The sequence below is a fragment of the Chitinophaga sp. genome (assembly GCF_017745275.1).
In the GTDB taxonomy this organism is placed as follows: domain Bacteria; phylum Bacteroidota; class Bacteroidia; order Chitinophagales; family Chitinophagaceae; genus Chitinophaga.
The window spans coordinates 293530-524215 of record NZ_JAGHZS010000002.1; the positions used below are offsets into that span (position 1 = coordinate 293530).

General features: G+C 45.7%; 196 protein-coding genes and 2 tRNA genes (2 of these 198 running past the window's edge). 107 read left to right on the top strand and 91 right to left on the bottom strand.

Annotation, left to right across the window (positions count from 1 at the left end; genetic code table 11):
• The 8 genes from J7623_RS06850 to J7623_RS06885 form a co-directional block, all read left to right on the top strand.
• Positions 1-107: the 3' end of a glycosyltransferase family 2 protein gene (locus J7623_RS06850; protein ID WP_291918890.1), read on the top strand. Its footprint begins 931 nt before the window's first position; the window shows 107 of its 1038 coding nt (coding positions 932-1038); the start codon falls outside the window, past its left edge; the stop codon is at positions 105-107.
• Positions 108-130: 23 nt separating this feature from the next.
• Positions 131-1150 carry a UbiA family prenyltransferase gene (locus tag J7623_RS06855; RefSeq protein WP_291918891.1) on the top strand — a complete coding sequence of 340 codons (1020 nt, stop codon included), beginning with the start codon at positions 131-133 and terminating at the stop codon, positions 1148-1150.
• A 49-nt stretch (positions 1151-1199) separates the two neighbouring features.
• The gene (locus J7623_RS06860; protein WP_291918893.1) at positions 1200-2387 is read left to right on the top strand and encodes a sialidase family protein; all 1188 of its coding nucleotides are present in this window, start codon (positions 1200-1202) and stop codon (positions 2385-2387) included.
• A 34-nt stretch (positions 2388-2421) separates the two neighbouring features.
• Positions 2422-3207, top strand: coding sequence for a helix-turn-helix domain-containing protein (locus tag J7623_RS06865; RefSeq protein ID WP_291918895.1), 786 nt, complete (start codon positions 2422-2424; stop codon positions 3205-3207).
• Positions 3208-3271: 64 nt separating this feature from the next.
• Entirely contained in the window at positions 3272-3817 is a 546-nt protein-coding gene (locus J7623_RS06870) for a dihydrofolate reductase family protein (RefSeq protein WP_291918897.1), read from the top strand.
• A 70-nt stretch (positions 3818-3887) separates the two neighbouring features.
• The gene (locus tag J7623_RS06875; protein WP_291918898.1) at positions 3888-4613 is read left to right on the top strand and encodes a YoaK family protein; all 726 of its coding nucleotides are present in this window, start codon (positions 3888-3890) and stop codon (positions 4611-4613) included.
• A 202-nt stretch (positions 4614-4815) separates the two neighbouring features.
• Positions 4816-5361 (top strand): hypothetical protein, encoded by a 546-nt coding sequence (locus tag J7623_RS06880; protein WP_291918899.1) that lies wholly within the window; start codon positions 4816-4818, stop codon positions 5359-5361.
• A gap of 106 nt (positions 5362-5467) precedes the next feature.
• Positions 5468-5932, top strand: a complete 465-nt coding sequence (locus J7623_RS06885; protein ID WP_291918901.1) for a hypothetical protein — start codon at positions 5468-5470, stop codon at positions 5930-5932.
• Positions 5933-5947: 15 nt separating this feature from the next.
• Here J7623_RS06885 and J7623_RS06890 read toward each other — a convergent pair whose 3' ends face one another.
• Positions 5948-6472 carry an N-acetyltransferase gene (locus J7623_RS06890; RefSeq protein WP_291918903.1) on the bottom strand — a complete coding sequence of 175 codons (525 nt, stop codon included), beginning with the start codon at positions 6470-6472 and terminating at the stop codon, positions 5948-5950.
• 100 nt (positions 6473-6572) lie between these two features.
• Between J7623_RS06890 and J7623_RS06895 the strand changes: the two genes are divergently transcribed.
• Together J7623_RS06895 and gap are read left to right on the top strand one after the other, a co-directional pair.
• Positions 6573-7322 carry an SDR family oxidoreductase gene (locus tag J7623_RS06895; RefSeq protein WP_291918905.1) on the top strand — a complete coding sequence of 250 codons (750 nt, stop codon included), beginning with the start codon at positions 6573-6575 and terminating at the stop codon, positions 7320-7322.
• A 77-nt stretch (positions 7323-7399) separates the two neighbouring features.
• Entirely contained in the window at positions 7400-8413 is a 1014-nt protein-coding gene (gene gap, locus J7623_RS06900; protein WP_291918907.1) for a type I glyceraldehyde-3-phosphate dehydrogenase, read from the top strand.
• Positions 8414-8495: 82 nt separating this feature from the next.
• Here gap and J7623_RS06905 read toward each other — a convergent pair whose 3' ends face one another.
• The 4 genes from J7623_RS06905 to J7623_RS06920 form a co-directional block, all read right to left on the bottom strand.
• Positions 8496-9821 carry an ankyrin repeat domain-containing protein gene (locus J7623_RS06905; RefSeq protein ID WP_291918909.1) on the bottom strand — a complete coding sequence of 442 codons (1326 nt, stop codon included), beginning with the start codon at positions 9819-9821 and terminating at the stop codon, positions 8496-8498.
• A gap of 10 nt (positions 9822-9831) precedes the next feature.
• Positions 9832-11022 (bottom strand): ankyrin repeat domain-containing protein, encoded by a 1191-nt coding sequence (locus J7623_RS06910; protein ID WP_291918911.1) that lies wholly within the window; start codon positions 11020-11022, stop codon positions 9832-9834.
• Between the two features lie 159 nt (positions 11023-11181).
• Positions 11182-11787 (bottom strand): DUF4304 domain-containing protein, encoded by a 606-nt coding sequence (locus J7623_RS06915; RefSeq protein WP_291918913.1) that lies wholly within the window; start codon positions 11785-11787, stop codon positions 11182-11184.
• 31 nt (positions 11788-11818) lie between these two features.
• Complete coding sequence (locus J7623_RS06920; RefSeq protein WP_291918915.1) at positions 11819-12100, bottom strand: hypothetical protein; 282 nt, start codon at positions 12098-12100, stop codon at positions 11819-11821.
• 186 nt (positions 12101-12286) lie between these two features.
• On the opposite strand from J7623_RS06920, the gene J7623_RS06925 reads away from it, so the two are divergent.
• On the top strand, positions 12287-12691 hold the full coding sequence (locus J7623_RS06925) for a DoxX family protein (protein WP_291918917.1): 405 nt from the start codon (positions 12287-12289) through the stop codon (positions 12689-12691).
• A gap of 125 nt (positions 12692-12816) precedes the next feature.
• Here the strand turns inward: J7623_RS06925 and J7623_RS06930 are convergent, their stop codons facing one another.
• Positions 12817-13350: a hypothetical protein gene (locus tag J7623_RS06930; protein ID WP_291918919.1), complete on the bottom strand. Its 534-nt coding sequence runs from the start codon at positions 13348-13350 to the stop codon at positions 12817-12819.
• Between the two features lie 273 nt (positions 13351-13623).
• Here J7623_RS06930 and J7623_RS06935 point away from each other — a divergent pair, with 273 nt between their 5' ends.
• The gene (locus tag J7623_RS06935; protein ID WP_291918922.1) at positions 13624-14424 is read left to right on the top strand and encodes a hypothetical protein; all 801 of its coding nucleotides are present in this window, start codon (positions 13624-13626) and stop codon (positions 14422-14424) included.
• Position 14425: 1 nt separating this feature from the next.
• On the opposite strand, the gene J7623_RS06940 is transcribed toward J7623_RS06935, so the two are convergent.
• Complete coding sequence (locus tag J7623_RS06940; protein ID WP_291918924.1) at positions 14426-15949, bottom strand: glycoside hydrolase family 43 protein; 1524 nt, start codon at positions 15947-15949, stop codon at positions 14426-14428.
• Between the two features lie 566 nt (positions 15950-16515).
• Between J7623_RS06940 and J7623_RS06945 the strand changes: the two genes are divergently transcribed.
• A complete protein-coding gene (locus J7623_RS06945) occupies positions 16516-17460 on the top strand; it encodes a hypothetical protein (RefSeq protein ID WP_291918926.1) in 945 nt (314 codons plus the stop codon).
• On the opposite strand, the gene J7623_RS06950 is transcribed toward J7623_RS06945, so the two are convergent.
• Both J7623_RS06950 and J7623_RS06955 read right to left on the bottom strand, forming a co-directional pair.
• On the bottom strand, positions 17445-19202 hold the full coding sequence (locus J7623_RS06950) for a hybrid sensor histidine kinase/response regulator (protein ID WP_291918927.1): 1758 nt from the start codon (positions 19200-19202) through the stop codon (positions 17445-17447). The genes J7623_RS06945 and J7623_RS06950 overlap by 16 nt on opposite strands.
• A 365-nt stretch (positions 19203-19567) precedes the next feature.
• A complete protein-coding gene (locus tag J7623_RS06955) occupies positions 19568-20242 on the bottom strand; it encodes a TIGR02117 family protein (RefSeq protein WP_291918928.1) in 675 nt (224 codons plus the stop codon).
• 151 nt (positions 20243-20393) lie between these two features.
• On the opposite strand from J7623_RS06955, the gene J7623_RS06960 reads away from it, so the two are divergent.
• Positions 20394-21074 (top strand): tetratricopeptide repeat protein, encoded by a 681-nt coding sequence (locus J7623_RS06960; protein WP_291918930.1) that lies wholly within the window; start codon positions 20394-20396, stop codon positions 21072-21074.
• 225 nt (positions 21075-21299) lie between these two features.
• Here the strand turns inward: J7623_RS06960 and J7623_RS06965 are convergent, their stop codons facing one another.
• The 5 genes from J7623_RS06965 to J7623_RS06985 form a co-directional block, all read right to left on the bottom strand.
• The gene (locus J7623_RS06965; RefSeq protein ID WP_291918931.1) at positions 21300-22214 is read right to left on the bottom strand and encodes a bestrophin family ion channel; all 915 of its coding nucleotides are present in this window, start codon (positions 22212-22214) and stop codon (positions 21300-21302) included.
• Positions 22215-22225: 11 nt separating this feature from the next.
• Positions 22226-22711: a hypothetical protein gene (locus J7623_RS06970; RefSeq protein WP_291918933.1), complete on the bottom strand. Its 486-nt coding sequence runs from the start codon at positions 22709-22711 to the stop codon at positions 22226-22228.
• Between the two features lie 109 nt (positions 22712-22820).
• Positions 22821-24179: a HAMP domain-containing sensor histidine kinase gene (locus J7623_RS06975; protein WP_291918935.1), complete on the bottom strand. Its 1359-nt coding sequence runs from the start codon at positions 24177-24179 to the stop codon at positions 22821-22823.
• Positions 24163-24879: a response regulator transcription factor gene (locus tag J7623_RS06980; RefSeq protein WP_291918937.1), complete on the bottom strand. Its 717-nt coding sequence runs from the start codon at positions 24877-24879 to the stop codon at positions 24163-24165. The genes J7623_RS06975 and J7623_RS06980 overlap by 17 nt, the downstream gene beginning before the upstream one ends.
• A 51-nt stretch (positions 24880-24930) precedes the next feature.
• Entirely contained in the window at positions 24931-25542 is a 612-nt protein-coding gene (locus tag J7623_RS06985; protein WP_291918939.1) for a histidine phosphatase family protein, read from the bottom strand.
• A 204-nt stretch (positions 25543-25746) separates the two neighbouring features.
• Here J7623_RS06985 and J7623_RS06990 point away from each other — a divergent pair, with 204 nt between their 5' ends.
• Positions 25747-25914 (top strand): hypothetical protein, encoded by a 168-nt coding sequence (locus J7623_RS06990; RefSeq protein WP_291918942.1) that lies wholly within the window; start codon positions 25747-25749, stop codon positions 25912-25914.
• A 72-nt stretch (positions 25915-25986) separates the two neighbouring features.
• Complete coding sequence (locus J7623_RS06995) at positions 25987-27060, top strand: class I fructose-bisphosphate aldolase (RefSeq protein WP_291918944.1); 1074 nt, start codon at positions 25987-25989, stop codon at positions 27058-27060.
• 105 nt (positions 27061-27165) lie between these two features.
• Here the strand turns inward: J7623_RS06995 and J7623_RS07000 are convergent, their stop codons facing one another.
• Both J7623_RS07000 and proB read right to left on the bottom strand, forming a co-directional pair.
• A complete protein-coding gene (locus tag J7623_RS07000) occupies positions 27166-28416 on the bottom strand; it encodes a glutamate-5-semialdehyde dehydrogenase (RefSeq protein ID WP_291918946.1) in 1251 nt (416 codons plus the stop codon).
• A 20-nt stretch (positions 28417-28436) separates the two neighbouring features.
• Positions 28437-29471, bottom strand: coding sequence for a glutamate 5-kinase (gene proB / locus J7623_RS07005; protein WP_291918948.1), 1035 nt, complete (start codon positions 29469-29471; stop codon positions 28437-28439).
• Positions 29472-29589: 118 nt separating this feature from the next.
• Between proB and bla the strand changes: the two genes are divergently transcribed.
• From bla to J7623_RS07020, 3 genes are all read left to right on the top strand, one after another.
• Positions 29590-30495, top strand: a complete 906-nt coding sequence (bla, locus tag J7623_RS07010) for a class A beta-lactamase (RefSeq protein WP_291918950.1) — start codon at positions 29590-29592, stop codon at positions 30493-30495.
• A gap of 229 nt (positions 30496-30724) precedes the next feature.
• Positions 30725-31462: a hypothetical protein gene (locus tag J7623_RS07015; RefSeq protein WP_291918953.1), complete on the top strand. Its 738-nt coding sequence runs from the start codon at positions 30725-30727 to the stop codon at positions 31460-31462.
• A gap of 8 nt (positions 31463-31470) precedes the next feature.
• On the top strand, positions 31471-31794 hold the full coding sequence (locus J7623_RS07020) for a hypothetical protein (protein WP_291918955.1): 324 nt from the start codon (positions 31471-31473) through the stop codon (positions 31792-31794).
• A 139-nt stretch (positions 31795-31933) separates the two neighbouring features.
• Here the strand turns inward: J7623_RS07020 and J7623_RS07025 are convergent, their stop codons facing one another.
• Positions 31934-32404 carry a hypothetical protein gene (locus tag J7623_RS07025; RefSeq protein ID WP_291918957.1) on the bottom strand — a complete coding sequence of 157 codons (471 nt, stop codon included), beginning with the start codon at positions 32402-32404 and terminating at the stop codon, positions 31934-31936.
• A 288-nt stretch (positions 32405-32692) separates the two neighbouring features.
• On the opposite strand from J7623_RS07025, the gene J7623_RS07030 reads away from it, so the two are divergent.
• From J7623_RS07030 to J7623_RS07040, 3 genes are all read left to right on the top strand, one after another.
• On the top strand, positions 32693-32962 hold the full coding sequence (locus J7623_RS07030) for an ArsR family transcriptional regulator (RefSeq protein WP_291918960.1): 270 nt from the start codon (positions 32693-32695) through the stop codon (positions 32960-32962).
• 137 nt (positions 32963-33099) lie between these two features.
• Complete coding sequence (locus tag J7623_RS07035) at positions 33100-33855, top strand: SDR family oxidoreductase (protein WP_291918962.1); 756 nt, start codon at positions 33100-33102, stop codon at positions 33853-33855.
• Positions 33856-33874: 19 nt separating this feature from the next.
• The gene (locus J7623_RS07040) at positions 33875-34624 is read left to right on the top strand and encodes an SDR family oxidoreductase (protein ID WP_291918965.1); all 750 of its coding nucleotides are present in this window, start codon (positions 33875-33877) and stop codon (positions 34622-34624) included.
• A 233-nt stretch (positions 34625-34857) separates the two neighbouring features.
• Here the strand turns inward: J7623_RS07040 and J7623_RS07045 are convergent, their stop codons facing one another.
• Complete coding sequence (locus J7623_RS07045) at positions 34858-36288, bottom strand: PLP-dependent aminotransferase family protein (protein WP_291918967.1); 1431 nt, start codon at positions 36286-36288, stop codon at positions 34858-34860.
• A 71-nt stretch (positions 36289-36359) separates the two neighbouring features.
• Positions 36360-37790 carry a PLP-dependent aminotransferase family protein gene (locus J7623_RS07050; RefSeq protein ID WP_291918969.1) on the bottom strand — a complete coding sequence of 477 codons (1431 nt, stop codon included), beginning with the start codon at positions 37788-37790 and terminating at the stop codon, positions 36360-36362.
• 96 nt (positions 37791-37886) lie between these two features.
• Here J7623_RS07050 and J7623_RS07055 point away from each other — a divergent pair, with 96 nt between their 5' ends.
• The 11 genes from J7623_RS07055 (at position 37887) to J7623_RS07105 (ending at position 46772) form a co-directional block, all read left to right on the top strand.
• Positions 37887-38234: a nuclear transport factor 2 family protein gene (locus tag J7623_RS07055; RefSeq protein ID WP_291918972.1), complete on the top strand. Its 348-nt coding sequence runs from the start codon at positions 37887-37889 to the stop codon at positions 38232-38234.
• Positions 38235-38274: 40 nt separating this feature from the next.
• Complete coding sequence (locus tag J7623_RS07060; RefSeq protein WP_291918974.1) at positions 38275-38715, top strand: carboxymuconolactone decarboxylase family protein; 441 nt, start codon at positions 38275-38277, stop codon at positions 38713-38715.
• 262 nt (positions 38716-38977) lie between these two features.
• A complete protein-coding gene (locus J7623_RS07065) occupies positions 38978-39757 on the top strand; it encodes a DNA-3-methyladenine glycosylase (protein WP_291918976.1) in 780 nt (259 codons plus the stop codon).
• A gap of 9 nt (positions 39758-39766) precedes the next feature.
• A complete protein-coding gene (locus tag J7623_RS07070; RefSeq protein WP_291918978.1) occupies positions 39767-40252 on the top strand; it encodes a methylated-DNA--[protein]-cysteine S-methyltransferase in 486 nt (161 codons plus the stop codon).
• A gap of 231 nt (positions 40253-40483) precedes the next feature.
• A complete protein-coding gene (locus J7623_RS07075) occupies positions 40484-41899 on the top strand; it encodes a pyridoxal-dependent decarboxylase (protein ID WP_291918980.1) in 1416 nt (471 codons plus the stop codon).
• A complete protein-coding gene (locus J7623_RS07080) occupies positions 41892-42812 on the top strand; it encodes an EamA family transporter (protein ID WP_291918981.1) in 921 nt (306 codons plus the stop codon). The genes J7623_RS07075 and J7623_RS07080 overlap by 8 nt, the downstream gene beginning before the upstream one ends.
• Before the next feature lie 125 nt (positions 42813-42937).
• Entirely contained in the window at positions 42938-43378 is a 441-nt protein-coding gene (locus tag J7623_RS07085) for a GNAT family N-acetyltransferase (protein ID WP_291918984.1), read from the top strand.
• A 131-nt stretch (positions 43379-43509) separates the two neighbouring features.
• On the top strand, positions 43510-44073 hold the full coding sequence (locus J7623_RS07090; RefSeq protein ID WP_291918986.1) for an NUDIX hydrolase: 564 nt from the start codon (positions 43510-43512) through the stop codon (positions 44071-44073).
• Between the two features lie 20 nt (positions 44074-44093).
• Positions 44094-44915 (top strand): 23S rRNA (guanosine(2251)-2'-O)-methyltransferase RlmB, encoded by an 822-nt coding sequence (rlmB, locus tag J7623_RS07095; RefSeq protein WP_291918988.1) that lies wholly within the window; start codon positions 44094-44096, stop codon positions 44913-44915.
• A 24-nt stretch (positions 44916-44939) separates the two neighbouring features.
• Complete coding sequence (locus tag J7623_RS07100) at positions 44940-45791, top strand: hydroxymethylglutaryl-CoA lyase (protein ID WP_291918991.1); 852 nt, start codon at positions 44940-44942, stop codon at positions 45789-45791.
• A gap of 9 nt (positions 45792-45800) precedes the next feature.
• On the top strand, positions 45801-46772 hold the full coding sequence (locus J7623_RS07105) for a GSCFA domain-containing protein (RefSeq protein WP_291918993.1): 972 nt from the start codon (positions 45801-45803) through the stop codon (positions 46770-46772).
• A gap of 111 nt (positions 46773-46883) precedes the next feature.
• Here the strand turns inward: J7623_RS07105 and J7623_RS07110 are convergent, their stop codons facing one another.
• Positions 46884-48353 carry an MFS transporter gene (locus J7623_RS07110; RefSeq protein ID WP_291918996.1) on the bottom strand — a complete coding sequence of 490 codons (1470 nt, stop codon included), beginning with the start codon at positions 48351-48353 and terminating at the stop codon, positions 46884-46886.
• Positions 48354-48576: 223 nt separating this feature from the next.
• On the opposite strand from J7623_RS07110, the gene J7623_RS07115 reads away from it, so the two are divergent.
• Positions 48577-50847: a patatin-like phospholipase family protein gene (locus J7623_RS07115; RefSeq protein ID WP_291918998.1), complete on the top strand. Its 2271-nt coding sequence runs from the start codon at positions 48577-48579 to the stop codon at positions 50845-50847.
• Between the two features lie 92 nt (positions 50848-50939).
• Here J7623_RS07115 and J7623_RS07120 read toward each other — a convergent pair whose 3' ends face one another.
• Entirely contained in the window at positions 50940-51536 is a 597-nt protein-coding gene (locus J7623_RS07120) for a tRNA-(ms[2]io[6]A)-hydroxylase (RefSeq protein ID WP_291919000.1), read from the bottom strand.
• A gap of 78 nt (positions 51537-51614) precedes the next feature.
• Here J7623_RS07120 and J7623_RS07125 point away from each other — a divergent pair, with 78 nt between their 5' ends.
• The 5 genes from J7623_RS07125 to J7623_RS07145 all read left to right on the top strand — a co-directional run bounded on the left by J7623_RS07125 (position 51615) and on the right by J7623_RS07145 (position 57254).
• The gene (locus J7623_RS07125; RefSeq protein ID WP_291919002.1) at positions 51615-52730 is read left to right on the top strand and encodes a pyridoxal phosphate-dependent aminotransferase family protein; all 1116 of its coding nucleotides are present in this window, start codon (positions 51615-51617) and stop codon (positions 52728-52730) included.
• Positions 52731-52782: 52 nt separating this feature from the next.
• Complete coding sequence (locus J7623_RS07130) at positions 52783-55209, top strand: penicillin acylase family protein (protein WP_291919004.1); 2427 nt, start codon at positions 52783-52785, stop codon at positions 55207-55209.
• A gap of 78 nt (positions 55210-55287) precedes the next feature.
• Positions 55288-55360, top strand: a tRNA-Lys gene (locus tag J7623_RS07135).
• Positions 55361-55623: 263 nt separating this feature from the next.
• Positions 55624-56859, top strand: a complete 1236-nt coding sequence (locus J7623_RS07140; protein WP_291919006.1) for a site-specific integrase — start codon at positions 55624-55626, stop codon at positions 56857-56859.
• Between the two features lie 200 nt (positions 56860-57059).
• Positions 57060-57254, top strand: coding sequence for a hypothetical protein (locus J7623_RS07145; RefSeq protein WP_291919008.1), 195 nt, complete (start codon positions 57060-57062; stop codon positions 57252-57254).
• A gap of 172 nt (positions 57255-57426) precedes the next feature.
• Here J7623_RS07145 and J7623_RS07150 read toward each other — a convergent pair whose 3' ends face one another.
• The gene (locus tag J7623_RS07150) at positions 57427-58050 is read right to left on the bottom strand and encodes a hypothetical protein (protein ID WP_291919011.1); all 624 of its coding nucleotides are present in this window, start codon (positions 58048-58050) and stop codon (positions 57427-57429) included.
• Positions 58051-58069: 19 nt separating this feature from the next.
• Positions 58070-59254 (bottom strand): hypothetical protein, encoded by a 1185-nt coding sequence (locus J7623_RS07155; RefSeq protein WP_291919013.1) that lies wholly within the window; start codon positions 59252-59254, stop codon positions 58070-58072.
• 917 nt (positions 59255-60171) lie between these two features.
• Here J7623_RS07155 and J7623_RS07160 point away from each other — a divergent pair.
• A complete protein-coding gene (locus J7623_RS07160) occupies positions 60172-60507 on the top strand; it encodes a helix-turn-helix domain-containing protein (protein ID WP_291919015.1) in 336 nt (111 codons plus the stop codon).
• Positions 60508-60521: 14 nt separating this feature from the next.
• Here the strand turns inward: J7623_RS07160 and J7623_RS07165 are convergent, their stop codons facing one another.
• Positions 60522-60755 (bottom strand): helix-turn-helix transcriptional regulator, encoded by a 234-nt coding sequence (locus tag J7623_RS07165; RefSeq protein WP_291919016.1) that lies wholly within the window; start codon positions 60753-60755, stop codon positions 60522-60524.
• A gap of 401 nt (positions 60756-61156) precedes the next feature.
• Between J7623_RS07165 and J7623_RS07170 the strand changes: the two genes are divergently transcribed.
• The 3 genes from J7623_RS07170 to J7623_RS07180 all read left to right on the top strand — a co-directional run bounded on the left by J7623_RS07170 (position 61157) and on the right by J7623_RS07180 (position 63358).
• Positions 61157-61654: a hypothetical protein gene (locus J7623_RS07170; protein ID WP_291919020.1), complete on the top strand. Its 498-nt coding sequence runs from the start codon at positions 61157-61159 to the stop codon at positions 61652-61654.
• Positions 61655-62138: 484 nt separating this feature from the next.
• Positions 62139-62783 carry a DUF5343 domain-containing protein gene (locus J7623_RS07175; protein ID WP_291919022.1) on the top strand — a complete coding sequence of 215 codons (645 nt, stop codon included), beginning with the start codon at positions 62139-62141 and terminating at the stop codon, positions 62781-62783.
• Positions 62780-63358 carry a Swt1 family HEPN domain-containing protein gene (locus J7623_RS07180; protein WP_291919024.1) on the top strand — a complete coding sequence of 193 codons (579 nt, stop codon included), beginning with the start codon at positions 62780-62782 and terminating at the stop codon, positions 63356-63358. The genes J7623_RS07175 and J7623_RS07180 overlap by 4 nt, the downstream gene beginning before the upstream one ends.
• Before the next feature lie 396 nt (positions 63359-63754).
• Here the strand turns inward: J7623_RS07180 and J7623_RS07185 are convergent, their stop codons facing one another.
• Positions 63755-64804, bottom strand: coding sequence for a DUF2806 domain-containing protein (locus J7623_RS07185; protein WP_291919028.1), 1050 nt, complete (start codon positions 64802-64804; stop codon positions 63755-63757).
• 351 nt (positions 64805-65155) lie between these two features.
• Positions 65156-65974 (bottom strand): serine protease, encoded by an 819-nt coding sequence (locus J7623_RS07190; RefSeq protein WP_291919029.1) that lies wholly within the window; start codon positions 65972-65974, stop codon positions 65156-65158.
• A gap of 751 nt (positions 65975-66725) precedes the next feature.
• Here J7623_RS07190 and J7623_RS07195 point away from each other — a divergent pair.
• Positions 66726-66887, top strand: coding sequence for a hypothetical protein (locus tag J7623_RS07195; RefSeq protein ID WP_291919031.1), 162 nt, complete (start codon positions 66726-66728; stop codon positions 66885-66887).
• 258 nt (positions 66888-67145) lie between these two features.
• On the opposite strand, the gene J7623_RS07200 is transcribed toward J7623_RS07195, so the two are convergent.
• The 6 genes from J7623_RS07200 to J7623_RS07225 all read right to left on the bottom strand — a co-directional run bounded on the left by J7623_RS07200 (position 67146) and on the right by J7623_RS07225 (position 76418).
• Positions 67146-68267 carry a TlpA disulfide reductase family protein gene (locus J7623_RS07200; protein WP_291919033.1) on the bottom strand — a complete coding sequence of 374 codons (1122 nt, stop codon included), beginning with the start codon at positions 68265-68267 and terminating at the stop codon, positions 67146-67148.
• Positions 68268-68301: 34 nt separating this feature from the next.
• Complete coding sequence (locus tag J7623_RS07205) at positions 68302-69213, bottom strand: hypothetical protein (RefSeq protein ID WP_291919035.1); 912 nt, start codon at positions 69211-69213, stop codon at positions 68302-68304.
• 23 nt (positions 69214-69236) lie between these two features.
• Positions 69237-70688 (bottom strand): RagB/SusD family nutrient uptake outer membrane protein, encoded by a 1452-nt coding sequence (locus J7623_RS07210; RefSeq protein WP_291919037.1) that lies wholly within the window; start codon positions 70686-70688, stop codon positions 69237-69239.
• A 12-nt stretch (positions 70689-70700) separates the two neighbouring features.
• Complete coding sequence (locus tag J7623_RS07215; protein WP_291919039.1) at positions 70701-74348, bottom strand: SusC/RagA family TonB-linked outer membrane protein; 3648 nt, start codon at positions 74346-74348, stop codon at positions 70701-70703.
• A gap of 202 nt (positions 74349-74550) precedes the next feature.
• Positions 74551-75720, bottom strand: a complete 1170-nt coding sequence (locus J7623_RS07220; RefSeq protein ID WP_291919040.1) for a FecR family protein — start codon at positions 75718-75720, stop codon at positions 74551-74553.
• A gap of 95 nt (positions 75721-75815) precedes the next feature.
• Positions 75816-76418 (bottom strand): sigma-70 family RNA polymerase sigma factor, encoded by a 603-nt coding sequence (locus tag J7623_RS07225; RefSeq protein ID WP_291919042.1) that lies wholly within the window; start codon positions 76416-76418, stop codon positions 75816-75818.
• A gap of 366 nt (positions 76419-76784) precedes the next feature.
• Between J7623_RS07225 and J7623_RS07230 the strand changes: the two genes are divergently transcribed.
• Complete coding sequence (locus tag J7623_RS07230; RefSeq protein WP_291919043.1) at positions 76785-77243, top strand: hypothetical protein; 459 nt, start codon at positions 76785-76787, stop codon at positions 77241-77243.
• 148 nt (positions 77244-77391) lie between these two features.
• On the top strand, positions 77392-78708 hold the full coding sequence (locus tag J7623_RS07235; protein ID WP_291919045.1) for a serine hydrolase domain-containing protein: 1317 nt from the start codon (positions 77392-77394) through the stop codon (positions 78706-78708).
• Positions 78709-78771: 63 nt separating this feature from the next.
• Here J7623_RS07235 and J7623_RS07240 read toward each other — a convergent pair whose 3' ends face one another.
• Positions 78772-79113: a HopJ type III effector protein gene (locus J7623_RS07240; protein WP_291919047.1), complete on the bottom strand. Its 342-nt coding sequence runs from the start codon at positions 79111-79113 to the stop codon at positions 78772-78774.
• A gap of 345 nt (positions 79114-79458) precedes the next feature.
• On the opposite strand from J7623_RS07240, the gene ppsA reads away from it, so the two are divergent.
• Positions 79459-82071, top strand: coding sequence for a phosphoenolpyruvate synthase (gene ppsA, locus J7623_RS07245; RefSeq protein WP_291919049.1), 2613 nt, complete (start codon positions 79459-79461; stop codon positions 82069-82071).
• Positions 82072-82133: 62 nt separating this feature from the next.
• On the opposite strand, the gene J7623_RS07250 is transcribed toward ppsA, so the two are convergent.
• On the bottom strand, positions 82134-83777 hold the full coding sequence (locus tag J7623_RS07250; protein WP_291919051.1) for a peptide MFS transporter: 1644 nt from the start codon (positions 83775-83777) through the stop codon (positions 82134-82136).
• Between the two features lie 473 nt (positions 83778-84250).
• On the opposite strand from J7623_RS07250, the gene J7623_RS07255 reads away from it, so the two are divergent.
• Positions 84251-85630 (top strand): OmpA family protein, encoded by a 1380-nt coding sequence (locus J7623_RS07255; RefSeq protein WP_291919053.1) that lies wholly within the window; start codon positions 84251-84253, stop codon positions 85628-85630.
• Between the two features lie 119 nt (positions 85631-85749).
• Positions 85750-86217, top strand: coding sequence for a hypothetical protein (locus J7623_RS07260; RefSeq protein ID WP_291919055.1), 468 nt, complete (start codon positions 85750-85752; stop codon positions 86215-86217).
• 95 nt (positions 86218-86312) lie between these two features.
• On the opposite strand, the gene J7623_RS07265 is transcribed toward J7623_RS07260, so the two are convergent.
• On the bottom strand, positions 86313-86600 hold the full coding sequence (locus tag J7623_RS07265) for a hypothetical protein (protein ID WP_291919057.1): 288 nt from the start codon (positions 86598-86600) through the stop codon (positions 86313-86315).
• 210 nt (positions 86601-86810) lie between these two features.
• On the opposite strand from J7623_RS07265, the gene J7623_RS07270 reads away from it, so the two are divergent.
• Complete coding sequence (locus J7623_RS07270; RefSeq protein WP_291919059.1) at positions 86811-87632, top strand: alpha/beta hydrolase; 822 nt, start codon at positions 86811-86813, stop codon at positions 87630-87632.
• A gap of 296 nt (positions 87633-87928) precedes the next feature.
• Positions 87929-88588: a hypothetical protein gene (locus J7623_RS07275; protein ID WP_291919061.1), complete on the top strand. Its 660-nt coding sequence runs from the start codon at positions 87929-87931 to the stop codon at positions 88586-88588.
• Positions 88589-88620: 32 nt separating this feature from the next.
• Here the strand turns inward: J7623_RS07275 and J7623_RS07280 are convergent, their stop codons facing one another.
• Positions 88621-89436 carry an AraC family transcriptional regulator gene (locus tag J7623_RS07280; RefSeq protein ID WP_291919063.1) on the bottom strand — a complete coding sequence of 272 codons (816 nt, stop codon included), beginning with the start codon at positions 89434-89436 and terminating at the stop codon, positions 88621-88623.
• 12 nt (positions 89437-89448) lie between these two features.
• Positions 89449-90276: an SDR family NAD(P)-dependent oxidoreductase gene (locus J7623_RS07285; protein WP_291919065.1), complete on the bottom strand. Its 828-nt coding sequence runs from the start codon at positions 90274-90276 to the stop codon at positions 89449-89451.
• A gap of 138 nt (positions 90277-90414) precedes the next feature.
• Here J7623_RS07285 and J7623_RS07290 point away from each other — a divergent pair, with 138 nt between their 5' ends.
• The 7 genes from J7623_RS07290 to J7623_RS07320 all read left to right on the top strand — a co-directional run bounded on the left by J7623_RS07290 (position 90415) and on the right by J7623_RS07320 (position 98534).
• Complete coding sequence (locus J7623_RS07290; protein ID WP_291919067.1) at positions 90415-90852, top strand: SRPBCC domain-containing protein; 438 nt, start codon at positions 90415-90417, stop codon at positions 90850-90852.
• A 153-nt stretch (positions 90853-91005) separates the two neighbouring features.
• Positions 91006-91509, top strand: a complete 504-nt coding sequence (locus J7623_RS07295; protein WP_291919069.1) for a GNAT family N-acetyltransferase — start codon at positions 91006-91008, stop codon at positions 91507-91509.
• Positions 91510-91826: 317 nt separating this feature from the next.
• Entirely contained in the window at positions 91827-94532 is a 2706-nt protein-coding gene (locus J7623_RS07300) for a ferritin-like protein (RefSeq protein ID WP_291919070.1), read from the top strand.
• 138 nt (positions 94533-94670) lie between these two features.
• Positions 94671-95648: a Gfo/Idh/MocA family oxidoreductase gene (locus J7623_RS07305; protein ID WP_291919071.1), complete on the top strand. Its 978-nt coding sequence runs from the start codon at positions 94671-94673 to the stop codon at positions 95646-95648.
• 38 nt (positions 95649-95686) lie between these two features.
• On the top strand, positions 95687-96463 hold the full coding sequence (locus J7623_RS07310; RefSeq protein WP_291919072.1) for a hypothetical protein: 777 nt from the start codon (positions 95687-95689) through the stop codon (positions 96461-96463).
• An 85-nt stretch (positions 96464-96548) separates the two neighbouring features.
• Positions 96549-98171, top strand: a complete 1623-nt coding sequence (locus J7623_RS07315) for a hypothetical protein (protein ID WP_291919073.1) — start codon at positions 96549-96551, stop codon at positions 98169-98171.
• Positions 98172-98192: 21 nt separating this feature from the next.
• Entirely contained in the window at positions 98193-98534 is a 342-nt protein-coding gene (locus J7623_RS07320; protein ID WP_291919075.1) for a hypothetical protein, read from the top strand.
• A 71-nt stretch (positions 98535-98605) separates the two neighbouring features.
• On the opposite strand, the gene J7623_RS07325 is transcribed toward J7623_RS07320, so the two are convergent.
• Positions 98606-98974, bottom strand: a complete 369-nt coding sequence (locus tag J7623_RS07325; protein ID WP_291919077.1) for a DUF1801 domain-containing protein — start codon at positions 98972-98974, stop codon at positions 98606-98608.
• 154 nt (positions 98975-99128) lie between these two features.
• Between J7623_RS07325 and J7623_RS07330 the strand changes: the two genes are divergently transcribed.
• Positions 99129-100295, top strand: a complete 1167-nt coding sequence (locus J7623_RS07330; protein WP_291919079.1) for an acyltransferase — start codon at positions 99129-99131, stop codon at positions 100293-100295.
• Here the strand turns inward: J7623_RS07330 and hisG are convergent.
• From hisG to J7623_RS07360, 6 genes are all read right to left on the bottom strand, one after another.
• Positions 100292-100939: an ATP phosphoribosyltransferase gene (gene hisG / locus J7623_RS07335; protein ID WP_291919081.1), complete on the bottom strand. Its 648-nt coding sequence runs from the start codon at positions 100937-100939 to the stop codon at positions 100292-100294. The genes J7623_RS07330 and hisG overlap by 4 nt on opposite strands.
• 3 nt (positions 100940-100942) lie before the next feature.
• Complete coding sequence (locus J7623_RS07340) at positions 100943-101464, bottom strand: hypothetical protein (RefSeq protein WP_291919083.1); 522 nt, start codon at positions 101462-101464, stop codon at positions 100943-100945.
• A 19-nt stretch (positions 101465-101483) separates the two neighbouring features.
• The gene (locus tag J7623_RS07345; RefSeq protein WP_291919085.1) at positions 101484-101807 is read right to left on the bottom strand and encodes a hypothetical protein; all 324 of its coding nucleotides are present in this window, start codon (positions 101805-101807) and stop codon (positions 101484-101486) included.
• 33 nt (positions 101808-101840) lie between these two features.
• The gene (locus tag J7623_RS07350; RefSeq protein WP_291919087.1) at positions 101841-102893 is read right to left on the bottom strand and encodes a phosphoribosylaminoimidazolesuccinocarboxamide synthase; all 1053 of its coding nucleotides are present in this window, start codon (positions 102891-102893) and stop codon (positions 101841-101843) included.
• Positions 102894-102912: 19 nt separating this feature from the next.
• A complete protein-coding gene (locus J7623_RS07355) occupies positions 102913-104337 on the bottom strand; it encodes a hypothetical protein (RefSeq protein WP_291919089.1) in 1425 nt (474 codons plus the stop codon).
• Between the two features lie 274 nt (positions 104338-104611).
• Entirely contained in the window at positions 104612-105100 is a 489-nt protein-coding gene (locus J7623_RS07360; RefSeq protein ID WP_291919091.1) for a group II truncated hemoglobin, read from the bottom strand.
• 243 nt (positions 105101-105343) lie between these two features.
• On the opposite strand from J7623_RS07360, the gene J7623_RS07365 reads away from it, so the two are divergent.
• Positions 105344-106201 (top strand): glycerophosphodiester phosphodiesterase family protein, encoded by an 858-nt coding sequence (locus tag J7623_RS07365; RefSeq protein WP_291919094.1) that lies wholly within the window; start codon positions 105344-105346, stop codon positions 106199-106201.
• On the opposite strand, the gene J7623_RS07370 is transcribed toward J7623_RS07365, so the two are convergent.
• The 9 genes from J7623_RS07370 to J7623_RS07410 form a co-directional block, all read right to left on the bottom strand.
• Positions 106202-107830: a glycerophosphodiester phosphodiesterase family protein gene (locus J7623_RS07370; protein WP_291919097.1), complete on the bottom strand. Its 1629-nt coding sequence runs from the start codon at positions 107828-107830 to the stop codon at positions 106202-106204.
• Positions 107830-109185 (bottom strand): PhoPQ-activated protein PqaA family protein, encoded by a 1356-nt coding sequence (locus tag J7623_RS07375; RefSeq protein WP_291919099.1) that lies wholly within the window; start codon positions 109183-109185, stop codon positions 107830-107832. The genes J7623_RS07370 and J7623_RS07375 overlap by 1 nt, the downstream gene beginning before the upstream one ends.
• 36 nt (positions 109186-109221) lie before the next feature.
• Complete coding sequence (locus J7623_RS07380) at positions 109222-110922, bottom strand: SusD/RagB family nutrient-binding outer membrane lipoprotein (protein WP_291919101.1); 1701 nt, start codon at positions 110920-110922, stop codon at positions 109222-109224.
• A gap of 21 nt (positions 110923-110943) precedes the next feature.
• Positions 110944-114399 carry a SusC/RagA family TonB-linked outer membrane protein gene (locus J7623_RS07385; RefSeq protein ID WP_291919103.1) on the bottom strand — a complete coding sequence of 1152 codons (3456 nt, stop codon included), beginning with the start codon at positions 114397-114399 and terminating at the stop codon, positions 110944-110946.
• An 85-nt stretch (positions 114400-114484) separates the two neighbouring features.
• On the bottom strand, positions 114485-115528 hold the full coding sequence (locus tag J7623_RS07390; protein WP_291919105.1) for a FecR family protein: 1044 nt from the start codon (positions 115526-115528) through the stop codon (positions 114485-114487).
• Between the two features lie 74 nt (positions 115529-115602).
• Complete coding sequence (locus J7623_RS07395) at positions 115603-116151, bottom strand: RNA polymerase sigma-70 factor (protein WP_291919107.1); 549 nt, start codon at positions 116149-116151, stop codon at positions 115603-115605.
• A gap of 77 nt (positions 116152-116228) precedes the next feature.
• Positions 116229-116741 (bottom strand): hypothetical protein, encoded by a 513-nt coding sequence (locus tag J7623_RS07400; protein WP_291919108.1) that lies wholly within the window; start codon positions 116739-116741, stop codon positions 116229-116231.
• A gap of 305 nt (positions 116742-117046) precedes the next feature.
• Positions 117047-117325 carry a hypothetical protein gene (locus J7623_RS07405; protein WP_291919109.1) on the bottom strand — a complete coding sequence of 93 codons (279 nt, stop codon included), beginning with the start codon at positions 117323-117325 and terminating at the stop codon, positions 117047-117049.
• Between the two features lie 21 nt (positions 117326-117346).
• Complete coding sequence (locus J7623_RS07410; RefSeq protein ID WP_291919110.1) at positions 117347-117811, bottom strand: hypothetical protein; 465 nt, start codon at positions 117809-117811, stop codon at positions 117347-117349.
• Positions 117812-117936: 125 nt separating this feature from the next.
• Here J7623_RS07410 and J7623_RS07415 point away from each other — a divergent pair, with 125 nt between their 5' ends.
• Entirely contained in the window at positions 117937-118569 is a 633-nt protein-coding gene (locus tag J7623_RS07415; RefSeq protein ID WP_291919112.1) for a winged helix DNA-binding protein, read from the top strand.
• Positions 118570-118664: 95 nt separating this feature from the next.
• Here the strand turns inward: J7623_RS07415 and J7623_RS07420 are convergent, their stop codons facing one another.
• Positions 118665-119378 (bottom strand): hypothetical protein, encoded by a 714-nt coding sequence (locus J7623_RS07420; RefSeq protein WP_291919113.1) that lies wholly within the window; start codon positions 119376-119378, stop codon positions 118665-118667.
• 385 nt (positions 119379-119763) lie between these two features.
• Positions 119764-120228 (bottom strand): MarR family transcriptional regulator, encoded by a 465-nt coding sequence (locus J7623_RS07425; RefSeq protein ID WP_291919114.1) that lies wholly within the window; start codon positions 120226-120228, stop codon positions 119764-119766.
• Between the two features lie 199 nt (positions 120229-120427).
• On the opposite strand from J7623_RS07425, the gene J7623_RS07430 reads away from it, so the two are divergent.
• The 3 genes from J7623_RS07430 to J7623_RS07440 all read left to right on the top strand — a co-directional run bounded on the left by J7623_RS07430 (position 120428) and on the right by J7623_RS07440 (position 124248).
• Positions 120428-121228, top strand: coding sequence for a methyltransferase domain-containing protein (locus tag J7623_RS07430; protein WP_291919115.1), 801 nt, complete (start codon positions 120428-120430; stop codon positions 121226-121228).
• A gap of 26 nt (positions 121229-121254) precedes the next feature.
• Positions 121255-121743 carry a dual specificity protein phosphatase family protein gene (locus J7623_RS07435; protein ID WP_291919116.1) on the top strand — a complete coding sequence of 163 codons (489 nt, stop codon included), beginning with the start codon at positions 121255-121257 and terminating at the stop codon, positions 121741-121743.
• 135 nt (positions 121744-121878) lie between these two features.
• Positions 121879-124248 carry an ABC transporter permease gene (locus tag J7623_RS07440; RefSeq protein ID WP_291919117.1) on the top strand — a complete coding sequence of 790 codons (2370 nt, stop codon included), beginning with the start codon at positions 121879-121881 and terminating at the stop codon, positions 124246-124248.
• Positions 124249-124251: 3 nt separating this feature from the next.
• Here J7623_RS07440 and J7623_RS07445 read toward each other — a convergent pair whose 3' ends face one another.
• The gene (locus J7623_RS07445) at positions 124252-124821 is read right to left on the bottom strand and encodes a Crp/Fnr family transcriptional regulator (protein WP_291919118.1); all 570 of its coding nucleotides are present in this window, start codon (positions 124819-124821) and stop codon (positions 124252-124254) included.
• A 169-nt stretch (positions 124822-124990) separates the two neighbouring features.
• Between J7623_RS07445 and J7623_RS07450 the strand changes: the two genes are divergently transcribed.
• The 5 genes from J7623_RS07450 to J7623_RS07470 all read left to right on the top strand — a co-directional run bounded on the left by J7623_RS07450 (position 124991) and on the right by J7623_RS07470 (position 127482).
• Positions 124991-125239: an NTF2 fold immunity protein gene (locus J7623_RS07450; protein ID WP_291919119.1), complete on the top strand. Its 249-nt coding sequence runs from the start codon at positions 124991-124993 to the stop codon at positions 125237-125239.
• Positions 125240-125264: 25 nt separating this feature from the next.
• Positions 125265-125816, top strand: coding sequence for a hypothetical protein (locus tag J7623_RS07455; protein ID WP_291919120.1), 552 nt, complete (start codon positions 125265-125267; stop codon positions 125814-125816).
• Positions 125817-125827: 11 nt separating this feature from the next.
• Positions 125828-126193, top strand: coding sequence for a hypothetical protein (locus tag J7623_RS07460; protein WP_291919121.1), 366 nt, complete (start codon positions 125828-125830; stop codon positions 126191-126193).
• A gap of 37 nt (positions 126194-126230) precedes the next feature.
• Entirely contained in the window at positions 126231-126608 is a 378-nt protein-coding gene (locus J7623_RS07465) for a hypothetical protein (RefSeq protein WP_291919122.1), read from the top strand.
• A gap of 493 nt (positions 126609-127101) precedes the next feature.
• Entirely contained in the window at positions 127102-127482 is a 381-nt protein-coding gene (locus J7623_RS07470; RefSeq protein ID WP_291919123.1) for a hypothetical protein, read from the top strand.
• Here J7623_RS07470 and J7623_RS07475 read toward each other — a convergent pair.
• On the bottom strand, positions 127474-129876 hold the full coding sequence (locus tag J7623_RS07475) for an ABC transporter permease (RefSeq protein ID WP_291919124.1): 2403 nt from the start codon (positions 129874-129876) through the stop codon (positions 127474-127476). The genes J7623_RS07470 and J7623_RS07475 overlap by 9 nt on opposite strands.
• A gap of 279 nt (positions 129877-130155) precedes the next feature.
• Between J7623_RS07475 and J7623_RS07480 the strand changes: the two genes are divergently transcribed.
• The gene (locus J7623_RS07480) at positions 130156-131241 is read left to right on the top strand and encodes an AI-2E family transporter (protein WP_291919125.1); all 1086 of its coding nucleotides are present in this window, start codon (positions 130156-130158) and stop codon (positions 131239-131241) included.
• Between the two features lie 30 nt (positions 131242-131271).
• Positions 131272-131754, top strand: coding sequence for a hypothetical protein (locus J7623_RS07485; RefSeq protein WP_291919126.1), 483 nt, complete (start codon positions 131272-131274; stop codon positions 131752-131754).
• On the opposite strand, the gene J7623_RS07490 is transcribed toward J7623_RS07485, so the two are convergent.
• Complete coding sequence (locus J7623_RS07490) at positions 131738-132124, bottom strand: helix-turn-helix domain-containing protein (RefSeq protein ID WP_291919127.1); 387 nt, start codon at positions 132122-132124, stop codon at positions 131738-131740. The genes J7623_RS07485 and J7623_RS07490 overlap by 17 nt on opposite strands.
• A gap of 116 nt (positions 132125-132240) precedes the next feature.
• On the opposite strand from J7623_RS07490, the gene J7623_RS07495 reads away from it, so the two are divergent.
• Both J7623_RS07495 and J7623_RS07500 read left to right on the top strand, forming a co-directional pair.
• Positions 132241-133254, top strand: coding sequence for an NAD(P)-dependent alcohol dehydrogenase (locus tag J7623_RS07495; RefSeq protein ID WP_291919128.1), 1014 nt, complete (start codon positions 132241-132243; stop codon positions 133252-133254).
• Between the two features lie 96 nt (positions 133255-133350).
• Complete coding sequence (locus J7623_RS07500; RefSeq protein WP_291919129.1) at positions 133351-133863, top strand: GNAT family N-acetyltransferase; 513 nt, start codon at positions 133351-133353, stop codon at positions 133861-133863.
• 95 nt (positions 133864-133958) lie between these two features.
• Here the strand turns inward: J7623_RS07500 and J7623_RS07505 are convergent, their stop codons facing one another.
• Positions 133959-134282 (bottom strand): hypothetical protein, encoded by a 324-nt coding sequence (locus J7623_RS07505; protein WP_291919130.1) that lies wholly within the window; start codon positions 134280-134282, stop codon positions 133959-133961.
• Positions 134279-135127 carry a thioredoxin family protein gene (locus J7623_RS07510; RefSeq protein WP_291919131.1) on the bottom strand — a complete coding sequence of 283 codons (849 nt, stop codon included), beginning with the start codon at positions 135125-135127 and terminating at the stop codon, positions 134279-134281. Before J7623_RS07510 ends, J7623_RS07505 begins: the two co-directional genes overlap by 4 nt.
• 131 nt (positions 135128-135258) lie before the next feature.
• Here J7623_RS07510 and J7623_RS07515 point away from each other — a divergent pair, with 131 nt between their 5' ends.
• A complete protein-coding gene (locus J7623_RS07515) occupies positions 135259-136245 on the top strand; it encodes a helix-turn-helix domain-containing protein (protein WP_291919132.1) in 987 nt (328 codons plus the stop codon).
• A gap of 2 nt (positions 136246-136247) precedes the next feature.
• On the opposite strand, the gene J7623_RS07520 is transcribed toward J7623_RS07515, so the two are convergent.
• Entirely contained in the window at positions 136248-138617 is a 2370-nt protein-coding gene (locus J7623_RS07520; protein ID WP_291919133.1) for an ABC transporter permease, read from the bottom strand.
• A gap of 174 nt (positions 138618-138791) precedes the next feature.
• Here J7623_RS07520 and J7623_RS07525 point away from each other — a divergent pair, with 174 nt between their 5' ends.
• The 5 genes from J7623_RS07525 (at position 138792) to J7623_RS07545 (ending at position 144534) form a co-directional block, all read left to right on the top strand.
• Complete coding sequence (locus tag J7623_RS07525; protein ID WP_291919134.1) at positions 138792-140666, top strand: M1 family metallopeptidase; 1875 nt, start codon at positions 138792-138794, stop codon at positions 140664-140666.
• A 158-nt stretch (positions 140667-140824) separates the two neighbouring features.
• Positions 140825-142813 (top strand): hypothetical protein, encoded by a 1989-nt coding sequence (locus J7623_RS07530; RefSeq protein WP_291919135.1) that lies wholly within the window; start codon positions 140825-140827, stop codon positions 142811-142813.
• A 168-nt stretch (positions 142814-142981) separates the two neighbouring features.
• Positions 142982-143350 (top strand): YccF domain-containing protein, encoded by a 369-nt coding sequence (locus J7623_RS07535; protein WP_291919136.1) that lies wholly within the window; start codon positions 142982-142984, stop codon positions 143348-143350.
• A gap of 64 nt (positions 143351-143414) precedes the next feature.
• Complete coding sequence (locus J7623_RS07540; protein WP_291919138.1) at positions 143415-143615, top strand: hypothetical protein; 201 nt, start codon at positions 143415-143417, stop codon at positions 143613-143615.
• A gap of 229 nt (positions 143616-143844) precedes the next feature.
• Positions 143845-144534, top strand: coding sequence for a nuclear transport factor 2 family protein (locus J7623_RS07545; protein WP_291919140.1), 690 nt, complete (start codon positions 143845-143847; stop codon positions 144532-144534).
• A 33-nt stretch (positions 144535-144567) separates the two neighbouring features.
• Here J7623_RS07545 and J7623_RS07550 read toward each other — a convergent pair whose 3' ends face one another.
• Positions 144568-145158 carry a YdeI/OmpD-associated family protein gene (locus J7623_RS07550; protein WP_291919142.1) on the bottom strand — a complete coding sequence of 197 codons (591 nt, stop codon included), beginning with the start codon at positions 145156-145158 and terminating at the stop codon, positions 144568-144570.
• Between the two features lie 114 nt (positions 145159-145272).
• On the opposite strand from J7623_RS07550, the gene J7623_RS07555 reads away from it, so the two are divergent.
• The 5 genes from J7623_RS07555 (at position 145273) to J7623_RS07570 (ending at position 147969) form a co-directional block, all read left to right on the top strand.
• Positions 145273-145348: transfer RNA gene (locus J7623_RS07555), tRNA-Lys, on the top strand.
• A gap of 255 nt (positions 145349-145603) precedes the next feature.
• Entirely contained in the window at positions 145604-145780 is a 177-nt protein-coding gene (locus J7623_RS31740; protein WP_366838655.1) for an Arm DNA-binding domain-containing protein, read from the top strand.
• 101 nt (positions 145781-145881) lie between these two features.
• Entirely contained in the window at positions 145882-146673 is a 792-nt protein-coding gene (locus J7623_RS07560; RefSeq protein ID WP_291919144.1) for an SDR family oxidoreductase, read from the top strand.
• Positions 146674-146740: 67 nt separating this feature from the next.
• Positions 146741-147142, top strand: a complete 402-nt coding sequence (locus J7623_RS07565) for a heme-binding protein (protein WP_291919145.1) — start codon at positions 146741-146743, stop codon at positions 147140-147142.
• A gap of 20 nt (positions 147143-147162) precedes the next feature.
• Entirely contained in the window at positions 147163-147969 is an 807-nt protein-coding gene (locus J7623_RS07570) for an AraC family transcriptional regulator (RefSeq protein ID WP_291919147.1), read from the top strand.
• A gap of 288 nt (positions 147970-148257) precedes the next feature.
• Here the strand turns inward: J7623_RS07570 and J7623_RS07575 are convergent, their stop codons facing one another.
• Complete coding sequence (locus J7623_RS07575; RefSeq protein ID WP_291919150.1) at positions 148258-153123, bottom strand: PKD domain-containing protein; 4866 nt, start codon at positions 153121-153123, stop codon at positions 148258-148260.
• Positions 153124-153314: 191 nt separating this feature from the next.
• Between J7623_RS07575 and J7623_RS07580 the strand changes: the two genes are divergently transcribed.
• The 3 genes from J7623_RS07580 (at position 153315) to J7623_RS31745 (ending at position 156208) form a co-directional block, all read left to right on the top strand.
• Positions 153315-153842 carry a dihydrofolate reductase family protein gene (locus J7623_RS07580; RefSeq protein ID WP_291919151.1) on the top strand — a complete coding sequence of 176 codons (528 nt, stop codon included), beginning with the start codon at positions 153315-153317 and terminating at the stop codon, positions 153840-153842.
• Positions 153843-154233: 391 nt separating this feature from the next.
• The gene (locus J7623_RS07585) at positions 154234-155883 is read left to right on the top strand and encodes a hypothetical protein (protein WP_291919153.1); all 1650 of its coding nucleotides are present in this window, start codon (positions 154234-154236) and stop codon (positions 155881-155883) included.
• Between the two features lie 106 nt (positions 155884-155989).
• The gene (locus tag J7623_RS31745) at positions 155990-156208 is read left to right on the top strand and encodes an ORF6N domain-containing protein (RefSeq protein ID WP_366838660.1); all 219 of its coding nucleotides are present in this window, start codon (positions 155990-155992) and stop codon (positions 156206-156208) included.
• A gap of 161 nt (positions 156209-156369) precedes the next feature.
• On the opposite strand, the gene J7623_RS07590 is transcribed toward J7623_RS31745, so the two are convergent.
• Complete coding sequence (locus J7623_RS07590) at positions 156370-156867, bottom strand: MarR family transcriptional regulator (protein WP_291919154.1); 498 nt, start codon at positions 156865-156867, stop codon at positions 156370-156372.
• Between the two features lie 171 nt (positions 156868-157038).
• Between J7623_RS07590 and J7623_RS07595 the strand changes: the two genes are divergently transcribed.
• Positions 157039-158277 (top strand): NAD(P)/FAD-dependent oxidoreductase, encoded by a 1239-nt coding sequence (locus J7623_RS07595; RefSeq protein WP_291919156.1) that lies wholly within the window; start codon positions 157039-157041, stop codon positions 158275-158277.
• Between the two features lie 93 nt (positions 158278-158370).
• Here the strand turns inward: J7623_RS07595 and J7623_RS07600 are convergent, their stop codons facing one another.
• The 10 genes from J7623_RS07600 to J7623_RS07645 all read right to left on the bottom strand — a co-directional run bounded on the left by J7623_RS07600 (position 158371) and on the right by J7623_RS07645 (position 177838).
• Complete coding sequence (locus J7623_RS07600) at positions 158371-158892, bottom strand: hypothetical protein (RefSeq protein ID WP_291919158.1); 522 nt, start codon at positions 158890-158892, stop codon at positions 158371-158373.
• 128 nt (positions 158893-159020) lie between these two features.
• The gene (locus J7623_RS07605; RefSeq protein WP_291919160.1) at positions 159021-159785 is read right to left on the bottom strand and encodes a glycoside hydrolase family 11 protein; all 765 of its coding nucleotides are present in this window, start codon (positions 159783-159785) and stop codon (positions 159021-159023) included.
• 390 nt (positions 159786-160175) lie between these two features.
• Entirely contained in the window at positions 160176-168767 is an 8592-nt protein-coding gene (locus J7623_RS07610; protein WP_291919162.1) for a hypothetical protein, read from the bottom strand.
• Positions 168768-168826: 59 nt separating this feature from the next.
• Positions 168827-170218: a hypothetical protein gene (locus J7623_RS07615; RefSeq protein WP_291919164.1), complete on the bottom strand. Its 1392-nt coding sequence runs from the start codon at positions 170216-170218 to the stop codon at positions 168827-168829.
• A 35-nt stretch (positions 170219-170253) separates the two neighbouring features.
• On the bottom strand, positions 170254-171660 hold the full coding sequence (locus tag J7623_RS07620; RefSeq protein WP_291919165.1) for a hypothetical protein: 1407 nt from the start codon (positions 171658-171660) through the stop codon (positions 170254-170256).
• Positions 171661-171680: 20 nt separating this feature from the next.
• Positions 171681-175130, bottom strand: coding sequence for a hypothetical protein (locus tag J7623_RS07625; protein ID WP_291919167.1), 3450 nt, complete (start codon positions 175128-175130; stop codon positions 171681-171683).
• 5 nt (positions 175131-175135) lie between these two features.
• Complete coding sequence (locus J7623_RS07630) at positions 175136-175597, bottom strand: hypothetical protein (protein ID WP_291919168.1); 462 nt, start codon at positions 175595-175597, stop codon at positions 175136-175138.
• A 13-nt stretch (positions 175598-175610) separates the two neighbouring features.
• The gene (locus tag J7623_RS07635) at positions 175611-175991 is read right to left on the bottom strand and encodes a hypothetical protein (protein WP_291919170.1); all 381 of its coding nucleotides are present in this window, start codon (positions 175989-175991) and stop codon (positions 175611-175613) included.
• A 133-nt stretch (positions 175992-176124) separates the two neighbouring features.
• Positions 176125-176772 carry a response regulator transcription factor gene (locus J7623_RS07640; protein WP_291919171.1) on the bottom strand — a complete coding sequence of 216 codons (648 nt, stop codon included), beginning with the start codon at positions 176770-176772 and terminating at the stop codon, positions 176125-176127.
• Between the two features lie 172 nt (positions 176773-176944).
• Complete coding sequence (locus J7623_RS07645; RefSeq protein WP_291919172.1) at positions 176945-177838, bottom strand: alpha/beta hydrolase-fold protein; 894 nt, start codon at positions 177836-177838, stop codon at positions 176945-176947.
• 475 nt (positions 177839-178313) lie between these two features.
• Here J7623_RS07645 and J7623_RS07650 point away from each other — a divergent pair, with 475 nt between their 5' ends.
• From J7623_RS07650 to J7623_RS07665, 4 genes are all read left to right on the top strand, one after another.
• Entirely contained in the window at positions 178314-179639 is a 1326-nt protein-coding gene (locus J7623_RS07650) for a TolC family protein (protein ID WP_291919174.1), read from the top strand.
• 5 nt (positions 179640-179644) lie between these two features.
• The gene (locus J7623_RS07655) at positions 179645-180703 is read left to right on the top strand and encodes an efflux RND transporter periplasmic adaptor subunit (RefSeq protein WP_291919176.1); all 1059 of its coding nucleotides are present in this window, start codon (positions 179645-179647) and stop codon (positions 180701-180703) included.
• Positions 180704-180713: 10 nt separating this feature from the next.
• Positions 180714-183815, top strand: a complete 3102-nt coding sequence (locus J7623_RS07660; RefSeq protein ID WP_291919178.1) for an efflux RND transporter permease subunit — start codon at positions 180714-180716, stop codon at positions 183813-183815.
• 236 nt (positions 183816-184051) lie between these two features.
• Entirely contained in the window at positions 184052-185041 is a 990-nt protein-coding gene (locus J7623_RS07665) for a hypothetical protein (protein ID WP_291919181.1), read from the top strand.
• Positions 185042-185114: 73 nt separating this feature from the next.
• Here J7623_RS07665 and J7623_RS07670 read toward each other — a convergent pair whose 3' ends face one another.
• From J7623_RS07670 to J7623_RS07715, 10 genes are all read right to left on the bottom strand, one after another.
• On the bottom strand, positions 185115-185774 hold the full coding sequence (locus tag J7623_RS07670) for a response regulator transcription factor (protein ID WP_291919183.1): 660 nt from the start codon (positions 185772-185774) through the stop codon (positions 185115-185117).
• A gap of 2 nt (positions 185775-185776) precedes the next feature.
• The gene (locus tag J7623_RS07675; protein WP_291919185.1) at positions 185777-187177 is read right to left on the bottom strand and encodes an ATP-binding protein; all 1401 of its coding nucleotides are present in this window, start codon (positions 187175-187177) and stop codon (positions 185777-185779) included.
• 36 nt (positions 187178-187213) lie between these two features.
• Positions 187214-187927: an urea ABC transporter ATP-binding subunit UrtE gene (urtE, locus tag J7623_RS07680; RefSeq protein WP_291919187.1), complete on the bottom strand. Its 714-nt coding sequence runs from the start codon at positions 187925-187927 to the stop codon at positions 187214-187216.
• Positions 187924-188679: an urea ABC transporter ATP-binding protein UrtD gene (urtD, locus tag J7623_RS07685; RefSeq protein ID WP_291919190.1), complete on the bottom strand. Its 756-nt coding sequence runs from the start codon at positions 188677-188679 to the stop codon at positions 187924-187926. The genes urtE and urtD overlap by 4 nt, the downstream gene beginning before the upstream one ends.
• 1 nt (position 188680) lies before the next feature.
• Positions 188681-189757 carry an urea ABC transporter permease subunit UrtC gene (gene urtC, locus J7623_RS07690; RefSeq protein ID WP_291919191.1) on the bottom strand — a complete coding sequence of 359 codons (1077 nt, stop codon included), beginning with the start codon at positions 189755-189757 and terminating at the stop codon, positions 188681-188683.
• Positions 189758-189768: 11 nt separating this feature from the next.
• The gene (gene urtB / locus J7623_RS07695) at positions 189769-191412 is read right to left on the bottom strand and encodes an urea ABC transporter permease subunit UrtB (RefSeq protein WP_291919193.1); all 1644 of its coding nucleotides are present in this window, start codon (positions 191410-191412) and stop codon (positions 189769-189771) included.
• 53 nt (positions 191413-191465) lie between these two features.
• A complete protein-coding gene (gene urtA / locus J7623_RS07700; protein WP_291919195.1) occupies positions 191466-192773 on the bottom strand; it encodes an urea ABC transporter substrate-binding protein in 1308 nt (435 codons plus the stop codon).
• Between the two features lie 42 nt (positions 192774-192815).
• Positions 192816-194105 (bottom strand): hypothetical protein, encoded by a 1290-nt coding sequence (locus J7623_RS07705; RefSeq protein WP_291919197.1) that lies wholly within the window; start codon positions 194103-194105, stop codon positions 192816-192818.
• 433 nt (positions 194106-194538) lie between these two features.
• Complete coding sequence (locus J7623_RS07710; protein ID WP_291919199.1) at positions 194539-195360, bottom strand: DUF4249 domain-containing protein; 822 nt, start codon at positions 195358-195360, stop codon at positions 194539-194541.
• 16 nt (positions 195361-195376) lie between these two features.
• The gene (locus J7623_RS07715) at positions 195377-197749 is read right to left on the bottom strand and encodes a TonB-dependent receptor (RefSeq protein ID WP_291919201.1); all 2373 of its coding nucleotides are present in this window, start codon (positions 197747-197749) and stop codon (positions 195377-195379) included.
• Between the two features lie 247 nt (positions 197750-197996).
• Between J7623_RS07715 and J7623_RS07720 the strand changes: the two genes are divergently transcribed.
• The 11 genes from J7623_RS07720 to J7623_RS07770 all read left to right on the top strand — a co-directional run bounded on the left by J7623_RS07720 (position 197997) and on the right by J7623_RS07770 (position 213466).
• The gene (locus J7623_RS07720; RefSeq protein ID WP_291919203.1) at positions 197997-199004 is read left to right on the top strand and encodes a histidine kinase; all 1008 of its coding nucleotides are present in this window, start codon (positions 197997-197999) and stop codon (positions 199002-199004) included.
• Positions 199001-199723, top strand: a complete 723-nt coding sequence (locus J7623_RS07725) for a LytTR family DNA-binding domain-containing protein (RefSeq protein ID WP_291919206.1) — start codon at positions 199001-199003, stop codon at positions 199721-199723. The genes J7623_RS07720 and J7623_RS07725 overlap by 4 nt, the downstream gene beginning before the upstream one ends.
• A gap of 276 nt (positions 199724-199999) precedes the next feature.
• Positions 200000-200578 carry an RNA polymerase sigma factor gene (locus J7623_RS07730; protein WP_291919208.1) on the top strand — a complete coding sequence of 193 codons (579 nt, stop codon included), beginning with the start codon at positions 200000-200002 and terminating at the stop codon, positions 200576-200578.
• A gap of 52 nt (positions 200579-200630) precedes the next feature.
• The gene (locus tag J7623_RS07735) at positions 200631-201806 is read left to right on the top strand and encodes a FecR family protein (protein WP_291919210.1); all 1176 of its coding nucleotides are present in this window, start codon (positions 200631-200633) and stop codon (positions 201804-201806) included.
• A 129-nt stretch (positions 201807-201935) separates the two neighbouring features.
• A complete protein-coding gene (locus J7623_RS07740) occupies positions 201936-205304 on the top strand; it encodes a SusC/RagA family TonB-linked outer membrane protein (RefSeq protein WP_291919212.1) in 3369 nt (1122 codons plus the stop codon).
• Between the two features lie 11 nt (positions 205305-205315).
• Positions 205316-206758, top strand: coding sequence for a RagB/SusD family nutrient uptake outer membrane protein (locus J7623_RS07745; protein ID WP_291919214.1), 1443 nt, complete (start codon positions 205316-205318; stop codon positions 206756-206758).
• 10 nt (positions 206759-206768) lie between these two features.
• Entirely contained in the window at positions 206769-207548 is a 780-nt protein-coding gene (locus J7623_RS07750) for a hypothetical protein (protein ID WP_291919216.1), read from the top strand.
• Positions 207549-207566: 18 nt separating this feature from the next.
• Positions 207567-208493, top strand: coding sequence for an ABC transporter ATP-binding protein (locus tag J7623_RS07755; RefSeq protein WP_291919218.1), 927 nt, complete (start codon positions 207567-207569; stop codon positions 208491-208493).
• Between the two features lie 18 nt (positions 208494-208511).
• Entirely contained in the window at positions 208512-210848 is a 2337-nt protein-coding gene (locus J7623_RS07760) for a Gldg family protein (RefSeq protein WP_291919221.1), read from the top strand.
• Positions 210849-210857: 9 nt separating this feature from the next.
• Positions 210858-212144 carry a DNA mismatch repair protein gene (locus J7623_RS07765; RefSeq protein ID WP_291919223.1) on the top strand — a complete coding sequence of 429 codons (1287 nt, stop codon included), beginning with the start codon at positions 210858-210860 and terminating at the stop codon, positions 212142-212144.
• The gene (locus J7623_RS07770; RefSeq protein ID WP_291919225.1) at positions 212141-213466 is read left to right on the top strand and encodes a DNA mismatch repair protein; all 1326 of its coding nucleotides are present in this window, start codon (positions 212141-212143) and stop codon (positions 213464-213466) included. The genes J7623_RS07765 and J7623_RS07770 overlap by 4 nt, the downstream gene beginning before the upstream one ends.
• 91 nt (positions 213467-213557) lie before the next feature.
• Here the strand turns inward: J7623_RS07770 and J7623_RS07775 are convergent, their stop codons facing one another.
• The 7 genes from J7623_RS07775 to J7623_RS07805 all read right to left on the bottom strand — a co-directional run bounded on the left by J7623_RS07775 (position 213558) and on the right by J7623_RS07805 (position 223882).
• Entirely contained in the window at positions 213558-214694 is a 1137-nt protein-coding gene (locus tag J7623_RS07775) for a TlpA disulfide reductase family protein (RefSeq protein ID WP_291919227.1), read from the bottom strand.
• A gap of 15 nt (positions 214695-214709) precedes the next feature.
• Complete coding sequence (locus tag J7623_RS07780; RefSeq protein WP_291919229.1) at positions 214710-216119, bottom strand: PKD-like family lipoprotein; 1410 nt, start codon at positions 216117-216119, stop codon at positions 214710-214712.
• 10 nt (positions 216120-216129) lie between these two features.
• A complete protein-coding gene (locus tag J7623_RS07785) occupies positions 216130-216966 on the bottom strand; it encodes a DUF4843 domain-containing protein (RefSeq protein WP_291919232.1) in 837 nt (278 codons plus the stop codon).
• Positions 216967-216976: 10 nt separating this feature from the next.
• Positions 216977-218449 (bottom strand): RagB/SusD family nutrient uptake outer membrane protein, encoded by a 1473-nt coding sequence (locus tag J7623_RS07790; RefSeq protein ID WP_291919235.1) that lies wholly within the window; start codon positions 218447-218449, stop codon positions 216977-216979.
• Between the two features lie 12 nt (positions 218450-218461).
• A complete protein-coding gene (locus tag J7623_RS07795; protein WP_291919238.1) occupies positions 218462-221890 on the bottom strand; it encodes a SusC/RagA family TonB-linked outer membrane protein in 3429 nt (1142 codons plus the stop codon).
• Positions 221891-222064: 174 nt separating this feature from the next.
• The gene (locus J7623_RS07800) at positions 222065-223183 is read right to left on the bottom strand and encodes a FecR family protein (protein ID WP_291919239.1); all 1119 of its coding nucleotides are present in this window, start codon (positions 223181-223183) and stop codon (positions 222065-222067) included.
• 120 nt (positions 223184-223303) lie between these two features.
• Positions 223304-223882: a sigma-70 family RNA polymerase sigma factor gene (locus J7623_RS07805; RefSeq protein ID WP_291919242.1), complete on the bottom strand. Its 579-nt coding sequence runs from the start codon at positions 223880-223882 to the stop codon at positions 223304-223306.
• A 224-nt stretch (positions 223883-224106) separates the two neighbouring features.
• Here J7623_RS07805 and J7623_RS07810 point away from each other — a divergent pair, with 224 nt between their 5' ends.
• The 4 genes in view from J7623_RS07810 to J7623_RS07825 are tightly spaced (at most 32 nt apart) and all read left to right on the top strand, a layout consistent with a single transcriptional unit that may run on beyond the window.
• Positions 224107-225945 carry a phage baseplate assembly protein V gene (locus J7623_RS07810; protein WP_291919244.1) on the top strand — a complete coding sequence of 613 codons (1839 nt, stop codon included), beginning with the start codon at positions 224107-224109 and terminating at the stop codon, positions 225943-225945.
• A 10-nt stretch (positions 225946-225955) separates the two neighbouring features.
• Positions 225956-227302 (top strand): hypothetical protein, encoded by a 1347-nt coding sequence (locus tag J7623_RS07815; RefSeq protein ID WP_291919246.1) that lies wholly within the window; start codon positions 225956-225958, stop codon positions 227300-227302.
• 32 nt (positions 227303-227334) lie between these two features.
• Entirely contained in the window at positions 227335-227670 is a 336-nt protein-coding gene (locus J7623_RS07820) for a DUF3592 domain-containing protein (RefSeq protein ID WP_291919248.1), read from the top strand.
• 12 nt (positions 227671-227682) lie between these two features.
• Positions 227683-230686 carry the 5' portion of a DUF6531 domain-containing protein gene (locus tag J7623_RS07825; protein WP_291919250.1) on the top strand. It continues 1226 nt past the right edge of the window, so only the first 3004 of its 4230 coding nucleotides appear in the window; the start codon lies at positions 227683-227685; its stop codon lies off the right edge, out of view.

Below are 230686 nucleotides of genomic sequence, written 5' to 3' on the forward strand. Positions count from 1 at the left end.
AGAACAAAGTCAATAATATCATTCGCCGCCTGAAAGGATCGTCGATAATGCAACATCGTATTCCGCTGCCGGTATATCATGAGATAAAGAAGTCAGAAGTAGCGTAGTTTTCGTCATAATATAATTATGCATGGATTTTAGGAAAGTGATTCGGTCCCATGATTGGTGGACAAGTAAAATTGCGCCTTTTTCGGCAGTAGGGTATGCAACTATTTTCATTAGTGAGGCTACCTTACTGACAGCTGTTCTATGGATATTGTACATACTGTTATCATTGATGGCAGGTGCTACATATGTAAGTTTGCTGAATGATTTAACTGATATGGATTGCGATGTTAAAGCAGGGAAAAAGGAACTATTGCCAACACGGGTTGTGGCCCGGCGATGGGCGATGCTGATTGTATCTGTAATGCTGGGATTGGTGTGTATGTTTTTTTTGTATCGGGATCTCCTGTCTTTTTTATTGTACCTGGCGCCCTGGATCATTTTCTATCTGTATTCAGTGCCACCGGTTAGACTTAAAGAACGAGGTGTTTGGGGGGTACTGGCAGATGCTGCCGGCGCGCATTTTTTCCCTGGCTGTGTAATGGTAAGTTCTGTCAGCCATTTCCTGCATCATCAAATAAATATTTCCTGGTTTCTTGCTGTTGGAGCATGGGGATTGGCATTGGGCGTCAGGGGAATACTATGGCATCAACTGCGGGACCGGGAAACAGACCTGCATTCCGGGTTAAATACTTTCATCGTCACACTCTCTCCCGGTAAGCTTAAGAAGGTAATAATGATCGTGCTATTATTGGAAGTACTTTCATTGATGGTGATGCTTTTTATTATTAAGTCTTTGATCATACTCTTATTTCTTTTTCTATACCTGCTGTTTGTATTGGTCCGCTACAAGGTTAGAGGGACCCGTTTAACCATTGTTGCCTCTGCAGAAGATGATAATTATCGTATGGTGATGACGGAGTATTATGAGATTTTTTTTCCGGTATCATTGTTACTGAATTTTTCGCTACACCAGCCAGGCGCCTGGGTGGTGCTGATATTACATCTATTGCTTTTTTATCGTTACTATCTTGATACTTTTCGGTGGGTATTCCGGCAAGTGCGTGTATCAGCAATTTCCGTTATGAGCGGTGCGTTTAAATAGTAGGATATTCCTTTAATATTTTTTATTATTACGTATACAATAATAAACAATGAAAAGGATCGGGTTCATCGCATCGTTGCTTTTTACTATGTCATCGTCCGCGCAGGAACAAAGCGTAAAGAAAATCCCCGGAATGGTTATTCAGCATGTTTCCAAAGGCTCGAAATTATATATTGGCTCTCCCAGTATTTGTATACTACCAGATGGAAATTACCTGGCCACTCATGAATATTTTGGCCCGAACCGCACAGGTAAAAGCAGGGTGCAGGTATATCATTCGGCCAATCGCGGGAAGTCGTGGGAGCGTATCAGTGAAATCGAAGGGCAGGAATGGTCCCAGTTATTTGTACTGGATAAGCAGATATTTATTATAGGCCCGGAAACAGCTTACGGCGATGTGGTGATACGCAGATCTTCTGATGGAGGACATTCGTGGACACGACCGGATACGGAGCAACAAGGAAGGCTGCTAAAAGGGCGCTTCCATTCATCGGCCACACCGGTACTTATTTACAGGAATCGGGTATGGAAAGCGCTGGAAGATCAGGATGGCCCCGGAGGGCAATGGGGTCGTGGGTTTCGCTCCTTTATCATTTCGGCGGCGGTGGATGCGGACCTGTTGAATGCAGAAAGCTGGACCATTTCCAATACACTGGGATATGATTCCTCCTACCTCGATGGCCATTTCGGTGGCTGGCTGGAAGGCAATGCAGTGCCCACTCCCGACGGACATGTGGCTACGATGCTGCGAACAGATTATCGTGTAAATGGCAACGAGAAAGCAGCTATCATTAACGTCAGTGATGATGGTAAAACCATATCTTTTAACCCTGCTACCGGATTCATTGACTTCCCCGGTGGCTGTAAGAAATTTTCGATACGGTATGATTCCCTGAGCCATCGCTATTGGACTATCAGTAATTATGTGCCGGCAGTATTTAAAGGTGGTAACCCCGAAAGAACCAGGAATACCGCTGCCCTGATGTCGTCAACAGACCTGAAAACATGGGAGGTGCGCGGCATTGTGCTGCACCATCCAGATGTAGAGAAGCATGGATTTCAATACGTCGATTTTCAGTTTGATGGCAAGGATATGATTGCCGTATCCAGAACTGCTTTTGATGATGAAGATGGTGGCGCAGATAATCAGCATAACGCCAATTACCTCACGTTTCACCGGGTTAAAAACTTCCGGAATTATAAAACTCCGGAAGTATGGCGGGCATTATTGCCGTGAAAGGAGATATTTGAAGTGAACCATACCATACGAAATGAAGAAGAAAGGAAATAATATACCCCGAAATACCTACCTTAGCTGGCTCATGAAATACACTACCGCCCAGCCTTGCCCGCAACTCGCTTCCCGTATTCACGCTTTCTGGGAATTGAAAGGTGATGAAACCGATCGCCAATGGGAGCGTATATTTCCTGATGGCTGTCCTGGTATCATCATCAATTTAGGCGCCTCCTGTAAAACGGATGGCGGCGTTACTACTATGGAGCATGGCAGAACATATGTGGTGGGTGCGATGACGTCATTTAAAGATAGTTATGTCGACAACAATACGCACCTGTTAGGTGTGTGCTTCAAACCCGCTGTGTTTTCCTCTTTTTATAAATATTCGCCGCAAAACGAATTGACAGATCATACAGTGGAATTTGAGCGGCCATATTCCCTGGATATGGGGATGATACATAAAGACCCGGTAGCTTATCTTAATAAATATTTTTTAGATAGAAAGGGCAGCCTTCCTCCGTTACTACTGGCTGTATTGAACGACATGCACCTGGCAAAAGGAACGTTAAGCATCTATGAAACAGCGAAGCGCAATTTTATCACGCTGAGGCAATTGGAGCGCATGTTTAAAACGCATATTGGATTAACGCCAAAAGAATATGTTAAGATCATCCGATTTCAGTCCGCGCTGTCAATGATGAATGACGCAGGTTCCGGGAAAAGCCTGGCAGATATCGCTTTTGACTGTGGGTATTATGATCAGTCACATCTTACCAATGAAATAAAAAAACATACCGGCCTTACGCCTGCTCAATTTTAATTTTGTCGCTTTCTTCCAAAAGATCAACCAGATCAGTATTTATTTTTGCTAAAAATTAATTGGCATGAAGAAAATAATTTTGAACTTAGCAGTCACCCTGGATGGATTTATTGAAGGCCCCAATGGAGAAGTGGATTGGTGTATTATGGATGATGACATGGACTTTGGCCGCTTTATCGACAGCATCGATACCATACTTTATGGCCGGGTAAGCTATGATGCGTGGGGAAATTTCCAACCTGGTATGGATATCAGCCCGGCGGAAAAGGAGATGTGGGAGGGAATACATGCAAAAAAGAAGTTCGTGTTCTCGCGCCAACATCGCGAACATGCTAATGCTACCTTCATTCATGATAATATCGCCCAACAGGTAGCCCATATCAAGCAACAGGCGGGCAAAGATATCTGGCTGTATGGAGGCGCAAGTTTGATCAAAACATTTATAAAAGAGGGCTTGATAGATGTATATAAAGTATCCGTACACCCGGTAGTGTTAGGGGCTGGTAAACCATTGTTTGAAGATATAAAGACACGAATCGGGTTACAGTTGCTGGAAACCAAAGTTTTCAAATCAGGGGTGGTGGAATTGACTTATGCACCTGTGAGGTAGTACTGATGACTACGGTTGTTCCGGAAATGCTTATTTTTATCATAGCTTTTTGGAATTTAAACTGTATTTTATGTTCAGGCATAGAGGAAGAAGCCGCAGGATGATACATAACCTCAAGCTGGCTTCATTGCTATCTTTTGTGGCAGGCATTGTGAATGTTACCGGCTTTTTTGCGGTCCAGGTACTCACTACCAATGTTACAGGGCACTTTGCCTATTTTGCAGAGGGTATGGCAAGAAAGAACTTTACCAGTGCCTGGTACTTCCTGGCTTATGTACTGGCTTTCCTGGCAGGTGCATTTATTTCCAACTTTACAGTAGAAGTAACAGAAAGAGTTGCAAAACGATATGTAAATGCCGCTCCTGTGTTTGCAGAAATAGCGTTGTTGTTGATCGTAATTCTTGTGGGTGCCCGGGGGGTACAGCAGGATCAGCATCTTATTGCGCTGTTGTTATTATTTGCGATGGGGTTACAAAATGCTATGGTGACGCGGATTTCCAATGCGGTGGTGCGTACCACGCATCTAACCGGCCTGTTCACTGATTTGGGTATCGAGCTGTCGCAACTTTTCTTTTACCGTAAGGAAGAACAGCAGCGTAAGCTGACGGCATCGGTAAAGCTGCGGTTTGCTGTGATTGGTTTCTTCTTTTTAGGATGTATTATTGGCGGAATGGGGTATATGAAATATCATATTGAGATCCTTTACCTGGCTATTTTTGTTCTTTTTATCGGTATCATTTACAGCAATGTCCGTTACCGTTACCTGTTGTTAAGAAAAAGTATCGGAGACCATTAATCTACCTGTTTCCAGGGATATTGCCTTACCTGTAAACCAGTAAAAATAAATCAACACGAAAATATTCAGGGAGAATTTCCATATCATTGCGTTGAAATTGAACCAGTGGTTCGTATTTATTATCCATAAATATCAACGTTAGCCTGGCTGCTATTGCTTGTTAGCCGTATAGCGCCAAAAAAAGTTTAACCATTTTTGATGTATGAAAAGAGTATTATCAATCGTCTTCGCGTCTTTATTTTTGTTTTCCTGCGGTAAAAAAAGTGACAATAACCCAACACCCTCTGAAGGAGATGTTAGCTGGAAATTGGGGGATTACACTTATGTAAAAGCAGCATCCTCACAAACCAGCACTGCGACTGATGGTCGCGTGATCACGGCCTTAGCAGTGACTACAGCCGGAAACGGAGGTAATTACGGTGCTTTTTCAGGTAGTGCGTTAGCCATGACTTTCTACAGTAACCTGGGGGAAGGAACCTACAGTATTGGAACCACTGAAGCAATGGTATCGAATCCTACCAGCCGTATCCTGACCATTACCTGTACTATTGGTACCGCTGTAAACACAGGATCTATACTCTATTCTGTGAATGGAACCGGGGGGACAGCCAATGTCACTAAAGACAGCAACGGGAAGTTTCATATAACCGTGTCATCAGCGGTTAGCTTTAAGAAAGATATCGTTGTGGGAGGAGGTATTCCTGCTGCGAAAGCCACTTACGATCTTACTATTCATAACGCGTGGTAAATAATTTCCGATACGGATCTATAAAGAGGAGCTTCCCCGTCGAAGCTCCTCTTTGTTTTTAATACCTGCTCATAATTGTATAAATTGCGTCTCGAAAAAACAACAGATGTATCCCGCAATTTTAGCTCTTCATTCGTTGGTACGCTGGCTGCTGCTGGCGAGCCTGATCTTCGCTATTTACCGTGCCTGGCGTGGCTGGCTGTCCGGAAAAACGTTTTCTTCTTTTGATCATACCATCAGGCGCTGGACCATTATTTTCGCGCATATTCAATTCCTGGTCGGCTTGTATCTTTATTTTATCAGCCCATTGATAAGTTATTTTTGGGCACATTTTAAAGAGGCGGTGCATCAGCGGGAAATACGTTTCTTTGGTATGGAACACAGCCTGATGATGATGATCGCTGTGGTGGTACTGACAATCGGCGCTGCAAAGTCGAGGCGGCAATCCTCAGATACCGCGAAGTTTAAAACAATGGCGATCTGGTTCAGCATCGCATTGTTCATTATACTCACCTCTATTCCCTGGGCGTTTTCACCTTTGACACACAGGCCCTGGTTCAGAGGATTTTAATATTCACCGGCACGGTTACTCAAAAAACGGGGTGGCATATTCCACCACGCCGGTAACTTCTTTTAATGCACCAGCAGTTAATTCCAGCACCATACTATTTTCCTCCGGCACCTCAAAAGGTAGCCTGATTCCGAATGTTTTTGCCATTTTATAGCCAAAACGGGGATAATAATGTGCATGTCCTAATACTACCACTGCGGTAAATCCGGCTGCTATTGCCTTTTCATGGGCGGCTTTTATCAGTTTTCCCCCGATACCTTTCCCCTGGTGACCGGGAAGCACGGCAACCGGCGCTAATGCCAGCGCGGGATAACGCGTGTCATTGTTTACGATGTTAATTTTCGTCAGTAAGATATAGCCTACGATGTTCCCATCTTCCTCAGCTACCAAGGACAGCGCAGGAACAAAAGCATCAGAATGGCGTAGCCGCTCCACCAGGAATTGTTCCCGGTGATCGCTGTGTACTTCCTTTTCAAACGCCTGTTGAATTAAGCGAAATACGTTGGGATGGTCTTTGGTTTGTTCCTGCCGGATGTGCATTTGCTTATTTTTTATCTTTCTTCATAAAAATAATATTTAATTGTCCTTGTTCTTACACCTCAGGTGTTATACCATCAGTGTCACCTAAAAGATAAGACAGATGGAAAACTTACAAAACAAGGCAATCCTCATCACCGGCGGCAGCAGTGGGCTGGGTAAAGCGCTGGTGCATGAACTGGTACGCCTGGGAGCCCATATCACAGTTATTGCAAGAAATGCAGCAAAACTGGAAGAAATCAAACAAATGAACGTCAGCGTGATCAGTGGAGATGCTACAGATCCTCTTTTTATGGACGAAGTGATCGGCGACCTGCGGCCTGCTGTGACCATCCTCAATGCAGGGGCCACTCCCGTGATGGGACCGCTGGATGAGCTGTCGTGGGAAGATTTTTCTACCGTATGGAATACCGATGTAAAAGCAGGGCTTTATGGAATACAAAGCGCACTGAAGGCACCCCTGAGAAGAGGTAGCCGCGTACTGGCAGTGTCCAGTGGTGCCGCCATGAGAGGCGCACCATTATCCGGTAGCTATGCCGGCGCTAAACATATGTTGGGTTTGATGGTACAATATGCTAACCAGATATCGTATCAGAAAGACCTCGGTATTGTATTCCAGACAATAGTGCCGTTGCAGATGATCGGCGAAACTGCGCTGGCCCAATGTGTGGCAGGCGCGTATATAAAAGGAAGTGATATAACACTGGAGCAGTATATAGAAAAACGATACGGCCACCCATTATCCGCTCAAAGATATGCAGAGCTGGTGACCACTATACTTATCAATGGCGTGGATACGGCCGGTACCGCCTATGGTATTCATCATGATACAGGTGTCACCGTGCTGGATTAGCCTTTGATTTCGCGTCGCGGTGGATTTTTGTTATTTGCACACGATCAAATAACTTTGCCGGCTATAACTATTTAAACATGAAGATAGCTATTAATGGTTTTGGGCGTATAGGCAGAATATGTTTACGTATGTTACTGCAGAAAACCGGGATAGAAGTGGTAGCTATTAATGACCTGGCGGATACGCCAACATTGGCGCACCTTTACAGCTATGATTCGGTACATGGTCCCTATAAAGGCGAGGTAACAGCCACCGCTGATACCCTGGTAATAGATGGTACCTCCATTCGTGTTTTGGCTGAGCGGGATCCGCTGAAGCTGCCCTGGGCAGCGCTGGATGTTGATTTAGTCATTGAAGCTACCGGCAAATTTACTACCGGCAGCGCCGCAGGATTACATCTGCAGGCTGGTGCAAAGCAGGTGATTGTATCCGCGCCGTCGCCGGACAAAGATATTCCTACCGTAGTATTAGGCGTGAATGATCATTTGATAGATCTCACGGCGCCGGTATTATCCAATGCTTCCTGCACCACCAATAACGTGGCGCCTATGGTGAAGGTACTGGATGATAACTGGGGCATCGTGGATGGTTATATCACCACCGTGCACTCTATGACCGGCGATCAGAATCTGCATGATGCACCGCACCGGGATCTTCGCAGAGCGCGTGCGGCATCGGCTTCTATCATACCTACTTCCACTGGTGCAGCCAAAGCTATTACGTCGATATTTCCGCACCTGGAGGGAAAAATGGGTGGAGCAGGTATCCGTGTACCGGTATTGAATGGTTCATTGACTGATTTCACCTGTATCCTGAAAAGGCAACCCGGCAGCGTAGCGGAAATCAATGAGAAATTCAAAGAGGCGGCAGCTACTTCTATGAAGGGGGTATTGAAATATACCGAAGCGCCGATTGTTTCTGTAGATGTGATTGATAATCCTTACTCCTGCACCTTTGATGCGTTGCTGACTTCTATTGTAGGCGATTTAGTGAAAGTAGTGGGCTGGTATGATAACGAGTTTGGATATTCTAATCGCCTGGCAGACCTGGTAGTGCGCATCGCTGCATTGAAGCAACATACCCCGGCATAAAAACAAATCTTATTGAATAATAAAAAGCCTGTAGATATGCATCTACAGGCTTTTGCATTAAAACGGGTGTTTTCGGAGAAAACTATTTTCCATTCAGCACTTTGGCCTTCTCTGTATCAAATTCTGCTTGTGTAAGGATGCCGGCATCCAGTAATTCTTTCAGGTCCATCAATGCCTTTTTCTTGTCGGTGGCCGGCTGGCTGGCAGCAGGAGCAGTGGCTACCGGTGCCTGTGCGGCGGGCGACTGGTAACTCAGCAACAGCGCTGCGATTTCATTAAATCCTTTGATGGCCGCATAGTCGATGGCTTTCTGTTCCTTGGTGTTAACGATGGTGACGTCGGCACCCTGTTCCAGCAGGTATTTCACGATATCTTTTTTACCGCAGGAAACCGCGTAATGCAGGGCGGTATTACCGGATTCGTCCTGGATATTTACGTTGGCGCCGCGTTCCAATAACAACTTCACCATGCTGAGATGGCCGTTTTTGGCGGCTACATGAAGGAGGCTTTCTCCACCGTAGCTATAAGTATGATTAAAGGAAAACGCGCTTTCCATGGACAGGCTATTACTGCTTTCTACCCAGTCGAGGTAGCTGTTCATGCTGGTAGTAACGCTGGACAGCGGTTGGCTGAAGTTCACGTCTACGCCTTTATCCAGGAACAGGCTCACGATTTCTTTCTGGTTGTTGGCGCAGGCATACCAGATAGGTGACAGCCCGTTTTTGGAGGTGATTTGCACGTCTGCACCTTTGTCTACCAGCAGGTTGGTGATCGCGCGGTTGGTATCGTAACAGGCGATCAGCAGGGGTGACTCACCGGCATCGTTGGTTTGATTGACGTCGGCGCCATTGTCAATGAGACAAGTCACCATCGGTACATTTTTGGACCGCACAGCAGTGATCAGTGGAGAATCGCCGGCTTTATCAGTGGCATTCACGTTGGCGCCGTGGTCGATGAGTGTTTGCACAATCTCTTTATTACGCCATGCGGAGGCTACCAGCAGGGGAGTAACAGCTTCGTTGTTTACCATGTCGGCATCCATTCCTTTTGCCAGCAGTACTTCTACCAGTTCTTTCTGCCCTGTTCTGGCAGTGAGATGGAGGAGGTTGTTGCCCTGGAAGTCTTTGATATCGGTTCTCGCGCCATTTTCCAGGAGATGCAGCGCGGTTTGTTTTTGTTTTTGTAAACAGGCAAAATAGAAAGGTGTTTCTCCGTTATGATCTTCATAATCCAGGTCGGCGCCCGCTTCCAGTAATAGTTTTACGATATCGAGGTAGCCCTGGTGAGCGGCGTAATGAAGACTGGTTCTGCCTTTTTCATCAGTATACTTTACATCTACTTCGTTGTTGGCAAGCAGAATTTCCGCAATTTTTCTTTTGCCGCTTTCGCAGGCTATAATAAAAGACATGGACATGATATCAGGCTTTATGTTTGAGGAGTAGCTCCACAGTTTTGGATTTCAGGTTATCCTGTGCGGCCAGGTCGAGTGGCGTCTGATCTTTATCGTTAGTAAGATTCACGTCGGCGCCGGCTTCTATCAGCATTTTCACTTTGCGGTAAAGTTGTTTCGCTACTTCCTGTTCATAGTTGACATTATGCCCGCATATTTTATGCAGCAGGGTATTGCCTTCATTATCGCGGCGATCCAGTTCTACCACGCCGGTGTCGAGTATTGCTTCGAGGATATCGGCAGAGTGGGCGGCAGTCCAGTCCAGCGCGGCTTTATCGGCTGAGTACCAAAGGGAAGTCTGATATACATCGGCGCCATCGTTGATGAGTGCTTTGATGAGTTTTGTTTCCCCTTCCCCACCGCGGCTACGCATCCGTAATGCGCCACCGATAATGGTTTCACCGGTTTGGGTGATGGCGTCAAAATCAGGTGTGGTTTTGGCAGTTAATAGCCGGTACAATGTTTCATCACATACCTGGTGAACGATGGCCGCATAAAAAGGTGATTCCCCCTTCTTATTAGCCTGGTTAGGATCCGCCCCTTGTTCCAGCAGGAAGCTGATGTAGGCCTTTTGCCTTTTTGATACTGCCAGGTGCAGCGGTGTTTCGCCAACAATATTGCCGGCATTGGGGTCTACACCATTTTTGATTAAGAAATCAAGGTAAACAAGGCCAGTATTTTCTTTGATATTAAATTCCTGGATAACTTTATAGAGATAAGTTTCTTCGTAATTATTTTTCCGGAGAATATCACAGCCGGCGGCTATCAGCAATTCGATATGAGCCAGCGGTGCATTGGTTTTGAAGGCCAGCTCCAGTAGTGTAACGTCGCCGGGTGCATCATTGATATTATCTGTTTTGGCCAGCAGGGATGTTATAAATGCCAGTTCTTCCGGGGTAGTACCGAGGTTCCTGAATACTGCCGCATAGATGCTGCCATCCAGCTTATCATATTCATAAATATCCGTTTCCACAAAACGGCTTTTTATTAACTGATCAATGATATCAAAGGCTTTCGCCCGTAGCAGGGAATCTGTTATTTGTCGTTGGTCATAGTCGGCCAGATCAGCAGGTAATTTTTCTCCCTGTGTCAGCCGTTGACGGGCTTCTTCGACATTTCCTCTTCTTAAGGCCTGGGTCAGTTCATTTACTTCGTACATAGTTTCCTGTTACGTTTGGGTTAATGGTTCGTAGTGGCATGGTAGGGGTTTTCCCTGTCAATATGGTTTGCCAGCATTTTCAAAGGTGGAAAATAAGGAGGAATGCTGACATGGAGAAATGAAATTTTTGTTTATATGACGACTGCTGGCATGTTGGCGCTATCCGATCAGGTTGGAAAGCTGATACGTTTTTTTATTATTTTGTAAGACGTCATTCAATTGGTTTTCAAAGATGCTCCACCTTTTTTCGGCACCAAAGGTATGGAAGAGGTGCGTCGCATATGATTTCAAGGACTGCTCCTGGTTGGTCAGCAACAGGTAGGTAAATAATTCCTTATAATTATTCAAGCCATTTTTATTGATCATTAATTGCGCCAGCTCATCGGATGTAGTGATGCTTTCAAACAAGGCAAGCACTTGCTGGAGATCTGCTATTATCACCGTAGCGTTGACTGTTTCCGCCATATAGCCGTCGGTGGTAGCCCGTGTAATATCAGAGATGCGGGCCCGGTAATAACATTCATATTCTTTTGGCATCTCGTTTTCTTTAGCGCCAATGACCCGGTCTATTTCAGTAGAGTGGATGCCACAGTTGATATAGAACTTAATGTAGTTACCAATGTTACCTTGGCTTTTTTGAATATTAATTAAGAAAACCAGGCCGTTTGTTGTCTTATAAAAATTCAATCCTTTTTTATTAAACCCATTCTTCTTTAACAAGGGTGCAATGGTATCCGCTATCAGCAGGTCAAGTGAAGTTTTCATATACATACTATCAGGCGACCAATTTAGCTAATTAATCCAATACAATGTTTTTCCGGCTTTCACTCAACCAGGAAGGTGGTCTAACAATATCGTTTTCAAAATAGAAGCCGGTATTAATTTCCTGATCGTCCTGTTCATAGGAGGTGCTGCAGTATCCTTCGCTAATAAAAAATAAACTGTTACAGGGCTTCCCTGCTTTGGTCAGCCACGCATTTTTGGGATACTCTTCCCGGGTAACGTGTGCACAAAGTATTTCCCAGCTTTGATCAGAGAAGGGCGCCAGTGAACGGATATAGGTGAGCAGGTGAGTCATGGTATTTTTCGTATCGGGAATGAAGTTAATAGTAATCGCTCACTTTTTCATCCCCGGAAATGACGAATTCACCCCCTGATTCGTCCAACTCAGCTGTTTGCCTCCATAGCCGGAAAGGAAAGCCTTCTACATTTGATTCAGCAAGCAGCTGACAGTTACATTTTATCACTCATAAAAAAATTTAAAATGAAAACTACTACCACAAAAATCATCTATTGGTCCGCAGTTATTTTTATGTCGCTCTGGTTTGGTGCCAGTGGCTTCTTTGAACTGACGAAGAACCCAATCGTATGGGGCATTACGCAGCAATTAGGCTACCCACCGCACTTTATCTACATACTGGGTGTTTTTAAAATTTCCGGTATCATCACGCTGTTAATCCCTCACCGGTTTTTACGTTTAAAAGAATGGGTATTTGCCGGTATGTTCTTCGACATCATCTTTGCTTTCTTTTCTAAAATCAGTGTGCTTGGATTTCCGGCTACTATAGATGCCATCATTGCGTTTAGTGTATTGGCCATTGCTTATAGCATGTTCAGAAAGCTTTATCCTGCGCAGTATGGCGTGGCTGCACCTGTGCCGGGTTATTAAGAAATAGCGGGTTTAAGTACCAGCCAATGATGCAGGCCGGCATTAAAAAAGTCAGCTGTAATGAGGTGGAAACCATCATTACAGCTGACAGCAGTTGTTGGAATATTTTTGGAAGAAGATATTTGCTATGGTTCAATTTTCAGCATACGGCAAACTTCTTCATAACTCATCCTGGTGTAGTCGGCCTTACGGGCATTTGGTACGCCGCCAGGAATGATCAGGTATCTTAATTTATTGGCAGTGGAAGGGATACCACTAGGAATGATATCACAGATGACTCTTATTTTATTGAGAAATAGCCCGGTTTGAAAGCGGTATTGTTCATTTGCTCCGCCGAAGTTGTAATAGATACTTGGCAGCAGCTTGGAGATACCAGGACCGTCAGGGTCAGCAACAAACTGCACATACACCAGTACGGTACCCTTATCGATGATCTCCTGTGTAACTTTTGGTGCAGCGATATCAAAATAGTAAGTCTTTTTGCCGCTGCCGGTAGAAGTAGTAGAGGCTACCCAGGGATTGGTATCCATCCAGTTGGAATATATTACATTGGCGGTACCGGCAGGACCTGCCGGGCCGGTATCTCCTTTTTTGCAGGAGAAGAGCATTATCAGGCAAGTAGCAAGCATAGCCATGCCGGATTTGATTAAAGTTTTCATCTGGGTGAAGGTTTAAAAGAAATGCACCTGTTTTAATCGTGTGCGTGGTGAACAAGTAATTTGATTTTTAATCAATAGGAATCATCTTGTGTTGCGTAAACGAGCTATAGTAGAGAATATCTGTCTGATTAACCTTTTATATTGCCGGGGTATATAGACTGAATACAGGATCAGGGGAACATGCTCCTCTAAAATACAAAAAATACGAGTATTATAATAGCGCCGTTACGCGGTAAGTTGGATTAATATTATATTGCGGCCTCAGTAAATACCATGAAATACATTATCCTGTTACCTATTGCCATTTGGCTATTTGCCTGTAATAACGGGCATCATGCACCCAATAAAAAAATGTCCGCCCAAGCTAGCTTTGACAGTACTCCTGGCACTGACGATACAACGGAAGATGAGGAGTATGGTATAGATGAAGATGAGGTGATGCCACCGGGGTTTAGTAAGGATAGTGTTCATTATTGGGACAGTGCCCTTCGATTGGACGTTACCATTATTCACGCCTTTACAACGGATGGATCTATGGCAGGATATAGTGCCCTGGTAAACCGTTCTTTAGATACCGCTTTACAAGAGTGCAGGGAGCCGTTGATGTCAGCTGCTAAAGAACAGGCGCCGGATCCTGAAACGGCCGACGAGGAAAAGAACGAGTTTGTGGCTTTCCCACTTAATTACTACCAGGATGAGAACATCGTGAGTGTAAGGTTTGGGGTGTCAATGAATTCAAGTGGCGCCTCTCATGCCATCAGTTACCTGAAATCTGTCAACTACGATAAGAAAAGCCAGAAACCTGTCGAAGCTGGTGACTATTTTATCGTTAAAAACAGCCATGATTCCAGTCTCCTGATAAAATTGATGGATAGGCGTTATAAAGTGCTGCGGGATCATACATCTGATGATCCCTGGACTTTTTATGGTTTGAGTCACATTATTTTCAATGTATCAAAAGACACCGTAACATTTAGTTTCGGAGACTACGCATTAGGGCAGGGACCATCTATGATGGAGTACAGGGTAAGCAAGCAGGAGCTGATGTCAGTCATCAACCCCCGCTATCGCTGAGCTATGGTTTTCCGTTGGTATGGTAGGTAATATCAAAGTAGCTAAAGGCCGCCATTTCATTGCTCCTGCCCTGGAAGTGAAGGCCTGGTCTTGGCGCACGGTCCCAGGGAGGCAGGAACCCAATCGGGTAGGGCTGTTGCTTCGGCGTTAGGTCGTTCCAGTTATGGCCCTGTTTCCAGTACATCCGGCACGTGAAATCCGGGTATACCGTCATTTTCAGCTCAACAGGCGCCTCCGGGCGTTCAACGGTTTGTGTGGAGAGTATCGTTTTTTTTCCTTCTCCCGATACCCAACATACCACCTGGTTATCCTCCACATCAATGCCCACTGCCGCGTCGGCATCTCCATAAATCACCAGGCCTTTGGCGGCTTTATTATGATTGACAACGGCCGTACTGATGGTATATGCCGCGCTGTAAGGTCTTACGGCGAGTGCTATGCCAACGGGGTTACGATCGCTGTAGGTGCCGGATAGCTGTAATTGTCCGTTTGCCTCCGTAATGGCCGGCTGCATACTCCTGAAATCCCATTGCCAGAAGATTTTCCGGCCGGGATGTGTAAAGTCGTAGTGCAGGGAAGCGGGTGGCTGTGGATTCACAGTCGCGCTGGTATGACTGAGCACCGGCCACTGCGCCGCATTCCAGGATAACGCTGCTACCATGCCCTCCCTGCCGGTAAATATATTACTGGCTTTGTTATAGGCGTGGTATACATACCGGTAGTTGCCGGCAGGATCTTCTACGAAGGTGCCGTGTCCCGGGCATTTCCAGTCGCCTGCATCTGCCAGTACCGGGTTGGCGCTGTAATCCGTATATGGACCGGTAATGGCGGTTGCCCTGGCCACGCGGAGGTTATAGTTACAGGAGGCGCCACAGCAGGCGCCCGCCGAGTAAAAGAGGTAGTAGTAGCGGTCTTTTTTGAGGATGCTTTGTCCTTCAATGCCCTGGCGGTGATCGTCTTTTAACAGCGTAAAAGGCTTACCTGTCAACGAAAGGCCATCATCTGCCAGTTTGCTGCCCAGTATTTCTATGGGTCTGTTATCCAGGCCGTATGCCTTCCAGGTGATGTATAACTGGCCATTGTCGTTAAATACAAATGCGTCGATGGCTTCCCGGCCGTATTCAATGAGGATACCATGGTCTTTAAAGCCGTGGTCCGGGTAGGCGGAGGTGGCTACGCCGATGCAGGAAACGCCGTCAGTTTTTCGTTTAGCCGTGTAGTAAACATAGTAGGTGTTGTGATGGTAGTAGTACTCCGGCGCCCAGAAAGACGAGGCTGCCCAGGCCGGCACTTCGTCGAATACGAAGCCGGTTTGCTCCCACTGTTGCAGGTTTCCCGATTTAAAGATTGGAAAGTGAGGTCCCCATTCGCTGGAGGTACCAATGGCATAGTAGGTATCGCCTTGCCTGGTAACAGAGGGGTCGGCAAAGTCGCCGGGGATATTTGCGTTGATCTGTTGTGCCGTGGAAGTCGCGGTGGCCATGCATAGCACAAGGCTCGCTGTTGCTAAAAGTATACATTTCATCTTCATCATAGTGGTAAACGGCAAAAATAGGAGCTTCCTTCATAGGTGGTTTGTCAAAGCATCTCAATTGTTCGCTAAATAATCTCATTATGAGATTTATAAACTTTTTAGCGGGACAACAGTTATTTTAGATGTAATTATTACCCGTGCCTTGAAACGCGAGTGCAAACATGTTGTGGTATCGTATCCTACGGTAACTGCTATACGGTATCACTACGGGAACGCATATATGAATGTCGTGCAGGCATTTTTAGAGGGGCTCCAATCATTGATCGGCGGTGTGTTCATACCGCGGTAGAAGCCTTTACTGTCATAGGATTGCTGTGAATGAACTGATTTCTTCCCGCGCAAAAATAGTTTTGTCCATTTTAGCTTTTTTTTGCCAACTTTATTTAGATTGTATCGAAATAATACTATTAAAGGCCGGTTTTTCCTACACTTCCAAGAGGTTACTTACGTACAATTTACAGTGTTAAAGAGGGCTTTTCACCGCCTATGTAATGCAAATTCCTATTCCAAAATATTACTTATCAGTCCCTTTTTTCTAACACTTAAAAACTACAGTTATGTCAATGAATGCGTATGCCTGCACCTTACCAGGCCAACCTGCGATTAATGCTTTTTCCGAGGAAGTGCAATTAAACACCCTGAAATGGGCACAACGATTTGATCTGGCCCCACAGTTCAAATCCATTGGCTGGTACACCAAGGCAAGATTTGGTTTACAGGCCGCCCGTGAATATCCCAATGCCACATTCAACCAGATTTGTTTAGCGGGTGATTTACTCACCTGGTTATTTACTGTTGATGATACCTGCGACAGAGGCTCCGCCGGCGCGGATGCCGCTATTGAAATGAAAGCGATGTTATACGAGTTTATAGACATTTTGGAAGATAAACGAGCGCCATCTGACAATAGTTTGAGTATTGGGCTGGCGAATATCCTGGACCGGTTCCGTGCTATTAGCACGCCTTATTTGTATCGGGTGTATTGTAAACACATGGCCGATTATTTGAGAGAATGCTTCTTTGAAATTGATATGCAACTTCATAGTTATGTTCCTACCATGGAGAAATATTTTGAGATGAGGCCTTTTACCGGTTTCTATATTATGTTCCCCCTGGTAGCCATATTTGAAAAACTGGATTTGCCTGATGAAGTGTACGAGCATAAAACAATTGTTGAAATAGAGCTGATCCTTAATTTGCTGGGTTGTTTAGCAAATGATTTGCATTCCATTGCAAGAGAAAAAGATCTTGAAATTGCCGGGTTTAATTTGATTTTTATTGCGCAGAGAGAACTCAATTTAAGCCATGAAGAAGCTGTACAATACGTAATCGACTACCATGATGAATACGTAAGCAAATTGGAAGAGCTCCGGAAAGAAATTCCTTTCTGGGGCGAAAGTATCAACGCGCAAATCGACGAGTACATCCAGGGATTATACACGATCGTAAAAGGGTACGATGACTGGGCTATTTTGGATACCGGCCGTTATGAGAGTATATGATGAGGTAAATGTCTGGATAGTTCCAGGTACAATTCCTTAAAATGTACTGGTTTGGTGATGAACGCGTGGGCACCTGCCTGTAGCATTTCATCTTTTAAGAAGGCATCTCCGGACACAATCAAAACGGGGATGCCTTTTAATTCTTCGGTATCATGCAGGTATTGTAATAATTGTTTACCATCAAACCCTGGCATATTGAGATCTGATATGATCACATTAGGCATTGTTTGCTGGATTATTTCTGCTGCGCTCTCACCATCTTTGCACACAATGGGAGTGATGCCCATTTCTGTAAGTATTTTAGACAGGAAGTGGGAGCTTAAGAGGTCATCTTCAATGATTAATGCGGTAGCACCGGCAAAGCAATTTTTTCTGAATTGAAAAGCTGTTTGTTGTTTTACTTTTTCTGTGCTTATTTCCAGTGGAATATTAAAGGCAATAGTGGTGGTGTTCGGATATGCCTCATCGGGTTCCAGGGCAATACTGCCTTCAAACAGTCCTACAAGATGTTTGGTAATAGACAATCCCAAGCCTGTGCCTTCAATCTGGTTGCGGCCTGATACAAAGTTATCAAAGATCCGATCAGCTATTTTAGGATCTATTGCACCATCATTGCGAACTTTAAAGTGGATGTTTTCACCCTTTTTCTCACAGGTAAATTCAACAATGCTTTTGCCCGCAGCGAATTTAACAGCGTTGGATAATACATTGTTAAATATCTTTTTCAACAGCAGATCGTCACTATTGATCGGTTGATCCAGTGCTGTATCAAAGTTTACGTTGATCATGATTCCCCGGGATGCAGCCAGGTAGCTGTTCATCGCCACACAATGTGCTACACATTCTCTTAAATTAATAGGTTCTTTAATGACATTATAGAAACGGCCGGATTCTATTTTAGACATATCCAGCACGTGATTGATGGTATTACGGGCAATATAACAGGAAGAATACAGGTCATCCAGTTGTTTCTTGTCTTCTTCTGCATACTTGTCCCTTTTCAGTTGAAACAGTTGTGCAATGGAGAATATAGCGTTAAGCGGCGTTCTTAATTCATGATATGTTTCCCGTAAGAAGACGCTTTTTCTCTCCGATATTTCTTTAAGTTGTCTTTCAGATAAAAGTAAGGCATTGATCTGCGATACATATGACAACATTACTAAAACGATAAATACAATCAATGCAATAGTTGTAATAAATCTCATGGTTGCTGCTATATTGGCACTCAGCCCTATGGGCTCCATAAGCTGAAAATAGGAATTTGCCAGCACCCAGGACCCAAATAACGCGGTTGTAATCAGACATATGAGGGTAGATCTCTTTTCCTTATGCAGGAAACAGGAGGCTGTTAAGTGGAAAATAATAATGGTAATAAATCCCAGTAATAAGCCTAATGAAATTCCCGATCCAAGAACAGTAGACCAATAGGCTATGAAAATAGCATTAACAGTATACATTAACAGGTTAGCCTGGAAATACTGTTTATAGTAATTTAAACCAATTACACAGGCAAAGCCGACAACTTCCAATGGAATACCAATGAGAAAAAAGATAGAGTTTTTCAAGAGATAGAAATAAGTACCGATTCCCAGTACTAACCCGCTCAATACAATGGCCATAAAGTTCACAGTGATAATAGAGCGTCTTTTCTCCGTTTTTGCTAATCCTTTTGTGCCTGCAAATAGCGGCATCAACAATACGTCCTTTAGTAAGCGAACAGATGTAGAGTTATTAGTTTCCATAAACGATTATTACGAGGGTCACAGATAATTAAACTAAGGTTTCCAAAAAAACAGGATAAGCATGGGAAATGTATCAAATGATTAGTCTATTGTATTGCAAAATGTTCAGTGCTCTTCCAGGGTATTCTTTATATTATTACCACGCTAATGTTACGGGTAAAGCTAGCTAACTAAGTTATGTTGAGTGTTAATTCAATGTTAAGATAGGCAATGTTTATTTAATGGTAAAATGAAGAAAGGACAAATTTCATATTTATGATTTTAAAATATTTATATTAGCTGTAAATTAGTTAATTGCATTCAAATTAGCGAATGATATTACGAGTGTCACCTGTTCTGTCGGGGTATTAAGCGCCATGACCCCGCTACCTATATTGATAAAATATCCCCGTATCAAAAATAGTCCACCGGCAAGCCTTCTGTCCACAGCTCTTTAATCCGTTATTTGCCCAGGTATTGCAGGTATGAAACAGGTTATAACTGCCCTTTGCCTCATAAAATGCATCGTTCTTATCATAGTTGGCATGAGTAACAATATTTACCGGTTGCCCATCGGAACCTGTACGGAAGCTATTATTGATATAACTGATTAGCCGCGCATACTGCTCCTTATTAACCAGGATGGCCCGGCAACTTTCATTTTCCGTCAGGCCGCGATAATAGGTGGCATGAATAGCAGAGGTACTCAGGTTAAAAGCGGCTTTCAGCGCTGTACTGGTTTTCAGATCCGCCCAGGTAGGCGTTTCGAGATAAAAGCCTTTGTCGCCCCACCCAAAAGCCAGTAAGGTAGCTGTAGTATCGTTGCCCACCGTATTCTTAAAAGGAATATACCGGCTCCAGTCGATTTGCGGTGTACGCACAGGCACTACAAGATCTGTATGCACACCATTGGTAAGCATGTAAATGGTAATATCTGCATCGTTCACTACCTCACGTTGGGTGCTCATACGGGAAAGGGTATACGCAGATAGCAGGTAAATGCCGATGAACAGGAAAAAAGTCAGTAAGGTATATCCTGTTATTTTCAATAGTCTCTTCAATGCCAGTACTTTTTAGTCGATACCACAAATTAGTATATTTTCTTATTTTGCGTTCTGATCAGTTTTTCTAACCCTGATTAGTGTCGGCTTTATGTTCCCTTTCTGGAGTAACTATTATTATCTTGTTATTATTCTGCAAATTGTTTGTGCGGTGCACGCCTTAAAATCCGGCAGAAGAGAGTGGTTGTATTTTATTGTATTTATTCCGGCGCTGGGAGTAGCGGTTTACCTGATCCGCGAATTATTACCGGAGCTGATGAGTGGCGACTGGAAAGAGAATATCTTACGGGCAATCTGGCCCAATGGACGTATCCATGAATGGGAAAAAAAAGTACGTATATCTGATACCGTTACCAACAAGTTACAGTTGGCAGAAGCTTACGCACAGCAAAAGCAATATGATAAAGCCATTGCACTGGCTGAAGAATGTGCTAATGCATTTACCAAAGATGCTGGTATCCGGTTATTGCTGGCCCGGTTATATTTTCAGAGTGGCAACTACGCAGAAAGTATCGCTTACTTCGATAAAGTGAATGCCGCCAAAGGTGTCAGGATGAGTAAGGCGGAAGACGAACTGATGTATGCACAGGCGCTGGAAGGCATAGGAGAGGCTGCAAGAGCGGAAGAAGCTTACCAGAAAATAATACAGGTACATCATTCGCTGGAAGCGATGTATTACTATGGGCTGTTGCTGAAAAAGCAAAACAGGATACCGGAAGCCAAAGCTCAGTTTGAGCGTACCCGCCAGGAAATAGACCTGCATCCAAGATATATCCGTCGCACTATTCGTAAATGGGTATGGCTATCCCGGAAAGAACTGGCTGGGATGTAGGAAAGAGCTGTTAGCTATTAGCTGTTAGGTAGTTGCCTGGGCTAAAATAAAAGCTCCGGTAGAAACCGGAGCCATCGTCTTACGCTATAAATTACGGCCCTTTTGGAAGTAAGCCTTAACACAAAGCTTTTAACTATTAGCTTTTAGCTGACGAAGATTGAACCCTGGCTGGCAAATCAATAACCGCGTTAATCTAAAAGCTAATGGCTAAAAGCTAACAGCTACTTAAAGTACGTAGTAGGTTGGTACCTGTACTGGTTCTTCCGGCGCACTGTATTGTTCGTGCAACATTTGCCGGAGGTCTTTTTCAATATTCCTGGCAATGGTGGTCACCGGCGTATCAGTCGGTTTGTTTTCAAATGGATCCTGCAGGTTGATCGCCATTTTTTCGATCAACAGGAAGGAGGCGGCAATGGCAACTACCAATGGTATTTCCATAAAGCCCAGCACATCTATTAAGGCAAACGGCAATAACAGTATAAAGAAGATAACGGTGAAATGAGTGTATAAGCTGTACGTAGCCGGAAATACGGTGTTTTTAATACGTTCACATTTACCCATTGAATCGCAGAGCTTCGACAACGTCTGATCCAGCGCTACCTGCTGGTACTGGTTAATCCAGCCCTGTTCCATGGCGTATTTCAAGTCTTTTCCATGTAAGAGCAACAAGGCAGCTGGTACATTATCATACTTCATCAGATAGTTAAGTTCCCGTCTTGATAATAATCTGTCTACACCTTTGAGCGGATCTGTCTTGCGTAACGATTGTCCCAAACTGTGGCACCATGCTGCCTGTCGCTTTACAAAGCGTTCCTGGAAACCTGTCAGTTCTTCCGACTGATATGTTGCATCCATCAAACTCAGCACCTGACGTGTCAGCGAACGCGAATCATTTACAATAGCTCCCCATATGGTTCTGGCTTCCCACCACCTGTCGTATGCCTGGTTGGAACGAAAGGCCAGGAGGAGCGAGAGCACTGTACCCAATACCATCGGCACGGATAAGGGGATCACCATATTGGTGAAATCATATTGGTAATAAAAAATGTTGATGGTTAACGTGTAAATGGTAACCAGCAAAATTTCGAATTTGATCTTACCAAATACATATTTTAAAGGGATATTTTTTTTGAGTAGCATAAAACTTGCTTTTATTCAGTGGCCAGCAAAAGTGCTGATATGGAGGATTTGCCTGTTACCAGTGGCTGACGCTGCAATTGAATTTTCATCTTTGGATAATTGCATTTGGCGATCAGTTTCTCCGGGTTATAACTTCTTTTGGAAGGCGGATTAAAGTCGTGATCAGCGGGCTGAATAATCAGGTCGATGTTTTGTGCCAGCAGGAAGTTGCGTAATGCCACGCGCGTATTGCCATGGAAGAATTCAATCTTCAGTTGGTGAATAGCGGTAGAATATTTATTACGGATAATTTCACAACCATCCTGGAAGTCGTTCGAAATCAGTTCCAGGTGCCGGCTGTTGCGGGTATACGTAATCAGGTCAAACAGTGAGTCCGGCATCTGCAGCGCATGCATCAATATAATGTTTACCGGCTCGTACGGATGTTGTGCTACAATGCTGTGCACATAACTGAGGGAGCGAAGAGAAAAATCTGTTGGTATGAGTATATTTTTCATGTCTGGTTCTTTTATAACAACAAAATTATTGCTGTGAAATAAGTAACCAGTAAGAGTAGCGTTAAAAGGTGGTAAGAATGTGGTAAGAATTTGGTAAGAAAAGCAACCGCTACAGTGGGAGTTCCACCCTGATCTCGGTTCCGTGGTTTACCTGGCTGTTTACAATGATATCTCCTTTGTGCATGCGGACAATATTCATGGCCAGTGGTAAGCCAATACCATAGCCTTTAAATTTGGCGGTATTGGAGGCCCGGAAGAATGGTGAAAAGATATAGGGCAGGTCTTCCGGGGGAATGCCGATGCCCTGGTCTTTCACGATAATGATATTTTTCTTTGCAGTAGCAGCGAGGGCAATAGATACCGGCTGATTATCGGAATATTTAATGGCATTGATCACGATATTGCTAAGTGCCAGCTCGAGGAGTTGTTCGTTGCCGGGAACCAGTAATTTATCCTCTTCTTCCGGAAACAGGCTATAATCAATAGCTACCTGGTTGCCGGGATGTAGCTTGTCGATGGTATGTTTTACGGTAAACAATAATTCATCGCTGCGGATCTGGCTCCATTCCTGTTTTTTACCGTCGAAGCCGGTCTGGGCGAGGTGCAGCAGGCTTTTGGTGATATGTTCCAGGCGGCCGGCTTCATGCAGGATATTTTTCAGTGAGTAGACATACTTTTCGGTGGTACGCTCTTTATTCAGCGCCAGCTCTGCTTCTCCGATGATAGCGGTGAGTGGTGTACTGAGTTCATGCGAGGCATTGCTGACGAAGTTGTTTTGTGTTTCGAAAGCGGTTTCCAGGCGGTCCAGCATATTATTAAAGGTACCGGCGAGGTCATTGATTTCGTCGCCGCTGCTATCTACGTTTAGGCGTAGGTGTAAGTTGCGCGAGCTGATACTTTTCACCTGCACCATCATATGCCGGATGGGTTTAAGAATATATTTGGAGAAGAAAATGCCCGCACCCACCAGTATTACGCTGGAGGCCACGGAGCAGAGGATTAAAATTTTGCGTAGCCACCCCAGGTATTCCACGCTGTATTGGTTGATAGCGGATACAATAACGATGTACAATCCCTGTTTGCTTTTATAGAGCACACCTTCATAAAAGCGATCGCCTTCCCGCCAGGTGGCCTTGCCTTCCTGTTTCACCTGCCCGTAAAAGCTGTCGGGGAGGGTGAGATGGGCATCTTTCTGAACGCTGCCATCAGTGGCTATGGGCAGAAAATATTCTTTTTCCGAGGGTAGCTTTTCCAGGTGTTCGTCCCGTATTTCATTATAGATAACGGAATCGGATTCGTAGTAGGGAAGCGTTGCTTTCGCAGTAAGATAGGCGCGTATTTCCAGGCGTTTGTAGAAGTCTTCGAACGAGTGCTGGTTGGTAAAATAATATACCAGCATGCTCATGCCGAGTATCGTGGAAATGGTTAAACCTGCAAATACCAGTAATATCTTAGTGCGTATCTTCATCGGCTTTATTTTCCCGGAGCATGTAACCCAGCCCCACTACAGTATGTATCAGTTCCGTAGGGTGATGTTTGTTAATTTTTTTCCGGAGATAGTTAATATATACGTCTACTACTTTTGTGTTCATATTAAATTCGATGCCCCATACCTGCTCCAGTATTTCCAACCGGGAGAGGACTTTCCTCGGATTCTTCAACAGGTATTCCAGCAGCCGGTATTCGGTAGCAGTAAGTGCAATGCTTTTTCCCTGTCTGCTGGCGGTTTTGGTGTCTGTATTCAATTCCAGGTCGGCCAGCGACAGTACCGCCGGGGCGGTAACGGGAACGGGTATATCAACCGGTGATTTTCTCCTCATTAGGCTACGGATGCGGGCTTCCAGCTCCTGTAGCTTAAAGGGCTTGATGAGGTAATCATCTGCACCGCTATCCAGTCCCATGACAATATTTTCGGTAGTCCCCAAAGCGGTCAGCATGAGGATAGGTACTTCCTGTTTGGCTGCGCGGAGCGAGCGGCACACTTCTATGCCGTTCATGCCGGGGAGCATAACGTCCAGTATAATCAGCCGGAAGGATGGGTTATTGAGTGCCATTTGTAATCCGCTGTTACCATCCGGTGCCACGCTGACTTCGTAGCCGGCTTCGGAAAGCCCGCGGGTGATAACAGATACTACAGCCGGTTCATCTTCTATCAGTAATAGTTTCATGAGCAGTAAAGGTAATTATGAATTACGAATCACAGGCTCCTGACAATTGGGTCATTGGGTATCTTCGCTGTTATCCAGGTGGATTACGCAGTTAAACAGTTCACAATGCCAGTTTTCGTCGGAGAACTGAAGTCTGGTGATAGACGTATTTTTCATAGGTGGGGTAGGATGCATGGCTGGTAACAGGGCATCCAACATTTGCCGTATAAAGCTGCCGTGTGTGACCAGGAGTATTTTTTTTCCGGGATTTTCTGCGAGGAGGTCTGTTAAAAACGCACGTCCACGTGCTACTACGGCGGCATTGCTTTCCATGCCCAGGTCCAGTAGTTTCCACGATGCGCCCCATTTAGCCTGTCGTTCTTCTTCTGTAGTGCCTTCTATGAGGCCACCGCCGGCTTCTCCCAGCCGATGGTCTTCTATCACCGAATCCAGTCCTAATTCCTGCGCCACGATGGCCGCTGTCTGGCGGGCGCGGATCAGGTGACTGGAATACACCAGGTCCCAGGATTCGCTGCTCAGCCGCTGCCCCAGTTTGAGGGCCTGCAGTTTGCCTTCATCATCCAGCGGGATGTCTGAATGGCCTTGCAGTTTGCCTGCTTTATTCCAGGAAGTGGTACCATGGCGGATGATCGCGATCTGGGTCATAATCTGTCTGTTATTCATTCGGGGGACAAATATATAAAAATCAGGCCGGGGTTAATAGCCGGAGTGTCATAATCAAAAGCTAAAAAGGTAATTATTAGGGAGAAGTTGTATGTTATAAAATGAGTATTTGTTAGGTGATCTGTAGACATACTCCGGTGGTCGTAACTATTTGTTGTTCGATCGGCCAACACCGATTTATAAGTAATCACTACATTTGTCACTATGGAAAAAAGTAACAAACCCAACGAAGAAAAGCCGGAAAAAAAAGAAGAGAAGATAGCAGAAGAACAAATTATCCATGACGGTTCCGGTGGTGCTTTTGAAGGTACTGAAATGGTATCAGAAGAGCGGGATGACAAACCCCGTCCTAAGGGACCTACACCCTATTAACCCTCTTGTTTTCACAAGCCATTTAGTGCGGTATTAAATCCTTAAATTAGTTGTACCAAAAAAGTAATGCTTATGTTATCCTTGGAAAAAATCAGCGAATTATTAGGAAAAGAAAGCGATACCCTGCTGCAACATGAGAGCAAAACAATCAGCAAAGATATGTTGCACCTGCCCGGACCCGATACGGTGAATAAAATTTATCAGCCTTCCGGTCGTAATCCGCAGGTACTGCGCAGTTTGGGGCAGTTGCTTAACCATGGAAGGTTAGCAGGTACCGGTTATATGTCTATTCTGCCGGTGGACCAGGGGGTAGAGCATAGTGCCGGCGCCTCTTTTGCCAAATACCCCGCTTATTTCGATCCTGAAAATATTGTGAAACTGGCCATCGAAGGCGGCTGCAACGCGGTGGCATCTACTTTCGGCGTATTATCTTCCGTATCCCGTAACTACGCCCATCGCATTCCGTTTATTGTAAAAATTAATCATAATGAGTTGCTCACCTATCCCAACCGGGCAGACCAGGTGATGTATGGTACCGTGGAAGAAGCCTGGAACCTGGGCGCAGTAGCCGTTGGCGCTACTATCTATTTTGGTTCCGAACAATCGGACCGGCAACTGGTAGAAGTATCGCAGGCATTTGAAAGAGCGCACGAACTGGGGATGGCCACTATCCTCTGGTGTTACCTGAGAAACGATGCTTTTAAGAAAGATGTGGATTATCACCTGTCGGCCGACCTGACCGGTCAGGCGAATCACCTGGGTGTTACCATCCAGGCAGATATTATCAAACAGAAGTTGCCCACTGTAAATGGCGGCTATAAAGCGCTGAATACGGGTAATTCTTCTTATGGTAAACTGGATGAGCGCATCTATACGGAGTTAACGTCTGATAACCCGATTGACCTGTGCCGTTACCAGGTAGCCAATTGTTACATGGGACGCATGGGCTTAATCAATTCCGGTGGTGCCTCTGAAGGTGCCGCTGATCTTGCAGAAGCAGTACGCACTGCAGTGATTAATAAAAGAGCCGGTGGTATGGGATTGATTTCCGGCCGTAAGGCTTTCCAGCGGCCTATGGCAGAGGGAGCGGCTTTGTTGAATGCCATCCAGGATGTGTATCTCAATGAACAGATTACGATTGCCTAGAATAAATTACGAATTACGGATTTATGGGGAGATAGTAAACGCGAAGATTAACTTCGCTTCTATCTACTCACAAATCAGTAATTCGTAATTCGTAATTCTTCCTTGTTACCCTCTCACTTGTCCATCTCCATGAATAAACCATTTCTCTGTTACCAGTTTTTCCAGCGCAAAAGGCCCACGGGCGTGTAGTTTCTGTGTAGAGATGCCGATTTCTGCACCGAGTCCGAATACACCGCCATCTGTAAATCTCGTAGAGGCGTTGACGTATACTGCAGCAGCATCTACTTCATTCAGGAAACGTTCGCTGATGGCTGTATCGCGGGAAATGATAGCTTCGGAGTGACGGGAAGAATGTTGCTGGATATGCGACAGCGCTTCCTGCGCGCCGGATACCACTTTCACAGAGCATTGCAACGACAGGAATTCTCTGCCAAAATCTTCCGGTTGTGCCGCCTGTAAGTGCGGGTAGTTATTTTGTTGAAGCAGGTTAAAAGCTAACGGGTCCGCATATACGTTTACAGCGTAGGGCAGCAGCTTTGGCGCCAACAAGGCGAGGAAATCTGCGGCCACGGCTTCATCTACCAGTACGGTATCCAGGGCATTGCATACTGAGGGACGGGATACTTTGGCATTGGTGACAATGTTGGCGGCCTGTGTCAGGTCCGCTGTTTTTTCCACGTAGGTATGACAAACGCCCGCGCCGGTTTCGATCACAGGCACGCGGGAATTGGCTCTTACGAACTCTATCAGTTGTTCGGAGCCACGGGGAATGATGATATCGATATATTTTACTGCGGCCAGCATTTCCGTCACCAGGTTACGGTCTACCGGCAGCAGCTGTACCGCGTTTTCATCTACCTGGAATTCTTTTAATACTTCCTGTATCAGTTGTACGAGGAAGGTATTGGTATGAAAGGCATCGGAGCCACCACGCAATACACACACGTTACCGGAGCGGATACAAAGTGCTGCCACATCGATAGTGACATTTGGCCTGGATTCATAAATTACGCCTACCACGCCCAGGGGCACTGTTTTCTTTTGTACCAGCAGGCCGTTATCCAGTGTTCTTTCCAACTGTAATACCCCGGAAGGATTAGGCAGGCCGGCGATGTCTTCCAGGCTGGAAGCCAGGTCGCGGATGCGGGCAGGGGTAAGCAGCAGGCGATCCTTTTTGGGATCTTCATCCGGCATACGATCCAGGTCCTTTTTGTTTTCGGCGATGATGTTGTCTGATTGTATGAGGATCACGGCTGCGAGGCGCCGCAGCAGGGCCTGTTGCTGTGCATCCGGCAGGGTACGGATAGATACGCCTGCCTGTTGTGCCTTTTCCAGTAAAGGTTGTATAGTTTGCATGATGATGTACTTATTAAGACCTACAACAATACGATATCGTCGGCATGTGCCACTTCGGTGTTTTGTGCTTTATGTTGCACGTCGAGTACGTCGGAGGCTATTTTTGTTCTGCCTACGGCGATGGCGATATTATCTTCGTTCACGATTTCGATGACTTCCCCGCATTCAAATTTTTCCAGCACGGCTTTCACGCCTACAGCCAGCAGGCTATGACGCTTTTCCAGGGCTGCTGCGGCGCCGGCATCTATTTGTATTCTGCCGGTCACCAGGCTACCGCTGGCCAGCCACTTCTTACGGGCAGGCATGCTGCAGGGCTGCGGTAAGCACAAGGTACCCGTTTTCCCTGCTATGGCATTGAGTATGCCATCTTCAGTACGAATACCAAAAATGACTACCCTGATTCCCATCCTGGTGGCGAGGCGGGCAAAAGTGAGTTTGGATACCATACCTCCTAATCCCAGTGCGGATTTTTCTTTGTCGGCAAGTCCCAATGCGGCTTTGTCGATCACGTCTATTTGTGGTACAACCTGCCCGGACCTGTCCAGTACGCCCGCCACGGAGGTGCTGAACAGCAGGAGAGAGGCGCCAAAGCCTACCGCAATCAGGGTGGCCAGCTCGTCGTTGTCGGAGAATTTCAGCTCCAGGCTGCTCACCACGTCGTTTTCATTGGCAATGGGGATGATGTTGCTGGCCCAAAGCTCTTCGTAGGTGCGTTTTAGCTGCAGGAACTGGTTCCGGTCGGAGAAGTGTTGCCTTTCGCATAAGCTCTGTGCTACGGCGATATTGTAGGGGGCAAAGTAACGGCTGTATTTATTTAGCAGTAGCGGATTACCCACAGCAGCAGCGGCTTTGCGCTCGCTGATAGTGCCGTTGTACTGGCGTAAAAACTGTTTTCCTGCGGCTACTGCACCGGAAGATACCAGCACAATGTGATAGTCGGCATGTAAAGCCGCCACCTGCCGGGCTATGCCAGCAATCACGGTTTCATCCAGGTCTCCGTTCTGATGAGTAATAGAGGCCGTTCCAAATTTTATGACAAGTATGGGTTTGCTCAATTTCGGTTGTATTTGGCGCCTAAATTAATATTCAGAATGCGAAATTCTAAATGTAAAATTCCTGTCAGGTGCGGAATAAAATTTTATATTGGCAGTAATATTCTTTACCAGCAAACGTATGCAGAAGATAGTATCCATTTTTATAACGGCTATAACAGCCAGCCTGGCGGGTTACATACCCGGCGCTTCCGCACAGCAATCCCTCCGTCAGCAAATAGCAGCTATCAGCGAACATATACCAGGAAAAGTAGGCGTATTTGTAAAAGTACTGGAGACGGGAGACACCGTGTCGCTTCGCCGCGACGATCATTTCCCCATGCAGAGTGTATATAAGTTTCCCGTAAGTATAGCCATCCTGCAACAGGTAGATGCCGGCAAAATGCGGTTGGACCAGCCGATGAAGATCCTCAAATCAGATCTGACCACTGATGGACATAGTCCGCTGCGGCAGAAATACCCGGAAGGTAACGTCACCCTCACCCTGCAGGAACTGCTGGACTATAACATGCGGGAAAGTGATGGCAGCGCGTGTGATATCCTGTTTAAACTGCTGGGAGGTCCGGCTAAAGTGAATGCGGCCATTCACCAACTGGGTGTTAAACAAATTGCCATCAGCACTACAGAAGAAGCGCAGGTACAGAAAACGGATCAGCGTGCACAATATACCAACTGGTGCACACCAGCGGCTATGACGCAGTTACTGGAAACATTTTATATCAAACCGGTGTTGTCTGACAGCAGTCGTAGTTACCTGCTGTACCTCATGACCAGCTCCACACCGGGAGCCAAACGACTGAAAGGCTTATTGCCGGCAGGTACCGAAGTGGCGCATAAAACCGGCACCTCGTGGACCATTGATGGTCTTACGGCAGCGCATAATGATGCCGGTATTATTACGCTCCCTGATGGAAAACATATAGCCGTCACCGTATTTGTGTCTGATACCAGCGCCGGCGATGATGACCGCGATGGCACTATTGCTAAAATAGCCAGGGCAGTATGGGATACCTATACGCACCAGTAGCTTTTAGCAGTTAGCTTTTAGCAGTTAGCTTTTAGCAAATGCAGCGGATATAATCATATGTGGATCTACATTTGCTAAAAGCTAAAATCTAAAATTGTTTGTTGTTTCGTAGAGAATTCCGGAATATTGCAGCGGATTTGCAATCCCCGTTTTTTAGCCCGGCCTTGAATGTCATGTAGCCTTGCTATAAAACCATTAGGAAGAACCATCACTCATAACCCAGATATTTATGATTATTGTTTACCAGATCAGATCTATGGAGCATACCCGGAAACATTATCCGGACCTGGCATGTCCTGCAGCCAATGGTGGCGGCACCGGCGTGACCATTGCGGTATTGCAGCGCTACCTCTGGTTTTTTGGTCCTATGATGCCTACCCTGAAATTCGGTGTTGCTTTTTGCGACAACGGAGAAAGGATCCCGGCGTCGAAATGGACACCTGAAATTACTGCGAAATATAAGGAGCTGAAAGCGGGCACCCGCACGCCGCTGCGTTTGTGGAGAGGAATGATTGTCATTCCGTCCTTTATCCTGGTACTGGCACTCTTTGCGAGAATCGCGAAGTTTAAAAAAGACCGCAGCGATAAAGAAGTGGCCGGCTATGTAGCAGATCCAAAACCAGGCGATATTTATTATGCTAATAACGGTGGTACTTTGGTGATAGATGGAAATTCAGCCACCAGTACCAACGACGTATATGCGTTGTATAAAGTGAAAGATATCCAGGGCGACAGTATTTTCGTCATCCCCGGCAACGCCAGCAGGATCGGTACTGCGGAAAAGCCTGTCAATCCATATACTTCCGGTTTCTGGGAAGACCTGGAAAAGGAAACGACGACTTTCAATGCAACACCGGTGATCATTTCTCTGAAGAGTCTTCACCAATACAACTACTTTTTTATGCTGCCGCGTGACGCGCAGAGTTCACCCGGAAGAGTTTATAATGTAACGCGCGCTGAAAAATAAAAATACATATGGAAGAAACCCCTTCACCCAAAAAGAAGCTCGTTTACCACGATAGTGAATATGAATATGTAAATGGCATGTCTAAAAAGGCATGGCCCGGATTGGTATTGACGCTGGTGGTCAGTGTGGCATTTTATATTTTTGCTGTACTAAGATACCGGGAATTGGTGGACTGGGAGGCCACCGGTGGCCGCATCCGGATGACCAGCACCGAAAAGCTCTGTTATGATATGGGCGGTGTTTGGTTATTTCCTGCATTGATAGGCATATTTGCTACAGTAGTAATGGTTTTAGGGATTAAACAGTATTTGAGGAGGAAGCGGCTGGGCTGAGGTCTTTTGAGGGAAAGCAGAAAGCTGAAAGCAGAAAGCAAAAAGCTATTGTAGCGAATGATCAAAGCGAAGAATTAAATATCTATTCGCTTTGATCATTCGCTACAATAGCTTTTTGCTTTCTGCTTTCAGCTTTCTGCTACTTCTTCATATACTTCAAATATTCATTCTCAATATTTGTCAGATCTATTTTATTCACTTTGTTACCATCATACAGCCAGGCTTCCCAGTTGTATTTAGGATCGCTTAAATCAATAGTGGTAGTGTGCCCGGATTTGGATTCGAAATGGAGTTTGCCACCGTTGGGCGCCATAATCTTTACTCCTTTTCCTTCCAGGAACATACGGGCATCTGCCAGGTAGTTCTGGTTATCGTCTGCCATGGTGTAAAAGGCTTCTTCTCCATTTTCTTTTTTCAACTTTTCAAGCCGGGCGCTATCAGGCGCATATAGTATGGCGCAAGGTTGTGAAATTTTTTCAGCGTCTGCGGGAATGTCGGATGGTGGTGCAGCGGCAGTAGCAGTATGTTCTTCGGTGACTTTGCTCTCGTGACAGGCGGCAAGTGTCAATAATGCTACAGGCAATAAAAGGTGTTTTCTCATGGTTTTCATAGCAATAGTTGTTTGGCATATTTCATAACACTGTGGCAGGAGGTCTGGCACAGGTAATCGCAAGATAAGGGAAAAATGTACCGGGTGCAACTATTAAGCAGTGCCTGGAAAAAGGGGAGGATACCCCTGATTGTCCGTACGCTGCTCATTTTTTTAAACCCTGCCGGAGCCGCTGTATGCCCCTGCTATGGCGGTTATTAACCAGGTTGCGATAAAAAAACGGGAAGTGGGCGAAAAAAAATTCATCGAAACATTTCGATATTTGAAAAAATGTATTACTTTTGTTGCATGGATTTAGCAGTTATAGAGAAAGCAGCAAATGCCATCGCCGACAAACACCGATTAACTATTATAATGGAGGTTGTTAAGAAGGGCAAGCTGATTTGTGGTGATGTATGTGAGTTTACATGTTTATCGCAACCTACGGTGTCGCATCATGTGAAGATCCTGGTAGATAGCGGTGTGCTGAATTCTTCTAAAAATGGCAGAATTGTGGAGTTAACACTCAATAAAGAGATGATGAAGCAACTGTCGATGTTCTTTTTACAATTAAGCTGAGGGACTACCGGGCGGGTTTACCAACAGCTTTTTTTATAGATTAATACATTGAAGTTTTTGAATTTATTTTTAGGGAGAGAAGATAATTCTCTTTTTTTTGAAATTATTACATTGATAAACTTAAATAAATCAATAGAATGGGACTATTACAAAATAAGACAGCGGTTATCACGGGCGGTAACAGCGGTATAGGATATGCAACAGCAGCAGATTTCCTGGAGAAAGGCGCAAAGGTATTAATCACAGGTCGCAGACCAGATGCCGTACAGCAGGCAGTGGATGCACTTGGCAACGGAACCGATAGTTTTATAGCAGACCAGGGAAAGATAGAAGACGCAGCAAAATTAGCGGAGTATGTGCGTGACCGTTATGGGAAGATAGACATCCTGTTTGTAAATGCAGGCGGTGGCAAATTTGGGAACTTTGCCGACGTAACGGAAGAAGTTTTCGACAGTATGATGGACAGCAATCTGAAAGGAGCATTTTTCACGGTTCAGCACTTACTCCCGTTAATCAATGATGGCGGTACTATTATCCTGTTATCCTCAGTTAATGCGTACGCCGGTATGCCTGGATCAGCAGTATACAGCGCCACCAAGGCAGGACTGAATTCATTAGGCCGTACTTTATCAAGGGAACTTGCAGGCAGAAAAATCAGGGTGAACGTAGTGAATCCGGGCCCTATAGATACACCGATCTTTGAAAAGGCAGGTATTCCAAGAGAGGCGCTGAATCATGAGCTGCTTGCAGCAAGGATGCCCTTAGGAAGATTAGGACTTCCGGAGGAAGTGGCTAAACTGGTATCCTTCCTCTCTTCAGACGAAGCCTCTTTCATCACCGGCGCCGAGTACAATGTAGATGGCGGTTTGACTGTTCATCCTTTAATCGCCTAATTTCTCAATTCAGTTATTCATGTCATCATTGAAAGATAAAATCGTTGTTATCACAGGAGGTAACAGCGGCATAGGTTACGCAACCGCCAAATCATTTTTAGCAAAGGGCGCAAAGGTATTGATAACAGGCCGTAATCCTGCAGCGATACAGGACGCGGTACATTCACTCGGACATCCGGCTGAAGGATTTAAAGCGGATCAGGCAGATTTAGGCGATGCAAAGCGGTTAGCGGAATATGTGCAGGGAAGATTTGGAAAGATTGATGCCTTGTTTATAAATGCAGGTGTGGCGAAACTGGCACCGTTTGAAACGGTTACACCAGGCTTATACGATGAATTAATGAATGTTAATTTCAAAGGCGCCTTTTTCACCATACAGGCATTATTACCTATCCTGAATGATGGCGGTTCTATTACCTTGTTATCGGCACTGAATGCTTATGCAGGTTCTGTTAACGCCACGGCGTTGTCTGCCAGCAAGGCCGCATTAAACTCGCTCGGCAGAACTTTGTCGAGGGAACTGTCCGGCCGCAAAATACGTGTGAACGTAGTGAATCCGGGTATCATTGATACTCCCCTGTTGGAAAAAGTAGGCTTGCCGGATGTTTTCAAAACACACCTCGGCAACGTTACGCCCATAGGCCGGTTAGGAAAGGCGGAAGACATTGCGAACATGGTTACTTTCCTGGCTTCAGATGAAGCGTCGTTCATTACAGGCGCAGAATATAATGTAGACGGTGGACTTATGGTACACCCGTTGATCGCTTAATAAATGATCCTGGGCGTTGCAGTGTGCAGCATTGTGCAAATGCTGCACCAGCAGCAAGGACATCAAAAAGATTTTCTTTGTTGATTACAGTTAACGGTTGTTTGAATGCTAATCCCATTAGTTGCAGGTCAACTGCCGCTTGCTATACGGGCAGTTGACTGCAATTAGCAATAGTGTGCAAAACATAATAAGTTGTAAGTTAGAGGGCCGGGATAATCTTATTCCGGTCTTTTTTATGCACTCATTTTTTTAATGAGTTTACCTAATGTCTTCAACCCATCATCTACCTGCTTGCTCCATGGATTACCGAAGCTGATGCGCATACAGTTGTTGTATTTATTCTGCAGGGAGAAAATTCTGCCGGGACAGAAGCTGATCTTATGTTTGAGGGCCTGCTGGAATAGTTCAAAGGTATTGATGGATTCATCCAGTTCTACCCACAGCACACAACCGCCCTGTGGCCGGGAAATACGGGTGCCTTCCGGAAAGTATTCGCTGATGGCCTGGGAATACCGTAAACACTGGGTGTGTAACATCTTCCGCAGATTTCTTAAATGGAATTCATAGCGGCCAATTTCCAGGAAATGTCCTACCGCCGCCTGTGGCAGCGATGCGCAGGCGATAGAGTGATTCTGTTTCATCATCAGCACCTTTTCCTTGTATTTGCCCGGCATGGTCCAGCCAACGCGGTAGCCTGGTGCCAGCGATTTGGAAAAGGAATTGCAGAGCAGTACATGCCCGTATTTATCAAAAGTTTTGCAGTTGGCCGGGCGTTGTTTGGAGAAATAAAGATCCCCGTAAATATCATCTTCTATCAGGGCAATATCATACTTCACCATCATGTCTACCAGCTCTTTTTTATTTTTATCCGGCATACAGGAACCCAATGGGTTATTGTAGTTGGTCACAAAAAGACAAGCCTTGATCTTATGACGGGGAATAGCTTTATCGAGATAAGCCAGGTCTATGCCACACACCGGGTGGGTAGGCACTTCCAGCACCCTCAGCCCTAAACTTTCCGCCAGTTGCATAGATCCATAATAAGCCGGGCTTTCAATCGCGATGGTATCGCCTGGTTGCGTGATAGCCGTCAGGCACAGCGTAAGCGCATCCATACAGCCGCTGGTAGTTACCACATCATCTGCGGTATAGGCACCGCCCCAGCCGAGCGACATCCGCGCCACCTGCCCGCGCAGCAGCGCATTGCCTGCCAGTGGCTCATAGCCAATGCCATTGTTGGGCAGATTGCGTAGTGCATGTACCACGGCTTTCGCCATTTTGGCCGCCGGCAACACATCCGGTGGAGGTGTGGCTACAGAGAGATTCAAAAAATTAGGATTGCGGATCTGGTTGAATACTTCCATCACCATATCACTGACCGTGGCTTCGCTGGCTTTCTTTACCGGTGCACAGGTGGATGGCATAGCCGGCATACGCCTGGAAGTAAAACGGATATAATAACCTGATTTAGGCCGGGATTCAATCAACCCTTTTGATTCGAGGTGATAGTAGGCCTGGAAAGCAGTGGTTAAACTGATCCCTTGTTGCTTGCTGAGCATGCGTACAGACGGGAGTTTTTCCCCGATTTTCATGACATCTTTTTCTATCAGCTGTTCTATGTTATCAGCTACCTGCAGGTACAGGTGATCGGCGGTTTTTATCATGGCAATGCAAATCTGATCTGGTCAAATTTACAAATTTGCCATCTGTTTTATTTTTATTTTTTCGGGGGATATTATTTTAATTGTTCACTACTTAGCCGTCCGAGCGTTTGCACGGCCCACTCCTGGTCTTCATCCCAGGGATTGGCATTGGTAAGCCGGATGCAGTTGTGATAGCGGTCCTGGCTGGAAAACAGCGATCCCGGTGTAAACGTAATGCCTTGCGCTACGGCTGCTTCATGCAGTTGCCAGGTATTTACTTTCGGTGGCAGCACTACCCATAAACTGATACCCCCATTGGGTCGCGTCAATTGGGTATCTGCCGGAAAGTACTCCTGTATGGCTCTCGTCATTTGCATGGTTTGTATGTTGAGTTGTTGCCGCAATGATTTCAGGTGTAAATCCAGTCGTTGCTGGTCCAGGAACTTCGTTAACACCAGTTGGGGCAATAAACCGGTAGCTGCGGAAGTCATGAATTTTAACTGCGCTATTCTTTCATGATAACGGCCACCAATCACCCAGCCGATACGAAGGCCCGCGGCAATGGATTTAGACCAGGAGGAACAATACATGACGAGTCCTTCTTCATCATACGATTTCACGGTGCGGGGGCGTTCCGGTGCAAAATGCAGATCGCCATACACATCATCTTCTATCATGGGCACCTGGTATTGCTGTAATAGCTTTGCCAGTTGCTCTTTACGGCTATCGGGCATGCAACTGCCGAGGGGATTATTATAATTGGTCACAAACAGGCAGGCCTGTACTTTCTTTTTTTTGAAGGCATCTTCAAGTGCATCCAGGCTAATACCTGTTACCGGATCAGTAGGGATTTCCAGCGCTTTCATGCCCAGGCTTTCTATGCCCAGCAGCAATCCAAAAAAAGTAGGGGATTCAATAGCGATAGTGTCGCCGGCTTTAGCTACGGCGCGCAGGCAAAGCACCGCCGCCTCTATGGCGCCATTGGTGACAATAATTTCATTGGGCAATACCGCACGCCCCCAGTTGAGGCAATGTTTGGCAATATGCCGGCGAAAAGGTTCATACCCCGAGATATCACCATAAGGGATATACGAAGTATCCAGTTCGCGCGCGCAGAGCTGTAAGGCCCGCTTTAATTTGGCGGTTGGCAGCAGGGACGTTTCCGGTGAAGCGCCTATCAGCGAAATAGTTTTTTGTGCGCTGGCAGTTTTACGGAACATCGCGAGTTTTTCATTGACCTGTACCTGGCAGGCTGTTGGCAACGGGTTGGATACCGGCGGTAATGCCGGCCGGATATTATGTGAGTACCGTACGAAGTAACCCGATTTTTCCCGGGCTTCTACCCAGCCCGTTTTTTCAAGATGTGTGTAAACCTGTAACGCCGTGCTGATACTGATGCCATGTTCCAAATGAAGTGAACGCACGGAAGGAAGCTTGTCGCCCACCGCATACGAGCCACCACCAATCATTTGCTGAATTTTTTCCGCTAACTGCAGATATAGAAAGCCGTTATTTTTTTTCATCTCACCAAAGGTAATCTGTTATGCTTTAATATTCGTTATTCTGTATCTGTTTTGGTTATGTTGTTTGCTGTTATTTTGTATCCACAAATCGCTAGTATGACAGTCGTAAAACAAGTGGCTAACACTTTGGTACAACTATGCCGGGAGTGGAAATTTCCGGAAGCACAGGCCACACTTTTTCATGAAGACGCAGTAAATGTAGAACCAGATGGCCGTATTGCCACAGGATTGCCGGCCATCATGGCCAAAGAACGCCTGTTCCTCGATAATATTGAGGAGCGGCACCTGCTCGAAATATCCGATCCTATTGTGGCAGACGATTACTTTGCCATACAACTGCTGATGGACGTAACAATTAAGGGGATAGGGCGACGAACGAGAAACGAGTTATGTATATATCATTTGAAAGAGGATAAAATTATCCGCGAACAATTTTTCTACTAAAATTATTTACCAGATCACTTCAAACTAAATTAATACCATCATGGAAGAAAGAATGGACCTTTATAAACTGGTGCCCGGTTCACTGAACGCTTTATTGGCGCTGCAGGATTTTATCAATGGCCTGGGACTGGATAAAACCTTGTCTGAGCTGGTTAAAATCAGGGCTTCCCAGATCAACGGCTGTGCTTTTTGTTTGAACATGCATACCAAAGATGCCCGTAAAATGGGGGAAACCGAACAACGTATCTATGCCTTGAATGCATGGCATGAAGCGCCTTACTATACCGACAAAGAACGTGCAGCCCTGGCGCTCACGGAATCGGTTACCCTGGTAAGCTCCACGCATGTGCCGGACGACGTGTACAACGCAGCGGCAGCGGTATTCACACAACAGGAAATAGCGCAGCTCCTCCTGGCCATTTCGATGATCAACACCTGGAACAGGCTGTCGGTGGCAGCACGGAAACAACCATTAGGTTGATTCTTTCACGCAGAGACGCAAAGGAGCAAAGAAAATTTATATAAAACATGCTCCTTTGCTCCCTTTGCTTCTTCGCGTGAAAAAACAGCAAGAAATCGCAGTTATCGCAAGCGGGCGTTGCGTAACTTTGCGTATGGCTTTGCAAAAAATATGGATTCCCATTCATGAACCGCAGCATTTTTCATTCGAGGAGTGCCTGCGGTTCCTGGGTAGATCAGATAGAGAATGCTTGCACTATATACAGCAGGGAAAAGTGCAACGGATGTTATTATCAGCAGGAACTCCGGTGGTAGTGGAAATAGGACCTGCACCCAAACCGGAATACCTCGAAGTAACGGTGCTGGCACCAGTAGGCGGTGAGGTAGCGGAAGAACCGATTAAACAGTTTATTACCCATTGGTTGCACCTGGATGCCAGTTTGCAGCCTTTCTACGATTACACCAACACTGATCCGTTGTTAAAAGGCCTTGCGCAGGAATATCATGGCCTGCGATTGATCGGTATGCCGGATTTGTTTGAAGCCATTACCTGGCCTATTATCGGCCAGCAAATCAACCTGGCGTTTGCGTATACGCTGCGTCAGCGCTTTATTACCCATTTTGGATACCATGCGGTGGTAAACAACACCGATTTTTATTTGTACCCGCATCCGGCCGTTATTGCCGCACTGGAGCCGGAAGTACTGGCCCCCATGCAGTTTTCCCGTAGTAAAGCCAAATACCTGGTGGAAACAGCCCGGCAGATGGCCAGTGGTTACCTGAGCGAAGCGGTTTTAGATGAGATGAGTTATGAAGCCGCGTTGGAAAGACTGGTATCTATCAAAGGTATTGGTAACTGGTCGGCTAATTATGCATTGATGAAATACCGGCGTTTCCCACAATCTGTACTACTGGAAGATGTTGGTTTGCAGAATGCTATAAAAAATAGATTAAATTTGGAAAGTAAACCTTCCATGACCGCCTTAAAGGAATACACCCGGCCCTGGAAGGAACATGCGGCATATGCCACTTTTTATTTGTGGAGGTCCTTATTACCCCAATAGACTATCAGCATGGAAGAAGGAGTATATCATTTACGTATAGACACCCCCGTTGGACCGCTGTTGATTAGCGGCACTACCGAACATATCAATGCCGTATCCTTTACGGACGCACCGGCGGTTGATTTCCCGCAGGCCCCCGCTTTGTTGCTGGATTGTGCGCAGCAGTTATATGAATACTTTGCCGGCGAGCGCAAAGTGTTTGATTTGCCGCTTTCACAGGAGGGCACCGATTTCCAGCAAACTGTGTGGCAACAACTGTTAGCCATTCCATTCGGCCAAACCATTTCTTATCAGCAACTGGCCCGTCGTATTCACAATCCTAAAAGTATTCGCGCCGTAGGTACTACCAATGGCAAGAACCGGCTCGCCATTATCGTGCCCTGCCACCGGGTAATTGGCGCCAATGGAACGCTTACCGGTTATGCCGGCGGCATCTGGCGCAAACGCTGGCTGATAGAACATGAGCGGATGGATTTGTTTACGGGGTTGCTGTGAAGAAGCAGAAAGCAGAAAGCAAAAAGCTATTGTAGCGAGTGACCAAAGGATGGTCCTACGCTTTAAGCACTCGCGACAATAGCTTTTTGCTTTCTGCTTTCTGCTTTCCGCTTTCCGCCCTTCCCAATCTGATATCCTCGAAATTTACAAAACTGCATCTGTTTTAGCATTAATAATTATCTCAATTTTGATCCTGAATTACAACCGATCACATATCAACGTCGTGTAACCATGGATTTGAAATTGCAGGATGATCTGAAACATACAGATCAGCTTTTACAGTTAACCAAAGATTTCAGTAGCAAATTTTTGTCTTCTATCGATAAACTGGCCGCCGATAAGCAGGTGACCATCAACAATCGTTTATCCCTGCCCGATAAGGGATTAGGAGGCGCTGCTACCCTGGAAATGTTCCGGCAACAATATGGCAACAGTATTACCGCGGCCGCAGGGCCACGCTACTGGGGCTTTGTTACCGGTGGGGTAACTCCTGCTTCATTGATGGGCGATTGGCTTACCGCCGCCATGGATTTGAATTCATCGGATAAAAGTTCTGCCGCTTTTTATGTGGAAACGGAAACCATCGCTTTACTAAAAGAATTATTTGGGTTGCCGGAAGCATTCCTGGGCTGTTTTACAACAGGTGCTACCATGTCGAACTTTACCGGCTTGGCGGTAGCGAGGCAGTGGCTGGGGCAACAGTTGGGGATAGATGTAGCTGCAGACGGACTGGGAGCATTAGGTACCCTTAAAGTATTGTCCGGGACGCCGCATTCCAGTATCAGCAAAGCAATGTCTATGCTGGGCATCGGCCGGAATAACCTGGTTCGTATAGCCGTTCCCGAATGCCGGGAAAGTGTGGACATCGCCGCATTGGAAACGTACCTGCAGGAAAACAATGGACCTTTTATATACGTCGCTAATGCAGGTACTGTGAATACCGTCGACTTTGACGATATCGCCGCATTGGTAAAGCTGCGGGATAAGTATAACTTCTGGCTGCATGTAGACGCTGCCTTCGGTGGATTTGCAGCCTGCAGCGATCAGTGGAAACATTTGCTGAATGGCTGGGAGCAGGCAGACAGTATTACCATCGACGCACATAAATGGTTGAATGTACCTTATGATGCCGCCATGATTTTTTGCCGGCATCCGCAGTTGCAATCAATGGTGTTTCAGAATGCCGGCGCTGCTTACCTGGGAGATCCTTCCACCCAATTCAATTTCATTAATTATATACCTGAAAACTCGCGGCGGAACCGTGCCTTACCAGCCTGGTTTACACTAATGGCCTACGGCAAAGAAGGATATCGTTCGCTGGTAGAAAATAATATTACACTGGCGAAACAGCTCGGTAGCCTGCTGGAAGAGGATGCGAATTTTGTATTGCTATCGCCGGTAAGACTCTGTGTGGTTTGTTTTACGCTGAATGTAGCTGTGGCAGACGAAGCAGAAGCTGTAACAGAATACCTGGATCTGCTGAATGCCTCTGGCGTAGTATGTATGACGGCCACCAGTTATGATGGACGGCAGGCCATTCGCGCGGCATTGGTGAACTGGAGAACCAGTGAGAAAGATGTTACCATGGTGTATCATACCATGAGTACATTGGCAGAAAAAATAGTGAATAAATATACTTATGCGTAAAACAAGGACAAATGCTTACATCGCGCTTGCCATTGTAAGTATTTTTTGGGGAACCACCTACCTGGCTTCCAGCGTAGGGGTGAGGCACATGCACGGCGTGATGCTGGCAGGCATAAGACAGGCGACAGCCGGATTTTTATTAACGGGATTCTTTTTATTACGTGGATATAAGCTGCCCGGAAAATTGGTATTGTCGAAGTTGTTTATCATTGGTACCCTCATGCTTTGTGGCGGCAACGGGTTGCTTACCTGGGCCATGAAATTTATTCCCAGCGGATTAGGCGCCATCATTGCGGCCACCATTCCCATCTGGATTACCATTACCAGCTATTTCCTGGTACAACGTACCCGGCTTAGTTTACAGCTGATCATTGGTATGATCCTCGGCTTTGGCGGTGTGGCGGGTATCTTTTATAATTACCTGTCGAGTTTAATGAACCCGGATTTCCAGTTTGGCATCCTCATCGCCTTTGGATCCTGTATTTTCTGGGCATTGGGATCTGTACTTACGGCAAAGTGGGCGCTGGGAGTGAATTACCTGTATGGTGCCGGCTTCCAGATGTTTTTCAGCGGTGTAATTATGTTGCTGGTAGCTACCTTCTTCCTGGGGCAACGTATTGAGGTTAGCACGTTTACCACAGACCTGTGGGAAAGCTTGTTGTACCTGGTGTTGGTAGGATCGGTGTTTTCTTATTCCGCGTATGTGTTTGCGTTGAATAATCTGCCACCGGCGCAGGTATCTATTTATGCTTACATCAACCCGATAGTAGCGGTGTTACTGGGATGGCTGATTTTACATGAGCAGTTGACGTGGTTAACAGGTATCTGTTCGTTGATCACTATTGGCGGTGTTTACCTCGTGAATAGCGCAATTAATAAGAATAAGAAAAGTCTTGCCACGACTACAAAATAGTAATAGCTATATTTTTAAGGTAGAAGTTAATAGTCAGATGTTCACCCCGGTGTTTACCGGAACGGACATCTTTTCTTTTGTTAGGGAAATGCGTTAAATTGAGGAGGCATTTAATAAAATATTTTATGGAAGTTATTCAGGCAACGGAGTTACACCTCAACGAAGTAGCGGTTTTATTTGATGCCTACCGCAGTTATTATGACCAGGCCCCTGATTTCAAAGGTGCACTTAATTTTATTACAGAAAGAATTACTAAAAAAGACAGCGAAATATTTGTGGTATTGGAGGGAGATGAAATTGTGGGTTTTACCCAGCTGTATCCCATTTTCACGTCAATTGGCATGAAGCGGGGCTGGCTGCTGAATGATTTATATGTGCTGGATGAACACCGCGGTAAAGGTGCAGGCAAAGCGCTGATAGCTGCGGCAGCCGCACATGGTAAAAAAACAGATGCCGCCTGGCTGATGTTACAAACCTATATTGCCAATACGAATGCGCAGGCGCTTTACGAGAGAGAAGGGTTTATAAAGGATACTAATTCTTTTTACTATTATAAGTCACTATAGAGAAATTACGAATTACGAATTACGAATTACGGATTTGTGGGTAGATGGTAAACGCGAAGACTACCTTCGCTTATATCTACTCACAAATCCGTAATTCGTAATTCGTAATCCGTAATTCGTAATTTCACTCTATGGATACAACGAAAAACCCCTGGACCATTCATTCCAGGGAAACGAAATATGATAACAACTGGATCAGCGTCTGGCATCATGAAGGACTGAATCCTGCAGGCACTCCGGGTATTTATGGGGTGGTGCATTTTAAGAATGTCGCTATAGGGGTAGTGGCGCTGGATGCAGCTATGAATATTTACCTGGTGGGGCAGTACCGTTTTCCGTTGCAGCGCTTTAGCTGGGAAATCCCGGAAGGTGGCGGTCCGCATGGAGAAGATCCGCTGGATGGCGCCAAAAGGGAGTTACTGGAGGAAACGGGATTAGTAGCGACGCATTGGGAAGTCATTACACGGATTGATCTTTCTAATTCCGTATCAGATGAGGAAGGGGTGGTGTTTTTGGCCAGGGGGCTGGAACAACGCCAGGCAGCGCCGGAGGAAACGGAGCAGTTATATATAAAAAAAGTGCCTTTTGAAGAAGCCTACCGGATGGTGAAAGACTTTGAAATCACAGATTCCTTATCTGTAGCAGCCATACAAAAAGTGAAGCTCATGAGCTATGAGGGCTTATTAAACAAATAAACCCGTTACCTTTGCAGCACATGGAAAGGAAATTTAACGCTTTCAGAGGTGAAAGAAGAGATGGCCACAGTGGCCCGAAAAAATATGCTACACAGCGGCCTAAGCAGTCGTCAATGATCATTGGCCGGCAGCCTATGCTGGAGGCTTTGAACTCCGGCAGGTCAATAGAGCGCATCTATATGCTGCGCACAGCTACCGGTGATAATATCCCACAGATCAGAGAATTGGCGCAAACCAATAACATCCCGGTAAATTATGTACCGGTGGAAAAACTCAATGCACTCACGCAGGCCAATCACCAGGGAGTAGTGGGTATTGCAGGAAATGTGACCTACCTGGATTTGCAGGATGTGATTTCTCACGTGATAGACCAGGGTGAAACCCCGCTGTTCCTGATCCTGGATGGCATTACCGACGTGCGTAATATTGGCGCTATTGCCCGTAGTGCGGTATGTTGCGGCGCACAGGCCATCATCATCCCGGACAAAGGCATTGCAGCATTGAATGAAGAAGCGATTAAATCCTCCGCCGGCGCCCTGGAAAAAATTTCCGTTTGCCGGGTAAATAGCCTGAATAAAGCCATTGATACCCTGCATCTCAACGGTATTAAAGTAATGGCGAGTGAAATGGAAACCGAGATAAAGCTGTACGACTGCGATCTGAAAGAACCGGTAGCGGTGATCATGGGATCGGAAGACAAGGGCGTATACCCTGCATTGATCAAGGCTTCCGATGTACTGTTCCGCATACCTATGGCCGGTAACTTCGAATCATTCAACGTATCGGTAGCGGCAGGCATTATCTTGTACGAAGCACTGAAACAAAGGACCGTAAATAAATAAGACTGGTACCGCAAATGGTTTGTTATGCTAAAATTAATTGAATGCCCGCGCGATGCGATGCAGGGATGGCACCGGATGATCAGCACAGATGAGAAGGTGGAATACCTGAACGCTTTATTAAAAGTTGGTTTTGATACGATTGATTTTGGAAGTTTTGTATCTCCCAAAGCCATTCCTCAAATGGCAGATACAAAAGAAGTAATACCCCGGCTCGAATTATCCGGTACGCATAGCAAGCTGCTGGCCATTGTAGCCAATTTGCGGGGAGCTGAGGAAGCAGTGGTATTTGATGAAATTAATTACCTGGGCTTTCCCTTCTCCATATCAGAAACTTTTCAATTAAGGAATACCAATAAAACCATCGCGGAATCCCTGGAGCAGGTCCATTCTATGCAGGAACTCTGTATCAAAAACCGGAAGGAGCTGGTGATATATATTTCCATGGGATTCGGGAACCCTTATGGGGACCCGTATAGCCCGGAAATTGTATTACAGTGGGTAGCGGAAATGGTGAAGATGGACATCGGTATTATTTCTCTCGCCGATACGGTGGGCGTAGCAGATCCTGCTACTATTGCCGGTTTGTATAAACACCTGATCCCGGCATATCCGCAGGTAGAATTTGGCGCACATTTTCACGCGGCTCCTCAGAACTGGGAGGAGAAGGTAGCCGCAGCCTATGCACAAGGCTGCAAACGCTTTGATAGCGCTATTAAAGGCATTGGCGGTTGTCCGATGGCTAAAGATGAGCTGGTGGGCAACCTGGCCACGGAAAATATGCTGGCGTTCTGCTCGCGACACAAGGAACCGGTGAGCTTATCACTGCATGCCTTTGCGGATGCAGAGCGACTGGCAGATGCCGTTTTTAAAGATTAACTGTCATACATGCAATTTCATTTGAATTTTCCGGTAGCACCGCTTTCTACTGATATACAATACCAGCAGGAGTTGTTGCTGATGGGTTCCTGTTTTGCAGAAGAAATAGGAGAGAAGCTGCAGGAGCACCGGTTTAATACCCTGATCAATCCACACGGTATTTTATATAATCCACTCAGCATCACCAACGCGCTGACGAGCTACCTGGATGGTAAAGTATACACCCAAGACGATTTATTTCAGCATAACGATACCTGGCATAGCTGGGACCATCACAGCCGTTTTACCGGCATAACGCCGGAAGCTACGCTGGACAATATCAACCAGATGCAGGCGGCAGCGGTGCAGTCGATCGAAAATGCCGACTGGCTTATCTTAACGCTGGGTTCTGCACATGCTTACGTACTGAAAGAAAATAACCGCATGGTAGGCAACTGTCATAAAGTGCCTGCCGGTAACTTCTACAAGCGTTTGCTCACTGTAGATGAAGTAGTAACCGCATTGGATAACGTGATGCATCGCCTGTTTTTCCGCAATAAGAAAATTAATATACTCTTTACCGTTAGCCCGGTACGATACATCCGCGATGGAGTGGTGGAAAACAACCTGAGTAAGGCAGTGTTGCTCCAGGCCGTACATCATCTTGTTAATAAATTTAACCGCCTTTTTTACTTCCCGGCATATGAACTGGTGATAGATGATTTACGGGATTACCGTTTTTATAAAGAAGACCTTGTTCATCCCAACGAACTCGCCATCAACTATGTGTGGGAGCAGGTAGTGAAGGCTTGTATCAGTGAAGATAGCCAGGCGTTATTACACCAGATCGCAGATATTAACCGGGCAGCCGCGCACCGGCCTTTTAACCGTGAAAGCATCCAGCATCAACAGTTTATGCGCACGTACGCGAATAGAGTCAATGCGTTGATGGAAGCGCACCCGGAGTTGAAACTCGGTGATCTGCTTGAACATTTTCGTTGAGCATAAAGCAGAAAGCATAAAGCAAAAAGCTATTGTAGCGAGTGACCAGCGCGTATATATAATTCGCAAAGATCATCCGCTACAATAGCTTTTTGCTTTATGCTTTCTGCTTTATGCTTCTCCCAGTGGCACCCCTCTTTTATCTTTCAGACAAATCATCCCTACAACAAAGCAAATGACCGCAATACCAATCGGATAAATCAATCCTGCCAGGTGATTGTTGGTATTGGTCACCAAAATGGTGGAGATCGTAGGTAATAAGCCCCCGAATACGCCATTTCCGATATGGTAAGGCAGCGACATAGAGGTGTACCGGATGCGGGTGGGAAATAGTTCTACCAGGAATGCCGCGATAGGCGCGTATACCATGGTCACAAAAATAACCTGTATGAAGATGAGCAATACCAGGCAGGCCACATTGAAATTACTCACCGTCAATTCTTTTTTATCGCCGGTTTCTTTCAGGGTGCTGCCATCAGAGTAGCTGTGAACGCGGGTGGTTTTAGTGATCAATTCGCCGGCGTCATTTTTGGCGGTATTGCTTTCAATTTTAAACAGTTCGGTTTGTTCCGTTTTTAGTTTTACGTTACCGATGTTGTCCATAGCCCAGTAAATGGGATAGTAAGCCAATGCCGCTACCAGCATGCCGGTGAGCATGATTTTCTTGCGCCCGATACGGTCGGACAGGGATCCGAAGTAAATGAAAAACGGTGTGCCCAACAGTAATGCGATGGCAATGATGACATTGGATTGTACAAATTCAATGTTCATTGTTTTTTGTAAGAAGGACAACGCATAGAACTGACCGGTGTACCAAACAACGCCCTGGCCCATGGCGGCGCCGAATAAGGCGATGGCCACCAGTTTCAGGTTTTCTTTGTTGGCAAAGCTCTCCTTGATGGGATTGCTGGAGGTTTTACCTTCCTTTTTCATTTGCGCAAACAAAGGAGATTCGTGCAGGCGTATCCGTATATAATACGACATGATCACCAGTAATACTGATAACAGGAAAGGAATACGCCAGCCGTAGTTATTGAAATCGTCCGGCGACATGAGCATACGGGTTACCAGGATGACGCCCAGTGATACAAAAAGTCCTAGGGTAGCCGTGGTTTGAATGAAGCTGGTATAGTAACCCCGCTTGTTGTCGGGAGAGTGCTCTGCCACATAGGTGGCCGCACCGCCGTATTCACCACCGAGTGCCAGTCCTTGCGCGAGGCGGAGCAGGAGCACCAGTATAGGCGCCAATACCCCGATGGTGTGGTAGCTGGGAATAAGGCCAATAGCGAAGGTAGATCCGCCCATGATGAGGAGAGTGAGCAGGAACGTGTATTTACGGCCTACCATGTCTCCCAGGCGTCCAAATACGATGGCCCCAAAAGGGCGTACAATAAATCCCACCGCAAAAGTAGCCAGCGTGGCGATATACGCCAGTTGTGGATTGCTGGGAGGAAAGAACTTTTCGGCAATGATAGCCGATAAGCTGCCGAAGATGTAGAAATCGTACCATTCAATGAGGGTGCCTGCTGAGGAGGCCATGATCACCTGCCAGATGTTTTGCGTGGGGAGCGAGTTTTTCATACGTGTTAATTGTAGCTGTTAGCCTTTAGCTATTAGCTTTTAGTCTTACTTTTTTGTTATCAGTTTTTTGGATGATAGACTGTTAGAGATGTCTTTCGTATTAAAGGGGAATAAGATAATGAATATTTATCTCGGGAGCAAATGTTAGGGGAAAAAACTATGGTGTTGCCCCATCTTTAATGTCGATAATGCCTTATCTTTAATTACGGGCCAATTATTTACCATGAAGCAGGGATTATCCGTTTACATCAGCAAGGTAATATGTTTATGTCTGTTAGCTACTATCCTTTCCCACTATACCGTGGAGGCTCAGCAAACAATCAGTAACAGACCGAAAGTAGGCGTAACGCTTAGTGGCGGTGGCGCCCGCGGCCTGGCGCATATTGGTATCCTTGAAGCCATCGATAGCGCCGGTCTTAAGGTAGACCTCCTCACGGGCACCAGCATGGGCAGCATTATTGGCGGCCTGTACGCGATGGGATATTCCGGTAAACAAATTGAAGCCGCCGCCCGCAAACTGAACTGGAATAGTTTATTTACCAACCAGCCCGTACTCAATGATATTTCCTACGAAGAAAAAAGAGAATACGCCCGGTATATCATTGAAATTCCTTTTGAATATGGTAAGCCCAAACTGGCCTCCGGCGTTATCTCCGGAGAGGCGTTGTGGTTAGAGTTAGCGAAACTTTGCTGGCCGGTAAAAGATGTCAAGAAATTCGAAGACTTCAGCATCCCTTTTAAATGTATAGCCACCGATGTAGCCACCGGCGAGATTGTAACACTCGACAGCGGGGAGATTGTAACGAGTCTCCGTGCCAGCATGGCCATTCCGTCGATATTCACTGCCGTTAAAATCGGTAACCGCAAACTGGTAGATGGCGGCGTGGTGCGTAACTTCCCAGTGATCACCGCCAAAGATATGGGCGCCGATATTGTGATAGGTTCCAATGTAAGCGGTGGTTTGCGCAAAGAAGATCAATTACTCACTCCTTTTGATATCCTTTACCAGCTTGGATTTTATAAGGATGCAGACGATTTCAAAAAAGCCATCACCAAATGTGATATTTATGTTCCGGTTAATAAAGAACTGGAAAATTATTCCGCCGCCAGTTTCGGGAGTGTAGACTCTATCATTGAAGCCGGCCAGCGAAAAGGGCGGGAATTATACCCCGTATTTAAGCACCTGGCCGATTCACTTAATGCCCTGTATCCACAGGAACCCTTTGTGGCCGAGCGTTTACCTTTCCCGGCAGATATAGAAATAAGCAGCATCCATGTAAGCGGTTTGGTACACTCCGACCAGAAATTTTTCCTGCAACGGCTGCACCTCAAGCCCAATGGCTGTTATACTTCTGCTCAACTGAGAAATGCTATTTTGAATGTATACGGTACCCGTTTTTATAAACTGATCACCTACAACCTGGTGCCGGAAGGATATGGTAAAAGCCGCATGGATATTACAGTGGAAGAGAACCCGCTTACCTATGTGAAGGTAGCGTTGAACTATAATACATTGACCGGCGCCAATGCCATCGTGAACCTGACACAACGAAATTTCATTATACCCAACTCCCGCTCTTTTGTAAGAGTAGCCATCAGTGAAAATCCGCGGCTGGAAGCCCAATACTTCAAATACCTGGGACGTAGCCGCGATTTTGGATTTGGAATGAGCACCTATTACGAGAATAATGGTCTTACCTTCTATGACGACGAGTTTGCCCGGCTACAGCCTTATCGCAGCAAATATGCCAATGCGAATATGGATCTGCAGTATATGATCAGCCGGGATATGTCTGTTGGCGCGGGTACCCGTTGGGAGTACATCAAGTTTAAACCGCAGTTTTCCAACTTCACCGATGTACGTGGTAGTACCAACCAGTTGAATACCTATATCTCGTTTGGCATAAATTCCCTGAACCAGAGAATTTATCCTACGAAAGGTTTGCAGCTGGATTTTGAGGCGGGGTATGTTTATAATCAACATTCCGGTATTAAAGTCAGCTCTGGCGGTCATGAGATGGACCTGGACAGCTTAGGTGTTCGCTTCGATGACTACCAGCGGTTTGTGCTGAATATGAAATATTATATTCCGACGGGGCGCAAGTCGGCCCTGGAACTGGATGGTAACATCGGCTATAACCTGCATTATAAAGAATCTGTTGTAAATGGCTACGTGGTGGGAGGTATGAATAATGTGATGCGTAACCAGGTGCCTTTTGTTGGATTATATGAAGGAGAAGTAATTACGCCGAAAATAGCGGCAGTGCAGGTGGCGTGGCAATATGAATTTATCCGCAATTTATATGCGATCCCACGAGTAGGTACCGCGGTATATGATGGCGAATTTACAGGAGGCAACCGTTATAAATACCTGACCGGTTATGGGTTGGGAGCTGGCTATAGCAGCCGCTTAGGGCCTGTTGAGGCAACCGTGATGTACAGTGATCAGCCGGGAAGGTTGAAGTTCTATGTCAATATGGGATTTAATTTTTGAGCTTTTAGCAGTTAGCTTTTAGCTTTTAGCAAATGCAGCGGAGATTATCATATGTTGATGTTCGCTGCATTTGCTAAAAGCTAAAAGCTGTTTCAGTGCATTCTATCTCCGCGTACTTCAATATTTTCGAGGATATCCGCTTCCATTTTCAACCACTCCTGCCAGCGGTTTCTTACTTTTTCTTCGGGGAAATATTCGTTGGCAAGATCGATAAAGAGGCGGTAGTGCCCCGCTTCCGAGATCATGAATTTACGGTAGAACTCCCGCATGTATTCATCTTCCAAACCTTCACTCAACAAACGAAAGCGTTCACAGCTGCGGGCTTCGATGAGTGCAAATATTAGCAGGGCGTCGAGGAAGCTGTCGTCAGCATGGCCTCCTTTTACGCGACGTTCCATCAGGGCATTTACGTAGTCATCTTTCCGTTGGCGGCCCAGCGACAAGCCACGTTTCTTCATTTCTGCCAGTACCTGCCGGAAATGGCCCCATTCTTCCGTAACAATGGGTGCCAGTTCTTCTACCATACGGGTTCTTTCCGGGTTGCGCTGGATCAGGGAAATGGCAGAAGAGGCAGCTTTTTGTTCACAATAGGCATGGTCTGTAAGAATGTCCTGTAGTGAAATAGCCGCCAGGTTTACCCATCGTGGGTCTGTTGGTAATTTTAGTCCGAGTATAGATACTTTGCTCATTTGAAATAGCTGTTAGCGGGTCGCTTTTTTGCGAAGATAACGGCAAAGTTTAAATTGTGCATGGCTAAAAACAGATCTATGCGTAAGGATGATGCTTCTTTTTTAATACCGCTGTTGGATGAACGCCGCGCGCAGCAATCGTTTCGCGAGTTGCGCCTGCCTGCAGGCAAAGTGGATTTTTGTTCCAACGATTACCTGGGCCTGACCCAAAATGCCGCTGTGCGCGCCGATATCCACCGGTTAATTGAAGAACGGCATCCGGCGCATGGCAGCACCGGCTCGCGTTTGCTGGCAGGGAATTATGAGTGGGCGATGTCTGTAGAAAAAGACCTGGCTGCTTTTCACCAGGCGCCGGCAGGACTGCTGTATAACTCCGGCTACGACGCCAATCTCGGCGTGTTTTCGTGTGTAGGCAGGAAAGGCGATACGATTATTTATGATCAGTTGATACATGCCTCTATCCGCGATGGGGTGCGGTTATCGGCGGCACAGTCGTTTTCTTTTTTGCATAATGATCTCGCAGACCTGGAGAAAAAAATAAAAAACGCAACGGGGAATATCTTTGTGGCCGTAGAATCCGTGTATTCCATGGATGGGGATATGGCACCGCTCACCGCCATGGCGGTCCTTTGCGGTCAATACGGCGCCCACCTGATCGTGGATGAAGCCCATGCCACGGGCGTTATCGGCAACAGGGGAGAAGGGCTGGTGCAGCAACTCCAACTCACTGATGCCTGCTTTGCCCGCATCCATACTTTCGGAAAGGCAGTTGGTTGTCATGGTGCCGTGGTGCTGGGTTCGCAGCTCCTGCGCGATTACCTGATCAACTTCTCCCGATCCTTTATCTATACCACCGCATTGCCTCCAGCCGCGTTAGCAGCCATAGAAGCCGGTTATGCAGCTTTCCCGTATATGCAGGCGGAAAGGGCGCAATTACAACAACTGATTCATCAGTTTCAAACAGGCCTGCCGGATAGGGAGTTGTTACCCAGCACCACACCGATACAGGCGGTACTGATCCGTGGTAATGAACGCACCCGGCAGATCGCTGCCACGCTGCAGCAGGCAGGGCTGGATGTGCGTCCTATCCTGCATCCTACGGTGCCTAAGGGCGCCGAACGACTGCGGATTGTGCTGCATAGTTTCAATACTGCCGTCGAAGTAAATGAGCTGATAAAAGTATTAACGGCATAGGCGGTTATGAATCAAATTTGATGTATTTTACATATTACATCCGATTTGTAATATGAGACTCATTCCCGCTATCGTCACCGCCGCTGTTACCTTATCGCTTACTTACGCTTTCAGTCATAAACTGGGACAAATACCACCACTGGGCAAATTGTTAAGTCCGCAGACAGGCTTCTGGCAAAATGCTGAACCTATTGGTGATTTTCCCCGTGAACAACTGGTATTACCGGGGCTCACCGGGAAAACAGAAGTATGGTACGATGACCGCATGGTGCCGCATATATTCGCGGAAAATGAAGCCGATGCTTACTATGTACAAGGATATGTGACTGCCCGTGATCGTCTCTGGCAGATGGAACTACAAACCATGGCGGCTGCCGGCCGATTATCCGAAATACTCGGTCCTAAGCTGATCCAGTATGATCGTAAGCAACGTCGCCTTGGCATGGTATACGCTGCAGAAGGCGCTGTGAAAAAGATGATGGCCGACCCGGACACCAAAACCGCTATCACCAGCTATGCTGCCGGTATCAACGCCTACATCGCCACACTTACGCCGGCTACCTATCCCGTAGAATATAAAATCCTGGACTATAAACCGGAACAGTGGGATGTGATCAAATCCGCCCTGCTGCTGAAATACATGGCACATGACCTGTCAGGCTTCTGTGATGATCTCGAATTCACCAATGCCCGCCGCCTCTTTTCCATGGAGGATTTCAACCTCCTCTACCCGGATTTTCATGATGCCACCGACCCCATTATTCCCAAAGGCACCGCATTTGCCAAAGCCTCTGCTAAAGCCATTGCACCACCCGACAGCATACTGGCCGCCGATGCCGCCTTCATGAAATTCAAAATGGATAAGCCAGATCCGGCCAATGGCAGTAACAACTGGGCCGTAGCAGGCAGCAAAACCCGCTCCGGTGCGCCCATCCTCTGCAGCGATCCCCACCTGGGATTATCATTGCCCTCACTCTGGTACGAAGTACAAATACATACACCCAATATGAACGTATACGGCGCGTCATTACCCGGCGCTCCCGGCGTCATCATTGGCTTCAACGATCATATTGCCTGGGGCGTTACCAACGGCGAAGAGGATGTGAAAGACTTTTACCGCATGCAGTTCCGCAACGGCGTCAGCGAATATCTCTACAACGGCAGCTATCGCAAAGCTGACTTGCGCATAGAAGATATCAAAGTTCGCGGCGGCGCCACCATACACGACACCGTGGCCTATACTGTATTCGGTCCCGTTATCTTCGACAACACTTTCCCCGACAAAACTTCCGGTCAAACCTTCCTCGCCATGCGCTGGAAGGCCCTGGACCCCTCCAATGAACTGGCTACCTTCAATAAGCTCAATAAAGCCCGTAATTACGACGATTACGTAGCTGCCATCACTACTTTTACCTGTCCCGCCCAGAACTTCGTATTTGCCGATAAAGCCGGCGATATCGCTATCTGGCACAACGGTCAATATCCACTGCGCTTTAAAGATCAGGGTAAATGGATCATGCCCGGCACCGACAGCAGCTACGCCTGGCAAGGATTTATTCCACATGAAGAATTGCCGCATATAAAAAATCCCGCCCGTGGCTTCGTGAGCTCCGCCAATCAACGCGCCACCGATAGCACCTATCCATACGCATTGTACGGAGAGTACGACCTATACCGCGGCGCACGCATCAACGAACGGCTCGCCGCCATGAATGCCATCACCACCCTGGATATGCAGCACCTGCAAAATGATGATAAAAATCTTTTTGCCGCCGCCGCCTTACCCATGATCCGGCAACACATCGACAGCAGCTCTTTCACCGCCGCAGAGCAGCCTTACTGGCAACTGCTCTCTTCCTGGGATTGCATGGCCACACCCGACAGCAAAGCAGCTACCATCTTCAACAACTTCTGGAGCCGCCTGGAAGATACCATCTGGCAGGATGAGTTGAAGCCTAAAGACACCACTATTCTTGCATACCCGCAAGCCATCACCACGCTGCAATTGCTATTACGTGATACCACTTTCCATTTCATCGATAACATCAACACACCGCAAAAAGAAACGTTGTCGCAGTTGATGCACGGCGCTTTTATCGCCACCGTCAAAGACATGGCAGAACTGAACAAAGCCGGCAAACTGGAACTCGGCAAAGCCCGTGGCACCGATATCAACCACCTCTCCCGCGGTATCCCTGCCTTCAGCGCACAACACCTGAACACCGGCGGCGGACAACATATCGTAAACGCTACCAAGCAAACCCACGGCCCTTCCTGGCGCATGATTGTACAGCTCTCTGATAAAACAGAAGCACTCGGCATCTATCCCGGCGGACAAAGTGGAAATCCCGGTAGCCCGTTTTATGATAACAGTGTAAATGACTGGGTCGCTGGCAAGTATTACCAGTTGCGCGTATTTAATCCATCAGAAAAAGATGACGCTGTAATCCGCTACAAGGTGGTGTTTACGGGGAAGTGAGAAAAATAATTTCAACAAAATTTGGTAGGAATTGAATAATTACTATCTTTGCACTCCGTTAAACAAACGGGGTGATAAGATTCCCTAGCTCAGTTGGTAGAGCAATACACTTTTAATGTATGGGTCTTGGGTTCGAGTCCCAAGGGGATCACGAAAGAGAGTAAAAAGAAATACTCTTACGTAATTAAAACCTTGTAGAAGCTGATTCTACAAGGTTTTTTTGTTTTTGGTGGTAATTGTGTGAAAAGATAAGTAACGATAGAAAAGTGAGCGTTGAGGTTAGCAACAGAATCATTAAATTGTGCTAACCGTCACTGGCCTTAAATGCTATACTGTATTGCGTTTGACCAATGTTAAGTGATGTCAGGATAAGTGCAATTGAAACAATTTTGGTTAACTAAAAACAAATGGTGTATGACCAGTTTTTCTGTTCTTTTCTGGCTCAACAAGAGCCGTACTAAAAACAATAAGCCCGCTATCTATCTTCGCGTCAGTGTAGGCGGCAAACGTGCAGAACTTTCCACGTATCAGTATGTAACCCCGGCGTTATGGAATGCCTCCGCCCAATGTGTTAAAGGAAATTCCGAAGAAGCACAGGCGATCAACCGACAGTTACTCACCCTGAAAGCCAATCTACACAAACATTACAGCCTATTAGTTGCATCTGGTAAACCGGTAACCGCTGCTGCTGTTAAAAATTCTTTCGCCGGAATTACGGAACACTCCCGGACTTTATGCGAAGTGATTGACTTCCATAACCGCCGGTTTGCGGAGAAAGTAAAAGCCGGGAAGAAGTCCGGGCGCACACTGAAGCGCTTTGAGATTACTAAAGAAAAGGTGATCGCCTTCCTGAAAGCCCAGTACCATGCATCAGATAGACCGATTTCTGATATTCGTTTTTCTTTTGCCCCGGATTTTGAACATTTCCTCACTACCGTGCAGGGAATAGGCGCAAACACTGCTATGAAGTATGTGAAGATTTTAAAACAGATGCTCAAATTGGCCGTAGATCAAGGCTGGTTGGTCGTTAGTCCGTTGGCAGGGTTTAAATGTACCTATGAAGATCCGCAGCGAGAGCGGCTTACCATGGACGAAATTATGTCCCTATATAATAAAGAGCTGATCCCACGATTGGCAGAGGTGCGCGATATTTATCTATTCTGCTGCTTTACCGGCTATGCCTACACAGATGTACTGCATCTTACACCAGATAACCTTGTGATTGGCATCGATGGTGAAAAATGGATCGTGAAGGATAGAGAGAAAACCCAAACAGCGGAACGGGTACCGCTGCTGCCTATTCCGTTGGAGATAGTAAACAGGTACAAGGAATCCCCGTATTGCCTGTTATACCGCCGTCTATTGCCGGTTAATAGCAACCAACGGTATAATGCCTATCTACAGGAAATAGCCACGCTATGCGATATTAAAAAGCATTTAACGACACATACCGCGCGGCATACTTTTGCTACCACGGTGACGCTGGAAAATGATGTGCCGATTGAAACAGTGAGCCAGATGTTAGGGCATAAATGTATCCGTACAACGCAAATATACGCGAAGATCACGCAGCAGAAGGTTAGCAATAATATGCGGGCGTTACGTGATCGGTTGGCTGCTCCTGGAGTAGAATTGCAGCGGATTGTTTAACCTAGTGTCGCTGCCGCGGGCTTGTGTCTTATGTTCAGATGTTTTTTTGCAACGGTAGAATATTGCCGGACTGCATCAGACAAACATCTGGTCATAAGGCACTTTTTTGTTATATTGAGACAGTTAATAGTCGTGATCAGAAGATCACAATACAGATAAGTGGTGTACCCTGTCTTAATTTGTTATCACAAATATTGTCTATGAATATTCTGCAAAAGGCACTTGGCGCAATATTCCCTCCGTATAAATTTAATATAATAGGAATTGAGCAACGGCAGTTACTTAATGCGATTATCTATGCTTTACCGCCAGAGTTTACAACCATAAGGGAGAAAAATGTTTCAGGAAGGGTGTATGTCTCAGTGCTGGTTGGTATTAGAACAGCAAAAGATTGAATGAACTGGCGGATAAAAGTAATTTTGTTGGAATCACTCGAAAGATCAATGGAGGGACCAACGGGCTTTCCTTACGGCGGTCTTTTGGGAGCGAGCGAAGAAAGTATTAAGCAATTATAGTATTTAAAAATAACACCCGGATTAATCCGGGTGTTATTTTTAAATACTATAATTATAACATGAGATCATGATGAGGCGTTCGTATCTCAATGGAATAGTCTTCAAAATCGTGTACAGATTTAGTCTTGTAAATATGTATTAGTGTGACAATGAATTTTAAAGTTGGATCTACTGTTGGTATTCTTGTTCGTGTTAAGAAAAGAGTGTTTTCATCGTTTGCATCCCACATTAGCAGATCCACTTTTCTGGGTTCGTTAATATCGCTATAGTTTTTTACACCGGGAAGTCCAAATTGAGTGTTTAGGATTTCTTCAATCGCATATTCTTTGTCATCAACAAAAAGAAATATATTATTGATAATTTTATTTTCATTTGTTGAAACAATAATAATGGGTATTGTGACTGATGAACTTAATGAATAGGACGGTAATTTTAGGGCATAAAAAAAGCTGTCATTAGGGCATGTAACAAATAAGCTCTTATCCTTGAACGAACTAAAGGGTATTATATTCGGTGCATCCAGAATATTCATTCCTAATTTAATATCATTTACGCCCCATTCAGTTATCCTGACTTGTGCCATAGATTTATTTGCTACTATTGTTATAAGAAAAAATGAAATGCAAATCTTTCTGTAAAGATAAACATAATCTGAAAATGGTTTTATAATTTTCATCTAATATGGAGGTTGTAAACTATAGTAATCCATCTGGACAATCGTAAGACGCTGGGTATACTGGAGCAGTGAGATTCATAGGTGGAATAGTGGTTACACGCCCTCCCCATTTTCGCATGTATAGATCCATTTGTTCAAGATAATACGCGCTCAAATCTACATTTGACAACCCTGGATTGCTTTTCCATCTTCTGAATGCTGCTGCCATTGCCGTTCTTTCTGCGTCGGCTGCAATTTTAGCCGCTTGTATACTACTTATGCGCCCTCTTATTGCATTTAGAATCGGGAGTCCAAAATAAACTGGAACGCCCGGTGCGGTTGCTGCTATCCACCTTGGTGTGCCGTTAGTTGGTATGATTTTCAATTGTAGACCGGTTACGCCGCAGGATTGCCAGCCGCCACCGTCTGCATCCACTGGGATTACTTGTGTAAAACCAAATGAAGAAAAACAAAGGTCGGATACTTGCGGCGGTACTTTACTATTAATGTATATGAAAGTGGTGTCTCTATCTGGTCCCGAAGCAGCACCACCACCACCGCCACCGCCACCTGATCCGGTTGTACCATCTCCAGTACATGACTGTATTGTGTATATATAGTTACAGTTCCATGGGCCGTCATTAGTTGAAACACAATCATACACATCAATGTTTGAACATTGAATAGGTGATGCTGTTTCTGTGTGTAAAGCTGAATTATATGAAATGGATCTATTAGCTCTAAGCCAATTATTTTTCTGAATCTTATAACCTCGTAAATAATCACCATTCCAAGCTTCGGCAGTTATCGTACCTGAAAATTCTTTTTCAGTATATTTCTTGTTTAAATATGTACTATCTGGGATTTTTGTAATTACCTCTGCATGAATTTGTTTTTTAGAATCTTTGTATGCAAGCAGAAATGTTAAGTTTTCCATGGGAACATGGATGTGATAGTCATCTAACCTTGTATACAATGGCTGGGTATAGGAAAGTGGGACTATAATAATATCCCCGAAAAGTTCTGTATTCTGAATAATAGCCTGGTCCCATAACGCTGTCTTTAATGGTATTTTGGAATTGGATACCAACGGGATATTATCAATGTAATGTTGAGCTTCCGAAATGAAATCCTCAGATTTTTGATGTTTGGAATTTTCATTATACTTTTTACAGGCAAATAATATGGAAATGCCTACAAGCGCAAATAGGTGTTTTCTTTTCATTTTAGGGGTTTTAAGGTAGTTTGTTGGGATTATGGATAGCTTATCTATAGATATGATTAACAATCACGTAAATAGAGACATCGTAAATGTAATATTAATAAGGATAGCTAACAAATTTAAGTTATTGAATTGTTTAGATAATTTATTTTATACAAAGAAGTTGCGAGATTCAGTATATATACTTATTTTGTAATAAGTATATGTGCTTGGTGAAAAGCCTTTCACAGGAGGCGTAAAAGCTATTGCAATCTACAATTGCTATCATTTTCTAGTTGAAATTACGATGTTAGTAATGACTCCCCATACTTTTGCCCAAACGATTTTTCCAATTCCGGATAATCCAATTCCAATATTCGAAATATTTGCGGATCGATTTTGGACGTTAGATTCAACTTGGTTAGATTATGCGAGTGCCAATACTTCATAATTACAGAATGTATTGGTCTGGTAGAATTACGGATAGCAGCCCAGCTGAAGGAGAAAGGTGTCCGCCCCGATTAGAAGTTTTGATTGCTTTACCAGCTAAGGTGGGAAAGGTTGTCCATGTAGTCAACTGTGGACCTAAAAAGGGTCTAGTTTTTTTGGTTGTTTTCTGCTTGGCAAAATTTGCAAGAGAACAGGTTGGGTACAAGCTGCATTTTTGGGCGTTTTCCCTCCGAAGTTTGGCGCTGATTTTACTCCTTTAAAGGGGTAAAAGTTGTTAGTTAAGGTTTAATTAGTTTCGGATAATAATTCCACGCTTCGCTGGAACCCGCAAGATGTACGGTTGTATCACAACCGGGATTTTTGAAGCTTCTCCTCCTAAGTCGGGAAGCGGTTTAACCTATGGCAAAATTCGCCTAGGTCAAGGTTATTGTTGTGTGCTTAATTATTTTTGAACTGTTAACCGAATATAAAAAACATTAAAAAGCAAGTGTATGAATGAAAATGTGAACAATGAAAATGCTATGCCCCCCTCGTCGTTTCCTTTTGGCTCTGACCAATTCTGGCAACAAGTAAGAGTAATAATCCGGGAAGAATTATTTGCAGGAAAGGACTGTCCTACGAAGATTGTTAATGAAGCCAGTAGTTTACTTCACAAGCCTGTCTATAAGATCACGGAAGTATGCGACTTATTTCAGATAACCCGGCAAACGTTGTATGATTGGATAAAGATTGGTAAGTTAAAGCGCTATAAAATTAGATCGCGTGTTTTCTTCTTGAGAGATGAAGTCTGGAAGCTATTTCAGCAGGAAAGTAACACCGAGAAGTAGATCCGTAAAGTATGTTATCCCGTGAAGCCAAAATCGAATAGTTCCTTGGGATGCACATCAAGCCCTTTTGCCAGGGCATAAATTACCGATAGCGTAGCTGCATGTTCCCCATTAATTACGCGATAAACCTGTTTGGTTTCAATATTGCCATGGGCAGCAACCTCTTCTGGGGTCTTTTTCTTAGACTCCAGAAGTTTTTTGAAGTTTTGACCGAAAGCCGTTATATATGCCTGATTCTTAGTTTTCACGTGCTCAAGGTCCGTAACCGGTCAAAAATAAAATTGTCAAATTTGACAAAATTGAATTTATTTATTATTTTAGCATTTAGAATATACTTTTGCGATTCTTCAATACAAGATATTGTAAGCAATTCGCTTTTTAAGTCTCGCTTTTGAAACCTGAGAATCTTCAATGCCACGAGACGATGAAGTGGATGGCTCGCGTTCGTGCGCGGGCCCACTTTTTCGTGGTATGGGCTTCTCAGGGCCTCAAAAGCGAAGGGTGGGTACCGCGCTTTTTTTGTGCCTAATCTTCGCATCCGCTTTTCATAAAACATATACCTGATAAAAGGTTTTTTCAGCTCTAATCGACTGGAAGGGAATTGTACTGCCCGTTCAGAACTGTTTCTATTCACTTTAAATATTCAGTTATGGAGAATCTACTAGACATTTTAGACCAAATTATGGCGTGTGGTACTTCGGATGGCTTTATTGGGCTTTTCGAGTATGAGCTATCCAACGTCATCAGCAGTCATGCTGCTGACCGCTGGACAGGGAGCCAGCGGGCCGATTTTATGACGTTTTGCGCTTTGTTCAGAACCAATACCATTGCAGCTTTTAATATCCGTGATGCGCTGCGAAGAAATGGGGTGGGGGACTTAACACCAGCATTGATCACTGAACTGGAAAGTGACCTTTATGAATTATCGAGTTTTCAGTCGGGTATTGAATTGCATGATTTAGAAGCTGCATTGGATCAATACATCGCCATCCTGGTTGATGGGGATACCGGTATGGATGGAACGGTAGTCGCTATTACAGGCAACTATTTCAAGGCTTTTTTTCTTACGCTCCATTCATTAGACATAGAAGAACGTATCAACAACATAAAATTGAATAACGCTAATCTTTCAAACGTCATTTTATGAGCATTAAATCCCAACCAGTAAACATTTTACTCGAATTACATACTACATTTTCTAAACTGCCGGTACTTTTTAGAGAGCGTGTTTGTGAGGAGTGTAATTATAGTACTCCTACTTTCTATAGAAAAATGCGTGGAATGGATAGACGTGTTGAAGGAAAGCTGGTGCAGGCATTAAGCAGGGCAGAGAAGGAAAAGATACGTGAGATTGCTGAGGAAGTAACCAGTGGCTTATCTACCGCCATTTTCGGGGAGTAAGATTAAAAGCATCGAGTTTTTTTATGTGTTAGGACTAAATGATAATGGCGCTTGATTATTCTTGCGCCATTTCTATTATAGGACGTTGAATGCGTAGCATGAAAAGTTTAAGGGTTTTGGTACTACCAAAACATAGCTGGCGATGCGATGTGGTGGCCAAATGAATTGAGTCTATTTATTTTTTTGCAATATATATATTGTGTATATTAGGATACACTCAATCGCTTTTTATGGCCTTAATGGATAACTACTTGGTGAAAACAGCAAGTTTGCATTCATTTTTGAACTTGCTTTTAAATGCCCAAGCCCCAGATAAGTTTACTGGTAAATTTCTTGAGCAATTGGGATTCAGTACGACAAATGATAAACTCTTAATTGGTGTTCTAAAAGGATTAGGTTTTCTTGATGGTTCTGGTGTTCCAACACAAAGGTATTTTAGGTTCTTAGATCAATCTGAGTCGAAGATCGTTTTAGCGGAGGCTATCAAGGAAGCATATGCCGATTTGTTTGCGATCAATACCAAAGCTAATGAAATGTCCTCTAATGAGGTTAAGAATAAGTTGAAAACCATTACACAAGGAACTAAGTCAGAAAGCGTTTTAGATAATATGGTAAGAACGTTTAAGTCTCTATGTGATTATGCTGATTTTAGAACAACATCAAATACAAAAGCCGTAATAGTAACCCCTGAAAATAAGGACAATAAGCAAGAAGATGATTTTGATAAAGAGACACCAACCAAGACAACTCATGAACTTGTGAGTAAGAAAATTACTACAGAAATGCATTATAATATTCAGATTCATCTTCCAGAAACAAGGGATATATCTGTATATGATGCTATTTTTAAGAGTCTTAAAGAGCATCTGTTATGAGTCAAGACGCGTTATATTCATTCGTATTTAAAGGTATGTTGACTAACGAAGCATTAGATAAGACAGATAGACTAAAGAAAACAAAATTTAATAGTGAGCACTTTCAAGCTTTGCAGACGACTTTAGGAATTGATGAATTAGATGCCGAATTGGTTCTTCAGGCCCAAAAAATGGCGGTTGTTTATACTGCAATTAACGCTTTTGAGAATTCTGCAAGGAGATTTATTTCAAAGAAAATGTTGGAAACAAAGGGAGAAGATTGGTGGAATTTGTGCGTATCGGAAAAAATTAGGAGTAAAGCAGAGAGTAGAAAAGAAGAAGAAAGCAAAATACGGTGGCATACCCCGAGAGGAGATACAATTATAAATTATACGGAGTTCGGAGATTTAATATCAATAATTAGGCAAAATTGGGCTGATTTTGAACCGCATATAATTTCAATAGAGTGGGCAGAACAGATCATCAAGACATTGGAAAGATCACGAAATGTAATAATGCATAGTGGAGAATTAGTGAATCAAGACATTGAGAGAATAGGCATGTATATTCGAGATTGGATAAATCAAGTAGGCTAGAATATACTATATTTGTGAAGTCATGATTGCTGATAGATACGACATTGGTTAGCAATACGGTTAGCAATAAACGCTCACCACTATCAAACATCCATTCTACAAGACATTACGAAGATACGTGCTACTCCCAAGGGGATCACTGGAGATTTGAAGACCTGCGTGATGCGTGGGTCTTCTTTTTTTGCTCTATAATTTACTCTATAATGATGGAGTAAGGCGTTAGAGTCTACGAGGTTTTACAAAGAGCGGAACTATGGTTATAAATTTATGATTTTTATTTGGAGTATTAAAATTAACCTAAACTATCAATAATCTAAGCTTTGTAAAAAAGTGGAACCTCCCTTTTAAACTCCTTTTTTATGGTTGAATATTTTGAAATTTTGTTTTGTAACCAGTTTATATATCCCTATAGTCACCCTCAACTTGAACACTATTGTCAAGACAGGACTTAACAATTCCGTATTTAGTTCTACTTTTATCCCCTTTGAGATAATTTGCGACGTCCGCCAAATATTCTAAATTAGGTTTAATTTCTAGCAGCTTATTTATTTCGTTGCCTGCTTTTGTGTACAAATAGATAGGAAGACTTTTACCGGTATCACCGGCTTCTCTTTCCAGTACTAAGGCTAAATTGCCATAGAGAATAGCGCTAGTTTCTTTTTCTTCGATTTTTTGATATTGAAAAGCTGTAGTCTCTCCTGGCTGTATTATACCAATTTGAACTAGTAACACCACATCAAAGTAGCTAATGCCATATTTTTTTAGATAATTATTTTCACTTCCTCTAAATATTGTGGAACTACCAGCAATTCCTAAAGCAAAGTTGCCAACACGAGTTATTAATTCAGCTTCTTCCTTGCTTAGATTTTTAATTAATTCAAGAGTTCGTAAAGAGAATGATTGAGGTCTTTTGATCTCACCGGCTAGAATTTTCCCCCACAATATTTGTAATTCTTCACTTGAAATATCTTCTACTATATTGAAATATCTGTTAATCCATTCTGTATCTATTTCTACATTATTTATTTCGCCCTCTTCTTTTAACTCGTCAGCTGCGATACTTGTAACAGATTCTATATTTAGCTGTTTTTTTGCTTGCTGATAAATAAATCTTTCTCTTGTTCTTTCCTCTAGTCCAATAGACGTTGTTTGTTTTATATTTGATGGAGCAATGCCATCAGAATTTATTTGAAGCTTTCCATCTGTATATTCGATATTACCGATTTCTCCTTGGATTTCTTTCATTGCAGATGTTAGTATGCGGAGCTCATCTGCTTTTACTTCCGCAGCTGCCAGCCCTAGAGTTTTAATCTCAAGAGCTTTAGTTTCAATATCTTTCCTGTCAAAATAAGATTTAAAAATCCTGCCAGTAGCTTTCTGCAGGAGTTCTAATAGCTTGTCGATAGGTAAAATTTTTCCAATTCCTGCTGCGTCATTAATATTCATACTGCTATTTGGGGATCTAAAGTGTTTTCAGTAAATAATTTAATCCTAAAGACTTGCTCTATAGAATCTCTCACTAAAATAAATAATTTCGAGAAACAAAGGTGAACGAATTTCAGTCTTTATTTTACGTTATCTAATTCCACGCTTTGCTGGAACCCCGCAAGATGATGCCATTGCATCACAATGGGTTTTGCAATTTCCTGCGTGGTAGAAATTTGCAAGATAACAGCTTGTATCACAATCTGCCACATTGCCACTTAGTAAATGAACACCTATTGCTATGAATTTCTTCAAAACTTTGTATTCATCGAAGATGTAAGTTTGTTAGGAAAAAACAACTTACAGGTAAACCTATTTATTGTTTGCATCAATTACACTTTTTATAATTGGTTTAAAATCAAGGAGACATTCGGATTTTATTGCTACTCCTATATTTAACGCAGATGAATCAGGTTTTGTAATGGTGCCGCATGCAATACCTAGCAAGCTGTATTGTTCAGCATTTATCGCTGATAATTCGTTACTTAGCATTACTGGAGATCCGCTTGATCCGGGGAATATCGCAATATCTAACAAAAACCTTTTCTGATTTTCGTAATCCACAAAATATGGCGTTGAAGTTATTCCTCTCCTAATAATGGGAAGATTATTATACTTGTCGTAAAACCCAACAGGGTAGCCAATCATTAATACATCTTCAATTGCCTGTAGCTTTTTTATATTGCTTTGATTAGGAATATTTCCCTCGCTAAAACATGAAAAATATATTTCTGCATTGAATTTATTTTCAAATTGTTCTTGTAGTTGTCTTGTGAGTATTATCATTGCTAGGTCTTCAGAAGGGTGTTTTATCCAATTTGCGTCCGAAACTGTAAAAGTGCTATGCTTTCCGTAGTCGGGGCCTCCTGTTTTTTTCTGATGAGTTAGCGTTAACCTTACTGATTTTGTGTTTGCTACCACGTGATAATTTGTAATAAGTGTAAACAGAGTATCACTTCCTATTACATAGGAAAAGAAAAATCCTGTCCCCGTCGTTATCTGTCCCGCGGTATTTGCAATTTCTATTTTTGTTGTAGAGCTGAACAATGCTTCTTTTAAACTTTTGTAAGATTGTGACATACAATTTAAATTTAAAAAGCAGAGTATAAGTGCAAGTAATGTTTCTTTCATAATTTGGATTTATATCTTTGCTATTAGCATAATACCATTTTTAATGGAGGGGGGGATTAAATTTGAGGCAATAAGGAGTATTAGAAGACCACCAAAATTATTAGAAAGAGGTCGTTATTGTTCTAGCTATGTGACCGCAGTTTTTCTTTAATCCAATTAATCCAAGCAAAAAAGAATTAAACTTGTAAAGAAGGTTTTATCTCAAGTTTTAGGATAGTTTAATAGGTCATTTTAACCTAGCCGCATAATTTTTTCTAACATGTTTACCAATGAAACTATTTAACCCTTCCCCACTTAAAGCTAGTGCTTTCATGTGGTCCACATAATCACTCCCCGGTCGAATGTGATTATATAAGTACGTTGCCCCGTCGCTAAACTCCACAGTTATCGAGTCGATGTCAATCAAAAAAGCATACACGCTAGAGTCGCCACCTAGATTTTGGTAAATTTCCATATTCTGATTTGTTGATGAATAATCAGCAAATAACGATGGAAGGACATTTTGTTTTGTAAAAGGAATCTAAAGAAAATCAGATTAACTAATTAATAACATTTTTTGGGTGTGGATAATCCACGCAAACTATAACTAATGGAGCCGGTTTCAGTGTGCAGAGAAGTTGGTTATGAGAGCAAATCAATCCAATCTGGGATCTATTGAATGGTCGGAATAAGTGCACCTGTCGGCTTTATACAATTTACTCTTATGCACGCACTATAATTAGCTACATTAACAACCGAAAAAATTGTAATCATGAATGGTGTCATCAACTGGTTCGAAATCTACGCCTCCAACTTCGCCCGGGCCAAAAAGTTCTACAGCGAAGTTTTCCAATTAACGTTAACCGACATCCCCATGGATAGCACTCGCCTGCTACCATTCAATACGTTACATTCCCTGAAAATGCCGGCGTAAGCGGTGGCCTGGTGAAAATAGACGAAGCCAAACCCGGCATTGGCGGAACATTAATCTACTTCGCCACAGAAGAAATAAATAAAACATTAAGTAGAGTAGAACCCGCCGGAGGGAAAATCATAAGGCCAAAGCTGGATACCGGCGGTTTGGGATTCATCGCCTTACTAGAAGACACAGAAGGAAATATGATAGGTTACGTTCAAACAAATAAAAAAAACAGCCGTCTCCCGGGAAAAAAGGAAACGGCTGCTACAAATACTAATCTAACAGCGATGCCAGTTTCTTCTCCAGCGCTTCTGCACGAAGATTTTTGGCAACAATCTTCCCATCAGGACCGATGAGGAAATTCGCCGGGATCCCTTGCACACCATACATCTTCGCCGCTTCGTTTTTCCAGCCTTTCAAATCGGATACATGATTCCAGGCGAGTTTATCGTCGTGGATAGCCTGCATCCAGAACGACTTCCCATTTTCATTGTCCAGGGATACACCTAGTATCGTGAAGTTTTTGTCTTTGAATTTATGATAAGCATTCACCACGTTAGGATTTTCCGCGCGGCATGGTCCACACCAGCTGGCCCAGAAGTCAACCAGTACATATTTGCCGCGGAAATCTTTCAGTGATACCGGATTGCCGATAGTATCGTTCTGCGTGAATTCCGGCGCTAAAACACCGATAGCAGTTTTGCGTTGTGTTTCCAGTTGATGGGCGAATTGCGCACCGGCTTTGCTTTCACGAATGGCTGGCGACAGCAATTGAAACACCGGATCTACTATTGAAGGGTCCGGATCGTAACCGGCCCATTCAGTAAGTGCATCGAGGCTCACAGATGTGTTAGAATGCCCTTTGATAAAGGCGATCAGCACTTTCTGCTGCGCGGCGGAAATGGCTTTGTTTTCAGCCTGGTACCGTTGTTTGAAAGCTTCTTCCTGTCTTTCTGCTACGGGAGTGCCATAGTACTTTTTACTCATTGCATCGGAACGTTTGTTAACGTCAGCGGAAGCAGTTTTGTACTGTTGGTATACCGTATTGGCAGTGCCGCCTTTTACGGAAGCATTCATGATGGAGTCAGCGCTTTGGATACGGATATTGCCTTTCTCCAGGTAAAACACCAGGCGGTTGGCGGTGTAAGACGAGGCCAGGGTATTGCCGGTGAAAAGGAATGCCCTGGATGCAATATCTGTTTTACCAGTGAAAGTAAAGCTGCCGTTATTGATGGCTGCAGAGTCAATGATCCTGCCTTTGCTGTTGCTGCTGTACAGGTAGGCTTTCTCGTACTTGTTGTCTTTGCCTACGCTGCCGTTGATGGTGTATGGCGCTTCCTGTGCGAAGGCGAATACAGGCAGCAGGCAGGCGATGGTGAATGTAATTGTTCTCATGTCGTCTTTGATTTATCTGATGTTGTTGTTATTGTTATGGATGATCTAATCGATCGCGGTAACGGTTGCCACTTGCCTGGATATCCCAGTCGTAGGTCTTGAGAAAACGGGTGATGACCTCGTATTTGCGGGTGCGGGCGGCGCTGTTGTCGAGATATTGAGCTTTGATATTAGCGTATGATTCGGTAGTGAGCACTTTTATCCATTCGGCAAAGTCGTTCTCGAAGGAAAGTGTGCCAAGTGAGGTAATAAAACCACCGTTGAGCGCCATTTGATCAAATGCTTTATCACGGGCTTCGAGATCGTGGTCTTTCTCATATTGCTGGAATACTTTGTCCCTGGCTTCGCCGCCATCATAGGCTTTGCCGGCCAGTACGAATTCGGTGATGGGTGCTTCAAACCGGAGTGCAGCCAGTGTACCAAGACTGCTCCAGATTTGCCGGGCGAGCACCGAATCCCGATAGTAGTGGTTCGCAGGATCAGTAACAGGCAATGTGCCATACAGTTTATTGGGCCACGTGATGATCATCCGGCTGCGGCCGAGTACTTTAAGATCTTCCATCCAAAAGCTGCCGCCATAAGTTTTTACAAAGAAGAATTCGAGCGGGAAAAACTTTTTGGCGAATTTCCCGGATACATTGGAAAGCAATGCCTGTGAATAGGTGGTAACTGCGGCGCGCTGGTCTGTATCAATTTTGGTGGCTCCCCAACGATTAAAAGGATCTGTTGCCAGTACTCCGTTGGTCACTTCTTTCCAATCCTTAAAGTCCATGCGTACCCACACGCCGTACTGGTTGTACATATCCTTTATTTCAGCAGGACTGTCATCAGGTGGTGTAAATTGTTTTGCGATGCCCAGGTCAGGAGTAAATCCAGGTTGTGCTTCTTTGGAACATCCCATACAGCAGGCGGCCAAAGCAAGCAGGGAAACATATATTGGTTTCATGTGTGCTTTTGTTTTGATTGTTATCATGGGTTTGTTGGCATATTCGGACTGTTGATGATTTCAGACAGTGGAATCTGCAGGAGGTAACGAGTATCGTTATTTTTTAAGTCGTATACCTGTCCGTTTTTGTAGACATGCGTGAGGGCTGGTTTACCGTTCCGCCTCAGGTCCATCCAGCGTAAGCCTCCGTCGAAAGCTGTTTCCAGGCGACGTTCTTCCAGTACCCGATTCAGCGCAGTTTCATCTGTAAAGTCGGCTGTTTTCAAGGGAACAAATTCACCTCTTTTGATACGGCGTAGCAGTAAGGCGTTGATGTCTGTAATGGCTTTATCTTTCTGTTTTAACCGGGCATAGGCTTCTGCGCGTATAGTATATATTTCACCCACTTTTATACCGATATAATAACAGGGGTTTTCCTGTTTGGCATACATGTTATAGAGGGTGGGACCGTTTTGTTTTCCTTCCTGGGAATTAGGGTCGTAGAAAGTGCCAAAAATATAACGGCGATAGTCGCTGCCACCGGTGGTACGGTTACATAATGCAAATAGTTCCGGAGAAGGCCTGAACAGGTAGTTGAGATGATAGTAAATGTTGTTGTTGGCAGTACCGCCGGTGAAAAACAATATTTCGTTTTTGTAATCACCGCCATCTACAAAACCAACGTTACCGGAGAAGGCATATTTGTCGGTTTTTTCATCGATACGTGCCTGCATGTTGTTCATATCAGACAGTGGTTTGTTGACCATTACATCTGTGGCAGCAGCAATGGCTTTGTCGTAGTCACCCATGAATAGATACACACGGGCCTGCAAGGCGCGTACAGCGCTGGCATCGAAGCGGAATTTGCTACGGGATTTTTTTCCGTTCAGGAAGGATGATGCCTGGTCGAGGTCAGCTACGATCTGCGCATATACTTTTTCCAGTGGTTCCCGTACGTTGTTCTGTGTATTTTGATGAACATCTTTTGCAGTCAGCGGCATTGGAACACCATTGGCTTTCAGCGTAGCGGCGCTGTAGGGTTCTGCATAGTAATTCACCAGGTAGAAATAACACCAGGCGCGCAGGGCGTAGGCTTCTCCCTTTACAGTTTCAAACACTTCTTTTTCGCTGCTGGCTGGTTGCCGGTCGTTAAAATTATCCAACACGGTATTCGCATAATAGATGGAGCTATAGAGCTGACCCCAATAAGGATCTGTTTCTACGCCGTCTGACTGCTTGGTGGGATTCCAGGTAAACCAGAGGTCCAGGTCTTTCTGTACGCTGGCAGCAATGTTCAGGTTGGCGTAGATGTTGTCGGTCATCAACTCCGTCTTCATAAAATAATCTACGCGTGGATATCCGCCCAGTAATACCGATTCGTAATCAGCAACGCTTACCGGCATCATCCTGTTGACGGGCTTTATGTCCAGCATCTTGTTGCAGCTGGTAAAAACCAGTGAAAACAATAGCAGAGGTGTCAGGTATTTAAATTTCATGATAGCACTGTTTTAAAACTGTAAGGAAAAGGAGAAAGAATAGGAGCGTGGCAATGGCAGGTAGGTATTGCCAAAAGACACATTCGCTGAGTTGGTAGCGCTGTACCTCATCAAGGAACCCGTGGCTTCGGGATCCTGACCTTTTAGTGCGCTATTCTTCCACACATGCAGGTTGTTGCCCTGTAACATGAATCGCATGTTTTGTATACCAGCTTTACGTAAGCGTGGATTATACAGGTCGTAGCTAAGTGAAAGATTTTGCAGGCGAACAAAATCTCCTTTTACCGTTCTCAGATCGCTGTTATTATACATGCTGGCATTGTAAGGAGAGGAGTCTGTCAGGCCGGGAATATTGCTTTCTGATTCGAGCCTGGGGATATTTGTTTTAGTCTCGTCGCCAGGCTGTTGCCAGCGATCATTCCATTCTGCAGAAAGATTTTGGGTAGGTTCCGGATACGAGAACATAATGTTGCTGGTAAGGTTTCGCAGGCGGATGACGTTACCGAAGCTACCGATGAATAAGGCAGACAGCGTGAATTTTTTGTAAGTGAAAGTATTGGTGAAACCTCCCTGTACAACAGGCATGGTGGTGCCGGAGTATACCAGGCCTGCGATATTGCGCATACCATTGGATACGGTTTCACCCGGCTTGGCGGTGTAAAAAGTAGCGCGTCCATCTTTATTCAAACCGGCATATTGGTAAGACCATAAACCGTTGATCGGCTTGCCTACTACGGCGGAAGCGGCAAAGTCGGAACGTTGTGCATTCGTCATACCGTCAACAGTAGGGAGGGAGTATACATTCAAGACTTCGTTTTTGTTGTAACCAACATTGATGTTGGTAGACCAACGAAAATTTTTTGTGTCGATGTTGATGGTGCTGATAGATCCTTCCAGTCCCTTGTTTCTCATGGATGCCCAGTTTACCTGCAGGGTGCTGAAACCAGAAACCTGTGATACGCGTTTGCTGCCGAGGAGGTCTACCCCTTTTTTATTATACCATTCAAAGGTGGCCATCACACGGCGTTTCCATAGTCCTATTTCCAATGCAAGGTTGGTGGTATAGTTTTTTTCCCATTTCAGGTTAGGATTCTTGGGTGCGTTGATGACGAGGTAGTTGTCGGTATTGGCCAGATCGGGTCTGCCGATGGAGGCTACCAGGTCAGAATATGCCTGGGATGCTACGTTACCCTGGCTGCCATAGGAAGCACGAAGAGTGAGGTAACTTAACCAATCTTTGTTGGCGAAGAAGTTTTCTTCTTTCACCTGGTAGTTGGCACCTACTGCCCATAGTGGCTGGAACAACTGGTTGGTACGAAGACCGAAGCGGTTGGAGCCATCGGTGCGGGCGTTGAAACTAACGGTGTAACGGTTTTTGTAGGTGTAGCCGGTGGTACCGAAGTAGGAAACAGCAGCTGTTTGGTTCAGGTTCTCCGACCAGTAAGGATTACCGCGTTGTTGCAGGATGCCTAACTGCAACATTTGCTGCCGGCCACGATCGTGAACATAGCCGTATATTTCAGTGGTTTCATCTTCGTATTTTGAGGTACGTATTTCCTGGCCAGCCATTACATCAAAACGATGGTTGGCATTCAGCACCGGCATAAAGGACACCTGGTTACGGAAGGTGAGGGATTTGTTGTTATTGTTCCGGCCTTTGCGGTAGCCACCATCTTTCCATAGCTGTACAGCTTTATAGTCAACAACGCTGATGTAGTCCCGTTGCCTGGTTCTTACAAAATAGCTGTTTTCTGTAGCAATGTCTTCATCAGTGGTGTTCTGGTTGGCGAAGGAGAAGAGGCTGCTGAATATTAGTGAATTGATCGGTTTCCATTCCAGGTCCACGGTACCGCGGATGCCAAAGTTTTGTGAGTTCCGCCAGCCGTAGTTGCGGTTTTCCAGGAAGTTGTATTTGATACCGGTGTAATAGAGGTAATTATATTGACCATTGGGATCGTAGGCATTTTGAGCCCTGGTGGTGTATATCGACCATTCAAAAGGATTTTCGCGGGAATCTGTTGCAAAAAAACTGCCGTTGTCGCGGCGGGTCACATCCAGCATACCGCCTACACGTAAGGTAGGATGTAGTTTGGTATAAACTTTTAGTGAGCCGGTATAGGTTTTCATCCCTGTTTGCAACGCTGTGGCTTGTTCATCCATGTAGCTGCCGGAGAGATAAAACGTTGTTTTGTCGTTGCCGCCGGAGATATTCAGGTTTTGACGATGCGTAAGGGAGTTGCGGAAAAGGTATTGGAACCAGTCGGTATTTACCTGTTCCAGCTGGTTGACTTTTTGTTCAAACTCAGACCAGGTGATTTTATGATCGTGTACATCTATCAGCGCCCGTTCAAAGTCGGTAGCAGTACCATAGTCTCCTGCACGGGGAGAGGTAGCTGTCAGTACACCACGTTTGACCATCTCCAGGTTTACACCAATTCTTTCTTTAGAGTTCATCATATAGGCGTCCTCTATGCGTGGGCGCATATCTACTGTGGCAAAGCTGCTGAAGTTAATACGGGTTTTACCGGAGGTACCTTTTTTAGAGGTTAATACAATGACGCCGTTGGCTGCTTTAGTACCATAAATGGCGGTAGCTGCTGCATCTTTCAATACGTTGATGGACTCAATATCTTCTACATTGACACCACCAATACCGGAAGCGATGAGGTTACGGTTGGTCATGATATCATCTACTGATGCGCTGATAGGATCGTCGAGGATGATACCATCTACCACCCACAGCGGTTGTGTATTGCCGCTCAGGGTAGATGTACCGCGGATACGGATCTGTGGCACGGCGCCAGGTGCGCCGGAGGTACTTACTACTACCATACCGGGTACCTGTCCTTGTAACAGCTTGTCGATGTTAGGCTGGTTAATAGTTTTCAGGTTTTCAGTTTTAAGAGAAGTGATAGAAGAAGTGAGGGTACGGCGTTCTATTTTCTGATAGCCGGTTACCACTACTTCGCTCATGTTTTTGTCTTCCTGTTTGAGTACCACATTGATGGTGGACCTGCCATTGATGATTTCTTCATGATTACTGTAACCAATAAACGAAAAGGTCAGTATGGCGGCATTGTCGGGAGCCTGTAGGGCCCATACTCCCCGTTCGTTGGTGATAGCGCCATTGGAAGTACCTTTTACTTTTACGGTTACCCCGATCAGCGGTACACCTTTGGTGTCCGTTACTGTACCGCTGAGATACTGTATTGCCGGTGAAGCTGCAGCAGTTAACTCTCTTGGTTTAATCAGGATCGTATTATTTTCCTCTATGCTATAGGTAATTGGCTGGTTGCCGGTGATACGGTCCAGTGCTTCTTTCAGCGGTACATCAGTTAATTGTGCGGAAACGGCATGCGTGTTCTTCAGCGTTTCGTTGCTGTACAGAAACAGGTAACCGGTTTGTTGACGGATGCTGCTAAATAGTTGTTGTATGGAAGCATTCCGCTCTGTTAGCGTTACTTTCTGGGAATATACCCGGGCGCTTACCTGCAGGCAAAGCGCTAGCAACAACATTCCTGTAAGTTTCATGGTGATGATTACTTTTTTTAGTCGCTTCCGGACAGACGAGCTGGTGGTGGGATCTGCCGGAATTTTGGTTGATGATATTGGTATACAATAGGGAAATAACTCCCCTTTGGAGAATAAACTTTCTCTCATATCTTCGTGTCGTTTGGATTTTACGATGATGGTTTGTAAAAATCATGATCCTGCCTGGCTATGGAATACGAGCCTGCGTCAGGCATGGAAGATCCTGCATGTACCGGGAACGCGCCAACGTTTCCGGTTTTTTAATGGTGGTTGTTTTTAATTCGCGGTTTGTATTAATTAAATATCACGGTATGGCCCTCCCTGCCATTTTTTATTCCAGTATGATGATCATATCTTTTGCGGGATGTCCCTGTCCTGCTCTGACAAGCCTGAAACGGGCCTTGCCGGTTTGTTCTAGCATACGTATCACCTTGGACAACGGTTCGTTTCTGGCTATTTGCCCGGTGTAGTGTATATCAGGCTTCGCCTCATATTTGATGGCTACATCATACCAGCGTTCCAGGCAACGCATTACGGTTTCGAGATCGGCATTGTCGAACAGGAATAACCCATCTTTCCAGGCAATTACATCGGGGGCGATGGCATGCGCTGCGGTGAGCTGCTGATTCCCGCTGTGTGCCGCGATGGCCTGTTGTCCTGGTTCCAGTACAATACCTGCGGCTTTTCCGGGCGTGTTCACTTTCACCCTACCGCTAACAAGTGTGGTAACTGTATACGCTTCATTCGTATAGGCATTAATGTTGAAACTGGTGCCCAATACCTGGATTTCCTGCGCGGTTGTTTTTACTTTAAACGGCTGCGTGGTGTTGGCAGCCACTTCAAAATAGGCTTCTCCCTGTAATTCTACGGTCCTGCTGGCGCCATTAAAGGCGGTAGGATAGCGCAGGGAAGAAGCGGTATTCAACCATACGGCGGTGCCATCGGGCAGGATAACCCGGAACTGTCCGCCGCGCGGGGTGGTCAGCGTATTATAGCTATCGTTGGTACCGGTCGACTGCACGATGTATTGCAGTTGTCCCCCGGATTGACGAATAGCCGTTTGCTGCTGACTAATCACCTGGTGTCCGCTACTGTCAAGGGCAATGGTGCTGCCGTCCGCAAGGGTCAGCACGGCTTTGTTAGTGCCGGGTGCCTTGTCAGCCAGTGGCGTCATTACTTCATGGCGTGGCCGGGTCACCAGGTAAACGCTGCTGCCCAGCAGTAAAAGCGCTGCGGCAGCGGCCCACCAGTTGCGCCGCAGGTAACGGACCACGGGTGAAGTAGCCTGTTTACCGGTAATATGTTGCAAAGAAGCCTGTATGGCTTGCTCAGACATGGTAGCTGTTCCGCTGGTGGTACGGAGCAGCTGATCTATTCCTGTTTTTAAGGCGGTTTCGTGTTCCGGTTGCTGTACCAGTGTGGCAAATTCCCGGAGCTCTTCGGGCGTAGCCTGACCAGCAGCATACCTGTTAAATAAATATTCCAGTCGATTTTGGTTCATATAAGCTGTAAAGAGTCGTAATAGCAAGTGATACGTTCTCTTATCATAAAGATCCAGGTGGGAGAACGGGTGGGGGGATCTCTAAAAAATATTTTTTAATTGAGGCTATGCAGGCTGGAAATAAAGATCAGCTCCGCGCCAATCAGGAAAGCATCGTGGGATTCCAGGAAATTGCGAATGTTCTTGATGGCAAGCGATAGATGCTCTTTCACGGTGTCTGGCCGGATCTGCATCCTGGCGGCGATTTCTTCCCGCTTCAAACCTTCTTCCCGGCTCAAACGCCAGGCGGTTTGCTGTCGCGCTGGTAGCTGCCCTACGGCTTTATTCACCAGCTCGTGGTAGTTGCGGTAAATAATCTGTTCATCAGTTTCATTGGAAACTGGCTGGGGCCATTCATAGGTATCCAGGATCACTTTTAGCCTGGTACTGCGTCGCAACGCTTTGTAGGCATCGTTACGGGCAATGATAAACAACCAGGCCTCGATATCCAGTATTTCCGGTAACTGCGCCTGTTGTTTCCATACTTTCATAAATACATCCTGCACCAACTCTTCTGCAACGGATTCCGTTTGCGTCAGCATCAGTCCTACTTCATAAATTTTCTGGTAATGATGACGGAAAAAGACAGCGAATGCAGATTCATCACCTTTGGCTATGCGGGCAATGATCTCCCTTTCATTATATTGGCTGCGCTTCATCAGTTAAAGTATATCCCCTTGCTCACAGTTGGTTAGGCTGGTTTCCGCACTAAAGTATCAAAATCTTTTTAAAAACACAAACAACGATGGTTACAGGGCATTGGAGGGATTTTTATCAAGGTTTAAAAAACCTGTGGGAGAAGACCGGAATGTTTGGAGTTATTAAAATCAAATCAGATATTCGTCGTACTGTCAGTGTTTGAAACCTATATTAAAGTGATGGGCGTTAATGCCTGAACCCCATACAGGTATTTGAATAAATAGTTTGTTGAGCTTACGTATATGCCCTTTTACTATGAAATATTCATCTTACAAATACTCATAATATAGTAGCATTTACGGGGGCAGCAGTTTAGATAAATAAGTATGAAAAAAATTATTAATAGTGCTTTAATCGTATTCGGATTATGGATATTGTACAGAATATTGTTTCCTGTTTACAACTTTACCCACTTTCGTTCTAAAACTGGTAATCGTCAGTGTGAGGTTACAAAAGTGGAACGAACATCCTTTTTGCATTCAACAATAACTTACTTTACAGAAGGTTATTACCGTAAAAGAGAAATTCCGGCATCTTATATAATGCCCTATAGTAAGGGTTTTTCTGGTTGCTGGACATCCGATTTAATGTTTCGTAATGATACTGCTTATTACCTGGAAGGGAGTGGTGCTTCCATTGTAAAAGGAAATTTTAAGCGGTTGGTATTTATGATAAGTTCATTTACGAATTATCGTGAACAACAGAAGTCTGAAGCAATGTCAGACGAGGCGAGAAACGATCGTACCGGTAATGTATATCATTTTAGCCAATACCCGGACCGATAAGATAAATAAATTTCCCGGTTATTACTTATTGAAAAAGGGTGCCCCATAGATATGAGGCACCCTTTTACTTTTAAAGAAGCGCCAATTTTGCAGAAAAACTTTTTACTTTTTTATCTTCAGGATACTTTTGATGTATTATCTTGTCATTATGAAAATCAGCCACGCGCCCCTTCTCATTTCCCTGTTCGTCAGCAACGTTATTTTTGCACAACAGGATACCGTTATCTCCTCCCTAACCTGTGATATCCCTGTTTGGATGGTACAAAACCATGTTCCATGCACGGGCGTAGGTGTAATTGAAAATGGGCGTATCAAATGGCTGAAAACATTCGGAGATTTAAAAGCTGGCCACCCTGCGCCTGTAAATACCTTGTTCAATATCGCTTCGCAAACCAAGCCGGTGACGGCCATGCTCACCATGAAGCTGGTGCAGGCCGGCCTGTGGCAGCTGGATGAACCGCTTTCGCATTATTGGATCGATCCCGATATTGCGGACAATCCCTGGCTGAATAAAATCACCACCCGCATCGTGCTCAGTCATCAAACCGGCTTTCCAAACTGGCGTAGTGATAATGGAGATACTAAGCTGCGTTTTACCTTTGAGCCAGGTACCAAATTTCGTTATTCCGGAGAAGGCTTTGAATATTTACGGCATGCACTGGAAAACAAATTTCATCAACCACTAAATGTGCTGATGGAAAAGTATTTGTTCAAGCCACTGGGCATGCGTAACACACAAGACTGGAGTGAAAAGCTGGATACCAGCCGTTTTGCGATGTGGCATAACGGACAGGGACAACGCTATGGAGTGTCTATACAAACGCCGGTGAGTGCAGCAGATGATTTAATCACTACCGTGGAAGATTATTGCAAATTCGGCATGGCCACCATGAATGGTCTGGGCCTGTCGGACACGCTTTTTGCCGACATGGTTCGCCCGCAGGTGAAAGTAAAAGACAACTATTACCGCTGCCTGGGCTGGGGATTGGTAACCGGACTACCCAGTGGTGAATATGCGCTGGAACATGGCGGCTCCGATGTTGGCGTACGTACCATGGCTGTTTTCCTGCCAAAATCTAAAAGTGGAGTGGTGGTAATGACCAACGCAGACAACGGGATGTTTGTAACTGATCAGGTAATAAAACGTGTTTTGACCGCTGGCGCCCAGGTATTGGAAATCATGAACAAAGGCGCCGTCAGCCACGAAAGAATCACGATTGCAGATGACGTGATCAAAAGTTATGTGGGCACTTATGTTCAAAGCAATGGCAAATTAATGAAGGTAGAACAGGAAGGGAATGCCCTTAAAGTATCGGGTGATGGCGTGCCTACAGCAGTGTTGTATCCTGAGTCACCCAATAAATTCTTCCTCGAAGGATACGATGTGCAACTTGAATTCCCGGATGCACATTCACTGATTATTTATGAAAATGGGAAACAGGTCATGAAGATCAGTCGCCAGTGAGCAGAGGCGCAAAGAAAATAAGAGGAAACAGAACACTCTTTGCTTCTTTGCGCCTTTGCGTGACTATTTCGCGATAAGCGCTGTGCCTTCAAACGCAATTCCTGCCCATCCATGCGCCATAAACTGGCGGATATTCTGGTGATCCGTTTCATGGGGATGCTGTAATACCGCCTGGTAATGTTCTGCAAATAACCGGAGAGTATCTTCTTTATCCAGGTGCTGCAACTGCGCAAAGGCAAACACTTTTGCGCTGCCCTGGTTCTGTGTGGCTTCATTATAAGCGTCGCCGTTTTTAAACGCAGTAGGCTGATGCTGGTAATGATTTTCTATAAATGCAATCACGTCTTTAAAAGTAATAGATTGATTTTTTAACTGTTCGATCAATGTCGTGAGTTCCCCTGTCATGTGAAAATAATAAGTTGAAATTGATAAGATGCCGCCATGAAATTCCGGCACACCTCGTTTTTTTGCGAATCAAAAATAGGTTTTAAAGCGGTAGTTGTCAACCCTGGGGAGGAAAATTGTTTTCAGTACCTGTTTGGGAGCGTTTTTTGAAGAATGGCTACTGTAGCGGGTTTTTGTGTTAGCAGCTTGTCACCGCCAAGATGCTTATTTTGTAAGATAAACGCCGGGATAAAAGCATTTATTGCGTAAAAAAAATATACTTTAAAATGATTTTTTCGCCCGCATGCATTAAATACTTTTGGCCCCTCAGTACTGTTTTTTAACCAGGTCTTCAACACACAAACTATGATCAATCCGCATTCATTGGTATGGAAATTCTCTGATATCGACCGGACCGCTTTGCCGCTGGCAGGCGGAAAAGGAGCTAACCTGGGCGAGTTATACAAACTGGATGGCATCCACGTACCCGATGGGTTTTGTATTTCCACGCTGGCCTTTCAGCGCATCCTCAACAACACATCAGTGATAGGTGAATTACTGGAGCAGTTGTCCGTTTTGAAGGTAACGGATAAAGAGGCCATCCATACGCTGAGTAGCCGTATCCGCAGCACTATTGAAAGCGCAGTGATCCCGGATGATATCCAAACCAGCATCCGGCAGTTGCTGGCCGGTAAGGAGGGAACGGCCTATGCCGTACGATCCAGCGCCACCGCAGAAGACCTGCCCAACGCTTCATTCGCCGGTCAGCAGGACACCTACCTGAATATTACCGGCGAAGCCGCCATCCTGCAGCATATCAGCTGGTGCTGGGCTTCGCTGTTTACCGAACGGGCCATCATTTACCGGATCCAGCAAGGCTTTGATCACCGCAAAGTACACCTGGCTGTAGTGGTCCAGGAGATGGTGTTTCCCGAGGCAGCAGGAATTTTATTTACCGCAGACCCGGTAACGGGCGACAGGAATATATCGTGTATTGATGCCGGTTATGGTTTGGGCGAAGCCATGGTAGCCGGATTGGTGAATGCTGATCATTATAAGGTACGGGATGGCCAAGTCATCGAGCAGCAGATAGCAACCAAGCAATTAGCGATCTATGCCCGGCAACAAGGCGGCGTAAAAGAAGTGACACTGGATCCGGCATTGCAAAGCAAGCCGGTATTGACAACCGCGCAAATGCTCGCCCTTGCCGCTATTGGCAGCAGGATTGCCGCACATTTCGGAAGTCCCCAGGATATTGAATGGTGCCTGGCCAATGAAACGTTCTACATTGTGCAGAGCCGCCCTGTCACTACGTTGTATCCTGTTCCGGTGGTTCATGATGAACAACGGCATGTGTATGTATCCGTAGGGCATCAGCAAATGATGACCGATCCGCTGAAGCCATTGGGGCTATCCTTATTTCAGTTAACTACACCCAGGCCGATGTATGCCGCCGCCGGACGGTTGTTTGTGGATATTGCACCTAATATGGCTACCACAGCGGGAAGAGAAGCGATCATCAACGCCCTCGGTCAATCCGATCCACTCATTAAAGATGCGCTGCATACCCTTGTAGAAAGGAATTTTATACCCTTGTTACCGGAAGAAGAGCAACCGCACGGGGCTAAAGAAAAAGCGCAATTATTCCCGGGGATACCCACTATCACCGAAGGCGATCCGGCTCTCGTTGATGAGTTGATAGCCCGCAGCGAAGCCTCCATTGCAGAATTGACAGCGCAGATACAAACAAAGTCCGGCGTGGAAGTATTTGATTTCATTTTGAACGATCTCGATCAGCTGAGAACCACATTGTTCGATCCCAGGATATTGGGGGTGGTCATCGCTGCAATGAATGCATGTATCTGGATCAATGAAAAAATGGAACAATGGCTGGGAGAGAAAGGCATGGCGGATACCTTGTCGCAGTCCGCTCCCAACAACGTTACTTCTGAAATGGGGCTGGCATTAATGGATGTAGCGGATGTTATTCGTCCGTATCCCGAAGTGATCAGCTACCTGCAACAAATAAAAAACGACGACTTCCTGGAAGGACTACTGCCATTGCCCGGTGGACCCGCATCACGGGAGGCGGTCTATGCCTTTCTGCGTAAATATGGCATGAGATGTATTGGAGAGATAGACATCACCAGGACCCGCTGGAGCGAAAAACCGGCCGCCCTTGTGCCGATGATATTGAGTAATATCCGCAACTTCGAACCCGGTGCTGCCGCGCGGAAATTTGCACAGGGGCTGGAAGAAGCAGCCCGCAAAGAGCAAGAGCTATTAACGCGGCTGCGTGACCTGCCCGATGGAGCCGAAAAAGTCGGTGAAACCAAACGAATGATTGACATGATCCGGAATTTTGTAGGCTACCGGGAATATCCCAAGTACAGCAAGATTTGCCGCTATTATGCCTATAAACAGGCGCTGATGAAAGAAGTAGCATTACTGATACAGGCCGGCGCACTGGGCACAAAAGAAGATAGCTACTATCTCACCTTTGAAGAGCTGAGAGAAGCGGTACGTACACAGCACATTGATAATACGATGATCGATCAGCGAAAAGCAGCCTACCAGTTGTTTGAAAAACTCACGCCTCCCCGCGTAATGACTTCTGAAGGTGAAGTCATTGCCGGCAAATACAAACGCGAAAATGTTCCTGCGAACGCATTGGTGGGACTCGCCGTTTCCTCCGGTGTGGTGGAAGGGCGTGCCCGCGTGATCCTAAGAGTAGAAGAGGCAAATATTGAAGAAGGAGATATCCTGGTCACTACATTTACAGATCCCAGCTGGACGCCGTTATTTGTATCTATCAAAGGACTTATTACAGAAGTAGGCGGACTAATGACCCATGGCGCCGTGATTGCACGGGAGTATGGATTGCCGGCAGTGGTGGGAGTGGAGCAGGCTACCAAACTGATAAAGGAGGGGCAACGGATACGCCTGAACGGTACTAACGGCACCGTAGAAATATTATAAAAGAAAACAGGGAACAGATCGTAGCCGGTAATGGCAGGTCTTGTTCCCTGTCTTACTAAAATTTAATTTTTTACCTGCGATTTAAAAATACCATTCAGCCAGCGCAACATGGCAAATATAACCGCAGCGGCACTGCCTAATAAAAGGAAGTTGACGAGGAAGTAGTTCGCTTTGTTATCGTAATTATCCCATAAGGTAGCCAGGATCCCCGACAGCTTATTACCGATAGACGTAGCCAGGAACCAGCCTCCCATCATCAGGGAAGTAATACGCACCGGGCTCAGTTTGGATACCAGCGATAATCCCATGGGACTCAGGAATAATTCTCCTATAGTAATCACCCCATAGCAACCAATCAGCCACCATGGAGAAGCTTTTATAGCCCCGTTGCTGCACACGTATACCGCGCCTACCATCATCAACGTAGACAAGGCTGATATCAGCAGGCCCCAGGCAATTTTTGAAGGCGTAGAAGGTTCGCGGTTGCGTTTACGCAGTAAGGCAAAAAGCAGTACTATCAACGGAGTGAGCGTGATCACAAAAAATGGGTTGATAGATTGGAACAGCTCTGTATTATATAAACTGATGCTTTGCCCTTCTGCCGGCATTTTTTCCGGCGCAACATTCCTGAAATAAGGCACTTTATCCCATACCTTCAATGGTTTGCCGGCAGCATTGCGCATTACACGGAATTCGGCGTCATAGGCAGTTACAGAATCCGGTTTATTTGTAATTGTTTCTACGAGATAAAGTCCTTTGGCAGGTTGCTCAATCACCGCCGGGATCTCGCGGTTGGTATAATATTGCGCCCAGGTAGTCAGCGCGGTACCATTTTGTTTGAATACGGCCCAGAATACAATAGATACCGCAAAGATAGCCAGCAGCGCCGATATTGGCTTACGATCCTTTGCATCTGCTTTTCTTAAAAGTGATATAAAGAAGAACAGGATAGGAATACAGGCGAAGATAAACGCATCAGTAGAATCAGATCCGAAGATATTGCCAGGGATGAACCAGGCGCCCAGGCCCACTACAATAGCGGGAAGGAATACAACAGAGAAAATTTTGCTCAATGGCATATCGCCTTCCTGCATCGGTTTACGCACATCTGCATGTTTGTAATGTTTCATGCCGATCACAAAAATCAATACACCCAGGAACATACCTACACCTGCAGCAATGAATGCAGCACCCCAGCCCACCGTATTCCGCAGGAAGGCCGCAAAAAAGTTACAGATGAATGCACCGATATTGATGCCCATGTAAAAAATATTGTAGCCGGTGTCTTTACGGCTGCGGTATTTTTCATCGTTATATACATTGCCCAGCAGCGTGGAGATATTAGGCTTGAAAAACCCGTTCCCAATGCAGATCAGGGCCAGCGATAAATAAAACACCGTGAGATGGTGTACCGCCAATCCTATGTATCCGATACCCATTAAGATACCACCAATAATAATGGATTTGCTGTATCCGAGTTTACGGTCGGCAATAAGTCCTCCGAGAAAAGGAGTGAGATATACGAATGCGATGAAGGTACCGAAGATATCTGCTGCAGTAGCCCTGTCCATGCCCCAGCCACCTTTAGCGGTATCTGTCAGGTATAACTGGAAGATCCCCAGGATCAGGTAAAAACCAAAGCGCTCCCACATTTCAGAGAGGAAAAGGAACGGCAATGCCGCCGGATGATTACGTGGTTTACTCATAAAAAAGAAAATGCTATAGCAATGACATAGGTTATTTACGGGCAGCAAAAAGATATACCCGTTGCCGCCCAAACCGCTAAAATAAGGGAAAGAAGTGAATAAAGGGCATTTGCGCATCGCTATATGTAAGGATTATAATATTTTATTTAATTAAAATAGATGGATTTTTTTATTGTGAAAATATCGGCGATAAACGATCGGAAATATTTTTTTATACCGCCATATAGGTATTTGTATGTGCATTTTATTGTATTTGACCCGTATTTTTTATGAAGATGTGAAATGCTTTGCCAGTAAGGATTCCGTATAAATAATCCACGAATCCAACGATATTTTAATGTTAAATTTTGGCTAGTTGGCACAGCCTTTGCAAAGTGCCGGATCGTTCTAACTCCGGTACCGTTTTTTGTTAGCAACGAAGTGATTGTCGTAATGTGAAAATTGATATTATTCAACCCAAAAAGGTTTTTTTTATGAGTACGTTTACAAACAGGATTTCTGGAAAATCTTTCTTATTAGCTTCAACTGTATTGGCGTTATCTACTACTGCATTTGCACAGGATAGTACCCGCAGTAAAGTTGATCGCGTAACACCTTTCAATGGTGTGAAAGATTACCGTACATGGTCTGTTGGTGCGTGGGGCGGTGGTTCCGCAGCATTTGGTCCATTTGGTGGCCCTTACTATTTCAATAACTTCGATTTTAATAACGTTGGTTTCGTATACGGTGGCTACGTGAAGAAACAACTGTTGCATAACTTCGGTTTACAGGCCGACTTCATGAGAGGACAGGTGAAAGGCGCTACCAAAGCATCTCAGCAGCTTACCAATGGTATCTCTACTTTTAAAACAGATATCGATTGGTCTGCAGCCGTAAGTGGTGTATTTAGCATTGCTAACATCAACTGGTTAAATAAACAGAGTTCCATTATTCCATACGTATCTGCCGGTGCGGGTGCTATTGCCTTTAAACCCACCATTGCTACCGCTAATGGTACAGAAACAGCGGTACTGAATTCAGACGGTGGTAAAACTCACAGGGAATTATTTATCCCGGTAGGCGTGGGGGCTAAATTTGTAGTAGCCCGTGGTGTAAACATCGACCTGGCTTACAACGTGAATTTCGTGAACAGTAAAAAGTTTGATGGCATCGACAACGGTACCAAAGATAAATTTTCTACTGCCAGACTGGGTGTTGAATTTGCCCTCGGTAAAAAGCACAAGCCACAGTTAGCCGTAGTAAATCCTGCTGCACAATTAGCCATGGATTTATGGGATAAAAATGCCGCATTGAAAAATTCACTCGAAGCAAGCGATTCCCGTAACCAGGCAGCTATCGATGGTCTGAAGAAAGAAGTAGCCGATATGAAACTGGATACAGATGGTGATGGCGTTCCTGATTACCTGGATAAATGCCCGAACACACCAGCTGGTACTAAAGTAGATGGTGCAGGTTGTCCATTACCAACACCTCAGGTAGTGAAAGAAAAAATTATCATAACAGAAGCTGATAAGAAAGTAGTAAAAGATGCGATCGATAACCTGGAATTTGACCTGGGTAAAGCTACCATCAGACCTACCTCTTTTGCCAGCCTGGATAAAGTAGCCAGCCTCCTGGTAGAGAAAAACTTCAGCCTGAAATTAGCAGGTCATACCGATAACACCGGTTCTGCTGCTACCAACATGCGCTTATCTAAAGAACGTGCTGAATCCATCAAAGCATACCTGGTATCTAAAGGTGCCAATGCTTCCCGGATTGAAGCCGTTGGATATGGATCTTCTCAGCCTATTGCGTCTAACAAAACCGCTGCAGGACGTCAGCAAAACAGACGTGTAGAATTTACTTTATACTAATAGCAATCGTTTCCTTAATACAATAAGAAAAAAACGGTTCCGCAAGGGAACCGTTTTTTTTATGTAACATCCGTTGGGAAAAATCTTAATTTAGACCGGATTCAATGGACCGGTACCTTATGACAACAGCAGAAAAAATTGCTTTTAAAAATCAACTGAAACAAACAGGCCGCACCCTGATACAGGCGCGTATCAATATGGCCAAAGCTGCGATAGACAATGCGCAGGCAGCCGCTAATAGTGAAGAGAAAAGTTCCGCGGGGGATAAGTATGAGACTGGGCGCGCCATGGGACACCTGGAAAAAGATATGTACGCAAAACAGCAGTCAGAAAATATAAAAGAGCTGGCCTTGCTGGAAAGTGTAAACACAGATAAAGTATATACCACCGCACAAACCGGCGCCCTGGTACACTGCGAAGCACAGTCCTTTTTTATTGCAGCAGGACTGGGCAAACAATTGCTCGCTGATCACACCATCTTTTTTATATCTCCCTATACGCCACTGGCAAAATTATTATTTGGAAAAAAAACAGGCGGACGCTTTATGTTTAATAAGCAGGAAGTAGTGATCCTGGATGTTTATTAGCCACACATATTGTGCAGCCCCCGCTACATAATAGCACAGAAATTCCCCGCCCACCCTGCAGGCTATACGAAAATGAGTAGCAATACCCGCAATATTTACACTTTTGCTGCGCGTAACAACTGCCTGCTTTCTTTACTCACAAAGGTGATGGGAACAAATTTGTCGGTAGGTGCCCCGATGTAATACACGATCCACTCCGGATCATGGTGTGATAACATTTCACTGATACAATCAGCCCGATGTCCCATTGGGTTGGTGCAATCATCCCAGTAAAATAACTCTACCCGGTAGCGCAACTGCTGCTTTTGATTGTTGATGGTTACTTCCACTTCTATTTCCTGTTTACCTGGAAGTGGAGGAATAGGAATGACAATGTGGCTCATACACTTGATGTTATAAAAACGTTACCACAAGAAGATTGCCATATCCCAATAGCATATTGTCCGCTTACTTATGTATGTGTTTTTTCTATACCTGTTCATCTCAGCGTCAATGCCTGTCCGAAAACGGACATACCAGTGAACAAGATGCACGACGTCCGTGTTAACAAGAACCTATCCTTTATGCATTGATCACCAAATAAAAATAAAATCATGAGTAAAATTGTTTTAAAAGATGGTACCGAGTTGTATTATAAAGACTGGGGAACCGGTCAGCCTATTGTGTTTCATCATGGATGGCCATTGTCCGGCGATGACTGGGACGGGCAAATGATATTTTTCCTCCAGCAGGGCTACCGGGTGATCGCGCATGATCGGCGGGGACATGGACGGTCGTCCCAAACGTCCCAGGGGCATAATATGGATACTTATGCCGCCGATGTGGCGGAACTGACGCAGGCACTCGATTTAAAAGATGCTATCCACGTAGGACATTCTACCGGTGGAGGAGAAGTTATCCGCTATGTAGCCAAACATGGAAAAGGTCGTGTAGCCAAGGCCGTATTAATCAGTGCCGTTACCCCCATCATGGTGAAAAATGATCAGCATCCCGATGGCGTACCCCTGAGCGTATTTGATGAAATCCGGCAGAATACCGCCACGCAAAGAGCGCAATACTTCCAGGACTTCACCATTCCCTTTTACGGATATAACCGCGAAGGCGCTAAGATATCACAAGGTGTGAGAGATAATTGGTGGCGCCAGGGCATGATGGGAGCCGCTATTGCACATTATGAATGCGTAAAAGCCTTTTCCGAAACAGATTTTACTGAAGACCTGAAAAGCGTTGATATCCCTGTGCTGGTATTACACGGAGAAGATGACCAGATCGTTCCTTTCGCGATCTCCGGCGCTAAAGCGGTGAAGCTCCTGAAAAAAGGACAACTCATTTCCTACCCCGGATTCCCACATGGTATGCCTACTACAGAAGCTGCCACTATTAATAAAGATTTGCTGGCGTTTTTTAAAGCATAAAGCAGAAGGCAGAAAGCAAAAAGCTATTGCAGCGAATGATTATTGCGAATAGTATATACGCTTTGATCATTCGCTGCAATAGCTTTTTGCTTTCTGCCTTCTGCTTTCTGCTTTTTTCATTTATGCATTTACGTTATCCCAAAATACCTCCCGCCCTTTATTAATATCCGGCTAGATAAGAAAAATGCCATTGAAAATTTTCTTGATATTTATCAAGCAGACTATGCGTGACAAGTGCAATATTTGTAATGCTGATCGTTCAAACAATAACGATGGCAACCTAAAACTGCTTATATATGTTTATCGGACACTTTGGACTTGGGATGGCCACAAAAAAATTAGCCCCCACTCTTTCATTAGGAACACTGTTTATGGCTGTTCAGTTTTCTGACCTGGTATGGCCTACTTTACTGCTGTTGGGAGTAGAAAAAGTAGCGTTACACCCGGAATTGGGCGGCACGAGAACCATTGAATTTATAAGTTATCCCTTTACCCACAGCCTTGTAGGCGCGCTAATACTGGGTATCCTGTTTGGCGCTGTACACTATGCCATTAAAAGAAATTTCCGGCACGCCTTGATCCTGGGGGTAGCGGTATTGAGCCATTGGTTACTGGACCTGGTGGTGCACTTCCATGATTTACCCTTAACCCCGGCAGCCGGTGCGGCCAAAGTAGGATTTGGCCTCTGGTCTTCCGTTGCGGGTACATTGGTAGTGGAACTGATTTTATTCATCACGGGTATTATCCTGTACCTGCGGGCTACCCGGCCATTGAATGCCAAAGCCAGGATTGTTTTCTGGATCAATATCGTTTTATTGATGGCGGTACAATTATCGAACTACTGGGGTGATGCACCGGCCAGCGTGATGGCATTAGCCTGGTCTGCACAGTTGCAGTGGTTGTTTGTAATTTTGGGTTATTGGGCAGATAGCAATACAGAGCCTGTACTGGCTTAGCAGATATCAACAGCCCCGCCATCGCGGGGCTGTTACTTCATATTGATTTTTGTAGGCGATACGCCGAATTGCTTCCTGAAAGCAAATGAAAAATGGGAGAGGTCTTCAAATCCCAGGTCCAGGTAGATATCAGCCGAACGTAATCCCTTTTCCCGGATCAGGTAATGCGCTTCCTGTAGTCTCCTTTGCAGCAGCCACCGGCTGGGCGTTATATGAAATATCTTTTCAAAATCCCGTTTGAAAGTAGCCAGGCTTCTGCCGGTCAGATACGCAAATCGTTGTAGTGGTACATTGAAGTGAAAGTTCTGATGCATGAAGGCTTCCAGGTCTATTTTGCCGGGATCGCTGAAGTCAAACAGCATGTCTTTCAATGTGGGATCCACTTTTAGTAACAACAGCACTGCTTCTCTCAGTTTCAGGGTAACCAGGAGTACATCGTCTTTTTCATGCAGCGGAAGATAAGCCGGCAAGGAGTCGAAATAGTTTTTGAACAACGGATCCTCCGGCAGCCGGATCACCGGTGGACGGGACACCGCCGAAGTGGACAGTTGTCCGGCTTCCATGCTCATACTCCGTAAAAAGGGCTGATCCAGTTGCACCGAAAGCGATTTATATTCGCCACCGTCCGGTGGTATCTTCTGAAACTTTATCAGTTGATTACGTCGTCCCAGCCGGTAATCGCCGGGATGAAAGGTGTACGACTGCTGCCCGTCATTCATCACCAGCGTACCGGATACCTGGTAGCTGAATACAAATTCCGGAATGAACTGTTCTCCTTCCCGGTGCAGCGTGGTGTAGCAGGAGGAGGCAACTGGCGAATGGTACTTATGGAGTGTGGAGGTTGTCATATGTATGGTAGATCAGTCACCGGTGTCGGTGGAAATACTTAGCGGCCGCCATTTTTCCATTTCCTGTTGATGCTCTTCCATGACTTGTTCCAGCCGCTTTAGGGCATCGCTACCTAGTAGCAGATGTACGGGGGGAGTCGAACTATTCACCAATCGGAGGATGGCTGTTGCCGCTTTTTCCGGATCGCCCGGCGGGTTAAAGGTACTGCTTTTAAACATTTCTGTTCTGGCGCCCACGGTGGTTTCATAGCCGGGTATGACCGGGGCGATATCCATGTCGCTAAAAATGTCGGTACGGAAGCCGCCAGGCTCTACGCTGGTCACCCATATTCCAAGCGGGCGAACTTCTTTGGCCAGTGCTTCGGAGAAGCCCGACAGTCCGAATTTGGCGGCCTGGTAGATGGTCAGCGCAGCATTGCCCGCTCTGCCGCCCAGGGAGCTGATTTGTATGATATGCCCCGACCGTTGTTGCCGCATATATGGCAGCACTGCGCGGGTGAGAGTAATAGGGGCGTACAGGTTGGTGTGCAGCTGAACGGCTACCTGCTCCTCACTGTATGCTTCAGCGGCTCCTAAAATGCCGAAGCCGGCGTTATTAACCAGCACGTCTATACGCCCAAACTTTGCGATGGTATTTGTTACTACCGTGGCAATAGCTGCGCTATTGGTTACATCCAGCTGCTGCGGATAAACCTGCTCCGGGTATTGCGCTACCAGGTCATTCAGGACTTCCGGATTCCGGGCGGTCGCGGCTACCAGGTCGCCGCCGGCCAGTGCAGCAGCAGTGATACTTCTTCCTAATCCACGGGAACTGCCCGTGATCAGCCAAACTTTTTTCATCTGATGATATTTCTGACAAAGGTCGGAATTGAGAAAAGAAAGCAGTTTGTTAAAACGCTCATCATATTTTGTTGAAACGTTCCCGATGTTTGTAGATATTTACAGGTATACCGGAAAATTTCGGGAGATAAATAACAAATGGAAGCCATCAACAAAAAAATAAAGATCCTGGCGCCCATATCTGCGGTATGGGACTCGTTAACTACGCTGCCACACATGACCGCCTGGATGGGAGACCCGGATATGAAGCTGGAAATAGCCACCACCTGGGAACCGGGCAGCCCTATTGTGATCCGCGGCTTTCATCACCTGCGGTTTGAAAACAAGGGAACGGTGCTGGAATATGTACCCGAACAAGTACTGAGCTATAATTTCTTAAGCTCTATGTCACGCCTGCCGGATATACCGGCTAATCATACCGTACTTCGCTTTGTATTGCAGCCGGAGGACGCCTATACGCAGTTGGTGTTGACCCTCTCCAATTTCCCTACTGACACTATTTACCAGCATCTTAACTTTTATTGGAATGGTACGCTGGCCATGTTAAAACAACACGTGGAAAAGAGTAACGTGTAGCGTAAATTATTTTCACCAGGGAAATAATAACAATAAATGGCTGTTGTTGCAGGATAACAGCGCGCGTACCTTTGTGCCATGAAAAGCCCCCTTGCTTTTTAATGATGGATCTTTGGAAGAAGTACGTTAATTTCCCGTTATTAACTATCTTGTATGCATATACTTTTTCAGAGTGACCGGATTATTATCCGGGAGTTTTTGCCGACAGAAATAACATTGTTTACTACGTTGTTTGAAGATCCGCTGGTAACAACCTATATACCTTATCGTTCGCCGGAGCAGTACGTTGACCTGTTTCATGAAGCCCTGGAAGATTATAAAAAAGGAAGGCTCAGCCGATGGGCTGTTTTTGATGCGGTGACCTACGATTTTGCCGGCACCTGCCTGGCGCGGCATTTTGCAGAGGTGCCTGCTCAACTGGAAATAGGCTATGTTTTAAACCAGGCTTCCTGGGGGAAAGGCATTGCCTCCGCTGTAAGCCGGGCATTGGTGGATTATTGCTTTGCTAACACCGATACCAGGGAAGTAGTAGCGGTAACAGACCCCGAAAATATTGGCTCCCAAAAGGTGTTGGAGAAAACCGGGTTTAAGCGGCTGCCGAATTTAGTGAGAGCAGATGGAGAGGTTACATATTTTGTGATACAGCGATCTGAATAGTTTGGATCGCTACCTTTTTTATAGATGAATTTTTTTTTTAACGATTTTGTTAATCAGTTATAAGTTATCCAAAAATCCCCTATTTTTATAAACGACCAGCTCAATGATGAGCGTATATTTGATATTCCTCATAATAACTACTTAACTTATGATTTTCCCGCATATTTCTTCGGATAGATAGTCTCCTGTTTTTTCATTGTTTGATGTCGCATTTGCTCGCGGGTAATGTGTTGGATTGTCGTGTCCTGCTGTGGCGCCGGGAATGCATATAACGATCATTCGTTTCCTCACTTTCTTATAAAACCCAAATACTTATTATGAGTTATTTACAGAGCCCCCGGTTGCAGTTTTCGGGGAAGTTTCAGGCGGATCCTTCCACGGTTAACAACGATCCGCAGCACTTTAATACAGCCCAGTTTCAAACCAGTTATGACATGCCCGGCCAGGGCGCCAGCAATGGCTGGTGGAACCCCAATGGTACCGGTGCCTGGCGCCTGTATGATTGTTCCGTGAAGCGGGTATATTACCTGGACGGCACCTTTTGCGATGACCCTGCACAGGACCCGGTAGTAGGCTTGCCGGTAACCGGCGCCGATGGACGTGCCGAAGGAAAAATTGTAGACCTGGATCCGGAGCAACAGATGGTATCTGAGTTGTGGGGCTTCCAGGTAATAGTAGGGAATGACCATACGCTGGGCTTCAAAGGTGATTATAAAGAAGCGGCATTCGGTGATATCTGGGTGCGGTATGCGCAGGGGCAACCCGACTCATTTTTTGGCGCGCAATACCAGAGTATATTAACTATCAAAGGTTGGGTGAACCTTGGCGAATCCCGTTTCATGAAAGAGCTGGCCTCTGTATCCGCTACTGGTGTGGTACCCGAAAAACTCAGTATCAAATTTAATGTAGACGGTTTCCAGGATGATTCCACACAACCGGATTTTACGTTGGGCCGCGTGGTAGGTACCATTGGGCAGCAAGGCGTAAAAGAACCGGATTACTTCACCGCCGGCAGGATGCTGAGCGCTGTACCGGGATCTCCTTTTTCCGCGAATACCGCTTACTGCATAGTAGATAATAACGTACTAACGATAGACCTGGGAAATAGTTTACCCTGCAAAACTGCAGGCGGCCCATTGATGGATAACGGCAAGCTTTACCTGGGCGTAACTCCCGCTAACGGTACACCCGTATCACTGGCGGAGATCCGCTACATGGATCCGGGTTGGTATACGCTCTCCGGCGGACTGGTTTCCATCACGCTTACATCTGAACAGGCTACCATGGTAGCATCCAATCCACTCGCTATATTTGCAGGCTACCCCGGTGCATTGACTCCGATGGTGTTGTCAGAAAACAGCGCCGGTACTTTTGTGCGCGCCGATAAATTTGTATTCCGCATGGACCCCGGCGAACAGGCCGTTACGAAGTTCTATGCTACCGCTTTCGGGCAGCCACTACCCAATGCGCCCATTAGCCTGATTTATGATCCTACCACTATAGAAGGACAGATCAAACAAGGACCGGTGTCCGGACCTACCAATGTAGGACAGCCCCAGTCGGCTTTCACCTTTCCTACTTCCATCACCACCGGCGCCGATGGCACCGTAGAATTGACTATGACGGCCGCCAATCCAGGCAATCCCAGGAAATATATCGACGGACAGGTATATGGCGTTGCTTACCAGTTGGGCACTACGCCACCACTGGTGGGCGCCATACAAAACGGTAACCAGTTGTTGAATGCGCACGTATTTACAGAATATAAAATACCGGATGTACCCAACTGGGTAGAACACGTACAGCCTATTTTCCAGCAGTACGCCGATCTGTACCCGATCATGCGGCCTATCGTAGATTTGTCGGATTATGCACAGGTAAGACAACGTATCAACATCCTGAAGAATGTTTTTCATACGCCCATTACCAGCCCCAATTATATGCCGGTGACCCGTGACCTGTCTGGCGGTAAACTGCATATGATCCGCAAATGGCTGGATAACCCGGTGTACATGAACCTGGACTCCGTGGAAAACCTGCACCGCGCTTTGCAAACAGCGATAGAGCTGGAACATTCTACTATTCCGCCTTATCTCTGTGCATTATACAGTATTAAGCCTGATTGTAACATAGAAGTATCCGGTTTAATCCGCAGTGTGGTCATTGAAGAAATGTTGCACATGGCACTGGTGTGTAATATCATGATTTCATTGGGTGGTAGTCCGGATATTAAGCATCCCCGCTTTGTACCTAAATACCCCGGCTCTTTGCCTGGTGGCCTGCGCGCCGGTCTCACCGTGCGTTTAAGACGCTGCTCTATTGATCAGATACGCGACTGCTTCATGTCGATCGAAGAACCGGAAGAAATCATCCAGCAACGTTTCCGGTCCCTGCGCCCTGCCCTGATGGGAGAAGAAAGCCTGTTTACCATTGCCTGGTTCTATGACCAGCTGAAAAAGGCATTGGTAGAGTTGAATGCGCTGGGTAAGCTGAAGTTTGGTAATGTAGATAAACAGGTATCCGATTGGAGTGGCATGGGTAAATTATATGTGATCACTTCCCTGGAAGATGCGCTGAACGCCATTGATGAGATTATGGACCAGGGAGAAGGTACCAAAGCTACCGATCCTTACGATGGACAGGGAGAACTGGCGCACTACTACAAATTTGCAGAGATCGTGAATGGCCGTCACCTGGTAAGTAACGGTGAAACCTATACGTATACCGGTACCGCCATTCCATTTGATCCTGCCGGCGTATATCCGATGGCAGATGATCCGCAGCCCGCCAATTATCCAAAGGGTTCTACGGCGCATATTTTAGCCACCCAGTTTGCACAAGGTTACCAGGCTTTACTGAATGGCTTACACCGGACGTTTAATGGAGAACCACACTTCCTGAGAGAAGCGATTGGCTCTATGTATTCGCTGGACTTGCTGGCGCGCAAGCTTATGCAAACACCGTCTGGTTTGAATGATGGTACTACCGCAGGACCGGCGTTTCAATTGCCGTATGTAGTTTAGCAGAAAGCGAAAAGCAGAAAGCAAAAAGCTATTGTAGTGAATGATTACCGCGAATATAATATGCGCTTAGTTCATTCGCTACAATAGCTTTTTGCTTTCTGCTTTTCGCTTTCTGCTTATAAAGATTATCTTGCTACTATGGAATCAATCAAATGGGGCATCATAGGTTGCGGAGACGTGACCGAAGTAAAAAGCGGACCTGCTTTTAACAAAGTACCGAATTCTTCGCTGGTAGCGGTAATGCGCAGAGATGCAGCCAAGGCGGAAGATTATGCGCGGCGTCATGGTGTACCGAAATGGTACAGCGATGCAGCACAACTGATCAACGATCCGGAAGTAAATGCGATATATATTGCAACGCCGCCTTTACAGCATGAAGACTATACACTGATGGCCATTGCTGCCGGTAAGCCCGTGTACGTGGAAAAACCGATGACACTGAATGCCGCTGCGGCCATCCGTATGAATGAAGCAGCGACTCATCACGGGGTGAAATTAAGTGTGGCGCATTACAGGAGGGCGCAACCGGTATTCCTGAAAATAAAAGAACTGTTGGATAGTAATGCTATTGGCGCGGTGCGTTTTGCATCGTTGCAAATGTTACAACCGCCTTCCTCCAAATTGATTGCCAGCACAGGCAACAACTGGCGATTAGATCCGGCTGTTTCCGGCGGTGGTTTGTTCCATGACTTAGCGCCGCATCAGTTGGATTTAGTGATTTACTTTTTTGGTGCCCCGCAATATGCCGCAGGAATAGCGTTGAATCAGGCAGGATTGTCGCCTGCAGATGATTTCGTTACCGGGCATATTTTATTTGAGAACGACGTAGCTTTCGATGGTACCTGGAGTTTTGCGGTAGCTAAAGACGAACAGGTGGACCAGTGCAAAATAACCGGGTCTGCAGGTTCGATTAGTTTCCCGGTATTTGGTAGCAAAGTAACCCTGCATAAAGATGGGTTATCAGAAACGTTTACATTCGATGCCCTGCCGCATGTACAGCAACCGATGATAGCGGCTGTGACCAGCTATTTTTTAGGGCAGGGACCGAATCCATGTTCCGGGGAGCAGGCGATATTATCCATGCAGGTGATGGATAGCTTTACGAAACGGCGTTAGATATCTCCCAAAAAAAATGATAAAACTTTGTATTTATAGTGCGTAATCCCACCCGAAGAAATAGAAATATCGGTACTGCCAGCCAGGGCTTCGGGCAAAATAACCGGCTCGAAATTCCGGGCCCTCTTATGGACCACCGCAGCTTTTTCGAACGGTTAGGCCCGTACGAAAAAACGACGTATGTGATAAATGGCCATACTTTTGTTTTTATTGTAGAGGCTACCAGTCCTCATTACCGGCATGCCTGCTCCATTGCTGATGTTATCCGGATGATAGCATATGTTCCCGTTGAACACTATGGGAGTTTAAGATTCATTGTATTCCGGCAACCCAAAAGAAAGGAGAACATATTGTCGCCCTGCTGGGGACGGCTCATTTATTCCTATGAATTTGAACATGATTATTACCCGGCTATTATCCTGGAAGCGTTTGATGAAAGGCAACAGATAAAATGGAAACGTACCTTAACCCTGGAAGATCAAAAAGAGTTGGAACGCCTGAAAGCGGATGGCCACCCATTCCGGGAGGATAAACGAAGTTTTACAGCGCCGTTGTCAGCTGCCAATGTCCGCAACACACAACTATACCGGACATTCCTGCACGAATTTGGGCATTATGTTCATTACCAGGAGATGGTAGAACGCGTTGCCCGCGATGATGAAGACTATGATAAGTATTGGAATATCTATAAAAAACTGCCGTCGGTTACAAAAGAAACGTTTGCTCACCAATATGCAGATCGCTTAAAGGCCGCTTTGCAGCAGCAACAACTCATTCCACTTGCGCCGGTTGTACCGGAAAATCATAGCTCCTGACTGATTTTTTCAGGGAAACATATACATTTATTATTAATATATAACTTAATTGCCTATTTTCGCGGCCCTAAACCCTATACCGCATATGAAATCCTGTATGAAATTCATACCGGCACTCATGCTTGTAGCTGTCACGTTTGGTGCCCATGCGCAATCTGATTCTGCATTGAAGAGTAAAATTATTGCCCGGCCTGTGAAAACAAAGAAGCCAACCAGCCAGGTTGGATTGGAATTGGTATATAAAACGTATACTTCTTCCTATTATAACTTCAATTCCCATACCTATTCCAGTAACACGTATACGAAACCGTTTGTACGTATTAATGGGGCTAAACCCGTGGCATTAGACAAAAAAGGAGAAATGCTCCGGAAGTACTATACTAAATGTCCGCTGGCCATGGCGCAACTCGACGAATTTCGCGACAAGAATAAAAAAGCATCGAGGCTTTTTTGGGGTGGTTTTGGGGCTGCCGGAGTAATGACTATTGGTGGTCTTGTGCTTTCCACAAAGGTGCCGGAGGATAAATCAACTGCTACTTTCTTCGCCAGTTTTGGCGTTGGAGTGGGAACCATGCTGGCTGGGGGGATTGCTTCCTGGATACTTCACAGACGGGCGGATGAACATCTGCGGAGTTCTGTAGACGTATATAACAGAAGCTGTTATATACCGCCAAAGCCGGATAGTACACAAATAGCATCCACTTCCTCTTCTTTTGCGACAGAAGGAAAAGTAAAAGCGTCTCCTCAGAAGAATTATGTAGATACGGTATTGTATGAATTAGTACGTAATGAGCCGGCACATTCTAATTTGTTTGGGATTTCTGTGCACCCGGTAGTGGTGGATGCTTATAAACCTAACCTGAGTATTTCCGGTGGTGTTGGCGTATTCTATACTTATAGAAGTGCGTTTGGTGTGAGCCTCAATACACAAATTGGCTACCTGGAAAATATGGATGGAATCCATGGAAGTGATAAACCCTCTTATGAATCATATGGTGTACCCGTAAAAAACCGGGCATCAAAACGATTGGAATTGCAAACCAAGTTTACCTTACACTCCTGGACAAAAGAAATTAAATACCCCATGCATATCTCATATAGCAGAGAGGGAGAGATGTCTGGTAGTGTGCCAGGTACAATGGTGCGTGCTATCACTGGCCGGCTGGGATTCATCCATGACCTCAAGAAAATAGAGGGCAACGGCATGATGCCATTGGAAACCAGTAAAACACCTTATGTGTTGCATATGGATGATGGTACAGATCAGGAACTGGGTAGAACAGGATTGAAAAATTCTACTGTCCTCCTGCAGTCGGAGGTAATTACAGCGGGTATCGCGTTGAGTACTTTCCGCGATATGAAAATTAATCTTAAAGACGAGCAATACAGAGGGAAAAGGGACTTGAAAGCACAAACTGACCTTTTTATAGATGTAATGTATGCTCCTTCTATGAAATATGAAGACCTGTTATATTCCTATCATGTTTATCAGGCGAACCAGATGTATGAAATACTGCCGGTAACTTCTTCTTTTAGTAGAACTGGCGCCAGAGTAGGTTATCAGTCGATGAGTATGGGAAAATTCTTTGGTACCAAATATATTATCGAATTAGGATTACGTCCCGGACCTACTTTACCCAATTCTGCCAATGCATATTTCCAGCTAACGTATGGAGTGATTTTTGGCGGCCGTCAAAACAATTTTTAATAAGAATAGATTTTCCCTGCTATGAAGCGTTATATACTGGCCATTGGCTCTATTGGCTGCCTATACTTTTTTACAGGTTGTATTAAGCACTACAGCTGCGATGATATAAGAGAGCTGTCTATGCCTGCTGATACACTCCTGCACAATGGTGAAACCTTAAGGTTCACCGCACCTGCTGAAATTCCCATCAATGAAGTACAGTACTATAATTGGTACGGACCTAACCACTTTTCTGCACACCGGGAAGAGGAAGCCATTATCTATGATGTAACGGCAGCCACCACTGGTACTTATCATCTTGATATCATTACGAAAGGCGGTTGTACCTATCGGCTGAGTAAATATATACGGGTGATACCATGATACCGTAATGATGGCAACGTCCGGCGCCTGCAGCCAGGAAGGGACACGGACGTTGCCATCTTCCCAATCTGCTATTTCTTCTTAGTCGCTGTCTTCGCATCATTCTCTTTTGCGCGGAATTTCACCATCTTCGTAATCAGCGCCAGTGGCATAGGCTGATCCAGTGGAAACTGTACGGAGCCTTTCCCCGTTTTATATTTCGACAACTCCGCTTTAAACGTCTCCATCCCTGATGGGATAGGATAGAACCCAATATGGTGGGGATAAGCAGCGAAATAAACGAGGGGACCGTTTTGCTTATACGCCGGCATCCCATAACCAATGCCTTCTGTGGCCTGGGGCGCTGCCTTTTTCACCGTGTTACGAACCTCTTCCAGCACCTGCTGAATATCCGGCGGAAAGCCGGCAATGTATTCGTCTACAGTAGTTGCGTTTGTCATAGCGTTGGAGTTTATAATACAAATTTATCGTTTCCCAGCGAGCGGCAGGCGGTGTAAACGCGACAATACGCCATGCCGAACCCGACAAAATAATAGAAAAAAACTAGCGCGTATCACTATCTTTATACAATCACTCCTCGCCGTACAAAGAAATATGCAAAACTTATCTACGTTACCCACATCCAAAAAATTAGTTGGTTTAGACCACCTGAGAGCGCTGGCCATCACGCTGGTATTGCTGTATCATTATCGCATGTTTGCTCATCCGCAGTGGGTGGATGATGTGATAGGCTTTGGGTGGACGGGAGTAGATCTATTTTTTGTGCTGAGTGGTTTCCTGATTTCCTCACAGTTATTTGAGCAGATGGCAAAGGGGAAAGCCATCTCTTTACCTGAATTTTTTATCAAGCGCTTCTTCCGGATTATCCCACCGTATTTGTTGGTGCTGGCCATATATGTATTCATTCCGGCTTTCCATGAAAGAGAGCAGCTGCCGCCCTTATGGAAGTTCCTGACGTTTACGCAAAACTTCGGATTGGATATTAAAACGGACGGCACCTTTTCTCATGTGTGGTCGTTGTGTGTAGAAGAGCATTTTTATTTACTACTGCCGTTGGTGCTTACCGGATTGGTAGCGTGGAAGGTGGCGCGAAAGGGTTGGATACTATTGCCCGTATTGTTCTTAGCAGGCTTCGTTATCCGGTGGTATTGCTGGCAATACCTGATTGCTCCACATGAAGGTGCGGATGATTACTGGAAATATTGGTACATGGAAATGTACTATCCTACTTATAACCGCCTGGATGGCTTATTGGCGGGGGTGGCAGGAGCCGCGTTATTTACATTTCTGCCATCCGTTAAAGCGTGGATCATTCGTTATAGCCATGCCATTTTGGTGGCAGGACTACTGGTATTAACAGGCGCCTGGTTTTTATGTGAGGAGCAGAAAAACTTTTGGGCCTCTATCCTGGGATATCCTGTTATTGCCATTGGATATAGTTTACTGGTATTAGGCGCGGTAAGTCCGGGTAATGTTTTATACCGGTTTAACAGCCGCATTACAGCGCTGATCGCCAAATTATCTTTTGTATTATACTTATCCCATAAAGGCGTGATACACCTGGTGCAGCCACTCTTCGAAAAAGCAGGACTGGCGCCGAAGGGCAATGCCATGCTTGTGGCTTCTCTGCTGGCGGCGGTAGCGGCGGCTTTTATACTGAATAAGTTGGTGGAGGCACCGTGTTTGCGGTTGCGCCAACGAATATTACAGAAGAGAAAGGGAAAGCAGGAGGCCATGATGGTGGAACACCTGCGGGCCTAACAAACGGGTTGCTTTAAATGAGACATAAATAGTTCCTGTGCAGCCATGTCTGTTTTGCGGGTCCATATTTCATGTTGCAGTGTGGTAATGGTGTCCAGCTCACAGAAGCCCATTCGCCGGATGGTGCGCCCGGTTTCAATCACATCTATAATGGCGTCTGCTATGTGCAGGTAGAGCGCTGTTTCGTGGGTGCCTTCCATAGGAATAATGCGGGCGTTCATGTTATGTGCAGCGATATAGCGTTGTGCCACCGACGTAAACTTTGTGCAGATGGTATGGATATGTTGTGGGAGGATTACGGACGGCGCTATCAGCGAGAGGCGGCATTGCTGCATCGGTAATGGTTGCAGGCAGCTAAGGGACGACAATCCATATTCCCGGAACCAGATGCTGCTGCCGATGGCCACATCAATATGTCCCTGTTCCAGCATCCAGCAGAGGTCGCGGCTACGTACAGTCACCACCGTAAGACTACAGGTCGTATCATGAAATACAGGCACGTCTCCATTCATGAAGCTTTTAAACGCCGGGGTGTCCGGCATCTCCATTAATGATACTGATTCAGCAAAGCCCCGCCCTTTCCCGATGGCAATCCGCAGCGGTGATGGGAAGCGACAAGTGTTATCAGTTTTTGGCAGTTGCATATATTATAAGTTATGAACCCAGTAAAGCAGTTTTGCCAGGCAAACATCCTGGGGATATTGATCTGTTCTGAGGATGTTGGCGCCATAAGTTTTTCCTAACTGAAGGTATTGCGCCATATAGCCGGTATGATAAGCCACATCGAATGTTTCTTCTGTTCGGGCCTCGAGTCGTTGCAGGGTAGTGCTGATGTCTGCGTAGCAAAGCGTAGTAGGCGGCACCGGTAGCCAATCCTGGTAATAGCTGGCAGGGATGAGCGTGAAAATAGTCATCCAGTGCCGGTCGAAGATGAGTATATCCTGACTGTTTGCTGCCAGTAATCCATTGATGGCGGCTTTGCCGAGATCAGCTACCTGTTGGTACTCTTTTTTTTCAGCATGTGCCAGGAGGGCGGCGCCTGTTTTTCCACCAAAGGGGCGGAGATAAGTTCCGCCGGTGGCTTGTGCCAGTAAGGTAGCCAGGGTGGTTTTACCGGCGCCGTCATGTCCGTCTATGGCCAGTATAAGCGGTCGTTGTTGGTTGTCCATACGGTGGTTGCCAGCTACATTAATGATGAGGATATAGCCCTACGTTGCCGTCTTTTTCATCCAGCTTTACCAGGTATTTGCCGGCGCCTTTATGGCCATTTTTAAGGATAGCGCCTGCGGCCTGGTTTAATTTCATCAACCCACGGGCAGACACCTCTTTAAAAGGACGTTTATCCGTTGCTGTTGGATAAAGCGTTACCTTATCCTTCTCTACGGAAAAGCCTATACGTTTCCCCTGTCCTTTCTGAAACTTAAGCAGGTGACGTGCTGCCGGCGGGAGGGTAATCATGCCGGCAGGGGAAATGGTTCTGCTGCTGAGGTTTTCTTTAAATGAAGTAGCCATTGTTTTTATTTTTTTGGTGAGATGAATAAGTAGTTAGCTATTTACAGGGAACATCGAGGAATATGCTTTTTCATAATTTTCATATAGCTTTTCTGGTGCGGCTCCTTTTCTCCACAAGTCTTTGTCCATTGATTCAGCCTGTTCCGGATGAAGGCTGTTCCATCGGATGCGCATGCAGTCCGGGCTGATTTCACCATAGATCAGTTTACCGCTGCGATCAATAAAGATGCACATGTCAATGAGGGTAATACCGGATTGAAAAAACATTTTTTCCAGCCAGAGGAATGTTTCCAGCGCCATTTTCTTAGCGTAGGAAAGGTCCTGTATCCAGAGCGCGGCGTAGTCGTCGGAGATGGGCTCATCTGCGAGCCGGTTATTGTTTTCATCGGTCAGGGGATGGCGCCAGTCGAAGCATACGATGGGTGCCTCGAAGCGGGTCCATCGGCTTATCGGGCGTGCATCCGGAAGCGTTGACGGATATTTATCGGTATACCGGTATCGGTGCACGGGGGAGCCGATATGATACCTTTTAATCCTGGTTTCTATATTACAGGTATCTACCAGTAATTGCACAATAAACAAGCCCTGTTCATTTTCTATTTCTGCCAGGAAGGCGCTGGCGGGAGCGCAGGCGAGGCCTTTCCCATGCTGCAGCATTTTACGGTACACCGCAGTGGTGAATTTAATCCGGATAGCGTCGGTGCCGTCTACCAGCCCGTAACGGTTATGAGTATAGGAGTATACGGTGGGTTTAAATTTTTCTATCACCACCCGTGGTGTCCAGTACCTGATAATTTTGCTTTCTCCTTCTACCAGGAGTGGCAGCAGCTCAAAGCTGAAAGGAATTTTTTGCAGGATGTGTTCTACGATACTTTCCACTGGTTCATATAATTTTATCACTATCGTAGATGCGTTCGAGTGAGCACCGGTGGTATCTGTCAGTACCAGGCAGGGTTGGTGAAGAGGGATAAGAGGTTGTGTAGTCAGCACCACCGGAAACTCCAGGGACTGTAATTGCCGGATAGCGGTAGCGATGCGATTTTCGGGCGTTGCCCGGCATTCATTGATGATATAGATGGACGACATATGCTGCATGCTTTATAGTTTATCTTAAAAAATCGGGCAGGTCATATTCCGTATAGTCGAAAGCGTGATAGGCATCGTTGAGTACATACAACAGCTGGAGCGTAGCGGCGTACGCATTGGCGATGGCTTCCCAGGGGCGTCCGCTTTCACAAAGAGCTACCTGGTCTTCTATGGCGTAATGAAGCGTGGTCGTTGTCCAGGCATTAATCAGTTCTTTGTTATTCGGTTCCCGCATGGCGGCGCGCATACCTTTGGTAATATGCATGGGTATCTTGATAAAATACTGGTAAAGATTTGCTTTCCCTTCCAGCCCGAAGTGTGTACCCTCTTTAGCCAGGAAGCCCGCCATTCCCAGCAGTTGCCGCATACGTACGTAGCCGAAGCTGAAGTTGCGGTATAGCAGGTCATGAGCCGGTTTTACGGGGATAACGGCTTGTCCGTATAAGCATAATACGTGTTGATTAAGGTTGTCGCCGGACAGCGACTGGCATCCATAAAAGTCTGTTTCATCATACACGCTGATATTGATATCTACACCCCGGTAAGATGGATTTTGCCCGCTTAGTGCCTGCAGTGCGGCATCGGATGATTTTACATACAAGATCACGTCATAGTCAGCGAAGCTTTCGCTGGTAACGGAGGAGCCGTATACAAAGATGGCGAGCAGGTTGTCTGACAGTAAATCCCGCAGTTGTTGGCTAAAGCCAAATCGTGTTTGTTGGGCTGCCGTGAGTGTGCTGGCTGTGACCAGCAGCGGTGTGGTAGTAACACCGTCGCTGAGGGCCGTCAGCAGGCGGCCATACATTTTTTTGATGGCGCTGATGCGGTCGAAAGCATCCAGGTCAGTAGCATATCCATAATGCAGTACAAATTGCTGTAGGTCCTCTTTGCTGATGACTGTTATTTCCAGTGATTCAAGATAGGCAGATATTTGCCAGAGCCTGTCCAGTTTACTTTGAATAGTGGCCTCTGTAAAGCGATTTTGTATAATGGCTGCACTCAGGGTGCAACCCGCCAGGAACAACAGGGACTGCAGGTAGTAACGGTTGGTACCCATGCCGGTATTGGGGTCTACCGGTAGCAGCGGATGAAATGTTTGTAATGATTGTATAAACTGGCGGTAGTTTTCATCAGCAGGAGCTATGTTGGTTTCCTGTACAAAACGCTCAAAAAACAGCGGGTGAAACAGGGAAGATAATTCCAGCAACTGACGGCTTACCGGGCGGGGATTTACCAGTTGTAAGGAGGTTGCTACGGTGAAAAATTCACGTAATTCGGCTTCATCCAGTTCTTCATGGAAGAGGACAAAGGTAAAATCGCTTTCTTCTTTTTCCCGCCATCCCGGTGGCATGGTAACGATGCGAAAGCCGGCATATTTATGTTTAAATATGGAGCGGAAAGGGCTCATATCCACGGATGGTGGTATAAACAGTTGATCTTTCAAAGTAAAAGAGATGAGATAGTCACGCCTGAATGCTGCGATAATGTCCGATTTGATGCAATGCTTTATGGGAAAAGATACTTTTTATTGCCCTGGGGGAGGCGACCCTTTCTCATAAATTAAAAATTCCGGGCTAAGGGGTTTGTTCAACTTATTTTGAGGTATTCTATTAACAAGTGATAGCTGCGGGCAGCGATCTATTTAAAGTTAGGTAATTTCCCGCAATAAAAAAAGTTTAGCATTTAGCTGCGAAACAGCTAAATGCTAATAGCAGCCTTTATTCCGGCTGATAAGGTCCACCGGGTTCTCCCCATCCCCATTTAGGCATCGGTTCATCCGGCTTTACCGGCAAATTGGTTTCATTGGAATTGATAATGGCAATGCGGGTACCCCATTCAATATACGCTACAAAAGCAGCACGGAATTCCGGGTCTGCCGGCAGGTTCATTTCATCGGCGGTAGCGAGGAGTAGCTGCACCCACCTCTGGCGATGTACTTCTTTGAGGTGTTTGCCCAGGTGCTTCTGAATCATGGCCGCATGGGAACCTTCGCCGTTGCTGTATAATTTAGGCCCGCCAAATACTTCAGCGATGAAGTGCGCTACATGCAATTGATGGGAGGGCGACATATGCTTAAATATCGGCCCGATTAAATCGTCCAATACAACCTTGTCATAAAAAGCGCGGATTAATTCTTCGAACACCGGCATGCCGCCGGCCCATTCATACAATGTGGGTATCGGTTTGTTGCTCATCTCTTTTTTCATAAAGCTAGAAAGTTTAGAAAAGAACTCCAAGGGCCTACCAAAGAGTAGGCGCCCATGGCTTAACAAAAGGGTAACACCATTTAAAAAATAAGTTTGCATTCGTTGAATACCTTGCGTACTTTCCATCATCGTGATCTGTGTATCGCGTTTGTGTTGTCATGGAAACTTTGAACGCGCTGTAGCAGTTGCCCGTAGCGGCCTAACCAGTATTTATCCCTGTCATCTTAGAAAATAAATAACGTCATGAAACGCATTTTTTTAGTCGTGTCAGTCATTACTTCTTTATCCGCAACAGCACAGAAAGCCCAACCCGTAGCGGCTATCATCGATGAGTTTTATCATCATCCGGAGCATATCATGGTTACGGCGCATCGTGCCGCACATACCAAATACCCGGAGAACTCGCTGGCAGCCATCCGGGAGGCGATTGAACAAGGCATTGACATTGTAGAAATTGATGTACGGGAAACGAAAGATCACGTGCTCATTATTATGCATGATGAGAAAATTACCCGTACAACTGGTAAGCCGGGCAAAACCACCGATTACACTTACCAGGAGTTATTGCAGTTCCCCTTGTTGTTTAACGGACAACCTACCAAAGAAAAGATACCTACGTTTGAACAGGTGCTGCAGCTTACCAAAGGCAAAATTATGGTGGATGTGGACTTTAAAGCGGATGGCGATGAAGCTGCCAAACAAACGGTAGATATGATCGCAAAACATAAAATGGAGCAACAGGTGTTGTTCTTTATTTATGAACATCCGTATGCTACACAGCTGCTGCAATGGAATCCAAAGTTACAGGTGATGCCACGTGCACATAGTATCGCAGAAATACATGAGATAGAAAAAATGGGTAAGTTTCCAGTGATTCATATCGATGATGATTTTTACACCGACTCTACCATGCAGCGTGTTGCCGGCAGCGGCACCCGGATCTGGATTAATACGCTGGGAGATTATGACAAGATGGAGGCGAAGCAGGCAGATAGCGGCTTTGATCAGCGCCTGAAAGATGCAAAGTATGCCAATGCTATTCAAACAGATTTTCCGGAGAAGCTATTGGCATACCTGCGTAAGAAGGGCCTGCACAAATAATTATTCGGCAGGATAATATTGTTTTAACCAGCTGATGACTTTCGCAAATACATCCATGGAAGCTGTTAACCCCATTCCATGTTTTTCCGTTGGATAAAGCTCAAACTGTGTCGGGATATTGAGCGATGTTAGTTTTTCATGTAGCTTTTTAGCCTGGCTAACATCTACAAGCGGATCTTGCCCGCCATGAAACAAAATAGTAGGTACACCACTGGCTTTGGTGAGCCGGTAGTAAGGACTGGCATCAAATGCAATCCGGGCGGCCGGATCCGGTTCATCCAGCAGGCGTGCTACTTTTTCATCTGCCTCTTTATTTTCCTGTCTTACTTTTTTATCGGCAAAATCTGTTGGTCCCCAAAGGTCCACCACAGTTTTGACCTGGCGTAAACTATCGCAGGCATAGGCGTATTGCAGGGCGAGGTAAGCGCCGGCACTGCCGCCTATCAAAGCAAACTGGTGGCCATCAAATTGTAGTTTTTTGGATTTGGAAGATATGAACGCCAACGCTTTTTTTACATCGTCCAGCTGAGCGGGGTAAATGTTCTGGTGATCCTTCCGGATCAGGCGGTAGTTCATAGACACCACGCCGTAGTGCAGTTTGCCGGCCAGTTCATCGATCAGCTGTTTCGGAAATTCTTTTTTGTCGCCGCCTGTCCAGCCACCACCATGCAGGTACACGATGATTTTAGTGCTGGCGGAATGATTTTCGGGAAGATAAGCATCCAGGGTATTATCGTCTCCGGCATCGCCATAAGGAACATTCTTCATGGTGATGTAGTTGTTGCTGCTGGCTACAGCCGGTAAAGCGGCGCCAGTATTGCCATCGCGGAGATTATTTGTTTTCAGGTAGGTGACGAGTGCCCCGGGGTGATCACTTTGCATGCCTTGTACACCTTTGCTTAATACTGTATTCCAGCTGGCCGGACCTTCTGAAGGTGTTTGTGCATCAAGCCATACCGCTACGCCGTGTTGACGGGTAACCGCCAGCATGGCGCTATCGGTGACATTGTCCAATACAGCAATGGCGAGATTGTCGAGCAGGTAGTTGAGTTGCGCGGTGGTGGTTACTTCATCAGGTACGCTGGTCATCAGCGGCATTTGTGGCGCTGTTTTTCTCCATAGTTTATATTGCTCTTTACTGTTGAGATATACGACTACCTGTTTTTCCATCCCGGCGGCCTGTATCTGTTTCCATGTTTCGGCTACGTCGGCGTCTTTGAAGTCGAGGTAAATATTCACTTTGTCTTTGCTGGCATGCAGGGCTTCCGCAAAGGTAGGTACGTGATAGTCTTTCCCATCTTTGCTATTGACTTTTAGTTGTTTGATTTCCTGCCAGGTGAGGTCTGCTACTTTTCCTTTCCCGTTGGTCATACGATCTACGGTAGCGTCGTGCATAAGTACCAGTTGTCCGTCTTTGGTGGTACGGAGGTCCAGTTCTGCATAGTCAGCGCCGCATTGGATGGTAGCATTAATAGCGGCTATCGTGTTTTCCGGCATCTCTACATGGTTGCCACGATGTGCCACTACCACGAATTTATTTTTGGTGGCCGGCAGCGGCGCTGCCTGTTGTGCAAAAGAGATCTGCATCCACAGGCAGGCGCCGGCAAACAGGAATATATGCTTCATCATTACAGGATCTGTTTAGTATCGGTCACGAATACACGGGTACTCACGGAGTAGGTGCCCCCGGTAGCATTTTTATATTGAAGGTCTACGTAAAAAGCGCTATAGCCGCTGGCTGGCAATGGGGTGCTCACTTTTACAGTTGATTTGCGGGCTTGTCCCAGGCTTTGGGACGACCATTTCTCATTACGGAAGTCCAGGTCGGTAGAGTTAGCGGTCCACAGGATCACATCTACCAGTTGATCAGCGGTTGCTTTGGCTGTGAGTTTTACTTTTCCGCGGCGGGTGCTGGTGTTCCAGCTACAGGCAGGATAAGCCTGTTGCGCCATGGTAGTTCCAAAGAATGCGCTCAATGCCTCAAAGGCATGTTTTTTATCGCCCAGGTTATGTCCTGCGTTGGGAGTGTAGTTGAGCATATTTTTGCCGGGGATGCTATCGAGGTAGTTTTTAACGTTGTCTACTACCCAGTATTCATCGTTGGTACCCATGAAAATCATTTTAGGCATGGTGAGCAACTGGCGGTAGGAATAAGGATCTATCATGGTGTTGATGGCTTGTCCGCCTTCCGTATGTGCTGCCTGTGGAATACCCAGTTTCACGTAGTCTTCAATTTGTATGCTGTATTCTTTCCACGTTTTGATTTGATAATCGAGGCTTACCGGCATGTTCAACACATCAATGACCATGGGGGCGATAGCGGTTACGCGGGAGTCGTTGGCACCGGTGAGCCAGGTGGTCCAGCCACGTTTGGAAGCGCCGGATACTACAAACCGGTTTACGTTTTGCGACCACCTTGCTTTGGAGAAGTCCTGTACTACGTCCATAGCACGCACGGCGCTTTTCACCATGGGGAACAGCAGGGGCCAGGTATAGTCGCCATCTTCTTTAAACTGGTGAAGGGTATAAGATATCAGCGCATCTTCTGTCAAGTTTTTGAAGAGTGGCTGATTGGGTGTTTGTCTGAGTACTGCAGTAATGGCTTTATTGGTATTAGCTACGGAGGCTATTTGCTGATATAGTTCATCCGTAGGACCGTTCCAGTTAGGAAGGCCATTTTTTACGGAGCCCCCGGTAATAAACAGCAGGGCGCCGTCATAGCTCACGTTGGCAGGTACAAAGATGACGAGCTGGTGTGTCCAGGTATAGTCGCGCCATTTCTGGGAGGTGAGTAATATGCTATAGCATTTTACCTGGCTGATATTAAAGGAGTCTTTCAACTCATAGTGGAAAGAAGTGTCGCCGTTGTTCAGGTAGCTTTTCAGTGCGGTGGCGGGTGTAATGGTTTGTTGTGCAAACGCTGCCACGAAAAAAAGCAGGTGAACAAACAGGGTGGCTGTTGTTTTCAGAAAGCGTTGTTTCATATGCGGAGGAGTGATTTATAGTAAGATAAAAAATGTTTACCATGGTTTGCCGGTGCCTTGAATAATCCATGGTTTGGACCAGGGACTGTTTTGGGGACCGTTGGCGCCAAAACCTGATTGAGGCGTTACTTCCAGCCGTTTCATGGCTTCTGTAACATTGGTTTTATTCAGGTTTCTTTCATCGAGCATATAGTATAGCCGTACCGGTAATACAGGTGCTTTGGCATAAGGGCCTGCGTGTAAGTTCGGATAGCCGGTACGTTTATAGTCGGCCCAGGCTTCTGTGGCGGTGGTCCAGCTGGCGATCCATTTCTGGGTAATGATCTGTTCCTGGGTATTATTGAATTTTACATTTGCCTGAGAGAGATAGGCGGCCAGGTTGCCACTTACGCCCCAGGTGTTGAACGAAGCTTTGATCCCTGCGTTGTAATGTGTTTCCGCATCGCCGGCAGCCCAGCCTTTAACGGCGCTGGCTTCGGCGAGGATGAAGTGTACTTCGGCTGCAGAGATCAGGCGTGCTTTCAGCAAAGGGCCTTTGGCTTGTTTGTAAATATCGTTGAGCCAGGATACGTGCGGATTGCGGGAAGCCTGTGCTGCATCGGGGCTTAAATTATATACTGCCGGGCCGGGGATAGCAGGTGGTAGTCCTACATAGTTCACATCCTGGTTAATATCTTTCAGGGTAAGTCCTTTTGCGGCGAGTACATCGGGTGATATATATCTTACTTTCCGGTTTTCTCCGTTTACCACGGTGTCTACCGCTTTGTATACGTTGCCGGTGCCGGGAGGTTGTTTATCATCTACCACCAGGAAGCATTGTACTTTGTTGGCCCAAACGCCGAGGCGTGGATCATGCAGTGACTCCAGGGAGGTAACGAGGGTGTTGCACATTTTCAGGCGGCGATAGTTGCTGCTGTCGCTGTCGTAGATGGCATTCGCCGGCCAGGAGTCCGCGTTGCTGTTGCCGGGAAACGACATGGTGGCATCATCAGCCGCATCAGTGATGATCGGGTACTGCGTTGGATTGCCCGCTATTTTTTCAATGCCCGCTTTGGCTATGGCAGGCAGCTTCTCTGATAAACGCATGTAATAACGTAAGGCGAGCGAATTAGCCATTTTGCGCCACTTTGCAGGGTCGCCCTGGTAGTATACGTCAACCGCATCAATGGGCGCCGGATAGGCGCTCTTAGGCTTAGAAAGTAAGGTGTTGGCTTTTTCCAGGTCAGAGAGTATGCCGGTGTAAATATCCTGCTGCGGATCATACACCGGTGTAGTGGCGGGTGGACCATCTTCACCTTTCAACGCCTGTGAATACGGCGCATCTCCCCACAAATCAGTGATGAGACCAAACATCATGGACTTCATGACGAGGGCTACACCTTGTTGTAATTCATTTTGTAAAGTAACGGCGCGGTTATATACCAGCTGGTTATTACGCAGGATATCGTAGTAGGCAGTCCAGCTATTGCTGCCACCCCAGTCGTATTCGTTGTGCGTAGTAGTCCAGCCGTCTTTCTGCGTATGCTGCATTACGCCGGCCATATCCTGGTAGCCCAGTGTCACGATTTCAATGCCCGCCTGTGTTAACACGGTAGACATCACCAGGTTGGGATTGATAGTAGCGGGATTGGAGCCGTTGGGGTTTTCGTTCAATTTCACCAGGTCCTTTTTACACGCCGTCATTGTAGTACCTAACAACCCAAGGCAAAGTATAATTGATTTAGTAACTGTTTTCATGTTGCTGAGTTAAATGAGCTCTTAAAAAGTAACGTTCAGTTTAGCGCCCATGGGAATAGACCAGGGAGTAACATTGTATCTTTCAATGCCCTGCATGAACTGCATACCAGAGCCTTGTACGGTGGTGGAAGGCTGGTAGGCGTTTTCCGGATCAATACCAATTTTAGCGGCCGTCCACAGGATAATATTCCGGCTGTAAATGGATACGCTGGCGTTTTGTACTTTAATACCGGAGAGCAGTCGTTTGGGCAGCTCATACGAAAGCGATACTTCCCGCAGTTTCAGGTAAGACGCCGGGAACAGGAATGCCCTGGTGAAAGACCAGGCTGTACTACCTGCATAAGGAAGGGTAGTAGTACCGGGGCCGCCCAGGTTTTCGATATAGCCGGTAGGGTTACCATTGGCATCATATCCTTTGGCTCTTACGCCGGGGATAAATACACCACCATAAGGCAGTACATACGGGCCATAGGCAAATCCGTAACCGTTGTATTCCGGCGTAGGGCCACCTACTAATGGAAAGTGATTGCCGCTGGGGATGACCAGTTCATCCTGGTGACTCACGAGATAATCCCTGAGTTCCTGTCCTTTCATATTACCAGGATTGGTGAGTTTATCGAGGAAGAGTTGGGAGTTACCTTTCTCTTCTCCATAACGGTAGGTTTGTGAAACGAAGTCGCCTCCGTTTCTCCAGTCGAAGGTCATGCTCAGCGTAAAGTTTTTATAGCTCACGCTGGTTTGCAATCCCATGATGAAGTTGGGGTTGAAGTTGCCGATTTTATTACGTGCATTCGTGGCATCTAAACTCTGCCATTTACCAGTATTATCCAGTAGCGGATAGCCATAGTAGGGAGATGATTTATCGGTAACGGTCACCAGTTGAGCATCGTAAATATCGCCGATGTCTTCTCCTACGTAGGTCCATGCACCTCCTTTACCTTCCTGCCAGAGCGTGTAGTAAGGCAGGTCGTCAGGCAGGGAAATGATTTTTGTTCTGTTGCGGGTGAAGTTCACGTTTACATCCCATCGCCAGTTTTTCTGCTGCACGGGTGTACCGCCAAGGGTTAATTCTACACCGCGGCTTCTCAGCAAACCGGCGTTGATGTTGCGGGAGGAAAATCCTGACGATGGCGCTGTTTTAGGACTGAAGATCTGGTTTTTGTTTTCCACCATGTACCAGGTGGCCGCAAAACGCAGGCGATTTTTGAACAGGTTGATATCGGCGCCACCTTCGTAAGAGGTAGCGATTTCCGGTTTCAGGAAAGGATTGAGCAGGTTACCGGAAGTAGATAAACGTGGGATATTTCCCCAGGCGCCGGCATTATACAGTGTAGCCAGCAACTGGTAAGGAGAGGCGTCGTTACCTACCTGGGCGGCGCCGGCTCTTAGTTTGACCAGGTTAATATTGTCGGAGGTAAGGTGTGCCATTTCATTCACGAGCAAACTCAATGAGGCCGCCGGATAAAAATAGGCCGCAGCATCAGGAAGGGTGCTGGACCAGTCCGTACGACCCGTTACATCGAGGTAGGCCATACCTTTATAGCCTACGTTTAACATACCATAGATGCTGTTCACTCCTTTCTCGAACATGGTGCTGTTATAGTTCAGGTTTTGTGGTGCAATATTTTGAATGGTGTATACGCCGGGTGTATTTAAACCGGTACCGTCTTTGGTAGAAGTGATAATATTTTTGCCGGTCTGATAGCGTTTGTTACCACCTGCGGAAACAGAGAAGTCGAAGTTGCCGATATCTTTCTTATAGGTCAGCAACACATCTATATTGCGTTCAAAGTTGCTGAGATTGATGATACCATATGCGCCACCGGGATTGTTGATGTAGCTGTTGGCAATTTTTGTTTCTCTTTTTTCATTGTAGGTATCCAGTGAGTAACGGGCCATGAAGCTGAGGGAAGGCAATATTTTCCAGTCGGCCCTGATGTTACCGAATACGCGGTCTCTCACAAAGCCATTTTTCACTTCATAGGCGAGGAAGTAAGGATTGTTAAAAACGCCGTTGGCTTGTGTACGTTGTTGCAGGCCTTCCTGTCCGGGCATCCAATAATCTCTCAGGTCGCGCACATCGATGTGTGGAGAAATGGAGTATACAGCCTGTAATGGATTGGCGCCCCTGTCGCCTGCGGGGCGGTTATTGGAATTGGTGCGACTGAAATCAATGTTGGTGGTGAAGCTTAATTTTGAATTGGCCTGTAAGCTGGAATTCAGGTTCAGTGCGTTTTTAAATAAGTCGGTGTTAGGAATGATGCCTTTGCTGGTCATGTTGGCGTAACCTACACGATAAGCAATCTTTTCATTGTTGTTGGCCAGGGAAACAGCGGTGGTGGTGGTCATGCCGGTGTTTACAAAATTCTTCACGTTGTTCTTGTGCGATACCAGTGGCATAGGAATGGGTTTGCCGTTCTGATCTTTTGGGCTGTTCCATTGTACTTCTTCATAACCCTGATCCAGCTCCGCTCCGAAAGTGGCGTCAATGTTTTCCGTGATAATAGTACCAAAAGGATTGGTGAGCATGTTACCGCTGCGTGATACGGGGATACCGGAGAATTGCCCGGACCCGAATTTGGTTTGCCATTTCAGGTATTTGTACGGGATATCAAATACGGTATTCACAGAAGCGTTGACGGTAGCGCGGTTTACTTTTTTACCTGTTTTGGTGGTGATCAGTACTACGCCGTTACCCGCGCGGGAGCCGTATAATGCAGCAGCGCTGGGTCCTTTCAGGATGGTAACACTTTCGATGTTGTCGGGATTGATATCTGAGATAGCGTTGCCATAGTCTACTTTATTATCTTGTCCGATCTGGCTCACGTTATTCACGGTGTTGGCCAGTGGTACGCCATCTACTACAAAGAGCGGCTGGTTGTCGCTGCTGAGGGATGTGGCGCCGCGGATGATCATGCTGACGGAAGAACCGGGACCGCCGGTAGAATTGATGGTCACCCCTGCTACTTTACCGGACATGGAATTCAGGAGGTTTTCCTGGGTAACGCGGTTAAATTCTTTGCCGCCGACTTCTTCTACGGAGTAGCCGAGTGCTTTCTTTTCTCTTTTAATGCCGAGGGCGGTGACGAGTACCTGTTCCAGCTCTTCTACTTTTTTTTTCAGGACAACTGACAGCGATAATTTGCTGGAGTCATTAATGGTGTAGCCTTTCAGGGTATCGGTGGTATAGCCGGCATAGTTAAAGATAAAGCGGTAAGGGCCGCCGGCGGGTAGTTTCGGGAAAGTGAAAATACCTTTTTCATTGGTGAGGGTATTGGCCAATACCTGGTTGTCTGCATTTTCTACTCTTACCATCACCCGCGCCAGGATTTCGTTGTTGGCATTTTTGATGATGCCGATGGCGGAGGGGTGTGTATTCTGTGCCAACAGGCTGCCTGCACATAACTGCGATAACAGCAGCAGCCAAATCGTTTTGGTGGGACGATCTTTTCGGGATTGTCGGATGTTTACACGCATAAAATATTTCATTTTTAGGCAAAAGGAATCACGGGCAGCCTTTTCAGGATGCAGTTAGTTACAGTTAAAGATGATTATATCCGGCTTACGGTGTTACGTAAATAACATTGTTTGTTTGCTTTATCGTCAGGTTGTTTAACGTGGCGATGGTAGACAGAAAATCGGTCAGGGATTCTTTGCTACTATCAAATGTTCCGGTAAAGCTCATGTCTGAGAGCGTACCTTCCTGGAATTGAATGGTGAGGTGATATTTCTCCGACATCAACCTGAAAATATTCGCCAGTGGTTCGTTATTGAACGTGAATATTTCCTTTTCCGGTTTCGTGATCACCTGTTTATTGGGTGTATGCCCGTTTTTATTGATTATGGCCGTCATGCGGACCGGATCAAACGAAAGGTCTTCACCGGGCAGCAGGTACGTGGTTTTTAGCCCCTTGCTGTTCCCCAAACTATCTGGTTGCACCCTTACCTTGCCGCTGATCAGTTGAATGCGGATAGGTCCTTTTACGGCGTTCCAGGCGGTAACTTTAAAAACAGTTCCTAAGGCAGTAGTAGCCAGGTTACCTGCATGCACGGTAAATGGTTTGTTTTTGTCGGGGGCTACTTTGAATACGGCTTCTCCCGTTAAAAATATTTCCCGGCCGGTAATGGCAAAAGAAGACAAGTACTTTAGCTGACTACCCGGCGCCAGTGCTGCCGTGCTACCGTCTTTCAGGCGTATCGACATTATTTTTCGCGTATGATTGGCCTGTTGTATGTAAGGATCTGGTGCTGCAACCCGCCGGGCCGTTGGAGTTACTACTGCAATTGGTGCTACGGGCTGGTGGTGATACCTGCTCCATGCAAAGCCGGTGAGTGCGGCGCCTAATACCGCCGCCGCGATCCATTTGTAATAAATGGTTTTCACTTTTTTCTTTTCCCAGGTACTACTTTCAATGACGGCCAGCATTTTATCGGAAACGTCGGTTGATAAAGTGTGCTCCGGGTGAAAAGAATGCCAGCTCTCCTCTGTTAACCAGGGCTGCAGCGCTTCGGGATGCTCCGCGAAATAAGCGGTGACAGCCTGCTTTTCTGCTTCGTTACATTCTCCCCGGAAAAACTTTTCAAGTAATGTTGCTGGATGCTTCATATGTAGTATTCGTTTGAAAACAGTAAATCCCTCACTGCTTAACAATAAGTAAATATTCGGGTAAGAAAAAAGGATCAGCAAAACCAGGCAACGATGGCCGGTAATAACAACAACAGGGAGTCTTTTAGCTGTCGTATTGCACGTACAATGTGATTTTCAACTGTTTTGGGAGAGATAGATAACTGCCTGGCAATTTCTTTATGTGGAAGTCCTTCAAAGCGGCTTAGTTTAAAAACATTTCTCCTGATGGGAGATAGTTGTTCTATACTATTATATACCCGCGTTAATTCTTCTTTCACGGTAAGGTCTGTTTCCATGTGCCAGTCGGGCGTTTCGCGCACCATTGATTCGGTATGCCGGTTCCTGACCTGTTGTTTGCGCAGGAGATCCGTCATCACGCTTTTGGCTATACGAAACAGTTGCGCGGAGATATTATAATTTGTTGATAGTTTCTCTCTTTTTTCCCAAAGTAATATGAAAGATAGCTGTACCGTCTCTTCAGAGAGGTAAGCGGAATGTGTACATTTCAATACGTAGAAATAGAGCTTTGTATGATATTGTTGATATACCATTTTGAAACGCTCGATATTTCCATTCTTTATATCCTGTACGATACTTTCCATAATGATCGCAAATATCTAATGGACCTAAACAAGATACAAGGAATTGCTGATTATATTATTGTTATTTTGGCCGCTCCTTACTTCTTCAGTTTCAATACTAACGGAGCCGTGGCTACGTTTGGAATGGTGACTGTGATCGACAGGTCCAGGGCGGAGTCGCTAACATTTTCTATCCAGTGTGGGTCCTTGTCGCCTTTCCCGTTTGTTAATAAAAATACGGCGTCATGCACATCCAGTTTCCAGGTGCCCGCATTGCCGGCAGTGGGCAGTATCAGGTCTGTACAGCCTTTGATGGCAAACTGGCCATCTGCGCTGAACTGGTAGGTATTGGTGGTAGTGCAGGTGAATAAAGCGCCTGCCGGGCCCAGCAGGGGGGCCAGCTTAATAATGCTGGTGCCAGCCGGGATGTTTTGTCCGCCGAGCTTCACCGGTACAGCGAAAACAATATCCTTTTGTTGCCAGTTACCTGCTATCAGTCCGTATTTCTCCGACTTTGCGGGGGCAGCGTCCTTATTCTTTTTACAGGACGCCATCAGCAGTTGCACTGCTGCCAATAGTGCCAGTACTTTTACAGGGATGGAATTACGCATAACTTTTTAAGTTAAATGATAGGGATGATGAATGAGTTGCTTCGGAAGCCTTTATAATGTATTCGTTTGGAAATGATAAATCCCTCACGGGTTAACAATTAGTTCATATTAACAAGGGGAAGTGATGGTAAAACAAAGGGAGGGGTAACGGCAACGGATCATCGTAACGGGGAGAAAAGGACAACCTCTTTACCTTTATGCCCGGATAGGTTGCGGCATTTGTAAGCGTTTGAAAAGCAAGGCAGAGATGCCAATGATGATCAGTTTCTGTACCGTGTTAGGAGTGCAAATCATCTGACCTGGTTTTATTCGTTTCTGGCTAACAGGCATAGTATATACCGGAGTACAGCGAAAGAAATCCGCTTGTCGCGCATGCACAACATCCGCAGCAGGAGCCAGTAGTTGTATAGGCGGAAGCGCACCGGTTTCATGACACGGGTTGTTGGTAGCTTTTTCTTTCTGTGTAGCCTGGTTAGCTGGTCAGGTAAGCCCATACCCGCAACATTGCTTTGCAGGTATGGGTGAAGATATATGCCAACCGGGATAATATCATTCCGGTAAGAATAAGAATGGATATACCACATCGGGCATTACTTTTTTTCAGGCTAGTTGAATTTAAAAACACTGAGCAGTACGATAATAAAGATGAAAATAATTTGTACCAGGTGATAGTTCTTTAAGCCGGTTTTTACTTTCCCGGGAATGGCATCATCGGTGCTGACGGCCTTATTCAGGCGGGAGCGCTGCCGTTGCCCTATCACCAGGGCGTTGGCTATTACGAGTAACACCAGTCCAAACTTTATCCGGAACCAGGTTTGTTCCCCGAATACGCCGTGGGTCATTGCCATAATACCCACACCGGATAAAATGATTACGCCAATGCCTATACGTGTAGTGATCATAAAAGGCGATATTGCCTGTAGTACGGCCGGGGCCTTGCCTGCATCAGTAGTGTATTGCTTCCAGAATTGGCGGATGCCGATAAAGTCTGCAATAATGGATCCCGCGAAAAGCAGGAAACCTGTCAGATGTATTACGATGAAGCTTTGAAGAAGGGTTTGTGTTGACATGAGCATGAAGATTAAATTACTATAATACCGAAATACTTTTTGTAAATGTATATCGGAAATATAGTAAAAACAAAATTTCCGAAGTATTTTTTATATTTTTACTTCGGAAATAATACAACTGTTACATGAATAAAGCCGTAGCGCTGATTACAGCATGGGGCGCTTTCGATGATCGCCATCCTGAAAGCAGCCTGGAAGATTTTTGCCGCCACTACCTGGCCAGGGAGAAAAGTGAAGTAAAAGCAGTGCCTGCGGGGCGTTTCATGCCGGTTACCAACGATGGTATCCTGATGCGTTGCATTGGCCGGATATTTAAGTTGCATACTATTTATACCGTAGCAGCATTGGAAGGCACCGGCATCAGCAATATTGACGAATACGCACTGCTGAATACCGTAGCGCAACTGAAAGAGCCACGGAAAACGGAAGCCATCTATGTGGCATTACTGGAGCTTTCTACCGGCACCGATAAGCTGAACCGGTTAAAAAAATTGGGGTACCTGGCAGAATACGATGATAAGGAAGATAAGCGATCCAAGCGACTGAAAGTAACAGCTAAAGGAGAGAAAGTGCTGGTGGTTTGCAGAAAACGTATTGGCCAGCTGGCTGAGATCATGTTCCATGACCTCACAGAAGATGATAAGCAACTGGCATTTCAATTATTGAAAAGCGTAGACGAAAAATTTACCAGTATCTGGCAATCCCATAAAGGAAAAGAATTTGAAGAGATTTATAAGGAGATAGCTGTTAGCAGGTAGTTTTTAGCTGTTAGCTTCTAGCTGTTAGCTTCTAGCAAAATGCAGCGAAGATGATGTTAGGTCGATCTTCGCTGCATTTTGCTAGAAGCTAACAGCTATTTCGCTACTTCCATGCACCAGGTTACACAGTGCCAGGTCTTTTTAAATGCCTGCCCTTCATGCTCACCGCTGTTGGTATCCGTGAAGGTGCCTTCCAGCATATACCGGCCCACCCATGCAGGGGAGAACGTAATATCGCCCTGTTGATTGGCTTTGATTTTTTTTGACCATCCTTCTGCGGATTGGATGGTAACGTCACCACCTGGTGGTGCTGCCTTTTTATAGCTCAGTTGAATCTTTTCCGGCTGGTGGAGTTTAGGCCTCTGTTGATGATTTGCCAGTAGTACAAAATCCGTATAGGCGGGCACGTTATCTACTCCTTTGAGCGAGCCGTTTACTTTTACCAGCCCCAATGCATAATAGTGAATTTTACTGTCCCCATAAATGGCCTGCACAGTATGGTCAATGGATAACACATGTGCGCCGGCTACTTTCGGTGTAAAGGTCGCCGCAAAGTGGTTGCCGGCCGGTGTACAGGTGAGTGGTGTTTTTTGTCCGTCGGGGGTAACAAGGAACAACGTAAAGGCCGACATATTGCTGAACCAGTGCTGGGTGGAGTCGCGCTCATTTTCAGAGAATTCACCAAAGAATACTTTAACGGTTTGTGCCTGCCCGATTTTACCATTGGTGTCTGTCTCAATCCAGATGGCATGGGCAAAAAGCGCTTGTATGCTGCAGCATAAAATAACAGAAAACAGGAATTTTTTCATTCTATTTATATTTAGATCATTACAGCCGATAAAACTAGTATGCGATGGTCAGGATAACTTTTCAAAAGAGGAAAATGATTTGCGCAATCGGGAAAAATGGCTGTGCCCCTGCAGGCATCGTTATAAACGCAGCGTGCTAGTGGATGCTATCAATTTTTCCGTCCACCAGGTGAATAGTTTGATCTGATTTAACCGTAATGTCTTCATCATGGGTGACCATCAGGATAGATGACATATGCCAGGCATGAGCAGAGCGTCTGCTGTGTTGGTGGAATGTTGGGAGACATGGTTTGCCTTGTTGCTGTGGATGGTCAGTAATAAGAGGATACCTGTTTTTATTTCTATTGGTTCTGAAATAAAAGAACCAATGAGTGCAAAAAAATGATTACTTACTTTTTCTTTTTAACTCCACTGTTCTTTTCCATCTTTCGAGGATCAACGGAATTTCGAACAACATCATTTTGTATAGTTCTGATACATCTTCCAGTTCTGCGTTGAAGTCGTCATCCACTTTTCTTGTTGCGCTGATGTCATCGAGTGCAGAATAGAACTCCTTGATCTTTTGCGATAACGTTACCTCGCTGAACATATTATGTATGCTAACAGAGAAGTAGCGCTTTCTTTGCCCACCAATAGTTTTAGCTTCTATCATCCGGGCAGACTCTAACATTTTCAGCGCATTGGATACGGCACTTTTACTGACACCAAAGTATCTTACCATTTGTTCGAAAGTGGCCTGGTGTTGTTCACTCAGCAACAGGTAAATGAATATCCTCGCCGCCACAGGGGTAAGCCCCATCGACTCCATTGTGTTACTGTGTTGTTCTATTTTCGCCCTGTATTTTTCCAATCCTGTTATAGATGTCAGGGTATAAAGGTAGAAAAGTTGTTTGGTTCTCTTTTAGGAGAACCAAATATTTTTTTTTCTTTCCCCTCAGCTCTATTATCTTTAAAAGCATCGTACTGATAGTAACGAGGATAGGAGCACGCCATACAGGTATCCTTCTGCCGGTGAAAACTAAATTTATCTTCCTATAAAATAAACTTACATGAGCAATACCGCCACAGAAAGAGCGCGGATGCCGGAAGGCGACAGCAGCGTTTTAGATAGCAGAAGTTTGGCCAACAGCTACGCCACTTTAATACCTGTTTTACGTGAGGGAATGCGTGTACTTGATGTAGGCTGTGGTACCGGCGCTATATCAGCAGGTATTGCCGCCGCAGTTGGTACTGCGGGCACCGTTATTGGTATCGACAGCAGCACCCACTTAATCGCCAAAGGGCAGCAGGATCATGCCGCTGTGCCTCAACTGACACTGCTTACAGCCGATTTGTTTACTTATGACCCAGAAGAAAAATTTGACCTGATTGTTGCCGCCCGCGTGCTGCAATGGTTAAATAATCCAGCAGAAGCATTGCGGCATTTGAAGTCGCTGTTACGCCCCGGAGGTATCCTGTCGATACTGGATTACAATCACACCCAACTGGAATGGACACCTGCGCCACCTGCCGCCATGCAGCACTTCTACGACGCCTTTCTTCGCTGGCGCGCAGATGCGGGCATGGATAACGATATGGCGGATCATTTGCCGGATATTTTTTCGCAGTTGGAATTACACCACATCGAAACATTATCCGCCGATGAAGTGTATACCCGTAGCCACCCGGCATTTGCAGAAAAAGTAGGTATCTGGTCTAAGGTAGCGGAACTGCGCGGCCCGCAAATGGTGGCTGCCGGAGTTGTTACAGAAGCAGAAAGACTGGCCGCCATCACGGCATATGATGCTTGGATAAATACGGCCGCAGAAAAAATGGTGATGAAATTGAAGGAAGTGCGGGCCACTGTTTGAGTCTATAAAATGGAATCCATCATTACATGAAAACACGCATTTATTGGCTGGAGAAATTTCCCAATGGTGCCTCCTTAGGCATCATGCCACGGCCCCGTGGCGACGACTGGCTCGAAGATGATATCCGCAGCATCAAAAAGCAGGGCGTAGATGTATTGGTGTGCCTGCTGGAACCCGCTGAAATAAGGGAGTTAGCGCTTACGATGGAGCAGGTAACTGCCATCAGAAATGGTCTCCGGTTTATTCATTTCCCTTTCCCGGACCGGGAAGCGCCCCCCACCGGCTCTTACACAGAAAAGTTGCTTCGCACATTGGAAGCAGCTATCGACAACGGTGAAACTATTTGTATACATTGCAGGATGGGCATCGGCAGATCTGCGATCATTGCCGGCAGCCTGATGCTCCTAAAAGGTGCCCGCTATGATGACCTGCTCGCCAAAATCAGCAAAGCCCGTGGCCTTAAAGTGCCGGATACTGCCGAACAGGAGTCCTGGTTGAAAAGCAGGGCGAGGTAATGACAAACAATGATAATACCGGTCATTACCTGTATCAAAAACGGACATATTAAAAAATAAATACTGCTTAATGTACTGGCGTTTATTTCGGTCAACCATGGCATAGTTTTTCAATGTCTCCCATAACTGATATAAATGATCATGATAAGCAACTATTTCCGCATTGCCTGGCGTAATCTTGTCCGCAACAAAACATTTTCTGCTATTAACATTATGGGATTGGCGCTGGGCATGGCCTGCAGCCTGTTAATGTTATTGTGGGTACAGGACGAACGCAGCATGGATCAGTTTCATGTTAATCATGATTACCTCTACCAGGTATACCTGCGTCAATCTGCCGATGGCAAAGTAGATGGTAGTTATCTCACGCAAGGCCTGCTGGCAGACGCTTTAAAGAAAGATGTGCCTGAAGTGGAGCTGGCCAGCGGATGGCAGGCATATCCTCCCATTGCTTTCCAGGCAAATAATAAAGCGGTAAAAATGGCGGGAGGCTATGCCGGCGCAGATTTCTTACGCATGTTCAGTTACCCTTTACTGCACGGAGATAAAGATGTTACCCTGGGAGCTCCCGGCACTATTGCTATTTCCAGGCATATGGCGGAATTATTTTTCGGAAGCCCGGAAAAAGCCATTGGTCAGCTGATCCGCTATGAAGATACCACCAGCCTGGCTATTAACGCGGTATTTGAAATACCCGCCGCCTCGTCTGTTCAATTTGATTTTATTCGTAGCTGGGATGATTTTGTGGCCACCAACCCGTGGGCAAAAACCTGGGGCAGCGCAAGTCCAGCTACGTATATCCAGCTCCGTGCCCAGGCTGACCCTGCCAAAGTAGCTGCCAGGCTGAAAGAGTTTCTCTATCACTATCAACCTAAAAATAAAGAATCAACCACTGAACTGGGATTGCAACCCTATGGCGAAAAGTACCTCCACAGCACTTTTGAAGAAGGACATCCGGCCGGCGGCCGTATCGCATACGTAAGGCTCTTTACCCTGCTGGCTGTTTTTATTTTGCTCATCGCCTGCATTAACTTTATGAACCTCGCCACCGCACATGCTGCCAAAAGAGCCAAAGAAGTAGGCGTGAGAAAAGTGGTGGGCGCCCGTCGTGGTGTATTAATCAGCCAGTTTATCGGGGAAGCACTCCTGTTGGTATTTGTAGCGACAGGCATCGCCGTATTGGTATCCATCTTACTATTACCTGCATTTAATCACCTCAGTGGAAAGCAACTTTACCTGCCATTCGACAAGGGCACTTTTTGGCTGGTATTATCCGGATTAGTACTGTTAACCGGCTTCGTAGCCGGCAGTTATCCCGCCTTGTTTTTATCCTCCCTGCACCCGGCCCGTGTGCTGAAAGGTGGCCTGAAATTCAGCAGCGGCGGCGCTCATTTCCGCAAAGGTCTCGTTGTTTTCCAGTTTGTCTTGTCTATTGTGTTGATAGTGGGAATGATGGTGATATACCGGCAAATGGATTATATACAAACTAAAAACCTGGGCTACGACCGGCAACATTTACTCTATATTCCACTGGAAGGTGAACTGCTCTCCAAATACGATGTATTTAAGGAACAGGCTATGAACATACCCGGTGTGCTGGCCATCACAAAGATGAAGGAATCGCCGACAGTGATTGAGCATCATAAAGGCGGCATTAACTGGACTGGTAAAGATCCCAGCCAGGATGTTTCTTTCGCAGATGCTGCAGTGGGCTACGACTTTGTAAAAACTATGCGCCTGCAACTTCTAGATGGACGCGATTTTTCCCGCGAATACGGGAATGATTCCGGCAGTTATATTTTAAATGAAGCGGCTGTTAAAAGAACGGGGTATACAAATCCCATAGGGCAGCCTTTTACACTCGGTAGTGTACCCGGAAAAATTATTGGCGTCCTGAAAGACTTCCACTTTACATCCATGCACGAAACGATATCGCCGCTGGTGATTCGCCTGGATAACCGTCCCAAATGGGGCACCATCCTGGTGCGTACCACCGGTGCTAAAACCAAAACGGTACTGGCTGAATTGACTGGTATCTGCAAAAATATAAACCCTAATTTCCCGTTTACGTACCAGTTTTCCGATGAAGAATATACGCGGCTATACAAGAGTGAGCAGTTGGTGAGCCAGTTATGCAACTACTTCGCCGCACTCGCTATTTTCATTTCCTGTTTAGGATTGTTTGGCCTGGCGCTGTTTACAGCCGGACAACGCACCAAAGAAATCGGCGTCCGGAAAGTATTAGGCGCTTCCGCCACCAATATCTTCCTGCTGCTGTCTTCCAGCTTTCTCCAGCCCGTAGTAATAGGAATGGCCATTGCCACACCTTTGGCGTGGCTGGCCATGCATCATTGGCTGAAAAATTTTGCCTATAAAGTTGAGCTGGATTGGTGGGTGTTTGGCCTGGCAGGTATCGTTACGCTTGTCATCGCGTTGGTTACCGTGAGCTTTCAGAGTGTACGTGCCGCCGTGATGAATCCCGTGAAAAGTTTAAGAACAGAGTAGCGTTTATTTCATCGCTTTTTTCCGTAACCGGCTTAATGTTTCCGGTGTCATGCCCATCATGGAAGCCAGGTACTGTAACGGTACCAGGTTAAACAGCTCCCCATGTTGCTGCAACAGCTGATGGTAGCGCTGCTCGGCTGTTAGCGACAACAGGTTAAAGATGCGGTCTTCCATCAGGGTAAAACAACGTGCAATAAACAGTTTCTCTAACAGGTGCCATTGCGGAATATGCTGACCAATATTATGGTAATCCGTTTTGTTGATCGTATAAAACTCACAATCTGCCAGTGCCACAATGTTATACCTGGAAGGTTTGTTGAAAATAATCCCAGCCAGGTCTGTTACGAAATAGCCTTGATAAGAAATCCACTGCGTAATTTCTTTCTCCTCACTGTTGGCATATACACGGAGTAACCCCGACTTATGAAAACTCAGCTGATCGCAGATGCGGCCGGCTTTCAGGAAGTATTCTCCCTTGGATAGGGTGGTGAGCTGAAAGAAGGGTGTAATCTTTTCTATTTCTTCTTTCGGGATGCCAAAGTAGCCGTTGATATATTGTGCCAGTTCTGTCAATGGAGATGTATTTTGATGGGAAGTTAGGGTTTCCGGAGGAGAAGAATACGTTTTTTTGGTTACCTTCCCTCAGTGAATACGCTTAATCCCTGTTTAACTTATGTATTTAAAGCTTTTTGAAGTTTTCCAATCTAACTTTCTAAAGGTAAGTTTGCTAACCTGTTTCCTGATGGCTTGTAAAAGTAATAATGCGCAGCTGTCAGAAGAGGAAAAAGTACTGATGATAGCGAAAGATACCGCTATTAAGGTTTATGGAAAAAGAATCATACAAGGAGAGCTCCCACTGGTGGCCACGAAGAAGAATGATTCCCTTTGGGTAGTCGAAGGAACTATGCCAGATGGATTTGTGGGGGGTACGGTATATGTTGAAATATTAAGAGATAGTTTGAAGGTGGTGAGAATGACGCATTATAAGTGATTATTAAATTTGAATATCATGGGAAATGGCATCTTTCGTTAAAAAAGGCAATAAGGTATTTATTGATTACAAGTATTTGATAGGTATCACTGCCAGCTTCAGGCAAGTGGATTTATCGCTTGATAGATCCAGGTGGAACGATTGGGAGGAGTTATGTTTGTTTTATAAGGAAAGATCAGATGCAGAATATTTTTTTGATTTTTTTATAGGCGTGTGTAAGCAACTTAATTTATCTCCTAAATATTATGGATTATCATGGAGATCATATAGGGTTGACGCTATTGTCTCCAGGATTTTTCGACGGTTTTTTTTGCCGCAAAACTATGTGACTATTCAGGAGTTGGAAACGGGTTATTACCTGCTAAACGAATTTAAGGGCTTGTTAGCAAATAAATCTACCGAGCCTAAAGATATGGAGCCTGTGCGTTACCGGATTGCCGTTTTTTACGCCAATTGGCTATGGCCTAAGTTGAAGCGGAGAGATTATTGGGAGGTCATGAAGGTGGAACATTATTTTCAAAATGAGCGGTTGGTGACGCGGTCATTGGAGGAGCTTACAGGATTCAGAGTACAATAATTTAGAAATGTATGATAGATGAAATAGTTAAACGGTATGGAGATTTTTCAGACGCACTCATTTGGAGGTTTTCTTTTGAGAGCAATGTTCACAGTGCTTCCGGAAAAGGAAGCATAGAAGTGCTGATTAACTGTATGAATCATGAGGGTAATTTTGAATGGGAAAGGATAATATTAGTTTTTGAAGAAGTATTGTGTTTTCGGTTTGCTGAAAATAGAAGAACCTCATCTGTAGTAGTAAATGCTGTAATGATAAAGCAAGAACACGATGAGATTGTTTTTGATTTTTTTCCATTGATATTGGCAGATGGAATAGCTGAGAACCCTCAATCTGATTTAATTATCCGGTGCAAACGGGTTAAATACACCAGCGTGTGAAAAGTAATTGAATGTTCAAATCTATAAATATGATGTAATGAATTTTGATTTTGATGACCAGTATTGGCACGACTCAACTCTCGAAAGTATCTTCCTCGACAGGAGAGATCCAGGGAATAATGATATTATAGAGATGGTTATTGACTGGTATGAAGGCCATCCAAAGTCAAAAATCATATTTAGAGGAGTCTGTTTATTTAAGGCTGCTATGAATTCGGGAATTAAGGTGAAGGAATCAATAGATATGGCTTATATCGCACCTGCCGATGATCCGGATTTATTGAACTTTTATAAGATATGGAAAGGCGCTTTTGATAACGTCAAATTGAATTGCTACATTATTCAAACAAATTCTACAGGAAGTGAAATAAAAATACTGGCGGAAAGTGTTGAGATGGTGCCTTATAGCGTATAAAGCACAAATTTTATGATAGTTAGTGAGATAGCCCCTGGTATTATGTCTCATGAAAAAAAGTATTGTCAATTGAAAATTATTAAATGTCTTGTTCCTGCATTTTTCCTTCTTATCATCTGCGTTAACTGCTATTTAACCTTAGCTAAACATAGGCCATTGGACAAATTTGCATGCCTGATGCTATTTTTACTGGTACTGGCGTGGCTGGGAAAACGAAGTATATTTTGGATAACAGGTGCTGTGATCTGTTGTTACGGAATTTATAGTTTATTGTTTATAAGTCCAAAAGCTGCGGAAGCTACTTCTATGGAGTTTACATCTTCCTTAAACTATCTAATATTCGGGAGTAAGACAGGGGCTTCAATGCATCAACTAATCAGGTTGATACCTTTATTTTTCTATCCTTCTTTTTTTGTTTTTTGTATTATACAAATCAGAAAAAGGGTAATATTGCGTAAAAGCTATATTAGACCACAATAGCACCTAACAACCAATGTCCATCCTTGACACCTCTAAAGATCCATTAGCTAAATCCTTCATCGCCGGAAAAACGCCGGCAACCTTATCCTTGCTTCATCATTTCCTCGAACAATATGCGGCTTTGAATAAGGATATTTACCTGTATCCCACCAAATCCATGCTGGGTATAGGCCTTGGTGATAAGCGAATTGCCTGGGTGACACAGTTGGGAAAAAACTTCGTACACATTGTATTCCCATTTGAAAAAGCATATCCGGATAATTTATGTTTCCAGAAAATAGCGCCTGTACCTGGTGATGCACGTCAGGTGAACCATCATTTTCGTATGTATTCACCAGAAGATGTAAATGACGAGGTAATGCAGTTTATGCGGTTGTCAATGAAATCACTCTGATTTCAGCGCCTTTACCGGGTTAGCCAGCGCGGCTTTGATCGATTGTATGCTCACCGTCAGCAGGGCAATCGCTACTACGATCAGACCGGTAACGGCAAACATCCACCATTGTATTTGTATGCGGTAAGCGTATTCCTGCAGCCATTGGCTCATGATGTACCAGGTCACCGGGGTGGCGATGAAGAGCGCGATAGCCGCCAGTTTAACAAAATCTTCCGATAGTAAATTTACGATGCTGGTCACAGAAGCCCCCAGTACTTTCCGGATACTTATTTCTTTACTGCGTTTGGTAATGTTGTAGGCGGTAAGGCCCAGGATGCCCAAACAGGTAATAAACAGCGTAAACCAGGAGAAGAGCTGTACAATTTTACCGAATTGCAGGTCTGCTTTGTATTGCTCATCATATAGTTCGTCGAAGAAATGGTATTCAAATGGATAGCCCGGATATTGCTGCTGCCAGAGGGCTTGCATTTTTGCAATGGTCTGCCCGATATCTTTGGTATGTAATTTAGCAGAAAAGAAACTGCCTCCGTTGCCGCGATACCAGTGAAGCATTGGAAGTATCGCAGTTTTTAAAGACTGTTGATGATAATCTTCCACCACACCTGCAATAATGCTGAAGTGGTTAGGGCTGTTCCAGGAAAAGGAAAGCTTTTGCCCGATGGCTTCTTCCGGGGTATTAAAGCCAAAAAGGCGACAGGCCTCCCTGCTAAGGATGACCTTATCATTATGGGAAGCGTCACCCCGGAAATTGTCGCCGGCCAGCAATTTAAGGTTCATCACCGGCAGGAAATTTTCATCAATACCATAAGCATAGATGACCGTATTCAGGCCGATGTTGGAACCTGGCCGGTGAATACCACTCATGGTAGCCAGTTCGTGTAAGCTGGCGCCGGGTAGCGCTTCTGATGCCGTGATTTTTTCTACTTCCGATAGTTGGGATACGTTGTTGATATACGCGGTGGTTTGCTGCCGGCGGATAGAATCCATTACTTTACCTTGTCCGGATGGCACCCTGAGTATCAATGTCTGGTCGGTGCTGAGGCCCAGGTCCTGGTGGCGCATATAAGACAGCTGTTTGAAAACAATGAGCGAGGCGGACAATACTATCAGGGCTGCCGCAAATTGACCTACTACCAACACTCTTCTAAATAGCGTGCTTGCAGAAGAAGTAGTAAAAGATCTGCGTGTAACGCTGACAGGTTTCACCGCCGATAGCACCAGGGCGGGATATACCCCGGAGAGTATACAACTGAATACAAAAAGCGCCAGGGTGCTGAGCCAGAAGAAGGAGGACCGGAAGAAATCTGCCGTAACAGGACGTCCGGTCAGTTTTACATAGTAAGGTAATAGTAGGACTATCAGTGCCAATGCAAGGGCAATGGCGATGGTGTTGGTTAATATAGTTTCTGTCATGAATTGTTTCACCAGTGATATTCTGGAAGAGCCCAACGCTTTGCGCATTCCCGTTTCTTTGGTGCGGTCGGCGGCGCGGGCAGTGGTCAGATTTACATAGTTTACCGCGCCTGCCAGCAACACAAGTATGGCAATCACCACCATAAACTGTACGGTTTTCAGGTCACCGTTTTCTTCCGGCTCGAACGATTTATGTGATAACAGGTGTATATCTTTCATGGGCTCCGCTTTCATCTTGTTATCCTTTAGTTTTTCTTTGGCTACCTGCATCAACTTGTTGTTGAAGGCCGCGAGGCTGGCATGGGGGAGTAGTTGCACATAGGTATAGTTATTATTACCGTTCCAGCTTTCGGGATCAAGTCCTCTGCCAATCAGGGAGTTGAAAGAGATGAGCAGATCAAATTTCAAGTGAGTATTGGGTGGTACATCTTTAATAACACTGGTAATGGTATAGGTCCAATCGCCATCCCGGAGCAATTTTCCTACCGCAGGCTCGTTACCAAACATTTTTTTGGCGAGAGATTCCGTCACCACGGCCTGGTTAGGTGCCGTGAGTGCTGTGGAGGGTTGTCCGGCTATAAAGTCATAGTTGAAAACGGTGAACATGGAATTATCTACCGCATATGTTTCTACCTTGAAAACTTTTCCGTCGGCTTCCACGGTGGGAACTTCTTCCAGGTGTTCTACCCGCACATAATCCACTACTTCGGGAAATTGTTTTTTGATCAATGGCCCCAGTGGTGGATGTGTTTCGCAATCCGTCATTTCATATTCAGCACCTCTGTATCTATCGAGTGTAATGCGATAAATGTTATCGGCATTTTTGTAAAAGTTTTCATAGCTGTATTCAAACCGCGCATAATTGATGATAAACAAGAATGCTGCTGTTGCCAGTGCCAACCCCAGTATGTTGATGATAGCATAAAACTTATCTTTTCTGAGATTGCGCCAGGATATTTTCAGGTAATTCAGAAACATATTTCGGTAGTTTGGTAAACTGCCGTTCCGGGTCACAAGAAGGTTGCCATTTAATGGTGCCGCTGTCATAGGGTGTTTCCCGGGAGCGGCATTATCCGGGATGTCCGGAAACGGACATTTTTGTCCGGTATCGGCAGTTGCCCGAATATATTAATTATTTCGGGAGAAAGGAAGCCGGCACGGTGTGTCTTTTGTTTCAAATGAGGGCATATGCTGCTTAACTAAGGAAGGAGTGTTATATTTATAGGGTAAGCCCATTTGTTGTTAAAAATTTATGGTATGAACAATCACCTCCGGCCGGCTTCCAGAAATATGATTGAGTCTATACTCGTACTGCTGTTGCTGTTGGCTTTGCTGTTAGCGCTGTACCAAGTATTGCATTTATTTTTTGGTGTACTCACTTTTGCATTGATCTTTTCTGTTTCTTTTTATCCGCTGTTTGAGCGCATGGTGCGGTGGTTGGGCGGGCGGCGCAAATTAACAGCTACCATATACGCCATTGTAGTAGTCGGGATCATTGCGTTGCCGGTCACTTATATTGTGGCGGAAATGAGCTCGCATGTCCGGGAATCGCTGCACTGGATCCGGGATGTGAAAGACAACGGACTGCCGCCATTGCCGGCATGGGTGGTGAATGCGCCTTATATTGGTGCAGAGATCAGTACGTTCTGGCAGCATCTGCAGGATAGTCCCAAGGAAACCTTAAACTCGCATGAGCAGCCGGTACGGATGGTGTTAAACCACGTGGTGAGCAGTGGTTTCGGTATTATTGGCACCGCCGTGCAGTTGATTATTGGCATTGTGGTATCGGCATTTTTCCTGGTAAGCGGTGAAAAAGCGGTGCGGCCTATTCGCGCGGCAGTGGAACATCTGCTGGGACGCAAGGATGGAAGCGATTTGCTGAACGCCACCACCATGGCGGTGAAAGGTGTATCTATCGGTGTAATGGGCACCGCATTTATTACCGCTATTGTGGCCTGGATTGGCCTGGCCATTGCCGGGATTCCCTTTGCATTAGGACTGGCAGCCCTGATCTTTTTCCTGGTGGTCATACAAATAGGACCACTGGTGGTATGGGTACCACTCACCATATGGATGGCTACACAGGGGCATCCGGGCATGACACTTTTCCTGGCGATATATGGTGCCGGTATCCTGATCGGCGAGGCTATCCTGAAACCGGTGCTGATCGCCAAAAGCGGCAAGCTGCCCTTCCTGGTACTGTTTATCGGTGTGATAGGTGGTGTGGCGGCATGGGGATTTACCGGCATGTTTAAAGGCGCTATCATTGTATCTGTATTCTATACTATTTTCAATTCATGGCTGGAACGTAAAGATGGTCCGCATGGGGCAGAAAATAGATAGTAACTTTGCCGCATATCCGAAACGTATCATATGAAAGCTGCGACTATCAGCGAAATAAAGAAGGAACTGAGCACGCTGGCACCGGCGGAGTTGTCGGCCCTCTGTTTGCGACTGGCAAAATATAAAAACGATAACAAAGAACTGCTGACCTACCTGTTGTTCGAAGCACACAATGAACAGGGATATGTAGATGCCGTAAAAGTGGAGATAGACAACGGGTTTACGGAGATGGCCGGCGATAAATTATACCATGCCAAAAAGCGCCTGAGGAAAATATTGCGGATCACGAATAAGCATATACGTTATACCGGCTCCAAACAGGCAGAGGCAGAATTGCTGATTTATTTCTGTACTAAAATGAAACAGGCAGGTTTATTATCTTCCTATAGTATACAATTAAATAACCTCTATGAGCAACAGTTGAAGAAAATAGCGAAGGTAATTGCCGCGCAGCACGAGGACCTGCAATACGACTACCAGCGCCAGCTGGACCGGCTCACGGGAAAGGACTAACCTGTTCCATATCAGCGCTGGCATGTGTCACCATATCTGTTTTACCCCATTTCCATAATAGCTGGAACACTGCCCGGAGTGATTCGCCGCGCGCAGTTAAACAATATTCTACTTTCAGCATCGCTGTTTCATGAGAGATGCGTTCTACCAGCTCCCGCCGCTCCAGTTCCTTCAATTCGGCGGTGAGCATACGTTCTGTAATTATAGGAATGGCTTTTTTAATATCGCTGTAGCGGCATATGCCGGAAAACAGCTGATGTAATATCATGGGCTTCCATCGTCCTTCTATTAAAGCTAAAGTATACGAAATAGGGCAGGAAGCAATGATCTTTTGGCGGTTTTCGAAGTTGGTAGATTGCGTTTTTCTCATAGGGTAATTTTTAGACTTTAACCAGATGCTTACATTTTTGTTCGTTCTTGTAAAAGTAACGATCACTGGCGACTTTTGTATGATTGTTCACGATGGATAAACGATAAAAATAAGATATGAAAAGTTACCACATAAATTTAGGTGCAGGATTAGAAGGCTTAACCCTTAAAGAACAGGCTATCCCGGTTCCCGGCCCGCGGGAAGTCCTCATCCGGGTGAAAGCGAGTTCGCTCAACTACCGCGAAATCATGATACTCAAAGGATTTTATCCATTACCGGTAAAAACGGACGTGATCCCATTATGCGATGGCGCCGGGGAAGTGGTGGCTGTTGGTAGTGCCGTGACGACCCTTAAAACGGGGGATCGGGTAATGGCGCAGGTATTTCCCGAATGGCAGGATGGGGCTTTCAGTATGGAGTATGCCACACAGCTGGGAGGATCAAAGGATGGTATGCTCGCGGAATACGTGGTATTGCCGGAGCAGGCACTGTTACTTATGCCCCCGCATTTATCCTATACAGAGGCTGCTGCTATTCCGTGTGCGGGCTTAACTGCATGGAACGCACTCAGTGGTGGTCGTGGACTGGTGGCCGGTGAAACTGTGCTGACATTGGGTTCCGGCGGAGTGTCGTTGTTTGCATTACAATTGGCAAAAGCAGCAGGCGCCCGGGTAATAGCCACTACGTCCACTACAGAAAAGGCCGCGAAGTTAAAAGCGTTAGGTGCGGATGAAGTAATTAACTACCAACAGCAGCCCGACTGGCACAAGGTGGTACGTGAATACACCGGAGGAAAAGGCGTAGATCATGTAATTGAAGTAGGTGGAGGAACAACGGAGCAATCTATCCGTTCAACGGCTATCAATGGGGAAGTGGCCGTAATAGGTGGTGTAGCTGACGGCGCTACGCTGGTGGATATTAACCTTGTAAAGTATGGTATGGTAAACATCATCCCTGTAGCCATTGGCAGTAAAGCGCAGTTTACTGCCCTGAACAAAGTGATCGCTGCCAGCAAGCTGCAGCCGGTGATCGACCGGGTGTTTGACTTTCAGGAAGCGCCGGAGGCATTTAGCTATTATATGCAGGGGAAATATTTTGGCAAAATCGTCATAGATCATTCGGGGTTGTAATAGTTGTGATATAGAAAAACAGGATTGTTACGGCTGCTTATTTGTTTCCTTCGCAGGAAAATTATACTTTGTAAGGAGTCGTAATAACCTGTTTGCATGAAAGTTCTATTTGAAACGCCGCGGTTACAGTTGCGCACCTTCGCAGCTACCGATGATACCTTCGTATTGGAATTGCTGAATACTCCTACCTGGCTGCAATACATCGGCGATCGGCAAGTGAAAACGCTGGCGGATGCGCAACGCTATATCATGAACAACCTGTTACGCCTATACGCAGAACAAGGATATGGCGCCTGGGTAGTAGTACTGAAAGAAACGGGGCAACCTATCGGCATTTGCGGATTGTTTAAGAGAAGATACCTGGAACAACCCGATCTGGGCTTTGCATTTTTGCCGGAAGCAGAAGGGCATGGTTATGCGTATGAAGCTGCTACCGCTACGATGGAGTATACAAAGCAACAACTCGAATTGCCCAGGTTGTTTGCTATTACGCAGCCGGGCAATCACCGGTCAGTGCGACTGCTGGAGCGCTCCGGATTTACATTACAGGGCACTATTCAGCCTCCGGGAGAAACAATGGAGCTGATGTTGTTTGATATTAGCTTTTAGCCATTAGCTTCTAGCTTCTAGCAAAATGCAGCGAAGACTATATATGTTAATCATTCGCTGCATTTTGCTAGAAGCTAGAAGCTAATGGCTAAAAGCTAAAAGCTATTCCTACGCCGTTTGTATAACGACAACACTTTATTCATCACGAGGTAAATCAGGGAGCCGATGCACAGCACCACAAGTCCTGTACGCAGCCAGGTGGCGGCGGTTACAGACAATCCGATGCCGGTACCCAGGGCTACATAAGCAGCCAGACATATGGGGCACTTCGGCAACAATGCGAGTGTTATGCCCGGTAAAAGCCATCGCACAGTTTTAACGATACGTTGCCGGAATGTCAGCGGACCTGTGGGGTGTGCAACCGTTGTTTTGTGGGAAGAGCTGCCCGTAGCGCTTCCGCACGAACAATTCGTTTTCATGACGCATGTTCTTCCCCGCTGCAGCAGGAGCCAGGTTTTTCATCTGCATGATACCTGCCAGTATCATCTACATAGCCTTTCTCATCGTATTTATCATGGTGACGCACCCACGACGTGAGCCCGCCATTTTGATCTGTTTCATTACGGCCCAGTGGCGCAATATCCAGGTAATTGTAAGCTACCAGTTGTAATTCGCCACCACGGGCATAGGTTGAATAAGTATGGTAGATATTACCCTCTTCATCTTTATAAAAAACACTCAACCCCGGAAGATCCTCTACATGGGTAGGTAAATTCTCCAGGATGCCATAGTTGAAATATACCTTTCCGCTTTCCAGTTCTTCCTTGTGGAAGGATACGTGGTAGTCGTAGTTGAAATCACTATTCCCGGAAGATACCCATCTGAATTGCCAGCCCATACGCTTTCTAAAGGCTTCCAATACAGGGATCGATGCTCTTGACACCACTACCAGCGATACATCGTGATGCTCCAGGTGAGTTAATACACCGTTGATAGAGTCAGCAGAAAAAGAACAGCCTACACAACCGATTTTTTCATGAGGGCCGAACATAAAATGTTGTATGATCAACTGGCTGCGGCCATCAAAAAGATCAGATAAAGTGACTTTACCATTGGGGCTATCAAAAACATATTCTTTCTCTACTCTTTCCCAGGGCAGTGCCATACGTTCCCGGGTGAGCTCATCACGTAAACGCGTATACTGCTTTTCTTTTTCCAGGAATTTTATCCTGGCGGCTTTCCATTCTTCAGGAGAAACTATTTTGTGTGGGAGACCGGGTTCAACTATGGATGGTTTAAAACCAGTCGTTACGTTTGTACTCATGATTTTATATTTTAGGTCTTACAAATGTCTACTCTTCCGCTCACACTTCGCGTGTGCAAACACGCCTAATTTGGGGGGCATTTGTGCCATTAAAATCCGTTACTTTTGTACCAGATCATACCTTTTTTACCATGAAAACAGTTTCTCTGCTGATTTATGAAGATGCCGTTTTATCCTGTGTGTCTGGCGCTATGGATATGCTGATAGGCGTAAACCGGTACCTGGCGCAGATTGGAAAGGAGCCTGCTTTTAATGTAGAGCTGGTTAGTGAAAAAGTGAAGAACATCCAACTGCAGCTCCCGGCGCAGTTTATCTGTTACAAAACCATCGATGAAGTAACGCATACCGATCTTATTGTGGCGCCTGCATTTGCGGGTGAACCGGATGCCGTATTACGCAAAAACAGCGCATTGGTGGATTGGCTGGCTACCATGCACGCCAGGGGCACAGAAGTAGCCAGCTTATGCCTGGGCAGTTATTTCCTGGCTGAAGCAGGGCTGCTGAAAGGTAAGTCCTGCACCTCGCATTGGATGGCGCTGGAAGATATGCGCAATCGCTATCCGGATATCACCATCCTGCCGGATAAGGTAATGACAGACCAGGAAGGTATCTACACCAGTGGTGGTGCTTTCATCTCCTTAAACCTGGTGTTATACCTGATTGAAAAATTCTGTGGCCGCGATGCCAGCATCTGGACCAGCAAAATGTTTTCGATTGATATGGACCGGGTGAACCAATCTCATTTCGCGGTTTTCCAGGGACAACGGCAACATGAAGACGAGGAGATCCTGAAAGCCCAGGCCTACATTGAAGCACATTACGATCAGCAAATTTCTGTTGAGCAAATTGCAGGGCAGGCCAATATGAGCAAACGCAATTTTATACGCCGGTTTAAAGTGGCTACACAAAATACACCACTGGAATACCTGCAGCGCGTGAAAATAGAATCCGCTAAAAAAGAACTGGAGAAAAATTCCCAGAACATCAGCACGCTGATGTATAACGCCGGTTACAACGATCTCAAAACATTCCGGCAGGTGTTTAAACGAATTACCGGCCTCACGCCACAGGAGTACCGCCGGAAGTATTGCCGGTCGGTATCTGAGCTGAGTAATTGAGGCTATTCTGTTTTAAGGCTTTTCACCGGATTCATAAAGGCTGCTTTGGCCGACTGATAACTCACCGTCAATAAAGTAAGCAGGATAGTACCGGCGCCGGCGCCCACAAACAGCCAGATGGAAACGGTGGTGTGGTATGCATAATGATGCAGCCAATACTGCATAAGGTAGTAAGTCGCCGGGGAAGCTATCAGCAGCGCAATCACCACCAGTCTTACAAAATCTTTCGATAACAACACACATACATGTGCCACGGATGCGCCCAATACTTTGCGGATTCCTATTTCCCGCGTGCGCTGTTCTGCGAGGAATGCCGCCAGCCCTAATACCCCCAAACAGGAAATAAAAATAGCCAGCACTGCAAACACAGTGGCCAGGCGGGCAATGCGCTCTCCATCTGAAAACTTGCGGGCGTAGTTGTCGTCTGTAAAAGTATAATCGAACGGACCGCCGGGATTAAACCGTTTGAATACCGGCGCCATTTTCGCCAGTGCCTCCTGCATAGACATGGCCGGGTTGATACGTACGGTCATGGCATTCATCATTCCATACTGCAGGCTGAAAATAGCCGGTGCCACGGGTGCATAGGGCGATTCCATGATCATATCTTTCACAACGCCGTTAATAATGCGTGGTGCGCCGTTCAGGTAAATGGTTTGGCCTACCGGACGTTGTAGCCCCATCAGCTTTACAGCGGCTTCGTTGATCACAAGTGCGCCGGTATCTGTGGCGTAATTGCGGGAATAGTCGCGGCCTTCTTTGATCTGCCAGCCAACGGTATGACCATAGTCGTGTGTAACGCCGATCACACCTATTGGCGTTTGGCTGCCGGCGGGTTTTCCCTTCCAGGTAACATCCGTTTTATAGTCCGGGTTTTGCGTAGAAGGAATATCTGATTTTGCCATATCTGCTACAGCGCCGGTTTCCAGCAGTGCAGTCCTGAGCGCATCATAAGGTGCGCCATACATTTCGCCGGTACTCATGGTCACATTAATAAGGCCTTGCCGGTTATAGCCAACAGGCCGGTTTTTACCATATTGTATCTGCTGATAAATAATTACGGTGCCAATAATCAATGCAATAGATACACTGAATTGTAATACCATCAGGATATTGCGGGGAAGCAGGGAAAAACGTCCGGGAGCTGCATGGCCTTTTAATACTTTCACAGGTTGGAAAGAAGAGAGGAAGATAGCCGGGTAGCTGCCAGCAAGGAGGCCGGTGAAGAGCGTGAAGGCCAGTAACCACAGCCACAATGTTGGTTGTGTAAACGGGATGCTGAGTTGTTTTTCTGTGAGCCGGTTGAATAATGGCAGCAGGGTATATACCATCATCATGCACACCATTAACGCCAGAAACGATAGTATCAGCGATTCCGTGAAAAACTGTTGTATCAGTTGTGTGCGGGTGGCGCCGATGGCTTTGCGTATGCCCGCTTCTTTGGATCTTTTTGCACTGCGGGCAGTGGCCAGGTTCATGAAGTTAATGCAGGCAAGTAGCAGTACCAATGCACCGATTACGCCAAACAACCACACCAGCCGGATGCGGCCACCTGTTACCTGTCCGTTTTTGAATTCACTGTAGAGGTGCCATTGGTCCATCGGATGCAGGAATAAAGTTTCCGTGCCACCCCTGATATATTTTTGCGCCACGTTTTTAATATGAGCGTTGGCAGTGTTGATGTCTACGTGATCATTCAACTCTACATATAATTTCCAGTAGCGGTTATCCCATTGGTCTTGCGCATCTTTCAGCCAGGGCAGGGTACTGATGGCTTTGTCCCAGGCCAGGAACATGTTGGTATCGTGAAAGGTGGTGTTTTGTGGCAGGTCCTCAAATACGCCGCCTACCTGTAAGTCAGTGCGGTTATCCAGTTTGAAGCCTTTGCCAACAGGATCTATATCTCCAAATAATGCTTTTGCAAGTGAATGGATGATCAGTGCAGCAGCAGGATCTTTCAATGCATCGCGGCTGCCGTAGATCATTTTCAGCGACAGCATTTCCGGCAAATCCGGCTGTACCCATACGCCCGACTGAGACAATTTATTATCGCCCACTGCTACGGCGTGAATGAAGTTAGGAAAGAGGATCGCTACTTTTTTGAAGTCGTTCGCGTAGTTGTTGCGCAGTTCATTCGCTAGTGGAATAGCAATAGCCTCGCTGGTTGTATTTTCACCATTAATGGATTGCACATCCATTACCTGTGCAATCCTGCTGTGGTGGGGATGCCAGTGGTTAAAAGACAGCTCATCCCATATCCATAAACTGATCAGTAAGGTAACCGCCATACCCATGGCCAGCCCCAGTATATTGATGGCCGCGTATCCCTTATTTTTCAGTAAATGACGGAAAGTAATTTTTAACAACTGCATTTGTAAGGTGTTTTGAAACGAACGAACGGAAAATTATACCGAATATAATAATGCCAATAATAAAAGTGATTATAGTTTATGTATTATGGTAATGTGTTCGTTTTTAATACACGTAGTGGTCGTTTTTATTAACCCGGTTTTCCTATTTTTATCCCTTGAAATCAGCAGAACCATATGAACAAACTTATTTATAGCCTGCTGTTGTTAGTAGGTGTCAACACGATCGCAACAGCGCAGGAATTGTATATGCCGCGGAATATCAAACAGGCATATGTTAACCAGACAAGAGACAAGAGCGGCGCTCCCGGCAGGCGTTACTGGCAGAATAAAGGCATATACGATATTAAGCTGGCCGTAAATCCGCCAGATAGAACGGTAACCGGTGAGGAGACCATTACTTATATCAACAACAGCCCCGATGTATTAAAAGGTATGATGCTGCGACTTATCGTTAACCTGCATAAATACCAGGCTCCCCGGAGTGGTTATGTGAGTAAGGATTTTTTGACAGATGGCGTTAGCATAGATCATTTGGTCATCGATGGTATCCCTGTTGATTTTAATAATAATACAGGCACCACCGCCTGGGTAGCTTTCCCCAAGCCGCTGGCATCGAAAGATAGTATTCACCTGCATATCAACTGGCATTATGATTTGTCGGTGTTAAGTGGCAGGGAAGGGATGATAGACAGTACCACCGCGTTTATGGCATATGCTTATCCGAGGATATCCGTGTACGATGATTATAACGGATGGGATGGACTGGAACATACCGACCGCGTAGAATTTTACAGTGACTTTAATGATTATAACGTAGCCGTTACCGTGCCTAAGAACTTCGTAGTTTGGGGTACGGGTAACTTATTGAACCCCGGGGAGGTATTGCGTCCGGCAATTGCCGACCGGCTGAAACGCGCTATGACATCGGATATCACCGCATCCATTGCCAACCGGCAGGAAATGCAGCAGGGAGAAGTAACAATACAACAGCCGCATAATACCTGGAAGTTCAGCGCAAATCATATTGCAGATGTTACCTTCGCTACCAGTGATCACTATGTGTGGGATGCAGCCAGTGTGGTAGTGGACAGCAGCATCATGCGCCGCACCAGCATTCAGGCGGCCTATCATGATACGTCGGCAGATTTCCGTCATTCTGTAGCATTTTCGCATAATGCCCTGAACTGGTTTTCCCGGAAATGGCCGGGCGTACCCTATCCGTTTTCTACAATGACCGCCGTGCAGGGCTTTGCTGATATGGAATACCCGATGATGGTGAATGATGGCTCTGTAGGCGACGACCTCAGTTTTGCGCAGTTAGTGCAGGATCACGAGATCGCACATACGTATTTCCCTTTTTATATGGGTATCAACGAAAGCCGTTACTCCTTTATGGATGAAGGCTGGGCCACTACTTTCGAATACCTGATAGGGATAGCAGAGAAGGGAAAGGCAACGGCAGATGAGTTTTACCGGAAGTTCCGCGTCAACAGGTATATCCATGATCCTTCTACCGAAGAAGATCAGCCGATTATTTCTATGTCCAACCAGGTGAGCGGCATGGGCTATAGCAGTAACTCCTATGGCAAGGCATCATTGTCGTACCTGGCGCTGAAAGACTTGCTGGGTGATACTTTATTCCGGAAATGCTTACACGCTTATATGGATAACTGGCATGGCAAGCATCCTATTCCCTGGGATTATTTTTACTCCTTCAACACTGCTGCCGGCGAAAACCTGAACTGGTTCTGGAATAACTGGTACTTCAGCAATAACTACATCGACCTTACCCTGGCCGACGTAAAGCTGAACGGGAAAAAGGCGGCGCTGCACATTGTCAATACCGGTGGATTTGCTGTGCCGTTTGATGTTGTCATTACTTTTAAAGATGGTACTACTAAGTCCGTACATCAGACACCGGTCGTATGGAAGGCGAATCAGAAAGAGGTGACCCTGAGCTTGCCCTATTCCAAAGAGATCAACACGATTAAGCTGGAGGGCAATTTATTTATGGATGCCAATGAGAAAGATAATGTGTGGACACGGTAAAATAGGTTGCATTTACGGGTAATCGGGTGGTGATAAAAGATAAGCTATTATTCAGGCTAATATCCTTTTGGAATGGGGTAATATCTGCATGAACTTTATTTTTTTGATCTGCTAATTTCGCGGCAGGATGGACATCCTTTTTCCAAAATAATTTATACATGAATAGCAGGTTTTTTCTGGTAATGGGTTGCTGGTTAGCGATGGCCGGATATACCCGTGCACAGTCGCCCCGTTGGGCCCTGGCGAATGATGGCGGTATCCGTCAGACGCTAAAATCAAATGATGCGCATACCGATCATATTGAAATGAGCGGTAAGCAACTGTCGGCCATTATCACTTATGGGGTTAATGATCAGCAGGAGTTGTTGCTGAAGAAGCAATTGGTATTTCCCATGCTGCGCACCATTCCCAATAACACCCATGCCAGCCTGAAAGTAAATTTTGATGGTACGGAGTTGCCGGCTATTACAGTAGATGGAGCGGCATTAAAAGTATTGCCGACGGACTTCTATCTGAAAAGTATATTACAGGTACATGCCCGTACCAATACCGGGATAACGGTAACGGATATATTATTTCCATCCGTGGATAAGGCCGGGTTTATTCAAATGCGGGAGCTGGTAAATAACAGCGCACGTACCTGCCATGTACAGGTAGATAGCCTGGTGAAGGAGCAACATACCGATGCCGCGAAAGGGGTGTACGGAGAATATGTGATACAATCCGCTGTAACCGGTTATGGCAGCTTCGACCTGGCTCCGGGCGAAAAACATTCGCTGGCTATCATTTATGCTGCCCGCAAAATCAATACGCCTGCTTATTATTTTTCACCGGCTTATGAGCTGGCGCGCAGAACGGCTTTTGTGCAGGAGCTGATGCAGGACCTGGTGCTGGAAACACCGAACGATACGATTAACCGTGGCTTTGCATTTGCCAAAATCCGTGCAACAGAAAGCATCTACGATACCAAGGCAGGGTTAATGCATGGTCCTGGTGGTGGTGCTTATTACGCTGCTATCTGGGCCAATGACCAGGCGGAATATGCCAACCCGTTTTTTCCTTTCCTGGGAAACGCCAACGGTAATGAATCTGCCCGAAACAGTTTCCGCTTGTTTGCCGGCTACATGAATAAAGATTATAAGCCTATCCCCAGTTCTGTGATTGCTGAGGGAGATGGATACTGGAATGGTGCCGGTGATCGCGGCGATCAGGCCATGATAGCCTATGGCGCGGCACGTTTTGCGCTGGCATCGGGCGACACTGCAACCGCAAAACAATTATATCCGCTGATCAACTGGTGCCTGCAATACCTCGAGCTGCATAAAAGGCCGGATGGTATTATCACCTCTGATGCAGATGAGCTGGAGGGCCGTTTCCCGGCAGGAAAAGCTAATTTGTCTACGAATGCGCTCGCGTATGGTGCCTATCAGAGCGCCGCTTGTGTAGCTACCGCATTGGGTGATACAGCAACGGCTACATTATACCGTAACCGTCAGCAACAAATGGGACGTGATATTGAGCAATTCTTTGGTCATAATGTACAGGGTTTCGATACCTATCGTTATTACGAAGAGAACACTGTATTGCGTTCCTGGATCTGCCTGCCACTGGTAATGGGTATCAACGGGCGCCGCGATGCTACCATGAAAGCATTGCTCTCTCCCTACCTGTGGACGCATAACGGCATTCTTACTGCATCAGGAGATCATACATTCTGGGATCGTTCTACCTTGTATGCGTTCCGCGGACTATTTTTCGCGGGAGCTACAGATACTACGCTGAAATACCTGGCTTATTACACCCGTCAGCGTTTGCTGGGCGAGCATGTACCTTATCCTGTAGAAGCGTGGCCGGAGGGAGGCCAGCGTCATCTCTCCGCAGAAAGCGCGTTGTATTGCCGCGTGATTACTGAAGGGCTTTTTGGAATGGTGCCTACCGGGTTGCGTGAGTTTGAAATGTGTCCGCGTTTGCCGGCCAGTTGGAACCAGATGGCATTGCGCCATATCCGGGCATTTGGCGCCGATATGGATATTATGGTAAAGCGTTCAGGTAAACAACTGAAAGTAACGGTAACGGATAAAGGAAAACAGGTGTGGGCGAAAGACTGGAATGGGAAAGACGTGTTGAAGGTAGCACTTAGCCATTAGCTTTTAGCTTTTAGTAAAAATGCAGCGGAGAACATACTATATGTTCTCCGCTGCATTTTTACTAAAAGCTGTTTATTACCTGTTGGGCTGTAAAAGCGGATACTTATTTTTTTGCAGAAGTTATCGTGTATGCATGTAAATTTCGGTGTTCCGTTATACATTTGGCAGATGAATTTAATTGGTAACATTATCTGGCTCATCTTTGGGGGCTTTATTACATTTCTGCAGTATATGGTCAGCGGCTTTTTACTATGCCTGACAATTATCGGTATTCCTTTTGGGTTGCAGTGTTTTAAAATAGGTTTCTTTACATTGATGCCCTTTGGGCGTCATGTGCGGGATGTGCCGGGACAAACTGGTTGCCTGTCTACTATTTTCAACATTATATGGATATTTCTGGGCGGTATCTGGATTGCTTTGACGCACCTTGGATTTGGGTTGCTGCTTTGCATCACGATTATTGGTATTCCCTTTGGCCGCCAGCATTTTAAGTTGATGAGTCTTAGCTTTACTCCTTTTGGTAAGGAGATTTACTAACGGTTGTGTATGCCGGCGTTGGCATGACTATTGGTTTTGGATATTTCAGACTAAAACCTGGAATATGAAAAAGATATTAATTGCCGCCGCTGCAGTAGGAACTGCTGCTTCCCTGGTGATATTGTATCTCAGGAAGCGTTATCCCGGAGAACAAATGATAGACGACGCCCGGGATGTAGTACAAGATTCGATTGGTACCATGCGTAAGTACACCAAAAAAGCAAAGGACAAAGCAAACGGTATTTACAGTAATGCCATGGGATAAGCTCCCATTGAAATAAAAAAAAAGCGTGTCTGGGTAACCAGACACGCTTTTTTTTGTATGTTTATAGCATCGTTATTATCTCCACATATCTGATCCTGATCATTAAAGATCCGTTCTTCCCGAAAGGGAACGGGGTTTCCTTTCACTAATTTCTCCAGCTAACATCACTGGTTTTTCCAGCGCAATGGCGCCATGGACAAGCTTTTTATCTTCCAAAAAAATAAATAAAATGACGATCATAAATAACAGGGCCATTGTATTGGCAGCAGTGAAGCAATTGATAGGAGAGCGGAATGCAGATGCAGTGGATATCTTTCTACATGAAAATTATATTCAACACAGTCCACAGGTAAAAGATGGCAGGGCCGGATTACGGGAAGCCATTAGTCAGTTGAAGCAATTACCGGCCCCACCGGCAGGGCAGGCGTCTCCTATTGTACGCACTATTGCAGAAGGGGATTATGTAATGCTGCACATGGATATCGCCTTTATGGGCAGGAAAATGGCTGTTGTGGATCTCTATCGCCTCGAAGCGGGGAAGCTGGCTGAACACTGGGAGGCGACACAGGAGCAGCCGGTGGGCGGCAGCCTGACGAGTGGTACTTCCACCATTACCGCAATTGATCAGACGGCAGAAAACAAGCAGTTGATGCAACGTTTCTTCGATCAACCGGATAGGGCTTTGCTGGCGCCGGATTATGTGAATCATGATGTGATGCCGTTTTTCCCGCAGGAGCGGACGGTACATCGCATCATAGGGGAGGGGAATTTTGTGCTGGTGCAATCATCCGGCATATTGGATGGTCAACCGGCGGTATTTTATGATATCTGCCGTGTAACGCAACATTTGGTGGCGGAACATTGGCGGGTGGCGCAAAAGGTGCCATCAGTACTACCTCATACAAATGGCATGATATAATGGGTAAGCCCCTTCGTTATTGAACGAGGGGGCTTAATAAAATTTTTCTCCTTTCGCCAGCATTTCGATGAACGTTTTGATGCGTTTGTCTCTTGTTTCCGGTTTCTTGGCACTTTGCAACCGGAAATAAATCGCGAATAAATTTTGTTTATTCAGTGTTTCGAAGAAGGCTTTTGCTTTTTTATTTTTATTCAGTGCAGTCATGAAGTCTTCCGGGATAGTGGCATCGCGGGAGGCGGCATAAGCGGCGTCCCAGCGTCCATCGGCTTTTGCTGCTTCTACCTGTGCAAAGCCTGCGGGCTTCATTTTGCCTAAGGAGGTGAGGCGTTCTATATGTTTGGTATTCCTTTCGGACCAGATGCTTTTTGCGCGGCGGGGGGTAAATTTCTGTACAAAAGATACGGCATCCCTTGACTTTGACATACCATCAATCCAACCGTAGCAGAGGGCTTCGTCTAATGCCTGGGCATAATTGATGGAAGGGATTTTAGAATCTTTTTTATACATGAGCAGCCATACACCATCTGTTTGTGTATGATTTTCAGCCAGCCATTGTTCCCACTGCTCCTGGGTTTCGAAGGCCAATACGGGTAATTCTTTGGGTGTTTCCTTAGGCTTTGTCATAGCTACGAAGATAGGGTATTGATTAGCGTGTATGCATGTCAGTTATAAAATTTTTTAAGAAAAATTTGGAAGTAATGGAATAATTATTACTTTTGCACTCCCAATAAATGAAACGATTCCCTAGCTCAGTTGGTAGAGCAATACACTTTTAATGTATGGGTCTTGGGTTCGAGTCCCAAGGGGATCACCATCAGGAGTAAAAGTAAGTACTCTGAAGTAATTAAAACCTTGTAGAAGCTAATTCTACAAGGTTTTTTTGTTTTTAGTGGTAAATGTGTGAAAAGATAAGTAACGATAGAAAAGTGAGCGTTGAGGTTAGCAATAGATTTATTAAATTGTGCTAACCGTCACTGGTCTTAAATGCTATACTGTATTGCGTTTGATCAATGTTAAGTGATGTCAGGGTAAGTGCAATTGAAACAATTTTGGTAAACTAAAACAAGTGGTGTATGACCAGTTTTTCTGTTCTTTTCCGGCTCAACAAGAGCCGTACAAAAAACATAAGCCCGCTATTTATCTTCGCGTCAGCCTAGGCGGCAAACGTGCAGAACTTTCCACGTATCAGTATGTAACCCCGGCATTATGGAATGCCTCCGCCCACGGATATCAAAATAATGATTGATTGCACAAAATGAACTTTCTGGCAACACTAAATTGGACCATACAAGAATAAAACATAGTGGTGCGCTCATGTAATTTTATGCTCTGATTAAAATAAAAAAAATGAGTAAAACAATTCTAATTACAGGAGCCGCAAGCGGTTTTGGGAAAATAGCCGCATTTGACTTAGCAAAAAAAGGATACAAAGTGATTGCTACTGCACAGGTTTATCCTCAAATGACTGATCTGATAAGGGAAGCTAAAGAACTGGGGGTTAATCTTACGGTTGACAAACTGGACGTAACTAATCAGCGTGACATTGCCTATATCACCCAAAAGTATGATATAGATATTTTAATTAGCAATGCAGGCATTATGGAAGGTGGTCCTATTGCGGAACAGCCCCTGGATTTAATTCGATCGATGTTTGATGTGAATGTATTTGGAGGTCTAGAGCTGGCACAGGGATTTATCAAAAAATTCATAGCACAAAGGAAGCCTGCAAAAATTGTATTCACTACTTCTATGGGGGGCTTATGGACAGTGCCATATGTTGCGGCGTACTGTGCTTCAAAACATGCAATGGAAGCTATCGCCGAAGGATTAAAAACAGAATTAGCCGAATTCAATATCAAGATTGCTACTTGTAACCCTGGCGTATTTGGTACTGGCTTCAATGACCGTGGTGTAGATAGCATTTTCCGTTGGTACGATCCTAAAACCAATTTTACACCATCCTCCGCATTTGACGGTGCAGCAGAATCATTGAGCCATCAATTAGATCCTCAATCAATGGCGGATTGTATTGTGAATGTAGCATTAGATGATAATTCTAAATTTAGAAATGTACACCCAAAAGAAACTGAGGATTTTGTAAAGAAATTACAGGCAGAAGCATGGACTGTAAAAAGCTAGCCGGATGCCAAGGAAGTACGGACATAGAACAGTGCTTCCTATTTATTAAAAATGAAAATACATCGAGATGAGTATAAGTTATATTGAGGCAGCAAAAGCATTAAATGCATCAATAGAAAAGGCTAAAACCTTAAAGATACCTGTTAGCATTGCAGTAGTGGATATAGGCGGACACATGATCTCCTTTGCAAGGCTAGATAGTGTTTATGGTGTTATAGATTTTGCCATTAAAAAAGCAAGGACTGCGGCTATGTTTGGTGTGGATAGTGATATTATGGGATCAATCATCACCGGCACCAATATGAATGGTTATGGTATGATAAATTCGAATGACGGGTTATTGACCATTGCAGGTGGAGTTGTTTTGAAGAATAAAGATGGTGTTGTCATCGGAGCAATCGGTTCTTCAGGCGGTACTCCCGAACAGGACAAAGAAATTGCAAATGCCGGGGCTATTGAACTTTTATAGAATTTCGGATATTTGTAAGTATGGAAGGAAGACATGAAATCATTTTTGATAGGTTGGTATATTCCTGCGTTTTTGAAAAGCACAGGGGATACGAAGAGTTTTACCCTGAACATTTTTTAGGATTTCAACTTTCAGGGGAAACGCATGCTTTTTATGCGAACGGTAATATTATAATTCCAGAGAACACTGTTGTCCTCGTTCGAAAAAACCAGCTGATCCGTACAATTAAATATCCTTCCAAATCCGGAAAGTACCAGTTTATTTCCATTACGCTGGATAAAGAAACTTTGCAGAAATATGCACTTGAGAATAAAATTGTGGTAAAAAATAACTACGAAGGAAAACAGAAATTATTCTTTGAACCCGACGATTTTTTACATAATTATTTTATCTCTCTTGCGCCATACATTAATAAGAAAAAAGAGGCTACACCACGATTAGCAAATTTAAAAATCAGGGAAGCGATAGAACTGTTACTGCAAAGTAATCCTGATTTTAAAAATATATTATTTGATTTTTCAGCACCTTATAAAATAGACCTGGAGAAGTTTATGAATCGAAATTATATGTTTAATGTTCCCTTGGAATCTTTTGCTAAACTTACCGGGCGTAGCCTTTCAGGATTTAAACGCGACTTTATTAAAACTTTCAATGTGTCTCCCAAACAATGGTTACGTGAAAAGCGTTTGGATGAAGCCTATTACTTAGTTAGATATAAACAACAAAAGCCATCTGACTTTTATATGGACCTAGGCTTTGAGAACCTGTCTCATTTTTATTTTTCTTTCAAACAAAAGTTCGGATTGACTACTTCTGAAGTAAGATAAAAATTAGCGATTAACGTTCGTGAAGAAAGAGCGACTGGATGGATCTAGCTCCAGCCGCTTAAAAATTTATCCTACTGTCCGAGTAAATCGGAGCTTTTACATGTAAAATATGTAGCCCATTTTTTTCGTTTAGTTCCTTATATTTCCCCATCATTATTCCTGGCAATAACAGTTATATGTAATCAGGTTAGCATAGCCTGCGCTTAGCGCGGGCTATGCTGTTTGGGTCTATTTGTTAGCCTATCAAAGTACAGATTTGCTATTCTTGCTTACGTAGTTTTATGCGGGTTATCTCACCAATAATATACTTCCCTTGAATGCAAATTTTTCTCCGTTTTCGCAGGCAGTTTCCATAAAATAAACATAACTGCCTGCCAGGGATTTCTGATTGTTCTTGTTGCCATCCCAGCCGGCAGCAGGAACATTGACCTGGAAATGTGTATTTTCAAATACAAGATTTCCCCAGCGATCGTAAATACGCAGGTAGATGATTTCTTTTACTCCTTTCCCTTTCGGATAGATGCGGTCATTTTGTCCATCAAAGTTGGGGGTAAACGCATTGGGCATAAAAACGGCTGCCTGGTTACAGAGAATATGTATGGTAACATCATCTTTTGCCTTGCAGCCATAGCGGTTTGATACCTCTACAGTATATGTAGTGGTAAGGTTGGGAATTACCTGTATGTTTCCACAGGCAGCACAAGTGATATCATGTTCCGGAAGCCATTTATAGCTGATAACATCATTACTTGTCAATGCGTTCAGGTGCACGGAAGTGCCGGCCATTACATCCTGGTCAGGTCCTATATCAACGGTAGGATAAGGTGCTACGGTTACCTGCAAAGATGTTTTATCAGAAAAACATCCTTTGTTGTCGTAACCGGTTACGGTGTAGGTATAGTTACCGGTGTGCGGCAGCTTTGCTTTGGTAACGGCGGCATTGGGATCGGTGAGTCCCTCGCCTTCCCATTTATAGTAATCTGCTCTGGATGCATATAGTGGCAGCAGGGCGCCCAGACAGAGTGTTGTATCTGGTGCGGCTATCACTTTAATAGGTTGTATCACCTGTAGTGTTAAATGCGCTATATTAATACAGCCGTTATTGTCTGTTACTTTTACCTGGTAAGTGGTGCTGCTATCAGGACTTGCCGTAGGAGCAGCTATTAATGGGTTATTGAGCCCGGTCACCGGCGTCCATTCATAACTGCTTCCTCCAACAGCTTCCAACACAGTCGTATTACGCCGGCAGATAAAGTCGCTCAGTGAAGTGGCTTTTACGTTCGGCAAAGGTTGTACCTGCAGCAGATGCAGGGCGGTATCTGTACATCCATCTTTGTTGGTAACAATGAGTGATATGTTGACAGGGCCGGGTTGGGTGTATAGCTGTTGGGGAGGGGTACTTACTGTAGCGGTTTGTCCATTACCGAAGTTCCACTGCCAGGTGAGCCCGTTGTCGTTTGTTGCGCTGCCGTTGAAGCTGGCGGATGACTGCACACAGATTTTATCCGGACCTGCAATGCTGACTGCCGGTTTCGTGTATACGTTTACGTTGGTGCGCACTGTTTGATGGCATCCATAGGCGGTGGTGGTGGTAAGACTGAAATCATACTTACCGGGAGCGGGTATGAAAAAAGATGGCGTGGCTGTATTTGCGTTGGTGGGTATCAGCGTAGAGTCGAAAGCCCATTGATAGCTGCCTGGTTTGCCCAGCTGATCTATGGAAAAACTGTTGAATACCGGGGCAAATGTTACTGTTCCTTTCCCGCAAAGGATATCTGGTACTGGTTTTATTTGTACATCCAGTTTATCAATAACAATAGGATTAGGAAGCCGGGCACTGCCCCTACAGCCATTTTCATCAGATAATAACAGCCGTGGCTGATAGATGCCGGGTGTTTTGAACAGATGTTGTACTGCTGTATCCTTTGTATGAAGAATAATACCATCGGTAAAATCCCAGCTAAAATCCTGCGTGCTTTTACTGAGGATGGTAAAGTGAATTTCCTTTTCCAGGCAGCCGCCATCTGAACTGGCGATGATTGCGGCATAAGGACCTTTCACTTCTATGGTATCGGTAAATTGGTCTGAGGTCCCGGATTCTCCCATAGCTGTGAGTACTACTGCATAACGCCCCGGCTCCGTATACGTATGTACGGGATTGACTTCCGTTGAGGAGGTGCCGTCGCCAAAACTCCAATAATTGGAAACATAATTCAGGGAAGTGTTGGTAAAGTAGAAGATCATGGGTGCACAGGTGCCACCATTGGCAAAGATGGCTTTGTAAGCAAAGTCTGCCCCGATAGGAGATACCTTAACCTGTTTTACTGCCTGGTCTTCACAACCATTGTTATCCTTTATACGTAATACTACCTGGTGAATGCCGTTTTGGGTATAGTTGTTCATGGCGGTGCCAGTAGCCGTAGAAGTATTTCCATCACCAAAGCTCCAGTCAACACTGGTGATGATGCCATCGGTTTCGGTGGATTGGTTATAGAAGTATACATCGGTGCCAGGTTTGACCAGGTAGCTGCTGGCGGTAAATGTGGCATGGGGGCCTTTTACAAGCAACGTATTATCGTAGCCGTAACTTATACATCCGTCTTTATCGGTGACCTTCATCATCGGGTTATAACTGCCCGGTTGTTTGTAAGTGTGGAGAAAAGGCCCTTTGGTAAAGGTTTGTATAGGAGAGCCATCACCGAAATCCCATTGCCATTCGATAACGCCGGCGCTATTGCTGATGTTGGTGAGGTCAGTGAAAACAAGTTCATTACCGGGGCATTTTGCCGGTGGCAACCTGAATGCGGCCACAGGCCCCCGTACGTTGACGGGTACAATGTTGCTGAGGTCTGTACAGCCTTGCAGGTTTTCAGCGGCCAGTTGCATTTTGTATTTGCCGGGAACCAGGTTTTTGTAGGTGAATGTATGCTGGTTATCCGGATCGCTTACGTCAGTTCCGTTGGCCATCCATTTATAACCATCGGCTTTATATATGGCCGGGTTGTAGGTAGTAATGGCAGCATCCAGTAATTCATTGCTGCACAGCGTATTTTTGTCGGTGGTGATCACTATTGGGGCAGCAGCGATCACGGTTACATTCATGCTTTCATGTGTGGTACAGTGGCTGTCTTTTACGGTAAGCCCCACTTGGTAGGTGCCACTGCCAGGGAATACGTGAGTTAAAGTACTGGTGGAAACCGTATAGCTGGTATCAGTACCATCGCCCCAGTTCCATAGCCAGGATTCGGCGCCGATGGAATGATCTTCAAAAATAATGGTAGTACGTTTATTACAATCCACCGGCTTGACGGTATACCGGGGAAATGGGTTGGTGGCAGTAATATATTTCTTTTTGATGATCGTATCATAGCAGGCATGGTTACCTACTATCAGCTGTACCGTGTAGGTATCTGGCCGTTGGTAGCTGTGGGTCGTATTTTTCCCGGAACCGGTGCCCCCGTCGCCGAAATCCCATTGCCAACTGTCACCAATATCTGATTGGTCTTTGAATACAGCCGGTGTATTGCCGCATATCATGGGTGCATCCGGTGAAAAGAAATCAGGTACAGGTTTCTGGTATACTTCTACATTATTCGTTGTTTGTACCCTGCCTTTGCAACCATTGATGGTAGTATATTTCAGGAAAATCACGTAGATGCCGACTTTATTGTATTGATGGCTGGGTGTGGGCTGTGTGGAACTGGGGCTACCATCTCCGAAATCCCATTCATAGGTTTTAATTGCGTCTGTATTACTGCTGTAGGCATGGAAGGTAGTAACTAATCCCACGCAGCCACTCCGGTTTTGTTCATCCGCTGTGATTTTTACGGGGAATACGTCCACACTGACCTGGCTCATCGCAGTACAGCCATCTTTACTGGTGGCGGTCAGCGTAGCGGCGTAATTACCTGCAATGGTATAGGAATGAGATGGATTTTTTGCGCCGGAGGTCTGACCATCACCGAAGTCCCATTGTCTGGAAGTGCCGGCAGGGGCATTGTCTGTGAACTGAACCGAGGTCGGCATGTTACAGAAAGGAGGTACCGCTGCTGTGATGCCGATAGTTGGAGTTGATTTGATGTCCAGTTTTTTTTCAATGATATCCACGCATTGACCGTAGGTGGCAATCAGTTTTACGTTTAGCGGACCTGCAGCCGGAGGCGTGTAGGTAGTGGTATTGCCGGGATTGTTCATGTTTGGCTGACCATTGATTTCCCAGGCTACCTTTAGTTGAGAGGTAGTGGAAAATACGCCACTATAGATCCCCGGGGTATTGGAACAGATGGGAGTAGGGAAGGTGAAGTCGGTTTTGTAGGCGGCAACATTAATGTCATCAATTTTTTTGACAGCGGTACATTGCCCGGTATTCGTTACCGTAAGGGTAACGTTGTGCATACCTTTAGTTGTAAAGGTATGTGTACCGGGATCTTTTAGGGAGGAGGTGCTCCCATCGTCAAATGTCCACTTATAGGTCAGTGTGCCCGGCCCTGTAGATGTATTGGTCAGTTGCACGGTGGCGGGTGCCTTACAGAATATTTTATCAGTCACATTAAAATCGGCTACTATAGGCGGTGACACTTTTACCAGGGTATCTACCATTTTGAAGTTGGTACATTGATAGCTATTAGTAACAACCAGGATAACAGGGTATTTGCCTGCCTGTTGATAGGTATGTGTGCTGCTGCTACCAGTCCCGGTAGTACCATCTCCATAGTCCCAGGTATAGGTGATCAGGGTACCGTTTACCGGGTCTGATTTGTCTGTAAAAGTAGGCTGTAAAGGGGCGCAACCACTTGCGTTGGTGACTGTGAAATCAACTTTGGGTTTCGATCTTACGGTGATATACCCTGTTTTGATAGTTGTAGCGGAATGGCCCGCAGAGTCTTTTACGGTAAGGCTTACCGTATAAATACCGGGTTTAAGATAGGCAGCCCCGGGGTGCTGTTCAGTAGAGGTATATCCGTTACCGAAATCCCATTGCCAGGAAATTGGCTGGCCGGTTGACTTATCACTAAATGTTGTTAGCAGCAGTTCACAATCTGTGGTTGATGAAGCATTGAAGTCTGCTTTGATTTGCGCGTTAACTCCCAGGGATATAAAACAGCATGCTAATAGATTGGCAAATAGTGATGGACCCGATTTACGCTTTGCCAAGCTAAAAAGGCTCATTCATGGATATGTTGTGTACCTTGAATTTACGTTATTAATTGCAATGTACAAAATGCTGATTTTTGGATTCCTAACCGGAAAACGCCCTCACTACTTGTCGCAAATAACTCTTTAAATGTCGCAATATCCTACCTGGCTTGTAAGGGTACCAAATTACTTTTGTAAAAAACAATAGCATGAGAAAGATAAAATTACAAATGAACATTTTGCTTGACAATAAATGGGACAGCGGAATGTCAGACTTTAGTATTGACAATCTCACCAATGTGGACTGCATTCTGCATGGGAGAAAAACCGCGGAAGGATTTATTCCATATTGGACGGAAGTGGCAAACAATCCCAATGATGATGAGCATAAACTAGGAAGGCGGTTTTCGGAAATTCCAAATGCAATTTTTTCAAATACCCTCAAGGAGAGCATGTGGGACAATACAACCATTATAAATGGCGATTTGGCAGAGGCCATAAAAGCACTGAAAAATAAGGACGGGAAAGATATCATTGTATATGGTGGTAATTCATTTGTATCATCATTAATACAACATGATTTAATCGATGAATATTATGTACTTGCTAACCCTGCTGCATTAGGTAACGGACAACAAACCTTCAACCCTTTAAAAAATGAATTAACGTTAAAACTGGTAGCTTGTAAAGCGTTTGCCTGCGGTGCGGTTTTAGTACATTACTCAAGACAGCAATAACATTAAAACAAGTATGCCTGCCGCCGGACAATGAATATGATCAAATTACATTCCATGTGGTTGTTTTTTTTAAATCGGTAGCTTAAAGCTTTGGGAAGATGAAAGTGTGTCAAGACTTATCGATCCCGTTTTACCTTGGATGCGGCAATAGAAACACAGACGGTAAAGAACTATTTGCATTTAATTAACTGTTAATGGTCTCTCCGTGATGGATTCTCGCTGGGATACCAGGTGGATTGAGATTTGGCTGTCCCTGGTATATGATTTTTTTATATTCTGTAATCACGTATTTCCAGTGCGTAGCAGGCGGTTTAATTGCAATTGATATTAATCGCTAATCAATAGTTGTTGGTGATTAATCAAATTTTTTTTCATTGTTTAAACCCTTGTTATGTACACAAAAAGTATTTTATCCATGAAGGATATCCCTGTGCCGCCTTTAAATGAGGAGCTGATGGCAGGTGGTTATTTTGATGAAGGAGATGGTGGTGGTGGTACCTTTATCTGGGTATCGGTTGGAACCTTACCTCCTTTGGATCAGGGTATTCACATAAAGCATAATACCCGTACTGATGGCTATTTTTTGAGATTGTATTCAGGAAGCATCAGTGCCCGATGGTTTGGAGCATCAGCGAATCAGGTTGATAACACCGCTGCGATTCAGGCAGCTATCGATTACTGTATTGCTAATAGTTTGAACCTGCATCTCGATGGAGATTTTAGAATTTCATCATCATTGTTTATCGACAGATTGGTAGATAATCCGGCTTTTAGAGAATATTTTGTTATTTCTGATGGAAGCCTTTTTGCCAGCGGTAGCTTTCCTGTTTTTTCAACAAGACTCAATCCTGCTTCAGCAGACAGGCCGGTAACACAGTTAGTAAGATTCAGAGAGATTGTGTTCAAAGGTGATAACGCAAACACCGGAACCTATGTGTTGGATTCCAATAAATATTTGAGGACAAGTTTTGAAGGATGTAGTTTTATTAGTTTAAAATTTTTGAGAGCCAATTATTATGTGCAGTCTATTTATATAAGCAACTGCCAGGCAAGAAACTGGAGCGGTGTATTTTTTGATGCCAATGGAGGGGTCTATGATATAAAAATTTCAACCAGTATTTTTGAAAGTGCAGAATCATTTGCCAATTTTTCTTCGTCAACCAGTACGCCACATCGGGTTTCAAATGTAAGTATTACAAATAACCTGATTGAAGGGCTGTCAGGGTATGGCATTAAATATAAGCTTACATCTTCTCTGGTGATTGGTTTTAATTACTTTGAAGGGAATGTTTTGGGCGATGTTATATGTGGAGATCCTACGGGTGACATAGGTTCCCCTAATACCGGAATCTCTATCATTGGGAACTTTCATCTTACTGAAAATAGTAGTCCGGATTTTTATCCTGTTACATGGGGACCAACCAATGGAGGTATTTCCTTGTCTAATGTAAGTAACCGGAATCTTGATCAGTTTAATACAAGTGTTTCAGATGTATTTACTGGTAATGCTGCCTCATGGAATGATGCTAACACACCTGACCATTTCGGGACTAGTAAGATATATTTTGGCAGCAGTTTGCCTATAACTAATGGCGGGGTTGTCAATTATTCTCCATCCATAAGCCGTGGTACCATTATATGGAATACCAATATAACACCGGAGAAGCCCAATGCCGGATGGGTATGCACTGAGGCCGGTACTTATGCCACAGCTCACTGGGCCGCTTTTGGAACTACCAATGCATTGATTGAGAATAAAAGTATAATACTAAATGGAAGTGAAGACTTGAACACAATGACTGCCAGCGGATACTTTTTCCCTGTTGTTGTTACAAGTTGGTTAAACACAGGCCAAAATTTCCCACTGCATAAACGGGGAATGCTAAAAGTATATTATTCCGGTAACTCTAATACGGCTGATGTTATTCAGGAGTATACTACTATTTCAACGGACGCAACGGATAAAGTACGGATCTTCTGTAGAACATATTATGGATACGGCGGACGTTGGGCGCCTTGGTCGGAATTTTCAATGGCCTGATAGAGCTATTGTCACGCAGACAGCTATAACTATTAAGTAGAAGTATGCTTTTCCGGAGAAATGAAAAAGCCTTCAAGTCGAAAGATTTGAAGGCTTTTCGCGTTCAATATTTTTCAAAAACTTCATGTTTGAAATGGACAAAGAAGGGTTTGAGAATTGGAGGACGCAATTTGCGTCCACTAAAGAGGAGTTTAGGGGACTTCGCTACGCACTTTTTTGTTTTAGTGCGCAAGGTGTAACTATGCTTTCCTGTGTTTTGAGCAGTGAGAGGGCAATAGGTTTAAATATCCGGATAATACGGATATTTCATCGGATCGCCAGATGATTTCTACCAGCAAAGACATTTTAATGAAGCTGGAGCAACTTGAAAATAGAGTGAAGAAGTGTAGAACTAATTACTCCTGACGTCATTAAACCCTTGTAGAAACTGATTCTGCAAGGGTTTAAGTAAACTATTCCTCAGAAGAAAGTAAGCACCAGAACAACTCAACGGGACACATTTTTGCCTGGCTTTTCATTCAGGCTCCTGATCTGTTTATTGGTAAATTCAACAACTGCCTTTAAATATTTTTCTACAGTTACAAGTTCTGATACGGTAAAGTCTTTATATAGGGTTTCCAGGTCCTCCTGCATAACTTTAAACGCAGGGCCTATCCGTTTTAATGCTTCTTCCCGGTCAAGCACTACCAATACCTTCCTTCTGTCATCAGGACTGTGTTCGCGTTTAACCAGTTTACTTTTTTCAAGCCTGTCGATCATTGCCGTAACTGCTCCCGTGGTGATGCCGCTTAATTCGCCAAGCTGCCCGGCAGTCATAGAGCCATGTTGAAAAAGCAGGTCTATATATTTATGGTCTGTACCAGTCAGGCCCGCCTTCTGCGCAATTGCCTGGTGCATAAGTACTGTACTCGTCGAAAATTCCCTTGCCAGGTCACCGATGGTTGCCAAAAGTGCACTTTTTCCTGATTTTTTTTTTCCGTCCATAAAAAAACAATTTATCTTTATGATAAAGATACTTAATGATAAAGGTAATCTACTTTATGGTAAAGATACCTGGAATATTATTTATAAATCTAACAATCAGCAGGATGAACACTATGATTAATAAAACTTTGAAGGCAGGACAGTGTCCTTATATACCCGTCAGTGGGGGCTATGTCTTTATCTCCGGACTTAAAAATGATCGTTCATTTCAAAACCTATACCATGGATAACAGGAAAATACTCATTGTAGGCGGCGGAGTTGCCGGCCCGGCACTTGCCATCCAACTGATTGAACAAGGGGCAGAAGTAAAAGTCATAGAAGCCCGCACAGAGGCAGAGATGAACGAAGGATTGTTTTTTGGAATATCTCCAAATGGACTGAATGTCCTTTCCAGTCTTGTTGATATTACCCGGATTTATGAGGAGTATGTTCCCGGAACACTTCATTTTTACAATGCAAAGGGGCGGCTTATTGCGGAATTGGACGCATCCTATCAAAAGGAGGCTTACGGCATCAGCAGTATTCAGGTCAAAAGATCCGCTATAAACGACCTGCTGCATGAAAAATTAGCCAGTTTAGGTGCCCCGGTAGAATATGGCTGCAAATTACAGGCTATTGAATACGCCGGTACTAAAATAGAGGTAGAAACCAGTAAAGGCAGGCTGACCGGCTATGATCTCCTGGTAGGAGCTGACGGTATCCATTCATTATGCAGAAGATTGGTCTTTCCCGGCGCACCAAAACCCACCTTTACCAAAATGCTGTCCACAGGAGCTATTGCGAAAATTCCAGGTTGGAAAACACCTTCCCAGGCTGTTGAAATGACTTTTGGTATGCGGGCTTTCTTTGGCTTCTCCATTACAAATACAGAAAAGGTGTGGTGGTTTAATAATTATGACTGGGATCAGGAGCCGGACCGCAGGGTGCTCTATGATCCCTCCATGCAACAGCGTATAAAGCAAGAACTGTTGGAACTTCATAAAAACGATCACCCAAAAATCAGCGAGGTTATTACTGCGAGCAATGACCTCTTTGCTTATCCAATCTATGATATGCCTGCTCTGGAAAAATGGCATACTGAAAAGGTGTGCCTCATCGGCGATGCAGCACATGCTATATCGCCACATACCGGACAGGGTGCTTCATTAGCCCTGGAAGACAGTGCAGTCCTGGCGAAGTGCATGGCCAAATATACAAACCCCCGGCTGGCCTTTTCCCGCTTTCAGCAACTAAGATCAGATCGTGTAGCCAAGGTTATTGCACAGGCAAGGAAAGTAGGTAAGGCTAAATCAAAGCCCAACCCGATAGCCAGCTTTTTCAGGGATATCATGCTGAAATATTTTATCAATATGGAAAAGAAAAAAATGAGCTGGATATATGAATATGATGTTGACAAATTGGAAATATAATTCAGTTCGCAAGCGCTAACTGGTAAGAGAATAAAACAGGGGTGTGTTAAGATAACTGGTTCGTTTATACAGCTATCTTAACATGCCCGTTTTTTATTTGTGATTGCTTTTTTTTAACAGCTCTTCATACGCAGGCTCGCCAGGGTTTTCCGCACCATCAGAAAATTTTATACCGGCCATCTCAAATTCCCGCATTAATCTTTTATTGAAACCTGCCACATATGTGGCAAATAACACGGTGTCTTTTATCTCAGGAATGATCTTAAAAGGAACATCCGGTTCTTTAAATCTATATAAAGTGGCGCTGGTACTATCGTTGCCTTCAAGATGTACGGAGTCACCATAGTCCGTGATCTTAGCTGCGTAATGATTTGTCAGGTATCTCAACGAATCATTTTCTATTTTATAACGAAGCCCGAACCGACCAACTTTCTGATTATAAAAAACGATGTATTGCGAATCAATATCAAATTCGCTATATCCATTTGCTATTGAAAATCTATGCCATTTCCCGATTATAAATTTTTTATTATCGTCGGTATTTTTAAGATTTGGTGAATCGCAGGCAGAAAGTGCAAAAATAAAAAATGCAAAAAAATAAGTTATTGATCTCATTATCCCTAATTATAAAATATTATTAAAGCGGCACACTTAATCCGGGTAAGTGATAAGAAGTACCCACACTAAATACTGCCCCGCAGAAAGCGGGGCAGTATTGATCTGTTGCTAATGTAAGCCAGTGTTTATTGCATCCAGATAGTACAGTTAATATTGCCGTTAGTATTAGTGCCCCAGGTTTCTGAAACCATAATAGCCGGAATATTTAACTGACCAAGTGTATAACCTAAGCTACTCCACTTATTATAGTGATTGGCAAAAGTAATGACGCGGTTTTGCCCGGTAGTAACTTTTGTAACCCTGGAACTGTAAATTTGTCTGAAGCCATCACCTCCATCAATATTTTTACCTGTCATCCAGCGGGTCCATACGTTATAACCTGCACCATCGCTGTCAAATGTTCCTAAATAAGTGCCGGTATGCGGTGATACTGCACCCCATGTTTCATTCACATAATATTCATAATAAGGGTTTCTGCTCCATCCGTACCAGCCGAAAGTACCGCCGCCGGAATTTGAATAAGTACCGAGATTATATCCTATTTTGTAAGTTGCAGAGCCTACCGAATAGCCTTTGCCACACGTAAAATTGCCATTAAATCCGTTCCAGTTAACGCTGTAATTTCCGCCAGGGCCGTTTGCATAATTAACGGTGCCTGTGGCGCCATCACTTTTCCAAAGTGACCAAAAGAAGCCGTTATGTGTACCTGATTGGTAAAATTGGGCCGTGACTGCAGCATTGGAGAGGCGCTCAATACCCGCTATATCGGGTTGGGTTCTTGCCTCTTTTTTACAGCTTGTTAAAATTGTAGTGCCTGCAAGTACAAAGACTGCAGCAGCGCCAAAAGCAACCTTCCTGGTTACTTTTGTCAGTGGGTTTTGTTTTTTCATATCGTGGTTATTTGGTTAGAGGAGTAAAAAAAGCGTATTTCAAAATGGAACCATGCTAATAATCACCAAATTTGTTACACAAATGTTCATAGGTTGCTTATTATAGAACAACCAGATCTGATACCGGGTCATCAGGCAGAACTGCCAAAACTCAGGCGACAGGTAAATGATTTGCTTTATGATTGAATAGGGGATTTTTGTGTAGAAGTGATGGAAGTGAGTGGCGCTTTATAGGCCCGCCGGGACCAGGTCCTCGCTAAAGTTTCATAATAGCACTCTGTACCCGGGTTTTGTGCCACGGGAATCATAACAGTAATATTAACAGGTATTAAAGCCGCATAGATCATAGGACTTATGCGGCTTTTTTTATTTAGGGTATAAATTAGTTAATCACATATTTAACAGCCCACTTATTAGTAAATACAATTGTATTTGCAACACTGGTCTTGTACTGTCATCAGAGAAAACTGTCAGATCAAGAGTGTATTGCGCCTTATTGGTTTCCGGCACATGGGTATCCTTCCATTTCTTCATGGCCTCTGCTATCATGGTGGCTACTGCCAATCCTTTATCTGCGATACTTACTTTCGTAGAGGCCAGCAGTAATACGGGCAGGTTTATTGTGAAGGCAGTGCCCGGTTTGGTATACTGATAGCTGACATGTAATTTGATCAGTATATCTGTTAACGTTACCTCATCAGTGAGGGCGCTGAACAGCTGTGTCATGTTCTCCCGCAGGGTTCTCTGCTGCGGTGCAGGGAAGACATTGCTGTTAATAGTGGCGATATCTACAGCGCGGTTGCAATTGAGCAGCGGTACAAGCTTGTCGAAGAAGCGCACCCACGGCGTTTGATAGATGAATCGTTGATTGGTGGGCTGCCACGTTCCATTATTATTCTGTACCAGGTACTCGTTGCGGATGATGCTGGCGCCTGCCCAGCTGTTTTGTTCATGGAGTATGTCCAGTTGCTGCATTACCACTTCCCTGTCGGGATCGTTGTTCCTGTTAGCATACAGGAGATAGTTACCGTTTGCATCTTTGTAGGTCCAGGTATTACTTTGACCGCTCACCGGCTCTGCGGTGTAATTGCTGATATTGACCAGCGGAACCATTGGAACGCTGTTGCCGCTGTCCGGCGTAACGGTGATGCTGAGATAAGTGGTGGTCGGTTGTTCGTTTTCTGTGATCGTATATGATAAAGTATACGGCGACAATGCGAGGCTAAGTGGTCCGTGACTCACCAGTTTTTTGGTGCGTGGATGTATCTGGTTCCAGGTGCTCCAGGCAGTAGCCACTACGGTTACTACGTTGATGAAAGCCGCTACGGCATTTTTTGCAGCCTGCGCATTGGTGGTGTTGTTCTTTACATCATCCGCAGTCAGTGTCAATAAGTGCATATTGAAGTCCGCCAGGATGGCCGGATACACAGACATGAACTGGGACAGGGCCTGGTCCAGTGTAGGCGGTTCATCCAGGTTGCGCGACAGGAACGTGTTATTGGATGCCGGGATATTGAACTGCACCTGTGTATGTATGGTATCCTGTGCGGCCGACTGATTCTGGTATACATAGCGGTAGTTCCACTCCCTTGTATCGGCAATGGTGATAGGGGAGGTACTGCTGTTGACAGGATATTGAAGTCCCTGGCTCAGGATAGAAGGCGGCGTAGGATAGGCGCGCAACGGAACCGGTATGGTGACGTTGCCTATCTGTCCCAGGCTGTTATCCAGTGGGATAATGAAGGTCAGCCAGGACGATGCCATGTAGCCTTCTATACCTTCAACAGGTTGCAGTTGGTATTCCAGGTGACTGACGGCATAACGCATGTCGGTGAAGGAGAAACTGCGGCTGGCTGGCAGGTCTTTCGATTCAAACATATACGTAAGCCACGATTGCCCGTTGCCCATTGGCACTTTAGCATTGGACAGGGAATAGGAAGTATTAGGTGGTGTACCTGGTGGCAGGGAAGGATCAGTGCCTTTCATGCTGCCGTACAATGACGGCACGTAAGGGGCTTCCGGGGGCTGATTGTTGCTGCCTGTCCATCCGGAGTTGATGGTAGCGGGCGTCTGTACTGCTGTAGTATAGCGGTAAGCGTTAGACAACAGTTGGAGCATCACCTGTTTCCATTTATCCTGTGCGTTGCCGATGTTGGATTGTGGTGCATTTCCCGGATCTATAATGTAGTCGATGGTCCCTTCGATAGCATTGGCAATGTTTTCTTTTTCTGCCAGCAGTGATGCCAATGATACGCCGTTGTCAAGCAGGAAGGCGGGCACGGCATAGGCCGGGCTGAGGAAATGATCTACCGCGGTGAGGAACTGCAGTCCCCAGTTGTCGAGGTCTATGCTGCTGAAATGTTGTGTCACTGCAGATCCTGCGGGATATGGCTGTCCACTTGCGTACGGATAGTTATTGCTGCTGAAGGATAACAGGTTGTTGGCCAACGGTACGGGTGCAAAGAAATATACCGCGGCGTTGTTGAAGCTGAAATTGATACCGCTCTTTCCGTTGCTGTCCAGCCTTATTATCCATAGCGATGGTATTTTGTCTTCGCTTTCCTTCGGTGTGCCTGTAGCCAGTTTCAGCGTGATGCCTGCGGTTGGCTGATCCTTGAAGGATGCTTCAAACTGTTGTGCAAATGGCGTGAGTGATAAGGTATCATCGTTGCCGTTGCCGCAGGGAGTGCCTTTAGACTGGGGCGGTACGGTGGTTTGTGCGGTGGTGATACCGGCAGTGTTAGCAAAGGCCGGATCTATATGCGAAGTACGTTGTACCGTTACTGTTAATGTCAACGGCAGTATATCTGCGTAGCTTGCTATCGCGGAGGTATCCACCAGGCTGCTGATGGTATACAGGATGCTGTTGCTGTCTGTTGCTGTAGCAGCTACAATGCTTTTCAGGTAGCTGATCACCGGTGTGAGGAAGTTGGTGTTCAGGGCAGCAATATCTATACTGCGAACGGAGCCTTCCGGTATAGCCGCGGTGCCGTCAATAGAGGAGCGGAAGCTCATGTTCACATCGGTACATACCACCAACTGGTAATAGAGACGCATGTAGGTTTCCAGGTCTATGGCAGCATTATTCTGACTCTTGCTGCCGGTGTATTTTGTTTTGTCGAAACAGAAGCTGAGTTGTATTTCCGGTTTTCCGCTATTCGGGGTAAACTGGTAGTAGGAAGATACGGCAGGCCATTGTGATATGGCGATGATGGGATCGGTATACAGCGAAGCCATTGATAACGTCAACGCTTGCACGTTGCTCATCGGTATGTTGCCAAACATATCCTGCCAGTTAAGCTGCATCTGCACGGTAGCGCCGATGCCTGCATATGGGTTGGGATAGTCAGGGTCTGTACCGGAAGCTTGCATGTATTTGTAATAAGGGATCACCGCTGCATAGTTCCAGTAACTGGTGTCCTGGTCCAGTGTTTCACCGGCGCGCAGTTTATTTACCTGGTCTTCATCCAGTGTGTCCGCAGGACCGGCTGGTAGCAGGTTCTGATAGGCGGCTACGCCTGGCAGGGTAGTACCCAGCAGGTTGAACTGGTTCTGCAGGTATACCTGGTTGTCTGCGGCTGTAGGTGGCTGCTGGGAAGGGCTGTATTCTCCCGGATTATCGCGTACTACAGTATAGCCCACTGTGCCCACCGGTATAGTAGCTACACGGGTGGTGATGCTGCTTGCCTGCGCATATACACTGGTAGTGGAAGTATCCACCGGATCGCCGGTAACCACACTGTTCACAAAAGGTTGTATGAGCAGGTCCGTATAAGTGACTACCAGCGTGAGGCGCGCTACCCCGTCTTTGTTGAACAGGTAGGGTGGAATGCCTTCGCCGCCGGAACTGCGGTAGTAAAGATAAAATCCGCCTGATCTTACAATACTGTTTTCCCACAAGAGCTGGAGGAATATACCTGGTTTGTTCAGCGTGTTGTAAGTATTGGTCACGTTATCTTTCAGGTAACTGGATGTACCCAGGGGATTGGTTTCTGTGCTCAGGTTGGCCTGTACAATAGCCAGTTGTACTGCGCCATTGGCGGCAGAGATATTACCACCTGCGGAATCTGTTGTCGGGTCAGGTTCATACAACAGCTGTATTTGTGCAATAAAGCTGTCATCACCTTTGCGGGTAGTATTAAGGTAGATGATCAGTTGTTGTAATAGTATTACACCACTGTCGTCTGCACCGGTAAGGTTATACATATTGCCGGCAAGCGGTGTATCGGGTGCGGAGCCGGCGGTGATTTCCTGTATGGTAACCGGTACGGTGGTGGCCCAGGCAAGATGACTGATGCTTCCTTTCTCACTGCCATCGCCGGAAGGCTGAATAGTCAGGAGGGAGAAGGGAATGGAGGTACCGGCATGCAATGCAAATACATCGGTCAGGCTTTGTGGCAGTTGCCACAGTACAGGATTTCCGCTTACGCCGGCAAAGTAATCACCGGGGTATTGCCACAATGCGGGGCTATTGAGTGTAAAAGCCTGCGGCGTATCGCGGTAATTCACCATAGCAGCCGGTGAACCGGGTTGAAGAGTAGGCGACAATACTACACTGCGCATATCATTGATGCGGGTGATTTCATCATTGTTGATAGTGATATTAAGAGACGCTGCATTGCCGGGATTAAAGGAGATCCAGGTGGTTGCTGCATCTTTGGCGATGTTCATACTGAATGTATCACCGGTTTTGAGTGCTGCGGGCAGTGGGAACTGCTGGCCTGTAAGCTGGTACAGTGGCGTAATAGCGCCGGTGGTTGCATCTGGCGGCGCCGGTAAGCGTAAGCCATACAACAGGAATCTCGAAGACATACTGCCGGCCTGTGTTACATTGGCGGCAGTCACTACTGCATTGACAAGGCTTTCTGCGTCCAGGCTTGTTTTCTTGTTGGCCTGCATATAGTCCAGTGCATGTTGCAGGAACGTTTTGGCTACGAGGGCAATGAAATCTGTGAAAATATAAGTAGGCATGCTCAGGTCAGGCTGCTGCTGATAGTCGGGATCAGTTACCTGCGTACAGGCGTTGCCGTAATAATCAGCCGTAAGCTTGTTTTCTGCATCCATACTGAGTGTGCGTAGTATGTTCGAAACGGCGCTGATATAGCCATTGCTGCCGGTCATGCTTTGTGTGGCGAAGTTCACTTGTGAGCCTTTGGTGCCATTGTAATCTGTTTGCATCAGCAGTGGTGGCAGGGCGGGGAAGATAGCGGCCTGCAGCTCCTGCTGGGTGGCAGGATCGGTAGCGGTGATCTGTACGCTGAAGAATGTTTTCAGGAATGAAATAATATCATGTCCTGATGTATTACTGTAATTGAACGGCGCTACATTATCTGGCCTGGTGTTGAAATAACATAACAACGCCTGTAGCTGATCAGTACTGATCTGTTGTGTTTGCAGCCAGCTTAGTGGAACGCTGCTGCGACCATTGCTGACCAGCGCGCTGAGGCACCAGTATAATACGCCCGTGCTGAGCGCGATGAGACCATTCACCGTGTTGGAAATATTAGCAGAGGCAGTATCGATATAAAATATCATGTTGTATTGTGGGCCGGGCGTCGCGCCTTCTCCGGAAACTGTCAGCTGCGGTATCACGTACAGGTCCAGGAGGTAGTTGGTGCCGGTATCCGGTGAAACCGGTTGCCAGTTTAATGTTACAGCCAGGTCTGCGGCAATGCGGTGGCATGCCGGGAAATTACCGCCAGTGAGACAGCCGTTCCAGCCTGCATCCTGCGGGTGATTACTGCCTATCACAAACCGCGCCCGGATAGTAGCGCTGAAGCTGAGGTTAATGTGTATTTTAAATAATCCCAGGTTAATGGTGATACGTAGTGAAACGGATACACCGGCTACAAAGGAGATAGGTATCTCCATATAACTTTCTATCGTAATACTCACATACACATAAGCCAATATATCCACCCGTGCAGATATAATCGCAAAGTTCACTTCACCATAAATATGCCCCACCAGTCCGAAGGTACCTTGCAGCTTATAATAGCGATCGTCTTTTGCACCACTTAATCCCGGTGTAGCATGGAAGACGGCAATCACTCCCTGGAAAATGCCTACAGCGGTGAGATACAACCCGGCCTTCAGGATACCTTCATCAATTGTTTTGCCCACGCCCAGTTGAAGACCGAGTCCAAAGGCTATTACGGGATTGAATATACCACAGGTGGTTTGCGGGAGATTAGTAGCTGTAGCGCCACTCAGCCAGCCGAAGTAAAAACCACCCGAGCCGGTGAACGGAAATACCTGCACCGTGAAAGAACGTGAGAAGTCTGTAATGCTGGCAGGGAAGCCGAAGTCGAGATAAAAGTTACCATTCGTGTAGATCCTGATCCCGATATTGGGAAGCGTAATAGATACTTCCCCGAATTCGAGATGCCTGAAAACATCCGGCAGTTGCAGATCTATCTGGTACATGCCGATGTTGTCATTTATTTTCTTATAGAGAATTTCGAAATAAAGATTGGCAAAATAAGCCGCAGTAGGATCGATGCTGATCATCAGGCCATACAACTCAGGATCATTGAAGATCAGTGCCATCTTGTAGAACTTCGCTACGGTGAAGTCTGCACCGAAGAGCCAGTGGCTGTTCTGATCAAAATAAAGGGAGCCTTGCCTGTCAGGTTTAATCGGTACGCTGTTAGGTTGACCATTGGTATCAGAGAATGATTTCTTCATGGTATCAATAGCACCCTGTATGTTGCTGATATTACCGGGATTGGTAAATGCCACATGCTGGCCCATACCCAGGAAACGAAGATCAAAGAACTGGCTGCCCATACCCGGTACTCCCGGCATATTGCGCACATCACTGCCTTTACCCGCCAATGGCGCCGTTTCAGGATTGCTGCTGCTGATCGTCATGCCCAGGAACTTGCCTTCAAAACCAAGATATACGCCGGTATTATCTTTTGTAAGTGTGATCGCAGAAAGCTGCAGGAAGCCCAGGTCGACGTTGCTCTTATAAACAACTTTCAGGCTGCTCAGGGATGGATCAGAGATATTTCTTACATATACAAACGACAAGCCGTTGAGGTTAATACTGTTGAGTACATTCCAGGGAGCCGATAAAGTGAAGCCCGGCTCAAAAGACGCAATAAGGTGTGTGATAATCTCTCCCAGCGACATCTTTCCAAACACTACGGTGATCGTGTCTGTATTCTTTACACTATCATGCTGGTATTGCGCTACAATACCTTCCCATTCGAGGTAAACCTGTGTATCCGGTGTACCGAACTTATAACCCACCTTGAAGTTCATGCCCAACAGCAGGGCTTCTACGGTGATTGTACCGGAAGCATTGCCATTCACATAATCCATTTGCAACGTAGCGGTGAGTTTAGGCAATACAAAGCTCTGGTAATTGAGCTGCCATTTAACGGTGCCGCCTGCACTATATTTGTTTTTCTGATCTGTTGCTCCTGGCGCCGGCGTATATACGGTAACGTTAACCCCTTCGATATTCAGTGAAGCCTGATCGAGCCAGGCAGGTAGGTTGGTGATACCCAACGAGGAGAGGAAGGTTTTCACCAGCTTCATGATGTTGATACTGGTACCAGGCAGCATAGCGCCTGAGAAAGTCCATCCTGCTGTAGGATCCGCTTTTTCTGCGCGCAGTTCCAGCGGAATATCTACGATGTTAAGCTGTGTGCTGATAAACCCGCTGATGGTACGGTCAGCGGAGGAAAAAGGGTTCTCTATATCCAGTGCCATAGCTGGATTCACAATATCCAGTACATTGAAAAATTTAATGCCTACTTCTGTGGCGATATCGAAGTTAATGCGGCTGATCTGTCGGGAGGCAGCGTTGTAGGTGATTTCAAGGGTATTGAGCGTGAAGCTGTTGAAAGTAATATCTACTGGCAATGCCGGAGCAGGTGTGGATGAAAGTCCCGGCAGTGCAGTAAAAAACTCGTTGTATTTGTCGATCTCCACTTCTGCAGAAAAAGCAAGCAGCCATTCATCTTCGCCGAAAGGCAGGTGTGCATTAACGTCCAGTTCTGCAGTAGCGGAAGACATCTTCATATTAAATACACCGTCAATGTCCAGTGTGAAGGTAGGCTTCGCCGGCACCCTGTTAAATTGCATCATAATGCGTAGCTGCTCGATGGCAAAGCCGCTGGATACCTGCCAAGGATGCGGGTTAGAGATGATCACCGTTACATCATAGATCTTCTGTATGGCCGGGTTAAAAAGAATACTCAGTTGCGTGATACCAAAATTACTCAGTACCGCCACTTCGGGTGGCATGCTGCCCAGCACATTCATACCGGGGAATAAGCCCAGAATATCGTATATGCCTCCCAGTAAGGTCTGCTGCGTGGAAAATGTTAGTGACCATTGATTAGCTGGCATATTGTTGTTGATGGGCACTGCCAGCGATATAGACAAATCAGTTTTGCCAATACGGAAAACACCGGTAACGTTAAGGTTGGGTGTTCGCTGATGGTTGATGGGATTAACATACGTCAGGATCGAAAAACCGAAATTTAGCAATGAAAGCCCTCCTGCTCCCGGGATAATGGGGAAGCCGATGTTGGACGAAAGGACGGAAAGCGTCATAGCATAGGTCACAGAAGAGGCATTCAGCTGAATACCGGGAAAAGGAATAGAGGGAAATATATTAGGATCTGCCAGCCGGTTTAATGGCAATAATCCCATTTGCGAGAGCTGTGGTATTGATAGATTATTAAGAATGGAATCCAGTACTGTTTCCAGTATGCTACCCTGTGTATTGATCAGTTGCAGTACGCCATCATTATCCTGGTTATACAGTTGCACTTTCCCGGAAATAGACAGGATATTATCTTTCACTGTGATATCAGCCGGAGTTAGCGTAAATACCATGTTTTGCAGCGACAGCATTTGCAACAGGAACGGGAACCGGTTGCTGGGTATTAGTGCAGGCGTAAGCGTTAGGGTGCCGTTGGATATCTGCTGCTGCAGGTTGCTGGCTAGTTGCTGGAGGTCCATGGTGACTGTTTTATAGAAATAGGATTAGGAAGAAAGTATTTTATCGATAACAATGGTGATTATGGTGGCGTATTACGATGGCACTGAAACGTAGACAAGGGTTGATTGGTGTGCTTGTAATAATTCACCCGGAAGACATAGAACTGGCTCTGTGTGGTGATATTAATCGGTTCCACTTTCAACACATAGCTATCTTTACAGGTTACCACCTTGCTCTGGTACTGGTTGTTGCCATGCACACCCTGTGCATCGTAATCATTACCATAGCTGAAGTTGGTACTGTCTTTATTGGCAAACAGGCTGATAGCGGTAGTACGGCAGTACTTCTTTGTACCACTCTTAAAATTATAAAGGTTAGTGATATAGATCCCGCGATTGTTAACCCCCAATGGCCGGTTGGCGGAAGACCATTCAGAGAGCGGATCAAGTAGGGTGTCTATGCGTCTCTGAAAAGTGGGTTCTGGCAGTCCCCATTTCGACATATTACCTGCCGACAGAAACATCGCACAGGCGGTAAATTTCAGCAGATCATGACTGGAGCTGCAATCACTGCCGTGATGACTTGTCTTGAAAGCGCAGACATGACCAATAGCAGATACATTGCCGGCATTCCTGTCGAAACGGTAACTTTTAGTATTGAAAACTGTGTCAAAGCCTCCGTTCACCGTTATTTCCTGGTCAATATAAGCAGTACAACCGCCGGCATCATATCCACCCATATCTCCGGCCGTGAAGTAACGGAACTGGCCATATTCAAGTATAAAGCCCAGGGAAAAATTATTGGGATTGTCACGGCCTCCTAGGCCATCATTCACAGCGATGCCATCAGCGCTATAAGTATAACCAGAGCTGGCCACGCATTTCATTGTAGCGGGTACGCCATTCAGGGTGTCTATTATCAACACTTTGCCTATATCACGTGGAAAAGAAGTGACTACCAAACTGCGGGCTTTCAGGTAATTATTATTGAACGCATTTTTCAATACCGTTCTGTATTTGGGCGCATCGCTGGCACCTCTGTTGGGGGCGGCTTGCGGCGGATTGATGGCGCCATACGTAGCACCTAATGTATATCCACCGGGATCTATCACGCTATCTGCCCGGAAGATATTACCGTTGCTCAGTTTATTAAATCCTGCATAATGATCCTTATGAAAATGGGTCAGGATAAGGTATTTGAAAGTCACCGGCATGTTGGTAGCGCCAAAATAATTGGTAAAGTAGTTTTGCAGGAATCTGTCTGTCCCGGAATTGCCGCCATCAATCAGAATCTTCACGGGAAAGGTGTTGTTGGAAGTATCATGCACTACAATCATTGTTGCGTCGCCATTTTCGATATTGATATGGTGTATCTCCAGTATTTTGTGCTGGGCCGCCGTGTACAGCGGTATCAGGAGGCACAGGCAGCAACAGCATCTGCGAAACAGGGTATATAATTGCTGATAGCACATTGTTTGTTATTATTGAATGATGAATGAATACTTTACTACCGCGTGTTGCGATGACACTGGTAATTCCCTACGGGACTCATGATAACGCCTTTCCAATAATTGGTCATGTATAAATAGAAGGTGGATTGTGTGGTGATGTTATTCGGTTCAACAACCAATATATAACTGTCTTTACACGTTGGATCAGCGCTGGAACCGGTCATCGCATGGGTGGCCAAACCTGCGGCATCATAATCATTGCCATAATGAAACTCTGTGTCTGTACGGCCGGCAAACAACAGTACCGCATACTTCAGGCAACTGTCTCTCGCTGTACCAGCGTTTTGGAAATTGTACAGGTTGGTGATGTAAAGCCCGCGATCAGATACGCCGAAAGGCCGTGTGCTGTCTGCACGGCTGGAAAGTGGCCTCCACGAGGCATCCAGGCGGTGTTGAAAAGCTGGATTAGGCAATGCCCAGGTTTTCTTGTTGCCTGCAGAAACGATCGCTACTGCAGGTCGTATTTGAAGAAATACGGCATTGGTGCTGTGATCGCTGCCGTGGTGACTTACTTTGAAAGCGCAGATATGTCCCGTTACACTGTCCGTCGTGGCAGTGCTATCAAAACTGTAGCTGAGGGAAGGCAGTAGTGTGTCCAGTCCACGTGCCAATGTCGTTTCCTGGTCGATGGAATTGCCTGTATTCTGACCACCCAGGTCTCCAGCCGTGAAGTAACGAAACTCTCCGTACTGAAGTACAAACCCAAGTGAATAATCATTACAATTATTGGCGGCAGAAACACCATTACTGACAGCATTTCTGCTTCGGTCATATGTATAGGACGCGCCGGCAACGCAGGTAAGCGTTACAGGGATACCATTGACAGTACCGATGGTAATGCTTTTTCCTATATCGCGTGGAAACGAGGTGATCACACTACTCCTGGATTTCAGTAAGCCTCTATTGTAGGCCTTTTTCAGCCCACCCAGGTATGCACTTCTGAATCTCGGACCTGTACCACCTCTACTAAGTGCCGGCCCACTGCTATCCGGAGGAGCTATTGCTGCGTAGGTGCTGTTGAGTTTATAACCACCAACATCAATGACGGTGTCTACCTGGATGAAGGCACTGTCACCCAGTGATTTAAAGCCGTAATAGTGATCCTGGTGATGGTGGCTCAGGATCATATATTTAAAATGTGCTACCGGCATAGAGTCCCGCAAACAATTTCTGAAATAATTTTTGATGAAGGCATTGGATTCTCTCAGGCCTCCATCAATCAATACGGCAGCGGGAAAGGTATCCACCGCCGTATTATGTATCAGGATCATGGTAGCATCTCCGTTTTCTACATTGATATGATGTATTTCCAGTTGCTCCTGCGCTTTTAGCGAAAGCGTTGTCAACAGGCACATACAGCATATAAAGCCGGGCAGATTTATTTTGAGGGAAAAGGGAAACATAAGATAGATATTTAACAGCGTCATTTTTTTACATAGGCCGCATACCAGCCGAGGCTCTCTGGTGGTGCTCCCTGGTCAGGATTGCCAAAGAGGAAGAAGCCAATATTACCTCCTGGTGGAAACGAAAGACTGAGCAGCTTTACTGCAATGTTGTTGATCTTCATCAGGTAAGCTGCTTTACCGGGACCGCTGCCATCCGCCAGGGATAAGGATACGGAGCCGATGTCCAGCTTCAGTACACCCTGTAGGCTGAAGAAAGGCGCCTGCGGATTTACACCGGGGAGCTTCAACGCGGCGGCAGTACCACTTCCGCCTACATTCCACGCAGCGAGGAAAGTAGTGTTGAAACCCGCTGCTGAGGCCAATGCGCCCAGAGTGCCCATATTAAGTGTGAACACGAGTCCATACCAGTCGCCCGAAATACCTTCCTGTGGCTGGTTAATCCATTGTGTTACGTTCAGGAACCCCTGAGATGCAGGCGTATTGTCTTTGGTGCCGGTGGTCATACCTGTGAGCTGCAGCGGGAAATGCCGGTACAAGCTATCATTGCGGGCGGTGCTCTGACCGATGTCTACGGAAAGATGACTGATGTCGAAGCGGAAAGTACGTGTGGACGGTGTTTCCAGCGGGAAGTTCATATCGAGGTTCAACCCTGCACAGGCAACGCCGGCACTTCCCGGGAGGGCATTCACTTCACTTCCGAAGGAGAGTATGTCAAAATCACTGAGCTTGTTGAAGTTGATGAATCCCCAGCAGGAGAAGACCGACTGCACAATGCCCTGGCCGCCGTTTTGTGGCACAGTGGTACTGAATGAGGCTTTTTGTACTTCTACATCCTGCATAATCGCGCTGTCAAGAAAGATGAGGTTATCATCTGTACTCACAAACGTATATGCGGGAACGCCGTTGTGATTTTCACAGGCGCCGCGAAGTATCAGGAGGTTGTCACGGTTATCTGCTTTTGTTTTCTCACCGAAAAGCCGGTTGATGGTCAATGCGATATTGCTGTTGAAATTCACCACCTTCGCATTGTTGAACAGCACTTTGAGATTGAGTACCTTGAAATCATAATCCACGCTTGTATTGATCACCGCCTCTTTCTTATATCTTTCTACTGATTGTCCCAGCGAAGCAAACACCTGGTCTTCATAATCTATCAAACCAAAGAGGGCGCTCACAGGCAACATGGATAATGCGCCATTATCATTGTGCACTACGCTCATGTCAATACCAAAATGGTGCGCATTGAACCGCTGCAGGTCGATGCCTGCCAGCAGGCCCTGAAGTGCTGCAGGGAAATGTTGCACATCCACTTTGATGGCAAGCGCCAGCACGCCTTGCCATTGCGGGTCTGTAGCCGCTGTATAGAATTTATAGTAATCGTTGTCTTTATTTACCAGGTAGTTGTCAATGCCTGTTTGCACATACTGCTGTATCCAGGTGGATAATAATTCGAGTCCATTGTTATCCGTCATGTTAAACTGATCCGCCATCGTCCATCCCTGTGGATTGCTGATATGATCCGTTAATGCGCCGTTGCGGAATTTAAAGATCAGCACATTGTTGAACTGGCCATATACATTCTGCTGCGGCACATCCAGTATAAAAGGCCAGCCATCCATATACATTTCATTGCTGAAGGAGCCGAGTACAGGAGTGCCGCCAACGGTGGGATTGAAAGAAATAACGTTGAACAGTTGATTGGTCTGGAAGGCACTTTGTAAGGTATGTCCAAGGTCGCTGAAGAAAAGTTTGTATTGGGGCGACATATTGCCGTCACTCTGCAGATACTGGTTGCTGGCCAGTTGTAGTAGTTTCCAGATACCGCTGGTTTTGTCGGTTTCTACATAAAAGCCTTGCGGGCTTGTGCCCGGTACAATATCAGCGGTGGCATTTTGCATGGATCTGCGTGCCAGCATCAATTGTTGTTGCTGGCTCACGCCGATTATATTTTTGCGTTGCGGACTGATGATCTGTAACTCATATTGTTGAAGGTCAGTAAGCACATTGCTGGAGGTAACGACGCCATAGGAAGTCATCGGGAATACGATGGTTTGGGAGAGTGTTCCCGCGTTGGGTACGAGACTGCCCAGTACTTCTTTATCTGTAAACACATCCTGCTCTGCTGCAAACAGGGAGGCGCCTACTGGTTGAGCATGATAGATAACGGCGGCATTATTGCTGCTGCCCTGCTGTACGGCAGCCCAGGCCGTCTGGTAGCTGTTGTTGAGGAGGGAAAGCACTTTACCATCTTCATCCAGGTTGGGGGCTCCTGCTAAAGGAAACCGGTCTGCATAGGCCGATTGTTTTGGGGTGAAACATAGCAGATCACCGGTGCTGCCATTTACATCCGGTGTGAAGCTTACACTCTCTGTGCCGGCGAGGCCATTCATGAAGCGCATCTGTTTGTTGCTGTCGAGATACGGCGCATATTTGCTGTCCAGTACCAGCGTGAAGTTGCCGGACGGGATGAGATACCAGGGCAGTGTATCCGCAACATCCCGGTGGCTGAACACTAGCAGGGCGCTACCGGGGCCGGGATAGTTATCAGAACCATTAATGGAAGACAGGTTGACCACAGGCTTCATCTGCAATGGATAACCATAATCAGCCGTATAATAAGTATTGAATAAAGTAGGACTGGTGGTATTAACCTGGGAATCAGAGTAGAGGGTTTGTCCCAGCAGGGCAAAGTAAGTTCCTGTTTTATGTATGTTCATCATATCCACAGGATTGATACTTGCCTGGCAGAGCAGATAATAATTGAGAAGGCCTTCAGGTACAAGCTGATAGCGGATGGTACAAAGTGAACCATCTGTTGTGCTGTTATAGAAATATTTTAAGCTGAGGTCATAGGCTACAGCGGTAAAGTCACGGGCCAGGTTGAAGCCGATCACCAGGCGCATGCACCCCCGGCCAATACCGGTAAATGGGAGCACCAGGGGAAGGAGTTGTGTAAGGGTACTGGATGCCACCGTGTCGGCCTGGAAGCTGACCTGTGAAGGATCAGTGAAGGTGAGCAGCAGGCGATCATTGTCTTTATCAATAGAAAAATAAGTGTTGGTAGAACCGATATACAACGAGGCATAATTATTACCGAAGCTGAAGTTCATTTGCTGCATGACAGCAAAACCATTATTGTATTGTGTCAGGAGTAGCGCTGTTACATTAGCGGATGAAAGGGCGTCATTAGGAGAACGGAGCCATAGGAGGGCGTTATCAGGTGTTTGACCGGGAAGGAACTTAATGTAGTTCCATATATTCTGTACCAGTGTATCTGCAGGAATAGCAGGAGCCACAGTTGCAAAAAGATAATAGCCATTGATAACAGCAGTATCGCTGAGGCTGAGGGTATCTTTGCCGGAGGATGTACCGGATGCCAGTACAAAGGCACACCAACCATTATCGTCAGGAGTGGTGTATAGTGATGAATTGCCTGACTGGGTGTTGCTGAATGCAAGGGTGCTCATAGTACTCAGCGGTTTATAGTTTTTGTAGGGCATGGTGGTGAGATGTCATTGACATACCACGCTGCCAGCAGACCTTTGAAAACAAAATTTTGGTTATTGCTGGATACGCTGTAAATGAAACTGCCGTTCAGCATGCCCGGCATATCGGGTAACGAAGGCAACATTGTCAGTAAACCGTTGGCACATCCTGTTCCCAGCTCCAGATCAAAAGTATATGTGTTGTTAGTGGGTGTCAGCTTGCACAGGCCCGCCAATTGCGTATTCAATAGCAACACACAGGTGACGGTATTACCGCAGCTATCGATCTTATATATTATCTGCAGATCACCCAGGATACGTTGTGAGCATTTTCCGGGAGTAGAAAGTACATCCGGCAGGCAATCAGCCTTGGGGTGTTGAGCGTATAGCAATGAGGAAACAAGCAACAACAGGACAGTACCTGTTGTTGCTATTAGTTTTACAGACATCTATCTGATGATATTAAATCTGATCCTCTTTAATTTTTGGTTTAACCTTAACTCCTGCATCGCCGCTAGCGGTCCAGGCAGCAATGGATGCTGAGTAAGGAGTATCGTTGTTTCCTTGTTGATCTGTAGCGTCTCCTTCTGCAAAAACGCTACCATCAGTGAATCCAATAGCTGCGGTGAAAGTGGCCTTTTTGAGATTTACGGTCTGCTGCCCTCTTTGAAAAGTTACAGGACCTGCTGTAGGCTGAATAGGCGAAAGTGTTACGCTGCCGAGATCACCGGCGGCAGATGTGAATTTTACTACTGCTACCTGCATGCCTCCGTTGATGCTGACAGTAGTAGTGGCGGTAACGGAGTTAACCAGAGGTGTAACCTGTTTATAAGGGAAACCCATAGTGATAAGATTTTGAGGGTAAAGAAATTGTTTGATTACAGCGGTAAAGGTAGGGTGGTTGTTATTCTATATAACCCGTATTTATCCCGTGCGCTATACGTAATATTACGGTTGTTCGGTTCGTTTTTTTTCTTTATACTTTTACCAAATTATGCCGGATAGCATATATAACAATGCCTGCAGTGCCGTTCACATTCATCTTTTCCATGATCCGCAACCGGTATCCTTCTACGGTTCTGTTACTAAGGTCCAGCCTGGCGGCTATTTCTTTGGTAGCCATATCCTGGCATATCAGCTGAATGATCTGCTTTTCACGCACGCTGAATATCTCCTGTGAGGATGCACCTGAGGCAGAAAAAAGACGCATTGCCTGTGATAGAATGGCACGGCAGTAATAAGACTTCCTGTTGTATACATCATAAATGGCTTCCAGTATCTCCAGCCTGTCGCATTGCCTGAGCAGGAAGCCCTGCACACCGGCCTGCAGCATGCTACTCAACCTGGGCACATCATCCTGAAGTGATAATGCAATGATGCTTAGGTTCGGCAGCGCTTTAGGCACATATTCCAGCACAGTGGTGTTGTCGCCAATATTAAACGTGGGATCGGCGAGGAGAATGTCCGGTTGTAGTATTGTAAGTGCGGAAGTAAGCTCGTTGCCATCAGTCGTGGTTCCCAGGAGGTCTATATCCGGTGCAGTCTGCAGGATATGCGACAGCCCTTCAAGATATACTTCCTGGCGATCAGCCACGAACAGGCGGATAGGATAGTAATGTTTCATACGCGATGCGATTCCCAGTTAATCTGTTTACTGGGTTAGTTATTTTGAGTAAGTGGCTCCTGGTTTATAATCCTGCATACTTTTCAAGGATGTGGCCTCATCATATTATCCGGTTTGTTGGGCATGCCGTTTATTTCGTGGAGACACTGCAGTAAAGGTAAGAGAATTTTAGTTATGGCGTACCGGGAAAAACAGCAGTGAAAATGAACCGTAAAGCGTCATAATAGGCTTTAATGGGTTCGGTCATGTGTGACTCTTCAGGATAATAAACATACTTATGTTCTAAACCTGTAATTTTTCTTTGAGTGATGATGGAATCGAATTTTAAAATATCGGTATGGAAGGTCGACGCGCTGTCTGATATTCCTTCGTTACCATCACTATAAAAGATCTTTTTGTTGATGACCTGGTTAGTTTTTAGTTTTTGATCCGCCAGGCGAAGTAAGTAGCCTTTATCCCACCAAAAGGAGGGACTTATCGCTATATAGGCTCCAAACATATCTGGTTGCGTTAACAGGCAATTGATCGTGGTGATACCGCCGAATGAATGCCCTGCAAAAATTTTAAAAGCTTGTGTTTTGTAGTGGGCGTCAACATAAGGGATCAGTTCATTCCCAACGAACTGCAGAAAATTATTGCCACCACCACTTGATTTAAACCGGAAGCCTGAACTGGTATCAGCCTTGCCCCAATAATTAATAATACTTTTGGTTGGAGTAAGATCCCTTGTCCGGTTTGTATTAGGGATGCCGACTATAATTATTTCGGGCATCACATTTACATCTTTGCGGCTAAGGTACCGGCAATATTCTGCCATCAGGCTAAAATGGTTATCTCCGTCAAGCACGTATAAAACGGGGTAGCGCTTATCCGGCTGTAAGGTGTCTGCAGGAGGAACATAAATATAAATTTTCCGGTCTTCGCCCAATACTTTAGACGGAAGTTTGATAATATCTGCCGATATAGGTTTAAATACCGGGTCAGTTTGGGCAATTAAGTATTTGGGAGTTAATAATATAAAGAAAATGCAGATGACGCTATTTCTTAAGAAGCTGCTGTAAGTCATGTGGATAAAGGGTTAAAGGAATTTGATAGTTTATGCAGTATTGTAAGTGGTAAAGCTGCCGGGTAATCACAACAGGCTATGTGTACACAAAAGTTAGCTACCCCCAACACTAATATAATAAAAGATGGGGATATCTCTATCACCAGTTTCGTATAAACAGGAACAGGTTTCGTATAAAATGAATATTCTCCTTTCTTCAACCCCTTACTTTCGCAGATATGGTTCCCTGGTTATACAAATTAACGGTTTAACGGTGTAACAATAACAGTTTGTAGGTTTAGGTAAACAAGCCCTGATATTCATTGGGGCTTTTTTATGCGCCGTATCCGCGATCTGAAAACTTCCATATGCAAATTCGTATAAAAACCAACCGGGTTTGTATAAATGTACCGATAGCCATCGTGTCATACGCTAGTTTCGTTCACTGATTCTGAAAAGAGTTTATCTCTCCAGGACTTGAAAGAAACAGGATGGTATGTACAAGAAGATTTTAACATGGCTATTATTCAGCATAGCACTGGACGCTGCTGCACAGGAACGTTGGACGCTGAAACAGTGTATAGACTATGGTTTGAAGAACAACCGGAACAACGTAATCTATGCCAATCAAAAGCGGATAGCTGATGCAAAGGCGAAGGAGGCGATTGCGGATTATTTACCACGTGTTAGTATGACCTCAACGCTGGATAATAACCTGAAGCTGCAGCAAAGCGTGATTCCGGCCGGTGTTATTGGTCCCCATGAGTTAAAGGTATCGCTGACCCAAAAATATGCTTCCAATACAATGACGCAGCTGGACCAGGTGTTATATGACCAATCGATGTTAACGGGCCTGAAAGCGAACAAGTACAATCGGCAGCAATCTGAACTGAATGAACAACAAAGCCAGGAAGCTATTATCTATAACGTTAGTACTGCCTACATCAATATTTTTGTTTACCATCAGCAGTTGGCGCAATTGCAGGCCAATAAAGAAACGTATCAGAAACAGATGGATATTTTCCGGGCGCAGGTGAATAAAGGAGTTGTACTCCAAAAAGATCTGGACAAGGTTAGCGTGGATTATAACAATACTACTTCCAAAATCAGGGTGGCACTGAGTAACATTACTTTGGCAGAAAATGAATTGAAATATGAAATGGGTTTCCCCATAAATGATTCGCTTGCGGTAGATCTTTCTGCGCCGCCGGGCGCCGCAGCCTCTTCAGATTCCGTAGTTAGTTTCTCTCCTGATTTACGGGTGGAATACCAGCTATCTAAAGTCAATATAAAATTGCTGGAAGTTGAAAAGTCAGCCATTAAAGCGGAAGCGCTTCCCAGGCTGAGTGCATATGCCCGGTATGGTGTGGTAGGTTTTGGAAAAAGTTTGAAGGGGGCCTATGGTGAGCTGCTTCCTTATTCGGCCGTAGGACTTAAACTAAATATTCCCATTCTTGATTTTTTTAAGCGAAACGCCCGCTATAAGCAGGCGGTGCTCAATCATTCCAATGCGGAAGAGCAATTGAAAATTGTAGAAGGAAAATATTACGTGGAGTATCAGAACGCCTATACGAAGTATTTGCAGGCGCAGATAAATATTGAAAACGACAAGCGGAATGTTGCGCTTGCGCAGTCGGTTTTCCAGGTGACAGATGTACAGTTCCGGAAGGGAGTGACGGATCTGAACGATTGGTTGAATACGCAAAACCAGCTCAGGGAAGCGCAGAATGGTTATCTCACTTCTATTTATAATTACTATCTCACACGTATAGACCTGGAGAAATCCGCTGGTACCCTGAAAAGGTTTTATCAATCACTTTAGCCATCATGAAGAAGAAAGTCATTTTTATTGTTGTCTCTGCCGGGATTATCTGTCTCATTGCATTCAGATTATTTTCCAACAAGAAAAAAATCAATGAAAGCAGCAGGGCCGCCAGGGAGGAAGGTTTTAGTATCCCGGTTTCAACGGCTGTAGTTACAGCGGAACAACTCAGCGTTAGTCTTATTAAGACGGGACTGATCATACCATTCAGGGAGGCGAAAGCACTATCTATGTCCAGCGGTAATGTGACCAGCCTGCGTTTTAAGCTGGGGGATCATGTGTCCCGCGGGCAGCTGCTGGCTTTAATTGATACGCATATCCTGGAATTAGATCTCCGGAAAAAGGAGTCGCTGGCAATTAAGTTGAAACGTGACTTGCAAACATATACAGATCTGCTGGAAGCAAAAGCTGCCACACAGGAGAAAGTAAATGAACTTCGTCAGAATTACAGCGATGCAGAAAACCAGGTGCAACAGGTGCGCAAACAAATTGCAGATGCTGGTGTCCGGGCTCCTACGAGCGGAATTATCAGCGCTAGGTTGGTGGAAGAAGGTATGTATGTGGGCGTTGGGGGAGAGATTGCTTCCATTGTAGATCTTTCCAGTATTAAAATCCAGGTGGACCTGACAGAAAGTGAAGTATACCAGGTTGCTTTAGGATATAAAGTCAAACTAACCACAGCTGTATATCCCGGGCAGTCTTTCAGAGGAGTGGTGTCATACATCAGCCCACAGGCTAACCAGGCCTATAACTATATGGTAGAAATTACGGCTGATAATAATGAGCATCACGTGTTGAGATCAGGCACTTTTGTTACCGCTGATTTTTCCCGTGAAACGACCCGCATGGTAATGTTGACACCCAGGGAAGCGCTGAATGAAACAACCCCGGATGCTTCCGTATACCTGGCAAAAAATGGCCGCGCAATTTTGCAGCGTATCCGCACCGGTGGGGAAAGTAATGGAAAAGTATATGTACTGGAGGGATTAACTGCCGGCGACAGCGTTATCACATCCGGACAAATTAACCTTCGGGATGGCGCACGAATCAATATTTCAAAATAATTTTCCCGACATGTCAGTAACTGAATTAGCCATTAAAAGACCATTGCTGCTGATTGTAGTATTTACTATCCTGATTTTTTTTGGGGTGCAATCTTATTTTAAGTTGAATTACAACTTAATCCCGAGAATTGATATGCCTACAGTGTCCGTTAGTACGCTGTACCCGGGTGCATCTGCGTCGGAAGTACAAACGAATGTTACAAAGAAGCTGGAGGATGCTTTTTCTGCAGTGGAAGGACTGGACCAGATTAAATCAGTTTCCCGGGAAGGCGTTTCGGTGATCACGGTATCTTTCAAAAGTGGCACAGATATCAACAGGGCGGAACGTGAGTTGCAACGTCAGGCTGATCAATCCGTTAATGATTTGCCGCAGGAAGCAAAGCGGCCGTTGGTAAAAAAAGTGAACATAGAAGAGACACCGGTTATTAAGGCTGGAGTAACAGCTGATATGACGCCCCGGAATCTTTATGACCTGGCAGATAAACAATTGAAGCCGGTATTGCAGAATGTTACCGGGGTAGGAGAAGTGAATATTATTGGTGGTGATGAAAGGCAGATACAGGTGAAGGTGGATCAGGCGAAGTTACTTGCTTATGGGGTGTCTATTACCAATATTACGCAGGCGATCAGTAGCGCGAACCTTTCTTATCCGGCCGGCAGCATTGAAACAGAACATCAGCAGCTCTCCATCCGCTACGATGCCAATATGGTTTCCCTGGAGGAATTAAATCGTCTTACTATCGGGCGGCAGCCGGGTAAAGGAGCTATTTACCTGAAAGATGTAGCCAGCGTAGTGGATGCTACTGCTAAAGCAACGGCCATTAATCACATCAATGGTTTACCGTCTATCGGGATACAAATTATAAAGCAGGGAGATGCGAACGCCGTTAACGTGAGCGCCCAGGTAAAAAAAACATTCGCAAAAATGACAGAGCAGTATAAAGCCCATCAGTTGAAGTTTAACATTTCTTCAGATCAGAGTATTTTCACGCTGCATGCTGCCAATTCGGTTATGTTTGATCTGGGCCTGGCCATTGTTATCGTGGGATTTGTGATGCTGGCTTTTCTGCATAGCCTCAGAAGCGCTGTTTTCGTAATGCTGGCGCTTCCTGCTTCCATTATTCCTACATTCACAGCCATGTATTTGCTGGGTTTCTCCCTTAACCTGATGACGCTGATGGCAATGTCGTTGGTGGTAGGCATATTGGTAGATGATTCCATTGTTGTGCTGGAAAACATATACCGGCATATGGAGATGGGAGCGGATAAGCGACGGGCGGCGCTGGAAGGTCGCAATGAAATAGGATTTACAGCACTCGCTATTACGTTGGTAGATGTGGTGGTATTCCTGCCGCTGGCATTGACGGGAGGAATGATTGGCGCCATTCTCCGGGAGTTCTCACTGGTGGTGGTATTTTCCACATTGATGAGCCTGATCGTTTCTTTCACTATCACGCCGGTGTTGGTAAGCCGCTTTGGTAAACTGGAAGTGTTAAACGACACTTCACTTTGGAAGAAAATGAATCTCGCTTTCGAAAAAGGGATAGAAAATTTACAGCAGGAATATGGGCGTTTACTGGCCAGGATACTCCACCGGAAACGATGGCTGCTGCTTGTAACAATGGTACTCATTGCAGGGGCTGTTGCATTGGTGCCAGCCGGTTTTATTGGTGCAGCATTTATGCCGAAAACAGATCAGAATACCCTTGTTGTTAACATAGAATTAGAACCTGCTGCTACCATCTATAAAACAAACCTCCTTGCTCAGCAGGCGGAAGAAATGATACTTTCACATCCGGAGGTGGAAAAGGTATTCTCCAGCATCGGCTTTGTTAGCGGCAGTGTGGCGGGGGCGGGGGATAATGCAAACCTGGCGGAATTAACGCTGACGCTGGTGGACAGTAAACAGCGCAAGCTATCCTCCGAGGAATTCGGCGCACTTATCCGGCAGCAGTTGAGCAGTATCATTGCGGGAGGAAAGTTCACGATATCCGCCACCAGTATCACCGGGAATGTAAGTGCGGCGCCTATAGATATTGCCATAAAAGGTGTATCCGTTGAAGAGGTGCGGAAAGTGGCGGAGGCCTATAAAAAAGTGGTGGAGAGCATTCCTGGAACGGAATACGTAAAACTTTCAGTGAAAGACAGGAAGCCTGAAGTAAGTATTAAGCTGGACCGGGAGAAAATGAGTATGATGGAACTTGACGCCCGCCAGGTAGGTACTGCCTTGCAAAATTCATTTGCCGGTATTAAGGCCAGCCAGTTTAAACAAAGCGGTAATGAATATGATATTTGGGTAAACTTCAATCGCATAAACCGCGCGGATATCCAGGATGTGAGAAAACTCCCTTTTGTTAACACGGCCGGTAAAACGATCCTGTTAAGCCAGTTTGCAGATGTTACGGAATCGCTTGGGGAAACCTCCCTGGAGCGGTTGGACAGGCTGTCTGCTATCAACGTTCAGTCAAATGTAATGGGCCGGCCTACGGGCACTGTTGCAGATGAAATAAAGAAGAAAGCCGGATCTGTAAAACTACCGGAAGGAATACAGGTAACATTCCTGGGGGATACCAAGAACCAGGGAGAAGCATTTGGTAGCCTGATGTTGGCGCTGCTGACGGCTTTCCTTCTCGTGTATTTAATCATGGTGGCGCTGTACGAAAATGCAGTGTATCCTTTCATTGTGTTATTCTCTATCCCGGTAGCCCTGATCGGGGCGCTCCTGGCCCTTGCGCTGATGATGGAGAACCTGAACATTTTTACTATCATCGGTATGATCATGTTATTAGGACTGGTGTCGAAAAATGCGATATTGATTGTTGACTTCGCAAATAAGCTGAAAGCAGAAGGCCATCCTGTAATGAAGGCATTGGTGCTGGCCGGTACAGAGCGCCTGCGGCCTATCCTGATGACAACCCTTGCAATGATCTTTGGGATGCTGCCTATTGCCGTTGCGAGCGGCGCTGCCTCGGAAATTAAAAATGGTATGGCCTGGGTGATCATCGGCGGATTGACCAGTTCAATGGTGCTCACCTTATTTGTAGTGCCCTGTATGTATTTGATTGTTGATAGTATGATACACCGCTTCCGGAGAAAGTCCGGCTCAAAGTAGTCACCCATAACGCCTGTTAACGCGGTAAGCCTTACTCACCCCCATGAACATCCCTCCGGTGATGTTTTGATTTAACACCTGGTTTTAGTATAAAATGTACCCCATTTGCTATAAAAAGAAAAATGTGCAACAACAATATTTTTTTCTTTGCCAATGTAGGGTTGTAAATGCTTTTATACTCAAATAAATCTTGGAATATGTGCAGGTGTCAGAAGATTCAATTAGCCACCGTTTTTATGTCGGTAATTACTACGGTTGCGTACTCACAAACCCGGCAGGATAGCATTACAGGGAAGGAGAAATTTCCAGACAGTATTCGTCAGAAAGCTGTGGCATTTGCGGCAAACAAATTTGCCATTGCACGACCGCTGAATATTGAGTTTACTACTGTGCGGCCATATACTTACACGTTGAATCCCCAGGAAAAATCGTTCCTGCCAGGCGGGAAGGTGACCAGCTTTAGTCAACTTAAGGTAAGTTCAAATATTAATTTTCTCAGAAGGCAGCGCTGGATGTTAGGCGCAACAGTAGATTACCGGTTCTATAGTATCGGTACAGAGATAACGGATCCTTCTGCTAATACAGGCAAGTCATACTATAATAATTATCATTATTACACCACTGCAATTAATTTCACTTACTTCGCAAAGCTTTTTGGGAAGACCGCCATTTATGGCGCCAGCTTAATGGGAGATGGCAGCGGGGACGGTTTTGAGCGGGTGAAGGGATTCATGTACGGTACAGTGGTGTTGAAGGCAGATGCCCGTACCAGGCTCACAGCAGGGGCGATGCTAAATGTTGGTCCTAATAATCAGCTGCCGGCTTTGCCGGTATTTACCTACGAACGGAAATTCAGGAATGATTTTGTACTGGATATTTTATTGCCAAAGCAGCTTCTTCTCCGTAAATACTTTTCCAATAAATCCAGGTTGTCTGTAGGTGGAGAAATGGACCAGACGCACTTTTTCCTTAAGAACGTAACTTTGTTGAACCCGGCGGTAAAGTATGAATTTCAGCAGGTAAATGTAAATGCAGGACTTACCTATGAACGCCTGTTGGCGAATAAATTTGTCCTTACTTTTCGTACAGGCGCAAGAGTGCCTTTCAATGGAAGATTTTATGAAAAGAATGATGTAAAGAATCCGGTCTTCAAAGTTTCTTCAGGTACGAATTTATATTTTAATGTTGGCGTGTCATTTAATCCGTTTATAAAGAAAAAGAAATAGCAGAGCGGGTCAATGATTTAAGTGGCATTGCGTAATAAAATAAGCACGCTGAGTGCACTCTATTAATACCGGCTTAATCTTCTTTTAACAGGCGGTTAATCCTGCTATATTCTACTGCCTCCTCTATGCTGTTTACCTGGAATTTGCGCAGGATGTTCATCCGGTGTGCTTCTATTGTACGGATGCTGATATTCAGCGATTCTGCGATGTCTTTGTTATTACGTCCCTGGCTGATCATTCGCATAATTTGTTCCTCGCGGCGGGAGAGGGAGATGTCCGGTGTACCACCGTTGCCGGCTGTTTGGCGGGCATCCAGGTATTTCTTTACGAGTATGTCGCTTACTTCTCCGATGAAGTAATACCTCCCCTGGTGAATGGTACGGATGGCGTTGAGAAATATTTTGTTGCTGGTATCTTTCAGGATATAACCGCTGGCGCCCATTTCCAGGGCCGCTGCTACATAGTCGGGTTCATCAAAGAGGCTGAAGAAAAGAATTCTGCCACGGGGATTTTTCTCCAGGAGACGGGTGCTTGTTTCCAGTCCGTTCATTCCGGGCATGCGGATGTCCATGATGATAACATCCGGTTGTATTTCTGATAGTTGTTGTATGGCATCTTCGCCACTGCTGGCTTCGCCGGTTACTTCCATATCAGTTTCGCTGTTGATCAGCTGCTTTAAGCCATTACGGAATATTTCATGATCATCCACTAAAAAAACGCCTATCTTTTTCATTGCTAAAATGTTAGTGCTAACTGTATAATTGTTCCGGTGCCGGGCTGTGAATCAATCAGGAGTGTTCCTCCCAGCAATTCTGCCCTTTCTTTCATATTACGGATACCGTTTACTTTCCTGGCCTGTTCGTTAGAGTAAAGCTGTTGGCTGTCGAAGTGAAAGCCTTTGCCATTGTCTCTTACAGTTAGCTGCAGGAAGTTGGCGGCGCCGTCAATATCTATTTCAATGATATCTGCATTTGCATGCTTAATGGCATTGTTTAATGACTCCTGCAAGATACGATAAACGCCTGTTTTAACTTCTTTCGGCAATGTGGCCGCGGATAGGGTTTCTTCCAGCCGGAAGTCGATTCCCGGTGCGGTTTGTCGGCATAGCCTGAGCAGCTCATCGATGGCGGCTCTTAGTCCAAAGTCTTCCAGCACACTGGGCAGCAGGTCCGCGCAGATACGTTTGGTTTCGTTGATAATACTGTACATCATCGTATTTACCAGGGCAATTTCAGGATCATGTTGCATGCTGCGGTCTTCTATCTGTTCCAGTTTCATCCGCAGACTGGTCAGCATTTGCCCGATACCGTCGTGTATTTCCGCGGCAATCCGTTTACGTTCTTTTTCCTGCCCGTTGATAATAGAATAGGACCGGATGCGTTGCTCCATTTCCTGGCGCAGCAGTTTTTCCTGGTTAGCCAACTGTACTTCTTCTGTTAACCTGCGGGCCCGTTCCTGTGCATCCACCAATCCCCGGATAATTTTGCGGATACGGGTAGATAATGGGTAAAATATGAGGCCAGCTTCCAGCATCAGGGTAAACAGTACCAGTCCCAGCACGATGTATTCAATCTCCTTCAGGTTGCGGATACGTTCCTTCGAAATACGGTCATAGTCAAATACAATCAGTTCCATACCCAGCAGGTATGATTTCTCATAGGCCAGTATAGTTTGTACATATGGGCGTATATGCGATGCCGTAAACGTGGTGTCCTGATTCAGTACCGTGATCATGTTGCTGGCGGCATTCCATATTTCCTGGTGCGGATTACGGATGATTTCAAACATCTGCTTCAGTTCATCCTGGTCGTTTGCCGGCAGGTTAAGGAAATTGCTGCCAGACTGTAAGCCTTCGTGGGATTTCTGCCACTGCTTCAGTGTATTTATAAATTCTTTCCGGTTGTCCTCTATATCGCGGCCCGACTCCAGTAACAGTGCCAGCTTGCTGAGGGTTTGGCTGTAAGTGCGCAGCCTGGCTGCGAAGTTGATCACATGGGCGTCGTTCATCTGGTGGCTCAGCGCCTGTTGGATCTTTATCTGGCTGAATACAGACAATAATGCAATAGTGGTGAGCGCCACCGCATAAAGGATGGTGAAGATCTTAAAAATACTTCTGTCTTCTGATACAGGATGCATAATGGTAAAGATAATCAAAACCCGCACTCACCTTGGCTATACGGCAATATGTTTTTCCAGTTCGGCGTGTTTCAGCTCATCGGCAGTACCATCCAGCACCATCCGGCCACGGTCCATAAAATAGTAATGATCTGTTACCTGGTTGGCAAAGTCAATTTTCTGTTCCACCAGTAAAACAGACAGCCCTTTCTCCTGCACTAGCTGTTTAAGAATGCTGCCGATCTCCTGTGCAATGGAAGGTTGTATCCCCTCTGTAGGTTCGTCAAGCAGGAGGAGGGATGGAGCGCTGACCAGCGCCCGCGCAATAGAAAGCTGCTGTTGCTGTCCTCCGCTGAGGTTTCCGCCTGCACGTTTTCGGAAATCTTTCAGTATAGGAAACAGCTGGTAGATTTCTTCTTCCGGGATTTTCGCTTTGCGGTTGGGATGTGCTTCCAGTCCCAGTAGCAGGTTTTCATATACGGAAAGCTTCGGAATAATTTCCCGGCCCTGCGGTACATAGGCGATGCCTGCTTTTGCTTTTTTATACGGCGGCAGGGAGGTAATGTTTTCATCATTGAAAATAATGCTGCCGTCCTGCGCGGGGAGCAGGCCCATGATGGTTTTTAACAGGGTGGTTTTTCCTACGCCATTACGTCCCATTACAGTAGTAATGGCGCCTTTTTTTACCGCAAGGCTGGTGCCACGTAAAATGATGCTCTGCCCGTAGGCAGCGGAGATATTGTTAACGGTTAATACGGGTGTGTTACTCATAATGTTTCAAGTTGTGCGTTAGTACGTCCCAAATAACAATCTATCACCCGCTGATCGTTCTTCACTTCAGCAAAGGTGCCTTCCATGAGTCGTTTGCCGCGAACCAGTACGGTTACCAGCTCGTTGGCTATCTGTTCTACAAATTTCATATCGTGTTCTATCACAATAATGCTGTGAGATTTCGACAGCTCAAGCAGGAGGTTCCCTGTTTTCTCTGTTTCTTCGTCGCTCATGCCTGCTGCGGGTTCATCTATCAGCATCAAGGTTGGGTCCTGCAGCACTACGATGGCAATTTCCAGCCATTGTTTTTGTCCGTGCGACAGGTCGCCTGCAGGTTTATACATGACGTTGGTAAGGGATAGTTTCACGGCTACCTCGTGTATTTTTTCTTCCAGTGCGGGCGTAGATTTAAAGAACAGGGAGGTGAAGATATCTTTCTTCATTTTTGCGGCCAGCAACAGGTTGTCATACACGGTGAGCCCCGGAAATACGGACGGCTTCTGGAACTTCCGGCCAATGCCGGCTTCCGCTATTTTTACTTCTGACTTACCGAGTATGGATTTGCCGTTGAAGGTAATTTCTCCTTTGTCGGCTTTTGTTTTTCCGCAGATGATATCCAGGAAGGTGGACTTGCCGGCGCCATTAGGGCCGATGATTACCCGCAATTCCTTGTCGCGCAGGCTGAAGCGATCTAGGTTCAGTGCATGTACGCCGCCAAATGATACTGACAGATTATTTACGTTGAGCAGCATATCAATGAGTTTGAGATGTTTTAAGCCGGGTGGCGGAAAATTTCTTTCGGATGGTATCTCCCAGCCCCATAAATCCTTTGTCGAAATATAATACGGTGATTACAAACAGGAAGCCCAGGATGAACAACCATGAATCCGGGAATAAACTGGTGCAGATGCTGTAGAGGAAGTTTACCAGCAAGGCGCCTATCACTGCACCTTTCAGGTTGCCTCTGCCGCCGAGTGCTACCCACATCACCATTTCAACAGATGCTTTTACATCCATGCGCCCTGGTGTTATAATGCCTGTCTGGGGAAGGTACAGCATTCCGCCAACGGCTGCTAACAGTGCCGCCACTACGAAAACGGCCAGCTTGTAGTCCGTCACTTTATATGCGGTGTAGCTGACCCTCGATTCACTGTCGCGGATGGCCTGCAGCACTTTCCCAAACTTGGAATGCGTTATCCGGTAGCAGCAGTAATAAGCGGCACAGAGCATGGAAAGTGAGAGCAGGTATAATGCAAGTTTTACGGAAGAAGAGGACAGGGGGTAACCCAGGATGGTATTAAAATCGGTGATACCATTTGTTCCGCCCAGGTTGGTTTCATTCCGGAGAAATATCAGCCACATGGCCAATGTCAGCGCCTGTGTGATGATAGCCATGTATACACCTTTGATGCGGCTTCGGAACAATACCAGTCCAACAATGAAAGCAAATGCCGCGGGGATCAGCAGGCATAGTACTATAGACCACCCGAAAGAATGGAATGGTTGCCAGAAGAAAGGTAATGTATCTATTTTGTTCCAGGCCATGAAATCCGGCAGGGTTGCGCCTGACGCTACTGTTTTCTTCAGCAGCAGGTGCATGGCAATGCCGTAGCTGCCGAGGCAGAAGAAGAAGGCCTGGCACATAGACAAGATACCGGTATATCCCCAGATAAGATCAATACCCAATGCAGCTATCGCAAAGCAGAAGTATCGCCCCCATACGGAAATAGTGTTCACGGAAAGGAGGCCGGTCAGGTAGCCTGCTGGTAGCAGGATCGCGAAAAAAGTGATAAATAAAATATATAGGAGCGTGTTGTTTTTCGTTTTCATATTCCGTTTTTTTAATCTTCAGCTATGCGGCCTTTGTCGGGAAAGAGTCCTTTGGGTTTATACTGCATGAACAACATGATGAACATGAGGATAAATACTTTACCATATACTGCCTGAAAGAAGGATTCCGAGAGCTTTGTAAAGAAGCCAATGCCCAAACCGGAAACTATTGTTCCGGCCAGTTTGCCAACACCTCCGGTAACTACTACCAGGAAGGAGTCTACAATATAAGTCTGGCCCATATCAGGTACTACGTTTCCAATCAGTGTAATAGCACAACCGGCCAGCCCTGCAAGGCCCGAGCCGATAAAGAATGTGATGGATGCTACGCGCCTGGTTTCGATACCGAGGCAGGCGCTCATTTGCCGGTTCTGTGTAACTGACCTGATCTGTAAACCAAGCCTGGTACGGTAAAGCATCAGGTAGGTAAACAATACCATCAACATGGCCAGTACAATGATAAAAATACGGTTGTAAGGTAAAGTGAGATGTGGCGAAACCTGCCATCCACCGGATAATAGTTGTGGCGTTTTAACAGCAGTAAGATCACCGAATAATAAACGTGCGGTCTGTATCAGTATCAGGCTCACGCCCCAGGTGGCCAAAAGGCTTTCCAGTGGTTTGGCATACAGGTGACGGATTACCAGTCGCTCAAGGATCCATCCCAGTGAACCTGCCATCAGGAAGGAGAACGGCAGTGCAAAGAAGAAGAAAAGGTCTGTTTGCGGAATTCCCAGTGCTTTGGTGAATAAGAGCTGTGTGCAATAAGTGGTATAAGCTCCGATCATCATAAACTCACCGTGTGCCATGTTAATGATGCCGGCTAAACCATATACAATAGAAAGTCCCAGTGCTATGAGTACGAGGATACTGCCAAGGCTCAGGCCACTGAAGAAGTGTTGAACACGTTGCAGGTTATCATAGCGTTTTTCCAGGAGCACCGCTTTTGCCGCAGCATATTGGGCGGTTTCCTGGTTCAGGAAACCCGATCTGGCATAGTCCCTCAACAATGCAGGCGCGTTGTCGCTCCAGTTGTCGGCGATGCTGTCGATATAGGCGTTGGCGTTAGTTGCAGAGGATGCTTTGTATAGTTGTATCGCGTATAGTGCATCTTTCCCGGTGCGGAGCGCATCGGCGTTGCTTTCCTTTGCCAATGCAGCTTTCAGGATACGGAGGGTGATGCTGTCGCTTGTGTGTTTGAGCTGTGAGTAGGCAAGTATACGTTTTTGCGGGTCGTTGCTGAACAGGTTTAGCAGCGGCGCAATTCCTGCCAGTAGAAGGCGGTCGGCCCGCGGAATATCTACTGTTTTGAGGGCAGACAATGGTAACAGCAGCGGTTGCCCGCTGCTGTTGATAAGGAGGGTATTATTGGGGTAAAGGGAATAAAGCTGGTAGGTTCCTTTACTGGAAGAATCGCTGTTTATCGTCACCGCTTTATTGTCCAGCAGGTACAATTTTTTATCATTAATCGCCATCAGCAAAGGGAAGGTGGCCGGTATACGGAGCGCGGCCAGCCTGCCGATAGCCTGTGTGCGCACGGAGTCGGCCGGTGGTTGCAATAGCTGTGCGGTATAGATGGAGGCGCTGTCCTGCCCCGCCGAAAATAGCGGGAGCAGTAGGCAGCACATCAGCATCCGTAGTAAGGAAGTTCTCATTGCGTCGTTTTTGATAAGTTGGAAATAGCCAGTCTTCTATGAGTAATGTCCATTTATTTTTTAGCGTAGGTGCCGTTGTGGTTCACCCAGTCACAATCTTTATCAGGAGAGGTCAATGGCGACCATGGCTGCGGGTCTACCAGTCCCCCGGATTTCCAGATGATATCAAATTGTCCGTCGGGTTTGATTTCGCCGATCACTACGGGCTTTGCCAGGTGATGATTGCGTGGGTCCATTTTAACGGGGCCGTCAGGCGAATCGAAATCCAGGCTGTATAAAGCGTTGCGTACTTTCGATACATCGAAGGAACCTGCTTTTTCAGCGGCTTTTGCCCACAGGTATACGCCGGTGTAAGCCCAGCAGATGGGATCGTCAGTTACTCTTTTGTCGCCGCCGGGCAGGCCTTTTTTCGCGCAGAAGGCTTTAAAATCGGTCACAAATTTTTTGTTCTCCGGCAGGTCGTTCGACTGGAAGTAGTTCCATGCTGCGAGATGGCCTACCAGGAATTCGGTATCCATAGATCTGAGTTCATCTTCAGCTACAGAAAATGCCATGATCGGACACGTGGCGGAAGAGAGCCCCTGGTTGGCAAACTCTTTATAAAAAGGCACGTTGGAATCGCCGTTGATGGTAGAGAGGATGCAGGCTTTTCCATCTGCAGCAAAGCGTTTTACTTTAGAGATGATGGTTTGGTAATCCTGGTGATGGAATGGCGTATATTCTTCAATAATGTTTTCCTTCGGAATACCTTTAGAGAGGAGGTATGCTTTGAGTATTTTATTGGCGGTGCGGGGAAAAACGTAATCAGTTCCCAGCAGGTAGAACTTTTTGTAGCCGCCGCCTTTTTCACTCATGAGGTATTCGGCAGCAGGAATCAGTTGCTGATTAGGCGTTGCGCCGGTATAGATCACGCTGTTAGAACATTCTTCTCCTTCGTATTGCACCGGGTAAAAGAGCAGGCCATTGTTCTGTTCAAAAACCGGGAGTACTGATTTACGGGATACGGAGGTCCAGCAGCCAAATACGGCGGAAACTTTTTTATCAATCAGTAATTCTTTGGCTTTTTCCGCGAAGAGATCCCAATCTGATGCGGGATCTACAATTACCGGTTCTATTTGTTTGCCTAGTACACCACCTTTGGCATTGATTTCATCTACAGCCATCTGCACGGCATCTTTTAAAGACACTTCAGATATAGCCATAGTGCCGCTGAGAGAGTGGAGTACGCCTATTTTCACGGTTCCTTTTGTGGCGGAGGAGTCGCTGCTACCGGTTTTTCCGGCGCCGCTGTTACACGAAGAAAAGAGTGCGGTTGCGCCCAGCAGGAGGATGGATAGTTGATTCAGGAAAGCGTTTCTCATGTTGACTTATATTTTATAAAGAGATGATTGAATGTTTGATAATCAGAAAATGAAGAACTGAGCCTGAAGCCATACCTGTCCGAATGTTTTTTTCGTATAGTCGTCTGGTATAGTAGTGGCTACATTGTAAGTACGGGTGGTATAGGAGAGACGGAGGTTAGTGCCGGTGCCGTTAAAAAAGTAATTGAGCCCGCCTCCCATTACTGTGCTGGAGTTGAGTTTGTCAAAGTTTGCAGGCTTCACGGCGCCGGTTTGTGTTGGATCCGCGCTAACGTCCTGGTTCTCGTAGCGTATCCATGGTTGGAGTTTCGATTTTTTGAAATAGTAGCCAAGTTCCAGGAATTGAACCGTTTGTTTGGGAATGAGTGTGGCAAAGGAGTATTTGGAATCGGTTTGTGTACCACCGGTCATGTACTGGTAGGCTGCATTGAGCGTAATGGAGCCTGCATTGCCGAGAGGGTGGTCAAAAAATACATCGGTGCTGAGGTTGTAATAGTTCGCCTGTGCGTCTACACCGGCTGCCCAGGCCAACGTTTTGCCATTTCCCAGTTTGGTACCGGCGTAGTAATAATCTTTTTCAGCATCGAGGAAGTTATAGGCCACGCGACCTACAGTACGAAGGGGAGCACCACCATCCACATTGCGGCCGGTGAAGACACCCAGGCGGTATTCCAGTTTGTCGTTTGCAAGAAACCCGCGGGCGTTGATACCGAGATCACGTCCGAAGTTGCCCTGCAGCGGACTGTTAGCAAACAGGTTATACGGATACTGGAAGAAGGTAAAATCGTTGGCCATTAACCCGGCCGCGCCCTGTAGCCCGTTGCGATTATTGGATACCAGCTGCATACCTGCTATCAGCTGGAAGGCAGGGTTAAATGTGTATTCCAGTTGTGCGTCAAGGATGATAGGCGAAACTTTTACGTTCTTTTCTCCGTTGGATTGGACACCAATAGGTGAGGGTATTTCTGTTTCCATAAAGAAGCTGGCTTTTTTGGTGAGCTGTCCGCCAACCAACACCCTGGCACGATAAACAGAAAAGCCCTTGTTCCAGTCTTTTGCCGTTTTTTCGTTACTGGGAGCGCCAAATCCTGTTTGCTCCCCGGAGGCAAACATATGTACAATGGCGCCTACCTGGATGGATGGTTTAAAGGGTAGCTCCGACGACTGGAAAAGGGTAATGTTCCTGGAGCTGTCGTTGCTTGTATTTAAGGACGCTGGTAATTCAATTAAGTAACTGCCTCTCTTTTTCTTTCTGGGGGGATCGTTGTTTTCGGCTTTCACAATAAAGGGAGCAGTGGCAAACAGGAAGATAAATGTGGCTGAAAATTTCATAAAAGAAGTAATTAATAATTGAACAATGTACTTAAGTACTTTTTTGGTTGATCGATCATTGTACTTAAGTATAAAAGTAGAAGATTAATTTACTTAATTCATAAAATTTTTCTAAAAATGGATTAAAAACTGGCTATGTGTTGATTTTATTCATACATATATTTTTATATAATATGATATTGTTTTTGTTTGTTTTTATAATAAAATATTGATTTATAACTATTTATATGGAATATTACCACGAATATAAAATCCTAAGAAAAACTAGGTTGTCTTTAAAAAGTATTCATTATATAAATTTTATATATTTTGTATGACATGAAGAAGTGCCAGGGATATTTCCCCTGGCACTATCATAAGCCTTTCAGCGATGCCCGATTTTTGAACAAGGTTTAATCTGCTTCCTGTGACAAGGTGGAAATCTGATAGCCAATTACTTTATTGTATACTCCTTTAACGCCACCTGGGATAATCTGAAATAGCCATAGGCAAAGTTTTCGAAATGGGTCTGATTGATAATATTTCCTCTCACCGCACCAGGTGTAGTTTGAAACGGCCCACTTTGAGCCCCGGATGCTACCAGCAATTTTCTGAAATAGTCATAGTATCTCCTGGAAATTCCATACAGCCGGATGTTTATCGTATCTCCGGCCTTCAGGTCTTTGTCAGAAAAATATTCCTGCATCAGGTTGCCCTGACTCTTCTCATCATCTTGCGCTTTATAATCCGGGAATACCGAAACAGGTGACAGAATACGATGCAGATAATAATTTACCTCATCGCCATTATCCTGGTAGTAGTAAGAGATCTCTACTTCTTTGCCACCAAAACCGCCGTTGTTATCCTGTGTAATATTGTTTTCAATATCCGGAACAGCTAAACAGGTTTCGGTGGCGGTATACGTTTCCCCGTTTAATGTTACTTTTAACGCATAAGTTTCCCCGATAACCGGATGAAAGTTGGTGCAGATATATTCTCCTGTGCCTGGATTTTCTGTAAATCTAAAAACTGTATTTTCTGAATTTGTTATTACGATATCCGCTCCTGAAACTGTTGGAAATGTAGGACTGTAATACCCGGTGGTGGTAGAGAGTTTGATTTTCTGCTCACTGCCAGTGGTACCTTTTAACCAATCAATAGACGCATCAATTACCAATTTCGGAGCAGCCGTGTCCAGGTCCACCTGCACTACCTTTGTGCAGGACATTCCTAAAAAGCAGTATAAAGAAAGCAGGTATTTAAGTATATTTTTCATTTATCTATGATTAGCATTAAAATTTGAAATTGTAAGTCACGCCGGGTATAATACCGAAAATGGATATCCGCTTAGCTTCACTCACCCCTGTTTCCCTGTTTTGCTCGAACATAAGAGAGGCCGCGTTGTTTCTGCCATAAACATTGTAAATGCTGAATACCCATTCGCCTTTCCACCTTTTTTTGCTGTCAGGTTTTGGTGTATAGGTAGCCGATAGATCCAAATGATGATAAGCCGGAAGCGAATTGGCATTTCGCACGCCGTAATTGGCTACCGTTATTCCCTGGTATTGATATTTGCCGATCGGGTAGGTGGCTGCTTTCCCTGTCTGGTAAGTGAAGATGCCGCCAAAGCTCCATTTTCTCGTGAATTGATAAGCGCCCGTAAGGGAAAGATTATGTGTTTTATCGTAATTGGCACGATACCACTGGCCGTTGTTAATACCCGGTTCCTCCGCATTTCTTCCCGGTGTTCGCTGCTCTGCTTTAGACAGTGTATAAGAAAGCCAGCCAGTCAGTTTACCGGTATTTTTCTTCGCCATTAGCTCAAGTCCATAGGCTCTTGCTTCCCCATTCAGCAATACCTGTTCTATCGCTTTCTGGGCAATCAGTTCGGCCCCATCGATGTAATCTGCCTTGTTTTGAATTTTTTTGTAAAAAGCTTCCGTTTCCAGGGAATATTTATCATTGTTGAAATTTCTGAAGTAGCCAAATGCAAACTGGTCAAGGATTTCGGGCTTCAGATATTGATCGCTTGGCGCCCAGATATCCAGTGGGGAAACGGAGGCAGTGTTGGAAATTAAATGGATATATTGGCTCATCCGGTTATAACTGGCCTTAATGGATTGGTTGTTATTGATGGCATAAGAAACTGCCAGGCGGGGTTCCAGGTTTCCGAACCCAATAATTTTTTCGTTTTTATTGTATAATGTTACACCCGTAGGCGTGCCTTGCTCATAAATTTGTAACTGGGGATTGAAAACAACGGCCTGGTTCTTATCATAAGTATTTACATGCTGTTCCCCCAACCGCAGAAAGTAGCTATATCGCAGCCCGTAAACCAATGATATTTTATCCGACAGTTTTTGATCGGCACTTACATACAGCGCATTTTCCCAAGCATATTTTTTTTCAATCTGGTCAGGATTAACAGGCGATTTGGCATCCATTGGTTTTATTGTGCCGGGATTGAATTGGTAGTAGATAGAGTTGATGCCATAATTCAATGCCAGCTTGTCCGACAGCTGATGGGTAAAGTCATACTTAAGATTGTAGTTACGGATGTTCGATGTCCAGTCAATGCCAACGTATTTTATTTTCAGGCCATAGTCGTATTTGCTGTAGATGACCGATGCATTGGAAAATAGTTTGTCAGAGAAGTTGTGATTCCAGCGAAGATTAAAGAAGGAGTTTGAATAATTGTTGCTGAAAAAATTGCTGAAATCCATTTTATCTTTCCCGAAATATCCTGAAAGAAAGATCCTGTTGTTGTCATTGAACTTATAATTGAGTTTGGCATTCAGGTCATAAAAAGAAATGGAGTTGGGGTTGTTCGCCAGTTTCATAAATAAATGAGCATAGGAGGTACGACCAGCAACAACGAACGAACCTTTATCTTTTACAATCGGACCTTCTGCGAGTAGCCTGCTGGAAATAGCCCCAATTCCACCCGTTACGTGATATGATTTATTGTTTCCTTCTTTTTGATAAATATCCAGCACAGAAGAAGTACGCCCGCCAAAGTTAGCCGGTATGCCGCCTTTATACAATTTCAAATCTTTAATTACATCTGCATTAAAAACGGATAAAAATCCGAACAGGTGTGAAGTATTGTAAATAACCGCTTCGTCTAACAATATCAGGTTGCCGTCAACCGAACCGCCCCTGACGTTAAAGCCTGTTGCACCTTCCTGTGCAGTGGAAACGCCCGGAAGTTGCAGCACCGCTTTCAAAATATCTACTTCACCCATCACCGCCGGCATTTTCCTGATAGTGGCAATAGAGAGTTTGTTCACACTCATTTCTGGTTTTCGGATATTGCTGGCTGAACTGTTGTATTTTACAACTACTTCATCTAAGGTTTTACTTTTCTCCGCCATCGAAAAATCTTTCTTTAAGTTTTTGGTCAGCGAAATATGTTCTTCAATACTTTCAAATCCTATACAGGTGATAACGATGGTATAGGCTCCTTTCGGCAGGGTGACAGCATAATAGCCATAAGCATTGGTAACTGTTGATACCTTTGCTTCCGGAATGAAAATGCTTGCACCGATGATTGTTTCGGTACTTGTTTTCATATTGATGATTCCACTCAAAGTGACTTTCTCCTGTGACCAGGCCTTGCATGAAATGGCTATCAGTAACAGCGTATGAATGATCTTGTATTTCATCTTTTAAAATAGATTTAACAATTGTAGCTTGAACACAAAACTATTCCTTAGGATAACCACCTTTTTTTAATTATACCAAACGCAGTACCTTTTATATCAAAGCATACAGCAGTACTACAAAATATATTTCCTGTTTAATACGTTTTTCCCGCGCTTCGCGCTTTTGTATAAAAAGCACGGACTTTCGTATAAAAAACAGGTCAGATCATCATTTTAAGTGTTAAGTTTGCGTTATACAAGGTTATAAATGAATGATTTTACACGTCAGCAGTTTATTAGTGAAAATGTGCTTTTCCGTTTCCTGATTTCCCCCAACCACAGGATCTTCCGGCATTTGCTCCTCATTGTTTTTATTGGTATTGTGTTGTACAAAAGCGCTGCTGTAATTGACAACCCGATGGCGGTATTTGTATATTTTATTGCACTGTTCTATGTGAATATGTATGTGCTGGTGCCAAAGCTTTTGTTCAGGAACAGGAATATTGCTTACGGCTTATCTGTGCTGGGTATCCTTATTGTAGTGGCTGTTTGTGGCCATTTTTTTAATCCTTTTAATAATGAAAACGGGGTGAACATTCCACTTTTCTCTTTTCTTACTGTGCTGCTGTTGGCGGCTTCGGCTTCTATAAAACTGTTTCAAAAGGGAATGATGGACAAGCAATTGATTTACGAGCTTAAACAATCAAAAACGTACGCAGAGTTAGAGCAGTTGAAAAACCAGATCAACCCGCATTTTTTGTTTAATATGCTGAACAATGCCAATGTGCTGACGAAGAAAGATCCGGATAAAGCCTCGCAGGTTTTAATGAAGCTGAGCGATTTACTTCGTTACCAGCTTTATGACAGTGCAAGAGATAAGGTATTGTTAACTTCGGATATTCATTTCCTGGAAGATTTTTTAAATTTGGAAAAAGTAAGGCGGGACAGTTTTGATTTTCTGATTTCGAAAGAAGGAGATTTGAGCGGTGTGCAAATTCCTCCTTTGCTATTCATTCCATTCGTGGAAAATGCGGTGAAGCATAATAATGATGCGGGAAAATCGTCTTATGTAAACCTGTATTTCGATGTCAGGAACGATGAACTGTTTTTTAAATGCGTCAACTCCAAACCCATGCTTAAACCCGTTAACAACACAGGCGGATTAGGATTGGCAAATGTAAAACGAAGACTGGAGCTGTTATTCCCTGCAACACATCGTTTGAATATTGATGATGACTCCGACAGGTATTGCGTAACATTAACCATAAAGCTATGAAATGTATTATTATAGATGATGAACCATTAGCAAGAGAAGCCATAGAGATGTTGATCGACCAGACTGATGACCTGGATTTAATTGGTTCATTCAGTAGCCCGGAAACGGTTACCGGTTTTATGGAAAGCAATGCTGTTGATTTAATCTTTCTGGATATACAAATGCCGGGGTTTAACGGAATTGAATTTGCCCGCACCATTCCGAAAGAAACATTTGTGATTTTTACCACTGCCTATGCTGAATTTGCTACCGACAGCTACGAGGTGGATGCAATTGATTACCTGATAAAGCCTGTAAAGCTGGTACGCTTTCAGAAAGCGGTTGAAAAAGCACATACTTACGCCAGGTTATTCAAGGCAGATTACGCGAATAATAATATTGAACAGGTAGCAGACGACTATTTCTTTGTGAAAGCAGACCGGAGAATTTTTAAGGTCTATTTCAACAACATCCTTTTCATTCAGGGGTTAAAAGATTACGTGGTGATGCACAGCGATAATCAGAAGGTCATTACGGCAATGAATATCAAAACTATTTACGACCAGTTACCGAAGGATATGTTTGTGAGAGTAAGTAAATCCTATATCATCAATGTGAAGCATATCGATTCTGTGGATAACAACACCGTATATATAGGTACCAACGAGATCCCTATCGGAAGTATTTACAGGGATTTCTTTTTTAATGAATTTGTAACAAAAAAGATCATGGGCAGGTAATCTCCCCGCGAAATTATAAGTGATAGCCCCAAAAAGTCGCGTAATTTCAGCGAAATTTCTTTTTATTAAAATCAAATTTTTATTTTTAACCCGGCAGGCTCACTGGCAAGCTACCATTTGTGGTAATGTAGCCGGTTAGCAGGCGTGCCAGCTTGCGGGATTAAATGAGCATGTAGCGTGGTGAAAGGTACCAGCAATTTCCTTTGGTTTGACAATTAGTATTAAATTTATCCTTGCTTCAGAGGAGGTGCCATCTGAACAATATTGCGCTGCATCATGACGGAACAGGAATCAATCAAAAAGCTTGCCCTCAGTGATAAAGAGGCGTTTACGGCCATTTACCTGGAGTACCATGGAGGCATCTATAATTACCTGCTCAAGTTTACCAAGAACCCGGTATTGACGGAAGACCTGGTGCATGATGTATTTCTAAAGCTATGGGAAGCCAGGAAACAGTTGGACATCAAGGTGTCTTTCTCCGCTTATTTATATAGGATCGCCCGGAATGTTGCGTTAACGCAGTTAAATCGTATTGCCTTGTTTGAAACCATCCGGGAGGAGGTAATGCATCGGGTTTCGCTTGGTATTAATGACCAGGCCCTGATGAATGAGATAGAGGCAAAACAGTATGAAGAACTGCTCCGGCAAGCCATTGACCAGTTGCCCGCCCAGCGCAGGGAAGCTTTTATCCTGTGCCGGCAGCAGGGAAAAAGTTATGAGGAAGCTGCCTCTTTGATGAACATTTCCCGTAATACGTTCAAGCAACATTTGTCCCTGGCCGTAAAATCTATTAAAGAGTACCTGCTGGAGCACGGCAATATTTCATTGCTGATACTGCTGGTATCCCTGAAATAAATTTTTTTTTGGTCGCATCCACCCTTTTCTTTTACTCATTAGTCTTACTAGTATGGAGCCAATTAGATCTTCCCTGGCAGACCTGTTGCAAAGGTACCTTGACGGCACAATTACCACGCCGGAGAGTGAAATGCTTTTTGCGGCGCTGCGGGAGAACAGGATGGAGGAGGATGCCGGACTGGAAGCTGTATTACATGAAAATTATGATGCGGCGTTTGCCCAAAAGCCGGTGCTGACGGCGGATATGAGCCGCCAGATACTGGATCGTCTGTTGCTATCTATTAACCATACTATAGAAGACGAAACTCGCCCTGTGCCGTTGTTGCGTCGCTTATGGTTCCGTTATGCCGCTGCAGCAGTGATGATAGCCGCTCTGGGGCTCACCTGGGTGTTGCTGACGGATCGTAAGCCCCGGCCACAGGCAGCCAGATTGGTGACGGAAATGGGTAAGGCCACAGGTGGTAACCATGCGGTGTTGAAGCTGGCTGGTGGCCAGGAAATACTGCTCGACAGCGCCCATGGCAATATCCGTAATGCCGGCTTTAAGGCCAGCAATGACAGTGGCCTGCTGCATTATGAAAATAATGCCACGGCCGTGGAATACCATACTTTGTCTACCCCGCGAGGCGGGCAGTATAAGCTGCAGTTGCCGGATGGTACAGATGTATGGCTGAACGCGGCATCCAGTATTACTTATCCTACTGCATTCAGAGAGAAAGACCGTAATGTGAGGATTACCGGGGAGGTATATTTTGAAGTAGCAGACCAGGAGCAACCTTTTAAGGTAAACATCAACGATCATCTCCGGGTGGAAGTGCTGGGTACCCGGTTTAACGTAAACGCCTATACGGATGAAAGCAGTATCCGCACTACCTTGCTGGAAGGCCGCGTGAGAATGGCCTATGACCAGCAAACAATGATACTGCGGCCCGGGCAGCAGGTGAGGATCGCGAACGGAAAGATGAACGTAGCAGACTACCCGGACCCTGACATGACCATTGCATGGAAGAATGGCTCTTTCAGATTCGAGCGCACCCGCCTGGATGAAGTATTGCGCCAAATGGCCAGGTGGTATGATGTAGACGTTGTGTATGAAAAACAAGTACCGGATATTGTATTTACGGGAGAAATCAAAAGAGAATTGAATTTATCGCAAGCGCTGATAATATTGGAAAAGATGGGGGTTCATTTCAGGATAACAGGAAAACAACTGATTGTCATGCCATAATTAGCTCAGTCAACAAGTTCACCATATTTAAAACAAAGCAGTGGTAACACTGAGTGGCGGAGCTTTGCGCCTGTCGGAGCAATATGTAATTATTTAAGTCAACCAATTCAATAATCAACCAAAAGTATTATGCCATTATGTAATCAAAAGTGGCCAACCGTTAAAAGAAAATTGCGTCCGCAACTGGTGGCACTTTTCTTTATTGCAATCGCGTTGATTGCGCCGCGGAAGGCAATATCCCAGACTATTACCTATAGCAGTAAAAAGGTAACGCTTCAGCAGTTGTTTACAGAAGTTAAGAAGCAGACCAATTATGCGGTGATATTTAATCCCGACAAAGTAGATATAACCGCCACGGTAGCAATCAATGCAAAGAATCTGCCACTGGAGGCGTTTATGAGGGCGGCGTTGGCAAAGCTACCTCTCGCTTACACCATTGTAGGAACCACTATTGTTGTTTTCTACAAAACGAATGATACCTCTGAATTAGACCTGCCGTTGATGGATGTGCCCGGGGTTGTTTATGATGGGAAGACCATGCAGGGTATCCCCGGTGTCAGCATTATAACCAATACATCCGGCGCTGGTACACAGTCGAATGAAAAAGGAGAATTCGTACTGAAGAAAGTAAAGATGGGTGATATGATCAGTTTCTCCAGTATTGGTTATGAGAAGCAAACATTATCCGTAGGGCCTGCCGGGAGTTCTATGACGGTAAGAATGAACGTTGCTACCAGTGTGCTGGACCAGGCGGTGGTACAGGCATATGGGGTTACCAGCAAGCGGTTATCTACCGGAAATATCAGCAAGGTAACAGGAGAGGAAATTGCCATGCAGCCGGTAATGAATCCATTATTGGCATTACAGGGAAGAGTACCCGGTATGGTGATAACGCCTACCACCGGTTATGCCAGCTCGCCTGTAAAAGTTCAGATCAGGGGAAGAAGTTCTATCAACCCCAATGTGCTCTCTGAACCGCTGTACGTGGTGGATGGTGTACCGCTCAATATTTTAAATATCTCCGGTTACGCCGTGGGGGAATATGGTGATGTGTCGCCGGGCCTTGATCAGTCACAGACCTTTAATCCTGCGCAGGGACAGAGCCCTTTGTTCACCATGAATCCACAGGATATAGAGAGCATAGAAGTACTGAAAGACGGTGGTGCCACTGCTATTTACGGTTCCCGCGGTGCTAATGGCGTAATATTGATCACCACTAAAAAAGGGAAACCCGGAGAAACCCGTTTTGACCTGGGCGCAAGCCAGGGAGCTACGGCCGTTACCCGTTTCTGGCCTATGCTGAATACACAGGAGTATTTGCAGATGCGGCGGGAAGCCTTTGCCAACGATGGTATTACTCCAACAGCAGTCAACGCACCAGATCTGATGGTATGGGATACTACCCGCTATACCAACTGGCAAAAGGAGGGACTGAAAGGAGGGAAGATGACCAACGTGAATGCTACTTTATCGGGAGGAACAGGCAGCACCTCTTTTCGCCTCAGCGCAGGTTACATGCGCCAGACGGATATACTTACCTATGCCGGAAGTAATCAACGGTTATCCACCACACTGAATTTGAACCACCGCAGCAAAAACCAGAAGCTGTCCCTAAGTATGACTGCCGAGTATTCCTATATTCCTCTCGACATGGTTTTAATGCCGCAGTTTACCACGCTGGAACCCAACGCCCCGGCCGTTTTTGATAGCAGGGGAAATCTCAATTATGCAGACTGGAATGCCGCTGGTATGGGAGGTAGTTATCCCTTTAGTAGTCTCTTAAATCCTTTCAGCAGCAAAACCAATAGCCTGAATAGCAGTCTGCGGATTAGTTACCAGTTGCTAAAGGATCTTACATTCATCACTTCTGTTGGCTACGCTAATTCACAATTCAACAGCTTATTCCTGCAAACCATTGCGGGCCAGAACCCCGTCAATACCAACATTACAGGAGCCAGTATGTCGGGAGGTACCAGCACTAATAACTGGATTGTTGAGCCGCAGTTGAGTTACAACCGTTACATCGGTAAGCTGAAGTTGTCTGTGCTGGCAGGTGGTACCATGAACAGGACGGTTACGGAAGGTTCCAGCCTGTTTGGTGCAGGATTTAAAGACGATGCCCTGCTTCGCAGTATATATGGGGCCTCATTTGTAATGGCAGGTCAGAATTATGGGCAGTACAAATATGCAGCGTTATTTGGTCGCGTTAACCTGAACTGGGAAGATAAATATGTATTGGAATTGACCGGTAGAAGAGATGGGTCCTCCCGTTTTGCGCCTGGTAGCCAGTTTGGGAATTTTGGTTCTGTTGCCGGTACCTGGATCGCTTCTGAAGAAAAATGGATGAAGGATATATTGCCGGGCTGGTTCAGCTTTGTAAAATTCAGGGGCAGCTATGCGTTGACCGGTAGCGATAACGTGGGAGATTACCAATATCTTTCTCAATGGGCGAGCTATTCGCCAGTCGGTGCCACACTGTTCAATTACAATGGTATTAAACCGCTGGTGCCTTTACACCATGAAAACCAGTTGTATCACTGGCAGCTCGAAAAAAAACTGGAAGTAGCCGCTGCATTGGGGTTCCTGGACAACAGGATCAATCTCGGTTTATCCTGGTATCGTAATCGCCGCAATAATCAACTCATGTCTGTAGATGTTGCGGCATTCACGGGCTTTAATAAAGTGGTGGCCAACTGGCCAGCCAACGTGGAGAATGCCGGCCTGGAAGCAGACCTGAGTGCAAGGATCGTGAGTACAGCGAAGTTTTCCTGGACAGTTAACTTTAATATCTCTCATAACGTCAACAAATTACTGGCATACCCCGAATTTGAGGCATCTCCATTTTATTCACAATACAAACTGGGGGAATCACTTGATATGAAATATCTCCTGCATTACCAGGGAGTGGACCCTCAAACCGGACAATACAGTTATGCTGATCATAACCACGACGGCTCCATTAGTGCCAACACCGCTCTTTCTCCCGGAACCGGCAACGATGATCGCTATATTGGAATAAATACCGCTCCAAAATTTACAGGTGGAATAGGTAACTCCCTGAACTATAAAAACTGGATGCTGTATTTTTTCTTTGATTTTAAGAATCAGATGGGCCTCAGCAATCTTGTGGTCAACGGCACACCAGGTGGCATGAATAATATTTCACCGGAGGTGTACAACAACCGCTGGCGCCACCCTGGTGATAATGCCCGTTATGCGAGGCTTTCTACCACGAGCACTATCAGTGATATCAACTTTAATAATTCTGATGCGAAATATTCGGATGCTTCTTTCCTGAGATGCAATAACGTCAGTTTGGGGTATGTCCTGCCTGAAAAGCTGCTTAAAAAAGCCAGCGTGAAAGGAGCAAGTGTTCGGATGAGCATGCAAAATTTCTTTGTGCTGACAGTCTTTAAGGGAATGGATCCGGATATGCAGACATTCGGAACATTGCCGCCTGCCAAAGCGCTTACCTGCTCTCTTTACTTTAACTTTTAACTGCCACGGTCATGTATATACGTTTTGTGTTTATTTTTTCAGTAGTACTTTGTTTATGTGGGTCCTGCAGCAAACTGGTGGAAATAGATCCTCCCCGCAATACCATTACCACCGGGCAGGTATTCAGTACAGATGCCCAGGCTACTGCTGCCATGGCAGGTGTGTATATCAATATGCTGAACTATGGTGCACTGGGCAGTGGCAGAATTACCATGTTCGCGGGCTTGTCTGCTGATGAACTGCTGGCATATGGTGGGGTAAATGCTTCCTATTATCCCTTTAACGCCAACCGCCTGTTGTTGCAGCATGCCCCCTCCGATCAGTGGACCAGCGCTTATCAATCAGTTTATGATGCAAATGCCATCATGGAAGGAATTGCAGGATCCACTTCCGGCAAGCTGCATGATGATGTAAAGAAAGGGTTGACAGGCGAAGCAAAATTTGTGAGGGCATTCAGTTATTTTTATCTCACCAATCTTTTTGGTGATGTACCACTTGTACTCACGGTGGATTTCAACAAAACAAAAAATCTCCCCAACGCTCCGCAGGAACAGGTATACAAGCAGATCATCCAGGACCTCCAGGAGGCGGTAGCCCTATTACCGGAAGATTATTCCGCCAGCAATGGCGGGGTACGCGTACGCCCCAACAAGTGGGCTGCTACCTTACTCCTGGCCAGGGCATTGCTTTATACAGGCAATTATAAAAACGCTGCAGCACAGGCTACCACAGTAATCAATCAAACATCATTGTACAACCTGGAGAGTAATTTAAACAATGTATTTTCCACCAGTAGCAGGGAAGCCATCTGGCAACTGCAACAGGATGTGACGAATAACATAACCTATAATGCCACCTTCGAAGGCTGTATCTTCCAGCCGGTGCCAGTGCATACAGGACAGCCGTATCATTATTTGTCACCCGAACTGCTCAGCGCTTTTGAATCAGGCGACCATCGGCGAAAGGATTGGGTGGACAGCACCGATAACTCCATTGTTCCCGGAGGCGCCGGCAACTACCACTACCCGTCTAAATACAAAATAGGAAATGCCAACGCCGACCGCTCCGGAATGGGCGTAGCAACAGAGTACTATACTATGTTGCGTCTTGCTGAAGCCTACCTGATCCGCGCAGAGGCATCTGCGCACGACGCTGGTATCAGCGCTGCGATTACGGATCTCAATATCATCCGTAAAAGGGCAGGGCTGACGGATCTGCCAACGAATTTAAACCAGTCGCAGGTGCTGGCCGCTGTGGCCAAAGAACGGCAGACAGAGTTTTTCTGTGAGTGGGGGCACCGTTGGTTGGATCTTAAACGAACCGGCAAGGCAACGCAGGTATTGTCTGCTATTCCACTGAAACGCCCCTGGCAGGGCGACTTCCAGTTGCTGTATCCCATTCCCCAGTCGGAGATACAGAAGGATCCTTATCTGAAACAAAACCAGGGCTATTAAAAAAAAAGTGATGCCAAAAATAACACTCAAACTTTCCGTCGTTGCCTGGTATGTAATGTGCCGTGGTTTGCTGCCGCTGCTCATTTGCGGCTGCCTGTTTTCCTGTTCGAAGGAAAAAAATCCACCTGGCACTTCTTCGCTGACCATTGTTAATGCAATAGCAGGCAGCGACATGTTGGTAGCTAATTTTAGTGGTACCGTTCCACTCAACACCTACTTGTATGCCAACAGGTTGCCTTACAATTTTTTCTCGGTGCTGAGTAACCAGTTTTCTGCCTATAGCGGCCAACAACCACTGGCTATTTACGCATATCCTGATACGCTGGAAAAAAGTACGCCGCTTTTCAATATGTCGCTGCATCTGCCGGTAGGATCTATTCATAGCCTGTTCCTGACAGGAACTATGCAACATCCGGATACCATGCTGGTAACAGATCTTTTGCCTGTTTATTTGCCGGAAGATAGCGTAACAGGTATCCGCTTCGTGAACCTTTCACCAGGCAGCGCACCTGTTAGTATCAACATACAGGGACAAACAGGCAGTGTGGAAGTAAGTAATCTGCCTTATAAGGGAATCACCGGGTTTAAGCGATATGCAGCAAAGACGACATCGCCGGATTATGTATTTGAATTCCGGGATGCTGGCAGCGGTGCGTTGATCGCCTCTTACCAGGCAACAGGCATCAGTAATCCAGGTACCTTGACGCCTAACAACTGGCGTAACCGTAACGTTACACTGGCGTTGCTGGGCAATCAGACGTTGTCCGTGTTATTGATCAATAACTATTAAAACAATCATCAATTTAGTATGAGTGCGATTATAAGAACCGAGCAACTTTCACATAAGTATAGCAGCTCCTGGGCTATACGGGATATTAACCTGGAGATAAGCCAGAAGGGCATTGTGGGCCTGCTTGGCTCCAATGGCGCCGGGAAATCCACCACCATGAGTATCATTTGCGGTGTACTCAATCAAACAGAGGGGAAGGTGTTGATCAATGGGGTGGATATCAGGGAAGAACCCGAACTGGCTAAAAAAGAAATTGGCTTTTTGCCGCAAACACCGCCCTTATATACAGATCTCACGATAGATGAATATCTCACTTACAGCGCGCAACTGCGGTTAATAGAAAAGCATAAGATAAAGGCAGCGGTGGAAGAGGCCAAGGAACGATGTGGCATTGCACATTTTAGCTCACGCCTGATCCGTAACCTCTCGGGTGGCTACCGGCAGCGGGTAGGCATCGCCCAGGCCATTATTCACAAGCCCCGGCTGGTAGTGATGGACGAACCTACCAACGGATTGGATCCCAACCAACTGATAGAAGCAAGAAAACTGATCCGGGAAATTGCAGAAGACCATACCGTACTTTTCTCTTCACATATTTTGTCAGAAGTACACCTGCTCTGCAAAGAAGTGATCATGATTGAAGCGGGACGGATTGTATTTTCCGATACCATGGATGCCTTCAATAACTATGTACAACCGCATAGTATGTTGATCCGCCTGGAAAATTTTCCGCCGCTAACAGAACTGATGAAAGTGCAGGGCGTAACCAGGGTGGAATACCTGGCAGACAAACAAGCCCGCATTTATTTTGATGGCAACCAGGAGGTGGCTGAAAATATGGTGGCCGCCAGTATTTCACATGGATGGAGGCTCCGTGAGATCAGCTTTGACAAAGGCCTGCCTGACGACATCTTCAAACAATTATCCGCACAATCCCTTTCTTAAAAAAATTAACAGATAAAGATGACCTTTAAAATTGCTAAAACAGAACTTCGCAACCTGTTTTATTCCCCTGTTGCCTGGTTCTTATTGATCGCGTTTTTAGTGCAGGGCGCTGTTTTTTATACGATTCCCTTAACCAGTGTTGCCAGGTGGCAGGATGTGGCCATAGAGAATAATCCGAAGTTTAAAGATTTTGGGCTTTCGCTTACCCGGCTGATCTTTATGGGAACAGATGGTATTTTCGTGAATGTGATGCAGAACCTGTACCTGTTTGTACCCTTGCTAACGATGGGGATCATCAGCAGGGAAATTAACAGTGGCACTATCAAGCTGCTTTATTCTTCCCCGGTAAAAATTCGTCATATCCTGTTTGGAAAATACCTGGCGGTGATGATATTTAACCTGTTGTTGGTATCGATAGTAGGCGTGTTTATGATAACAGGAGCACTTACTATCCATGCGGTTGATTATGGGGTATTGCTGTCTGCCGCCTTTGGTTTTTATTTACTGATATGCGCCTATGCTGCCATCGGCGTGTTTATGTCCAGCCTTACCACCTATCAGATTGTATCCGCCATCGGCACCTTTATCGTTATTTTCATCTTGAGCCGTATTGGTGGGCTGTGGCAGAAATATGACCTGGTAAGGGATCTTACTTATTTTTTATCTCTTTCAGGGCGTACCCAGAAAATGCTTGTCGGGCTCATTACCACCAAAGATGTTATTTATTTCCTGGTAATCATTTGTTTGTTTTTAGGATTTACCCTGATCAGGCTTGGAGGAGCACGGGGTACCAGCCCCTGGTTTATCAAAGCAGGAAAATATATGGCGGTGATAACCGTTGCGCTGCTCATAGGATATATCACCTCACGTCCTGCCACTACCCTTTACTGGGATACGACCGCAGATAACACCAATACCATTCATGAACGGACCCGGAAAATTATCGGTCAGATGGATAAGGAATCCCCGTTGGAAGTGACGCTGTACACCAACCTGATAGGAACTGGCGCAGACCAGGGAAGTCCGGAAGGCCGTAACAGTTATTTATCTTCCCTATGGGATCAATACCTGCGGTTTAAGCCGGACATTCAGTTCAAATACGAGTATTACTACGACTATGATGCCAGTGCAGATAGCACCCTTTATAAGCAGTTCCCGGGGAAAAGTCTTCGACAGATAGCAGAAAAGATAGCCTTTGGGCGGGAAACAGATCTGTCTGGTTATAAATCACCGGAAGAAATGCATCAACGCATAGACCTGCAGCCGGAGGCTTACCGTGCAGTAATGCAGTTGAAGTACAAAGGACGTACTACTTTTCTCCGGACATTTGATGATGGCTTGTTCTGGCCGGAAGAAATGCAGGTAGCACCTGCCCTGAAACGCTTATTGCAGGCACAGATGCCCAAAATATTGTTCTTAACAGGCAACCTGGAGCGAAGCATTTACAAAACAGGAGAGCGGGAATATTGGAGGCATTCTATCGCAAAAGGTAACCGCTATGCATTGATAAACCTGGGGTTTGATTTTGATACACTGGCACAATCCAGTACTGATATTCCTACCGATATTGCCTCACTGGTAATAGCCGATCCTAAAACAGCGCTGAGTACACAAACGCTGGATAAGGTTAAAAGATACATTGATAGGGGCGGCAACCTGTTCATCCTTGGAGAACCCGGCAAACAGGCGATACTGAACCCTGTATTGCAACAGCTGGGTGTGCAGTTGATGCCTGGTACATTGGTAGAACCTTCAAAAGATGAAATGCCACATATGGTGAAACCCTATCTCACTGCCACCAGCGCCAATCTTGCAGAGGAATATGTGTTGCAGATATTAAAGGAGGCCATGAAAAAGAAAGATAGTGAAGATACCATGTTTACCATGCTGCCGGGAGCTACAGCCATTGCCTGTGATACTGCAGGAGGACCATTTACCATACAGCCGCTGTTGCTGACAGAAGGAGATAAAACATGGCTGAAAGCAGGTACCCTGGTCACCGACTCTGTGCCACCTGTGTATAGCCCGCAGGATGGGGATATTCATACCCCCTTTACTACCGCCGTGTCGCTAACCAGGAAACACAGTAATAAAGAACAACGTATAGTCGTTTGCGGGGATGCTGATTTTATGAGTACACTCCGGAACGGGGGCGATTTTATGGGAAGGGCTATCTACAGCTGGCTGGATAATAATGAATTCCCGATCTATACGCCAAGGCCCAGGCCCAGGGATGCAAAGCTGACTATTAACCTGGCAATGGCCAATGCACTAAGAATAACCTATGTATGGATATTGCCGGCCCTGATACTATTGGCGGCAACGATATTACTCATCAGACGTAAAAGGAAATAAAGCAGTATCATGATATTGGAAACCGACAGCCAGACAATGGAAGACCTCGGGATATTCGGGCGGCGTGAAAAAAGCGGCATCTGTGATCTGTACAATCATACGCACACCCGTGGAGGCGAAGCGGTATTGCAGGAGATGTTCCGGAACCCACTGGCCAGCCAGGAGGCAATTAACAGGCGTAGCAGCATTATTGAAAGTTTTGCCCGGCTGCACATCCCATTTCCTTTTGATGCCGGTGCGCTGGACATGGCGGAGAAATACCTCACCAGCGCAGATGAACGGGCCAGGCACCGGCAGTCGCCCCTGAGCGAAAAAGAGATCGTAAATGGCGTAACGGCTATCATAGAACTGATGCAGCGTATTAAGTCGTTCATCACCACAAACGGGGTAAGTAACATCAACGCCTATATGGAGGAATTGAACGCTATTGCCTTACTCCTGGAGAACCCTGCTTTTGAGCCGGTGTTCAGGGAAGGCGCGAAAGGGAAGTTGTCTTACGGCGCAGTGGCGGCTTACGACACCCTTTTCAGGATCAGTGAGCGAAGCAGTGTAACGCAGTTACTGGCGCATATTTACAACATGGATGTATATCTTTCTGTAGCTAAAGTGGCAACAGAACGGAATTTTATCTTTCCCAAAGCGCTGGAAAAAGGAGGTGGAACACTATGCCTGGAAGGCGTATATCATCCGGAGCTGAAACAGCCCATTGCCAATAACCTTTTCCTGGGCGATGGACAAAACCAGGTATTCCTGACCGGCGCTAATATGGCAGGAAAGTCTACTTTTCTGCGCGCAGTAAGTACGGCTCTCTACGTGGCGCACATGGGTTTTCCAGTGGCTGCGGCAGCCATGCATTTTTCCGTAATGGACGGTATTTTTACTACCATCAACCTGCCAGATAACCTGGGTATTGGTGCCAGCCATTTCTATGCAGAAGTGCTGCGCGTAAAGAAGGTGGCCACAGAACTGCATCGCGGGAAATCTTTGTTCATCGTGTTTGACGAGTTGTTCAGGGGCACCAATGTAAAGGATGCGCATGAGGCTACCGTGGCTATTGCCAGGGCGTTCAACCGGAAAAAGACCAGCCTGTTTATCATTTCCTCGCATATTGTGGAAGCAGGAGAGGAGCTACGAACACAGACGAATGCCGCATTCCTGTACTTACCTACACGCATGAACGGACATACGCCGGAATATACCTATACCCTGGAAAAAGGGATTACAGACGATCGCCATGGGATGATCATTATACGGAATGAAGGCATACTGGATATCCTGAAAAAAAGAGCATTATGAGTTTTACTATAGATAAACAAACACTGGATGAACTAAACCTGTTAGGCAAATTCCGCCAGGGATCCATATATGGCTTGTTCTGCCAGGTGAAAACCAGGGGTGCCGAGCAACTGTTAGATCATATGTTTCGTCATCCACTGGACAATGCCGTAGCCATCAATGAACGCAGCAGCATTTTCCGCTTTTTCCAGGAGGCGAAATTCAGCTTCCCTTTTGACGTACAGCAAATAGGAATGATGCGGGATTACCTGGACAGCAGTGCGGGAAACAGCGCCTGGCTGGTGCTGGTTAATACGCTTGTCAGAAAAGGGCTGGCAGTGTTAATGCGTGATGAACGATACCGGAAAACAGTCCAGGGATTGCAGGCCGTTATCATTACATTGAACCGATGTAATGCTTTCCTGGAGACAGCTGCAGCGTATGAAGGTCCTTATGCCGGGCGTATTGCGGCAGTAAAAGAAATACTCTCTGATGGAAGGCTGCAAAGACTGGCCAATATCGATATTTACCAGGATCTGCCGGTACGCATCCTGGCTTTTTACGACTACCTGTTAAAAAACAAACTCCATGAGCAAATGGAGTCTCTGCTTTCGTTTATCTATGAAGTAGATGTGAACGTGGCGGTGAGTGATGTAGCCCGTAGCAGGGGATTTACTTATGCCATCGCTTTACCGGAGGAACGCAATGTATTATCAGCAGCCGATCTTCGGCATCCATCTATACAAGATGCTGTAGGCAACAACTTACAGTTGTATAAGGATAGTAATGTACTGTTCCTCACCGGGGCAAATATGGCAGGGAAATCCACCCTGATGAAATCTATCGGCATAGGGCTGTACCTGGCGCATATGGGGTTTCCCGTGGCGGCTGACAGTATGGAATTTTCTATCAGGCAGGGATTGTATACTTCCATCAATGTGGCGGATAACATCAACCTGGGCTACAGCCATTTCTACGCAGAAGTGGTAAGGGTGAAGCAGGCTGCAGAAGCGGTCAGCAGTGGCCGCAGGATGCTGCTGATGTTTGATGAACTGTTTAAAGGCACCAACGTTAAGGATGCATTTGATGGTACATTGGCAGTGACTGAAGCATTTGCTGTGTATAGGGAATGCCTGTTTATTATTTCCACCCATATTATTGAAGTAGGGGAAATGCTGCGGCAGTATGAAAATATTCGCTTTGCTTATATGCCTACTATTATGAACGGGGTGCATCCGCAATACACCTATCGCCTCCGGGAAGGGATTACGGAAGACCGGCAGGGTATGATGATTATCAGGAATGAAGGTATCCTGGAATTGATAGAAGATACACCGGTATAGCGAATGTGTTTACCAAAAAAGAAGCCGGCCATAAATATGGCCGGCGTAGGTATTGCGAAATATAATATGCTCGTCAGATAACTGAGTTGTCTTAATTACCAAATAATTCCGTCAGTTTCTTATTCAGTTCTTCTCCGCGAAGATTGATGGCGATGATATTTTTATTTTCGTCCAGCAGGAAGTTGGCAGGTACCGCACGGATGCCGTATTTACGGCCCACTTCATTATTCCATCCTTTGAGATCTGAGGTATGCAGCCATGGCAGCTGATCTTTTGCAATGGCTTCTACCCATTTGTCTTTGTGGTCGTCCAGTGATATGGCAACGACTTCAAATCCCTGATTTTTATATTTTGCATATTGTTTGGTGAGATTGGGGTTCTCTGCGCGGCAGGGACCACACCAGCTGGCCCAGAACTCTACCAGCAGATATTTGCTTTTTACATCGTCCAGTTTCAGCGGTTTATCGTTTACATCCATTTGGGTAAACCTGGGAGCCGGTGCGCCTATATGAATGGTTTTGGCTGCGTAGATGCGCTGTTGTAGTTCCTTGCCCGGATCGCTGTTGCGCAGGCTTTCGCTCATGGCATTATAGATCGGTTCTATCTTTTTTACGTCTACAGGGGTACCGGTCCCTTCTGATAGTGCCACCATACCGAAGTAAGACTGCGGATGTGTCTTAGCATATTCAATTTGCGCATTTGCCCGGGCTTTCATGCGCCTGTGGTACTCTATATTGATTGGTGCGAAGAAGGCAGTGTCTTTTTGCTGTTCAGGCGTTGCTGCCTGTACCTGGGCATTTGCCCATTTGTTCAGGTCCATGATTGTACCACCGATGGTTTTATTGTAGGCAATAAATTCATCGTATACTTTGGAGCCGGAGAAAGTGGCATTGGCCAGGGAGTCGGCAGAAGTAATCTTAATTTTTTCTTTGCCGAAATAAAAGTAGATCACATCGCCGGTATACACCGCTTTCTGTTTCCCACTGCCATCGTGGCTTAGGGCCATGCGTGCGTAGGAGTAGCCGGAACTGGTGCCGTTGAAGGTAAACTTGCCATTGATAACAGCGGCGCTGTCTTCTTTGCCAACACCATTGCTCATATAGTCGATGTAAGCCATCGCAGGGCTGTTTAGTTTACCAATGTGTCCTTCAATGGTAAAGGCGCCTTGTTTTTGTGCCATGGAAGCGAATGGCAGGGTGATTGCCGCCAGTATTAATATTCTTTTCATCTCTATATTTTATAGTTATTTTCTTGATACAATATCTACAGGAGCACCCGGGATGCCATCTACGCGACTGGCAATGCTGCCATTTTTACCAACGCTTACATCCAGCAATACTACACTGCCTTCTATCCCTGCAGTGAGGGTGTTACCATCCGCACTGAGTTTCAGCATGGTTACCTTTTTGCCGCCGAAGTTGGCTTCCAGTACACGCAAGTCTTCATTAACCGGGTTATAGCGGTAGATTTTATCGTTGGAAGTAAAGTAAAATACATCTACTGTGGAGCGTTGCCAGCGATTATCTGCTGTGAGCAGGGCGGCTCCCTTGAATAGCCGTTTCCGTGTGGGCATGATCGTGCGGAGATCATAATTACTCATCTGCACTGTAAACGTATATTCGTATACGTTACCGTCTGCGGATTTGTAATAAGCATAGGAAAGGCTTGGTATAGCCTGCATGAACAGGAGTGTTCCCGGACCAAGGTTAGCCGGATTGAAAGCGCTGCCTACCACCTGGTAATCGCTGCCCATAAAATTACCGCCGCTATCGAAGGTTACAAAGCCATGGCGGATAGTATCAAACCCGAAGAAGAAATTATACCGGTTGTAGAACGGAGCCAGGTAATAGTTGCCTGTTTGCATGCTGGAGAATTTACCGAAATCCGGTGCAAACGGCGCAGTGGAAGTGATACTAAGATATAGTTTGCCATTAACGATGCCCGTAGGTATGCCCATGGCGCCGTTAAACGCCTGTGTTTCCATAGGAGTGGGCGGGTTGAAGAATTGCTCCCCGAAATAACGTTTGCGCAGCATCGTGGCGCCATCAATGATGACGCTTTGTTTGGCCGGATCTTTACAGATCACCCAGTAGTCTTCCACACTATTTTCCTGGTATGCCAATGGTTTGGCAAACAACTGTACCGGGTTGGCCGGCAGGTCTTCATGATGAAGGGCCTGGTACAGGTCGGGGTTCACCGTACTGTCTGGCCGTATAAACGACAGGCGGGTAACGCCTTTGTCGACGCTCAATACCACTGCACCTTTTGAAAAACGTGTACCGCCGTCGATCTTAAATTTATAGAAGTATTTGATGCCATTTCGTTTATCTGTTACTGTTACCTTGGCATTGCGTATCATAGGTTTCAGGTTGTACACCATACGCAGCGGATAGCCGGTATAGTGATCCGATCTGGCTTCTTCTGCCACCAGGATATCCCAGTCGAAAGCGAGGTCTTTCAACGGATCGCCGTCTGCCAGCGTAATGGCCGGGCGGATCACGAGGGAGTCGCCAACAATTGCATTCACCGTGCTGTCAATAAGACCGGAAAGCACAGGTTCTGCGGGCACATTATATTGGTAATTCCCGAGGTCTTTTTTGCAGGCCATGAAAGAACCCGCCGATAATAACAGAACAATTAATCTTTTGCTCATAGTAATATTTTTAGAAGAGAATCTGATCCCCGTTTTCGTCGATGAATACGTATTTGCTGGCCGATGCGTAGTACTTCAGGAGGAAACGTTTGGCAGGAGCGGTTTTACTAAAAAAGTCGTAGTCTCCCGTAAGATCGTTTCTTTTCTCGAGCACATAGCCAGATGCGGCGTGTTCTTTTACCCACTCAAACGGGTATTGCAGCAGGTAGCTGGTGTTGGAGATATAATACAATGTTCTCGGAATTTCCATGTACCAGTCGGGATAGGAATTGGCAATCACGAGATCAGTAGTACCGCTGCTGATCAGGAACAACTGGTGCTTTACCCGTGAGTATTTACCCAGGTTACCGGCCCAGGACGACCACCACGCCGGTTCTTCCAGGCGGTTGGAATACTGGATACGTTTGGTGCGGATTTCCAGCGGCAGGTTCGTTGCAAAGTCCTCACCACCGGATATACGGATGGTCAGGTGCACGGATTTATTGGCCAGCGCAGTGTCTACATTGAGCAGTATGACCGGGATCTTTATAGTGCCCGAATCTGCCGGCATCGTGTAGGAGGCCTTCAAAGCCTCATAGTGTTTCCCGGATACCGCAGTGGTAGCGCTATCCACAGCTGCCAGCGTAAAGTGCCGGTCCCGGTGGATCATCTTACCTGATATCATCACCGGTATCCAGATGGTATCTTTTTCCCGTTCAGGATGGTAAGCGAAGGAATAAACAAGGCTGTCTGTATTGGCATAGTTCAGATAGATATTGTCCTTTGCCAGATCGTACGGTTTAATATTATCTTTCTTACAACTGAATAACAGGCAGGCAAGAATAGTAATGATAGAAAGTCTTTTCATGAGATGCTTGTTAATTGTTTCTGTAAGCGTTTTCATCATCCGGTAACGGTAGTACGAAAATGCTGTTGGATGGTTGTTTGGAATTGGTAGCGTTGATATATACCGCATGATGCAGGCGCTTATACATAAAGAATATCTGGCTCTCGCCATAGAACTCTTTCCTGGCATCTTTTATCAGCAGATCAATAAACGCTGATTTACCGGCAACATTATTTACCTGGTTCCCTATGCCGCGTGCCGCACGCAGGGTATTATAATAATTCAGCGCGCGTTGCGGGTTTTTATCGAAGCTGGCCTCTGCTGCAATGTAATACAGCTCAGACAGGCGTATAGCCGGAGCTACCAGCGGATGTATATTGCTTAGTGGAGATGCGTTGCGGTAATATTTCTGTAGCACGGCGCGATCCGGTCCACCGGTGGTCGATGCTGTATTCAGGAACCATTGCTTCAACCGCCAGTCGTCTGCACCGGAGGTGCCGATCTCATAGATATCATTCACCTGGTTGGTGGTAGCGCTATAGTCCGGATTCTGCTTGGTAAAGCGGGCCTGTAGTGATTCGATAATGGAAGTGGTTTCTGTATACCAGCAACCAATGAGCTCCTTATAGAAGATGCGATCGCGTTTTTGAATATCTGTCTGGAAGAAATCGGCTTGTTTGGTAAACGGAAATTTCTGTGTGGCAATAACTTCTTCGGCATTTGCCAGCGCATTCGTATAGTCGTTGCGGTAAAGATATACGCGCGCCAGTTCTCCGCAAACGGCGTAGTAGTTCAGCCGTTGACGCCTGTTCTGCATGAACAGGTCAGCATTATCCAGTTCGCTGGCCGCATCATCACCGGGATAGCCTACGATATACGCTGCTTTTTTAATAGGATCGTTCTGTAACAATGTTTTGGCAGTGGTCAGATCTTTCAGCACACTGTCTATTGATGCATTTACGGGGGAGAACGGAGTAGAAGTAGTACCCACTCTCGTTACGTAAGGAATGCCTTTCAGCGTAGCACCATTTACGAACGATGGCGCAAACATGCGTAGCATATCAAAGTGAATGTAAGCACGTAGGGCGAGTGTTTCCCCTTTAATCAGGCGGTAGTTTCCGTCGCTGAAAATAGTAGTGTCTTTATCAATCGCCTGTAACAGGTAGTTGCAGTTGGCAATAGCTTTGTAGGCATTGCCCCATACATCGTTGACCATGCCTTTCACGGCGCCGCCGGTGTATTTAAAGTTGGCAATTTCCTGGTTGGTCACATCACTGAAAGTATAGTTCTGCCCCAGTACATCCAGCATGTTGTAAGTAAGCTGACCGCCATAGAGCGATTGACCGGCGCAAAGGGTGTAAATGCCATTGAGCGCTTCTCTGAATCCCTGTTGCGAATTAAACAGTTCATCTCTGTCAACCTGCGTCTGAGGCTTTATATCCAGGAACTTTTTGCAGGAAATCATCGATACTCCCAGGCTCAGTATTACAATTAATTTCTTCATGAGAATGATAGTTTAAAAGGTGGCCAGGATAGAACAGGTAAGGCTTCTCGCGAAAGGATAATCGATACCACGTTCTTGTTTTACGCTGGATATACGGAGTATATCGTTCATGGTTACTGCTCCACGAAGAGACTGTAAACCGATGCTTCTCGCAATGGCTTGTGCCAGATCGTAGGAGAAGTACAGCGACTGCAGTTCCAGCAGGTTTTCTTTCTGAATAAATCTGCTGCTGGCGTAGGTGAGATGAAGATCTGTGATATTCTTATACAGCGCCTGATCGCCAGGATGCTGCCAGCGCATCGTCAAAGCCCTGCTGTCTACATTAAAGCGTGGGTCCGCATTCTCAATTCTGTCCACCAGCGTTTGATTATACATGTCTCCGCCAAATTTGTAGTGGAAACTGAAACTCATCATCCAGTGTTTCCAGGTGATGTTGCTGCCAAAGAAACCTTCTGCCTTTGGGGTGTAGTCGCCAATAGGACGGGTGTAAGCAACGTCATAGTCGTAGGTGAGACTACCATCTGGCTTTTCGTATATCTCACGCCCGTTTTGCGGGTCAATGCCGTGGGATTTTACACCATAGATGGTGTTGTACGACTGGCCTTCCGCAAAGCGCAGCAATGGCCTGCCCTGCGCACCTTTGCTGGGATCGAGCTGGTAGTTGTTCACGCTTTCATTGTAAGCTTTCAGTGCATTGGAAATTTTTACAATGGTGTTGGTGTTATGGGCAAGATTTCCTGTCAGGTTAATGTTCAGGTTTTCTTTGCGTAGTGCATTGATGGTTATATACAGCTCATATCCTTTATTGGCCATATCGCCCAGGTTTTCTTTATAAGTAGAAAAACCGGTGGAAGGCGCAATATTGATATCCGTCAGCAAACCTTTGGTGAGCTTATAGTAATATACGGGTGTAAGCATAATCCTGTCATCCAGGAAGCCAATTTCCGCGCGCGCTTCATAGTTGGTAGTTTTCTGCCATTGCAGGTTATCATTGCCGTAACCATTTACGATGGCGCCGATGCCGGTGGAGTACCAGTTGGAAGTCTGGTAACTATACGTGGTCCTGGCGAGGAAAGGAGGAAAATCTACGGAGCCTGTCAACCCTGTTGTACCAGAGAGTTTTAGCCGGGAGAGTGAGGGAAAGCTACGCTTGAACCAGTCTTCATTGTGTACGTTCCAGCCAATACCACCTGACCAGAATGGTGCAAATCTTTTATTGGCGCCGAATGCAGATGATCCATCCAAACGAACAGCCGCGTCAAACAGGTACCTGTTTTTGTAGGAATAGCTGCTGCTAAAGAAGGAGCCGATCAGGCGTCTTTCATCCACATTGCCTTTGGGCGCCTGGTTTGGCGTGTAGGTACGTGCAAATGCGATGCTGCTGAATTTATCATTGGAGAATCCGCGGGCCTGGAAGCCTTTGAAATCTGCGGTAGAAGAAGTGACGTTAGCGCCGAGTACGGCATTTACAGAATGCTCTCCTATCAGTTTATTGTATACCATGCGGATGTTTCCATCCAGGTTGAGGGACTGGGTAGCTGCGTAATCATACGAACCCTTGTTCATGGCTGTTTCCGGCGGATCCAGGTAAAATGCATTGCTGAAAGGAGAAACAAATTTATCGGCAGTGGATTTCGTACTGTTTAAGCTCATGAGGCCTATCAGGCGTAAGGCTGGTGTGATGCGCCAGTCAGCAGAAAAGGCGTCAATCAGCTCTGTATAGTTGGATTTATCGAAATTGCCGAGGCTGGCTTCATACAGTGGATTCAACACCGGCACGTTTTTGTACTGGTCCTTACCCGGCTGATGTGTATCTACGCGCCAGTTGGCAATTTCACGAATCAGTTTACCGTTTTCTCCATAAATAGGATAATAGGGGTTCATGGCCACGTAGGTGGCGAAACTGCCGTAGTTGGAGTTGCGGGCGTTTACCTGTGTAATGGTCAGGTCGTTTCTCAATATCAGCCTCCGGTTAGGGTTATACGTAAAGCTCATACCTCCGCTGTAACGGTCACGTCCGGAATTTTTCATGACGCCGGGATCTGTTTGATAGCGGAGATCAATACCGTAGCGGAAGGAGGAGTCGCCGCCTTCAACGTATACAGAGTGCTTTTGTGAGTAGGCGTTACGCAGTGGTTGTGAAAGCCAGTAGGTATTTACACCGCTGACTACATTTTTAAGTTTGGAATAATATTGCTGATCGAGTTCGTCCTGTGTGGCGGCGGTGTTGTTTAGAGAGGAGTAGAGGCCGGCGCGTTTTTCGTACTCCAGTTTGTCGGCGGCATTGAGTACGCTGTAGTCGCTGAGATCAGGCGCGGTGGCTTTCATTTCCGCGTTGTAGGAGAGGCGCAAACGGCCTGGCTGCGGCGCTTTCGTAGTAACAACGATCACCCCGTTAGCTGCCCTGGAACCATATACCGCCGTGGCGGCAGCATCTTTCAATATGGTAACGCTGGCAATGCGGTTAATGTCCATATCCACTACTTTTTGCAGGGATACTTCAAACCCGTCCATGATAAATACCGGCAAATTGTAGGAGCTGGAGAGATTATTCCGGTCCAGTATCTCGCCGTTGGGCATGGCGGTAGTTCCCCTGATATTGATTTTCGGCATGGCATTGGGGTCAGCGCCGAAGAGATTATTATCGGCTATTCTCAGCGAAGGATCGAAGGAGGCGAGGCCTTTGAGCATATTCTGTGGATTCAGCCGCTTTAAATCTTCTCCTTTCACCACAATAGCGTTACCGGTATAGTTATCTTTCTTAATTACCTGGTAACCGGTTACTACCACATCGTTCAGCGAACTGGATTTTGGAGAGAGGAAGATGACCTGGTTACGGATGTTACTGACCGGTATTTCCTTTGTTTGGTAACCTACGCTGGTGAGCACTAACAGGTCGCCGGCACCGGCTTTAATACTGAATTGTCCTTTGTCGTTTGTCAGGGCTCTTTCGGTTGTGTTTTTAACATACACAGAAACCGCAATCATAGCATCTTTGGTGAGGCTATCCACAATTTTTCCGTAGATCAGGCTATCCTTTTCGGGAGCGGTGATGGCCGGTGTTGCATTGCCGGTATTGCTTCCGGCGGTAACCACAATCGTTTTATTAACGATCGTATAGCTAAGATTGAATTTTTTCAGGCAGGATTTCAGGGCATCTTCCAGGCTGGCATTTTTCAATTCAACATCTGTTTTCAGTGATGTGGGATCGATATTTCCTTTGTAAAAAAAAGTATAGCCTGTTTGTTTTTTGATGTCGCTGAAAATACTTTCCAGGGAGGCATTATGCCGGCTGATCGTTACATACTGGCTGGCTGCAGTTACCGGCAGGTAAAGCAATACGATGGTTAGCAGCATCAGCCAAGATCTGAAAGGTGTGCACATGCATTTCCCTACCCTTGCCGCAGGGGACAAAGGAGGACAATGAAACTTAAATTTCATGTTGGTCGGATTTAGTCGATAAAATGAACGGATAAGCGTTGGCTGGCAGTTGGTATAACTGGCAGCACCAGGCGCTATCACATGGTTGATTTAGATAATTGGTTTTAGATGATTACAATTCCTTCATACAATCTTGACATTTTAGTTGGCAGTTATTGAGACTGATTAATCGCATTAATTTTTATTGGTAACAGTGATCACGTTATCATTTATTTCGAATGTAATACCGTTGATCTCCAGTATTTTTAATACATCCGACAGTTTACTGTTCCGGGAAATTTCCCCGTAAAATCTTTCATCAGGTATCTGGCCGCGATATTTAACCTGTATGTTATACCAGCGGGATATCTCGCGCATCACCGATGGCAGATTATCATTTTTAAAGGAGAAGAGATTATTGATCCAGGCGGTCTCCTTTTCTGTATCCGCGCTGATGGTCCTGATGGTGTTGTTGGTGTTGCCATTGCAGATGGCTTGCTGACCAGGTTGAATGACCACGGATCCGCTGTTATTGCTCACTTTAACGGAGCCTTGTATGAGCGTGGTTTTCGACAAACCTTCTTCCGGATAGGCGTTCACGTTGAATTCGGTGCCGAGCACCAGCACTGATTGTTGTCCTGATTGAACAATGAATGGTTGGTTGGCAGCAGGTGCAATGTCAAACCAGGCTTCGCCCTCCAGTTTCACGGTTCTATTGGTGGTGCTAAAAGTAGCAGGGTATTTTAGTTTACTGGCAGCGTTGAGCCATACCGTAGAGCCATCGGGCAGCATGATTTTGAATTTCATGCCCGCCGGTGTGGATAATACGTTTTCCTGTCCGGCGTTCCCGTTTGCGGTAGACGTAGTTTTATACAGTAAGGTGCCGTCTTTTTCTTTTGAGATAACCACACCTTGCTGACTGGCAATCTGGCCATCAGCGCTGCTATCCAGCGCTATTACCGTACCATCGGCCAGGCGAAGGGTAGGAGCGCCGGTGGCATAGGCGGTGAGGTGCCGTTGTGATGATGATGGATGTTGTCTGACAAAGAACAGGATACCTGTGCCGATGACAGCCGCTATGGCGGCGGCAGCAGCCCAGCGGCGGATAAGCATACGCTTTACCACCGGCCGGGATGTATCGGCATTCGCTATTTCCGCATCTATCTTGCTCTTCAGTGTGGCTTTAAGGTCTTCGTACCTGGCTTCATTTTCCGCTGTAATGAAATCTTCCGCCGGATCAGCTGCATCAAACCAGGACTCCAGGAAGGCAATCTCCTCCCTGGTGGCGGTGCCATTCCTGTATCGATTTAGCATAATATTGAAAAGCGCTTTTCCGCGGTTATCCATCATTGTCGGTTTCTATGTAGATGAGTCGGAAAAATGAAATCCGCCCACGCTGTGAATAAATATTTTTTATTGATATGTGTTTCAGGGTTATTTCATGGTGAGTATCACCACAACCTGCAATATCATCAGCGATTCCCTCAGCTTTGAAAGGGCGCGCCCCATCTGGTTTCTGACGGTTTTCTCCGAGATGCCCAGCTGTGTGGCAATCTGTTGTGTGTTGTGTCCTTCCTGGAAACGCAGGTTGAAGATCTGCTTTTGTTGCGCCGGCAGGGTATTGGTCAATGCCTCAAATGCAGCATAGAACTCCTTGTACAAGACGTGGTCGTCTGTAAGGCCGTAACCCTGTAGCTGATCTTCGCTGTTGTCGGGCAGATCACCATACCGGCTTCCCTTTTCCATTTGTTTGAAAACCCCGTTGCGCGTGGCAATACGCAGGTAAGCCGGAAGATTATCAATCGGGGTAGATTTCTCCCTGGTCCATAATTGAACAAATACGTCCTGCGCTATATCCTGCGCTGCATTTGTATTGCGTATTCTTTTGTAGGCAATGTTGAAAACATCCTTCCAGTAACGATTGTATAGCACATCAAAGGCAAATCCATTCCTTTTGCTGATTTCTGCTAAAAGGTCCTGGTCATTTGCATGCAGTAGTTCATCCCTCCCCATAATTGACCATAAAACTAAAAATTGTTTTGATTTGTCAAGGGATTCTTTGTTTCAATAGTGGTAACGGGATGTTAACCGGTAATTCCGGTGTGATCATTATTCAGCGCTTCGGCTCTTTTCTATTTTTTAACTTGGCAATAGGGGAAAAATTGCTATATTGAAATCAATATTTTTATAGAAAAACAGTTTTTAACCATTCTTTAACCGTCTGCCCCCATATTTGTATGACCCAGTTAACTGATGCCCAATTCAGCATAAATGGCAATGCCATTCAGCAGTTCAGATCATTTGCACTTAAGCAAAGCATATTCGAGCACCACCAGTTTGAGCTCGTTTGTCCCGCAGAAACCATCGATGGTGTAACCGGTATTTTCACCTCCTCACGGGAGATGATTGGTGCTACTTTTAATGCCCGTATATCCGGCGTAGGTATAAAGGGAGATATGCAGTTTAATGGCATAGTGACCAGCATAGAAACTTCCCGCGTGAATGGGGAGTATGGTGATGTGATCATTGCAGGCTACAGTCCTACTATCGTATTAGATAGTGGTCCTCACTGCAAAAGCTGGGAAAATAAATCGGTGAAAGACATTGCACAGGATGTCCTGAAATTCTTCCCGCAAAACCTGCTGGAACCTAAAATCCAGCCGGTGTCTAAAGAAAGTATTGAGTATTTCGTTCAATACAAAGAAACCGCCTGGAACTTTTTAAAACGATTGACGGCGGAATATGGAGAGTGGCTGTTTTGGGACGGCCGCAACCTGGTGGTAGGGCCCCCGGATGGAGAGGATAAAACTACACTCGGATATGGCAGCACACTGAGCCATTTTAATATTAACCTCAATGCAAGACCTGCGCAAATGCAGTACCTGGGCTGGGACTACCGGAGCAGCCAGTTATATTCCAGTGCGCCTGTGAATGAAGCCATCGGAAAAAAAGCTGGTTTGAATTCATTGGGAGAAAAGGTGCACGAGAAATCCCAAACACTGTATGGCACTCAGCCAAAGCAATGGAGCGTTCGTTATTCCAGCAGCAAAAAGCAACAGGATGATATGGCTACCCTCTTTAATGCGATAGAAAGCAGTAAGATGGTGCGTTTAACCGGAAAAAGCGGCCACCCCGGTATCGCTGTAGGTTCCAAAACGGATCTGACCAATCATAATATGTTTAGTAAGAGCTCGGAAGAATACGGGGAATACCTGGTTACCTCGGTGGATCATTATGTAGATACGAAAGGTGAATACAGCAATGAGTTTACCGCTATTCCTTCTTCTGTTTTGTTACCACCGGTGACTATTCCGGAACTCCCGGTTTGTGAAGCACAAAGTGGTATTGTTACCGATAATAACGATCCACAGGGACTGGGAAGGGTGCGTGTCAAACTTCACTGGATGAACGGAGATGAAAAAACGCCGTGGATAAGGGTGACCACACCGCATGCCGGTGGCGGAAAAGGGATGTTCTTTATCCCGGAAACAGGTGAGGAAGTGATCACTGGTTTTGAAGGAGACAATGCCACCAGGCCATATATCATTGGGGCCGTGTATCACGGTAAAGCCAACAACACCTTTGGTAATTCTGCCAATGATGTGAAAGCGCTGCAAACCCGGAGCGGCAACAAAGTTATACTGAACGATAAAGACGGAAGTGTATTTGTGGAAGATAAAGACGGTAACAGCGTGAAGATTGATGGCGCTGGCAACATTACAGTGAAGAGTAAAGTAAAAGTGGAGATCCTCTGCGGAGATGGCGCACCGAAAAGTTCCATTACGCTCACCAATGAGGGCGACGTCACCATCGAAGCCGAAAAAGATATTATGCTCAAGGCAAAAAAAGTTTCCGGTGTAGGATCAGAAATGGTATCCATGGGATCTGGCAGCGGGGAAGGAGATGCATTCAGCGGCTCCGGATTTACGGTGGATCCTAATGAAGTAAATATTGTTGCCAAAAATAAATGCAGCATCGGGGCACAAACGGAAACACAGGTGGGTTCCGCAGGAAAACTGACCATGCTGGCTCAGGGTGAATCTATCCTGGTTGGCCAAAAGGTGAGTATCAACTAATCAGGAAACTATGCAGAACAATGCCATCATGCAACGGGTGCTACAGCTAAGTGATGTCTGGAGCCAGGAAGTAAAAGATCACCCGGATGTACGTACGTTTATTATGATGGGTGCCAACCTCGTGGAGTATAAAACCATCAAGGGCTTTGTAATGTTCCAGGTATCTGCAGAAAAAAATCTGCCAGATACTTTTCTGTTACATCAACAGCCATTTGAAGACAATGGTGCCACTTACGCCACAGGTTTACTACAACACCTCCATCAATATTTCCAGCAATTTAACCAGGATAGTAAACTGGTAGCTGAGTATGGTAGTAAGATTGCCTGGGAAAACCCTTACCAGGAGAAAACGGCTGTTACCCATGCGGAGTTTGTACAGGCTTTATCCGGCCTGGCAGCTGTGTTGCAGATAAATGGAAAAAACAGTGTGTTAGTTGTTACCCTGTTCCCCGAACAGGTAAGTGATTTTGATAAACTGGTGGAATGGATGTCATTACTGGCGGCTACGAAGATTCCTCCCACGATACGGTTTTTATTGTATGATAATACAGAAGCGGAATTGTATAAAGGCCTGGTGAAAAATAATCCTGCTGCAAGGTATATTAAACCTGACCTGGATATCCCGGGCGCCATGAACCAGATACTGGAAGAGGCAAAGGCGCAGAAAACGTCGCAGGAGGAAATAGACATTATCCAGTTTCAACAATACCTGGTTAAACTAAACGAGGCGGCTACTTATAGCAGTGAGCACGATCTGCTGTTCTATAAGGAACAGTGCTGTAACATCACCCGGCGACACCGATGGCTGCAACAGGAGGCCATTGTTTATTTCTTTCTGCATAATTTTTATGCGCAGCATCACAAAGCGAAAGCCATCGAAAATATCGACAAGGCGATTCAGCTGGCGGATGAAGCCGTACATAAAGGCCTGGCAACAACAAACCAGGAACAGTTTCATTACCGGATTGCAAAAGGCAACCTGTATTATTTCGACAAAAAGTTATCGGAAGCTGCCACGGTGTATAAGTCGGCATTGGCACTGGATCGTACAGATGCCAACCCAATGATGCTGGCAGGGCTTTACCAGATGCTGGCATCCTGCCAACGTCGCACCGAAAGTCATAAAGCCACTACCGATACCTTAGTAGCAGGTTGGGAGCTGTTATCCGGGATGCCGGAGGAAGAGTTAAAAGAAAATGCAATGGCCATGTTTTATGGAAGGGATATGCTCGAATGGAATGACCCGGAACTGAAAAAGCATGAACCTTTTATGAACCGGCTATGGGGCAACAACTGGCTGCATAAGATCCGGAACAGCCATGTATACCAGGAATATACCGGCGCCACAGATAATTAACCGGCAGGTAGCTATCAAAAAGTATTTTAACCATGGAAAAACCTAAAACAATTGTTTATCTCATTGTAGTAGCCGTACTTATTTCAGTGGGTTATACCGCCTGGAGTTTTATTGGCCAGCAACCCGACAAAAAGAAATACAAGGACTATCAGCCGGTAACGGCCACCATTACAGATAAGCTGGCTGGCAGAGTTAGCCGGTACGGCGCCAAACCTACCCGTTATCACATTGCATTCAAAACAAAAGACGGCAAAGAACATTTTGCTTCCAATATAGAACTGGGCGCCAATCTCGCCCCGGGAGATACCGTTACCGTTTATTACAACCCTGCTAACCCCGGGGATGATGTTGTACTCAGATTACCTTAAAGCAATTTTCTGATGGCCTACATAAGAGTAAAGAATAACCCGTTAACGCCCCCACCGTCGATTGACCCAAAGCCGGTGGCGAAACATTTTGACATTGTACTTGGACTGGACTTTCACATGTTGAAAGTACCATGGCCATTTACGCCTTGTCCTATTACGCCTTTTGTAGCGCTGATCTTTGATCCGATGGATTATATCCATATCACCCTGCCTGCCATACCGGTATATACCCCCGATAAGGGATTTGAAATTGCACGTAATGTTCCCCTGGGAGGTACCGTATATTTCAACGGCATGCATAAAGGCGTGGCACAGGGCGCACTCTGGGGAATGCCGTCAGTACCGCCTTTCATGGGAAAGTTCAAAGGCCTCGGTAAAGTGGTCAGCAAACTTAATTTGCTGCACTCCGTGATACCTCATCCTTTGTTCCTGTTACCAAAGTTCTTTCACCCACATGAGGGCCAGTTGTCGCACGGCAGCAAAACAGTACTCAGCCAGGGTATGTATCAAAGTACCTGGTTATGCCGGGCTTACTCCTGCCAGGACATAGGAAAAATCCTGATGAATAATCCCATTGGCGGCTTCTATCTCAACTTCCTCACAGCAGTGATGGTGGTATTACCGCTCGGCAAACCGGTGCTGATAGGTGGCCCCAAAGAAGAGCAGCAGCTGAAACTGTCAGACCTGATGAATGCCCTGTTCTTTTTAGGGCTGGTACATGGACTGAAGTTTTCATTGAAAATGCTGGGCAAACTCCTGACCAAAGTACTGGCAAAAATAGAGTCCCGTGCCCCCAAATTCAGTAAATTCAGGGCTGCAGTACAACCATCTATCTGTAAGTACCTCGGAGAACCTGTGGATACCGCCAGTGGGCATATGGCCAGTTACCTGGAAGGATTTAGTTTGCCTGGCCCTATTCCTTTCACCTGGGAAGCCAATTACTACAGCGACAGTCAATACAATGGTCCGCTGGGAAAAAATATCTATCATAGTTACGATATCTCCTTGCTGGTAAGTGAGGAAGAGGAAGTAGTGGTGATGAATGATGCCGCCGGCCGGCCGGTGGTATTCCCTTTACTTGAACGTGGAGGCAGCTTTTATAATCCCAAAGAAAAGTATGCACTGCATCGTTCGGAAACAGGGGAATATTATGTGAGTGATAAAAACGAATTACAATATCATTTTAACCGCCCTGTTTATAATGATCAGGGACACGGTAAACTGCGTAGTATCACTAATGCCAATGGATTTGCCATCCGGTTTTATTACAGTCCCGGAGGACTGTTGGAAAAGATTACAGATAGTGCGCACCGCGATATCCATATTCAATCCAATGATGACGGCCTGATTACCGCAGTGCAGGCGCCGCACCCGGAGCTGGGCGACAGGGGCATACTGGTGGAGATGGTGCGTTATACCTACGACAACAAAAACAATCTTAAAGAAATGTATAATGCCGAAGGGTATTATAATGCGTTTCAATGGGAAGACCGGCATATTATCTCCCGCCGCTTTAATGATGCCACCACCTTTACATTTCATTACGACCGGCACGGCCGATGCACAGCAGCGTTAGGTCCTGAAGGACTATACAGCTATACATTTGAATACCTGGAAGGCTTTACCGTAGCCACTAATAGCCTGGGGCATAAAAAAACGTATTACCATGCAGATGGTATTGTTAGCAAAATAGTGAATGGCTATGGTGCCACACAACTATTTACCTATGACGAAGCAGATAACCTCATTGCTGAAACCAATGAACTGGGAATTGCTACTACCTATCAATACGACGACAACGGCAATATGACAGGTGCACAACTGCCTGGCATCGGGGCAACGGAGATCACTTACGATCAGTGGCAACGGCCTGTTATCGTTACCCAGCCGAATGGCGGCCAATGGCAATGTGAATATGATGAAGCCGGGAATGTGGTACAGCGTATCAATCCGCTGGGTGTAACAACAACATTTGAATATGAACAAGGCCTGATGAGCCGTATCACCAACGCGCTGGGAGCAGTGACGCGACTGCAGCACAACGCGCAGCATCTGCTTAGCCAGGTCATTTTACCCAACGGTAATCGCATCCAATATCATTACGATTTTCTCGGGCGGGTAACAAAAATTACTGACGCCACCGGTACCCTGCTGGAACGGCAGTATAATCTGTTGAATAATCCCATCCAGGAAACAGATAGTACCGGTACTACCGCTAAACTGGAATATGATAGCATGGGGAATGCCATCGCCGTTAGCAACCGGCAACAGGCTGTAGCCCTTCGTTATAATTTTTTTGGAGAAGTGATGGAACGGCGACAAGGAAATGCGGTCATTCAATTCGGTTATGATAAAGAAGGGCAATTGGTACATATCATCAACGAACACCGCGAAATGTACCGCTTTGAACGGGATGCGGAAGGCCGTGTAACCACCGAAAAAGGTTTCGACGGACTAACGCGACAGTACATACGTAATGCAGGAGGCCTGGTAATGCGCGCTATCCTGCCCGATGGCAGCCAGGAGGCTTATGAATATACAGCGGCGGGAAAGATATCAACCGTATATTATGAGAAAGATGGCAGTTCAGAAACCTTTGGCTATAACGCGATGGGAGAGCTCATCAGCGCAGAGAACAGCGATGCGTCTGTACAATTCCAGCGGGATCTGCTGGGATTTGTAACACAGGAATCCAGCAACGGGGAGGTAGTACAAAGCGAATACAATCAACTTGGGCAGCGGGTAGCATTAAAAAGTAGCTTGGGCGCAGCAATAACTATGCAGTATTACAGCGCCATGAGCAGGCTGGGGCAAATAGAAGCAAACGGCTGGCGCGCTCAATTAAAACACAATGACCTGGGCCTGGTTACAGAACGAAACATGCCCGGGCATGTTTCGCAGCAGAACCTATATGATCGCTCCGGCCGGCTGATAGAGCAGCTAACCGCCAGCGGTAACAAACGGCAGCAACGACGCTATACATGGGATGGCGACCGGCTGTCTGGTATTAACGACA

Excerpts from the sequence above, each read along its gene's own strand:
- J7623_RS06855 (WP_291918891.1), top strand. The coding sequence starts at position 131 with ATGGATTTTAGGAAAGTGATTCGGTCCCATGATTGGTGGACAAGTAAA.
- J7623_RS06860 (WP_291918893.1), top strand. The coding sequence starts at position 1,200 with ATGAAAAGGATCGGGTTCATCGCATCGTTGCTTTTTACTATGTCATCG.
- J7623_RS06865 (WP_291918895.1), top strand. The coding sequence starts at position 2,422 with ATGAAGAAGAAAGGAAATAATATACCCCGAAATACCTACCTTAGCTGG.
- J7623_RS06870 (WP_291918897.1), top strand. The coding sequence starts at position 3,272 with ATGAAGAAAATAATTTTGAACTTAGCAGTCACCCTGGATGGATTTATT.
- J7623_RS06875 (WP_291918898.1), top strand. The coding sequence starts at position 3,888 with ATGTTCAGGCATAGAGGAAGAAGCCGCAGGATGATACATAACCTCAAG.
- J7623_RS06880 (WP_291918899.1), top strand. The coding sequence starts at position 4,816 with ATGAAAAGAGTATTATCAATCGTCTTCGCGTCTTTATTTTTGTTTTCC.
- J7623_RS06885 (WP_291918901.1), top strand. The coding sequence starts at position 5,468 with ATGTATCCCGCAATTTTAGCTCTTCATTCGTTGGTACGCTGGCTGCTG.
- J7623_RS06890 (WP_291918903.1), bottom strand. The coding sequence starts at position 6,472 with ATGCACATCCGGCAGGAACAAACCAAAGACCATCCCAACGTATTTCGC.
- J7623_RS06895 (WP_291918905.1), top strand. The coding sequence starts at position 6,573 with ATGGAAAACTTACAAAACAAGGCAATCCTCATCACCGGCGGCAGCAGT.
- gap (WP_291918907.1), top strand. The coding sequence starts at position 7,400 with ATGAAGATAGCTATTAATGGTTTTGGGCGTATAGGCAGAATATGTTTA.
- J7623_RS06905 (WP_291918909.1), bottom strand. The coding sequence starts at position 9,821 with ATGTCTTTTATTATAGCCTGCGAAAGCGGCAAAAGAAAAATTGCGGAA.
- J7623_RS06910 (WP_291918911.1), bottom strand. The coding sequence starts at position 11,022 with ATGTACGAAGTAAATGAACTGACCCAGGCCTTAAGAAGAGGAAATGTC.
- J7623_RS06915 (WP_291918913.1), bottom strand. The coding sequence starts at position 11,787 with ATGAAAACTTCACTTGACCTGCTGATAGCGGATACCATTGCACCCTTG.
- J7623_RS06920 (WP_291918915.1), bottom strand. The coding sequence starts at position 12,100 with ATGACTCACCTGCTCACCTATATCCGTTCACTGGCGCCCTTCTCTGAT.
- J7623_RS06925 (WP_291918917.1), top strand. The coding sequence starts at position 12,287 with ATGAAAACTACTACCACAAAAATCATCTATTGGTCCGCAGTTATTTTT.
- J7623_RS06930 (WP_291918919.1), bottom strand. The coding sequence starts at position 13,350 with ATGAAAACTTTAATCAAATCCGGCATGGCTATGCTTGCTACTTGCCTG.
- J7623_RS06935 (WP_291918922.1), top strand. The coding sequence starts at position 13,624 with ATGAAATACATTATCCTGTTACCTATTGCCATTTGGCTATTTGCCTGT.
- J7623_RS06940 (WP_291918924.1), bottom strand. The coding sequence starts at position 15,949 with ATGAAATGTATACTTTTAGCAACAGCGAGCCTTGTGCTATGCATGGCC.
- J7623_RS06945 (WP_291918926.1), top strand. The coding sequence starts at position 16,516 with ATGTCAATGAATGCGTATGCCTGCACCTTACCAGGCCAACCTGCGATT.
- J7623_RS06950 (WP_291918927.1), bottom strand. The coding sequence starts at position 19,202 with ATGGAAACTAATAACTCTACATCTGTTCGCTTACTAAAGGACGTATTG.
- J7623_RS06965 (WP_291918931.1), bottom strand. The coding sequence starts at position 22,214 with ATGCTACTCAAAAAAAATATCCCTTTAAAATATGTATTTGGTAAGATC.
- J7623_RS06970 (WP_291918933.1), bottom strand. The coding sequence starts at position 22,711 with ATGAAAAATATACTCATACCAACAGATTTTTCTCTTCGCTCCCTCAGT.
- J7623_RS06975 (WP_291918935.1), bottom strand. The coding sequence starts at position 24,179 with ATGAAGATACGCACTAAGATATTACTGGTATTTGCAGGTTTAACCATT.
- J7623_RS06980 (WP_291918937.1), bottom strand. The coding sequence starts at position 24,879 with ATGAAACTATTACTGATAGAAGATGAACCGGCTGTAGTATCTGTTATC.
- J7623_RS06985 (WP_291918939.1), bottom strand. The coding sequence starts at position 25,542 with ATGAATAACAGACAGATTATGACCCAGATCGCGATCATCCGCCATGGT.
- J7623_RS06990 (WP_291918942.1), top strand. The coding sequence starts at position 25,747 with ATGGAAAAAAGTAACAAACCCAACGAAGAAAAGCCGGAAAAAAAAGAA.
- J7623_RS06995 (WP_291918944.1), top strand. The coding sequence starts at position 25,987 with ATGTTATCCTTGGAAAAAATCAGCGAATTATTAGGAAAAGAAAGCGAT.
- J7623_RS07000 (WP_291918946.1), bottom strand. The coding sequence starts at position 28,416 with ATGCAAACTATACAACCTTTACTGGAAAAGGCACAACAGGCAGGCGTA.
- bla (WP_291918950.1), top strand. The coding sequence starts at position 29,590 with ATGCAGAAGATAGTATCCATTTTTATAACGGCTATAACAGCCAGCCTG.
- J7623_RS07015 (WP_291918953.1), top strand. The coding sequence starts at position 30,725 with ATGATTATTGTTTACCAGATCAGATCTATGGAGCATACCCGGAAACAT.
- J7623_RS07020 (WP_291918955.1), top strand. The coding sequence starts at position 31,471 with ATGGAAGAAACCCCTTCACCCAAAAAGAAGCTCGTTTACCACGATAGT.
- J7623_RS07025 (WP_291918957.1), bottom strand. The coding sequence starts at position 32,404 with ATGAAAACCATGAGAAAACACCTTTTATTGCCTGTAGCATTATTGACA.
- J7623_RS07030 (WP_291918960.1), top strand. The coding sequence starts at position 32,693 with ATGGATTTAGCAGTTATAGAGAAAGCAGCAAATGCCATCGCCGACAAA.
- J7623_RS07035 (WP_291918962.1), top strand. The coding sequence starts at position 33,100 with ATGGGACTATTACAAAATAAGACAGCGGTTATCACGGGCGGTAACAGC.
- J7623_RS07040 (WP_291918965.1), top strand. The coding sequence starts at position 33,875 with ATGTCATCATTGAAAGATAAAATCGTTGTTATCACAGGAGGTAACAGC.
- J7623_RS07045 (WP_291918967.1), bottom strand. The coding sequence starts at position 36,288 with ATGATAAAAACCGCCGATCACCTGTACCTGCAGGTAGCTGATAACATA.
- J7623_RS07050 (WP_291918969.1), bottom strand. The coding sequence starts at position 37,790 with ATGAAAAAAAATAACGGCTTTCTATATCTGCAGTTAGCGGAAAAAATT.
- J7623_RS07055 (WP_291918972.1), top strand. The coding sequence starts at position 37,887 with ATGACAGTCGTAAAACAAGTGGCTAACACTTTGGTACAACTATGCCGG.
- J7623_RS07060 (WP_291918974.1), top strand. The coding sequence starts at position 38,275 with ATGGAAGAAAGAATGGACCTTTATAAACTGGTGCCCGGTTCACTGAAC.
- J7623_RS07065 (WP_291918976.1), top strand. The coding sequence starts at position 38,978 with ATGTTATTATCAGCAGGAACTCCGGTGGTAGTGGAAATAGGACCTGCA.
- J7623_RS07070 (WP_291918978.1), top strand. The coding sequence starts at position 39,767 with ATGGAAGAAGGAGTATATCATTTACGTATAGACACCCCCGTTGGACCG.
- J7623_RS07075 (WP_291918980.1), top strand. The coding sequence starts at position 40,484 with ATGGATTTGAAATTGCAGGATGATCTGAAACATACAGATCAGCTTTTA.
- J7623_RS07080 (WP_291918981.1), top strand. The coding sequence starts at position 41,892 with ATGCGTAAAACAAGGACAAATGCTTACATCGCGCTTGCCATTGTAAGT.
- J7623_RS07085 (WP_291918984.1), top strand. The coding sequence starts at position 42,938 with ATGGAAGTTATTCAGGCAACGGAGTTACACCTCAACGAAGTAGCGGTT.
- J7623_RS07090 (WP_291918986.1), top strand. The coding sequence starts at position 43,510 with ATGGATACAACGAAAAACCCCTGGACCATTCATTCCAGGGAAACGAAA.
- rlmB (WP_291918988.1), top strand. The coding sequence starts at position 44,094 with ATGGAAAGGAAATTTAACGCTTTCAGAGGTGAAAGAAGAGATGGCCAC.
- J7623_RS07100 (WP_291918991.1), top strand. The coding sequence starts at position 44,940 with ATGCTAAAATTAATTGAATGCCCGCGCGATGCGATGCAGGGATGGCAC.
- J7623_RS07105 (WP_291918993.1), top strand. The coding sequence starts at position 45,801 with ATGCAATTTCATTTGAATTTTCCGGTAGCACCGCTTTCTACTGATATA.
- J7623_RS07110 (WP_291918996.1), bottom strand. The coding sequence starts at position 48,353 with ATGAAAAACTCGCTCCCCACGCAAAACATCTGGCAGGTGATCATGGCC.
- J7623_RS07115 (WP_291918998.1), top strand. The coding sequence starts at position 48,577 with ATGAAGCAGGGATTATCCGTTTACATCAGCAAGGTAATATGTTTATGT.
- J7623_RS07120 (WP_291919000.1), bottom strand. The coding sequence starts at position 51,536 with ATGAGCAAAGTATCTATACTCGGACTAAAATTACCAACAGACCCACGA.
- J7623_RS07125 (WP_291919002.1), top strand. The coding sequence starts at position 51,615 with ATGCGTAAGGATGATGCTTCTTTTTTAATACCGCTGTTGGATGAACGC.
- J7623_RS07130 (WP_291919004.1), top strand. The coding sequence starts at position 52,783 with ATGAGACTCATTCCCGCTATCGTCACCGCCGCTGTTACCTTATCGCTT.
- J7623_RS07140 (WP_291919006.1), top strand. The coding sequence starts at position 55,624 with ATGACCAGTTTTTCTGTTCTTTTCTGGCTCAACAAGAGCCGTACTAAA.
- J7623_RS07145 (WP_291919008.1), top strand. The coding sequence starts at position 57,060 with ATGAATATTCTGCAAAAGGCACTTGGCGCAATATTCCCTCCGTATAAA.
- J7623_RS07150 (WP_291919011.1), bottom strand. The coding sequence starts at position 58,050 with ATGAAAATTATAAAACCATTTTCAGATTATGTTTATCTTTACAGAAAG.
- J7623_RS07155 (WP_291919013.1), bottom strand. The coding sequence starts at position 59,254 with ATGAAAAGAAAACACCTATTTGCGCTTGTAGGCATTTCCATATTATTT.
- J7623_RS07160 (WP_291919015.1), top strand. The coding sequence starts at position 60,172 with ATGAATGAAAATGTGAACAATGAAAATGCTATGCCCCCCTCGTCGTTT.
- J7623_RS07170 (WP_291919020.1), top strand. The coding sequence starts at position 61,157 with ATGGAGAATCTACTAGACATTTTAGACCAAATTATGGCGTGTGGTACT.
- J7623_RS07175 (WP_291919022.1), top strand. The coding sequence starts at position 62,139 with ATGGCCTTAATGGATAACTACTTGGTGAAAACAGCAAGTTTGCATTCA.
- J7623_RS07180 (WP_291919024.1), top strand. The coding sequence starts at position 62,780 with ATGAGTCAAGACGCGTTATATTCATTCGTATTTAAAGGTATGTTGACT.
- J7623_RS07185 (WP_291919028.1), bottom strand. The coding sequence starts at position 64,804 with ATGAATATTAATGACGCAGCAGGAATTGGAAAAATTTTACCTATCGAC.
- J7623_RS07190 (WP_291919029.1), bottom strand. The coding sequence starts at position 65,974 with ATGAAAGAAACATTACTTGCACTTATACTCTGCTTTTTAAATTTAAAT.
- J7623_RS07195 (WP_291919031.1), top strand. The coding sequence starts at position 66,726 with ATGAATGGTGTCATCAACTGGTTCGAAATCTACGCCTCCAACTTCGCC.
- J7623_RS07200 (WP_291919033.1), bottom strand. The coding sequence starts at position 68,267 with ATGAGAACAATTACATTCACCATCGCCTGCCTGCTGCCTGTATTCGCC.
- J7623_RS07205 (WP_291919035.1), bottom strand. The coding sequence starts at position 69,213 with ATGAAACCAATATATGTTTCCCTGCTTGCTTTGGCCGCCTGCTGTATG.
- J7623_RS07210 (WP_291919037.1), bottom strand. The coding sequence starts at position 70,688 with ATGAAATTTAAATACCTGACACCTCTGCTATTGTTTTCACTGGTTTTT.
- J7623_RS07215 (WP_291919039.1), bottom strand. The coding sequence starts at position 74,348 with ATGAGAGAAAGTTTATTCTCCAAAGGGGAGTTATTTCCCTATTGTATA.
- J7623_RS07220 (WP_291919040.1), bottom strand. The coding sequence starts at position 75,720 with ATGAACCAAAATCGACTGGAATATTTATTTAACAGGTATGCTGCTGGT.
- J7623_RS07225 (WP_291919042.1), bottom strand. The coding sequence starts at position 76,418 with ATGAAGCGCAGCCAATATAATGAAAGGGAGATCATTGCCCGCATAGCC.
- J7623_RS07230 (WP_291919043.1), top strand. The coding sequence starts at position 76,785 with ATGAAAAAAATTATTAATAGTGCTTTAATCGTATTCGGATTATGGATA.
- J7623_RS07235 (WP_291919045.1), top strand. The coding sequence starts at position 77,392 with ATGAAAATCAGCCACGCGCCCCTTCTCATTTCCCTGTTCGTCAGCAAC.
- J7623_RS07240 (WP_291919047.1), bottom strand. The coding sequence starts at position 79,113 with ATGACAGGGGAACTCACGACATTGATCGAACAGTTAAAAAATCAATCT.
- ppsA (WP_291919049.1), top strand. The coding sequence starts at position 79,459 with ATGATCAATCCGCATTCATTGGTATGGAAATTCTCTGATATCGACCGG.
- J7623_RS07250 (WP_291919051.1), bottom strand. The coding sequence starts at position 83,777 with ATGAGTAAACCACGTAATCATCCGGCGGCATTGCCGTTCCTTTTCCTC.
- J7623_RS07255 (WP_291919053.1), top strand. The coding sequence starts at position 84,251 with ATGAGTACGTTTACAAACAGGATTTCTGGAAAATCTTTCTTATTAGCT.
- J7623_RS07260 (WP_291919055.1), top strand. The coding sequence starts at position 85,750 with ATGACAACAGCAGAAAAAATTGCTTTTAAAAATCAACTGAAACAAACA.
- J7623_RS07265 (WP_291919057.1), bottom strand. The coding sequence starts at position 86,600 with ATGAGCCACATTGTCATTCCTATTCCTCCACTTCCAGGTAAACAGGAA.
- J7623_RS07270 (WP_291919059.1), top strand. The coding sequence starts at position 86,811 with ATGAGTAAAATTGTTTTAAAAGATGGTACCGAGTTGTATTATAAAGAC.
- J7623_RS07275 (WP_291919061.1), top strand. The coding sequence starts at position 87,929 with ATGTTTATCGGACACTTTGGACTTGGGATGGCCACAAAAAAATTAGCC.
- J7623_RS07280 (WP_291919063.1), bottom strand. The coding sequence starts at position 89,436 with ATGACAACCTCCACACTCCATAAGTACCATTCGCCAGTTGCCTCCTCC.
- J7623_RS07285 (WP_291919065.1), bottom strand. The coding sequence starts at position 90,276 with ATGAAAAAAGTTTGGCTGATCACGGGCAGTTCCCGTGGATTAGGAAGA.
- J7623_RS07290 (WP_291919067.1), top strand. The coding sequence starts at position 90,415 with ATGGAAGCCATCAACAAAAAAATAAAGATCCTGGCGCCCATATCTGCG.
- J7623_RS07295 (WP_291919069.1), top strand. The coding sequence starts at position 91,006 with ATGCATATACTTTTTCAGAGTGACCGGATTATTATCCGGGAGTTTTTG.
- J7623_RS07300 (WP_291919070.1), top strand. The coding sequence starts at position 91,827 with ATGAGTTATTTACAGAGCCCCCGGTTGCAGTTTTCGGGGAAGTTTCAG.
- J7623_RS07305 (WP_291919071.1), top strand. The coding sequence starts at position 94,671 with ATGGAATCAATCAAATGGGGCATCATAGGTTGCGGAGACGTGACCGAA.
- J7623_RS07315 (WP_291919073.1), top strand. The coding sequence starts at position 96,549 with ATGAAATCCTGTATGAAATTCATACCGGCACTCATGCTTGTAGCTGTC.
- J7623_RS07320 (WP_291919075.1), top strand. The coding sequence starts at position 98,193 with ATGAAGCGTTATATACTGGCCATTGGCTCTATTGGCTGCCTATACTTT.
- J7623_RS07325 (WP_291919077.1), bottom strand. The coding sequence starts at position 98,974 with ATGACAAACGCAACTACTGTAGACGAATACATTGCCGGCTTTCCGCCG.
- J7623_RS07330 (WP_291919079.1), top strand. The coding sequence starts at position 99,129 with ATGCAAAACTTATCTACGTTACCCACATCCAAAAAATTAGTTGGTTTA.
- hisG (WP_291919081.1), bottom strand. The coding sequence starts at position 100,939 with ATGCAACTGCCAAAAACTGATAACACTTGTCGCTTCCCATCACCGCTG.
- J7623_RS07340 (WP_291919083.1), bottom strand. The coding sequence starts at position 101,464 with ATGGACAACCAACAACGACCGCTTATACTGGCCATAGACGGACATGAC.
- J7623_RS07345 (WP_291919085.1), bottom strand. The coding sequence starts at position 101,807 with ATGGCTACTTCATTTAAAGAAAACCTCAGCAGCAGAACCATTTCCCCT.
- J7623_RS07350 (WP_291919087.1), bottom strand. The coding sequence starts at position 102,893 with ATGTCGTCCATCTATATCATCAATGAATGCCGGGCAACGCCCGAAAAT.
- J7623_RS07360 (WP_291919091.1), bottom strand. The coding sequence starts at position 105,100 with ATGAAAAAAGAGATGAGCAACAAACCGATACCCACATTGTATGAATGG.
- J7623_RS07365 (WP_291919094.1), top strand. The coding sequence starts at position 105,344 with ATGAAACGCATTTTTTTAGTCGTGTCAGTCATTACTTCTTTATCCGCA.
- J7623_RS07370 (WP_291919097.1), bottom strand. The coding sequence starts at position 107,830 with ATGATGAAGCATATATTCCTGTTTGCCGGCGCCTGCCTGTGGATGCAG.
- J7623_RS07375 (WP_291919099.1), bottom strand. The coding sequence starts at position 109,185 with ATGAAACAACGCTTTCTGAAAACAACAGCCACCCTGTTTGTTCACCTG.
- J7623_RS07380 (WP_291919101.1), bottom strand. The coding sequence starts at position 110,922 with ATGAAAACAGTTACTAAATCAATTATACTTTGCCTTGGGTTGTTAGGT.
- J7623_RS07385 (WP_291919103.1), bottom strand. The coding sequence starts at position 114,399 with ATGCGTGTAAACATCCGACAATCCCGAAAAGATCGTCCCACCAAAACG.
- J7623_RS07390 (WP_291919105.1), bottom strand. The coding sequence starts at position 115,528 with ATGAAGCATCCAGCAACATTACTTGAAAAGTTTTTCCGGGGAGAATGT.
- J7623_RS07395 (WP_291919107.1), bottom strand. The coding sequence starts at position 116,151 with ATGGAAAGTATCGTACAGGATATAAAGAATGGAAATATCGAGCGTTTC.
- J7623_RS07400 (WP_291919108.1), bottom strand. The coding sequence starts at position 116,741 with ATGCGTAATTCCATCCCTGTAAAAGTACTGGCACTATTGGCAGCAGTG.
- J7623_RS07405 (WP_291919109.1), bottom strand. The coding sequence starts at position 117,325 with ATGTGGTATATCCATTCTTATTCTTACCGGAATGATATTATCCCGGTT.
- J7623_RS07410 (WP_291919110.1), bottom strand. The coding sequence starts at position 117,811 with ATGTCAACACAAACCCTTCTTCAAAGCTTCATCGTAATACATCTGACA.
- J7623_RS07415 (WP_291919112.1), top strand. The coding sequence starts at position 117,937 with ATGAATAAAGCCGTAGCGCTGATTACAGCATGGGGCGCTTTCGATGAT.
- J7623_RS07420 (WP_291919113.1), bottom strand. The coding sequence starts at position 119,378 with ATGAAAAAATTCCTGTTTTCTGTTATTTTATGCTGCAGCATACAAGCG.
- J7623_RS07430 (WP_291919115.1), top strand. The coding sequence starts at position 120,428 with ATGAGCAATACCGCCACAGAAAGAGCGCGGATGCCGGAAGGCGACAGC.
- J7623_RS07435 (WP_291919116.1), top strand. The coding sequence starts at position 121,255 with ATGAAAACACGCATTTATTGGCTGGAGAAATTTCCCAATGGTGCCTCC.
- J7623_RS07440 (WP_291919117.1), top strand. The coding sequence starts at position 121,879 with ATGATCATGATAAGCAACTATTTCCGCATTGCCTGGCGTAATCTTGTC.
- J7623_RS07450 (WP_291919119.1), top strand. The coding sequence starts at position 124,991 with ATGGCTTGTAAAAGTAATAATGCGCAGCTGTCAGAAGAGGAAAAAGTA.
- J7623_RS07455 (WP_291919120.1), top strand. The coding sequence starts at position 125,265 with ATGGCATCTTTCGTTAAAAAAGGCAATAAGGTATTTATTGATTACAAG.
- J7623_RS07460 (WP_291919121.1), top strand. The coding sequence starts at position 125,828 with ATGATAGATGAAATAGTTAAACGGTATGGAGATTTTTCAGACGCACTC.
- J7623_RS07465 (WP_291919122.1), top strand. The coding sequence starts at position 126,231 with ATGAATTTTGATTTTGATGACCAGTATTGGCACGACTCAACTCTCGAA.
- J7623_RS07470 (WP_291919123.1), top strand. The coding sequence starts at position 127,102 with ATGTCCATCCTTGACACCTCTAAAGATCCATTAGCTAAATCCTTCATC.
- J7623_RS07475 (WP_291919124.1), bottom strand. The coding sequence starts at position 129,876 with ATGTTTCTGAATTACCTGAAAATATCCTGGCGCAATCTCAGAAAAGAT.
- J7623_RS07480 (WP_291919125.1), top strand. The coding sequence starts at position 130,156 with ATGAACAATCACCTCCGGCCGGCTTCCAGAAATATGATTGAGTCTATA.
- J7623_RS07485 (WP_291919126.1), top strand. The coding sequence starts at position 131,272 with ATGAAAGCTGCGACTATCAGCGAAATAAAGAAGGAACTGAGCACGCTG.
- J7623_RS07490 (WP_291919127.1), bottom strand. The coding sequence starts at position 132,124 with ATGAGAAAAACGCAATCTACCAACTTCGAAAACCGCCAAAAGATCATT.
- J7623_RS07495 (WP_291919128.1), top strand. The coding sequence starts at position 132,241 with ATGAAAAGTTACCACATAAATTTAGGTGCAGGATTAGAAGGCTTAACC.
- J7623_RS07500 (WP_291919129.1), top strand. The coding sequence starts at position 133,351 with ATGAAAGTTCTATTTGAAACGCCGCGGTTACAGTTGCGCACCTTCGCA.
- J7623_RS07505 (WP_291919130.1), bottom strand. The coding sequence starts at position 134,282 with ATGAAAACGAATTGTTCGTGCGGAAGCGCTACGGGCAGCTCTTCCCAC.
- J7623_RS07510 (WP_291919131.1), bottom strand. The coding sequence starts at position 135,127 with ATGAGTACAAACGTAACGACTGGTTTTAAACCATCCATAGTTGAACCC.
- J7623_RS07515 (WP_291919132.1), top strand. The coding sequence starts at position 135,259 with ATGAAAACAGTTTCTCTGCTGATTTATGAAGATGCCGTTTTATCCTGT.
- J7623_RS07520 (WP_291919133.1), bottom strand. The coding sequence starts at position 138,617 with ATGCAGTTGTTAAAAATTACTTTCCGTCATTTACTGAAAAATAAGGGA.
- J7623_RS07525 (WP_291919134.1), top strand. The coding sequence starts at position 138,792 with ATGAACAAACTTATTTATAGCCTGCTGTTGTTAGTAGGTGTCAACACG.
- J7623_RS07530 (WP_291919135.1), top strand. The coding sequence starts at position 140,825 with ATGAATAGCAGGTTTTTTCTGGTAATGGGTTGCTGGTTAGCGATGGCC.
- J7623_RS07535 (WP_291919136.1), top strand. The coding sequence starts at position 142,982 with ATGAATTTAATTGGTAACATTATCTGGCTCATCTTTGGGGGCTTTATT.
- J7623_RS07540 (WP_291919138.1), top strand. The coding sequence starts at position 143,415 with ATGAAAAAGATATTAATTGCCGCCGCTGCAGTAGGAACTGCTGCTTCC.
- J7623_RS07545 (WP_291919140.1), top strand. The coding sequence starts at position 143,845 with ATGACGATCATAAATAACAGGGCCATTGTATTGGCAGCAGTGAAGCAA.
- J7623_RS07550 (WP_291919142.1), bottom strand. The coding sequence starts at position 145,158 with ATGACAAAGCCTAAGGAAACACCCAAAGAATTACCCGTATTGGCCTTC.
- J7623_RS07560 (WP_291919144.1), top strand. The coding sequence starts at position 145,882 with ATGAGTAAAACAATTCTAATTACAGGAGCCGCAAGCGGTTTTGGGAAA.
- J7623_RS07565 (WP_291919145.1), top strand. The coding sequence starts at position 146,741 with ATGAGTATAAGTTATATTGAGGCAGCAAAAGCATTAAATGCATCAATA.
- J7623_RS07570 (WP_291919147.1), top strand. The coding sequence starts at position 147,163 with ATGGAAGGAAGACATGAAATCATTTTTGATAGGTTGGTATATTCCTGC.
- J7623_RS07580 (WP_291919151.1), top strand. The coding sequence starts at position 153,315 with ATGAGAAAGATAAAATTACAAATGAACATTTTGCTTGACAATAAATGG.
- J7623_RS07585 (WP_291919153.1), top strand. The coding sequence starts at position 154,234 with ATGTACACAAAAAGTATTTTATCCATGAAGGATATCCCTGTGCCGCCT.
- J7623_RS07590 (WP_291919154.1), bottom strand. The coding sequence starts at position 156,867 with ATGGACGGAAAAAAAAAATCAGGAAAAAGTGCACTTTTGGCAACCATC.
- J7623_RS07595 (WP_291919156.1), top strand. The coding sequence starts at position 157,039 with ATGTCTTTATCTCCGGACTTAAAAATGATCGTTCATTTCAAAACCTAT.
- J7623_RS07600 (WP_291919158.1), bottom strand. The coding sequence starts at position 158,892 with ATGAGATCAATAACTTATTTTTTTGCATTTTTTATTTTTGCACTTTCT.
- J7623_RS07605 (WP_291919160.1), bottom strand. The coding sequence starts at position 159,785 with ATGAAAAAACAAAACCCACTGACAAAAGTAACCAGGAAGGTTGCTTTT.
- J7623_RS07610 (WP_291919162.1), bottom strand. The coding sequence starts at position 168,767 with ATGGACCTCCAGCAACTAGCCAGCAACCTGCAGCAGCAGATATCCAAC.
- J7623_RS07615 (WP_291919164.1), bottom strand. The coding sequence starts at position 170,218 with ATGTGCTATCAGCAATTATATACCCTGTTTCGCAGATGCTGTTGCTGC.
- J7623_RS07620 (WP_291919165.1), bottom strand. The coding sequence starts at position 171,660 with ATGTTTCCCTTTTCCCTCAAAATAAATCTGCCCGGCTTTATATGCTGT.
- J7623_RS07625 (WP_291919167.1), bottom strand. The coding sequence starts at position 175,130 with ATGAGCACCCTTGCATTCAGCAACACCCAGTCAGGCAATTCATCACTA.
- J7623_RS07630 (WP_291919168.1), bottom strand. The coding sequence starts at position 175,597 with ATGTCTGTAAAACTAATAGCAACAACAGGTACTGTCCTGTTGTTGCTT.
- J7623_RS07635 (WP_291919170.1), bottom strand. The coding sequence starts at position 175,991 with ATGGGTTTCCCTTATAAACAGGTTACACCTCTGGTTAACTCCGTTACC.
- J7623_RS07640 (WP_291919171.1), bottom strand. The coding sequence starts at position 176,772 with ATGAAACATTACTATCCTATCCGCCTGTTCGTGGCTGATCGCCAGGAA.
- J7623_RS07645 (WP_291919172.1), bottom strand. The coding sequence starts at position 177,838 with ATGACTTACAGCAGCTTCTTAAGAAATAGCGTCATCTGCATTTTCTTT.
- J7623_RS07650 (WP_291919174.1), top strand. The coding sequence starts at position 178,314 with ATGTACAAGAAGATTTTAACATGGCTATTATTCAGCATAGCACTGGAC.
- J7623_RS07655 (WP_291919176.1), top strand. The coding sequence starts at position 179,645 with ATGAAGAAGAAAGTCATTTTTATTGTTGTCTCTGCCGGGATTATCTGT.
- J7623_RS07660 (WP_291919178.1), top strand. The coding sequence starts at position 180,714 with ATGTCAGTAACTGAATTAGCCATTAAAAGACCATTGCTGCTGATTGTA.
- J7623_RS07665 (WP_291919181.1), top strand. The coding sequence starts at position 184,052 with ATGTCGGTAATTACTACGGTTGCGTACTCACAAACCCGGCAGGATAGC.
- J7623_RS07670 (WP_291919183.1), bottom strand. The coding sequence starts at position 185,774 with ATGAAAAAGATAGGCGTTTTTTTAGTGGATGATCATGAAATATTCCGT.
- J7623_RS07675 (WP_291919185.1), bottom strand. The coding sequence starts at position 187,177 with ATGCATCCTGTATCAGAAGACAGAAGTATTTTTAAGATCTTCACCATC.
- urtE (WP_291919187.1), bottom strand. The coding sequence starts at position 187,927 with ATGAGTAACACACCCGTATTAACCGTTAACAATATCTCCGCTGCCTAC.
- urtD (WP_291919190.1), bottom strand. The coding sequence starts at position 188,679 with ATGCTGCTCAACGTAAATAATCTGTCAGTATCATTTGGCGGCGTACAT.
- urtC (WP_291919191.1), bottom strand. The coding sequence starts at position 189,757 with ATGAAAACGAAAAACAACACGCTCCTATATATTTTATTTATCACTTTT.
- urtB (WP_291919193.1), bottom strand. The coding sequence starts at position 191,412 with ATGAGAACTTCCTTACTACGGATGCTGATGTGCTGCCTACTGCTCCCG.
- urtA (WP_291919195.1), bottom strand. The coding sequence starts at position 192,773 with ATGAGAAACGCTTTCCTGAATCAACTATCCATCCTCCTGCTGGGCGCA.
- J7623_RS07705 (WP_291919197.1), bottom strand. The coding sequence starts at position 194,105 with ATGAAATTTTCAGCCACATTTATCTTCCTGTTTGCCACTGCTCCCTTT.
- J7623_RS07710 (WP_291919199.1), bottom strand. The coding sequence starts at position 195,360 with ATGAAAAATATACTTAAATACCTGCTTTCTTTATACTGCTTTTTAGGA.
- J7623_RS07715 (WP_291919201.1), bottom strand. The coding sequence starts at position 197,749 with ATGAAATACAAGATCATTCATACGCTGTTACTGATAGCCATTTCATGC.
- J7623_RS07720 (WP_291919203.1), top strand. The coding sequence starts at position 197,997 with ATGAATGATTTTACACGTCAGCAGTTTATTAGTGAAAATGTGCTTTTC.
- J7623_RS07725 (WP_291919206.1), top strand. The coding sequence starts at position 199,001 with ATGAAATGTATTATTATAGATGATGAACCATTAGCAAGAGAAGCCATA.
- J7623_RS07730 (WP_291919208.1), top strand. The coding sequence starts at position 200,000 with ATGACGGAACAGGAATCAATCAAAAAGCTTGCCCTCAGTGATAAAGAG.
- J7623_RS07735 (WP_291919210.1), top strand. The coding sequence starts at position 200,631 with ATGGAGCCAATTAGATCTTCCCTGGCAGACCTGTTGCAAAGGTACCTT.
- J7623_RS07740 (WP_291919212.1), top strand. The coding sequence starts at position 201,936 with ATGCCATTATGTAATCAAAAGTGGCCAACCGTTAAAAGAAAATTGCGT.
- J7623_RS07745 (WP_291919214.1), top strand. The coding sequence starts at position 205,316 with ATGTATATACGTTTTGTGTTTATTTTTTCAGTAGTACTTTGTTTATGT.
- J7623_RS07750 (WP_291919216.1), top strand. The coding sequence starts at position 206,769 with ATGCCAAAAATAACACTCAAACTTTCCGTCGTTGCCTGGTATGTAATG.
- J7623_RS07755 (WP_291919218.1), top strand. The coding sequence starts at position 207,567 with ATGAGTGCGATTATAAGAACCGAGCAACTTTCACATAAGTATAGCAGC.
- J7623_RS07760 (WP_291919221.1), top strand. The coding sequence starts at position 208,512 with ATGACCTTTAAAATTGCTAAAACAGAACTTCGCAACCTGTTTTATTCC.
- J7623_RS07765 (WP_291919223.1), top strand. The coding sequence starts at position 210,858 with ATGATATTGGAAACCGACAGCCAGACAATGGAAGACCTCGGGATATTC.
- J7623_RS07770 (WP_291919225.1), top strand. The coding sequence starts at position 212,141 with ATGAGTTTTACTATAGATAAACAAACACTGGATGAACTAAACCTGTTA.
- J7623_RS07775 (WP_291919227.1), bottom strand. The coding sequence starts at position 214,694 with ATGAAAAGAATATTAATACTGGCGGCAATCACCCTGCCATTCGCTTCC.
- J7623_RS07780 (WP_291919229.1), bottom strand. The coding sequence starts at position 216,119 with ATGAGCAAAAGATTAATTGTTCTGTTATTATCGGCGGGTTCTTTCATG.
- J7623_RS07785 (WP_291919232.1), bottom strand. The coding sequence starts at position 216,966 with ATGAAAAGACTTTCTATCATTACTATTCTTGCCTGCCTGTTATTCAGT.
- J7623_RS07790 (WP_291919235.1), bottom strand. The coding sequence starts at position 218,449 with ATGAAGAAATTAATTGTAATACTGAGCCTGGGAGTATCGATGATTTCC.
- J7623_RS07795 (WP_291919238.1), bottom strand. The coding sequence starts at position 221,890 with ATGAAATTTAAGTTTCATTGTCCTCCTTTGTCCCCTGCGGCAAGGGTA.
- J7623_RS07800 (WP_291919239.1), bottom strand. The coding sequence starts at position 223,183 with ATGCTAAATCGATACAGGAATGGCACCGCCACCAGGGAGGAGATTGCC.
- J7623_RS07805 (WP_291919242.1), bottom strand. The coding sequence starts at position 223,882 with ATGGGGAGGGATGAACTACTGCATGCAAATGACCAGGACCTTTTAGCA.
- J7623_RS07810 (WP_291919244.1), top strand. The coding sequence starts at position 224,107 with ATGACCCAGTTAACTGATGCCCAATTCAGCATAAATGGCAATGCCATT.
- J7623_RS07815 (WP_291919246.1), top strand. The coding sequence starts at position 225,956 with ATGCAGAACAATGCCATCATGCAACGGGTGCTACAGCTAAGTGATGTC.
- J7623_RS07820 (WP_291919248.1), top strand. The coding sequence starts at position 227,335 with ATGGAAAAACCTAAAACAATTGTTTATCTCATTGTAGTAGCCGTACTT.